General features: G+C 62.4%; 198 protein-coding genes, 1 tRNA gene and 2 pseudogenes (2 of these 201 only partly in view). 93 read left to right on the top strand and 108 right to left on the bottom strand.

What is annotated here, in order from left to right; translation table 11 throughout:
- A protein-coding gene (gene pobA, locus BV82_RS21625) for a 4-hydroxybenzoate 3-monooxygenase (RefSeq protein WP_010220912.1) crosses the window boundary here: on the bottom strand, positions 1-1,141 show its 5' portion. 53 nt of this gene lie to the left of the window's left edge; only the first 1,141 of its 1,194 coding nucleotides appear in the window; its start codon is at positions 1,139-1,141; its stop codon lies off the left edge, out of view.
- A 168-nt stretch (positions 1,142-1,309) separates the two neighbouring features.
- Between pobA and BV82_RS21620 the strand changes: the two genes are divergently transcribed.
- A complete protein-coding gene (locus BV82_RS21620; RefSeq protein WP_036996723.1) occupies positions 1,310-2,188 on the top strand; it encodes a helix-turn-helix domain-containing protein in 879 nt (292 codons plus the stop codon).
- Here the strand turns inward: BV82_RS21620 and BV82_RS21615 are convergent.
- The gene (locus BV82_RS21615) at positions 2,181-2,354 is read right to left on the bottom strand and encodes a hypothetical protein (RefSeq protein WP_010220914.1); all 174 of its coding nucleotides are present in this window, start codon (positions 2,352-2,354) and stop codon (positions 2,181-2,183) included. The two genes, BV82_RS21620 and BV82_RS21615, sit on opposite strands and share 8 nt — an antisense overlap.
- A gap of 72 nt (positions 2,355-2,426) precedes the next feature.
- Positions 2,427-3,335 carry a LysR family transcriptional regulator gene (locus BV82_RS21610; RefSeq protein WP_036996722.1) on the bottom strand — a complete coding sequence of 303 codons (909 nt, stop codon included), beginning with the start codon at positions 3,333-3,335 and terminating at the stop codon, positions 2,427-2,429.
- A gap of 105 nt (positions 3,336-3,440) precedes the next feature.
- On the opposite strand from BV82_RS21610, the gene BV82_RS21605 reads away from it, so the two are divergent.
- Both BV82_RS21605 and BV82_RS21600 read left to right on the top strand, forming a co-directional pair.
- The gene (locus BV82_RS21605; RefSeq protein WP_010220916.1) at positions 3,441-4,322 is read left to right on the top strand and encodes an MBL fold metallo-hydrolase; all 882 of its coding nucleotides are present in this window, start codon (positions 3,441-3,443) and stop codon (positions 4,320-4,322) included.
- Between the two features lie 30 nt (positions 4,323-4,352).
- Positions 4,353-4,967, top strand: coding sequence for an NAD(P)-dependent oxidoreductase (locus tag BV82_RS21600; protein WP_010220917.1), 615 nt, complete (start codon positions 4,353-4,355; stop codon positions 4,965-4,967).
- On the opposite strand, the gene BV82_RS21595 is transcribed toward BV82_RS21600, so the two are convergent.
- Positions 4,961-5,842 carry a LysR substrate-binding domain-containing protein gene (locus tag BV82_RS21595; protein WP_036996721.1) on the bottom strand — a complete coding sequence of 294 codons (882 nt, stop codon included), beginning with the start codon at positions 5,840-5,842 and terminating at the stop codon, positions 4,961-4,963. The two genes, BV82_RS21600 and BV82_RS21595, sit on opposite strands and share 7 nt — an antisense overlap.
- Positions 5,843-5,955: 113 nt before the next feature.
- On the opposite strand from BV82_RS21595, the gene BV82_RS21590 reads away from it, so the two are divergent.
- Positions 5,956-7,593, top strand: coding sequence for a 5-guanidino-2-oxopentanoate decarboxylase (locus BV82_RS21590; protein WP_036996719.1), 1,638 nt, complete (start codon positions 5,956-5,958; stop codon positions 7,591-7,593).
- A complete protein-coding gene (locus BV82_RS21585) occupies positions 7,590-9,023 on the top strand; it encodes an aldehyde dehydrogenase family protein (RefSeq protein ID WP_036996718.1) in 1,434 nt (477 codons plus the stop codon). The genes BV82_RS21590 and BV82_RS21585 overlap by 4 nt, the downstream gene beginning before the upstream one ends.
- A 92-nt stretch (positions 9,024-9,115) precedes the next feature.
- On the opposite strand, the gene BV82_RS21580 is transcribed toward BV82_RS21585, so the two are convergent.
- On the bottom strand, positions 9,116-10,045 hold the full coding sequence (locus BV82_RS21580; RefSeq protein WP_036996717.1) for an AraC family transcriptional regulator: 930 nt from the start codon (positions 10,043-10,045) through the stop codon (positions 9,116-9,118).
- Positions 10,046-10,248: 203 nt separating this feature from the next.
- Between BV82_RS21580 and BV82_RS21575 the strand changes: the two genes are divergently transcribed.
- Positions 10,249-10,557, top strand: a complete 309-nt coding sequence (locus BV82_RS21575) for an antibiotic biosynthesis monooxygenase family protein (protein ID WP_010220922.1) — start codon at positions 10,249-10,251, stop codon at positions 10,555-10,557.
- Between the two features lie 38 nt (positions 10,558-10,595).
- The gene (locus BV82_RS21570) at positions 10,596-10,826 is read left to right on the top strand and encodes a hypothetical protein (RefSeq protein ID WP_010220923.1); all 231 of its coding nucleotides are present in this window, start codon (positions 10,596-10,598) and stop codon (positions 10,824-10,826) included.
- Position 10,827: 1 nt separating this feature from the next.
- Here BV82_RS21570 and BV82_RS21565 read toward each other — a convergent pair whose 3' ends face one another.
- From BV82_RS21565 to bglX, 6 genes and pseudogenes are all read right to left on the bottom strand, one after another.
- Positions 10,828-11,439 carry a flavin reductase family protein gene (locus tag BV82_RS21565; RefSeq protein ID WP_010220924.1) on the bottom strand — a complete coding sequence of 204 codons (612 nt, stop codon included), beginning with the start codon at positions 11,437-11,439 and terminating at the stop codon, positions 10,828-10,830.
- 116 nt (positions 11,440-11,555) lie between these two features.
- Positions 11,556-11,762, bottom strand: a pseudogene (locus BV82_RS21560) (heme utilization protein); the annotation flags it as partial.
- A gap of 314 nt (positions 11,763-12,076) precedes the next feature.
- Positions 12,077-13,396 (bottom strand): MFS transporter, encoded by a 1,320-nt coding sequence (locus BV82_RS21555; protein ID WP_010220926.1) that lies wholly within the window; start codon positions 13,394-13,396, stop codon positions 12,077-12,079.
- 185 nt (positions 13,397-13,581) lie between these two features.
- Positions 13,582-14,916 (bottom strand): sigma-54-dependent transcriptional regulator, encoded by a 1,335-nt coding sequence (locus tag BV82_RS21550; protein WP_036996714.1) that lies wholly within the window; start codon positions 14,914-14,916, stop codon positions 13,582-13,584.
- Positions 14,910-16,667 (bottom strand): ATP-binding protein, encoded by a 1,758-nt coding sequence (locus BV82_RS21545; RefSeq protein WP_036996713.1) that lies wholly within the window; start codon positions 16,665-16,667, stop codon positions 14,910-14,912. The genes BV82_RS21550 and BV82_RS21545 overlap by 7 nt, the downstream gene beginning before the upstream one ends.
- Positions 16,668-16,727: 60 nt before the next feature.
- A complete protein-coding gene (gene bglX / locus BV82_RS21540) occupies positions 16,728-19,019 on the bottom strand; it encodes a beta-glucosidase BglX (protein ID WP_036996711.1) in 2,292 nt (763 codons plus the stop codon).
- A gap of 182 nt (positions 19,020-19,201) precedes the next feature.
- Here bglX and BV82_RS21535 point away from each other — a divergent pair, with 182 nt between their 5' ends.
- The 4 genes from BV82_RS21535 to BV82_RS21520 all read left to right on the top strand — a co-directional run bounded on the left by BV82_RS21535 (position 19,202) and on the right by BV82_RS21520 (position 22,509).
- Complete coding sequence (locus BV82_RS21535) at positions 19,202-19,804, top strand: LemA family protein (protein ID WP_010220930.1); 603 nt, start codon at positions 19,202-19,204, stop codon at positions 19,802-19,804.
- Entirely contained in the window at positions 19,804-20,541 is a 738-nt protein-coding gene (locus tag BV82_RS21530) for a TPM domain-containing protein (protein WP_036996709.1), read from the top strand. The genes BV82_RS21535 and BV82_RS21530 overlap by 1 nt, the downstream gene beginning before the upstream one ends.
- Positions 20,542-20,567: 26 nt before the next feature.
- The gene (locus tag BV82_RS21525) at positions 20,568-21,185 is read left to right on the top strand and encodes a TPM domain-containing protein (RefSeq protein ID WP_036996708.1); all 618 of its coding nucleotides are present in this window, start codon (positions 20,568-20,570) and stop codon (positions 21,183-21,185) included.
- 106 nt (positions 21,186-21,291) lie between these two features.
- Positions 21,292-22,509: a class I SAM-dependent methyltransferase gene (locus BV82_RS21520; protein ID WP_036996707.1), complete on the top strand. Its 1,218-nt coding sequence runs from the start codon at positions 21,292-21,294 to the stop codon at positions 22,507-22,509.
- A gap of 60 nt (positions 22,510-22,569) precedes the next feature.
- On the opposite strand, the gene BV82_RS21515 is transcribed toward BV82_RS21520, so the two are convergent.
- The 5 genes from BV82_RS21515 to BV82_RS21495 form a co-directional block, all read right to left on the bottom strand.
- Positions 22,570-23,463, bottom strand: coding sequence for a DMT family transporter (locus BV82_RS21515; RefSeq protein WP_010220935.1), 894 nt, complete (start codon positions 23,461-23,463; stop codon positions 22,570-22,572).
- A 95-nt stretch (positions 23,464-23,558) separates the two neighbouring features.
- Positions 23,559-26,111, bottom strand: a complete 2,553-nt coding sequence (locus BV82_RS21510; protein WP_420831753.1) for a TonB-dependent receptor — start codon at positions 26,109-26,111, stop codon at positions 23,559-23,561.
- Positions 26,112-26,225: 114 nt separating this feature from the next.
- Entirely contained in the window at positions 26,226-27,179 is a 954-nt protein-coding gene (locus BV82_RS21505) for a FecR family protein (RefSeq protein ID WP_036996706.1), read from the bottom strand.
- Positions 27,176-27,715, bottom strand: coding sequence for an RNA polymerase sigma factor (locus BV82_RS21500; protein WP_036996704.1), 540 nt, complete (start codon positions 27,713-27,715; stop codon positions 27,176-27,178). Before BV82_RS21500 ends, BV82_RS21505 begins: the two co-directional genes overlap by 4 nt.
- 86 nt (positions 27,716-27,801) lie before the next feature.
- Positions 27,802-28,824: a DUF4917 family protein gene (locus tag BV82_RS21495; RefSeq protein ID WP_010220939.1), complete on the bottom strand. Its 1,023-nt coding sequence runs from the start codon at positions 28,822-28,824 to the stop codon at positions 27,802-27,804.
- A 112-nt stretch (positions 28,825-28,936) separates the two neighbouring features.
- On the opposite strand from BV82_RS21495, the gene BV82_RS21490 reads away from it, so the two are divergent.
- The 6 genes from BV82_RS21490 (at position 28,937) to fes (ending at position 36,380) form a co-directional block, all read left to right on the top strand.
- The gene (locus BV82_RS21490) at positions 28,937-30,007 is read left to right on the top strand and encodes a glycerophosphodiester phosphodiesterase (RefSeq protein WP_036996702.1); all 1,071 of its coding nucleotides are present in this window, start codon (positions 28,937-28,939) and stop codon (positions 30,005-30,007) included.
- Positions 30,008-30,076: 69 nt separating this feature from the next.
- Positions 30,077-30,715 (top strand): LysE family translocator, encoded by a 639-nt coding sequence (locus BV82_RS21485; protein ID WP_036996701.1) that lies wholly within the window; start codon positions 30,077-30,079, stop codon positions 30,713-30,715.
- Between the two features lie 77 nt (positions 30,716-30,792).
- Positions 30,793-31,332 (top strand): RNA polymerase sigma factor, encoded by a 540-nt coding sequence (locus tag BV82_RS21480; RefSeq protein WP_010220942.1) that lies wholly within the window; start codon positions 30,793-30,795, stop codon positions 31,330-31,332.
- The gene (locus BV82_RS21475; protein WP_036996700.1) at positions 31,325-32,293 is read left to right on the top strand and encodes a FecR family protein; all 969 of its coding nucleotides are present in this window, start codon (positions 31,325-31,327) and stop codon (positions 32,291-32,293) included. Before BV82_RS21480 ends, BV82_RS21475 begins: the two co-directional genes overlap by 8 nt.
- Positions 32,294-32,362: 69 nt before the next feature.
- On the top strand, positions 32,363-34,777 hold the full coding sequence (locus BV82_RS21470) for a TonB-dependent receptor (protein WP_036996699.1): 2,415 nt from the start codon (positions 32,363-32,365) through the stop codon (positions 34,775-34,777).
- Positions 34,778-34,784: 7 nt separating this feature from the next.
- Positions 34,785-36,380 carry an enterochelin esterase gene (fes, locus tag BV82_RS21465; RefSeq protein ID WP_237716719.1) on the top strand — a complete coding sequence of 532 codons (1,596 nt, stop codon included), beginning with the start codon at positions 34,785-34,787 and terminating at the stop codon, positions 36,378-36,380.
- Between the two features lie 92 nt (positions 36,381-36,472).
- Here the strand turns inward: fes and BV82_RS21460 are convergent, their stop codons facing one another.
- Complete coding sequence (locus BV82_RS21460) at positions 36,473-38,170, bottom strand: SulP family inorganic anion transporter (protein ID WP_036996698.1); 1,698 nt, start codon at positions 38,168-38,170, stop codon at positions 36,473-36,475.
- A gap of 149 nt (positions 38,171-38,319) precedes the next feature.
- Between BV82_RS21460 and BV82_RS21455 the strand changes: the two genes are divergently transcribed.
- A complete protein-coding gene (locus BV82_RS21455) occupies positions 38,320-38,727 on the top strand; it encodes a DUF2388 domain-containing protein (RefSeq protein ID WP_232531767.1) in 408 nt (135 codons plus the stop codon).
- Between the two features lie 58 nt (positions 38,728-38,785).
- On the opposite strand, the gene BV82_RS21450 is transcribed toward BV82_RS21455, so the two are convergent.
- From BV82_RS21450 to BV82_RS21430, 5 genes are all read right to left on the bottom strand, one after another.
- Positions 38,786-38,859, bottom strand: a tRNA-Gly gene (locus BV82_RS21450).
- A gap of 157 nt (positions 38,860-39,016) precedes the next feature.
- Positions 39,017-39,901: an alpha/beta fold hydrolase gene (locus BV82_RS21445; protein ID WP_010220948.1), complete on the bottom strand. Its 885-nt coding sequence runs from the start codon at positions 39,899-39,901 to the stop codon at positions 39,017-39,019.
- A gap of 321 nt (positions 39,902-40,222) precedes the next feature.
- The gene (locus BV82_RS21440; protein ID WP_036996696.1) at positions 40,223-40,915 is read right to left on the bottom strand and encodes a pseudouridine synthase; all 693 of its coding nucleotides are present in this window, start codon (positions 40,913-40,915) and stop codon (positions 40,223-40,225) included.
- A 27-nt stretch (positions 40,916-40,942) separates the two neighbouring features.
- The gene (locus BV82_RS21435) at positions 40,943-41,164 is read right to left on the bottom strand and encodes a cysteine-rich CWC family protein (RefSeq protein ID WP_010220950.1); all 222 of its coding nucleotides are present in this window, start codon (positions 41,162-41,164) and stop codon (positions 40,943-40,945) included.
- A gap of 2 nt (positions 41,165-41,166) precedes the next feature.
- The gene (locus BV82_RS21430) at positions 41,167-42,663 is read right to left on the bottom strand and encodes a sensor domain-containing diguanylate cyclase (protein WP_026001186.1); all 1,497 of its coding nucleotides are present in this window, start codon (positions 42,661-42,663) and stop codon (positions 41,167-41,169) included.
- A gap of 213 nt (positions 42,664-42,876) precedes the next feature.
- On the opposite strand from BV82_RS21430, the gene BV82_RS21425 reads away from it, so the two are divergent.
- A complete protein-coding gene (locus BV82_RS21425) occupies positions 42,877-43,254 on the top strand; it encodes a hypothetical protein (protein WP_010220952.1) in 378 nt (125 codons plus the stop codon).
- Between the two features lie 8 nt (positions 43,255-43,262).
- On the opposite strand, the gene BV82_RS21420 is transcribed toward BV82_RS21425, so the two are convergent.
- On the bottom strand, positions 43,263-44,372 hold the full coding sequence (locus tag BV82_RS21420; protein ID WP_036996694.1) for an enoyl-CoA hydratase/isomerase family protein: 1,110 nt from the start codon (positions 44,370-44,372) through the stop codon (positions 43,263-43,265).
- Between the two features lie 126 nt (positions 44,373-44,498).
- Between BV82_RS21420 and ung the strand changes: the two genes are divergently transcribed.
- The 4 genes from ung (at position 44,499) to BV82_RS21400 (ending at position 51,824) form a co-directional block, all read left to right on the top strand.
- Positions 44,499-45,191, top strand: a complete 693-nt coding sequence (gene ung, locus BV82_RS21415; protein ID WP_010220954.1) for a uracil-DNA glycosylase — start codon at positions 44,499-44,501, stop codon at positions 45,189-45,191.
- A 128-nt stretch (positions 45,192-45,319) separates the two neighbouring features.
- Positions 45,320-47,254 (top strand): hypothetical protein, encoded by a 1,935-nt coding sequence (locus BV82_RS21410; protein WP_036996691.1) that lies wholly within the window; start codon positions 45,320-45,322, stop codon positions 47,252-47,254.
- 188 nt (positions 47,255-47,442) lie between these two features.
- Positions 47,443-49,338, top strand: a complete 1,896-nt coding sequence (locus BV82_RS21405) for a hypothetical protein (protein ID WP_036996689.1) — start codon at positions 47,443-47,445, stop codon at positions 49,336-49,338.
- Between the two features lie 221 nt (positions 49,339-49,559).
- Entirely contained in the window at positions 49,560-51,824 is a 2,265-nt protein-coding gene (locus BV82_RS21400; RefSeq protein ID WP_036996687.1) for an autotransporter outer membrane beta-barrel domain-containing protein, read from the top strand.
- 45 nt (positions 51,825-51,869) lie between these two features.
- On the opposite strand, the gene BV82_RS21395 is transcribed toward BV82_RS21400, so the two are convergent.
- The 5 genes from BV82_RS21395 to BV82_RS21375 all read right to left on the bottom strand — a co-directional run bounded on the left by BV82_RS21395 (position 51,870) and on the right by BV82_RS21375 (position 57,269).
- The gene (locus tag BV82_RS21395; RefSeq protein ID WP_010220958.1) at positions 51,870-52,901 is read right to left on the bottom strand and encodes an AbrB family transcriptional regulator; all 1,032 of its coding nucleotides are present in this window, start codon (positions 52,899-52,901) and stop codon (positions 51,870-51,872) included.
- Complete coding sequence (locus tag BV82_RS21390) at positions 52,894-54,408, bottom strand: tripartite tricarboxylate transporter permease (RefSeq protein WP_010220959.1); 1,515 nt, start codon at positions 54,406-54,408, stop codon at positions 52,894-52,896. The genes BV82_RS21395 and BV82_RS21390 overlap by 8 nt, the downstream gene beginning before the upstream one ends.
- Position 54,409: 1 nt before the next feature.
- Positions 54,410-54,868: a tripartite tricarboxylate transporter TctB family protein gene (locus tag BV82_RS21385; protein ID WP_010220960.1), complete on the bottom strand. Its 459-nt coding sequence runs from the start codon at positions 54,866-54,868 to the stop codon at positions 54,410-54,412.
- 99 nt (positions 54,869-54,967) lie between these two features.
- Positions 54,968-55,948: a Bug family tripartite tricarboxylate transporter substrate binding protein gene (locus BV82_RS21380; RefSeq protein ID WP_036996685.1), complete on the bottom strand. Its 981-nt coding sequence runs from the start codon at positions 55,946-55,948 to the stop codon at positions 54,968-54,970.
- 34 nt (positions 55,949-55,982) lie between these two features.
- Entirely contained in the window at positions 55,983-57,269 is a 1,287-nt protein-coding gene (locus BV82_RS21375) for an OprD family porin (RefSeq protein WP_010220963.1), read from the bottom strand.
- 201 nt (positions 57,270-57,470) lie between these two features.
- On the opposite strand from BV82_RS21375, the gene BV82_RS21370 reads away from it, so the two are divergent.
- Together BV82_RS21370 and BV82_RS21365 are read left to right on the top strand one after the other, a co-directional pair.
- Positions 57,471-58,142 carry a response regulator gene (locus tag BV82_RS21370; RefSeq protein WP_010220964.1) on the top strand — a complete coding sequence of 224 codons (672 nt, stop codon included), beginning with the start codon at positions 57,471-57,473 and terminating at the stop codon, positions 58,140-58,142.
- Positions 58,135-59,514, top strand: a complete 1,380-nt coding sequence (locus BV82_RS21365; RefSeq protein WP_010220965.1) for a sensor histidine kinase — start codon at positions 58,135-58,137, stop codon at positions 59,512-59,514. The genes BV82_RS21370 and BV82_RS21365 overlap by 8 nt, the downstream gene beginning before the upstream one ends.
- On the opposite strand, the gene BV82_RS21360 is transcribed toward BV82_RS21365, so the two are convergent.
- On the bottom strand, positions 59,511-60,317 hold the full coding sequence (locus BV82_RS21360; RefSeq protein ID WP_010220966.1) for an HDOD domain-containing protein: 807 nt from the start codon (positions 60,315-60,317) through the stop codon (positions 59,511-59,513). The genes BV82_RS21365 and BV82_RS21360 overlap by 4 nt on opposite strands.
- 55 nt (positions 60,318-60,372) lie before the next feature.
- A complete protein-coding gene (ygfZ, locus tag BV82_RS21355; protein WP_036996683.1) occupies positions 60,373-61,314 on the bottom strand; it encodes a CAF17-like 4Fe-4S cluster assembly/insertion protein YgfZ in 942 nt (313 codons plus the stop codon).
- A 165-nt stretch (positions 61,315-61,479) separates the two neighbouring features.
- Between ygfZ and BV82_RS21350 the strand changes: the two genes are divergently transcribed.
- Together BV82_RS21350 and BV82_RS21345 are read left to right on the top strand one after the other, a co-directional pair.
- Positions 61,480-61,734 carry an FAD assembly factor SdhE gene (locus tag BV82_RS21350; protein WP_010220968.1) on the top strand — a complete coding sequence of 85 codons (255 nt, stop codon included), beginning with the start codon at positions 61,480-61,482 and terminating at the stop codon, positions 61,732-61,734.
- Complete coding sequence (locus BV82_RS21345; RefSeq protein WP_036996682.1) at positions 61,718-62,170, top strand: protein YgfX; 453 nt, start codon at positions 61,718-61,720, stop codon at positions 62,168-62,170. The genes BV82_RS21350 and BV82_RS21345 overlap by 17 nt, the downstream gene beginning before the upstream one ends.
- On the opposite strand, the gene nadB is transcribed toward BV82_RS21345, so the two are convergent.
- Positions 62,139-63,755: an L-aspartate oxidase gene (nadB, locus tag BV82_RS21340; RefSeq protein ID WP_010220970.1), complete on the bottom strand. Its 1,617-nt coding sequence runs from the start codon at positions 63,753-63,755 to the stop codon at positions 62,139-62,141. The genes BV82_RS21345 and nadB overlap by 32 nt on opposite strands.
- Before the next feature lie 432 nt (positions 63,756-64,187).
- Between nadB and rpoE the strand changes: the two genes are divergently transcribed.
- The 10 genes from rpoE (at position 64,188) to pdxJ (ending at position 74,220) form a co-directional block, all read left to right on the top strand.
- Positions 64,188-64,769 carry an RNA polymerase sigma factor RpoE/AlgU gene (gene rpoE, locus BV82_RS21335; RefSeq protein ID WP_010220971.1) on the top strand — a complete coding sequence of 194 codons (582 nt, stop codon included), beginning with the start codon at positions 64,188-64,190 and terminating at the stop codon, positions 64,767-64,769.
- A gap of 31 nt (positions 64,770-64,800) precedes the next feature.
- Positions 64,801-65,391, top strand: coding sequence for an RseA family anti-sigma factor (locus BV82_RS21330; RefSeq protein WP_010220972.1), 591 nt, complete (start codon positions 64,801-64,803; stop codon positions 65,389-65,391).
- A 12-nt stretch (positions 65,392-65,403) separates the two neighbouring features.
- Positions 65,404-66,369 (top strand): MucB/RseB C-terminal domain-containing protein, encoded by a 966-nt coding sequence (locus BV82_RS21325; RefSeq protein ID WP_010220973.1) that lies wholly within the window; start codon positions 65,404-65,406, stop codon positions 66,367-66,369.
- A gap of 222 nt (positions 66,370-66,591) precedes the next feature.
- Positions 66,592-67,971 (top strand): DegQ family serine endoprotease, encoded by a 1,380-nt coding sequence (locus BV82_RS21320; protein ID WP_162835468.1) that lies wholly within the window; start codon positions 66,592-66,594, stop codon positions 67,969-67,971.
- 226 nt (positions 67,972-68,197) lie between these two features.
- Positions 68,198-69,997 (top strand): translation elongation factor 4, encoded by a 1,800-nt coding sequence (gene lepA, locus BV82_RS21315; RefSeq protein ID WP_026001187.1) that lies wholly within the window; start codon positions 68,198-68,200, stop codon positions 69,995-69,997.
- A 5-nt stretch (positions 69,998-70,002) separates the two neighbouring features.
- Positions 70,003-70,857, top strand: a complete 855-nt coding sequence (gene lepB / locus BV82_RS21310) for a signal peptidase I (RefSeq protein WP_010220976.1) — start codon at positions 70,003-70,005, stop codon at positions 70,855-70,857.
- Between the two features lie 248 nt (positions 70,858-71,105).
- Positions 71,106-71,795, top strand: a complete 690-nt coding sequence (gene rnc / locus BV82_RS21305; protein ID WP_010220977.1) for a ribonuclease III — start codon at positions 71,106-71,108, stop codon at positions 71,793-71,795.
- Complete coding sequence (era, locus tag BV82_RS21300) at positions 71,788-72,690, top strand: GTPase Era (protein WP_010220978.1); 903 nt, start codon at positions 71,788-71,790, stop codon at positions 72,688-72,690. Before rnc ends, era begins: the two co-directional genes overlap by 8 nt.
- Before the next feature lie 57 nt (positions 72,691-72,747).
- Positions 72,748-73,431 (top strand): DNA repair protein RecO, encoded by a 684-nt coding sequence (gene recO / locus BV82_RS21295; protein ID WP_010220979.1) that lies wholly within the window; start codon positions 72,748-72,750, stop codon positions 73,429-73,431.
- A gap of 63 nt (positions 73,432-73,494) precedes the next feature.
- Positions 73,495-74,220: a pyridoxine 5'-phosphate synthase gene (gene pdxJ, locus BV82_RS21290; RefSeq protein ID WP_249684443.1), complete on the top strand. Its 726-nt coding sequence runs from the start codon at positions 73,495-73,497 to the stop codon at positions 74,218-74,220.
- Between the two features lie 139 nt (positions 74,221-74,359).
- Here the strand turns inward: pdxJ and BV82_RS21285 are convergent, their stop codons facing one another.
- Together BV82_RS21285 and BV82_RS21280 are read right to left on the bottom strand one after the other, a co-directional pair.
- Positions 74,360-75,751: a heavy metal sensor histidine kinase gene (locus tag BV82_RS21285; RefSeq protein WP_010220981.1), complete on the bottom strand. Its 1,392-nt coding sequence runs from the start codon at positions 75,749-75,751 to the stop codon at positions 74,360-74,362.
- A complete protein-coding gene (locus BV82_RS21280) occupies positions 75,748-76,422 on the bottom strand; it encodes a heavy metal response regulator transcription factor (RefSeq protein WP_010220982.1) in 675 nt (224 codons plus the stop codon). Before BV82_RS21280 ends, BV82_RS21285 begins: the two co-directional genes overlap by 4 nt.
- A 204-nt stretch (positions 76,423-76,626) precedes the next feature.
- On the opposite strand from BV82_RS21280, the gene BV82_RS21275 reads away from it, so the two are divergent.
- The 5 genes from BV82_RS21275 (at position 76,627) to BV82_RS21255 (ending at position 84,041) form a co-directional block, all read left to right on the top strand.
- Entirely contained in the window at positions 76,627-77,880 is a 1,254-nt protein-coding gene (locus BV82_RS21275; RefSeq protein WP_050989986.1) for a TolC family protein, read from the top strand.
- Positions 77,881-77,917: 37 nt separating this feature from the next.
- Positions 77,918-79,132, top strand: coding sequence for an efflux RND transporter periplasmic adaptor subunit (locus BV82_RS21270; protein WP_010220984.1), 1,215 nt, complete (start codon positions 77,918-77,920; stop codon positions 79,130-79,132).
- Positions 79,133-79,145: 13 nt separating this feature from the next.
- On the top strand, positions 79,146-82,307 hold the full coding sequence (locus BV82_RS21265; RefSeq protein ID WP_036996680.1) for a CusA/CzcA family heavy metal efflux RND transporter: 3,162 nt from the start codon (positions 79,146-79,148) through the stop codon (positions 82,305-82,307).
- 100 nt (positions 82,308-82,407) lie between these two features.
- On the top strand, positions 82,408-83,736 hold the full coding sequence (locus BV82_RS21260) for an OprD family porin (protein ID WP_103143303.1): 1,329 nt from the start codon (positions 82,408-82,410) through the stop codon (positions 83,734-83,736).
- Positions 83,737-83,834: 98 nt separating this feature from the next.
- Complete coding sequence (locus tag BV82_RS21255; protein WP_010220987.1) at positions 83,835-84,041, top strand: hypothetical protein; 207 nt, start codon at positions 83,835-83,837, stop codon at positions 84,039-84,041.
- A 71-nt stretch (positions 84,042-84,112) separates the two neighbouring features.
- Here the strand turns inward: BV82_RS21255 and cmoB are convergent, their stop codons facing one another.
- The 3 genes from cmoB to BV82_RS21240 form a co-directional block, all read right to left on the bottom strand.
- Complete coding sequence (gene cmoB / locus BV82_RS21250) at positions 84,113-85,069, bottom strand: tRNA 5-methoxyuridine(34)/uridine 5-oxyacetic acid(34) synthase CmoB (RefSeq protein ID WP_036996676.1); 957 nt, start codon at positions 85,067-85,069, stop codon at positions 84,113-84,115.
- Positions 85,066-85,809, bottom strand: coding sequence for a carboxy-S-adenosyl-L-methionine synthase CmoA (cmoA, locus tag BV82_RS21245; RefSeq protein ID WP_010220989.1), 744 nt, complete (start codon positions 85,807-85,809; stop codon positions 85,066-85,068). Before cmoA ends, cmoB begins: the two co-directional genes overlap by 4 nt.
- Positions 85,810-85,894: 85 nt before the next feature.
- Positions 85,895-86,293 (bottom strand): protease inhibitor I42 family protein, encoded by a 399-nt coding sequence (locus BV82_RS21240; protein ID WP_010220990.1) that lies wholly within the window; start codon positions 86,291-86,293, stop codon positions 85,895-85,897.
- A gap of 121 nt (positions 86,294-86,414) precedes the next feature.
- Between BV82_RS21240 and BV82_RS21235 the strand changes: the two genes are divergently transcribed.
- The 3 genes from BV82_RS21235 (at position 86,415) to BV82_RS21225 (ending at position 89,671) form a co-directional block, all read left to right on the top strand.
- Positions 86,415-87,578 (top strand): alpha-xenorhabdolysin family binary toxin subunit A, encoded by a 1,164-nt coding sequence (locus BV82_RS21235; RefSeq protein WP_036996675.1) that lies wholly within the window; start codon positions 86,415-86,417, stop codon positions 87,576-87,578.
- A gap of 12 nt (positions 87,579-87,590) precedes the next feature.
- The gene (locus tag BV82_RS21230; RefSeq protein WP_036996674.1) at positions 87,591-88,601 is read left to right on the top strand and encodes an alpha-xenorhabdolysin family binary toxin subunit B; all 1,011 of its coding nucleotides are present in this window, start codon (positions 87,591-87,593) and stop codon (positions 88,599-88,601) included.
- Between the two features lie 77 nt (positions 88,602-88,678).
- The gene (locus tag BV82_RS21225) at positions 88,679-89,671 is read left to right on the top strand and encodes a hypothetical protein (protein ID WP_010220993.1); all 993 of its coding nucleotides are present in this window, start codon (positions 88,679-88,681) and stop codon (positions 89,669-89,671) included.
- A 66-nt stretch (positions 89,672-89,737) separates the two neighbouring features.
- Here BV82_RS21225 and lon read toward each other — a convergent pair whose 3' ends face one another.
- From lon to BV82_RS21205, 4 genes are all read right to left on the bottom strand, one after another.
- Complete coding sequence (gene lon, locus BV82_RS21220; protein WP_036996673.1) at positions 89,738-92,161, bottom strand: endopeptidase La; 2,424 nt, start codon at positions 92,159-92,161, stop codon at positions 89,738-89,740.
- Between the two features lie 135 nt (positions 92,162-92,296).
- A complete protein-coding gene (locus BV82_RS21215) occupies positions 92,297-94,705 on the bottom strand; it encodes a glucose/quinate/shikimate family membrane-bound PQQ-dependent dehydrogenase (RefSeq protein ID WP_036996672.1) in 2,409 nt (802 codons plus the stop codon).
- 30 nt (positions 94,706-94,735) lie between these two features.
- Positions 94,736-96,094, bottom strand: coding sequence for a carbohydrate porin (locus tag BV82_RS21210; protein ID WP_010220996.1), 1,359 nt, complete (start codon positions 96,092-96,094; stop codon positions 94,736-94,738).
- A gap of 330 nt (positions 96,095-96,424) precedes the next feature.
- Positions 96,425-98,485 (bottom strand): TonB-dependent receptor, encoded by a 2,061-nt coding sequence (locus BV82_RS21205; protein ID WP_036996671.1) that lies wholly within the window; start codon positions 98,483-98,485, stop codon positions 96,425-96,427.
- Positions 98,486-98,682: 197 nt separating this feature from the next.
- Between BV82_RS21205 and BV82_RS21200 the strand changes: the two genes are divergently transcribed.
- Positions 98,683-98,904, top strand: a complete 222-nt coding sequence (locus BV82_RS21200; RefSeq protein WP_010220998.1) for a VF530 family protein — start codon at positions 98,683-98,685, stop codon at positions 98,902-98,904.
- 4 nt (positions 98,905-98,908) lie between these two features.
- Positions 98,909-99,562 carry a Pr6Pr family membrane protein gene (locus tag BV82_RS21195; protein ID WP_010220999.1) on the top strand — a complete coding sequence of 218 codons (654 nt, stop codon included), beginning with the start codon at positions 98,909-98,911 and terminating at the stop codon, positions 99,560-99,562.
- 9 nt (positions 99,563-99,571) lie between these two features.
- Here BV82_RS21195 and BV82_RS21190 read toward each other — a convergent pair whose 3' ends face one another.
- Complete coding sequence (locus BV82_RS21190) at positions 99,572-100,342, bottom strand: siderophore-interacting protein (RefSeq protein WP_010221000.1); 771 nt, start codon at positions 100,340-100,342, stop codon at positions 99,572-99,574.
- Positions 100,339-100,911: a PadR family transcriptional regulator gene (locus tag BV82_RS21185; protein WP_010221001.1), complete on the bottom strand. Its 573-nt coding sequence runs from the start codon at positions 100,909-100,911 to the stop codon at positions 100,339-100,341. Before BV82_RS21185 ends, BV82_RS21190 begins: the two co-directional genes overlap by 4 nt.
- A gap of 225 nt (positions 100,912-101,136) precedes the next feature.
- Here BV82_RS21185 and BV82_RS21180 point away from each other — a divergent pair, with 225 nt between their 5' ends.
- Positions 101,137-101,637: a C40 family peptidase gene (locus tag BV82_RS21180; protein ID WP_036996669.1), complete on the top strand. Its 501-nt coding sequence runs from the start codon at positions 101,137-101,139 to the stop codon at positions 101,635-101,637.
- Here BV82_RS21180 and BV82_RS21175 read toward each other — a convergent pair.
- The gene (locus tag BV82_RS21175; protein WP_036996668.1) at positions 101,634-104,768 is read right to left on the bottom strand and encodes a transglycosylase domain-containing protein; all 3,135 of its coding nucleotides are present in this window, start codon (positions 104,766-104,768) and stop codon (positions 101,634-101,636) included. The genes BV82_RS21180 and BV82_RS21175 overlap by 4 nt on opposite strands.
- A gap of 437 nt (positions 104,769-105,205) precedes the next feature.
- Here BV82_RS21175 and BV82_RS21170 point away from each other — a divergent pair, with 437 nt between their 5' ends.
- Positions 105,206-106,627, top strand: coding sequence for an amino acid permease (locus BV82_RS21170; RefSeq protein ID WP_010221004.1), 1,422 nt, complete (start codon positions 105,206-105,208; stop codon positions 106,625-106,627).
- A gap of 62 nt (positions 106,628-106,689) precedes the next feature.
- Here the strand turns inward: BV82_RS21170 and BV82_RS21165 are convergent, their stop codons facing one another.
- Positions 106,690-107,814, bottom strand: coding sequence for an OpgC family protein (locus tag BV82_RS21165; RefSeq protein WP_036996666.1), 1,125 nt, complete (start codon positions 107,812-107,814; stop codon positions 106,690-106,692).
- A gap of 263 nt (positions 107,815-108,077) precedes the next feature.
- On the opposite strand from BV82_RS21165, the gene BV82_RS21160 reads away from it, so the two are divergent.
- Genes BV82_RS21160 through BV82_RS21150 form a run of 3 tightly spaced genes read left to right on the top strand, consistent with a single transcriptional unit; the run spans position 108,078 to position 110,927 of the window.
- Positions 108,078-108,452 carry a GtrA family protein gene (locus BV82_RS21160; RefSeq protein ID WP_010221006.1) on the top strand — a complete coding sequence of 125 codons (375 nt, stop codon included), beginning with the start codon at positions 108,078-108,080 and terminating at the stop codon, positions 108,450-108,452.
- Complete coding sequence (locus tag BV82_RS21155; protein WP_010221007.1) at positions 108,449-109,414, top strand: glycosyltransferase family 2 protein; 966 nt, start codon at positions 108,449-108,451, stop codon at positions 109,412-109,414. The genes BV82_RS21160 and BV82_RS21155 overlap by 4 nt, the downstream gene beginning before the upstream one ends.
- Positions 109,401-110,927, top strand: a complete 1,527-nt coding sequence (locus BV82_RS21150; protein ID WP_244993527.1) for a glucosyltransferase domain-containing protein — start codon at positions 109,401-109,403, stop codon at positions 110,925-110,927. Before BV82_RS21155 ends, BV82_RS21150 begins: the two co-directional genes overlap by 14 nt.
- Positions 110,928-110,941: 14 nt before the next feature.
- Here the strand turns inward: BV82_RS21150 and BV82_RS21145 are convergent, their stop codons facing one another.
- Positions 110,942-112,561, bottom strand: coding sequence for an FMN-binding glutamate synthase family protein (locus BV82_RS21145; RefSeq protein WP_036996665.1), 1,620 nt, complete (start codon positions 112,559-112,561; stop codon positions 110,942-110,944).
- Positions 112,562-112,650: 89 nt separating this feature from the next.
- On the bottom strand, positions 112,651-116,940 hold the full coding sequence (locus BV82_RS21140) for a DEAD/DEAH box helicase (protein ID WP_036996664.1): 4,290 nt from the start codon (positions 116,938-116,940) through the stop codon (positions 112,651-112,653).
- 227 nt (positions 116,941-117,167) lie between these two features.
- On the opposite strand from BV82_RS21140, the gene BV82_RS21135 reads away from it, so the two are divergent.
- Together BV82_RS21135 and BV82_RS21130 are read left to right on the top strand one after the other, a co-directional pair.
- A complete protein-coding gene (locus tag BV82_RS21135; RefSeq protein ID WP_010221012.1) occupies positions 117,168-117,581 on the top strand; it encodes an NUDIX hydrolase in 414 nt (137 codons plus the stop codon).
- Positions 117,582-117,603: 22 nt separating this feature from the next.
- Positions 117,604-118,242 carry a LysE family translocator gene (locus tag BV82_RS21130; RefSeq protein ID WP_010221013.1) on the top strand — a complete coding sequence of 213 codons (639 nt, stop codon included), beginning with the start codon at positions 117,604-117,606 and terminating at the stop codon, positions 118,240-118,242.
- 3 nt (positions 118,243-118,245) lie between these two features.
- Here BV82_RS21130 and metR read toward each other — a convergent pair whose 3' ends face one another.
- The gene (gene metR, locus BV82_RS21125) at positions 118,246-119,163 is read right to left on the bottom strand and encodes a transcriptional regulator MetR (RefSeq protein WP_010221014.1); all 918 of its coding nucleotides are present in this window, start codon (positions 119,161-119,163) and stop codon (positions 118,246-118,248) included.
- A gap of 110 nt (positions 119,164-119,273) precedes the next feature.
- Between metR and metE the strand changes: the two genes are divergently transcribed.
- Positions 119,274-121,583, top strand: coding sequence for a 5-methyltetrahydropteroyltriglutamate--homocysteine S-methyltransferase (gene metE / locus BV82_RS21120; protein WP_036996663.1), 2,310 nt, complete (start codon positions 119,274-119,276; stop codon positions 121,581-121,583).
- Between the two features lie 44 nt (positions 121,584-121,627).
- Here the strand turns inward: metE and BV82_RS21115 are convergent, their stop codons facing one another.
- Positions 121,628-127,228, bottom strand: a complete 5,601-nt coding sequence (locus tag BV82_RS21115; RefSeq protein ID WP_036996662.1) for a dermonecrotic toxin domain-containing protein — start codon at positions 127,226-127,228, stop codon at positions 121,628-121,630.
- Between the two features lie 200 nt (positions 127,229-127,428).
- Here BV82_RS21115 and BV82_RS21110 point away from each other — a divergent pair, with 200 nt between their 5' ends.
- Positions 127,429-128,421 carry an alpha/beta fold hydrolase gene (locus BV82_RS21110; protein WP_036996661.1) on the top strand — a complete coding sequence of 331 codons (993 nt, stop codon included), beginning with the start codon at positions 127,429-127,431 and terminating at the stop codon, positions 128,419-128,421.
- Positions 128,422-128,517: 96 nt separating this feature from the next.
- Here the strand turns inward: BV82_RS21110 and BV82_RS21105 are convergent, their stop codons facing one another.
- From BV82_RS21105 to BV82_RS21055, 11 genes are all read right to left on the bottom strand, one after another.
- Complete coding sequence (locus BV82_RS21105) at positions 128,518-128,844, bottom strand: GlpM family protein (protein WP_162471122.1); 327 nt, start codon at positions 128,842-128,844, stop codon at positions 128,518-128,520.
- Between the two features lie 33 nt (positions 128,845-128,877).
- Positions 128,878-130,203 carry a two-component response regulator AauR gene (gene aauR / locus BV82_RS21100; protein WP_010221019.1) on the bottom strand — a complete coding sequence of 442 codons (1,326 nt, stop codon included), beginning with the start codon at positions 130,201-130,203 and terminating at the stop codon, positions 128,878-128,880.
- Positions 130,200-132,107 (bottom strand): two-component sensor histidine kinase AauS, encoded by a 1,908-nt coding sequence (gene aauS / locus BV82_RS21095; RefSeq protein WP_036996660.1) that lies wholly within the window; start codon positions 132,105-132,107, stop codon positions 130,200-130,202. Before aauS ends, aauR begins: the two co-directional genes overlap by 4 nt.
- A gap of 65 nt (positions 132,108-132,172) precedes the next feature.
- Complete coding sequence (locus BV82_RS21090) at positions 132,173-132,907, bottom strand: amino acid ABC transporter ATP-binding protein (protein WP_010221022.1); 735 nt, start codon at positions 132,905-132,907, stop codon at positions 132,173-132,175.
- The gene (locus BV82_RS21085) at positions 132,904-133,572 is read right to left on the bottom strand and encodes an ABC transporter permease subunit (RefSeq protein WP_162471123.1); all 669 of its coding nucleotides are present in this window, start codon (positions 133,570-133,572) and stop codon (positions 132,904-132,906) included. The genes BV82_RS21090 and BV82_RS21085 overlap by 4 nt, the downstream gene beginning before the upstream one ends.
- Positions 133,569-134,315 carry an amino acid ABC transporter permease gene (locus BV82_RS21080; protein ID WP_010221024.1) on the bottom strand — a complete coding sequence of 249 codons (747 nt, stop codon included), beginning with the start codon at positions 134,313-134,315 and terminating at the stop codon, positions 133,569-133,571. Before BV82_RS21080 ends, BV82_RS21085 begins: the two co-directional genes overlap by 4 nt.
- Positions 134,316-134,414: 99 nt before the next feature.
- Positions 134,415-135,347, bottom strand: a complete 933-nt coding sequence (locus tag BV82_RS21075) for a glutamate/aspartate ABC transporter substrate-binding protein (RefSeq protein WP_010221025.1) — start codon at positions 135,345-135,347, stop codon at positions 134,415-134,417.
- 313 nt (positions 135,348-135,660) lie between these two features.
- A complete protein-coding gene (gene glpD / locus BV82_RS21070; protein ID WP_036996659.1) occupies positions 135,661-137,199 on the bottom strand; it encodes a glycerol-3-phosphate dehydrogenase in 1,539 nt (512 codons plus the stop codon).
- A 183-nt stretch (positions 137,200-137,382) separates the two neighbouring features.
- On the bottom strand, positions 137,383-138,138 hold the full coding sequence (locus BV82_RS21065; protein ID WP_010221027.1) for a DeoR/GlpR family transcriptional regulator: 756 nt from the start codon (positions 138,136-138,138) through the stop codon (positions 137,383-137,385).
- A 126-nt stretch (positions 138,139-138,264) separates the two neighbouring features.
- Positions 138,265-139,764: a glycerol kinase GlpK gene (glpK, locus tag BV82_RS21060; RefSeq protein ID WP_036996658.1), complete on the bottom strand. Its 1,500-nt coding sequence runs from the start codon at positions 139,762-139,764 to the stop codon at positions 138,265-138,267.
- 67 nt (positions 139,765-139,831) lie between these two features.
- On the bottom strand, positions 139,832-140,683 hold the full coding sequence (locus BV82_RS21055; protein ID WP_010221029.1) for an MIP/aquaporin family protein: 852 nt from the start codon (positions 140,681-140,683) through the stop codon (positions 139,832-139,834).
- A 283-nt stretch (positions 140,684-140,966) separates the two neighbouring features.
- Here BV82_RS21055 and ybaK point away from each other — a divergent pair, with 283 nt between their 5' ends.
- Both ybaK and BV82_RS21045 read left to right on the top strand, forming a co-directional pair.
- Complete coding sequence (gene ybaK / locus BV82_RS21050; protein ID WP_010221030.1) at positions 140,967-141,437, top strand: Cys-tRNA(Pro) deacylase; 471 nt, start codon at positions 140,967-140,969, stop codon at positions 141,435-141,437.
- Positions 141,438-141,530: 93 nt separating this feature from the next.
- Positions 141,531-142,310 carry a PhzF family phenazine biosynthesis protein gene (locus BV82_RS21045; protein WP_036996657.1) on the top strand — a complete coding sequence of 260 codons (780 nt, stop codon included), beginning with the start codon at positions 141,531-141,533 and terminating at the stop codon, positions 142,308-142,310.
- A gap of 72 nt (positions 142,311-142,382) precedes the next feature.
- Here the strand turns inward: BV82_RS21045 and BV82_RS21040 are convergent, their stop codons facing one another.
- Positions 142,383-143,492 (bottom strand): ABC transporter ATP-binding protein, encoded by a 1,110-nt coding sequence (locus BV82_RS21040; RefSeq protein ID WP_010221032.1) that lies wholly within the window; start codon positions 143,490-143,492, stop codon positions 142,383-142,385.
- Entirely contained in the window at positions 143,489-144,409 is a 921-nt protein-coding gene (gene argF / locus BV82_RS21035; protein WP_010221033.1) for an ornithine carbamoyltransferase, read from the bottom strand. The genes BV82_RS21040 and argF overlap by 4 nt, the downstream gene beginning before the upstream one ends.
- 377 nt (positions 144,410-144,786) lie before the next feature.
- Here argF and BV82_RS21030 point away from each other — a divergent pair, with 377 nt between their 5' ends.
- Positions 144,787-146,895 carry a molybdopterin oxidoreductase family protein gene (locus BV82_RS21030; protein ID WP_036996656.1) on the top strand — a complete coding sequence of 703 codons (2,109 nt, stop codon included), beginning with the start codon at positions 144,787-144,789 and terminating at the stop codon, positions 146,893-146,895.
- A gap of 92 nt (positions 146,896-146,987) precedes the next feature.
- Entirely contained in the window at positions 146,988-147,320 is a 333-nt protein-coding gene (gene grxD / locus BV82_RS21025; RefSeq protein WP_010221035.1) for a Grx4 family monothiol glutaredoxin, read from the top strand.
- A 70-nt stretch (positions 147,321-147,390) separates the two neighbouring features.
- Here grxD and bfr read toward each other — a convergent pair whose 3' ends face one another.
- Together bfr and BV82_RS21015 are read right to left on the bottom strand one after the other, a co-directional pair.
- On the bottom strand, positions 147,391-147,861 hold the full coding sequence (gene bfr, locus BV82_RS21020; RefSeq protein WP_010221036.1) for a bacterioferritin: 471 nt from the start codon (positions 147,859-147,861) through the stop codon (positions 147,391-147,393).
- A gap of 198 nt (positions 147,862-148,059) precedes the next feature.
- Positions 148,060-148,278 carry a bacterioferritin-associated ferredoxin gene (locus BV82_RS21015; protein ID WP_010221037.1) on the bottom strand — a complete coding sequence of 73 codons (219 nt, stop codon included), beginning with the start codon at positions 148,276-148,278 and terminating at the stop codon, positions 148,060-148,062.
- A gap of 234 nt (positions 148,279-148,512) precedes the next feature.
- Here BV82_RS21015 and BV82_RS21010 point away from each other — a divergent pair, with 234 nt between their 5' ends.
- The gene (locus BV82_RS21010) at positions 148,513-149,115 is read left to right on the top strand and encodes a peroxiredoxin (protein WP_010221038.1); all 603 of its coding nucleotides are present in this window, start codon (positions 148,513-148,515) and stop codon (positions 149,113-149,115) included.
- Between the two features lie 70 nt (positions 149,116-149,185).
- Here the strand turns inward: BV82_RS21010 and rnt are convergent, their stop codons facing one another.
- Both rnt and pyrC read right to left on the bottom strand, forming a co-directional pair.
- On the bottom strand, positions 149,186-149,797 hold the full coding sequence (rnt, locus tag BV82_RS21005; RefSeq protein ID WP_249684437.1) for a ribonuclease T: 612 nt from the start codon (positions 149,795-149,797) through the stop codon (positions 149,186-149,188).
- A gap of 56 nt (positions 149,798-149,853) precedes the next feature.
- Positions 149,854-150,900, bottom strand: coding sequence for a dihydroorotase (gene pyrC / locus BV82_RS21000; RefSeq protein WP_010221040.1), 1,047 nt, complete (start codon positions 150,898-150,900; stop codon positions 149,854-149,856).
- Between the two features lie 130 nt (positions 150,901-151,030).
- Here pyrC and BV82_RS20995 point away from each other — a divergent pair, with 130 nt between their 5' ends.
- Positions 151,031-151,984, top strand: coding sequence for a flagellar protein MotY (locus BV82_RS20995; RefSeq protein WP_010221041.1), 954 nt, complete (start codon positions 151,031-151,033; stop codon positions 151,982-151,984).
- Positions 151,985-152,113: 129 nt separating this feature from the next.
- Positions 152,114-153,331, top strand: a complete 1,218-nt coding sequence (locus BV82_RS20990) for an argininosuccinate synthase (protein WP_010221042.1) — start codon at positions 152,114-152,116, stop codon at positions 153,329-153,331.
- A gap of 64 nt (positions 153,332-153,395) precedes the next feature.
- Here the strand turns inward: BV82_RS20990 and BV82_RS26470 are convergent, their stop codons facing one another.
- Entirely contained in the window at positions 153,396-153,923 is a 528-nt protein-coding gene (locus tag BV82_RS26470) for a hypothetical protein (protein WP_232531760.1), read from the bottom strand.
- Between the two features lie 442 nt (positions 153,924-154,365).
- Between BV82_RS26470 and BV82_RS20980 the strand changes: the two genes are divergently transcribed.
- On the top strand, positions 154,366-154,992 hold the full coding sequence (locus BV82_RS20980) for a response regulator transcription factor (RefSeq protein ID WP_036996654.1): 627 nt from the start codon (positions 154,366-154,368) through the stop codon (positions 154,990-154,992).
- A gap of 62 nt (positions 154,993-155,054) precedes the next feature.
- On the opposite strand, the gene BV82_RS20975 is transcribed toward BV82_RS20980, so the two are convergent.
- The 8 genes and pseudogenes from BV82_RS20975 to metG form a co-directional block, all read right to left on the bottom strand.
- Positions 155,055-155,231: a PA3496 family putative envelope integrity protein gene (locus BV82_RS20975; protein WP_036996652.1), complete on the bottom strand. Its 177-nt coding sequence runs from the start codon at positions 155,229-155,231 to the stop codon at positions 155,055-155,057.
- Positions 155,232-155,336: 105 nt separating this feature from the next.
- A complete protein-coding gene (gene nth, locus BV82_RS20970; protein WP_036996651.1) occupies positions 155,337-155,975 on the bottom strand; it encodes an endonuclease III in 639 nt (212 codons plus the stop codon).
- Positions 155,976-155,979: 4 nt separating this feature from the next.
- Positions 155,980-156,504, bottom strand: coding sequence for an Rnf-Nqr domain containing protein (locus BV82_RS20965; RefSeq protein WP_036996650.1), 525 nt, complete (start codon positions 156,502-156,504; stop codon positions 155,980-155,982).
- Positions 156,497-157,114: an RnfABCDGE type electron transport complex subunit G gene (locus BV82_RS20960; RefSeq protein ID WP_036996649.1), complete on the bottom strand. Its 618-nt coding sequence runs from the start codon at positions 157,112-157,114 to the stop codon at positions 156,497-156,499. Before BV82_RS20960 ends, BV82_RS20965 begins: the two co-directional genes overlap by 8 nt.
- On the bottom strand, positions 157,111-158,097 hold the full coding sequence (locus BV82_RS20955; RefSeq protein ID WP_010221049.1) for an RnfABCDGE type electron transport complex subunit D: 987 nt from the start codon (positions 158,095-158,097) through the stop codon (positions 157,111-157,113). The genes BV82_RS20960 and BV82_RS20955 overlap by 4 nt, the downstream gene beginning before the upstream one ends.
- A gap of 4 nt (positions 158,098-158,101) precedes the next feature.
- Positions 158,102-158,938: pseudogene (gene rsxB / locus BV82_RS20950) on the bottom strand (electron transport complex subunit RsxB); the annotation flags it as partial.
- A complete protein-coding gene (locus BV82_RS20945) occupies positions 158,935-159,516 on the bottom strand; it encodes an Rnf-Nqr domain containing protein (protein WP_036996647.1) in 582 nt (193 codons plus the stop codon). The gene BV82_RS20945 and the pseudogene rsxB, both read right to left, overlap by 4 nt.
- 90 nt (positions 159,517-159,606) lie before the next feature.
- Positions 159,607-161,646, bottom strand: coding sequence for a methionine--tRNA ligase (gene metG / locus BV82_RS20940; protein WP_010221052.1), 2,040 nt, complete (start codon positions 161,644-161,646; stop codon positions 159,607-159,609).
- A gap of 156 nt (positions 161,647-161,802) precedes the next feature.
- Here metG and apbC point away from each other — a divergent pair, with 156 nt between their 5' ends.
- Complete coding sequence (gene apbC / locus BV82_RS20935) at positions 161,803-162,897, top strand: iron-sulfur cluster carrier protein ApbC (RefSeq protein WP_036996646.1); 1,095 nt, start codon at positions 161,803-161,805, stop codon at positions 162,895-162,897.
- Positions 162,898-163,059: 162 nt separating this feature from the next.
- Here the strand turns inward: apbC and BV82_RS20930 are convergent, their stop codons facing one another.
- Positions 163,060-163,269 carry a cold-shock protein gene (locus BV82_RS20930; RefSeq protein WP_010221054.1) on the bottom strand — a complete coding sequence of 70 codons (210 nt, stop codon included), beginning with the start codon at positions 163,267-163,269 and terminating at the stop codon, positions 163,060-163,062.
- Between the two features lie 351 nt (positions 163,270-163,620).
- Between BV82_RS20930 and dcd the strand changes: the two genes are divergently transcribed.
- Together dcd and BV82_RS20920 are read left to right on the top strand one after the other, a co-directional pair.
- Positions 163,621-164,187: a dCTP deaminase gene (dcd, locus tag BV82_RS20925; protein WP_010221055.1), complete on the top strand. Its 567-nt coding sequence runs from the start codon at positions 163,621-163,623 to the stop codon at positions 164,185-164,187.
- 99 nt (positions 164,188-164,286) lie between these two features.
- Positions 164,287-164,520: a hypothetical protein gene (locus BV82_RS20920; RefSeq protein WP_036996645.1), complete on the top strand. Its 234-nt coding sequence runs from the start codon at positions 164,287-164,289 to the stop codon at positions 164,518-164,520.
- A 3-nt stretch (positions 164,521-164,523) separates the two neighbouring features.
- Here the strand turns inward: BV82_RS20920 and BV82_RS20915 are convergent, their stop codons facing one another.
- The 11 genes from BV82_RS20915 to BV82_RS20865 form a co-directional block, all read right to left on the bottom strand.
- Positions 164,524-165,288 (bottom strand): ABC transporter ATP-binding protein, encoded by a 765-nt coding sequence (locus tag BV82_RS20915; RefSeq protein ID WP_010221057.1) that lies wholly within the window; start codon positions 165,286-165,288, stop codon positions 164,524-164,526.
- A gap of 23 nt (positions 165,289-165,311) precedes the next feature.
- Positions 165,312-166,427 carry a succinylglutamate desuccinylase/aspartoacylase family protein gene (locus BV82_RS20910; RefSeq protein ID WP_036996643.1) on the bottom strand — a complete coding sequence of 372 codons (1,116 nt, stop codon included), beginning with the start codon at positions 166,425-166,427 and terminating at the stop codon, positions 165,312-165,314.
- A gap of 7 nt (positions 166,428-166,434) precedes the next feature.
- Entirely contained in the window at positions 166,435-167,145 is a 711-nt protein-coding gene (locus BV82_RS20905) for an ABC transporter permease (RefSeq protein ID WP_010221059.1), read from the bottom strand.
- Positions 167,142-167,870 carry an ABC transporter permease gene (locus BV82_RS20900; RefSeq protein ID WP_010221060.1) on the bottom strand — a complete coding sequence of 243 codons (729 nt, stop codon included), beginning with the start codon at positions 167,868-167,870 and terminating at the stop codon, positions 167,142-167,144. The genes BV82_RS20905 and BV82_RS20900 overlap by 4 nt, the downstream gene beginning before the upstream one ends.
- A gap of 63 nt (positions 167,871-167,933) precedes the next feature.
- On the bottom strand, positions 167,934-168,716 hold the full coding sequence (locus BV82_RS20895; protein ID WP_010221061.1) for a transporter substrate-binding domain-containing protein: 783 nt from the start codon (positions 168,714-168,716) through the stop codon (positions 167,934-167,936).
- A gap of 177 nt (positions 168,717-168,893) precedes the next feature.
- The gene (locus BV82_RS20890) at positions 168,894-170,930 is read right to left on the bottom strand and encodes a c-type cytochrome (RefSeq protein WP_036996641.1); all 2,037 of its coding nucleotides are present in this window, start codon (positions 170,928-170,930) and stop codon (positions 168,894-168,896) included.
- Between the two features lie 192 nt (positions 170,931-171,122).
- On the bottom strand, positions 171,123-173,564 hold the full coding sequence (locus BV82_RS20885) for a penicillin acylase family protein (RefSeq protein ID WP_036996640.1): 2,442 nt from the start codon (positions 173,562-173,564) through the stop codon (positions 171,123-171,125).
- 178 nt (positions 173,565-173,742) lie between these two features.
- Positions 173,743-173,943 (bottom strand): SEC-C metal-binding domain-containing protein, encoded by a 201-nt coding sequence (locus BV82_RS20880; protein ID WP_010221064.1) that lies wholly within the window; start codon positions 173,941-173,943, stop codon positions 173,743-173,745.
- 6 nt (positions 173,944-173,949) lie between these two features.
- Positions 173,950-174,420 carry an LEA/WHy family protein gene (locus BV82_RS20875; protein ID WP_010221065.1) on the bottom strand — a complete coding sequence of 157 codons (471 nt, stop codon included), beginning with the start codon at positions 174,418-174,420 and terminating at the stop codon, positions 173,950-173,952.
- Positions 174,421-174,425: 5 nt separating this feature from the next.
- The gene (locus BV82_RS20870) at positions 174,426-174,902 is read right to left on the bottom strand and encodes a YchJ family protein (protein ID WP_010221066.1); all 477 of its coding nucleotides are present in this window, start codon (positions 174,900-174,902) and stop codon (positions 174,426-174,428) included.
- A gap of 4 nt (positions 174,903-174,906) precedes the next feature.
- A complete protein-coding gene (locus BV82_RS20865) occupies positions 174,907-175,401 on the bottom strand; it encodes a DUF6231 family protein (protein ID WP_026001193.1) in 495 nt (164 codons plus the stop codon).
- A 160-nt stretch (positions 175,402-175,561) separates the two neighbouring features.
- On the opposite strand from BV82_RS20865, the gene BV82_RS20860 reads away from it, so the two are divergent.
- The 4 genes from BV82_RS20860 to BV82_RS20845 all read left to right on the top strand — a co-directional run bounded on the left by BV82_RS20860 (position 175,562) and on the right by BV82_RS20845 (position 178,195).
- Positions 175,562-176,254, top strand: a complete 693-nt coding sequence (locus BV82_RS20860; RefSeq protein ID WP_010221068.1) for a PA1041 family peptidoglycan-binding anchor lipoprotein — start codon at positions 175,562-175,564, stop codon at positions 176,252-176,254.
- Between the two features lie 97 nt (positions 176,255-176,351).
- A complete protein-coding gene (locus tag BV82_RS20855; RefSeq protein ID WP_010221069.1) occupies positions 176,352-177,071 on the top strand; it encodes a PA1041 family peptidoglycan-binding anchor lipoprotein in 720 nt (239 codons plus the stop codon).
- Between the two features lie 97 nt (positions 177,072-177,168).
- On the top strand, positions 177,169-177,444 hold the full coding sequence (locus BV82_RS20850; protein WP_010221070.1) for a DUF1145 domain-containing protein: 276 nt from the start codon (positions 177,169-177,171) through the stop codon (positions 177,442-177,444).
- Positions 177,437-178,195 (top strand): hypothetical protein, encoded by a 759-nt coding sequence (locus BV82_RS20845; protein ID WP_036996639.1) that lies wholly within the window; start codon positions 177,437-177,439, stop codon positions 178,193-178,195. Before BV82_RS20850 ends, BV82_RS20845 begins: the two co-directional genes overlap by 8 nt.
- A gap of 71 nt (positions 178,196-178,266) precedes the next feature.
- Here the strand turns inward: BV82_RS20845 and BV82_RS20840 are convergent, their stop codons facing one another.
- A complete protein-coding gene (locus BV82_RS20840; RefSeq protein ID WP_010221072.1) occupies positions 178,267-178,725 on the bottom strand; it encodes a CopD family protein in 459 nt (152 codons plus the stop codon).
- 96 nt (positions 178,726-178,821) lie between these two features.
- Between BV82_RS20840 and dinG the strand changes: the two genes are divergently transcribed.
- From dinG to pdxH, 5 genes are all read left to right on the top strand, one after another.
- On the top strand, positions 178,822-180,966 hold the full coding sequence (dinG, locus tag BV82_RS20835) for an ATP-dependent DNA helicase DinG (RefSeq protein WP_010221073.1): 2,145 nt from the start codon (positions 178,822-178,824) through the stop codon (positions 180,964-180,966).
- A 79-nt stretch (positions 180,967-181,045) separates the two neighbouring features.
- A complete protein-coding gene (locus BV82_RS20830; protein ID WP_036996638.1) occupies positions 181,046-183,304 on the top strand; it encodes a beta-galactosidase in 2,259 nt (752 codons plus the stop codon).
- 107 nt (positions 183,305-183,411) lie between these two features.
- The gene (locus BV82_RS20825; RefSeq protein ID WP_010221075.1) at positions 183,412-184,557 is read left to right on the top strand and encodes an EstA family serine hydrolase; all 1,146 of its coding nucleotides are present in this window, start codon (positions 183,412-183,414) and stop codon (positions 184,555-184,557) included.
- A 99-nt stretch (positions 184,558-184,656) separates the two neighbouring features.
- Positions 184,657-185,637, top strand: coding sequence for an OmpA family protein (locus BV82_RS20820; protein WP_010221076.1), 981 nt, complete (start codon positions 184,657-184,659; stop codon positions 185,635-185,637).
- Between the two features lie 18 nt (positions 185,638-185,655).
- Positions 185,656-186,303 (top strand): pyridoxamine 5'-phosphate oxidase, encoded by a 648-nt coding sequence (pdxH, locus tag BV82_RS20815; protein ID WP_036996637.1) that lies wholly within the window; start codon positions 185,656-185,658, stop codon positions 186,301-186,303.
- On the opposite strand, the gene BV82_RS20810 is transcribed toward pdxH, so the two are convergent.
- Positions 186,300-186,536, bottom strand: a complete 237-nt coding sequence (locus tag BV82_RS20810) for a hypothetical protein (RefSeq protein WP_036996635.1) — start codon at positions 186,534-186,536, stop codon at positions 186,300-186,302. The two genes, pdxH and BV82_RS20810, sit on opposite strands and share 4 nt — an antisense overlap.
- A gap of 147 nt (positions 186,537-186,683) precedes the next feature.
- Here BV82_RS20810 and BV82_RS20805 point away from each other — a divergent pair, with 147 nt between their 5' ends.
- Complete coding sequence (locus tag BV82_RS20805; protein WP_010221079.1) at positions 186,684-187,148, top strand: outer membrane lipoprotein; 465 nt, start codon at positions 186,684-186,686, stop codon at positions 187,146-187,148.
- A 68-nt stretch (positions 187,149-187,216) separates the two neighbouring features.
- Here BV82_RS20805 and nhaA read toward each other — a convergent pair whose 3' ends face one another.
- Complete coding sequence (gene nhaA / locus BV82_RS20800) at positions 187,217-188,398, bottom strand: Na+/H+ antiporter NhaA (protein WP_010221080.1); 1,182 nt, start codon at positions 188,396-188,398, stop codon at positions 187,217-187,219.
- A gap of 223 nt (positions 188,399-188,621) precedes the next feature.
- Here nhaA and BV82_RS20795 point away from each other — a divergent pair, with 223 nt between their 5' ends.
- Complete coding sequence (locus BV82_RS20795) at positions 188,622-189,716, top strand: PLP-dependent cysteine synthase family protein (protein WP_036996634.1); 1,095 nt, start codon at positions 188,622-188,624, stop codon at positions 189,714-189,716.
- 114 nt (positions 189,717-189,830) lie between these two features.
- On the opposite strand, the gene BV82_RS20790 is transcribed toward BV82_RS20795, so the two are convergent.
- From BV82_RS20790 to BV82_RS20780, 3 genes are all read right to left on the bottom strand, one after another.
- Positions 189,831-191,444, bottom strand: coding sequence for an NAD(P)/FAD-dependent oxidoreductase (locus BV82_RS20790; RefSeq protein WP_036996632.1), 1,614 nt, complete (start codon positions 191,442-191,444; stop codon positions 189,831-189,833).
- A 106-nt stretch (positions 191,445-191,550) separates the two neighbouring features.
- Positions 191,551-192,225 (bottom strand): COG3650 family protein, encoded by a 675-nt coding sequence (locus BV82_RS20785; protein WP_010221083.1) that lies wholly within the window; start codon positions 192,223-192,225, stop codon positions 191,551-191,553.
- Between the two features lie 70 nt (positions 192,226-192,295).
- Positions 192,296-192,895, bottom strand: coding sequence for a short chain dehydrogenase (locus tag BV82_RS20780; RefSeq protein ID WP_036996631.1), 600 nt, complete (start codon positions 192,893-192,895; stop codon positions 192,296-192,298).
- A gap of 107 nt (positions 192,896-193,002) precedes the next feature.
- On the opposite strand from BV82_RS20780, the gene BV82_RS20775 reads away from it, so the two are divergent.
- Complete coding sequence (locus BV82_RS20775) at positions 193,003-193,911, top strand: LysR family transcriptional regulator (RefSeq protein WP_036996630.1); 909 nt, start codon at positions 193,003-193,005, stop codon at positions 193,909-193,911.
- Positions 193,912-193,915: 4 nt separating this feature from the next.
- Here BV82_RS20775 and BV82_RS20770 read toward each other — a convergent pair whose 3' ends face one another.
- From BV82_RS20770 to BV82_RS20745, 6 genes are all read right to left on the bottom strand, one after another.
- Positions 193,916-194,164, bottom strand: a complete 249-nt coding sequence (locus BV82_RS20770; protein ID WP_010221087.1) for a hypothetical protein — start codon at positions 194,162-194,164, stop codon at positions 193,916-193,918.
- A gap of 145 nt (positions 194,165-194,309) precedes the next feature.
- Positions 194,310-195,011 (bottom strand): ABC transporter ATP-binding protein, encoded by a 702-nt coding sequence (locus tag BV82_RS20765; RefSeq protein ID WP_010221088.1) that lies wholly within the window; start codon positions 195,009-195,011, stop codon positions 194,310-194,312.
- Positions 195,012-195,779, bottom strand: a complete 768-nt coding sequence (gene livG / locus BV82_RS20760; RefSeq protein WP_010221089.1) for a high-affinity branched-chain amino acid ABC transporter ATP-binding protein LivG — start codon at positions 195,777-195,779, stop codon at positions 195,012-195,014.
- Positions 195,776-197,032, bottom strand: coding sequence for a high-affinity branched-chain amino acid ABC transporter permease LivM (locus BV82_RS20755; protein ID WP_036996628.1), 1,257 nt, complete (start codon positions 197,030-197,032; stop codon positions 195,776-195,778). The genes livG and BV82_RS20755 overlap by 4 nt, the downstream gene beginning before the upstream one ends.
- Positions 197,029-197,952, bottom strand: a complete 924-nt coding sequence (gene livH, locus BV82_RS20750) for a high-affinity branched-chain amino acid ABC transporter permease LivH (protein WP_010221091.1) — start codon at positions 197,950-197,952, stop codon at positions 197,029-197,031. The genes BV82_RS20755 and livH overlap by 4 nt, the downstream gene beginning before the upstream one ends.
- 227 nt (positions 197,953-198,179) lie before the next feature.
- The gene (locus BV82_RS20745; RefSeq protein ID WP_010221092.1) at positions 198,180-199,307 is read right to left on the bottom strand and encodes a branched-chain amino acid ABC transporter substrate-binding protein; all 1,128 of its coding nucleotides are present in this window, start codon (positions 199,305-199,307) and stop codon (positions 198,180-198,182) included.
- Positions 199,308-199,670: 363 nt separating this feature from the next.
- Here BV82_RS20745 and BV82_RS20740 point away from each other — a divergent pair, with 363 nt between their 5' ends.
- Positions 199,671-199,976 carry a DUF2288 domain-containing protein gene (locus BV82_RS20740; protein ID WP_010221093.1) on the top strand — a complete coding sequence of 102 codons (306 nt, stop codon included), beginning with the start codon at positions 199,671-199,673 and terminating at the stop codon, positions 199,974-199,976.
- A gap of 179 nt (positions 199,977-200,155) precedes the next feature.
- Here the strand turns inward: BV82_RS20740 and BV82_RS20735 are convergent, their stop codons facing one another.
- The gene (locus BV82_RS20735) at positions 200,156-202,336 is read right to left on the bottom strand and encodes a hypothetical protein (RefSeq protein WP_010221094.1); all 2,181 of its coding nucleotides are present in this window, start codon (positions 202,334-202,336) and stop codon (positions 200,156-200,158) included.
- Between the two features lie 201 nt (positions 202,337-202,537).
- Between BV82_RS20735 and BV82_RS20730 the strand changes: the two genes are divergently transcribed.
- Entirely contained in the window at positions 202,538-203,425 is an 888-nt protein-coding gene (locus BV82_RS20730; RefSeq protein WP_010221095.1) for an NAD(P)-dependent oxidoreductase, read from the top strand.
- On the opposite strand, the gene BV82_RS20725 is transcribed toward BV82_RS20730, so the two are convergent.
- Positions 203,325-205,601, bottom strand: coding sequence for a putative bifunctional diguanylate cyclase/phosphodiesterase (locus BV82_RS20725; protein WP_010221096.1), 2,277 nt, complete (start codon positions 205,599-205,601; stop codon positions 203,325-203,327). The two genes, BV82_RS20730 and BV82_RS20725, sit on opposite strands and share 101 nt — an antisense overlap.
- 278 nt (positions 205,602-205,879) lie before the next feature.
- Here BV82_RS20725 and BV82_RS20720 point away from each other — a divergent pair, with 278 nt between their 5' ends.
- On the top strand, positions 205,880-207,232 hold the full coding sequence (locus BV82_RS20720; RefSeq protein WP_036996626.1) for a spinster family MFS transporter: 1,353 nt from the start codon (positions 205,880-205,882) through the stop codon (positions 207,230-207,232).
- Positions 207,233-207,346: 114 nt separating this feature from the next.
- On the opposite strand, the gene rapA is transcribed toward BV82_RS20720, so the two are convergent.
- Positions 207,347-210,193, bottom strand: coding sequence for an RNA polymerase-associated protein RapA (rapA, locus tag BV82_RS20715; RefSeq protein WP_010221098.1), 2,847 nt, complete (start codon positions 210,191-210,193; stop codon positions 207,347-207,349).
- A gap of 119 nt (positions 210,194-210,312) precedes the next feature.
- Between rapA and BV82_RS20710 the strand changes: the two genes are divergently transcribed.
- From BV82_RS20710 to BV82_RS20685, 7 genes are all read left to right on the top strand, one after another.
- Positions 210,313-210,999, top strand: a complete 687-nt coding sequence (locus BV82_RS20710; protein ID WP_036996625.1) for a M949_RS01915 family surface polysaccharide biosynthesis protein — start codon at positions 210,313-210,315, stop codon at positions 210,997-210,999.
- A 91-nt stretch (positions 211,000-211,090) separates the two neighbouring features.
- On the top strand, positions 211,091-211,420 hold the full coding sequence (locus BV82_RS20705; protein WP_010221100.1) for a hypothetical protein: 330 nt from the start codon (positions 211,091-211,093) through the stop codon (positions 211,418-211,420).
- A 76-nt stretch (positions 211,421-211,496) separates the two neighbouring features.
- Positions 211,497-211,658, top strand: a complete 162-nt coding sequence (locus tag BV82_RS20700) for a hypothetical protein (RefSeq protein WP_010221101.1) — start codon at positions 211,497-211,499, stop codon at positions 211,656-211,658.
- Positions 211,659-211,793: 135 nt separating this feature from the next.
- The gene (gene ccoM / locus BV82_RS26545) at positions 211,794-211,910 is read left to right on the top strand and encodes a cytochrome c oxidase subunit CcoM (RefSeq protein ID WP_010221102.1); all 117 of its coding nucleotides are present in this window, start codon (positions 211,794-211,796) and stop codon (positions 211,908-211,910) included.
- Between the two features lie 181 nt (positions 211,911-212,091).
- Positions 212,092-214,080 (top strand): FUSC family protein, encoded by a 1,989-nt coding sequence (locus BV82_RS20695; protein ID WP_036996624.1) that lies wholly within the window; start codon positions 212,092-212,094, stop codon positions 214,078-214,080.
- Entirely contained in the window at positions 214,067-214,273 is a 207-nt protein-coding gene (locus tag BV82_RS20690; RefSeq protein WP_010221104.1) for a DUF1656 domain-containing protein, read from the top strand. The genes BV82_RS20695 and BV82_RS20690 overlap by 14 nt, the downstream gene beginning before the upstream one ends.
- 11 nt (positions 214,274-214,284) lie before the next feature.
- Positions 214,285-215,154, top strand: coding sequence for an efflux RND transporter periplasmic adaptor subunit (locus tag BV82_RS20685; RefSeq protein ID WP_010221105.1), 870 nt, complete (start codon positions 214,285-214,287; stop codon positions 215,152-215,154).
- 4 nt (positions 215,155-215,158) lie between these two features.
- On the opposite strand, the gene BV82_RS20680 is transcribed toward BV82_RS20685, so the two are convergent.
- Positions 215,159-215,917 (bottom strand): SDR family NAD(P)-dependent oxidoreductase, encoded by a 759-nt coding sequence (locus BV82_RS20680; protein WP_010221106.1) that lies wholly within the window; start codon positions 215,915-215,917, stop codon positions 215,159-215,161.
- A gap of 125 nt (positions 215,918-216,042) precedes the next feature.
- On the opposite strand from BV82_RS20680, the gene BV82_RS20675 reads away from it, so the two are divergent.
- On the top strand, positions 216,043-216,960 hold the full coding sequence (locus BV82_RS20675) for a LysR family transcriptional regulator (RefSeq protein WP_036996623.1): 918 nt from the start codon (positions 216,043-216,045) through the stop codon (positions 216,958-216,960).
- On the opposite strand, the gene BV82_RS20670 is transcribed toward BV82_RS20675, so the two are convergent.
- On the bottom strand, positions 216,899-218,113 hold the full coding sequence (locus BV82_RS20670) for a GAF domain-containing sensor histidine kinase (protein WP_036996622.1): 1,215 nt from the start codon (positions 218,111-218,113) through the stop codon (positions 216,899-216,901). The genes BV82_RS20675 and BV82_RS20670 overlap by 62 nt on opposite strands.
- A gap of 187 nt (positions 218,114-218,300) precedes the next feature.
- Here BV82_RS20670 and BV82_RS20665 point away from each other — a divergent pair, with 187 nt between their 5' ends.
- Positions 218,301-218,624 carry a DUF2025 family protein gene (locus tag BV82_RS20665; RefSeq protein WP_010221109.1) on the top strand — a complete coding sequence of 108 codons (324 nt, stop codon included), beginning with the start codon at positions 218,301-218,303 and terminating at the stop codon, positions 218,622-218,624.
- Between the two features lie 97 nt (positions 218,625-218,721).
- Here the strand turns inward: BV82_RS20665 and BV82_RS20660 are convergent, their stop codons facing one another.
- Complete coding sequence (locus BV82_RS20660; protein ID WP_036996620.1) at positions 218,722-220,164, bottom strand: amidase; 1,443 nt, start codon at positions 220,162-220,164, stop codon at positions 218,722-218,724.
- Between the two features lie 105 nt (positions 220,165-220,269).
- Here BV82_RS20660 and BV82_RS20655 point away from each other — a divergent pair, with 105 nt between their 5' ends.
- Positions 220,270-220,851, top strand: coding sequence for a TetR/AcrR family transcriptional regulator (locus tag BV82_RS20655; RefSeq protein ID WP_010220522.1), 582 nt, complete (start codon positions 220,270-220,272; stop codon positions 220,849-220,851).
- Here BV82_RS20655 and BV82_RS20650 read toward each other — a convergent pair.
- Both BV82_RS20650 and BV82_RS20645 read right to left on the bottom strand, forming a co-directional pair.
- Complete coding sequence (locus BV82_RS20650) at positions 220,848-223,430, bottom strand: bifunctional diguanylate cyclase/phosphodiesterase (RefSeq protein WP_036996619.1); 2,583 nt, start codon at positions 223,428-223,430, stop codon at positions 220,848-220,850. The genes BV82_RS20655 and BV82_RS20650 overlap by 4 nt on opposite strands.
- Positions 223,431-223,487: 57 nt before the next feature.
- Positions 223,488-224,561, bottom strand: coding sequence for a diguanylate cyclase (locus tag BV82_RS20645; protein ID WP_026001161.1), 1,074 nt, complete (start codon positions 224,559-224,561; stop codon positions 223,488-223,490).
- Between the two features lie 129 nt (positions 224,562-224,690).
- Here BV82_RS20645 and BV82_RS20640 point away from each other — a divergent pair, with 129 nt between their 5' ends.
- On the top strand, positions 224,691-225,791 hold the full coding sequence (locus BV82_RS20640; RefSeq protein ID WP_036996803.1) for an MBL fold metallo-hydrolase: 1,101 nt from the start codon (positions 224,691-224,693) through the stop codon (positions 225,789-225,791).
- Here the strand turns inward: BV82_RS20640 and BV82_RS20635 are convergent.
- Positions 225,788-226,681 (bottom strand): formate/nitrite transporter family protein, encoded by an 894-nt coding sequence (locus tag BV82_RS20635; protein WP_036996617.1) that lies wholly within the window; start codon positions 226,679-226,681, stop codon positions 225,788-225,790. The two genes, BV82_RS20640 and BV82_RS20635, sit on opposite strands and share 4 nt — an antisense overlap.
- Before the next feature lie 51 nt (positions 226,682-226,732).
- A protein-coding gene (locus BV82_RS20630; RefSeq protein ID WP_036996616.1) for an aminoglycoside phosphotransferase family protein crosses the window boundary here: on the bottom strand, positions 226,733-227,444 show its 3' portion. 95 nt of this gene lie beyond the right edge of the window; only the last 712 of its 807 coding nucleotides appear in the window; its start codon lies off the right edge, out of view; its stop codon occupies positions 226,733-226,735.

The raw sequence follows: 227,444 nt of genomic DNA, 5'->3' as shown, positions 1-227,444 counted from the left end.
ATACTGTACGACCGGCTTCGGAACTGACGTAGTACTCAAGCTCGGTTTGCTGGATACGCTGGCTGAAGGCATCGCTGTCGGGAAAGCGGTGCAGGAGCGAAGTCATCCACCAGGAAAACCGCTCGGCCTTCCAGATACGCCGCAGGCAGATTTGCGAGTAGCGCTCCAGCAGGTCGCTACGGCCTTCGGCGTAGACCTTGCGCAGGATGTTGTACAGGGTACTGACATCACTGGCCGCCAGGTTCAGGCCCTTGGCGCCGGTGGGCGGGACGATATGCGCGGCGTCGCCAAGCAGGAACAACGTGCCGTATTGCATGGGTTCGACCACGAAGCTGCGCAGCGGCGCGATGCTTTTCTCGATCGACGGACCGGTCACCAGGCGTTCGGCCAGATCAGCCGGCAAGCGCGACTTGAGCTCGCTCCAGAAGCGCTCATCGGACCAGTCCTCGACCTTCTCTTCAGCGCCCACCTGCACGTAGTAACGGGTGCGGGTCGGCGAGCGCATGCTGCACAGGGCGAAGCCGCGCTCGTGGCGGGCATACACCAGCTCATCACTGACCGGCGGAGTATCGGCCAGCACGCCGAGCCAGCCGAACGGGTAGACCCGTTCGAAAATCTTCAGTGCCTGGGCGGGAATCGATTGCCGGGCGATGCCGTGGTAGCCGTCGCAGCCGGCAATGTAGTCGCAGTCCAGGCGCTGGATTTCGCCGTTCTTTTCAAAGGTCAGGTAAGGGCGCTCGGATTTCAGGTCATGCAGGCGAACGTTGTCGGCCTGATAGACAGTGACGGCGCCGCAGGCTTGGCGCGCGGCCATCAAATCCCGGGTGACTTCGGTCTGACCATAAATCATTACGCCTTTGCCGCCGGTCAGCGCCTTGAGGTCGATGTGTTCGCGACGCCCGTCGAAGGCCAGTTCGAAACCGCTGTGGGGCAGGCCCTCGGCGTCCATGCGCGCGCCAACCCCGGCTTCGCGCAGCAACTCGACCATGCCCTGTTCCAGCACCCCGGCGCGGATGCGCCCGAGTACGTAGTCGGCGCTCTGGCGCTCGATGATGATGTTGGCGATCCCGGCCTTGTGCAGCAACTGGCCGAGCAGCAGACCGGAAGGGCCGGCACCGATAATTGCGACTTGAGTCTTCATTGTTGTTATCCCAGGCAAGCTTCAGGGCAAGGCCGAAAGCAGCTTATGATTGTTGTGCTTGCATTTTTCGCTTTGAAATGCGAGCGAAGAAGGGATAAAAACGGCATGAAGCAGGACTTTTCACCAATCAGTGCGATTATCGGGCATTGCCCTGGAGCGAGTTGATCAATGAGCAAGGCATCGATCCCGGTGTTCAAACTGTACGGCGAACAGTTGCAGTGGCCGACCCCGGACCTGCTGCACTGCGAGTCGATTCCGGCGCGCAGCCGATTGCATGATTGGGAAATCGAACCGCATCGGCATGCCGATCTGTGCCAGTTGCTGTTTCTCTATGAGGGGCAGGCCGAGATCGAAGTGGAAGGCCAGGTGCGGCGCCTGGAGCAGGCGGCGATCCAGGTGGTGCCGGCCCTGTGCGTGCATGGTTTTCGCTTTTCCAGCGACGTCGATGGTTACGTGGTCACCCTGGCGGCGCCCCTGGTGAGCCTGTTGCACACCCAACTGGCCGGAGCGCCAGCGGCCCTGGCCCAGGCCGGCACCTACCTGGCAGGCGCCGACCGCACCTACCTGTACAGCCTGTTCAGTGCCTTGCAGCAGGAGTACCAGCAGGACCAACCCGGGCGCGACTTGCAACTGCGCTCATTGATCAACCTGCTGGTGGTGTGGATCAGCCGTCAATGCTTGCAGCGCCATGGCCAGGGGCTGGCGGTGGCCCGCGGGCGTGAATATCTGCAACGCTTCAATAAACTGGTCGAGCAGCAGTATCGTCTGCAGCCAAGCGTCGAGGCGCTGGCCCATGAGGTGGGGATTTCGGTGGCGCACCTGAACAGTATCTGTCGTGAGCTGGCCGGGCAGTCGGCCTTGCAGATCATCCATCAACGCTTGCTACTCGAGGCCAAGCGCGAACTGATTTACACCAGCCTGAGCATCAAGCAACTGGCCGACAGCCTGGGTTTTGTTGACCCTGCCTATTTTTCGCGGTTCTTCCGCCGCCTGACGGGCAAGGCCCCCAGTGACTTTCGTCACCAGGCCCCAGGCCAACCTACTTGAGTGCGCTCAGCGTCGCGGTGTGCGGCACGCAGTGAGCCAGGCTGCAGCTGGCGGCGGAGTAGGGTTGGTTGCGGATCTGTTCAACCCGGTAGGCTGCGGCGGCATACAGCCCGACCACAGCGGCCATGGCACAGATAACGGCGCATTTTCTGGATTTGATGCCCATGCTGCTCACCTCCTGCAAACCACCTACAGGTGCTACTCAAAGCATAGGTCAGCTGGGCCAGGTATGCCCGGCCTAGAGCAGGTCCCGATCCCAGATCGGTTCGGCGGTAAAGCGCTCGGCGAGAAAGTCGAGCATGCTGCGCAGGGTCGCCGGCATGTGTTTGCGTGAGGTGTACACGGCGTTGAGGTTCAGCTCCCGTGGCTTGGCCTGGGGTAACAGGCGAATCAGCTCACCACTGCGTAGGGCGTCGGCGGCCTGATAAGTCGGCAGCATCGCCACACCGGCGCCGGCCAAGGCCGCCCGTTGCAGGGTCATGGCTTCGTTGGCGCTGATGTTGCCCTGCACCGGCACCGACACCACCTCGCCCTCGACGTCGAAATGCCAGAGGCTGCGGCCGAAGTAGGAGTGGGTCAGGCAGTTGTGCTGGCTGAGCTCCTGCACGTGCTGCGGCGCCGGGTGCTGGCGCAGGTAGGCAGGGGATGCGCAGATCACCGAGCGGCATACGGTCAGGCGCCGGGCAATCAGGTTGGGGTCCAGGTCGTTGCTGGTGCGGATGGCCAGGTCGATGCGCTCATCCACCAGGTTAACCGTGCGGTCGAGCATCTGCAGGTCGATTTTTACCCCGGGGTAGCGTTTGACGTAGTCGGCCATCGCGTCCATCAGCTGCGCCTGGCCGAACGAAGTGCTGACGCTGATGCGCAACTCGCCGCGCGGGGCATCGTTCGGGGTGCCGACGGCCGCTTGCAGGTCGCCGGCAAGCTCGAGCATCTGCCGGCAGCGTGGCAGGGTTTCCTGGCCGGCGGCGGTCAGGCTCAGGCGGCGCGTGGTGCGCTGCATCAGGCGTGCGCCAACCCAGTCCTCAAGCTCGGCCAGATAGCGCGAAACGACCGGGCGGGAAAGTTCCAGGTGGTCGGCGGCGGCCGATTGGCTACCCAGGTCGACCACGCTGACGAAGACTCGCATTGATGTCAGACGATCCATGATTTGCACGCTTTCAGAAACAAACTAATCCTAAGCATCGCATTTTTTGTGACGGATCGTGCAACTAAGCTGTTGTTCATCGCCCACTTCACAGGAATCGCCTTGATGCCTCGTTCGTTCTCCCTGCGTCGCCTGCTGCTGGCTTTCGCCACCCTTGGGGCCATGGCCCAGGCTTCGGCCGCCGAACCGCTGAACCTGGATGTCTACAACCCGGGTACCAACGCCCTGTTCCCGGTCAGCTCAGTGATTGTCAGCGGCAAGCATGACGCCATCCTGGTCGATGCCCAGTTCGGCAAGGCGCAGGCTGAGCAGTTGCTGGCCAAACTGCAATCGAGCGGCAAGCAATTGACCACCATCTACATCAGCCACGGTGACCCGGACTACTACTTCGGCCTGCAGACCCTGACCGATGCTTATCCCAAGGCCAAGGTCGTGGCCTCGGCGGCAACCGTTGCCCATATCAAGCAGACCATGGACGGCAAGCTGGCCTATTGGGGCCCGCAGATGGGCGCCGATAAACCGGCGAAGCTGGTCGTGCCGCAGGTGTTGCAAGGCAATGAACTGAAGCTCGAAGGCCAGCGCCTGCAAGTGGTCGGCCTCGACGGCCCGCAGCCGGACCGCAGTTTTGTCTGGATTCCATCGATCAAGGCGGTGGTCGGTGGTGTGGTGGTCGCCGAGAACCTGCACGTGTGGATGGCCGACACGCAGTCGGCGCAATCGCACCAGGACTGGCTGGCGACCCTCACGCGGATCGAGCAGCTCAAGCCCGACACCGTGATCCCTGGCCATTACCTGGGCCAGAGCAGCCGTTCGCTCAAGGCGGTGCAGTTCACCGCAGACTATATCCGCGCCTTCGACGAAGAAACCGCCAAGGCGGGCAATGCCGCCGATCTGATCGCGGCAATGAAAAAACGTTACCCGGACCTGGGTGAAGAGAGCTCGCTGGAGCTCAGCGCCAAGGTCGCCAAGGGCGAGATGAAGTGGTAAGCGTCATTCAATCCTGACTGGAGATTTCCCATGAGCAAGATCGCAATCATCGGTGCTACCGGCCGTGCTGGTAGCCAGTTGCTGGAAGAAGCCCTGCGCCGCGGCCATCGCGTTACCGCCATTGCCCGCGACATCTCGAAACTGCAGGGGCGCGAAGGGGTGAACGCCGTAGCGCTGGACGTCAGCGACGCCGCCGCCCTGGAACAGGCCGTCGCGGGGCATGACGTGGTGCTCAGCGCCGCGCACTTTTCCAGCATCAAACCGCAGGCCATCATCGAGCCGGTGAAGCGTGCCGGGGTCAAGCGCCTGTTGGTGGTGGGCGGGGCGGGCAGCCTGCTGCTGCCGTCGGGGCACAAGGTCATCGACAGCCCGGATTTTCCCGAGGCCTACAAGGCTGAAGCTACCGCCGGTGGTCACTACCTCGACATCCTGCGCCAGGAAAAGGAACTGGACTGGACCTTCCTGTCACCTTCGGCCGAATTCGTCGAAGGTGCCCGCAGCGGCGCTTACAAATTGGGCAAGGATCACCTGTTGATCGGTGCCGATGGCAAGAGCTGGATCAGCTTTGCCGACTACGCCATTGCCATGCTCGATGAAGTGGAGACGCCGGCGCACTCGCGCCAGCGTTTCACGGTCGGTTACTGAGGGGCCTGGGCCTGCTCGCACAACCACGCGAGCAGCTCCAGCAACGCCGCTGAAGCCGAGCCTTGTGGCCGCACAAGGTAATAGGCCTGGCCGGTGCTGACCTTGAGCGGGAACGGCGTCACCAGCCGCCCGCACTTGAGGTCATCAGCGATCAGCGACCAGTCGCCGATGGCCACACCGGTACCCTGGGAAGCCATCGACATGGCCATGTCCAGGGTTTCGAAATGCTGGCCCTTGCCTTGCCGGGGCAGGCTCGCCCCGGCGGCATCGAACCAGGCATGCCAGTCGCGTTGATCGCGAGTCGGGTGCAGGAGCATGTGCAGGTCCAGATCCGCAACCTGCTGCAAGGGCAGGGCGCCGTTCAGCAGTTGCGGCGCGCACACCGGCGTCAGTTGTTCATCGAACAGCTTCAGGGTCTGCAGGCCATGGTTGGGCCGGGCGCCATAGACCACCGCCGCGTCGAACACTTCCCGACGAAAATCCACCCCATGCTGCACCGTGGTGGTCAGCTCCACCGGCACATCCGGGCGCAGCGCCTGCCATTCCATCAGGCGCGGCAGCAGCCAGCGCATCACGCAGGTCGGTGCCTTGAGCTGCAAGGTGGTGCTACGCGCACCCACCTGCTGCACCCCTTCCTCGATCAAGGTGAACACCTGCTGCACCCGCGGCAGCCAGTCCTGGCCTTCGCGGGTCAGGCTCAGGCCACGGGCCTGGCGCAGAAACAGCGGATAACCGAGGTGGTCCTCCAGCCCGGCAATTTGCCGGCTCACCGCGCCTTGGGTGATGTGCAGCAGTTGCGCGGCGCGGGTGAAGTTGCAGCACTGGGCAGTGATTAGAAAGGTGTGCAGGGCAGGCAGTGGAGGCAGGCGTTTCATCGGCTTGAGCCATGATTTGAGAACATGGCTAGTATGAGCTTTTTTGCATTGTGCAGGTAGCTGTCGGGCGGTCCAATACAGCCTGTTTCCCGAACAATGACAGGCAGACGATCATGGCGACTTGCGGCGAAGTACTGGTCAAACTCCTTGAAGGCTATGGCGTAGACCATGTCTTTGGCATTCCCGGCGTGCATACAGTGGAACTCTATCGCGGGCTGGCAAGCTCGCGCATCCGGCACATCACCCCGCGCCATGAGCAAGGCGCCGGCTTCATGGCTGACGGCTATGCGCGTACCCGTGGCAAGCCAGGCGTGTGCTTTATTATCACCGGCCCGGGCATGACCAACATCACCACCGCCATGGGCCAGGCCTATGCTGATTCGATTCCGATGCTGGTGATCTCCAGCGTGCAGTCGCGCGACCAGTTGGGCGGCGGGCGCGGCAAACTGCATGAGTTGCCGGCGCAGAGCAACCTGGTGGCCGGTGTAGCTGCGTTTTCCCACACCCTGATGAGCGCCGATGACCTGCCGTCGGTACTGGCCCGTGCCTTTGCCGTGTTCGACGGCGCGCGTCCGCGCCCGGTGCATATCGAAATTCCGCTGGACGTGCTGATCGAGGACGCCGATCACCTGCTGGCCTGCGCCCCGGTGCGTATCGCCCGCGCCGGGGCCGCCCCCGCGCCAGTGGCACAAATGGCCGCCATGCTGGCGGCTGCCCGCCGGCCGCTGATCCTCGCCGGTGGTGGCGCCATCGAGGCCAGCGCCGCGTTGACCCGCCTGGCCGAGTACCTGCAGGCGCCGGTAGCGCTGACTATCAACGCCAAGGGCGTGCTGCCGGCCAGCCACCCGCTGCAGATCGGCTCGACCCAATCGCTGGTGGCCACCCGTGCCCTGGTCGCCGAGGCCGATGTGGTGCTGGCGATCGGTACCGAGCTTGCCGAGACCGACTACGACGTGACCTTCAAGGGCGGCTTCGAGATCCCGGGCGAGCTGCTGCGCATCGATATCGACCCCGACCAGACCGTGCGCAACTATCCGCCGAAAGTCGCCCTGGTTGCCGATTCGACCCTCGCCACCCAGGCCTTGCTGGTGGCCCTGGCCGAGCAACCGGCACCAGTGCGCGGCGCCGAGTGGGGCGCGGCCCGTGCCGCGCGCTTGCGTGGAGTGCTGGAGGCCGATCGCGACCTGCCGATGCGCAGCCAGACGCGCATGCTCACCACCCTTGTCGAAACCCTGCCGGGTGCCGTGCTGGTCGGTGATTCGACGCAACCGGTGTACACCGGCAACCTGACCCTGGACATGGACCAGCCGCGGCGCTGGTTCAACGCTTCGACCGGTTACGGCACCCTGGGGTACGCGCTGCCGGCGGCCATGGGCGCCTGGTTGGGCAGCGCTGAAGCGCCGGCCGATCGCGCGCCGGTGGTGTGCCTGATCGGCGACGGCGGTTTGCAATTCACCCTGCCGGAACTGGCCAGTGCCCGCGAGGCGCAGGTGCCGCTGATCGTGCTGCTGTGGAACAACCAGGGCTACGAAGAGATCAAGCGCTACATGGTCAACCGCGCCATCGAGCCGGTCGGCGTCGACATCTACACCCCTGATTTCATCGGCGTGGCCAAGGCCCTGGGCTGCAGCGCCGAGTCGGTCGGCGATGTCGCACAACTGCGCGAAGCATTGCGCCAGGCGTGCGATCGCCAAGGCCCGAGCCTGATCGAAATCGACCAGGCCACCTGGATGCGGGCGGTGCCCGCATGATCAAGCTGCCTGGTGTCTATATCGAAGGTGTCTGGCAGCATGGCCCCCAGGTGCTGACGGTGATCAACCCGAGCAATGAACAGGTGTTGGCCGAGGTAGCCGGTGGCGACGCGGCGGCGGTCGAGCGGGCGACGCTGGTGGCCCGCGCGGCATTTGTTCAATGGTCTACGTCCAGCGGGCCGACCCGTGCGGCCATCCTGCGGGCCATTGCCGAGGGCGTCGAAGCGCGCCGCGAGCGCCTGGTGCAGTTGCAAGCGAGCAACAATGGCAAGCCGCTGGCTGAAGCCCACATCGATGTCGATGATGTCGTCGCCACCTTCCGTTATTACGCGGAGCTGGCGGACAACCTCGGGCGCGATCGCTCGGTGGCGCTGCCCAGCGAGGATTTTGTCGCCCGGGTGCGCCGCGAGCCGTGCGGGGTGGTGGGGCTGATCGTGCCGTGGAACTTCCCCATGGTCACCACCGCCTGGAAGCTCGCGCCGGCCCTGGCGGCAGGCTGCTGCGTGGTGCTCAAGCCTTCGGAAATCACGCCATTGGCCGAGCTGGAACTGGCGGCGATCATCGCCGAAGCGGGGCTGCCGGACGGGGTGTTCAACCTGGTCTGTGGTACCGGGCAGGCAGTGGGCGCGCCGTTGGCGGCCGATCCGCGAATTGCCAAGATTTCCTTCACCGGCAGCAATGCGGTAGGGGTGCAGGTCATGCAGCGCGCGGCGCAGACGATCAAGGGCGTGAGCCTGGAACTGGGCGGCAAGTCGTCGTTGCTGGTGCTGGACGACGCCGACCTTGAGCTTGCGGTGGAGCTGGCCTGCCTGGGCGGTTTCTTCAATGCCGGGCAGATGTGTTCGGCCACCAGCCGGGTACTGGTCGCCCAAGCCCTGTACCCGGCATTTATCGATGCGCTGAAGGCCCGGGCCGAAGCGATCCGCGTGGGCGAGCCGTTCAGCGGCGAAAGCGAAATGGGCCCGTTGGTCAATCAGGCTCAGTACCAGCGGGTACAAGCGCATATTGCGGCGGGCCTGCAAGCGGGTGCGCAGCTGCTCTGTGGTGGCTCACGGCCGGCAGAGCTGCCTTGTGGTTATTTCGTCAGCCCCACGGTGTTTACCGAGGTGCCGTTGGACAGTGCTCTGTGGCGTGAGGAGATCTTCGGTCCGGTGCTGTGCGTACGTGCGTTTGCCACTGAAGCCGAGGCGCTGGCGCTGGCCAATGACACTGAGTTCGGCCTGGTGGCCAGCGTGCTCAGCCGTGATTTGCAAGCCGCCGAGCGGATTGCCAATGCTTTGCAGGCGGGGTTGGTGTGGATCAACGCACCGCAGGTGATCTTCCCGCAGACGGCCTGGGGTGGGTACAAACAGAGCAGCCTGGGTCGGGAGCTGGGGCCTTGGGGCTTGAGTGCGTTTCAGGAGATCAAGCACGTGGTCAGGGCGGTGTAAAAGCGGACCGCTGCGCGCTCCATCGCCGGCAACGCCGGCTCCCACAGGGTTATCAGCTTGCACTTATCCCTGCGGGAGCCGGCGATAGCTATCTAGAGCGCGCTGCGCAACCGAGCCAGGTCCCGCACCGGCGGCGCCCCATACAAGCGGCTGTACTCCCGGCTGAACTGCGACGGGCTTTCATAGCCCACCCGATAGCCCGCCACCGCTGCTTCAAGCCCGTCGTTGAGCATCAGCCGCCGCGCTTCCTGCAGGCGCAACTGCTTCTGGTACTGCAACGGGCTCATTGAGGTCACTGCCTTGAAGCGGTGATGCAGGGTCGAGGTACTGAGGTTGACCTCGCGCGCCAGGTCATCGATGCGCAGCGGCCGATGAAAGTGCTGGTTGAGCCATTCGATGGCCTGGCACACCCGGTGGGTCTGGCTGTTGGCCATGGCAATTTCGTACAGCCGGTAACCCTGCGGGCCGCGTAGCAACCGATAGAGAATCTCGCGCTGGATCAGCGGTGCGAGGATCGGGATGTCCTTCGGCGAGTCGAGCAGGCGAATCAGGCGCAGCAGGGCATCGAGCAACAGCGGGTCGGTACGCTCCACATACAGCCCACGGCCCGACGGCAAAGCCGGCACACCGAGGGGGCCGGCATCGGCCAGCAGGTTGTTGATCTGCGCCGGGTCGATGTTCAGGCGTACGCCCAGGCTGGGGTTTTCCGGGCTGGCCTCCAGCAATACGCCACTGATCGGCAGCGCCACCGACACCACCATGTAATGCAGCGGGTCGTAGACATAGCGCTCGTCACCCAGGCATACCTCCTTGCTGCCATGGGCCAGGATGCACAACGCAGGCTCCGCCAGGGCGGGCATCGAGCGCACGCTTTCTTCATAGCGCACCAGAAACAGGTCCTCGACCGCTGACTCGACGCCAGACTGACGGGGGGCGTGGCGCTGGATGAGGTCGGCCAGCTCCTGGCGCTGTTGCTCCAGGGCGGGGTCGAGGATCAGGCGGTCAGGGTCGATGGCGGGCATGGGGACGATTCCAGGGAGAACGACTGCAGGATAGGTTTGTGCAAGCCACGGCGCTAGTCGAAAGCTGCCGCCCGCTTGCCTGATCCTGCAGGACGCGCAGGATCAGGCAAGCGCTCGACAGGAATCGCCTAACCGCCGCGCGGGCGTGTGGCCTAACCTGTGCAGCCTGGCAATTTCATCTGGCTGCACATGGAGAAACGCTCATGACCTCGACACATTCGGTCACCCACCTCGCATTTATCCGGGCCAGCAGCGGTCGTTCAGAAGAACTCGGCGCGCGCCTGCGTGATCTGCTGGAACCGTCGCGCCAGGCTCCCGGCTGCCTGAAATTCAGCCTGCAACGCTCCCAGGCCGACGCCGACCTGTGGCTGCTCAGCGGTTTCTGGCGCGATCAGCAATCGATGAGCGGCTACTTCGCGTCACCGACTCTTGAGCTGTTCGGCGAGCTGGTGCAGGCGCGGGTAGTCGACAGCCTCGACCTGCATACCTTCGGCTCGCCTTGCGCAGGTTAGAATGGCGGCTTCTGGCAATTGATGTGGACTCGAGGCACATGGCACGTAAAGAATTTTCCCGGTTCGAAGCAGTATCGGCAGCCGTACGCGGCGACGACGGCTACCACGCCGCCATCGCCGTCAAAGGCCTGGGGGCCTCCGGGGCGCCGCGTTTTCACAAGGTCCTGGTAGAGCAGACCTTCAACACCGCCCTGGCTGCTGATGAAGCGGCCTGCGCCGAACTTGAGCGCCTGCAGGGCGTCGATGACGACGCCGAGCTGGTCTGGTAACTCAGCCGTTGACCTGCGGGCGGGCCATCTTGAACAGGTTGCCCAGTTCGAAGTAATCCGCCGGGCCGCCGCCACGCAGGATCGGCTGGCCCGCAGCGGTGTCATAGATGCCGTCCTTGAGCAGGTGCTCGGCGATATGCACGGCCACCACCTCACCCAGCACCAGCCAGCTCGGCACCAGCGCTTGGTCGGCACGCTGCAGCTGGATGATCTGGGTCACCTTGCATTCGAACGACACCGGGCTCTCTTGCACCCGCGGCACGGCAATCACTTTTGACGCCACCGGGGTCAGACCGCTCAGGGTGAACTCATCGACCTGCGGCGCAACTGCCGCGCAGCTCTGGTTCATGGCCTCGGCCAGCGGCAGGGTGGCCAGGTTCCAGGCGAACTCGCCGGTCTGCTCGATGTTGTTCAGGCTGTCTTTGCGCCCGACGCTTGCGAAACCGATGATCGGTGGAATGTAGTTGAAGGCGTTGAAGAAGCTGTAGGGCGCCAGGTTCAGGCGACCTTCGGCGTCCTGGGAGGAAATCCAGCCAATCGGGCGTGGGCCGACGATGGCATTGAACGGATCGTGGGGCAGGCCGTGGCCTTTTGCCGGTTCGTAGTAATACATCTGCGCTGGCCCGAAGGCCTTCCCTGTGAGTAGGCCGCTAGTGTGCCAAGGCTTTGCCTTGCTGAAAATGACTAAGCCCGGCCGAAGCCGGGCTGACTGCGTCACATCAGCGCTTAACTGATGCGGTGGGCCTGGGTGCGATCGAAGCCGTCTTCGGCGAATTTGGCGCCGCCGGTGCGATCGAAGCCGTCTTCTGCATAGGTAGCCGACTGGCTTTTCACGGCGCTGAAGTTGTGGCTGTTGGTACGGTCGAAGCCGTCTTCGGCGAATGCGTTGGCAGCCAGTACCGAGAAGGCCAGGGTCAGGATCAGTTTGTTTTTCATGGTCGTTGCTCCGAGGTGCTGAGGGGTTGTTTGTTTCTATGGGTGTAATGCTACGCCGATAAAATTGATTAAAAAGCGCAAAAAATAACGTATAAGAATCTAAAAAATAGATGTATGTGGCGACAGTTCGCCCTCATCACCGGCAAGGCCATGCACGGACCTGTGGGAGCTGGCCTTGCCAGCGATGCAGGCGATGCGGTCTACGCTATGAGTGAAGATTGAGGGTGTGGGATTAATTGCGGGTTAAAGCGCCATAAACAAAAAAGGGGGCAATCCGCTGGCGGATGCCCCCTTTTTTCTGCCGATGACTGGGATCAGTCAGTGGTGATCCGCGAATGCGTGCGGGTGTCCTTCATGAACACATACACCAGCAACGAGCAGGCGATACAGGCAGTCACGTACCAGTAGAAGCCGCTCTCCATGCCGATGCTCTTGAACCACAGCGCCACGTATTCAGCGGTACCGCCGAAGATCGACACGGTCAGGGCGTACGGCAGGCCAACGCCCAAGGCGCGGATTTCGGTAGGGAACAACTCGGCTTTGACCACGGCGTTGATCGAGGTGTAGCCGCTGACGATGATCAGCGCCGCCATGATCAGGAAGAACGCGCCCCACCAGGTCTGGATGGTGTGCAGGGTGGTCAGGATCGGTACGGTGCACAGGGTGCCCAATACGCCGAAGGCGATCAGGATCGGGCGCCGGCCGATCTTGTCGGAGAGGCTGCCGATGATCGGTTGCAGGCACATGAACAGGAACAAGGTGGCCGCCGAAATGGTGGTCGAGTCGGTGATGCTCATGCCCACCGTGTTCACCAGGTACTTCTGCATGTAGGTGGTGTAGGTGTAGAAGGCCAGGGTGCCGCCCATGGTCAGGCCGACCACGGTGGCCAGCTCTTTCGGATGGCGCATCAGGGTGCGCATCAGGCTTTCCTTGGACTTTTCCTTCTTGGTGAAGGAGGCGGTTTCTTCCATGCCGCGGCGCAGGTACAGGGCGACCACTGCGCACAGGGCGCCGATCACGAAAGGTACGCGCCAGCCCCAGGCATACAGTTGTTCGGTGGTCAGGGTCTGCTGCAGGATGATCAGCACCGCCAGGGCGATGAGCTGGCCGGAAATCAGCGTCACGTACTGGAAGCTGGAGAAGAAGCCACGGCGCTCCTTGGTGGCCATCTCGCTGAGGTAGGTGGCCGAGGTGCCATATTCGCCACCCACCGACAGGCCTTGCATCAGGCGGGCGATGACCAGCAGCACCGGTGCGGCGACGCCGATGGTTTCATACCCTGGGGTCAGGGCGATGACCAGCGAGCCTGCGCACATCAGCAATACCGAGGCCATCAGCGCAGCCTTGCGGCCTTTGCGGTCGGCGTAGATACCCATCAGCCAGCCGCCGATCGGGCGCATCAAAAAGCCCACGGCGAAGATCGCGGCGGTGTTGAGCAGTTGTGCGGTGGTGTCGCCGGCGGGGAAGAAGGCTTTGGCGAAATACAGGGAAAACGCGGCGTAAACGTACCAGTCGTACCATTCGACCATGTTGCCGATCGAACCGCTGAAAATCGACTTGAGTCGGCTTCGGGTGGTTTTTACCGCGGCGGGCGCAATGGCCGCCCCGGTTGGCAGGGTGGTGGAGTTATCCATCGAAGGGACCTTCATAGTTGTTTTTGTGGAGCGCGCCGAAACGCAGCCTGCCAGGGCTATAGCAGGAGCTGTGCCAGATGCTGGAGGCCCGGTCTAGAAGGGTTGTACGGATATGATGAGCGGAAATCCGCCTATTCAAATGAGTGGATCGGCGAAAATCCGCTTATGGCGATCCGTTGGGTCGATCAGGTAGGCCCGAGAAAATCTTCGCGCAGCAGGCCGTGGCGCTGCATCTTCTCGTTGAGGGTGCGCCGCGGCAGTTGCAGCTCTTCCATCACGGCCTTGATCTCGCCCTTGTGCCGGCTCAGGGCGGCGCGCAGGCACTGGGCTTCGAAGGCTTCCTGCTGGGCGGCCAGCGATTGCCCGGCTTCGATTTCTGCTGCTGCCGGCTCGCCCAGCCCCAGGGCATGACGTTCGGCGGCGTTGGCCAGTTCACGAACGTTGCCCGGCCAGTCGTGACCGAGCAGCTTGCCCAGCTGCGCGCCACTGAGTACCGGCGCGCTGCGGCCGACGCGCTCGGCGGCCAGGCGGGCAAAGTGGCTGAACAGCAGCGGGATGTCTTCGCGGCGGTCGCGCAACGGCGCCAGGCGCAATTCGGCAACGTTCAAGCGATACGCCAGGTCTTCGCGAAAGCGCCCGGCCCGGGCTGCTTCGAGCAGGTCGGGTTTGGTCGCGGCGATGATCCGCAGGTCGACGCTGATGCTCTGGTTGGCGCCCAGGCGTTCGAGTTTTTGCTCCTGTAACACGCGCAGCAGCTTGGCCTGCTGGGCCAGTGGCATGCTTTCGATCTCGTCGAGGAACACCGTGCCGCCATTGGCGTATTCGAGCTTGCCGATGCGCTTGCCCTGGGCACCGGTGAAGGCGCCGCTTTCATGGCCGAACAGCTCGGCCTCGAACAACTGCTCGGGGATCGCCGCGCAGTTGAGGGCAACGAAGGGCTTGCCGGCGCGCGGGCCGAAGTCATGCAGGCAGCGTGCGACCTGCTCCTTGCCGCTGCCGGTTTCGCCACGAATCAGCACGTTGACCGGCAGGCTGGCCAGGTCCAGTACCTGCTTGCGCAAGTGCTGCATGCCCTGGGACACGCCCAGCAGGTTCGCCTCCAGGCGCGCCTTGAGGTCGGCCTGTTCATGCAGGCGGCGGTTCTCCAGCACCAGCTGGCGTTTTTCCAGGGCCCGGCGCAGGCTGCCGAGCAGCGCTTCGGGGCTGAAGGGTTTTTCCAGAAAGTCGTAGGCACCATTGCGCATGGCCTCGACTGCCATCGGCACATCGCCGTGACCGGTGAGCAGGATCACCGGCAGGTCGGCATCACTGGCCTGCAGTCGCTCGAGCAACTGCAGGCCGTCCATGCCGGGCATGCGCACGTCACTGAGGATCACCCCGGGGAAGTGCATCGGCAGTTGCTGCAGGCAGTCTTCGGCACGGTTGAACAGCTGCACGCTGAAGCCGGACAGGCTCAGCCATTGCTCCACGGCTGTGCGGATGCTGGCTTCATCGTCGACGACCATCACTGAGTTCAACATGCGGGTTCCGGGTCCATAGGCAAGGTCAGGCTGAAACGGGCGCCGCCGGGCTGGTTTTCGACCTGCAGGCGGCCGCCGGCTTCGTGAATGATGCCATAGGAAATCGCCAGGCCCAGGCCCAAGCCTTCGCCCACCGGCTTGGTGGTGAAGAACGGGTCGAAGACACTGGCCAGGTGTTCGGCAGGGATACCGCCGCCGCTGTCGAGCACGCTCAGGCGCCAGTGCTCCTGTTCGGCATCGATGCGCACCTCAAGGCGTTTGTAGCTCTTTTCGGCCATGGCATCCAGGGCGTTGCGCAGCAGGTTGATCAGCACTTGCTCAAGGCGTATTGCATCGCCGCGTACCCAGGCCGGGCGGGCCAGGTACAGGGCGACGCTGACGTCCTCGGCGCGAATGCGCGCCTCGAGCAGTTGCAGCGCCTGGTCGACCACGGTGGCCAGGTCCAGGCGTTCGCGCAGGCCGCTGGGGCTGTTGCGGGCGAAGGTTTTCAGGTGCCCGGTGAGGGCCGCCATGCGCGTGAGCATCTGCTCCAGCGGCTCCAGGGCCTGGCGTGCTTCATCCAGGCGTTGGTTATCGAGCAGCAGGCGCAGGGTTGCCAGCTGCATGCGCTGGGTGGTCAGCGGCTGGTTGATCTCGTGGGCCAGCGCCGCGGACATCTGCCCAAGCGCCGCCAGCTTGGCCGATTGCACCAGGCCCTCCTGGGCGGTGCGCAGGTCGCGGGTGCGGGCTTCGACCAGGCGTTCGAGTTCTTCACGGCTGCGCTGGCGCAAGCGTGCCAGGCGCAAGCGCTGGCTGATGAACAACAAGGCGAAGACCAGGCTCAACCACACTGCGGCGGCAGCCAGCGCGGCGTTGCGACCGTCTTCGCTGACCTGCGGCTTGCGCAGCAGGTGCAGGGTCCAGCCCTCGGCCTCCAGTGGCAGGCTTTCCCACAAGTAGTCGGTGTTGCCCTCCGGGCCCTGCACACGCATCAGGTGGCTGTTGGCGTCAAAGCTGCTGAGGATATGGTGCTGTAGCGGCACCAGCGGTTGCTTGTCGTACTGGCGGGTGGCGGCAAGCTCGGCGCGGTCGGCGCTGGTCAGCGGTTGCAGCTCGCGGTAGCGCCAGCCGTCCTGGTTGGCGATGAAGATGATCCCGCGGGCGTCGCTGACCAACAGGATATCGCTGCCCTGGCGCCACTCGCGCTCAAGCTCGGGGAACTCCAGCTTGACCACCATGGCACCGAGGAAGCGGCTGTTTTCATCCTGCACCGCGCTGGACAAGAAATACCCCGGCACGCCGCTGGTCACGCCGACCGCATAGAAGCGGCCGCTGCCCTGGCTGCGGGTTTGTTTGAAATACGGCCGGAAACCATAGTTGGAGCCAACATAGGTGCTGGGCAGGCGCCAGTTGCTGGCGGCCACGGCCAGGCCGGTGCGGTCGAGCAGCTCGAGGGTCGAGGAATTGGCCGCACCGTTGATGCGCTCCAGCTTGCGGTTCAGGGCATCCTGCACCGGGCCTGCAACCGGGCCGCGCAAGGCGCTGATCAGTTCCGGGTCGAGGGCCAGCACCGCCGGCAGGGCGCGGTAACGTTCGATCAGGGTGTGCAGCGAGTTGGCATACAGCCCCAACTGCTCACTGGCCCGACGGGCATCCTCGACCATCGACTGACGCTTGGCGTGGTGCATGGCCCAGCCTGCGGTCAACAGCGTGCCGGCGAGGATGAAGAACAGAATCAGGCCCAGACGCAGGGCGCGAAAGGAAGAAGGCATGGTGCAAGTCCCGGCAGTGGGGAAGGCCTCCTGGCCTTCCCTTGGAGCATGGCAACGTTGTTACAGCAGCTCGAAGCTCTGTTGTTGCACGGCCTGCGAGTCGAGGCCGACCTGGACCCGGAACTCACCCGGCTCGGCTGCCCATTGCAGTTGGCCGTTGTAGAACTTCAGGTCGTCGGCCTTGATGGTGAAGTGCAGGGTGCGTTCCTCGCCGGCCTTGAGCATGACTTTGTGGAAGTTCTTCAGCTCCTTGATCGGGCGGCTCATGGACGCTGTCACATCCTGCAGGTACAGCTGCACCACGGTCTCGCCGTCACGCTTGCCGGTGTTCTTGACCACGATGCTGGCGTCCAGGTCCTGGCCCTGTTTCACGGTTTTGCTCGACAGGCTCAGGTTCGAGAGGCTGAAGTCGCTGTAGCTCAGGCCGTAGCCGAAGGGGTACAGCGGGCCGTTCGGCTCTTCGAAGTACTGCGAGGTGTAGTTGCCTGGCTTGCCCGGGGTGAAGGGGCGGCCGATGCTCAGGTGGTTGTAGTACATCGGGATCTGCCCGACCGAACGCGGGAAGGTGATGGCCAGCTTGCCCGACGGGTTGTAGTCGCCGAACAGCACATCGGCGATGGCGTTGCCGCCTTCGGTGCCGCTGAACCAGGTCTCCAGGATGGCATCGGCCTGTTCGCGCTCCCAGGCCAGCGACAGCGGCCGGCCGTTCATCAGCACCAGCACCAGCGGTTTGCCGGTGGCTTTCAGGGCCTTGATCAGCTCGCGCTGGGCTGCGGGGATTTCCAGGGTGGTGCGGCTGGACGATTCGTGGGACATGCCACGCGACTCGCCGACCACCGCGACCACCACGTCGGACTGCTTGGCGGCCTTGACCGCTTCGTCGATCAGCACCGCGGCAGGGCGTGGGTCGTCGACGATTTCCGGGGCATCGAAGTTGAGGAAGTTCAGGTAATCGAGGATGGCCTTGTCGTGGGTGACGTTGGAGCCCTTGGCGTAGATGACCTTGGCCTTGTCACCGAGGACCTGGCGCATGCCTTCGCGCACGGTGATCGACTGATGCGGGCGGCCGGCGGCGGCCCAGCTGCCCATCATGTCGATCGGGGCATCGGCCAGCGGGCCGACCAGGGCGATGGTGCCGGCTTTTTTCAGTGGCAGGGTCTGCTTGCGGTTTTCCAGCAGGACCAGGCTGCGGCGTGCCACGTCACGGGCTTCGGCACGGTGCAGGCGGCTGTCGGCATAGGTATCGGCCGGGTCGTCGCTGGCCTTGCCGATACGCCGGTACGGGTCTTCGAACAGGCCCATGTCGTATTTGGCACCGAGCACTTCGCGCACGGCGTTGTCGATATCGGCCTGGTCGACTTCACCGGCCTTGAGCAGGCTGGCCAGTTCTTCGCCGTACAGCGAGTCGTTCATGCTCAGGTCGATGCCGGCCTTGATTGCAAGCTTGGCGGCTTCGCGGCCATCGCGGGCAACGCCGTGGCGCACCAGCTCGGTGATTGCCCCGTGGTCGCTGACGGTCACGCCCTTGAAGCCCCAGTCCTTGCGCAGCAGGTCGTTCATCAACCAGGTGTTGGAGGTGGCCGGCACGCCGTTGATCGAGTTCAGCGCAACCATCACTCCGCCGGCACCGGCATCGATGGCGGCGCGGTAGGGCGGCAGGTAGTCGTTGAACATCTTGGTCGGGCTCATGTCGACCGTGTTGTAGTCGCGGCCGCCTTCCACCGCGCCGTACAGGGCGAAGTGCTTGACCGCGGCCATCAGGCTGGTCGGTGCGGCCGGGCTCTGGCCCTGGAAGGACTCGACCATCACTTTGGAAATGCGCGAGACCAGGTAGGTGTCTTCGCCAAAGCCTTCGCTGGTGCGGCCCCAGCGTGGGTCACGGGCGATGTCGACCATCGGCGCGAAGGTCATGTCGATGCCGTCGGAGGCCGCTTCAAGGGCGGACACCCGGCCGACCTTGGCGATCGCGTCCATGTCCCAGCTGGCGGCCAGGCCCAGGCTGATCGGGAAGATCGTGCGGTGGCCGTGGATCACGTCGTAGGCGAAGAACATCGGGATCTTCAGCCGGCTCTTGGCGGCGGCGTCCTGCATCGGCCGGTTTTCCGCACGGGTGATCGAGTTGAAGGTACCGCCGATACGTCCGGCGGCAATTTCCTTGCGGATCATTTCGCGGGGCATTTCCGGGCCGATGCTGATCAGGCGCAACTGACCGATCTTTTCATCCAGGGTCATCTGCTTGATCAGGTTGGCGATGAACGCCTGCTTGTCCTGCAGCGGGGCGGCAGAGGTATCGGCATAGGCCGACTGACTGGCCAGGCTGACAACCAGACCCAGCAAACACAGCTTGTTCATGAATTCTGTTCTCAAGGCTTACGGCAGTGTTCACGGTGATACTGCCCAGCCGAAGTTGGGGAAGCGGCTATTGTTGTAGTTTGCTGGGGCATCTTTTAGCCGATTGGGCGATTCCGATCCAGCGGCGACGACGGATTATGCCTCAAGTCCGGTGCATCACGGCGATCGAGGAGCGTAGCAACATGCAGGTAATTCATTACAAGGGCGTACGCCTGTGGTTGCTGCTGATGCTTGGCAGCCTGCTGGCCGGTTGCGGGATCAACAACATTCCCAACTATGACGAGCAGGTAAAAGCCGCCTGGGCCCAGGTGCAGAACCAGTATCAGCGCCGCGCCGACCTGATTCCCAATCTGGTCGAAACGGTCAAAGGCTACGCCAAGCAGGAGCAGGAAACCCTGACCGCGGTCATAGAAGCCCGGGCCAAGGCGACCTCGATCCAGGTCGATGCCAGCACCCTGGACGATCCCGAGAAGTTGCGCCAGTTCCAGCAGGCCCAGTCGCAGCTGACTGGGGCGCTGAGCCGCTTGATGGTGGTGTCCGAGCGCTACCCGGACCTCAAGTCCAACCAGAACTTCCTCGCCCTGCAGTCGCAGCTTGAAGGTACCGAGAACCGTATCGCCGTGGCGCGCAAGGACTTCATCGCCGCCGTGCAGCGCTACAACACCGAGATCCGTACCTTCCCTGGGCGCATCTGGCACAGCGTGATGTACAGCGACATGCCGATCCGGGAGAACTTCGAGGCCACCAGCGCCGATGCCGACAAAGCGCCTGAAGTGAAATTCTGATGCGGCTGTTCACGCTCGGGCTGTTGTTGGCGCTGTTGTTGACTACGCCGCTGCGCGCCGAGTTGAGCTTTCCGGCGCTGAGCGGGCGGGTGGTGGACAACGCCGGCCTGCTCGACGGTGCCAGCCGCAGCCAGCTCGACAGCATGCTCAAGGCCCATGAACAGGGCACTGGCGAGCAGGTCGTGGTGGTGACCCTGGCGGATTTGCAGGGGCAGAGCATCGAAGACTACGGCTATCAGCTCGGCCGCCACTGGGGCATCGGCCAGAAGGGCAAGGACAACGGCGCACTGTTGATCGTTGCCCCTCAGGAACGCAAGCTGCGCATCGAAGTCGGCTACGGCCTGGAAGAGCGCCTGACGGATGCGCAGTCCTCGGTGATCATCAATCGCATCATCACCCCGGCGTTTCGCCGTGGAGAATACAGCCAGGGCATTGTCCAGGGTACGGCGGCGATCCTTCAGGTGCTCGGCGGCAACCCGTTGGCCGAACCGTCACGGGCGTTGGGCAATGATGCCGAAGACGGGGCGCCGGCCTGGGCCATCGGCTTGTTCATCCTGTTGATCGTTGTCGTGTTCGCCCTGCAGTCGCTTGGCCTCGGTAGTAGCGGGCGCGGCGGCATGGGCGGCGGCTACGGCGGTGGCTTTGGCGGTGGCTTTGGCGGCGGCGGGGGAGGCGGTGGGGGCTTCAGCGGTGGCGGGGGCGGCTTTGGCGGTGGTGGGTCGTCGGGTGGCTGGTAAATGATCAACAACGAGAACCGCAGCGCATGACTTTGCTTACTGAACATCAACAGCGCCAGGTCGCTGAAGCCATTGCCCGGGTCGAGCGTCACACCGACGCCGAACTGGTCACGGTGTTGGCCAGCCGTGCCGACGACTACGCCTATATCCCGTTGCTGTGGGCAAGCCTGCTGGCTCTGGTGGTGCCAGGCATCATTCATTACCTGAGCGGCTGGATGAGCGTGCACAGTTTGCTGATCGTGCAGTGGCTGACGTTTATTGCCCTGTGCCTGCTGTTCCGCATCCCGGCCCTGACCACCCGCCTGATCCCCCGTTCGGTGCGCCACTGGCGTGCGGCGAACCTGGCCCGGCGGCAGTTTCTCGAGCAGAACCTGCACCATACCGTGGGCGGTACCGGCATGCTGATCTTTGTCAGCGAGGCCGAGCGCTATGTCGAAATCCTCGTCGATGAGGGCATATCCCGGCACCTGGACAACCAGGTCTGGGAGGCCATCGTCAGGCGCTTTACCCAGCAGGTGCGCCAGGGCCAGACGTTGCAGGGCTTTATCAGTTGTATCGAGGCCTGCGGCGAGCTGCTCAGTACCCACGTGCCGCTGACCCACGAGCGCAACGAGCTGCCCAATCGCCTGGTGGTGCTCGGTTAGCCGCGGCGGCGGTCGACAAAAGCTGTGCAGGGAAAGCGCATCCACGTAAAATTCCCGGCACTGCGCCTACCTGCGCCCCCTCCGCAACCCGAGGCACCCTTTCCCGATGTCCGATTCCTCCACCGCCCAGGCCGCGCCGGATGCGCGTGCGCAGTTTCTGAGCCTGCTCGCCACCAGCCTGGAACAGAACGCCCTGATCAAGCTGGTGCTGGCGCGCCCTGTCGGCAACGAAGAAACCCTGCAGCGCATCATCGCCAAGCCGCTGACGGTCAAGGGCCAGGCTTGCGTGTCGTTCGTCTACCGCTACAAGACCCGCGACATCACCCGCAACCTGGGCAACGACGAAGCGCTGGCGCTGGTCGACGAGTTGCTCCCGGCCTCGTTTCGCAACGCCCACCTGCTTAGCCTCAGCGACGAAGCGCAGCTGGAATTCAGCAAGAAGGGCAAGCCGATGCTCCACCGCAGCGCCGTGCAGCAGGCGCGCCAGGTGCCGGCCGGTGAGCATGACCGGGAGAAGAAGCGCTACCTGGAACTGAGCCGGCCGTTCTTGCAGGACCTGGGCGTGACCGACAAGCAACAGGCGTTGATCCCGGCGATGTCGCGCAAGTGGAAGCAGATCAACAAGTTCATCGAAGTGTTCTCCCACGCCCTGAATTCGGCGCCGCTGGCCGCCGACCAAGCGCTGCGGGTGGCCGACTTCGGCTCGGGCAAGGGCTACCTGACCTTCGCCATCCACGACTACCTGCGCCATACCCTGCAGCGTGAAGCGCAGGTGACCGGCGTCGAGCTGCGCGCGGACATGGTCGAGCTGTGCAATGCCGCGGCCTCGCGCCTGGAGCATCCGGGCCTGGTATTCGAATGCGGTGATGTACGCAGCGTGGTGCCCAGCGCCATCGAGGTGATGATCGCCCTGCATGCCTGCGACATCGCCACCGATTACGCGATCCACACCGGCATCCGCTGCGGTGCGGCGATCATCATGTGCTCGCCGTGTTGCCACAAGCAGATTCGCCCGCAACTGCACAGCCCGGGCCTACTCAAGCCGATGCTGCAGTACGGATTGCACCTGGGCCAGCAGGCCGAAATGCTCACCGACAGCTTGCGCGCGTTGTACCTGGAAGCCTGTGGCTACGAGACCAAGGTGTTCGAGTTCATTTCGTTGGAGCACACCAACAAGAACAAGATGATCCTGGCGGTCAAGCGCCAGGCGCCGGTTGAGGCGTCAGCGCTGCTGGAGAAGATCCAGCAGCTCAAGGTGTTCTATGGGGTCAAGGAACATTGCCTGGAAACCTTGCTGCGGGCCGATGGCTTGATTCCTGCCTGATAGCATCGCGGGTCGGTGCACGCAGATCCACTGTGGGAGCCGGCCTTGCCGGCGATAGCGTCAGCCCAGCCCCCGCACAGGCGCAGGATGCACCCGCGTCTTGCGCCCCAGCACCACTGTCGCAATCACCCCGGCGGCAAACACCCAGGTAATCGGCTCGACCTGTTCGCCAAAGAACAGCGCCGACAAGGCGATGGTGAAGAAGATCTGCAGCAACTGGATCTGGCTCACCCGGGCAATGCCGCCCAAGGCCAGCCCGGCGTACCAGGCAAAGAAGCCGATGAACTGCGAGAACAGCGACACGTAGCCGAAGGCCCACCAGGCTTTTGCACTCACCGGCCCCTGATGCTGCAAGGCCAGGTAGAGCACCGGCCCGAGCAACAGCGGTGCCGACAGCACCAGCGCCCAGCAGATCACCTGCCAGCCGCCCATTTCCCGCGCCAGGCGGCCGCCTTCGGCATAACCCAGGCCGCCCACGGCAATCGCTGCGAGCATCAGCAGGTCACCGGCCTGGATCTGCCCGGCGCCCATGATCATCGCGTAGGCCAGCACCAGCGCACTGCCCAATGCCGCGCAGGCCCAGAAAGCCTTCGACGGTCGCTCATGGGACAGCCAGGCGGCGTACACCGCCACGCATAAGGGCTGCAGGCCGTTAACCAGCGCGCCGTGGGACGCCGGCACGCTTTGCATCGCCCAGGCCGAGAGCACCGGAAACCCCAGGATCACCCCCAGCGCCACCAGGCTCAGGCCCTTGATCTGTGCCCAGGTCGGCCATTTTTCCCGACGCCAGAGCAGCAGCGCCGCTGCTGGAATCGCCGCCAGCAACGCACGGCCCAGGCCATTGAGCAAGGGGTGCAGTTCCTGCACGACGATGCGGGTCATGGGCAGGGTCAGGCTGAAAATAATCACACCGAGAAGGCCAAGGACCATCCCGGTGTTTTCGCGGCTGGACATACAGGACGCCTGTGGCAGAGAAGTCCACTCATTGAGCCACAGGCGCGGCGGATGATCTTGTTACAGTTGCTAACAAGTTCATCCGTACAGTTGCGTCAGAAGAAACGGGTGATGCTGACCTTGGCATTCCGGCCCTGGCTGTAGGCATATTCGCCGCTGAGCTCGGAGCGGTAGTCCTTGTTGAACAGGTTATCCACCGTCAGGTTGACCTCGGTGCCTTTGAGGTAAGGCTGCTGCGGCTTCCAGTTGGCGAACAGGCCGTGCAGCTGGTAGTCGTCGTTGGCGTAGTGGTCGTAGTAGCGGTCACCCAGGGCACTGGCCGGGCCTTCGCGGTACTTGTCGCTCGGCAGGCGGTCGGTCTTGCGCACGAACTGCGCCTGCCAGCCGACCTTGGCGTCCCAGCTGGGGATCTTCACCCCCAGGGTGGTGATCCACTTCGGTGCCGGAATGTCCTTGGCCCAGACATCCGGCCCCCAGGGGTTGGTGTAGGCGCCTTCATGGCGGCCGGTCATCCACGAGTAGGACAGCGAGCCGAACAGGTAGGTCGAGTCGTAGAAGCTTTCGACCTCGAAGCCCTTGATGGTCACGCCCTTGAGGTTACGGTAATTGGACATCAAGCCTTTACCGCAGGCATCGGAGATGTTTTCGCCCTTGGCCAGTTGTGCTTCACAGCCGATACCGGTGGCTTTGAAGATCTCGTCCTTGATTTCATTGCGAAACAGCGTGGTGCGGATCTGCATGCTGTCGTCGGCAGTGAAAACGTTGGCAAAGTCGGTAACGTTACCGGCTCGCAGGGCGGTGATGCGTTCCGGGTCGAGGTTGCGGCTGCTGGCGGTGCGACTGCCCAGGCCCTGGACTTCGTACTGTTCATCCAGCACCGGTGCGCGCCAGGTCTTGCTGTAATCGGCAAAGAAGGCGGTGTTGGCGGTGGCTTTCCAGAACAGCGACAGGCGCGGTGACCAGCCGGTGTAGGTTTTCTCGCTGTAGTCGTGGCCGTTTGCGACAACGTTGTAATACGGCGCCTGGTTTGGCTTACCTTTGTTGGCGACATGGTCGTAGCGCAGCGACGGGGTGATGGTCACATCACCAAGGGTGATGGCGTCCTGGATGAAGTAACCCTGGCTGTCGACGGTGCCGCTGGGCATGAAGTACGGCTGGTAATGGCCGTTATTGTATTTGGGGATCTCGTAGCTTTTGCCGGGCATCCACATCTGCGTGTCACGGTCGTGGTGACGGATCTGCAAGCCACTGGTGAAGGCGTGTTCCAGCGGGCCGGTGGCGAACAGGCTGGTGTTGCGTACATCGAGCATCTGGTCCTGGTACTCGGTGTCCATCTTGCGCCCGCCGGTGGACGGCTGGAAGAACGCGGTGGCGTCACGCTCGTCGGTCTGCAGGGTGTCGGACTCCGAATACTTAACCTGCAGGTCGATCAGCGGGTTGTTCACTGGCTGGTACTTGTAGGTGGTCGACCAGGTGGTGTCGGTGGTCGTGCGGTTGGCCAGGAAGCGCTTGAGGGCATTCTTGTAGCCGAACCGGTTGATGTCCGACTGGGTCGGCGGGGTCGGATAGGCGGTGGAGGAGAACGGCGCCCAGCGCTCACTCTCCGAGCGCGACCAGGAGAACCCCAGGCTGTGTTCGTCGTTGAAGTGCAGGTTGGCCTTGAGCAGCGCGCCGTCCAGGTCCAGGGCACTGTTGGGCAGGCGCTGGGGGTTGATCGGGTAGCGGCCTTCGGGGTCGGGCAGGGTGCCGGCCAGCTTCATGTCGTCGCCGTCGCGCTTGGTCAGGTACACCAGGGCGTCCATGCGGCCATCGTCGGTGCGGCCGAACAACGCCGAGCTGTAGACCTGCTGATGGTCGTTGCTGGCGTAACCATACTTGAGCATGGCGCCGCTGTTGCGCCCGTCCTGGAGCAGGTCGGGGGCGTCCTTGGTGGTCATGTTGACGCTGCCGCCGAAGCCGCCGTTGCCGGTGTAGATCGAGTGCGGGCCCTTTTCCACCTCGATGTTCTTGATCAGCTCCGGCTCGATGAAGACGGTGCCTTGCTGGTAGCGCTCGAAGCCGCTCTTGGTCGCGCCATCGACGGTCATCGGCACGTCTTCGGCATCACCCAGGCCCCAGATATTGATGGTCTGGCCGCCGGGTTTGGCCGAGCCGCCCATGTTCACCCCGGGCAGGGTCGAGAGCACGCTGGGGATATTGCTCGGCTGGTAGCGGTCGATGTCTTCCTGGGTCAGGGTCGAGCGGCCGACGGTGCTCGGGTCGACCTGCTGGCCGTCGCCTACCACGCTTACCGCGCCGAGCTGGATGCTGTTGTCGGCGGTGGCGTCGTCTTCGCGCAGGCGCACCACATAGGTGTTGCCGACCTTGACCAGGGCAAAGCGGCTGTTGTGCAGCAACTGGCTGATCGCCTCGAGCGGTTCGTAAGCACCTTGCAGGGCCGGGGCCTGGACGCTGTTGAGCAAGGATTCGTCAAACAGCAGCTGCAGTTTTGCCTGCTGCGCCAGTTGGCTCAGCGACGCTGCCAGCGGCTGCGCCGGCAGGTTCAGTTGCAATGGTGCGGCCTGGGCCTGCAGGCTCAGGGCCAGGCACGCGGCCAGCAGTGAAGGACGAACAGACAACGGCTTGAACGGAGCAAACGCACGCAAGATGAAACCCCCCAATATGGCAACAAAGGCCAGAAAAGGCCTGCAGTGATTACGCAGACGGGAGGAAGACGCAGGGCTGCGGAAAACCCTCACATGCGAATGAAAAATATTCTCAAATTACTCTTTGCGTTCGATCCGCAGGCGGCCGTCGGCCAGGTTTACCGCCTTGATCGGCAGCAGCGCCGGCAGGGCGTTGAGCACGGCATCCGGGTCATTGACGTCGAGGTTGCCCGAGACTTTGTAGCGGCCCAGCGCCGGGTCGGCGAGCAGCACCGGCGCCGAGCGGTACAGCGACAGCTCATCGATCAGGCTTGCCAGCTCGCGGTTGCGAAAGCTCACATGGCCGCTGCGCCAGTCGGCCACCTCCTGAGTACTGAGGTTCTGGACGTTGAGGCTGCCGCGGGCCAGGTCGTAGATGGCCCGTTGGCCGGCGCTCAACAGCACTGGCGGGCGATTCTCGCCGGGGGTTTCCAGGGCCACCTGGCCGTGGGCGACGCTGAGCACCAGCTCCTGCTGGCCGCGGCGCAGATCGAACCCGGTGCCGACCACCCGTACCCGCGCATTGCCGGCATCGATGAACAGCGGGCGCTCCTTGTCGGCGGCCACGTCGATGTACAACTGGCCCTGGTCGAGGCGAATCAGCCGGCGCTCGTTGTCGAAGCTCAGGCTCAGCCGGGTGCGGGCGTTGACCTCCAGCTGGCTGCCATCCGGCAGGGCCAGGTGCTGCGGGCGTTCGCTTTGCACGGTCAGTTGTTGCTGATGATGGCGGCTCGGCAGGCCGAGGTTGGCCGCCAGCACGGCGCACACCAGCCCGGCGGCCACGGCCAGCGCCGGACGCCAGCGCAGCGGTTTGCGGCTGGGCAGGGCGACCGGTTTGTTCAGGCTCTTGAGCGCGGCCAGGTCATCCCAGAGTTGTTCGAACTGGGCATAGGCGCGGGCATGCTCGGGGTGCTGCAACCACTGGGCGAAGGCCTTGCGCGATTCGCGCGAGCGGTCGTTGCGGTTACGGGTAAACCAGCTGGCCGCCTGGGCATCGATGCTGCGCTTATCGATTTCAGGAGTGGGGGTCATTCTGGCTGCTCCATGCCGTTGTCACTGTCCAGACGTTGCTTGCAATGCAGCAGGGCCGCGGCGATGTGCTTTTCCACCATGCTCACGGAAATGCCCATGCGCGCGCTGATCTGCGCCTGCGTCAAACCTTCGAAGCGGTGCAGCATAAGGGCTTCGCGGCGGCGCGGCGAGAGTTCGGCGAGGACAAGTTTCAATTGTTCCAGGCGTTGTTGCTGCTGGGCATGCTTGAGCGGGTCGCTGCTGGTGTCGGCCGGTGTCTGTTCGCTGGCCTGGGCTTGTTCGTCGAGCACACTGTGACGCACCTTCTGCCGGCGCCAGTGATCGCTGAGCAGGTTGCGCGCCATCTGGAACAGGAACGCCCGTGGTTGCTCGACCTGCGCGCGGTCGCGATAGCCCAGCCACTGGGTGAACACGTCCTGGGTCATGTCTGCGGCATCGTTGGCATTGTCCATGCGCTTGCGCAAAAAATGCAGGATATCGGCATAGAACCCGCGACAGATTTCATGGGCAAAAGGGTCGGGTTTGGGGCGCGGCATGCAAGCTTTCCAGGACGGACCGGAGAGAAAGGTTGCAAATGGTATCGATAATAATTGCTATTTACCATGCCTGTTTTTGTCACCCATCAACGCCGCTTGCGGATTGGAACCGGTACCGGGACGTCCAGCCCGGGCGCGCCCAGCGGGTGGCTGCTGGCGTCGAAAAAGTACAGTGGCAGCTCGGGCATGTCGGCAAAACGCTGCAGGTAGTGCTGCTTCTGGCTGATGATCGAGGCGTCGCTCAACGGCCGGATGGCGATGGCCAGGTGCGTCGGGCGCGCCTGCTTGAGCGCCTCCAGCAGATGGCGGTCAGTGCTGTCCAGGTGCTGGCCGAAGATGCACAGCCCGCCCCGGTGCCCCGCCAGCTCACCGAGGGCCCAACTGAGGTAGTCGGAACTGCGGATGGCCTTGAGCTTGTCGTCGCTGCTGCTCTCGTTGACGAACAGCGGCACATCGCCCGGGGTGTTGACGGCAAAGCCATCGAGCAACTGGCTGTCGGTGGCACTGCGCTGGCGGGTGCTGCCATCCTGCTGCTTGAGCAAGTGCAGGCCGCCGTGCAGGTACAGCAGGCGTGTGCCGGGGCTGCGGGTGCGGCGGATATCGAAGTCGCCGTCTTCATCGAACAACTGCTGAAAGCCTTCCGGTGCCTGGCTGGCGGCCCAATGACAGATCAGGTCGTAGTTGCTTGAGTAGACGCTCTGGTAATTGCCCAGCTCGCGGTTGATCAGCAGTAACGTCTGGCTCGGCAGCATGCGCCAAGGGATGTGCACGCTGCGAATGGCATGGATCAGCGCTTCCTTGATCGCGTAGTAGCGGTTCAGCGGCGCCGACGCGCTGATCGCCAGCGCGGCGTTGATCCGTACCGTAGTGTTCAGGGCACTGAGCACCGGTTCGAACAGCTCGCTGCCCAGCGACTTGAACAGCGCCTGGTCAGTCAGGCTCAGGGGTTTGTGCCGCACCCGCTGGGCTTCTTCGAATAGCGAAAAATATGTGAAGGGTCGCCACAGCGCACGGCTGGCGCCGTTGCCCAGCAGCAGGCCGCTGCACGGCTGACTGGCGTTCAGGTCTGGCCAGGGGTGGAGGCTGGCGTCGAGGTCGGCGTGGGGCATCGGGCATCTCTGTGGCAGGGCAGGCAATCGCCGGCGACTTTAGCATGCAACCGGTCTGTCATCAGCGTTGGCGACTATGCTGGATTCGCTGTGCACCAAAGGAAGGCTGAAAATGTTGAACGCAATTGGACGTGTGTGTTGCCTGGCGTTGTTGCCGCTGGCGGGGCTTGCCGAAGCCGGGCAGGGCGCCGAGTTGGCCAGGGCTCAGGATATTCCCTACCCGGCGGTGATCGCCCATCGCGGCGCGTCTTATGATGCGCCGGAGTCCACGGCACCGGCCTACCGGCTGGCGCGCGAGTTGGGCGCCGACTACCTGGAGCTGGACCTGCAGCGCTCCAGCGATGGTGTACTGGTTGCCGTGCACGATGACAACCTGCTGCGTACCAGTGATGTTGCCGAGCGCTTTCCCGAGCGCAAGAACAGCCCGGTCAGCGCCTTCACCCTGGCCGAACTCAAGTCGCTGGATGTCGGCAGCTGGTTCAACAAGGCTTACCCCGAACGTGCCCGGGCAAGCTTCAAGGGCCTGAAGATCCAGACCCTCGATGAGGTCATGGCCATCGCCGCGGCTAACCCGCAACACCAGCCGGGCTTGTACATCGAGACCAAGGTGCCAGGCCTGTTTCCCGGCATCGAAGCTGACCTGAAGAACAGCCTGCAGGCCAAGGGCTGGCTCGTGCGGCCGGGCAAGGTGGTATTGCAGAGCTTCGACCGTAGCAGCCTGGCGCTGCTGCACCAGCACATGCCCCAGGTGCCCAAGGTGCTGTTGCTGTGGATCGGCAAGGGCAGCATGGAACCGGCCTCGCAGCAGACCTTTGCCGAGTCCGGCGAGCGCGACAAGGCGGCGTTCTATGCGCGCCAACAACCCAAAGACAAGGCCGAATTCGAGCGCTGGCTGGATTACGCCAAGGCCGATGGGGCCATCGGCACCGGACCTTCAGCAGCGCTGACCGAGGGCGGTGCCCAGAGTTACGCCGACCTGGTGCAGCCGTGGATGAACCAGCTGACGCACGACAAGGGCCTGTTGGTGCACGTGTACACCGTCGATGAGCCGGTGGATTTTCGCAAGGTGCTGGACGCGGGCGTGGACGGCATCTTCAGCAATCGCAGCGGCCAACTGCTGCGTTACCTGGCCCGGCCCAGTGCCCGCAGCGAGGCGCAGATTCTGCGCGCCGAGGGTTATTGACAGGCTGGCTGGCGCTGCGCGGCTGCCGTAGACTTCGCGCCTTGCACGGACTTTCAGGACACTGCCTCGATGACCTTTTCACTGCTGCTGGCGGTAATCGCTTCCGGTTTTATCTACGGCATTACTCCGGGGCCCGGCGTGCTGGCGGTGCTCGGCATTGGCGCGGCGCGCGGCCGACGCGCCGGGGCGGGGTTTCTCTGCGGTCATTTGCTGGGGGATGTGCTGTGGTGCAGCACGGCATTGGTGGCCATCGTCGGCGCACGGCAGATCGGCAACTCGGTGTTCGACATTCTCGGCGTGCTCAGTGGCCTGTACCTGTTCTGGCTGGGCATGCGTGCCCTGCGTAGCCGCCCGGGCAATGGCGAGGTCGAGCAGGGGCCGGTACGCAAACCGTTCTGGCACGGTGTGGTGTTCGGCCTGACCAATCCCAAGGCCTATCCGGTGGCCGTGGCCACGTTCACCGCCTTGCTTTCCAGTCGCGCCGAAACGCTGGACTGGTCAATGCTGCCGGCGCTGATCGCCTTGAGTTTTGTCGGTGGCCTGCTGGCTTATGCGATTCTCGTCGGTGTGGTCGGTGCCCGCCATGTGCGTACCCTGTACACTCGTTACGAGCTGTGGATCACCCGGGCGTGCGGGGTGATGTTCATCGGCTTTGCCGTCAATGCCCTGGCCCACGCCTTGCCTGGCCTGTTGCCGCGCAACAGCTGAGGGCTGGCAGAAGGCTATACCGATATGTGAGAATGATATGAATTCCTATTCATGTCCTTCTCGCACGCCGGACCTTCATGACTTCGCTCTCCACGCCCTGGACCGCCGCTGCCCCGGCCTTGCAGGCGGTCGTCCACGATCTGCTGGCCAACTATAGCGACCTGCGCCGCTACCTGAGTGGGCGCTTGCGCAATCCGGATGATGCCGCCGACATTGCCCAGTCAAGCTTTGCCCAGGCCTACGCCCATGCCTTGAACGCCCCGGTGCTCAACGCCCGGGCCCTGCTGTTCCAGGCGGCGCGTAACCTGTGCATCGATCAGTACCGGCGACGCAGCAACGAGCTGGCGGCGCTGGAAGACTGGCTGACCCGGGCCGATGCGCTGAGCCCGAGCGTTGAAGAAATCATCATCGCCCGCGAGCAACTGCAGCAGCTGATCGAGCGTATCGAACGCATGCCGCGCCTGCGCCGTGAAGTGTTCGTCCGCGTGCGCCTGCACGGCCAGCCCCATCGCCAGGTGTGTGCCGAGCTGGAACTGTCGGCCAAGGCAGTGGAGCTGCACATCGCCCGGGCGGTGTTCGATTTGTCCGAACTGAGCCTGGCGGCGCGGCATGCCTGAGTCTTCGCCGGTATCAACGCGCAAGGTGCAGCAGGCCCTGACCTACCTGGCCGCACTCAATAGTGACGACCCCGAACGGGTACAGCAGGCGCGTGGGCAACTGGAGCGCTGGCGCGGTAAAAGCAACGAGCACGAAAGGGCCTGGCAAGAGGCCGAACAACGCTGGCAACTGGTGCATCGGCTGACCCCGCAACTGCGCCCGGCAGTGGCGCCGGAGCCGCTCAACCTCAGCCGTCGGCGCCTGCTGCGTCAGGGCGGCGGCCTGCTGCTGGCGGTGGTGGGGGCCAGTTGGCTGGGCTGGTTGTGGCGGCGTACGCCGCAGTTCGATCGCCTGCTGCAAACCGTGCATGCCGAACCGCCACGCGGCGAAACCCTGCCCGATGGTAGCCAGTTGCTGCTGGCCGCCGAAACCAGCCTGCGCGTCGAGTACAGCAACGGTCTGCGCCAGGTGCGCCTGCTGCATGGCCACGTCTATTTCGACGTGGCGCGCGAGCGCTTGCGAGCGTTTGTGATCAGCACCCGGCTGGGCGAAGTGCAGGTGCTGGGCACGGCGTTCAGTGTCAGCGATCGCGGTGCTGAGATTCAGGTCGCGGTGGCGCGCGGGCGGGTCGAGGTGCGTGGCTTGCGTGACGGCTCGCAGGTGTTGCAGGCCGGTGAGCGGATCAGCCTCGATGCGCAAGGCCGATTGCTCCGGCTCAGGTCCGATCCGCATGCCGCGCCGGATATCCAGCATTGGCAGCGCGGTTGGTGGTCGTTCACCGAGACGCCGCTGGCCGAGGTGATTGCCGAGGTCAACGCATATGCGCTGCAACCGGTAGTGCTGGAGCCCGCCGCGGCACGCCTGCAACTGACCGGCAGCTTCCCCAGCGACCAGCCGGAACTGCTGCTGCAGACGCTGCCGAAAGTCCTTCCGGTGAGCCTGGTTCAGCAGGGGCAGCAGCGCACCCTGCGATTGCGCTGAAAAAGTTTTGAGGGGTAACGGCGAAGTGGCCCGTCTTCATCGCTGAACTCACCTCTGCAAGGACAGATCATGTCGCTTCCCCATGCCCGCCCGGCACCCCCTGCGGCTTTCCCCGGTACCCTGCGTCGGCTGGTGCTGGCCTGTGCCCTGGGCAGCGCCAGCCTGTTGCCACTGACTGGCGTTCACGCCGCCGCCCTGGCTGCTGACGCGCCGGCCCTGAGCTTGAACCTGCCGGGTCAGTCCCTGGAAGCCGCAGTGCATGCCCTGGCCCGTGAAGCCGGGGTGGCTATCGCTGCCGACAGCCAATTGCTGGCGGGTCGCAGCGCACCGGCATTGCAGGGCCAGTTCACCTTGCAGCAGGCCTTGCAGCGCGTGCTGGCCAACACTGGCTTGGTCGCCAGTGAAGAGAACGGTGTGATCATCCTGCGCAGCCTGAACAGCGACGGCGCCCTGACCCTCGGTGAGCTGAACATCAATGCCAGCAGCAATCCCGATGGCCTGCCCGAGGCCTACAGTGGCGGCCAGGTCGCCCGCGGCGCACGCTTGGGCATGCTGGGTAATCGCGATGTGATGGAGACACCGTTCAACGTCACTTCCTACACCGCCCAGCACATGGAAAACCAGCAAAGCGGCACGGTTGGCGCGGTGCTGCGCAACGATCCGTCGATCCGCTTCAGCACCGGCGAAGGTCACGCCTACGAGAACTTCATGATCCGTGGCTACTCCCTTGACTCCACCGAGCTTGCGCTAAACGGGTTGTACGGCCTGGCCCCGGATGGCCATGTGCCGACCGAGTTCCTTGAGCGGGTGGAAGTGCTCAAAGGCCCCGGTGCCTTGCTCAATGGCATGGCACCCAACGGCGGTGTCGGCGGGGTGATCAACCTGGTGCCCAAGCGCGCCGGCGAAGCGCCGCTGACCCGCCTGACCAGCAGCTACGTGTCCGACGGTTATGTCGCTGAACACATCGATCTGAGCCGTCGCCTGGGCGACGAGCAACGCTTGGGCATTCGCTTCAACGGTGTATATGGCAGCGGCGAAACCGGCGTCGACCAGCAATCCAAGGACCGCACCCTGGCATCGTTGGGCATGGACTATCGCGGCGACGGCTGGAAGCTTGAACTGGATGCCTATGAGAGCCACGAAAAACTTGAGGACGGCAGCCCGATGATGGCCGGCTTCAGCAAACTGGGCCATGTCACCAAGGCGCCGAAACCGGACACCAACATCCTCGATGGCATTTCCGCCAAGCAAATCAGCAAGGCCGTGGTGCTGCGCGGTGAATACGACCTCAACGACGACTGGACCGCCTACGCCAGCGTCGGCAGCGCCCGCACCCGCTACAAGGGTTTTCTCAACGGCACCCGGGTGATCGTCACCGGTGCCAACGGCGATGCCAGCGGCGAGACCTATAACCAGGCGGGCTACACCCATAGCCTGTCCACCGAAGCCGGGGTGCGTGGCAACTTCGTCACCGGCCCGGTCAACCACCAGGTGGTATTGAGCACCACCTTGCTGCATCAGGACATCGGCCGCGCCGCCACGGTGACCGGCAAGAAGTACGTGACCAACATCTACCATCCGGGCAAGCCGATCATTGCCGGTGACATCGGTTCCAGCGACAAGACCGGCGATAACACCCTGTCCAGCTTCGCCGTCGCCGACACCCTGGGCTTTATCGACGACAAAGTACTGCTGACCCTCGGGGTACGCTCGCAACGAGTGCGGCAGAAGATGAGCAAGCCGGCCTATGACGAGCGCGCCCTGACCCCGGCCCTGGGCCTGGTGCTCAAGCCCTGGGATGCGCCGGTGTCGCTGTACGCCAACTACATCGAGGGCCTGACCCAGGGCGGCATGGTCACCGACCTTGCCGCCGCCAACTACGGCGAGCAGTTCGCCCCGTACAAGGCCAAGCAGATGGAGGCCGGGGTCAAGTGGGACCTGGGCGATTTCACCCACACCCTCAGCGTGTTCCAGATCGAGAAGCCGAGCATGCTCCTGGACCGTGCCAGCAACCGTTACACCGACGATGGCGAGCAGCGTAACCGCGGCGTGGAATGGAACCTGTTCGGCGCGCTGACCCCGAGCGTGCGCCTGCTTGGTGGCGTCACCTACACCCGTGCCGAACTGACTCGCACCGCCGGCGGTACCTTCGATGGCAACACCGCCCGGGGTGTGCCGGCCTGGGCGGCCAACCTCGGCGCCGAATGGGACACCCCCTGGATCCCGGGCCTGACCCTGACCGCACTGGGCATCCACAGCAGCTCGCAGTACCTCGACAGTGCCAACGACCTGAAGATCCCGCAGTGGACCCGCTATGACCTTGGCGGTCGCTACAGCACGCGCATCCTCAGCAAGGATGTAGTGCTGCGTGCAAGCCTTGAGAACGTCGAGAACCGCGCCTACTGGGCCGGGGTGTTCAACGACGGCTATGCCACGGTCAGCGAGCCACGCACGCTGAAACTTTCCGCCAGCATCGACTTCTGAGGTGAACATGCGGACTTTCAGTCAGTGGAGCTGCGCCGTGGCGCTGGCCCTGTGTGTGAGTGGCAACGCGATGGCGAACGCCGACAGGCCCCTGCAACCGGGGCAAACCGTCAGCGCCAGCGTTGCCCAGGGGCAACAACCGGTCTGGAGCTTGCAGCTCAAGGCCGGCGACCTGGTCCAGGGCCGGCTGCAGGGCGATGTCAGCCTGCGCCTGCTCGATGCCCGGGGCCAACCGCTGCGGCTGTTGATCGATGGTCAGGACCAGCCGCGCGAGTTCATCTTCATCGCCGAGCGCGATGGCGCCTACGGCCTGCGTGCCGAGGTGCTGGCCAACCGGCCGCAGGCAACCTACGCGTTGAGTCTGAAACAGGTGATTGCGGCCAGCGAGCAGCAGCGCCGCGCCGTACCGTTGCCGAGCCCGACCCTGCGTGCGCTGCAACAACAGTTGGCCCGGGGGGCGAGCACCGATGCGTTCTGGAAGGCGCGTCAGCAACAGGGCACGCCCATGGTCGAAGCCGTGGCGGACAAGCCGGGCATGAGCCTGGTGACCTTCCTCTGGCGCGGTGCCGAGCACAATGTGCGGGTGTTCGGCGCGCCCTCGGGCAATCACGATGAGCTGCAACGTCTCGGCGACAGTGACGTGTGGTTTCGCAGCTATCTGCTGCCTTCGTCTGCACGCTTGAGCTATCAACTGGCCCCGGACGTACCGGCGTCGGATGATCGGCGGATGATCCTCGCCAGCACCCGGCGTGACCCGCTGAACCCGAACAGCTTTGCTGATGGCAGTGGCGACCCGTACCTGTCGCGCTCGCGCCTGGAACTGCCGGCTGCGCCCGCGCAACCCTGGGTGGCCGAGCGCAAGGATATTGCCCGTGGCAGCCTGGAGCGCAAGGTGCTGAGCAGCACCTTGCTGGGCAACCAACGCGATGTCTACCTGTACCGCCCGGCACAGTGGCAGGCGGGGGCTGAGGGGCAGGGCCTGCTGGTGCTGTTCGATGCGCACGCCTATACGCGCCAGGTGCCGACCCCGACCATTCTCGACAACCTGATCGCCGATGGCTTGATCCCGCCAACCGCGGCCTTGATCATCGCCAACCCCAGCGACCTCAGCCGCCAGCAGGAGCTGCCGCCGAACCCGCAGTTTGCTCGTTTCATGGCTGAAGAACTGATGCCCTGGGCACGCCAGCAAGGCCTGGCGGCAGCGGCGCAGCGCACCGTGGTCGCGGGCTCCAGCTACGGAGGCCTGGCCTCGGCCTACATGGGCCTCAAGCACCCGGAACTGTTCGGCAATGTGCTGAGCCTGTCCGGTTCCTATTGGTGGGGGCAAGAAGGTGAAGAGCCAGGCTGGCTTACCCGCGAGTACGTCAAGGCGCCCAAGCAACCACTGCGCTTCTACTTGCAGTCGGGCTTGTTCGAAGGGCCGAAAATCCTCGACACCAACCGCCATTTGCGTGATGTATTGCTGGCCAAGGGATACCCGGTGGAGCAGGTCGAGTACCCGGCCGGGCATGATTACTTGCAATGGCGGGGCAGCTTGCCGTGTGGCTTGATCAGCTTGATCGGCAAGGCTGCGCAACTGCCGAAAACCTGTCAGCCAGGCTGACAACGGGGCTGCTTTGCAGCCCATCGCCGGCAAGGCCGGCTCCCACAATGGCTCTGCATGCACCGAACTTGTGGGAGCTGGCCTTGCCAGTGCTAGAGCGTTTGTTCCTTGCGACTGCGATTGCGCCACAACCGATACGCCCTGATCCCCGAACGCACCGAACCAAACAGCAAGCCGTTCTCCATCTCCCGTGCGATCCCCGAACGCACCAGCATGCGCAAAAAGCGTCCGCGCGCCCGGGCGATGCCGAAGTAGATACCGCGGGCTTTCAAGGTGTCGCGCACCTCGCGCAGGGCCGCAATGCCGCTGACATCGATCGAGCTGACCGCCTCGGCATCGAACAGCACCGCGCGCGGTTGCTCCTCGCGATGCACCGCCTCGAGCAAACGCATTTTGAAGTAGTCGGCATTGAAAAACAGGATCGCGTCGTCAAAGCGGTACACCACCAGCCCTTGTACCGTGCGCGCCTCCTTGTAGCGGCGGATGTCGACCTGGCCTTCGATGCCCGGCACCCAGCCGAGCACCGCATCGGTGGGCTGGTAGATGCTGTAGAGCAGGCGCAGGATCGCCAGGGTCACGGCGATGATGATGCCCGGCAGCACGCCGACCCCGAGCACGCCGACGGTGGTCAGCACGCACAGCCAGAACTCGAAGCGGCTGAGCGTGTAGATCTTTTTCAGCGATTGCACATCGATCAGACCCCAGCCGGCCATCAGCAGTACCGCGCCCAACGCCGCTTGCGGAATCCACGCCATGGGCGTGGTGAAGGCCAGCAATATCAGGGCGATGACCAGGGCGGCGATGATCCCTACCAACTGGCTTTTGCCGCCGACCATGTCGTTGACCGCGGTACGCGAGTCGGCGCCGCTGATGGCAAAGCCCTGGGAAACCCCGGCGGCAATGTTGGTGACCCCCAGGGCCAGGAACTCATGGTTGGCGTTGATCGCATAACCATGACGGGCAGCAAAGCTGCGGGCGGTAAGCATGGCGCTGCAAAAGCTGACCGTGGCGATACCCAAGGCATCACGCAGCAGGCTTTTCATTTCTTCCAGATTGGTGTGCGGCCAGGCCAGTTCCGGCATGCCGGCCGGCACCGGGCCGAGAACCGCCACGCCAAAACGGTCCAGACCAAACAGCCCGACCACCAGGGTTGCCACCGCCACTGTCACCAGCGCCGCTGGCAGGCGTGGGTAGCGGCGCGGCAGCCAGATCAGCAAGCCCAGCCCGGCGACGCCGATCACCAGGGTCAGCCAGTGGATTTCCCCCAGGCGCTGCAGCAGGTTGATCAGGCTGAGAATGAAGCCGTTGCCCTCGATCTGGAACCCCACCACCTTGCCCAGTTGCCCGGCCAGCAGGCTCAGGCCGATACCGTTGAGGTAACCGATGAGGATCGGCCGCGAGAAAAAACTGGCAATGAACCCGGCCCGCGCCAGCCCGGCACCGATCAGCATCAAACCGACCAGGATGGTGACAATCACCGACAATTGCGCCAGCCGCGCCGGGTCGCCCATGGCCAACGGCGCGATCGCCCCGGCGACCATGGCGCAGGTGGCGGCATCCGGGCCGACCATCAACTGCCGCGAGCTGCCGATCAGGGCATAGACCATCATCGGCAGGATGCATGCATACAAGCCGTACTGCGGCGGCAGGCCGACGATCTGCGCATAGGCAATGGCGATAGGGATCTGGATCGCGGCCACCGACAAGCCGGCCTGCAGGTCATGGCGAAACCATTCACGGCGGTACTGCAACAGATTGGCCAGGCCAGGCAGCCAGCGGGAGAGAAACATGCACGGATCCTTTCGAGTGTTTCGCGGTGGGCTATTAAAGCGCAGCGCGTAGAGCCTGGGCAGGGCGTCAAATCAAAAACACCGCTGTTAAGTCTGGTGCAAGCCGTGGAAAATGCCGCCCGAATATTTGGATCAGTGAATGGAAGCCGATGGAACGCATACTCAATAGCTGGAAAAAACCTGCAGGCCTGCTGTGCCTGGCCTGGTGCTGCACCGCCCAGGGCATGGGCGACATCTTTGGCGATGGCACTGGCAATGTCGATGGCATGCTGACCCTGGGGGCCACGGTGTACGTGCCCTTCATGCTCACCGGGGCAACCACCTTCGGGCCAACCATGGCCTCCGAGGGGACTTCCGACAGCGATGGCAAGCGGGTGCTTGCGCAAGCCCGCGACGATGCCGCGGCGTTCATTGCCAGCGACGGGGCTTACCGGGGTGTCTATCTGCAATCGGCACTGCACTGGTTGCGCAGCAAGGGGCATGCAACAGGGGCAACGGACAGCGAGCTGGCCCAGCAAATACTGGTGTTGGCGGTGGTTGAGGCGAAGGGCAATTAGCAAAATAGCCACCAGGGCGGTGGCCAAGGTCTCAGCTGCGCTGGAACCTGGAAGAAGCTGGAGCGGGTGAAGGGAATCGAACCCTCGTTATCAGCTTGGGAAGCTGGAGTAATGCCATTATACGACACCCGCTTTCAGGGCTGACTTTGTACCAGAACTTCGCCGCGATTTGAAGCTCTTTGTTGCTGCAGAGCCATCGGCCGGTGGCCGCTAGCGCAAGGTCGTGCATCTTCTTTCTGGCCTTTGGGGCCGTTGATGCAGGAGGCTGCGCTACCGGTCACCGTGTCGCTCAGATAGCCAGTGCATGGTGCTCCTGGGTGTAGCTGTAACGGGGACGCGATTCTTTCAGCGCAGGCTTGAGGAAACCCAGCAGCACTTCACGGGTGTCGCGGCAGGCGGCCTTGTGTTCCATGTCGAGGAAATGGCCGGTGGCGCGGATCTCGCGAAAGTGGCTGTTGCGCACATGCTGACCGAACTGGCGGGCATCCTCGGTGGTGGTGTATTCGTCCCACTCGCCATTCATGAACAGTACCGGAATGTCGATCACCCGCGCCGCCCGCAGGGCGTTGCCCAGGTCGTGGTCGAGTACCTGGTTGATGTGAAAGTGCATCTGCGCGTATTCGTGGTTGTCCAGGCTGCTGACGTGCCGGTAGTTGAAGCGCTTGAACAGCGACGGCAGGTGCTTGCCGATGGTGTCGTTGACCAGGTTGCCGACCTGATAACGGTCGCAGGCGCTCAGGTACTGGCAGCCGCGTTCGAGGTAGTCGCGCATCGGTTCGTTGATTACCGGCGAGAACGAACTGACCACCGCCTTTTCGATGCGCCGTGGTTTGTGCGCCAGGGCCAGCAGGGTGCAGGCGCCGCCCCAGGAGAAGGACATGACGTGATCGGCGCCAAAGTGGTCGATCAGCTCCAGAAGGATCTGCCCTTCGGTTTCCTTGGTCAGCAAATGCTCATTGCGGTTGTGGGGCTTGGACTTGCCGGCGTAGGGCTGGTCATACAACACCACGTTGAATTGCGGGTGCAGGTTGCGCACCGTCTGGGCAAAGGAGGCCGTCGTGGCCAGCGAACCATTGATCAGGATGATCGTCTTCTCAGCGGCGTCTGCTCGATAGAACTCCGTGTAAACCCGATACTGACCTTGTATATCAAGCACAGCGATTTCTGGCCTCATGTCGTCGACTCCTGGCGCAAAAAAGGGTGTTCGCACATGCAAGGATGCGCGTTCTTTATGACAGGTAGGCATACGCCTTGAAGAAGCTGAGGGCCCTGGTCGATCCCTGTGGCACGCGGGTCGACCGGTATTGTTCTAGGAGGGCAATCTGCCGGACGCCAATGCTTCGAGGCATGGGTCGCCGGCAAAAAGGTGTCTTGGACTACAACTGTGACTGGTGAGTCACAAGCAGACCGACGATTGGATTCAAGCAGGCACTCAGCCAACCCGCAAGTGCCTTTGGGGTAATTGGCGAAAATTTTCCGCCAGGCGGTCGCAGGCTCAGATTGCCTGGATTTCTTCGGGATAGAGCGCCCGGTACTGGCCGGGCTGCAGGTTCGGGTCCAGTTGCAACGGGCCCATGCGTTCGCGGTGCAGGCGCAGCACCTTGTTGTCGAAGTGGCCGAACATGCGCTTGACCTGGTGGTAGCGCCCCTCGACGATGCTCAGGCGTGCGCTGCACGGGCCCAGTAAGGTCAGTTCGGCGGGCAGGGTGGTGAGGTCTTCGAAGGCGAAGTAGAAACCCTGGCGGAACTTGTCGATGTAGTGTTCGCCAATCTCCTGCTCGGTCTCGACGTAGTAGACCTTGGGCAGTTTGGTCTGTGGCTGGGTCAGGCGCCGCGACCACAGGCCGTCGTTGGTCAGCAGCATCAGCCCGGTGGTGTTGAAGTCCAGGCGCCCGGCGATATGCAGGTCCTGGGTGTCGGGCTGGTCGATCAACTCGATCACGGTGGGGTGCTGCGGGTCCTGGGTGGCACTGACGCAGCCCTGGGGCTTGTGCAGCATCAGGTAGCGCAGCGGGCGCCCGGCCTGCAGCAGTTGCTCGTCGACCTCGATACGGCTGAACTCGCGCACGTCCAAGCGCGGATCGCTGACGCACTGGCCATCCACGCGCACGCGCCGTTCCACCAGCAGCAGGCGAACATGCTGGCGGCTGAAGCAGGGCAGGTTGCTGAGGAATCGATCGAGACGCATACAAAGCCAGGCGCAGGGCGCGACAGTTTAACCTTCGGGCGCGGCCTTGGCTGCCTGCAATTGCGCCTCGACCTTGGCGCAGCGTGGGCACAGGCAGGCCTGGTTGCGCAGCTCGCAGGGCAGGGCTTGGAGCACCTTGGGGTCGATGCTCACGCCATAGCACCAGCAGGCCTGGGCGGCCGTGCGCGGGTCGGCGAGGCTGCAATCGTTGCTGGCGCCACAGGCGGGGCAGCGGCGGGTGTCATTCATGGTCAAGGCTGTTCATGGTCGGATCGGGGCATCTCGCTGCAGACGCGGTTGCGTCCACTCTGTTTGGCCCGGTAAAGGGCATGATCGGCACGGGCGATCAGGCTGTGCAGGGTATCGTCGGCCTGCAGGTTGCTCAAGCCGATACTGGCGGTCAGATGGATCGGCTGCCCGGCATAAGTAAAGGCCAGTGCTTCGGTCTTGCTGCGAATCTTCTCGGCGACGGCCAGGGCGCTGTGGCTGTCGGTGTCCTTGAGCAGCACGATAAATTCCTCACCACCCCAGCGGCAGATGATATCAGCATGGCGCAGGCAGTCTTCCAGCACCTGGGCGAACTGGCACAGTACTTCGTCGCCGGCCAGATGGCCATGGGTGTCATTGAGCGCCTTGAAGTGGTCGAGGTCGATCAGCAGGGCGATCAGCGGCTTGGGTTCGCGCTGGGCTTCCTGCAGCGCTTGCGCGGCCAGCAGGTCGAAGCCGCGGCGGTTGGGCAGGCCGGTGAGGCTGTCGAGGGTGGCCAGGGTTTCGATGTTGTCCTGATGGCGCTTGACCATGGCATTGAGCAGCGACAGCACCACCAGGGTGATCATCGCGCAGATCGCCAGGTTCAGGTACAGCGACTGGCGTATGGCGTCCATGGCGCCGTCTTCGCGCTTGTCAACGAACAGGAACCAGTTCAGCTCCGGTACCAGGCGCACATTGAGGAAATGGCTGTGGCCGTCGCTGCTGCGGTACTCATGACTGCCGCTGACCGGGGTGGGCATCTGCTTGAGCAGGTTGTGCAAACCGTCCAGCTCGGTCAGCGACTGGCCAGACCGGGCGCCATGGGGGCCGCCGCTGGAGCCGGTCAGCACCACGCGGCCATGGCGGTCGACGAAGAACACCCGGCGCTGGTAGCGCTGTTGGTAATCATCGATCAGGCGAATCACCGCTTCGACCGTCAGGCCGATACCGGCAACGCCAATGAACTTGCCGTCGTAGTCGAACACCCGATAGTTGATGAACACCGTGAGGCGATCCTGGTTGGCCATGTCGAGGTCGACGTTGATCTCGTAGGGCGTGTTCAGGGTCAGCACCCGTTGGTACCAGGCATCGCGGGGCGCCTGCGGGTCGATCTTCTTCAGCACGCCCTTGGCCTGGTAGTAGACGCCGGTAGTGTTTGAGACGAAGAACGCCGTGTAGGCGTGGTGCTGACGCATGACCTCGTTCAGGTAGCGGTTCACCTGAGCAGGGTCCCGTTCGCCGGCCAGCGCCCAGTCACGCAGAAAGGTGTCGTGGGCCATCATCGAGGAGACCAGGATCGGCCGCACCAGGTCCTTCTGGATTTCCGAATACACCGTATCGGAGGTCAGCGGCAGTTCGGTGTTGACGATGTTGTCGCGGATCGAGCTACGCGAGGCGAAGTAACTCAGCAGGGACGTCGCCAAAAAGCCGCAGGCGAGCAAGAGCAGTAATGTCAGGATCAGCGAGCGCTGCGAAAACAGGGCGGAACGAGGCGGCATGACATTCCCGGTCTGTGGGCCAATGGCCTTCATTCTAGTGGTCTGGCAGAAAAATAACTTTACGATTTTTAAGGGTATCGGCCTTGTATCAATTTATTGCAGCAATGGCACCGGACCTGTTTTTGGCAGTCTTATTTCATGTCGATGCACGCTTGCCGATCGACGCCGACCAGCGCCGCTGGGATGGGCAGTTTCGCGGTCCAGGAGGCCGCCATGAATCGCCGACTTTTGCTGATTGTAGTGCTGGGTTTGCTGACTACCGCTTGTGTCCCTTATGGAGGTCACGGTTATTACCGCACTGAAATCTATACCGCCGATAGCTACGGCTATCCGGGTTACTACCGGCCGTCCTATCCCTACAATCGTGGTTATTACGTAGCTCCGCAGCCGCGCTACTACGTGGCACCACCCCCGCGTTACTACGCGCCACCACCGCATTACTACCGTCCTGCACCCCACGGCTATTACCGGGAAACTCCGCATAACTACTACAAGCCGTATCCGGGCCGCGGCCATGACCGCTACCGCCAGGGTTCGTCACGCCACGAGCGCAACCGTGACGGCTGGCCGGATCGCAACTGGCGCCGCTGAGGCGCCGTTCAGGCCAGGTCCGCCAAGGGGTGACGTCCTTCCCACGCCTTGCTGAAATGCGCGTCGACCACCGCCGTTGGCACTTGGGCGATATCCGCCCAGTGCCAGCGCGGTTTCTGGTCCTTGTCGATCAGCCGTGCGCGCACCCCTTCGCTGAACTCCGGATGCTGGCAGCAGTTGAGGCTCATGGTGTATTCCATCTGGAACACCTGGGCCAGTGACAGATGGCGGGCGCGCTGGATCTGCTCCCACACCAGGTGTGCAGTCAACGGGCAGCCTTCGAGCATGGTCTGCGCGGCCTTGGCCAACAGCGGGTCGGCGTGGTTGCGCAACTGGGCGATGGCGCGCCAGGCGCACACTGGGTCGGCGACATCGAGCAGGGCGTCGATCTGCTGGCGCCTGGGCAGCCACTGGGGTTCGGGCCGTTCAGCCTGGGCGCCATGCTGCTGCGCCTTGAGCAGGCTGTTGAGCTGCAGGGCGGTCTGCTCCTGCCAGTTCAGTTGCAGCAGGTCATCGAGCAGTTCTTCCTGCTGGCTTTCGCCCAGCAGACGGTTCGCCAGGCCCAGGTCCAGGGCATCGGTGGCGTTGATCGGTGCGCCGGTCAGGCCCAGGAACAAGCCCAGCTTGCCGGGCAAGCGGGACAGGAACCAGCTGCCACCGACATCCGGGTACAGGCCGATGCTGATTTCCGGCATGGCCAGGCGGCTGCTTGGCGTTACCACGCGCACATTGGCGCCTTGCAACAGGCCCATGCCGCCGCCCAGCACGTGGCCATGGCCCCAGCAGATCAGCGGTTTGGGGTAGGTATGCAGGTGGTAATCGAAGCGATACTCGGCGCTAAAGAATTGCGCCGCCAGGGGCGGTACCCGGCCGGGATGGTCGCTGCAGGCCTGGGCCAGGCTGCGCACCTCACCGCCGGCACAAAAGGCTTTGGCGCCACTGCCGCGCAGCAGTACGCAGACGATGTCCGGGTCATCGGCCCAGGCCTTGAGCTGTTCATCGAGTACCTCGATCATTGGCAGCGACAAGGCATTGAGGGTTTGCGGCGCATTGAGCGTGGCGACACCGATGCGCGCGCCGTCGACGCCGGTGAGTTCTTCGCACTGTACTGCAGCCATGGGCGACCTCGTGGTTGATCCGCACAAGTATGGCCGCTGCTGGTGATTTCGGCGGTCGCCGGTCGGATCGATTGACAAGCGCAGGCAGCTTTCCTAGTGTCGCGCCATTGTTTTACGGACCCGACCATGACTGACGACGACCGCATCAAACTTGAACCGAGCTGGAAAGAGGCCCTGCGCGCCGAATTCGACCAGCCCTACATGCACCAGCTGCGCGAATTCCTGCGTGAGGAACACGCCGCCGGCAAAGAGATCTACCCGCCAGGCCCGCTGATTTTCAACGCCCTCAACTCCACGCCGCTGGACCAGGTCAAGGTGGTGATCCTCGGCCAGGACCCGTACCACGGCCCGGGCCAGGCCCATGGCCTGTGCTTCTCGGTGCAGCCGGGGGTGGCGCCGCCGCCGTCGCTGGTGAACATCTACAAAGAGTTGCAGCGTGACCTGAACATCGAGATCCCCAAGCACGGCTGCCTGCAGTCCTGGGCCGAGCAGGGCGTATTGCTGCTCAACACCACCATGACCGTCGAGCGTGCCAATGCCGCGTCCCACGCCAACAGGGGCTGGCAGTTCTTCACCGACCGCATCATCGAGGTGGTCAGCGAACACCAGCCCAACAGCGTATTCCTGCTCTGGGGCGCCCATGCCCAGAGCAAGCAGAAGCTGATCGATGCCACCAAGCACCTGGTGCTCAAGTCGGTGCATCCATCGCCGTTGTCGGCCTACCGGGGCTTTCTCGGTTGTGGGCATTTCAGCCAGGCCAACCGCTTCCTCGAGCAGCGCGGGCTGACCCCGATCGACTGGCGTTTGCCGCCGGTTTGAGGCCGGGTACCTAGCATTTTTGTCAGTTTCGGCCGATTTGAAATAGGCATCTAATACTTCCAGGTTTTCCACGGCAGCCAGCTACAGGCTGGCTGCCACGGTCCTCTTCGCTGGAAGGAACTGTCGCCATGGGCTCGGATGATTCTGATACTGCTGATGATCCGGTAAAACCTCGGGAGCGCTACGCCGCACCGGTCGTTCCGGCCGCCATGGAACTGGCGGACGATGATGTACTGGGGCATTTGGTGCGCAAGGAAGACCAGTTACGTCCACTGGCGATCAGGATCGAGGAGATCTGGGCGGACTACGATACTGCACCTCCGGGCTTTGACACCAAGGTCGAGTTCCTCTGGCGAGGGGTTGTGGTTGAAACATTCACCTTCCCGCAACCGGTCATCCCGGATGATGTTATTCCAGTGGTCTGCACGATGCCGTCGGACTACATGGCGGCGCCGGGCTCTGCGCGGGTCGAATACCGCGTTACGGTAACGGTGAACCCGTCCCTTTCGCACGCAACGCACTTGTTTATCGACAAGCAGGCGCCAAATGGCGACGAGGAAGGTAAGCCCCTGCAATTTGATCAGGAAGTCCTGATCAACGGCGTCACCGAGGATTACCTCAGTCGGCACGACACGGTCGATGCCCGGGTCGTGCCTTGGCCAGATATCAGAGTGGGCGACCTGCTGATGTATTACTGGGAAAAGTTGCCCGTCATTGAAACGGATGAGCAATCCCTCGAACTGCCCTACGCTGGTGAGCTGCGCATTATTGATGTCAACGCTCCGATCATCGTGCAATACGATGCGATGCTGGTCCGTGAGAGCGGTTCAGGCCCGCATAAAGCCTACTATCGCCTGGAAGATCGAACCGGTAACCGCGGGCCAAAGTCCGAGGACCAGGGGCTTGAGGTGGTGCTGGATGAACTGCCGGGCGCCTTGCCTGATCCTCGGGTGCCCAGGTTCGATGCTGATGGGCTGATCGATCTGGAAGACGCCCAGACAGGCGTCGAAGTTCATATTGACGCCATCACCGACGCACAGGCTGGCGATCAGGTTCAGGCCTACTGGCGTGGGCTGCCGCTTCGCTTGATAACCCTATCAGACAATCAGCAATGGCCTTTGAGGGCCCCGGTCAGTTGGGCAATCCTCGCGGCAGGAGGCTTTGCTGCACCTTTTGTTGATCGGGTGCACTACACCTGGCGACGCAGCGGGGCTTTGCTCACATCCGCGACCTTATGGGTTGACGTCGACCTGACAGTGGCCGGCCCGCCTCCCGGTCCGGATCCGGTAAACCCATTGCTGCAACCCGCTGTGGTCAAGGGATTGACTGCAGACAATGTGCTGACCGGTGCCGATGTCGGCCTCGACGCCCACGTCGAGATCCGCCTGTACGACAACCCGCAAACCGGTCAGGTGCTGGAATTGTTCTGGGGGAGCCATCTGCAGGCGGTAGATCGCTACGAGGTGAAGGCTGAGGATGTCGGCGGGCAATTGATCGTGCTGAGCGTTCCTTGGGCGATTATCCATGGGGTCGGCAATTCACCTGCGCTCCCTATGCAGTACACCACCTTCAACGGGGTTAACCGGCAACGGTCGCCCGTAACACCCGTGCGTGTCGAGGTGCGAGTCATCGAAGGCCTGGCGCCCGCCACTTTCCCAGACGCCGATCGAAACCAGTGGATCAACTGCAGCAACCAGCCGTGGCTGGGCGTGCGGGTTGAAATTCCGAAAGACTCGCAATTTCAGGTAGATGACAAAATTACCCTGCACTGGGAAGGCGACTACGGCCAGATAGGCAATAACCCTATTCCCGGGACCCAGGCGAGTTTCGAACATGTGCTGACCCGGGAGGATCTTGAATCCGAGCAGGGTTACATCTTTACCGTGCTGCCCTACGACCCGTTGATCAAGTTGGCAGCACGGGAGGACGGGCGTGGCGGCGGGAATGTCCGTTACCGACTTGATAAGGCTGACGGAAGCGGTGCGGGCAACTCTGGATTAGCGCGCGCGCGACTCTCGGTCCTCGATCTGAGCACGGGTTTGTACTGTGATCCGGAAACTTGAACAGTGTCGTGCATGAGGTTTTGTTCAGCACGGTGAAGTGCTGAGCACCCGTACTTAGGGCGACGTTCTGCTTTGAACAATGTTTGGCTTTGTTACCACTTGGCTGCTGGACGGCAGGGTGGCGGCTGGGCCGACGGTGTGGTGCTGATGGTGTTCCAAATCTATTTATATTTTCAGGAGATACCAAGATGACCAAGTTTGAAGAGACAACCGGTGTGCCGACTGTAAAAGCTAAGACGCGAGCGCCGCAGCCTAGACGTTTTCGGAATTTGTTCAATCCGCCTGTTCCCACTAACACAGAGCAAAATATTGAAGGGGGACAGATTAATTTGCTGCGTACACCGAAAATCCCCGAAGGGCTCAAGGTGGACATTCCGGCTTTTACTACAGTCGGGCCGCCCAGTACGATCGATACGGTAACCGTTTACATTAACGAAAGGCCCGTTCACAGTTTTGAGTTGCCGGTGCCCCATGTGGTCTCGTTTCCCATTCCCGTGACGCTGCAGGATCCGGTGCTTGAGTCTCACGGTGAGAAAATCGTCTACTTTGATGTCGTCAACTCCATAAATCCCAATGATGGGGTTTCGCAAAATCTTACGGTAACAGTAGACAGGCTAGATCCGAATCTTGGCGCTTTTCCAGCGGCCATCATTCTTCCGGCGGATCTGCCGGATGCCACGGTGACGCCTGAGTATCTGGAAGCGCACGACAATCAGTTAGTGTTGCAGATTCCAGACTACCTTGACCCGCAAGTGGGTGACTATTGGGCAATCCTCTTTGGCGATGAGCAGTCGCAACCCAATAAGGGCGGGCTGGTCAGTGAAAGGCCCATCAATGTAGTGCTGACAACAGACGAGTTGCTCCTTGCTGGGCCGGGTACCAAGCAGGTGACCTATATACTGGAAGACCGGGCCGGCAATCCGAGCAAGCTGGCACACCGTCAGCAAGTATTCGTAATCCTCGAGCCAACGCCCATCGACCTGCTACCACCCAGGGTGGATGCAGCGCCCATTGATATTGTCGAGGCACGTGAAGGCGTGCTGATCGAGGTGGATGAATATACCAATGCCCTAGCGGGCGATGAAGTACGTGTGTACTGGAATGATATTTATGTGGATCGAGTCTTCCTGCCGCCAACGCCTAACTGGCCTTTGCCGTTTACTGCATCGTGGGCGACTATTTCCAACGGGGTCGAGGGGACCGCGCATACGGCCAAAGTGCGCTATGAAGTCATCCGCAGCAAAACCTACCCTTCTCCTGTCCTGGACGTGGAAGTTGACCTGGAGTTGATTGGGCCGCCTAACCCGGGCGAGCCCGATCCGGTCAATCCGGAGCTGGATGTTCCGCTCCTGACCTCGTCGACGGGGGAACTGAATCTTCTGCGCCCAGAGGATGCAGGCCAGCCTGCCGACGTCAGTTTTACCCTGTATGATCCTGCGCAAACGGGGGAGGTTATTCGGCTTTACTATGGTCCGGAAAACCTGTTGGTGGCCACCTACACAGTGCTGAGCACAGACACTCCCGGTGATTCGATCCCGTTGCAGATCAGCTGGGACGATATTGTCACGGTCGGCAATGGAACGGACATTCCGCTGTTCTATAAAACTTTTGCCAATGCGACCACCACCAACTTCCAGTCGTCGGGCAGTCAATTGGTGGATGTCAGTGCCATTCCATTGGCAGCGGTCAACGAGCCTGAGTTGAATTTGCTCGGTAACCAAGTGGGTATCAGTTGTTCCGATTTTCCATGGCGAGGTGTTAATGCCAGGATTCTTGATGCTCAACATCTTCAAGTGGGCGACACCATTACTTTGCACTGGCTGGGCCTGGAAGGTTTTACCAATTCGGTGCCTGTCGAAGCGACGCGTTCATCTTTTACACGGGAAGTACTCAATCAAAACGAAGTTGACACTGGGGTAAATCTCATAATCCCATGGATTCCCTGCATGGAACCGCTACGCAGCGGCTTTGTCGAGCTGTATTGGATTCAGGAACGTGGTGGCCAGGCAATTGGCCGTTCTCCAGTGAAGTCTTACTACTACTTTGGCGAACAGGGGACCGGGCTTTGCCCAGGAAGGCCATAAGCTGATTGTTTGATAATGAATGAAGCCGAGCAATGCTCGGCTTCATTTTTTCTATATAGACGCGACACTACCTGTTGATTGCGCCTACTTCTTATGAGGAATATTCCTACATAAGATTCTGTCAGAAGTTTCTATTCTGCGCTCCGAACAAACGGGGCTTGAACTAGCTGGCTCTGTTTAATCCGGAACTGAATAGTCTCAATGCTGCGGAGTAGAATCTCATGACCAAGCCAAGCATCTTCAAACCCTCGGCGCTTTCGTGCGCCTTGCAGGCAGCCCTTGTCGCACCTTTGGTGATGGCATCGGCTCAGGCCCTGGCTATCACCAAGGTTGTCGAAAGCAACCAGACCTTTACCGCTACCTCGGGGACGCCGTCCTACAACTATCGCGTAATGGAAAATGCCACCCTGAATGTCCAGGGTTCCCGTACCGAGCACATTCAAGTGCGCAAGGGGCTGTTGAACATCGACGGTGGCACGGTCACTGCCGGGGGCTCAAACAACGCTGTTGCCCTGGTCAGTGGTACCGCCCGCATCGCTAACGCTCGTATCGATAGCGCCCAAGGCAGTGGCCTGACGATTGGTCGATTAATGGATGGCTCGGCAACCGGTTCTGAGGTCCAGGTCCAGAGCAGCGAAATCACCGGTGGCCGATTCGGTGCAACGCTCAGCGCCTATAGCAGCCTGTCGCTCAAAGACTCGAGCCTGAGCGGCGCTACGGCTGATGGTCTGCTGATGATCGGCGGCCAGGCGCAGACGTACAACAGCGTGATAGAAGGCGCCGAGAGCGGCGTGCGCTTGTCCCATGAATACTATGGCTCTGAAGCCAACGAGCAGGCCCCGACGTTGCTCCTGGACAATAGCAAAGTGATCGGGGGGACTGGAGCGGCCCTGGTGGTGGACTCTGCAACTACCGCCCGTATCGACGTGCTCAATGGTTCGAGCCTGGAAGGCGCCAACGGCAACTTGCTTGAGCTCAAGAACGCCGGCTCGGCGGATATGCAGGTCAGCCGCAGCACCCTGGCCGGTAACATCCTGGTTGGTGAAGGCAGCACTGCAAATCTGGACTTGAGCAACGCCAGCCTGGAAGGTGACGTGATCGTCGCCGCGGGCGGCGCGGCGCAACTGAGCCTGAACGATCAATCGCTGTTCAAGGGGCGCCTGGAAAACGTCGACGCATTGGCGCTCAATGGCGACAGCACCTGGGCGCTGATTGACGACAGCCAGGTTGAGCAGTTGAGCCTGCAGGGCGGTCATGTGCAATTCGGCGAGCCTGGCCAGTTCTATCGCCTTGACCTGGGAGAGTTGTCTGGCAACGGCACCTTTCATATGTCGGCTGACTTCGCCACTGGCGAAGCCGACCTGCTCAATGTCAGCGGTCAGGCCAACGGTCAGCACACCCTCGCCATCAGTGCCAGTGGTCACGACCCGGCTAACGTTGAACGGATCACCGTGGTCACTACCGGCGGCGGCGACGCCGAATTCAGCCTGTTGAACGGTCCTGTAGACCTAGGTGCGTTTTCCTACGGCTTGACCAAGGAAGGCAACGACTGGCACCTGGACACCGAGAAGAAGGTCATCAGCCCAGGCACCCGTTCGGTCCTGGCGCTGTTCAATACCGCACCAACCGTGTGGTACGGCGAGCTGTCGTCGCTGCGTACCCGCATGGGCGAGTTGCGCTACAACGAAGGTAAAAGCGGCGCCTGGGGCCGGGCTTATGGCAGCAAGTACAACGTTGCCGAGTCGTCTGGCACCGCCTACAAGCAAACCCAGCAGGGCTTTACCCTGGGTGCCGATGCCCAGGTGGGCGACAGCCAATGGCTGGTCGGTGTGCTGGCCGGTCATAGCAAGTCCGACCTGGACCTGAGCCGCGGTACTACCGGTACTGTCGACAGCTACTACGCCGGTGCCTATACCACCTGGCTGGACCAGGACAGCGGTTACTACTTCGACGCCGTGGCCAAGGTCAACCGCTTCGACAACAAGTCCAAGGTAGCCATGAGCGACGGTAGCCAGGCCAAGGGCAACTACAAGACCAACGGTGTGGGGGCGTCGGCCGAGTTCGGTCGCCACATCAAGCTCGATGACGGCTACTTCGTTGAACCCTTCGCCCAGGTGTCGGCGGTGAGCATCCAGGGCGCGTCCTATGACCTGGACAGCGGCCTGAAGGCAGAAGGCGACCGGACCACCTCGGTGCTTGGCAAAGCCGGTGCCACGGTGGGTCGCAACTTCGACCTGGGCGAGGGCCGTTTTGCCCAGCCGTATCTGCGCGCTGCCGCGGTGCATGAGTTCGCCAAGAACCACCAGGTCAAGGTCAACGACAACGTGTTCAACAACGACCTGTCCGGCTCGCGTGCCGAGGTCGGTGCCGGTATTGCCGTGTCGCTGTCCGAGCGCCTGCAGTTGCATGCCGATATCGATTACAGCAACGGCGACAAGATCGAGAAGCCGTTCGGTGCCAACGTCGGGGTGCGTTTCACCTGGTAAGCGCGTAAAGAAGAAGAGGAAGCCTTGGCTTCCTCTTTTTTTGTTTCAGTCGCAGCGTTTGTCCCAATGCCTGAACAACGGCTCGGCCAGAAACAGCACGAACAGCAAACGCATCACCTGCAGCGCCGTGACCAGCGGTACCGACAGTTGCAAGGTTTCGGCGGTCAGGCTCATTTCGGCGATGCCGCCGGGCATCATGCCCAGGGTCAACGAGCGCAGGTCGAGGTTGGTCATGACGCTGAGCACGCAGGCGGCGATACCGGCGATCAGCATGGTCAAGGCCGTGGCGATCAAGGTGCGCCCGAGAAACGACGGCGCCCGGCGAAAGAACGCGCGGTTGAAGTGGCAGCCCAGGCCGCTGCCGATCAGCCATTGGCCGATCTGGCTGGCGCCGTCGGGCAGGGCAACCTGCAGGTTGGCGCTGACACTGGCCACCGCCGCCACCAGCAACGGCCCGAACAGCCACGGGTTGGGTTGTTTCAAGCGCTGCCAACCCAGGGCCAGCAACACGCCCAGCGGGCAGATCACTACCAGCCAGCTCCAGTTGACGCTGCCGGTGTGGGTCAACGGCACGCCATTGCCGAGCAAAAACTTGAACAGCGCCGGCACGCACAGCACCACCGCCAGTACCCGCAAACTCTGCGCTGCCGCCACCTGGCTGAGCACCGCGCCGTTGCGGGCGCCGAGGTTGACCATCTCCCCGGAGCCGCCGGGCATGCTGGAAAAGAACGCCGTGGCGCGGTCTTCACCAGTACGGCGCAGCAACCACACCCCGACCACACTGGAGACGCTGGTGATCAGTGCCCCGCAGAAAATCAAACCGAAGTTGCTCGCCACCTGCTCGACCACCGCCGGGGTGAAGTGCAGGCCGATACCGATGCCGATGATCCACTGCCCGCATTTGCGCCCACCGGGGATCTCGCTCAGTTGCCAGGGCGTCAGGCAACGCACCAGGATGATCGCCAGCAACGAGCCGACCATCCATGGCAGTGGCCAGCCGACCCTGCTGGCGAGGTAACCGCCAGCCAAGCCGACCAGGCCGGTGGCCCAGTACAGTTTCAGGCGGCCATCAGACATCGGCCAGGGCACGGCGCTGAAGGCTGCGCTTGCGCCAGATGCGCAGCAGCGGCAGGAGCATCATGGCGATGGTCAGGCCCCACACGCTGACGCTGATGGGGCTCGACCAGAGGATGTCCAGGGCGCCGTTGGAGATCGACAGCGCACGGCGCAGGTTCTGCTCCATCAGCCCACCGAGGATGAAGCCGAGGAGGATCGGCGACAGTGGGAAGTCCAGCTTGCGCAGGATGTAGCCGAAGATGCCGATGCCGATCATCAGGAACAGGTCGAAGGTGGTGGCATGCACTGCGTACACACCGATCGCGGTGATGATCGCGATCACCGGCACCAGTGCCCAGTTCGGCACGGCGAGGATGCGGGTGAAGATGCGGATCATCGGGATGTTGAGGATCACCAGCATGATGTTGGCGATAAACAACGAGGCGATCAGGCCCCAGACGATGTCTGGCTGCTGTTCGAACAGCATTGGCCCCGGGGTGATGTTGTACAGGGTCAGGGCACCGATCATCACCGCCGTGGTGCCCGAACCCGGTACGCCGAGGGTCAGCATCGGTACCAGGGCGCCGCAGCAGGAAGCACCGATGGCGGTTTCCGGCGCCGCCAGGCCGCGTTTGTCACCCTTGCCGAAGGTGCCGCTGGCACCGGCAATGCGCTTCTCGGTCATGTAGGCCACGGCGCTGGCCAGGGTTGCGCCGGCACCGGGCAACACGCCCATGATGAAACCGAGCAGGCCGCAGCGAATGTTGACCAGGAACACCGAGGCCGCTTCCTTGAAGTTGAACAGCATGCGTCCGGTGGCTTTCACCGCTTCGTGGCCGTGATGGGTTTTTTCCAGCAGCAGGAGGATCTCGCTGATGGAGAACAGGCCCAGGACCAGCACCACGAACTGGATGCCGTCGGCGAGGTGCACGCTGTCACCGGTAAAACGGTACACGCCGCTGTTGGCGTCGATGCCGACGCTGGAGAGAAACAGCCCGATCAGCGCCGCGATGAAGGTCTTCAACGGCCGGTCACCGGCCATGCCGCCGAGGCAGACAATGGCGAACACCATCAGCACGAAATATTCCGCCGGGCCAAAGGCGATCGCCCATTTCGCCAATAGCGGTGCGAACAGCACCATGCCACAGGTAGCGATTAAGGCGCCGATGAACGAGCTCCAGGCCGACAGCGACAGCGCCACTCCGGCCAGGCCCTGGCGGGCCATGGGGTAGCCGTCGAGGGTGGTCATTACCGTCGAGGCTTCACCGGGGATGTTGAGCAGGATCGAGCTGATCCGTCCACCGTATTCGCAGCCCAGGTACACCGCTGCCAGCAGGATCAGCGCCGACTCCGGCGGCAGGCCGAGGGCAAAGGCAATCGGGATCAGCAGCGCCACGCCGTTGATCGGGCCCAGGCCCGGCAACAGGCCGACCACGGTGCCGATCAGTGTGCCGGTGAGGGCAGTAACCAGGTTGTAGGGGCTCAGGGCGACGCCGAAGCCCTGGCCGAGATAGCCAAGCGTATCCATGTCAGTTCTCCAGAACGTCGAGCAGGCCGAGGGGCAGGGGCACATCCATCACACGGTCGAACAGCCAGTACAGGGCGATGCTCATCAGGCCGATGATCACCACGCTGGGCAGCCAGCGTCCGCCATACAGGCGCGCCATCGGCACGCCGATGAGGATGCTGCTGACAATGAAGCCCAGCGGCTCGAAGGTAGCGGCGAAGACCAGCAGCAAGGCGACGCAGAGGCCGATCTTGTTCAGGGTTTCGCGGTCCAGTTCGGGCTCGTCATCCTTGCGGACGATGGGCGTGGGGCGAAAGGCCAGGTACACAAGGCCCGCAGCCATCAGGCCGAGCATCAGCAAGGGATAGGCGCGTGGCCCGACCGGTTCGTAGGAAAAAGCTGCCTGGTAGGGCCAGGCCATCACTGCCAGGGCGGCGCACACCGCCAGCAAAAACAGGGCGAAGAGGCGTTGCAGGATCATTGGGGAATCCTCTTTTCGCGGGGCAAGCCCGCTCCCACAGGTCAACGCTGCGTCTGTGGGAGCGGGCTTGCCCCGCGATGCGTTCGAAAGGGGAGAGGCTTACTGAATCAAGCCAAATTCCTTGGCCAGGGCCTTGTAGTCAGCCACCTGTTTCTTCACGTAGGTGTCCAGCTCGGCGCCGGTCATGGCGAAAGGGAACAGCTCGCGCTGGTCGCGCAGCTTGGCGAACTCTTCCGAGGCCAGCAGCTTGTCGAACGAGGCTTTCCACCAGTCGTACTCTTCATCGGTCACTTTCGGCCCGAGGTAGAAACCGCGCACCACCGGCCAGACGATGTCATAGCCCTGTTCCTTGGCGGTGGGGATGTTCTTCATTTCCGGCTCGTCCAGGCGGGTTTCGGCAAACACCGCGAGCAGGCGCATGTCTCCGCTCTGGATGTGCGGCATGGAGTCGGAGATATCGGTACTGCCGACCTGAATATGGCCGCCGAGCAGCGCCGTGGCGATTTCGCCGCCGCCTTCCAGGGCTACATAGCGCAGGTCGCGCGGGTTGATCCCGGCGGCCTTGGCGATCAGCGCGGTCTGCATCCAGTCCTGGCTGCCGACGGTACCGCCGGAGCCGATCACCACCTTGCTCGGGTCTTTTTTCAGCGCTGCGACCAGATCGTCGAGGGTCTTGTAGGGCGAATCGCTTTTCACTGCGATGGCACCGTAACTGGTGCCCACCGCCGCCAGCCAGCGCACGGCGTTCTCGTCGAAGCGGCCGAACTTGCCTTGTGCCAGGTTCAGCAGCGAACCACTGGACCAGGCCACCAGGGTGCCGGCATCGGCCGGACGCTGGGCGACCACAGCGTTATAGGCCACCGCGCCGACACCACCGGGCATGTAGGTGACGCGCATCGGCTTGCTGAGGATCTTCTCGTTGATCAGGGCGCTTTGCACCAGCTTGCAGGTCAGGTCGAAGCCACCGCCGGGCGAGGCCGGGGCGATGCATTCGGGGCGTTTCGGTTCTGCGGCCAGGACGTTACCGGCAAGCAGCAGGCAACCGGTGGCGAGGGCAATACGGCGCAGTGAAAAAGTCATCGTCTATCTCCGTGAGCATTATTGTTGTCGGGGATTACCACAGCGCAAGGCTGTAACTCACCAGCAGTCGCACTTCGTCGGCATCGCGGGCGAAGTTGGAACGGAAGGTGGCGTTGCGCAGGCGCACGGCGACGTTTTTCAGGGCGCCACTTTGCACCACGTACTTGAACTCGGTGTTGCGTTCCCACTCCTTGCCCTCACCGCCATCGGCCAGGCTGACATTATCGCCGCTGATGTAGCGGGTCATGAAGGTCAGGCCGGGGATGCCCAGCTTGGTGAAGTCATAGTCGTAACGAGCCTGCCAGGAGCGCTCGTCGGCGCCGGCAAAGTCGTTGATCTGCACGAAGTTGACCAGGTACGGGTCGGCGCCATCGACATAGGGGAAGGCCGTGTCGCCGGAAAGGTGCTGGTAGCCGGCGCTGAGCTTGTGGCCATTGAGGCCGTAGCTGAGCATGCCGTTGAGCGCGGTGTTGTCGATGTTGCCGCCGCGAGCCTGGCCCTGGTCGTCACTGAAGGCCATGCGCAGGTCGGCGCCGAAGGTCCCCGGGCCCCAGGGCTGGGAGGCGATCATGCCGACGAAGTGCTGACGGTAGACATCGTCGAGCTGGGCCCAATGATAGCTGCCGGTGATCTTGTCGGTGAATTTGTAGTCCAGGCCGGCCATGTCGAAATGGTTACCGGCGACGGTGCCGAGAAAGCGGCTGTTCTTGTTGTTGAGGGCGATATCCTCGTTGTTGGTGCTGTCGCGGTCACGGGCTTTTTCCAGGCGCCCGCCGGTGAAGGTCAGGTTCTTGATCTCGCCCGAGGTCAGCAGGCCACCCTCGAAGGTCTGCGGCAGGATGCGCCCGTCGTTGGGCTGCAGGGTGGGCAGTTCCGGGATCAGGGTGCCGACCTTCAATTCGGTCTCGGAGAGTTTCACCTTGCCGGTCAGGCCGAGCTTGGAGTACTCGTCGGCGGCGCGGCCATCGTCATGGGTCGGCAGCAGGCCGGTGCCGGTGCGGTCGGGGCTGGAGTCGAGCTTGATACCAAGCATCCCCAGGGCATCAAGGCCAAAGCCTACAGTACCTTCGGTATAACCTGACTCGAAGTTGAGCATGAAGCCCTGGGCCCACTCGTCCCGTTTGGACTGCTGGGCGCTGGTACCGTCGCGAAAGTCGCGGTTGAAGTACATGTTACGGGTTTCGAAGCTCGCCTTGCTGTCATCGAAGAAGGCGGCCTGGCTCAACGGGGCGACGCCGGCAAGGGCGAGGGCGCTGGCAACTGCGGTCTGGCGGGAAGGGCGTCGGGTAGGCGCGTACGCCTGCGGCTGCATGGACAGCATCGTGGAGTGACTCCGTTATTGTTCTTATTAGTTCGGACCTTGGGTCCGGTTTTACGGCAAGCAGAGTGAGCCGTGAGAGGATGCTAGGACGTGAACCTTTCGCTAACCTTTCAGCAGCTTTTGATTGCTGCGAAGGCTTCACAGGCGGGCTGTCGGCTGTACACTCCGCGCCATTGAACGCGACGCAAAGGGGAGAGATCGATGCGTGTGCTGCTCGTCGAAGACCATCTGCAACTGGCCGAAAGCGTGGCCCAGGCCCTGAAAAGCACCGGTCTGACCGTGGATGTGCTGCATGATGGCGTGGCCGCCGACCTGGCCCTGGCCAGCGAGGAATACGCCGTGGCGGTGCTCGATGTCGGCCTGCCGCGCATGGACGGTTTCGAGGTGCTGGCGCGCCTGCGCGCCCGCGGCAAAACCGTGCCGGTGCTGATGCTGACCGCGCGCAGCGACGTCAAGGACCGGGTCCATGGCCTGAACCTGGGCGCCGACGATTACCTGGCCAAACCCTTCGAACTGACCGAGCTGGAAGCGCGGGTCAAGGCCCTGTTGCGCCGCAGCGTCCTCGGTGGCGAGCGCCAGCAGCGCTGCGGGCCGCTGGTCTATGACCTCGATACCCGGCGTTTCACCCTCGGCGAAGAGCTGCTGACCCTGACCTCCCGCGAGCAGGCCGTGCTCGAAGCGCTGATCGCCCGGCCCGGGCGGGTGATGAGCAAGGAGCAACTGGCCGCCCAGGTGTTCGGCCTGGATGAAGAAGCCAGCGCCGACGCCATCGAAATCTACGTGCACCGCCTGCGCAAGAAGCTCGATGGCCATCCTGTGGCCATCGTTACCTTCAGGGGGCTCGGCTACCTGCTCGAGCATAAAGATGCGTGACAGCGGCAGCCTGCGCGGGCGGCTGCTGTGGAACCTGGCGATCCTGCTGGTGGTGCTGATGCTGGCCAGCGGCCTGAGCGCCTACTGGAACGGTCGCGAAGCCGCCGATACCGCCTACGACCGTACCTTGCTGGCCTCGGCGCGGACCATTGCCGCCGGCCTGTCGCAGCGCGACGGCACCCTCAGCGCCGATGTGCCTTATGTGGCCCTGGACACCTTCGCCTACGACAGCGCCGGGCGCATCTACTACCAGGTCAACGATATTCATCAGCGCTTGATCTCAGGCTACGAAAACCTGCCGGCACCGCCGCCCAATACCCCGCGCACTGACGACTACCCGGCCCTGGCACGCTTCTACAACGCCCGCTACCTGGGCCAGGACGTGCGTGTGGTCAGCCTGCTCAAGGCGGTCAGCGAGCCGAACATGAACGGCATGGCCGAAATCCGCGTGGCCGAAACCGAAGAAGCGCGGGTGCGCATGGCCCGCAGCCTGATGGCCGATACGTTGCTGCGCTTGGGCATGCTCGCCCTTGGCGCCCTGATGCTGGTGTGGTTTGCCGTCAGCGCTGCCCTGCGCCCGCTGGAGCGCTTGCGCAGTGCCGTGGAAGAACGTCAGCCCGATGACTTGCGGGCCTTGCCGGTGGTTCAGGTGCAGCGCGAACTGAGCCCGTTGGTACGCGCGCTGAACCACTTTACCGAACGCCTGCGCGGTCAGTTCGAGCGGCAGGCGCAGTTCATTGCCGAAGCCGCCCATGAGCTGCGCACGCCCCTGGCGGCACTCAAGGCACGGGTCGAATTGGGTTTGCGCTCGAATGAGCCGCAGGTCTGGCGCGAAACCCTGGAGTCCGCTGCGCAAGGCACCGATCGCCTGACCCATCTGGCCAACCAGTTGCTATCGCTGGCGCGGGTCGAGAACGGCGCGCGGGCGATTGCCGAGGGCGGCGCGCAACGCCTGGACCTCAGCCAGCTGGCCCGTGAACTGGGCATGGCCATGGCGCCGCTGGCCCATGCCCGTGGCGTGGCCCTGGCGCTGGAGGCCGAGGTGCCGGTGTGGGTGCGCGGCGAGCCAACGCTGCTCAACGAGCTGCTCAGCAACCTGGTCGACAATGCCCTGGCCCATACACCCAAGGGCGGCAATGTGATCCTGCGGGTCAGCGCCCCCGGCATTCTTGAGGTTGAAGACGACGGCCCGGGCATTCCTGAGCACGAGCGGGAAAAAGTCTTCGAGCGTTTCTACCGGCGCAGTGCCCAGGGTACCGGCCTGGGCCTGGCGATTGTCGGCGAGATCTGCCGCGCGCATTTGGCGCAGATCAGCCTGCATGATGGCGAGCGTGGTGGCTTGAAGGTGCGGGTCAGCTTCAGTGCCGACTAGCGGAACATCGCCTTGGCGTCGAGCAGGTCGCTGGCCTGCAACTCGGTGCCGGTGGGCAGGCGCAGATGGCGGTAGGCGGGCAGGGCGGCCAGTGGTCGTTCCTTGCTGTTGCTGCTGAGCACCTGGGCGATCTGCACGATATCGACGTAATCGACCTTGTCGGTGCCGCGGTCCAGGTCCTGGATCAACCCGGGCAGGTGCACCAGTTGCTCGGGGAACTCCCACACGCTGAGGATCTTGTCGCCCAGTGCCGGATGGATCTGCTCGATCACATAGTTCAGGCTGACCGGGTCGGAAAGCAGCTCGTTGTGCTCTTCGGCATACAGCAGGATCGGCAATACACCAATCTGGTGAACCAGCCCGGCCAGTGCCGCCTGGTCCGGCTTGAGCTGGGTGAAGCGCAAGCACAGTTCATAGCTGATGCCGGCTACTTCCAGGCTTTTCGCCCAGATCTCGCGCATTTTTTGTTCAACGACATCGGAGCGGGCGTGGAAGATCTGTTCGATCACCAGGCCGATCGCCAGGTTGCAGCTGTAGTTGATGCCCAGGCGGGTGATGGCCGTGTGCAGGTCGGTGACCTCGGTGGCGGCGCGCAGCAAGGGGCTGTTGACCACCTTGATCAGGCGCGCCGAGAGCGCCGCATCGCGGCCGATCACCTTGCTCAGGGTGCTGACGCTGATCTCGCTGTCTTCGGCGGCTTCGCGAATGCTCAAGGCCACTTCCGGTAGGGTTGGCAGCACCAGGTCATCGTTGTCGATGGCGCTCAGCAGGTGGGCCTGGATCATCTCGGCCATCTTGTTCATGGTGATTCTCTACCGCAATTGAGGAGTGCCCCACCCATAAAGGGCGGGAGCAGGCTCAGCGCTGGATTTCGCGATCGCGATCCAGTTCGTAAGGGAGCGTCAGCAGCGCCAGGCGCGGGCCTTCGGGGCTGCCCAGGTGCAGGTTGTCGTCTTGCACGGCATCGGCGCTCAGCACGGCCAGCAGTTCGCTGCCCTGCTCGCTGCGGGCGGCCAGCACCACTTCACCGACAGAGGAGTTATGGGTTGGCGAGAACACTTCGGTCCCGGGCTCCGGCAGGCTGCCCTCGGCCAGGGCCAGGCGGTACTGGCGGCGCTTGAGCTTGCCCAGGTACTGCATGCGCGCGACGATTTCCTGGCCGGTATAGCAGCCTTTCTTGAAGCTGACGCCACCAACGGCTTGCAGGTTGATCATCTGCGGGATGAACAGTTCGCGGGTTTGCGGCATGACCTGGCCAATGCCGGCACGGATCTGGCCGAGCAGCCAGTCGTTGAGGTCGGCGTTGGCAAGCTTGGCGGCCAGTTGGGCTTGCACCGCTTCGGCCTGCTCGGCAGGTACCCACAACTCGACACGAGCGGCCGATACCGCGATGGCGATCAGGCCGTTGTGACGACTGACGGCGTCGGTCTGCGTCGGCACTTCCAGGCCCAGGGCCTGCAGGGCAGCTTCACCGTCGTGCAGGCCGAAGCGCACCCAGGCGGCACTGTCGTCGGTCAGCTTGGCCTTGGAGAACACCGCGTACTTCTTGAGGTCGGCCAGTTGCGGCTCGAGCAGTTCGCGGGTCATCGCCAGCAGGTAGCCATCACCCTCGGCAAGGATGCGAAAGCTCGACTGCATGCGGCCTTTGACCATGCAGCGGGCGCCGAGGCTGGCGGTATGGTCGTTGAGGTAACTGATATTGCAGGTCAATTGGCCTTGCAGGAACTTGCCGGCGTCCGAGCCGCGGACGGCGAGAACGCCTTCGTGGGAAAGGGTGCAGAAAAAAGCGGAGTCGGCCATGGTTTATCGCAAGGTGATAGGACTGGGGCCCATGATAGAGCGCTGTCGGAAAAATAGGTAGTTGAGTGCAGGCCTCTGTCATTATTTGCTCACATGTCCGGACCAACGTCGCGTGTCCCTCGGGCGCGGGCTCTGTATACTGGCGGCCTATTTTAGGAGGGCTTCATGGTCGAACAATCTGAACTCAACCGGCTCTTTTGGCACAGCCGCCGCGGCATGCTTGAGCTCGATGTATTGCTGGTCCCGTTCAGCGCGGAGGTCTACCCAACCCTGAGCGAGGCCGATCGTGAGTTGTACAAGCGCCTGCTGAGCTGCGAAGACCAGGACATGTTCGGCTGGTTCATGGAGCGCAGCGAGTCCGAAGACCCGGAGCTGCAACGCATGGTTCGCATCATCCTGGACCGTGTCCAGCCCAAGTGAGCGCTTCGAATGTCGCTGGCAGGGCTCAAGGGTTCTGCTGGCGGCTTACCTCGCCAGTCTGCTGCTAGCCCTGTTGGCGCTTGGCCTGCTGCAGGTGCCACTGTGGTTGCGCCTGGTAGCCATTGCCCTGTGTCTGTTACACGCGCTGTGGACTATTCCCCGGCGCATTCTGCTGACCCACCCCCAGGCCATTACCGCACTGCGTCGCGATGCTCACGGCTGGCAGTTGTTCAGCCGCGCCCAGGGCTGGCAGGCGGTGCAGCTCAAGCCCGACAGCCTGGCCTTGCCCGGGTGGGTGGTGCTGCGCTTTCGCAGGGTCGGGCGGCGTTTAACCGAAGGCCAGTGCATCGCCTTTGACGCGCTGGAGCCGGTGCAGCACCGGCGCCTGCGTTTGCGCCTGAAGTTCAGTCGGCGTAGGTGGGCGGCTGCAGGATAGTGTCATGGGCCTCACTGAGCATGCCCGGGTAATCCAGGGTGTAGTGCAGGCCACGGCTTTCCTTGCGCTGCATGGCTGAGCGAATCATCAGCTCGGCAACCTGGGCCAGGTTGCGCAGCTCGATCAGGTCGCGGCTGACCTTGTAGTTGCTGTAGAACTCGTCGATTTCGTCGAGCAGCAGGCGCACTCGGTGTTCGGCACGCTGCAGGCGCTTGTTAGTGCGCACGATGCCCACGTAGTCCCACATGAAGCGCCGCAGTTCGTCCCAGTTGTGGGCGATGATCACGTCTTCGTCCGAGTCGGTTACCTGGCTTGCGTCCCAGCACGGCAGCGCCTGCGGCATCTCGACCTGGTCCAGGCGGGCGACGATGTCGTTGGCGGCCGAGCGCCCGTAAACGAAGCATTCGAGCAGCGAGTTGCTGGCCATGCGGTTGGCGCCGTGCAGGCCGGTGAAGCTGGTTTCGCCGATGGCGTACAGGCCCGGCACGTCGGTCAGGCCTTGTTCGTCGACCATCACCCCGCCGCAGGTGTAATGGGCGGCCGGCACCACCGGGATCGGCTGGCGGGTGATGTCGATGCCGAAGGTCAGGCAGCGCTCGTAAACGGTGGGGAAGTGGCTTTTGACGAACTCGGCCGGTTTGTGGCTGATGTCCAGGTAGACGCAGTCCACCCCCAGGCGCTTCATTTCATGGTCGATGGCGCGGGCGACGATATCGCGCGGGGCCAGTTCTTCACGGGGGTCGAAGCGCGGCATGAACCGCTCGCCGTTGGGCAACGTGAGCAGGCCGCCTTCACCACGCAGGGCCTCGGTGATCAAAAAGCTCTTGGCCTGCGGGTGATACAGGCAGGTCGGGTGGAATTGATTGAATTCAAGGTTGGCCACCCGGCAACCGGCGCGCCAGGCCATGGCAATGCCATCGCCGCAGGCACCGTCGGGGTTGCTGGTGTACAGGTAGACCTTGGCCGCGCCGCCGGTCGCCAGCACGGTGAAACGGGCACCGAAGGTGTCGACTTCGCCGGTATTGCGGTCCAGTACATAGGCCCCCAGGCAGCGATCGCCGTCCTGGCCCAGACGCCGCTCGGTGATCAGGTCGACTGCCACCCGCTGCTCCAGCAGCTCGATGTTCGGGCGCAGTTGTGCTTGTGCCAGCAGGGTAGTGAAGATCGCCGCACCCGTGGCATCGGCGGCGTGGATGATGCGCCGATGGCTGTGGCCGCCTTCGCGGGTCAGATGAAATTCAAAACCGCTTTCTTCGTCGCCGGCGTGTTCGTCACGGGTGAAGGGCACGCCCTGGTCAATCAGCCACTGAATCGCTTCGCGGCTATGCTCAACGGTGAAGCGCACGGCGTCTTCATGGCACAAGCCGCCGCCGGCATTGAGGGTGTCCTCGACGTGGGACTGCACCGTGTCGGTATCGTCCAGTACCGCGGCCACGCCGCCCTGGGCCCAGAAGGTCGAGCCATTGGCGAGGTCGCCCTTGCTGAGCACGGCGACGCGCAGGTGGCCGGGAAGGGTCAGGGCCAGGCTGAGGCCGGCGGCACCGCTGCCGATCACGAGAACATCATGTTGGAATTGTTGGCTCATGTCAGGACACTAGTATCTGAAGGGGGGGATCGGCACAATAGTCAGGCGCTTATGGCATTGTGAAACTATCGTGAATCTGGACCGGCTGCCTTTATAGCAGTCACAAGGCCCTGATTTCCAATGGCGCTTGCACAGTCCTGGTAGCCTTTTGTGGGAACTTTCCGTGATGTATGGATATCCATAGAAGGCTGCCCGCACGCCATAATGCCGCGGCGACGCACGACAGGCGCCCCATGAAGGCACTGTTTGCGTATTCGAGACCCGATTATCGACGCAGGCGGCCGTGACCGCGCTGCGTTTTTCGTGCGAGCCGACCAAGGGCCGCAGGAAACTTGCTTGGAGGGGAGAACTTTTGCGCAAAGCCCGAGTCTATGGTTGCAAGCCTGAACGGTGGCGGGTGCGACGCTCCTTCGAGTTCACTGAGGAGTGTTCATGCTAACCCAGGAAGAGGATCAGCAGCTTGTCGAGCGCGTGCAGCGTGGCGACAGGCGAGCGTTCGATCTGTTGGTGCTGAAGTATCAGCACAAGATTCTCGGGTTGATCGTGCGTTTTGTCCACGACACCCATGAAGCCCAGGATGTGGCGCAAGAAGCTTTCATCAAGGCTTACCGCGCGCTTGGTAATTTTCGCGGTGACAGCGCCTTTTATACCTGGCTGTACCGTATTGCTATCAACACGGCAAAGAACTACCTGGTGTCCCGCGGTCGGCGGCCACCGGACAGTGATGTAAGTTCCGAGGATGCGGAATTTTACGACGGCGATCACGGCCTCAAGGATCTGGAGTCCCCCGAGCGCGCGTTGTTGCGAGATGAGATCGAAGGCACCGTCCATCGGACCATCCAGCAGCTGCCAGAAGATTTGCGTACGGCGTTAACTTTACGTGAATTCGATGGTCTGAGTTACGAGGACATTGCGAGCGTCATGCAGTGTCCGGTGGGTACCGTGCGCTCTCGAATCTTCCGCGCTCGGGAGGCCATAGACAAAGCCCTGCAGCCGTTGTTGCAGGAAACCTGAGACAGCGGCGACAGCCAAGAGAGGAACCGCCATGAGTCGTGAAGCTTTGCAGGAATCGCTGTCCGCGGTGATGGATAACGAAGCGGACGAGCTGGAGTTACGTCGGGTATTGAATGCCGTCGACGATCCTGAAACCCGTGCTACCTGGTCGCGTTACCAGGTTGCCCGTGCAGCCATGCACAAGGAGCTGGTGCTGCCACGGCTGGATATCGCCTCGGCCGTATCCGCCGCCCTGGCCGATGAAGCCGCTCCTGCCAAGGTCAGCCGTGGCCCGTGGCGCAGCCTGGGCCGCCTGGCCGTCGCCGCTTCGGTGACTGTCGCGGTACTGGCCGGCGTTCGTCTGTACAACCAGGATGAGATCAGCGGTGCCCAGCTGGCTGCCCAGCAACCGGCCCAGCAAGGTCTGAGCCTGCCACAGGCGCAAGGCCCGGCCGTATTGGCAGGCTATAGTGAGAATGCAGAACAGCCGGGCCCGATGGCCAATGGCGTGCTGCAAGGGCAAACCGGCTGGCATGACCAGCGTCTGCCTGGCTACCTGCGTCAGCATGCTCAGGAAGCAGCCCTCAAGGGTACCGAGAGCGCTCTGCCGTATGCACGTGCAGCCAGCCTGGAAAATCGTTAAGTAAGGAGGATCATGCGCGCGCTACCTCTCATACCGCTGCTGCTTGGTGGCTGGTTGACGGTGCCGGCCCTTGCCGCCAACTCCTCGCCGCAGGCAAGTGACTGGCTCAAACGTCTGGCCCAGGCCGAGCAACAGCAGAGTTATCAGGGTACTTTCGTTTACGAGCGTAACGGTAGTTTCTCCACCCACGACATCTGGCATCGCGTCCAGGACGGCAAGGTCAGCGAGCGGTTGTTGCAGCTCGACGGCTCAGCCCAGGAAGTCGTGCGTGTCGATGGCCATACCCAGTGCGTAAGCGGGGCCCTGGTCCCGGGTGTGGCCAACACCCCGGAAGCGGCGGCGCGAGTGCTTGACCCTTTGAGGTTGATGAGCTGGTACGACCTCGGGGTCGCCGGCAAGTCCAGGGTGGCAGACCGCGAAGCGGTCATCGTCACCCTTACCCCGCGTGATCAACACCGCTATGCCTTCGAGCTGCACCTGGATCGCCAGACCGGGCTGCCGCTCAAGTCGTTGATGCTCGATGATGGTGGACGTTTGCTCGAACGCTTCCAGTTCACCCGTCTGGACACCCGTGACGCGCCATCCGACGATCAGCTCAAAGCCAGCGATATCTGCAAGCCGGTCGCGCAACTGACCGCTCAGGCCGCGCAGCCTGCCACCGGTTGGCGTTCGGACTGGCTACCCCCGGGCTTTGAACTGATCAACAGTTCGGTGCGCAAGGATCCGCAAAGCAAGAACGCCGTCAGCAGCCTGATGTTCGACGATGGCCTGGCGCGCTTCTCGGTGTTCGTCGAAGCCCTGGACAAAGGCACTGCCGCTGATATCCGCACGCAACTGGGGCCGACCGTTGCCGTCTCGCGGCGCCTGACCACGCCCAAGGGCGAAATGATGGTCACCGTGGTGGGCGAGATCCCTATCGGTACTGCCGAACGCATTGCGCTGTCCATGCGCGCCCAGGATGCCCAGGCAAAAAAATGAGGCGCAGGCAATGAGGCTGACAAGGCGAGGATTGCTTGGCTGACATGATTGGCAAGCTTTGCAGTTTGCAAAAACTCCAGAATTTTTCTATAGGTCAGTCCTTTCGGGGGCTGGCCTTTCCTGCTTCTGCAGGTCCCTACTGCTAACCACGCTCGTTGTGACGGGAGCCGTATGTCAATACCACGCTTGAAAACCTACCTATCGTTGTTCGCCGCCGTGTTCATGCTCGGTCAGGTGCTCACCGCCCAGGCCGAAGCCCTGCCGGACTTCACCACCCTGGTCGAGCAGGCGTCGCCTGCGGTAGTGAACATCAGTACCAAGCAGAAACTGCCTAACCGCACGTACGCGGCGGGCCAGGTGCCAGATCTTGAAGGCCTGCCGCCGATGTTCCGCGAATTCTTCGAGCGCAACATGCCGCAAGCCCCGCGTTCGCCGCGCGGCGACCGTCAGCGCGAAGCGCAATCGCTGGGTTCGGGTTTCATCATCTCCAGTGACGGTTATGTGCTGACCAACAACCACGTGGTTGCCGACGCCGACGAAATCATCGTCCGCCTGTCGGACCGCAGCGAGTTGCAAGCCAAGCTGGTCGGCACCGACCCGCGCACCGACGTAGCCCTGCTCAAGGTCGAAGGCAAGGACCTGCCGACCGTCAAGCTGGGTGATTCCGAGAAGCTCAAGGTCGGTGAGTGGGTGCTGGCCATCGGTTCGCCGTTCGGTTTCGATCATTCGGTGACCAAAGGTATCGTCAGTGCCAAGGGCCGTACCCTGCCCAACGACACCTACGTGCCGTTCATCCAGACCGACGTGGCGATCAACCCGGGTAACTCTGGTGGCCCGCTGTTCAACATGAACGGTGAGGTGGTCGGTATCAACTCGCAGATCTTCACCCGTTCCGGCGGCTTCATGGGCCTGTCCTTCGCCATTCCGATCGACGTGGCGCTGGATGTTTCCAACCAGTTGAAGAAAGACGGCAAGGTCAGCCGCGGCTGGCTGGGCGTGGTGATCCAGGAGGTCAACAAGGACCTGGCCGAGTCCTTCGGCCTCGACAAGCCGGCCGGTGCCCTGGTGGCCCAGGTCCTGGAAGACGGCCCGGCGGCCAAGGGTGGCCTGCAGGTCGGTGACGTGATCCTGAGCATGAACGGTCAGCCAATCGTCATGTCCGCCGACCTGCCGCACCTGATCGGTGGTCTCAAGGATGGTGCCAAGGCCAAGCTGGACATCATTCGCAACGGCAAGCGCCAGTCCCTGGATGTGACCATCGGCGCACTGCCGGATGATGACGCCGAAGTCAGCACCAACCTCAACGGCGGTGTCGAGCGCAGCAGCAACCGTCTGGGCGTATCGGTGTCCGACCTGACCGCCGAGCAGAAGAAGGCCCTTGAACTCAAGGGCGGCGTGGTCATCAAGGAAGTCCAGGAAGGTCCGGCGGCGCTGATCGGCCTGCGTCCGGGCGATGTCATCAGCCACCTGAACAACCAGGCGATCCTTTCGGCCAAGCAGTTCACCGAAATCGCCAAGGAACTGCCGAAGAACCGTTCGGTGTCCATGCGTGTCCTGCGTCAGGGGCGCGCCAGCTTCATCACCTTCAAACTGGCTGAATAAGTCGGGTTGAACAAAAAAGGGCAGCCTCGGCTGCCCTTTTTGCTGGGCGCCGCCCCAGGCCCCCGCAGGTTTTCCTGGCTCATTTGCGGGTCAGGTTGCCAGCATGCAAGCATTTCCCACAGCTCCCGTGCCCACAGTTCACGTGACGCCAACGTCAAGCTTCAGGTACAATTCCCGGCTATTTTTCGGTGGGCGTCCGGCCCGCAGCCTTTTTGAGTGTTGATCCGTGAGTGATTTGAGTCATATCCGCAATTTCTCCATCATCGCCCACATTGACCATGGCAAGTCGACCCTGGCCGACCGCTTCATTCAGATGTGCGGTGGCCTGACTGCGCGTGAGATGGAAGCCCAGGTACTCGATTCCATGGACCTGGAGCGTGAGCGCGGTATCACCATCAAAGCCCACAGCGTCACCCTGCACTACAAGGCGCAGGACGGCAAAACCTACCAGCTGAACTTCATCGACACCCCCGGCCACGTTGACTTCACCTACGAAGTCAGCCGCTCGCTGGCAGCCTGTGAAGGTGCCTTGCTGGTGGTCGATGCCGGCCAGGGCGTAGAAGCCCAGTCGGTCGCCAACTGCTATACCGCCATCGAGCAGGGCCTTGAGGTCATGCCGGTGCTGAACAAGATGGACCTGCCCCAGGCCGACCCGGACAAGGTCAAGGACGAGATCGAGAAGATCATCGGCATTGACGCCACCGACGCCGTGGCCTGCAGCGCCAAGAGCGGCATGGGCGTGGACGAGGTGCTCGAGCGCCTGGTGCACACCATTCCAGCCCCTACCGGTGACATCGAGGCGCCGCTGCAGGCGCTGATCATCGACTCCTGGTTCGACAACTACCTGGGCGTCGTCTCCCTGGTGCGCGTCCGTCACGGCCGGGTGAAGAAGGGCGACAAGATCCTGGTCAAGTCCACCGGCAAGATCCACCTGGTCGACAGCGTCGGTGTGTTCACCCCCAAGCACACCCAGACCGCCGACCTCAAAGCCGGTGAAGTAGGCTTCATCATCGCCAGCATCAAGGACATTCACGGTGCGCCGGTGGGTGACACCCTGACCCTGAGCACGACCCCCGAGGTCGAGGTGCTGCCCGGTTTCAAACGTATTCAACCGCAAGTCTATGCCGGCCTGTTCCCCGTCAGTTCCGATGATTTCGAAGATTTTCGTGATGCATTGCAGAAACTGACCCTGAACGACTCGTCGCTGCAGTACCTGCCGGAAAGCTCCGATGCCCTGGGCTTCGGCTTCCGTTGCGGCTTCCTCGGCATGCTGCACATGGAGATCATCCAGGAGCGCCTGGAGCGCGAATACGACCTGGACCTGATCACCACCGCGCCAAGCGTAATCTTCGAGGTCAAGCTCAAGACCGGCGAAACCATCTACGTCGACAACCCGTCGAAACTGCCGGATGTGTCCTCGGTCGAAGACTTCCGTGAGCCGATCGTTTCGGCCACCATCCTGGTGCCGCAGGAGCACCTGGGTAACGTCATTACCCTGTGCATCGAGAAGCGTGGTGTGCAGCGCGACATGCAGTTCCTCGGTTCGCAGGTGCAAGTACGCTACGATCTGCCGATGAACGAAGTGGTACTGGACTTCTTCGACCGTCTGAAGTCCACCAGCCGCGGTTATGCTTCGCTGGACTACCATTTCGACCGCTACCAGTCGGCTAACCTGGTCAAGCTTGACGTACTGATCAACGGTGACAAGGTCGACGCCCTGGCGCTGATCGTGCACCGCGACAATGCGCACTACAAGGGCCGCGCATTGACCGAGAAGATGAAGGAACTGATTCCTCGGCAGATGTTCGATGTGGCAATCCAGGCCGCCATTGGCGGGCAGATTGTTGCGCGTACCACTGTCAAGGCGCTCAGAAAGAACGTACTGGCCAAATGCTACGGTGGCGACGTTAGCCGTAAGCGCAAGCTGTTGGAGAAGCAGAAGGCCGGTAAGAAACGCATGAAACAGGTCGGCAACGTGGAAATCCCACAAGAAGCCTTCCTCGCCGTGCTCAGGTTGGATAGTTAGGTCCTATGTCGCTAAATTTCCCGCTGTTGCTTGTCATCGCCGTTGCCGTCTGCGGTCTGTTGGCCCTGGTCGATCTGCTGTTCCTGGCCCCGCGCCGGCGTTCGGCAATCGCCAACTATCAGGGCAGCGTCAGCCAGCCTGAAATGGCAGTGGTCGAGCGTCTGAACAAGGAACCGTTGCTGGTCGAGTACGGTAAATCGTTCTTCCCGGTGCTGTTCATTGTCCTGGTGCTGCGTTCGTTCCTGATCGAACCGTTCCAGATCCCTTCGGGGTCGATGAAGCCGACCCTGGAAGTGGGCGATTTCATCCTGGTGAACAAGTTCTCCTACGGGATTCGCCTGCCGGTGATCGACAAGAAGGTCATCGAGGTGGGTGACCCGCAGCGCGGCGATGTCATGGTGTTCCGCTACCCGAGCGATCCGAACGTCAATTACATCAAGCGGGTGGTTGGCCTGCCGGGCGACCAGATTCGCTACACCAGCGACAAGAAGCTGACCGTCAACGGTCAGGCGATTGCCGAGCAACTGGTCGGCACTGAGCCTGGGACCCTGGGCAGCGCCGAGCTGTACAAGGAAAAACTGGGCGAAGCCGAGCACCTGATCCGCAAGGAAATGAGCCGCTATCGCATGCCGCCTGACCAGCAATGGACAGTCCCGGCCGGCCATTACTTCATGATGGGCGACAACCGCGACAACTCCAACGACAGCCGTTACTGGGATGACCCGAGCATTCCCAAGGCACTGCACGGCATGGTTCCGGACAAGAACATCGTCGGCAAGGCCTTTGCGGTCTGGATGAGCTGGCCAGAGCCTAAACTGAGCCACTTCCCGAACCTGTCGCGGGTCGGGTTGATCAAGTAACACCACAACGGCGCTGTCCTGGGACAGCGCCGAATGCGTTTCTGGCATAGGCTGTGTTCAGGGATCTCGCGATTCCACCGAGCATCGCGGCCAGCGAGCATGAGCCAAACAGTCTTTCAGGATGTTGATTTGAACAACGCGTTAAATCCGACGGTAGCCCCGATGGCGGCGTACCGAGCTGTAAAGTGTGAGCCTGGTGCCCTGGCGCGCGGGCTGAATTTCGACCACGAACTGCGCGTGGGTACACTGTGAGCGTTTCCTTGAGCCGCCTCGAGCGCCAGCTCGGTTATACCTTCAAGAACCAGGAGCTGATGCTGCTGGCCCTGACGCACCGCAGTTTTGCCGGGCGTAACAACGAACGCCTCGAGTTTCTCGGCGATGCGATCCTCAACTTCGTCGCCGGTGAAGCGCTGTTCGAGCGTTTCCCCCAGGCCCGCGAAGGCCAGCTGTCGCGCTTGCGGGCGCGTCTGGTCAAGGGCGAGACCCTGGCGGTACTGGCCCGTGGCTTTGACCTGGGCGAATACCTGCGCCTGGGCTCGGGCGAGCTGAAAAGCGGCGGTTTCCGCCGCGAGTCGATTCTTGCCGATGCCCTGGAGGCGCTGATTGGCGCCATCTACCTGGACTCGGACATGCAAACCGCCCGCGAGCGGGTGCTGGCATGGCTGGCAGGCGAATTCGAAAGCCTGACCCTGGTCGATACCAACAAGGACCCGAAAACCCGTCTGCAGGAATTCTTGCAGTCGCGGGCCTGCGAACTGCCGCGCTACGAAGTGGTGGATATTCAAGGTGAACCCCATTGCCGGACGTTTTTCGTCGAATGCGAAGTGACCCTTTTGACTGAAAAAAGCCGAGGGCAAGGCGTCAGCCGGCGTATCGCCGAGCAAGTCGCGGCCGCCGCAGCACTGATCGCCCTGGGCGTGGAGAATGGCAATGACTGATACCAACACTACCCGCTGCGGCTATGTCGCCATTGTCGGCCGCCCGAACGTGGGCAAGTCGACCCTGCTCAACCACATCCTCGGGCAAAAGCTCGCGATCACCTCGCGCAAGCCGCAGACCACTCGCCACAACATGCTCGGGATCAAGACCGAAGGTGATGTCCAGGCGATCTACGTCGATACCCCGGGCATGCACAAGAGCAACGAAAAGGCGCTCAACCGCTACATGAACAAGACCGCCTCGGCCGCCCTCAAGGACGTCGACGTGGTGATCTTCGTCGTTGACCGCACCAAGTGGACCGACGAAGACCAACTGGTGCTCGAGCGTGTGCAGTACGTGCAGGGGCCGGTGATCCTGGCGATCAACAAGACCGACCGGATCGAAGAGAAAGCCGACCTGATCCCGCACCTGCAGTGGCTGCAGGAACAACTGCCAAACGCTGAAATCGTGCCGATTTCGGCCCAGCAGGGGCACAACCTCGACGCCCTTGAAGGGCTGATCGCCAAGCACCTGCCGGAAAACGATCACTTCTTCCCGGAAGACCAGATCACCGACCGCAGCAGCCGCTTCCTGGCCGCCGAACTGGTGCGCGAGAAGATCATGCGTCAGCTCGGCGCGGAGCTGCCATACCAGATCACCGTGGAAATCGAAGAGTTCAAGCAGCAGGGCAAGATCCTGCACATCCATGCGCTGATCCTGGTCGAGCGTGACGGCCAGAAGAAGATCATCATTGGCGACAAGGGCGAGCGGATCAAACGCATCGGCTCCGAGGCGCGCAAGGACATGGAAGTGCTGTTCGACGCCAAGGTCATGCTCAACCTCTGGGTCAAGGTCAAGGGTGGCTGGTCCGACGACGAACGCGCCCTGCGTTCGCTGGGCTACGGCGACCTCTGATTGCTCCAGGCCCGGTAGCGTTCGCTGCCGGGTCGAACCTCTTCTGAAGCGCCGCTCATGGAACTGCCAGTTGGCCAACCGGCCTATGTGCTGCACAGCCGGGCCTACCGTGAAACCAGTGCGCTGGTGGATTTCCTCACCCCGCAAGGGCGCCTGCGCGCCGTCATGCGCCGTGCCCGTGGCAAGGCCGGCAGCCAGGTGCGCCCCTTCGTCCCCCTGGAAGTCGAGTTTCGCGGCCGCGGCGAGCTGAAAAACGTCGGCCGTCTGGACAGCGTCGGCGTGGCCGCCTGGCTGCATGGCGATGCGCTGTTCAGCGGGTTGTACCTCAACGAGCTGCTGATTCGCCTGCTGCCGGCTGAAGACCCGCATCCGGTGGTGTTCGAGCACTATGCGGCGACCTTGCAGGCCCTGGCGGCAGGACGGCCGTTGGAGCCACTGCTAAGGGCGTTCGAATGGCGCCTGCTGGACGAGCTGGGCTATGCCTTTGCGCTCGATCAGGACATCAACGGTGATCCGCTGGTGGTCGATGGCCTGTACCGCTTGCAGGTCGATGCCGGGCTTGAGCGGGTCTACCTGTTGCAGCCGGGGCTGTTCAACGGTGCCGAGCTGTTGGCCATGGCCGATGCCGACTGGGAAATTCCTGGCGCCCTGAGCGCGGCCAAGCGCCTGATGCGCCAGGCCCTGGCCGTGCATCTGGGCGGTCGGCCGCTGGTCAGTCGCGAACTGTTTCGCAAGCGCTGAACAACGTCGTATGCTGTGGGGCTCAATCTTCAGGAGAGCCTCTTCGTGACTCAAAGCAACCGCATGCTGCTCGGCGTGAACATCGACCACGTGGCGACCCTGCGCCAGGCGCGTGGCACCCGCTACCCGGACCCGGTGAAAGCCGCGCTGGACGCCGAAGAGGCCGGTGCCGATGGCATTACCGTGCACCTGCGCGAAGACCGCCGGCACATCCAGGAGCGCGACGTGCTGCTGCTCAAGGACGTGCTGCAGACGCGCATGAACTTCGAAATGGGCGTCACCGAAGAAATGATGGCGTTCGCCGAACGCATTCGCCCGGCGCATATCTGCCTGGTACCGGAAACCCGTCAGGAGCTGACCACCGAAGGCGGCCTGGATGTCGCTGGCCAGGAGGCGCGGATCAAGGCCGCAGTCGAGCGCCTGTCGCGCCTGGGCTCGGAAGTGTCCTTGTTCATCGATGCCGACGAGCGTCAGATCGAAGCCTCGCGCCGTGTCGGTGCGCCGGCCATCGAGCTGCACACCGGCCGTTATGCCGATGCGCAAACCCCCGGCGAAGTGGCCGAAGAGCTCAAGCGCGTGGCCGATGGCGTAGCCTTTGGCCTGGGCCAGGGGCTGATCGTCAATGCCGGTCATGGCTTGCATTACCACAACGTTGAGGCAGTGGCGGCGATCAAGGGTATCAATGAACTGAACATCGGCCATGCGCTGGTGGCTCATGCACTGTTCGTCGGCTTCAAGTCGGCGGTGGCAGAGATGAAGGCGTTGATCCTGGCGGCCAGTCGGCACTAACAGATTCGACGCCAATCCTGTGGGAGCTGGCTTGCCAGCGATCGAGCGCGTAGCGGTCGCCTAATAGGCAGTGGATTTGCTGCCTGTACTGGCCTCATCGCTGGCAAGCCAGCTCCCACACGATTGGGTGTAGGTCCATTTATTCGGTAGTATCGGCAAACACCAGGCTGAACCGCGTCACCCCCTGCAGTTCGCTGTGCACCTCAACCCGTCCGCCATGCACCTGCATGATCGAGCGCACGATCGCCAGCCCCAGCCCCGTCCCGCCTTCCAGGCGTGAGCGCCCCGAACCCACGCGGTAAAAGCGTTCGAACAGATGCTGCAAATGCGCCTGGGCAATGCCCGGCCCGTGATTGACCACCGACACCCACACCGAACCGTCCCGGCGTTCTATGCCAATGTTGATCGGCTGCCCCTCATCGCCATGACGGATCGCATTGCTGAGCAAGTTGGACAGCGCCCGCTGCACCATCAACCGCTCACCCATCACCGTGCCCCAGCCCTGCACATGCAAGGTAATGCCCTTTTGCTCGGCATTGCATTCGAACAGTTCGCACACCCGCTGCACCTCGTCGGCCAGCACCACCGGTTTGAGCGGCACCTGCGCCTGCGGCTGGCTGACCTGGGCGAGGAACAGCATGTCGTTGATGATGCGGTTCAGCCGGGTCAGTTCCTCGATGCTGTTCTCCAGCGCTTCGCGGTACTCGTCGTTGGAGCGCTCGCGGGTCAGGGTGACCTGGGCCTTGCCCATCAGGTTGCCGATGGGGGTGCGCAGTTCATGGGCAAGGTCGTCGGAAAATTGCGACAGCCGCTGCACGCCGTCGTCCAGGCGGTCGAGCATGATGTTGATTCCGCCCGCCAGGTCACCCAGCTCTTGCGGCAGGCCGGCTTCCGGCAGGCGGTGGCTGAGGGTTTGCGCCGAGACCTGTTCGGCAACCCGGCGAAAGCGGCGCAATGGCAGCAGACCGCGCTGGACCAGCTTCCAGGCGCCCAGGCCAATCAGCAACAGCAGCAGCGGCAAGGCCCAGAGGGTCGAGCCCAGATAGGCCTGGAGCAGGGCATGGTCGTCGGCACGGTTGACCGTCAGCAGCACCCGCACCAGGGTGCCGTCCTGCAGGCGCATCAGCCGCGAAGCGGTCAGCAGATGGTCGCCATCCTGATCGCGCCACGGGCTGAAGCTTAGCTGCGGGCCGCTCTCAATCTGCAGCAAGGCGCTGGCTTCCAGGGCCGGGCCCAGGGTCAGCAAGGCCGAATGGCGGCCGGTCAGGGCAATCACGCTCAGGCTCAGGTTGTCGTGGCCCATGATCACATCCAGCAGCGGATGCACCGGTGTGCGCAGGTCGGCGGCTTTCAGGTCAATCGTCAGGCTATGCTCGATCTGCACCATCTTGTTGGCCAGGTGCTTGCGTGCCCGGCTGTCCAGCTCGTGGTCGAGGGCAAATACCGCCAGGCAAGCGAGCAGCAGCACCAGTGCCGCGCCCATCAGGCTGACGCTCAGGCCCAGGCGCAGCGACAGGCGCGCAGGTTTCATTCGCGAGCCTCAAGCACATAACCGACGCCGCGCAGGGTGTGGATCAGCTTGTCGTCGAACGGGTCGTCGATTTTCGCCCGCAGGCGGCGGATCGACACTTCCACCACGTTGGTGTCGCAGTCGAAGTTCATGTCCCAGACCAGCGAAATGATCTGCGTGCGCGACAGCACCTCACCGCTCTGGCGCATCAGCAGGTGCAGCAGGGCGAACTCCTTGGCGGTCAGGTCGATGCGCTGGCCGTTGCGGTAGGCGCGATGGCGGCTAGGGTCCAGCTCGAGGTCGGCGACCTTGAGCGTATTCGGTTGCAGTGCCTGGTCGTTGCGCCGCAGCAGGCTGCGGATGCGCGCCAGCAGCTCGGGGAATTCGAAAGGTTTGAGCAGGTAGTCGTCGGCACCCAGGTCCAGGCCCTTGACCCGGTCGGCCAGCCGGCCGTGGGCCGTGAGCATCATGATCCGCGTACTGGATTCTGCACGCAGGCGCTGCAGTACGGTCCAACCATCGAGCTCGGGCAGGTTGACGTCGAGAATGACCAGGTCATAAGCCTGCTGGCGAGCCAGGTGCAGGCCGTCGGCACCGGTGTGGGCGCAATCGACGATGTAACCGTTTTCGCGCAGGCCCTGTTGCAGGTATTCGGCAGTGCGCAGTTCGTCCTCGACAATCAGTAGACGCATGGGGTGACTCGTTGGTAGTGAAAGACGCTGATTCTCAACCCTATAGTTACTGCAAGGTCAAGCGGTGAAGTGCATCGAGCGGCGGATACTAAGCCATCCGGGCGCACGGTTTACCTGGATTACAGATTTGTAATACTTGAGTCATCCTGGCGATAAACCCCGATTACTAGAGTGCGGGCTCCGATCAAGGCGCAGGAGTCCGCCATGTTTTGCACCCTCGACAGGCCAGGCACAGGCCCAGGCCGAATAGTGCTGGCCCTGCTGTTGCTGGCCTTGCCGTCGCTGGCCCTGGCGCAAGCGCGCGTACTGACCCTGGAGTCGGCCCTGCAGGCGGCCCGCGACAACAACCCCGAGCTTGCCGCGGCGCGCTGGGGCATCGACATTGCCGCAGGCGAACGGCGCCAGGCCGGCGTGTTGCCAAACCCGGCGCTGAGTTGGGAGGTGGAAGATACCCGCAAGGGTTCGCAAACCACCACCGTCGGTGTCAGCCAGCTGTTCGAGCTGGGCGGCAAACGCGGTGCGCGCCTGGACGTTGCCGACCGCGATGCGCAGCTTGCAGCGCTGGAACTGGAGCGCCAGGGCAACGCGCTGCGTGCCGATGTCATTGGCGCCTTCCAGGCCGCTGCCCAGGCCCAGGAAGGTTTGCAACTGGCCGAGCAGTCACTGCGCTTGAGCGAGCGCGCACTGCAGGTGGTGCAAGGCCGGGTCAAGGCCGGCAGCGCCTCGCCGGTCGAGGCAACCCGTGCCCAGGTGCAGTTGTCCGAGGTGCGCCTGGAGCAGGGCCGGGCTGAACAGAGGTTGACCATTGCCTACCAGCAACTGGCAGCGCTGACCGGCGCGCCAATGGCCCCGTTCAGCCGGGTCGACGGCGGCCTGGGCGCTGACAGCTCTCTTCCAAGTCGCACACTGTTGCTCGATCGCCTGGAGCAGACCGCCGATCTGCGTCTGGCCCGTCTGCAGATCGACCAGCGCGAAGCGGCCCTGGGTCTGGCCCGCAGCCAGCGCATCCCCGACCTGACCGTCAGCGTTGGCAGCCAGTACAGCGAAACCGATCGTGAGCGCATCAATGTGGTCGGCCTTTCGGTCCCGATCCCCTTGTTCGACCGCAACCAGGGCAACGTCCTCGCCGCCGCCCGGCGCGCCGACCAGGCCCGTGATCAGCGCAATGGCGCCGAACTGCGCCTGCGCAGCGAAGTGGTCCAGGCCCTGACCCAGTGGAGCACGGCGGCCCAGGAAGTGCAGACCTTCGAACGCTCGATCCTGCCCTCGGCGCAGCAGGCGCTGGATGCCGCCACCCGTGGCTTCGAGCGCGGCAAGTTTGCTTTTCTCGATGTCCTCGATGCCCAGCGCACCCTGGTGGCGGCACGCCTGCAATACCTGCAGGCCCAGGCCCAGAGCAGCGAGGCGCGGGTTCGCCTGGAGCGGATCTTTGGCGACCTGAGCCTCGCCACTCGTTGAACGCGACCTTCACCTGACTATTTGCTGAGGAACCTGCATGAACAAGAAGTCCACCACGCTGCTGGTCGCGGCCCTGCTGCTCGGCCTGGGCCTGGGTGTGCTGCTGGCGCGCCAGGGCGGCCCGGTTGCCGCCGCCCCCGCATCCGCTCACGCCCATACCGAAGGCGATCACGAGGAAGAACAACATGGCGAGTCGGAAAAAACTGAAGACGGTCATGAGGAAGAGGGCGCGCTGACCCTCAGTCAGGAGCAGATCGACCTGGCCGGCATCGAGCTGGCTGCCGTCGGCCCGCGCCAGTTGCAACGCAGCCTGTCGCTGCCGGGCGAGATCCGTTTCGACGAAGACCGCACCGCGCACCTGGTGCCGCGCGCTGCCGGGGTGGTCGAGTCCGTCGCTGTGGTGCTTGGCCAGCAGGTCAAGGCCGGTGACCTGCTGGCAGTGATCGCCAGCCCGCAGATCTCCGAGCAGCGCAGTGAACTGGCGGCCAGCCAGCGTCGCCTGGAATTGGCGCGCAGCAGCTACCAGCGCGAGAAGGACCTGTGGCAGGAGGGCATCTCCGCCGAGCAGGATTACCAGCAGGCCCGCCAGGCCCTGCAGGAGGCGGAAATTGCCCAGGCCAACGCCCGGCAGAAGATCAGCGCCCTGAGCGGCAGCGTGGTCCTGGCTGGCGGCAACCGCTATGAGTTGCGTGCACCCTTTGCCGGGCAGATCGTCGAGAAGCACCTGGTGCCGGGCGAGGTGGTCAACGAAACCAGCGCGGCCTTCACCCTCTCGGACCTGTCGCGGGTCTGGGCGAGCTTCGGCGTGGCCCCCCGTGACCTGCCCAAGGTGCGCGCCGGCATGCCGGTGACCCTTGTCGCCAGTGAGCTGGGCGAGCAGGTCAGCGGCACGGTTACCCACGTGGGCAGCCTGCTCGGCGAGCAGACCCGTACCGCCACCGTGCGCGTCACCCTCGACAACCCACGAGGCGCTTGGCGCCCGGGCCTGTTCGTTGCCGTGCAGGTGCCCACAGAGCAGTACACCGCCGCCCTGAGCGTACCGGACCAGGCCCTGCAGACCCTGGAAGAAAAGCCCACGGTGTTCGTGCGCAGCGCCGCGGGCTTCATCGCCCAAACGGTGGAGCCGGGCGCCAGCGCCAACGGTTTTGTCGAGATCCGCAAAGGCCTGCAAGCCGGCCAGCAGGTCGCGGCGCAGGGCAGCTTCATCCTCAAGTCGGAGCTGGGCAAGGCCAGCGCCGAACACGCCCACTGACCGGGAACCTCACATGTTCGAACGCCTCATACAATTTGCCATCGAGCAGCGCCTGATGGTGCTGCTGGCGGTGCTGCTGATGGCCGGGCTGGGGGTTGCCAGCTACCAGAAGCTGCCGATCGATGCCGTGCCGGACATCACCAACGTCCAGGTGCAGATCAACACCCAGGCCGCAGGCTTTTCGCCGCTGGAGACCGAGCAACGCATCACCTTCGCCATCGAAACCGCCATGGCCGGGTTGCCGGGGCTGGAGCAGACCCGTTCGCTGTCGCGCTCGGGGCTGTCGCAGGTGACGGTAATCTTCGAGGAAGGCACCGACCTGTTCTTCGCCCGGCAACTGGTCAACGAGCGCCTGCAGCAGGCTCGCGAGCAACTGCCTGAAGGCGTTGAAGCGGCCATGGGGCCAATCTCCACCGGCCTTGGCGAGATCTTCCTGTGGACGGTCGAAGCCGCCGACGATGCGCGCAAGGCCGATGGCAGCCCCTACACGCCGACCGACCTGCGCGAGATCCAGGACTGGATCATCAAGCCGCAACTGCGCAATGTGCGCGGGGTGGCGGAGATCAACACCATCGGTGGTTTCGCCAAGGAATACCAGATTGCCCCGGACCCCAAACGGCTGGCGTCCTACAAGCTGACCCTGAGCGATCTGCTCACCGCCCTTGAGCGCAACAACGCCAACGTCGGTGCCGGTTACATCGAGCGCCGTGGCGAGCAGTTGCTGATTCGCGCCCCGGGGCAACTGGCCGGCATCGATGACATCGCCAATATCGTCCTGGCCAACGTCGACGGCACGCCGATCCGCGTGCGCAACGTCGCCGAGGTCGGTATCGGCCGTGAACTGCGCAGCGGCGCGGCGACCGAGAACGGCCGCGAAGTGGTGCTCGGCACGGTGTTCATGCTGATCGGCGAGAACAGCCGCACGGTATCCCGGGCGGTGGCGCAAAAGCTGGTGGAGATCAACCGCTCGCTGCCTGAAGGGGTGAGTGCGGTCACTGTTTACGACCGCACCAACCTGGTCGACAAGGCCATTGCCACGGTGAAGAAGAACCTGATCGAAGGGGCGATCCTGGTCATCGTCATTCTGTTCCTGTTCCTTGGCAACATCCGCGCGGCGCTGATCACCGCCATGGTCATTCCGCTGTCGATGCTGTTCACCTTCACCGGCATGTTCAGCAACAAGGTCAGTGCCAACCTGATGAGCCTGGGCGCATTGGACTTCGGCATCATCGTCGATGGCGCGGTGGTGATCGTCGAAAACGCCATTCGCCGCCTGGCCCATGCCCAGCAACATCACGGCCGCCTGCTGACCCGCTCCGAGCGCCTGCACGAGGTGTTCAATGCCGCCCGCGAAGCGCGCCGGCCGCTGATTTTCGGCCAGTTGATCATTATGGTGGTGTACCTGCCGATCTTTGCCCTGAGCGGGGTCGAGGGCAAGATGTTCCACCCGATGGCGTTTACCGTGGTGATCGCCTTGCTCGGCGCCATGCTGCTGTCGGTGACCTTCGTGCCCGCGGCCATCGCGTTGTTTGTGACCGGCAAGGTCAAGGAAGATGAAAACCTGCTGATGCGCAGCGCCAAGCGTGGTTATGCGCCGCTGCTCAAATGGGTCATGGGCCATCGGCCGCTGGCCTTTGCCCTCGCCGCTATGACTGTGCTGCTTTCGGGCATGCTGGCTAGCCGCATGGGCAGCGAGTTCGTGCCGAGCCTGAGTGAGGGCGACTTTGCCCTGCAGGCCCTGCGCGTACCCGGCACCAGCCTGAGCCAGTCGGTGCAGTTGCAGCAGCGCCTGGAGCAGAGCGTGCTCAGCCAGGTGCCGGAGGTAGAACGGGTGTTTGCCCGCACCGGTACGGCCGAGATCGCCTCGGACCCGATGCCGCCGAACATTTCCGACAGCTATGTGATGCTCAAACCTAAGGATCAATGGCCCGACCCGAGCAAGAGCCGCGAGCAACTGATCGCCGATATCCAGCGCGCCAGCGCGCGGGTGCCGGGCAGCAACTATGAGCTGTCGCAGCCGATCCAGTTGCGCTTCAACGAGCTGATCTCCGGGGTGCGCAGTGATGTCGCGGTGAAGGTGTTCGGCGATGACATGGCAGTGCTCAACAGCACCGCGGCGAAGATCGCCAGTACCTTGCAGGCGGTGCCGGGGGCGTCGGAAGTGAAGGTCGAGCAGACCTCCGGCCTGCCAGTGCTGACCATCGACGTCGACCGGGACAAAGCGGCGCGTTATGGCCTCAACGTTGGCGACGTGCAGGACACCATTGCCGTGGCCGTGGGTGGGCGCCAGGCTGGAACCCTGTATGAAGGCGATCGGCGTTTCGACATGGTCGTGCGCTTGTCCGATAACCTTCGGACCGACATCGACGGTTTGTCGCAACTGCTGGTTCCGGTACCGGCCAGCACGGGCAGCGGCGGCCAGATCGGCTTTATTACCCTCGCCGATGTCGCCAGCCTTGAGCTGGTGCAGGGGCCCAACCAGGTCAGCCGTGAGGACGGCAAGCGCCTGGTGGTGGTCAGCGCCAACGTGCGCGGCCGCGATATCGGTTCGTTCGTCGACGAGGCGGCGGCGCGCATCAATAGCCAGGTGAGCATCCCGGCCGGTTACTGGACCCGCTGGGGCGGGCAGTTCGAGCAGTTGCAGTCGGCGGCGCAGCGTCTGCAGGTGGTGGTGCCGGTGGCCTTGCTGCTGGTCTTTGGTCTGCTGTTCATGATGTTCAACAACCTCAAGGACGGGTTGCTGGTGTTCACCGGTATTCCTTTCGCCCTGACTGGCGGGGTGGTTGCCCTGTGGCTGCGGGATATCCCCCTGTCGATCTCGGCAGGCGTGGGGTTTATTGCCTTGTCCGGGGTCGCGGTGCTCAACGGCCTGGTGATGATTGCCTTTATCCGCGGCCTGCGCGAGCAGGGGCGTTCGCTGCATCAGGCCATCGACGAAGGTGCACTGACGCGCTTGCGGCCGGTGTTGATGACCGCGTTGGTGGCCTCCCTTGGCTTTATCCCCATGGCCCTGGCCACCGGCACCGGCGCCGAAGTGCAGCGGCCGCTGGCCACCGTGGTGATTGGCGGCATCCTTTCATCAACGGCGTTGACCCTGCTGGTACTGCCCGCGCTGTATTACTGGGCTCACCGCAAAGACGAGGAGGAGGTCGTATCTGAGGTGACGAAACTGTAATTCGCCGCTCATCTTCGGGTTATTCAGCCCTTGTCAGGATACCCATGGCGCCCGCATTGCGGGCGCCTTGCGTATTTCTGCGAAAAATCAGGAGTTGAAGATGGGGAACAAATCCACAGCCTGTTTGACCGGCGCCCTGGCCCTGGCCAGTTGTGCGACCGCCAGTGCCGTCAGCCAGCCCGAGGGCGGGGGCTTTATCGAAGACAGCAGCCTGACGGTGCTCAGCCGTAACTTCTATTTCAACCGCGACTACCGTAAAGGCGAACAGTCGCCCACCGGCAAGGCGGGCTACGCCGAAGCCTGGGCCCAGGCCTTTATCGCCCGCTTCGAGTCGGGCTATACCGAGGGCACGGTCGGTTTTGGCCTGGATGCCCACGCCATGCTCGCGCTCAAGCTCGACAGCGGCGATGGCCGCAGCGGCGGGCGCAGTTCGTTCGACATGTTGCCGGTGGACCGCAATGGCGATACCGCCAGCAACTTCAGCAAGCTGGGCGGTGCGATCAAGGCGCGCTTGTTCGACACCGAGCTCAAGTTTGGTGACGTGTTCCCGACCACGCCGGTGGTGCATTTCGGCGACTCGCGCCTGTTGCCGGAAAGCTTCACCGGCTGGACCCTGGAGAACACCAGCCTGGCGGGCCTGAAAGTGCAGGGCGGGCGCTTGCACGCCATGAGCCAGCCGCTGTCGAGCAACAACCGCGACGGCTTCGTGACCTTTTACGCCGGCCCCGTCGATTCGCCCTGGCTGGGCTACTTCGGTGGCGATTACCAGGCCAGCGACAACCTCAGCCTGAGCCTCTACAGCAGCCGTTTGAAGGACGCCTGGGATCAGTACTACGCCGGTATCAGCTACAAGTACCCGATCACCGACGAGCTGACCGGTTTCACCAGCTTCAACTACTACAAGGCCAAGGATGAAGGCCAGCAACTGCTGGGCAAATTCGACAACGATATCTGGAGTGCCCGCGTCGGCGTGAGCTATGGCGCCCATACCCTGGCCCTGTCGCACCAGCGCAACCAGGGCGACAACGATTTCGATTACCTGCGCCAGTCCGACTCGATTTACCTCGACAACTCGATCCAGTACAGCGACTTCAACTCGCCGAAAGAGCGCTCGTGGATGTTGCGCTATGACCTCGACATGGCCGCCTATGGCGTACCGGGCCTGTCGTTCATGAGCCGTTACGGACGTGGCAGCGGCATCGATTACTCCGATGCCAATGGCGTGTACATGCGCCGCGATGCCGAGGGTAATCCGCTGACCGGGCAGAAGCGTTGGGAGCGCGATATCGAAGCGAAGTACGTGGTGCAGTCCGGCAGTCTCAAGGACTTGTCGCTGCGTGTGCGTCAGGCCACGACCCGGGCCTCGGCCTTCGAATCGGACCTCGATGAAGTACGCCTGATTGTCGAGTATCCGCTGACCCTGCTGTAGGGCGAATCTTGCAGCACTGTAATGTGCGGCTCACCTTGGCGTTAGCTTGCCCTGCGTAAGATTGAACTGTCCTGAAATTCAATCACGAGGTGAGCAACATGAGCCTGAACAAGTATGTGCTGATGGCTGTATTGGCCCTGGGCAGCAGCGCGGCGCTGGCTGAAGGCGGAGCGGAGCGGTCGAAGCAATTCTGGGAAAACTTCCGCCTCAGCCAGGAACAGATTCACGGCAAGAAGGACCAGGCGCTGGCCGCGTCCGACTCGCAAAAGCGTGACACGGCGACCAAGCAGGTCGCCAAGGAGTAGCTCCATTCACCTTGGAAGCTCCCCGCTCCTTTGGAAAAGGTGAATTTTTGGCGCCCATTTGGGCGCCTGTTTTATTTGCGTGCCACCAGCACCGCGCGCCGTGGTGCCGGCAGGCCTTCGAGGGTGCGGCTATGGTCGTTGGGGTCGAGGAAGTCGCTGAGCGACTGGTAGCGCATCCACTCGGTGCTGCGCTGCTCTTCGACGCTGGTGGTGCTGACATCGACGCAACGCACATCGCTGAACCCGGCGCGGCGCAACCAGCGTTCCAGGGCTGGCACCGACGGCAGGAACCAGACGTTGCGCATTTGTGCGTAGCGATCTTCCGGCACCAGCACCTGATTTTCATCGCCTTCGATCACCAGGGTTTCCAGCACCAGTTCGCCGCCCTTGACCAGGCAGTCCTTGAGCGCCAGCAGGTGCTCGATGGGCGAGCGGCGATGGTAGAACACGCCCATGGAGAACACCGTGTCGAAGCCTTCGAGGTTGGCCGGCAGGTCTTCGAGGGCAAACGGCAGGTGCCAGGCCGGTAGCTCCGGCAGGTAGCGCTGCACGGCCTGGAACTGGCAGAAGAACAGCCAGTTGGGGTCGACACCGATGACGCTGTCGGCCCCGGCGCCGAGCATGCGCCACTGGTAGTAGCCGTTGCCGCAACCGACATCCAGCACCCGCTTGCCCTTGAGGTCCAGGTGCGGGGCGACCCGCGACCACTTCCAGTCCGAGCGCCATTCGGTGTCGACGTGCACGCCGAACAGGTCGAACGGCCCCTTGCGCCACGGTGACAGGCCCATCAGGGCCTGCTGCATGCGCGCTCGGGTGTCGTCATCGCAGTCGCAATCCAGATTGAGGCCGTTTTGCAGGTCGATGTGCGTAGGCACCAGTGCCGGCAGGGCGTCGAGCGCAGCCTGCCAGCGTTCCAGGTCGCCATGACCTTTTTCCATCTTGGCGTCGAGTTGCGCTTGCAGGCCTTGCGCCCATTGCGCCAGGGGGGTGCCCGCCAAGCGGCGGACCAGGGGGGACAGATCAATCATGGCAGGGCAATCAACGAGGCAAAGTTTAGGCATTGGAACCAGGGCACGACCTTGGAGAAACCGGCCGCCAGCAGGCGTTCGCGGTGCTCTTCAAGGCTGTCGGGTTTCATCACGTTCTCGATGGCGCTGCGCTTCTGGGCAATTTCCAGTTCGCTGTAGCCATTGGCGCGCTTGAAGGCCACGTGCAGGTCGGTGAGCAGCGCGTGTTCATCGGCATCTTCAAAGCGCAGCTTCTCCGAAAGGATCAGCGCACCGCCCGGCAGCAGCGCCTGGCGAATACGCGTGAGCAGTTCCAGGCGTTGTTCGGGGGCAATGAACTGCAGGGTGAAGTTCATCGCCACCACCGAGGCCGGCTGGAACTCAAGGGCAAGGATGTCGCCTTCGATCACCTCGACCGGCAACAGCTCCTGGAACATCGAGTCCTGGGCATTGAGGTACTGCCGGCAGCGCTCGACCATGGCCGCCGAGTTGTCGATGGCAATCACCCGGCAACCCTCGCTACGCACATGCCGGCGCAGGGCCTGGGTCACGGCACCGAGCGAGCTGCCCAGGTCGTACAGGGCAGTGTTGGGCTGGGCGAACTGGGCGGCGAGCACGCCGAGGTTCTCGACAATGGTCGGGTAACCGGGCACCGAACGCTTGATCATGTCCGGGAACACCCGCACCACGTCTTCGTTGAAGGCGAAGTCGGGCACCTGGCCAAGGGGCTGGGCGAATAGGCGGTCGGGTTCTTTGCTCACGGGGGCAATCCAGGCGTTGGGCGGTAAAGGGCCGGCATTTTAGCCAAACTGGCCGCAGGATGCATGGCCCGCTGACCAGCGCGGCCTACTTGACCGTGATTGCGCAATCGAAGGTCTGCACCGGGCGCACTTCCGGGGCCCAGGGTTGCTGGTAGACCAACAGCAGATGGCTTTCACCGGCGGCCTGGGCCTGGAAACGCCACAGCGATTGCCCGGCGCTACCGACGATGCCGGCATCTTCCGGGTGGCTGTAGACCTCGGGGCCAAGGCTACGCAGGATGCCCGCGGCCGGGTTCTGTAGCAGCCAGCGATAGCCGGTACTGGGGTTGCTGGGCAGGGTCAGGGTCAGGGTCTGGCCCAACTGCAGATGTACAGGGCACTGGCTGGCCTTTTCCAGCACCACATTCTCGTGCCGGCCTGGTGTTTGTGAACAGGCTGCCAGGAGTGACAGGCCAAGGACCAACAGCTTGCATTTGGTGTTCATCGACAATTCTGTCCGTCAGGTTGGTATTGGCTTTCAGGAAAGCCTGCCCTCTGCAGGGCACTTCACAGCGGGATTAGTTTGAAGGTCCCCGCCGAGTCGGCGTTTTAACAGGGACGTGGTCATGAGCAGTACACAGATCAATTTTGACACATTGCAGACTGAGGCTGAGCACCTGCCTGGCAATCTCATTCAGGCAATGGCGGAACGCGATGGCCCCGACGAGGGTGGGTTGACGCTGACACGAGAGCATATTGTCACCCTTAACCAGTATGCCAACTATACCTTCCAGCTTCCTGTTACCAAGGATGCAGTGATTCGCTGGTTGGGCTATTCCACCATCAAAGAGCCGGACCTGATGCCGGACAAGATGGAGGCGATGCACAAGCAGTTACAGAAACACGGACGCCGTTGGACAGTACTTGCCGACAATAGCAAGAAGCTTGGCTTCGAGTTGGCGGCCAGTGCCAATGGCATCAATACCACTGGCGACGAGATATTGGTCATTCTCGAAAACAGCCGTGCGCTGGGCAAGCGCAGGGACGCGTGGGAAACCATCAAGTTCGACAAGGCGATCAGCCTGGGGACAGAAGACCGCCACAGGGTTCTCGACCTGGTGGACTACATGGAGATACTGCGCGAAGACGTGGACCTGTTTTCTCGGCGTGTGGGCGCTGTCCGGGAAGAGACTGAACAGTTTCGCGATACCGCGCGTGAACAGCTGATCCCCTTGGTCGCGGTAAAAACCCAGGCGATCAAACGTCAGAAGGCGAGCGGGGCAGTACAGCAGCTGCGTGAAGATCTCGCCGAGCTGGACAATGAAATCAAAAAACTTGAAGCCGAGTATGACCAGTATGTCAAAGCCGCGCTGAGTGGCCTGGCTGCGGGGCCGCTGGGCGCGGCTATAACCGGCGGCATCTATGGCAGCAAGGCGGCGAAAGTCCGCAAGGAACGTAACAAGCTGCAGGGCCAGCGCGGTGAACTCAGCCAGAAACTCAAGGCGGCCGTTCGCCTGGAAGGGCTGGTGGAAGACCTCGGCACTCAAATGGGACAGCTGGATACTCGACTCAGGGATGTGGTGACAGCCGCCTCTCACCTGCAATCGGCCTGGCAGTTGATCGGGGTGTACATCGATACATCGATTGAACACCTCCAGCGTATCGAATCCAATCAGGAGTTGTTCAAGTTTGCGATATTTTTCAAACGCTTCATTGGGCAATGGAAAGACATTGAGAAGTTTGCCCAGCATATGAATCGTGTCTTTGATGACGCCGCAGCCGCCAAATAAGGATATAACGTAATGAATGATAATGTTGTCGCTTTGAGTGCTTCGCTTAATGTCCCGGATATGGACAAGATTCTCTCGGTCGTGTCGGCATACTCGGCGTTTTGGGAGCAACGTAGATTTGGCTTTCTGCCATTGCTGCATGAATCAGTTGAACGGCACTACAAAGGGATGCAACGGTACGTTGATGGCTTGGCTAAAAATTCGGAAGTGCTGGCGGTCACCATAAAGTCATACCAGCTTGATGAGCTGATTGACGATTTTCGAGAGGCCTCGGGAGACCCTGAAGAAGAGGAGTTCTTCCTGGAGGAACTGCAGATCTCAAAAAACAAGATCGCTGCAGAACTGGATGTCGTGGTCTCTGGGGTGATGACCGCTACAAAGTCCATCGCCAGCCTGCCGGTTTATGATGCGAGCCGCGACCAGGCCAGTTACCTGGAGACTCAGGAGCGCCTGGCCAGCAGGCTACAGGCGCTAACCGATACGCTCAACGGTAAACGCGAAAACCTTGCCGAGCTGGAAAAAGCCATCGGTGTGTTTGAGGCCAATGGCATCGAGCAGCTGTTCCAAGGCAAATTGCCAACGGTTGAACAGCTTCAGGGGCTGGTCGCTCAGGGCGCCACAACGGCCGGCGCTGCCGTAGCGGTCGAGCAGGCACTGGAGGCGCTGGGCAAACTGATGGAGGGCGTGCAGCAAGGCATGCAGTATTCACGGCTGCAAGACCAGCGTCGGGCGCTGCGCACGGAAGTAAACGAACTGATCGCTGAACAACGCGAAAAGGAGCAACGAGCGACTCAAGTGAAGGGCTATCTGCAAGCCCTGGTGGAGTATTCCGTGCTGAAACCAAAGCGCCTGGAATGGCTGGCTGAAAAGCAGAAGATTCATGTGCAACTGGAGACAGTGGCCAGTCAACTACGCAGGATAGAACTGGACAGTTTTGAGGGCGCGCAGGCGTTCAATCAGTTGCTGAAACAATTGCTCGCCTATGTTCAACATATAGTTTTCCAGTTCCGTCGAGCCTTTTAATCATTGCCGTGTCTCCGTGCGCCACCCATTGTTAGTTAAACCGGGTGGCGCGCTGAATGGCGAGCAGGAGAGCGCTAATGATGACTGCAAATGGAATGCTGGATAAAAACTGGCAAGTACAAGCTTCACGTCTTCCCGGCGCGTTGTTGAGCGCCATGGCGTCAGGGCAGGACACCGGTGCCCTGAGTTTGTCGCCAACACACGTGCGTGACCTCAATGAGTATGTCGCCTATACACGGGGATTGCCCAACTCACCGGCTGGCATTTATCAGTGGATGGGTGGAGGGCAGGCGAACCCTTGGACATTGATTCTCAGCGCGTTGATGTCCTCGAACCCTGAGCTGAATGGTAACGCCATGCTGACATTCTCTCGCCAGGTGAAACAGCATGCCAACGGCTGGGAGGTGTTGTATGGGAAAAACCTGCAGCTGACCCATACGTTGGTCACTGTCGCCAGCAACATCAACCGTTCAGGGGAGGTCATTCTGGATGTGTGCGCACAAACCAAGGCATTGGGTAAGCAACGTGAGGCCTGGGATGCTTTGCTGGGCGGTGAGGCGCTGGCGCTTAGTGTGGCCGATAGGCAAATTGTGTCGTCCTTGCCCATGTACGTGAATGCACTCAAGGAGCAATTGAAGGGATACGCCCGCGAGGTCGAGCGTGTGCGCATCGAGGCCACTCGGTTTCGCGATGAGGCTCGGATACAGGTCATTCCTGCGGCGACGAGAAAGGTCAATGAAATTGGCAAGTTGGTAAAACCAGCGACCCAGGGCGGTATCGCGGGGATTCTCGGGCAGATACTGCAATCACGTTTCCTGGAACTCTCAGGAAAACTGCGGAAACTGGAACAACTGCTCAGAGCCGTGGTGACGGCTTCGTCTCATGTTCATTCAGCCTGGCAAAGCCTCACTGCTTACATCGATGCGTCGAGTAATCAGCTGCAGCTCGTTACCTCAGGCCAGCAACTGGCCCGGTTTGCGATCTACTTCGGGCGGTTCCTGGGGCTATGGAAGACAATTGAACAAAGCGCGGTGCAGATGAACCGCACGCTGACCCGGTATCAGCCGTGAGCGTTAGGTAGCCGTACTCGAGCAGGTTGACGCGGGCTCTCAGAGCCCGCGTCTTCCAGAACCCCTTCAGGTGAACAACACCTTCGCCACATCACTGAAGCGCTTGGCGAAGTGCACGCTCAAGCCTTCCTTGAGGTAATCCGGCAACTCCTCGAAGTCTCCCCGGTTGGCTTCCGGCAGGATCAGCTCGAAGATCTTCTGCCGCCGCGCGGCAATGACCTTCTCGCGCACCCCGCCAATCGGCAGGACCTTGCCGGTCAGGGTCAACTCGCCGGTCATGGCCACGCCTTTCTTCGGCGCCTGGTCGCGAGCCAGTGACAGCAACGCACTGGCCATGGTCACCCCGGCGCTGGGGCCGTCCTTGGGCGTGGCGCCTTCGGGCACGTGCAGGTGTATGAAAGCTTCATTGAAGTAGCTTGGATCACCGCCGTATCGCTTGAGGTTGGCGCTGACATAGCTGTAGGCGATTTCGGCAGACTCCTTCATCACATCACCCAACTGACCGGTCAGCTTGAAGCCGCGGTTGAGGGTGTGGATGCGCGTCGCTTCGATCGGCAAGGTGGCGCCGCCCATGCTGGTCCAGGCAAGACCGGTGATCACACCCTTGCCGGAGAGCACCTGTTCGCTGCGAAACACCGGCATGCCCAGTGAGGCTTCGAGGTCCTTGGGGGCGATCTTGATCTTTTTCTCGGGGTCCTCGAGCAGTTGCACTACCGCCTTGCGCACCAGCTTGCCCAGCTGTTTTTCCAGCTGGCGTACACCGGCTTCGCGGGCATAGCCCTCGATCACCGTGCGCAGGGCGCTGTCACTGATGCTCAGGCTGGTCTTGGCCACCCCGGCTTTTTGCAACTGCTTGGGCCACAGGTGGCGCTTGGCGATGGCCAGCTTTTCTTCAGTGATGTAGCCGGACAGGCGAATCACTTCCATGCGGTCGAGCAATGGTCCGGGGATTGAGTCCAGCGTGTTGGCGGTACACACGAACAGCACCTTGGACAGGTCCAGGCGCAGGTCCAGGTAGTGGTCGAGGAAGTCGACGTTCTGCTCGGGGTCGAGGGTTTCCAGCAGCGCCGAGGCCGGGTCGCCCTGGTAGCTCTGGCCCATCTTGTCGATCTCGTCGAGCATGATCACCGGGTTCATCACCTCGACGTCCTTCAGTGCCTGCACCAGCTTGCCCGGCTGGGCACCGATGTAGGTCCGGCGATGGCCCTTGATCTCGGCCTCGTCGCGCATGCCGCCGACGCTGAAGCGATAGAACGGCCGGCCCAGGGATTCGGCGATGGACTTGCCAATGCTGGTCTTGCCGACGCCTGGCGGGCCTACCAACAGCACGATGGAGCCGCTGATCTCGCCCTTGTAGGCGCCAACGGCGAGGAACTCGAGGATGCGTTCCTTGATGTCACCCAGGCCGGCGTGATGCTGGTCGAGTACCTTGCGCGCGTGCTTGAGGTCGAGTTTGTCCTTGCCGTACACGCCCCAGGGCAGGGCGGTGGCCCAGTCCAGGTAGTTGCGGGTGACGGCGTATTCGGGCGAGCCGGTTTCGAGGATCGACAGCTTGCCCAGCTCTTCGTCGATGCGCTTTTGCGCGGCGGCGGGCAGGGTCTTGCCTTGCAGGCGCTGCTCGAACTGTTCGAGGTCGGCGCTGCGGTCGTCCTTGGTCAGGCCCAGCTCCTGCTGGATGACCTTGAGCTGCTCCTTGAGGAAGAACTCGCGCTGGTGCTCGCCGATCTGCCGATTCACTTGCGCAGAGATCTCGTTCTGCAGGTGCGCGACTTCGACTTCCTTGCGCAGCATCGGCAGGACCTTTTCCATGCGCTTGAGCATGGGCACGCAGTCGAGCACCTCCTGCAACTGGTTGCCGGTGGCCGAGGTCAGCGCGGCGGCAAAGTCGGTCAAGGGCGATGGGTCGTTGGGGCTGAAGCGGTTCAGGTAGTTCTTCAGCTCTTCGCTGTACAGCGGGTTGAGCGGCAGCAGCTCCTTGATCGCGTTGATCAGGGCCATGCCGTAGGCCTTGATCTCGTCGGTCGGCTCGCTGGGTTGATGCGGGTACTCGACCTCGACCAGGTACGGCGGGCGATGATGCTTGAGCCAGGTGCGGATACGTACCCGGGTCAGGCCCTGGGCGACGAACTGCAGCTTGCCGTTTTCGCGGCTGGCATGGTGAACCTTGACCAGGGTGCCGTACAGCGGCAGGGCCGAGGTGTCGAAATGACGATGGTCTTCTGGCGGCGAGTCCATGAAGAACAGGGCCAGGGAGTGATGCGGGGTCTTGGCTACCAGATCCAGGGTTTCGGCCCAGGGTTCTTCATTGACGATCACCGGCAACACTTGCGCGGGGAAGAACGGGCGGTTGTGGATCGGGATGATATAGACCTTGTCCGGCAACTGTTGGCCCGGCAAGGCAAGGTTTCGGCCGCTGTGTTCGGAGGCTTCGAGATGCTCGACTTCGGCGGTTTCCTCGGGACGTTCCGGTAGATCCTGCTGATCGCTCATGGCGCACCTGCTCAATGACTATGGTGCTTAGATGGGGCGGGTGGAGGAAAGATTCAAGCTTCAAGCTTCAAGCTACAAGCCGCAAGTGGGGAGCGCGGTGCTTGCAGCTTGAAGCTTGCAGCTAGCAGCTAAGGTCTACTCAGCCAATTTGTAAGCGATGACGTAATCGCCCATCTTGGTGCCCAGCGAGCCGTGACCACCGGCGGTCACCAGCACGTACTGCTTGCCGTCCTTGCCGCTGTAGGTCATCGGCGTGGCCTGGCCACCGGCCGGCAGGCGCGATTTCCACAGCTCCTTGCCGGTGTTGGTGTCATAGGCACGCAGGTACTGGTCCAGGGTGCCGCTGAGGAAGCCCAGGCCGCCAGCGGTGACGATCGAGCCGCCCATGCTTGGCACGCCAATCGGCAGGCCGATCGGGATCGGCGAGCTGTCACGGCTGGTGCCGTTTTTGTGCTTCCACACCACCTGGTTGGTGGTCAGGTCGATGCCGGCCACGTAGCCCCAGGCTGGCGCCTGGCATGGCACGCCCAGAGGCGACATGAACGGGTGCATGATCACCGCGTAGGGTGCGCCGGTGTTCGGCTGCACACCGCTGGTTTCGCTCTCGCGCTTGCTGCCGGCGGCGACATCGGCGCGCGGCACCATCTTCGAGACGAAGGCCATGTAGTTCGGGCTGGTGAACAGCAACTGACGCACCGGGTCGACCGAGACGCTGCCCCAGTTGAACACGCCGACGTTACCCGGGTAGACCAGGCTGCCCTGTAGCGATGGCGGAGTGTACTGGCCTTCGTAGCGCAATTCGCGGAACTGGATGCGGCAGAGCATCTGGTCGAACGGGCTGGCGCCCCACATGGCCTGTTCGGTCAGCTCCGGGCCGAGCAGGTTGAGGTCCGAGCGGGCCTGGGTTGGCGCGGTGCGGTCGCCTTCGACGGCACCTTGTGGTACCGGGATTTCGCGGATCGGTACGATCGGCGTACCGTCGCGACGGTCGAGCACGTACAGGCTGCCCTGCTTGGTCGGGGCGATCAGCGCAGGCTTCACGCCGTCGGCGGTTTTCAGGTCAAGCAGGGTTGGCTGGCTGCCGACGTCCATGTCCCACAGGTCGTGGTGGGTGAACTGGTAGTTCCAGCGTACCTTGCCGTTGGCCAAGTCCAGGGCGACGATACCGGCGCTGTACTTCTCGGCGCCCGGGGTGCGGTCAGCGCCCCACTGGTCCGGGGTCTGGTTGCCCAGCGGCAGGAAGACCATGCCCAGCTTCTCGTCGACACTGGCCAGCGACCACATGTTTGCCGAGTTGCGGCTGTAGGTCTTGCCGGGTGCCAGCGGTGCGGTGTCGTCGGGGTTGTTGCTGTCCCAGTTCCACACCAGGCGACCGTCGTGCACGTCGTAGGCGCGGATCACGCCGGACGGTTCGTTGGTCGACTCGTTGTCGGTAACATGGCCGCCGATGATTACCAGTTCGCGGGTGATCGCAGCAGGCGAGGTGGAGTAGTAACCGCCAGCAGTGAACGGGCCGATGCCGGTGGTGAGGTCGATCACACCCTGGTTGCCGAAACCTTCACAGACCTTGCCAGTGTCGGCGTTCAGGGCGATCAGGCGGGCGTCGGCGGTCGGCAGGTAAAGGCGGCGCGGGCAGGCGACGGCAACGGCCTGGCCGGCGTCGCTGATTTTGGGGGCCGGGCTGCCGTCGGCATTGACGTAGTTGTTCTCGTCGTAATACGACACACCACGGCAGGTCATGTGGGCGAAGCCCTTGAAGCCTACCGGGCTCTTGATCTGCGGGTCGAAACGCCAGATCTCCGCACCGGTGTCCGGGTCCAGGGCCAGCACCTTGCTGTGGGCGGTGCAGGCATACAGCTTGCCGTTGACCTTCAGCGGGGTGTTCTGGTTGGTCAGCTCGACCGGGTCGTTGTCGGTTGGCAGGTCGCCAGTGCGGATGCGCCAGGCTTCCTGTAGCTTGTGCACGTTCTGCGGGGTGATCTGGCGTAGCGGCGAGTAGCGGTCGCCGAATTCGGTGCGGCCATAGGCCTGCCACTCGCCATCAGGCATTTGCGGCGCGGTGCTGCTCATCTCGGCGCTTTCGCGGCCCAGCTCGCCCTTGACTTCACCCGGGTGGGTGAACTGGCTGGCCACCGCCGTGGCACCGGACAGCGCCACGGCCAGGCTCAGCAGGCCGATGTTGGCCTTGGACGGGTTGCCCAGCAGTGGGCGGCGCGCCCACGGCAGCAGCAACACTACGCCCAGGGCGAACCACAGGGCCAGGCGCGGGACCAGTTGCCACCAGTCCAGGCCCACTTCCCACAATGCCCACAGGGTGCTGCCCAGCAGCACCAGGCCATACAGACCCAGGGCGTTGCGGCGCAGGGCCAGCAGCAGGATGCCGGACAGGGCGAAGCCGATACCGGCGATCAGGTAATACAGCGAACCGCCCAACTGGCTCAGTTTGATACCGCCAGCCAGCAGGGCCAGGCCCATCAGCAACAGCAGCACACCGATCAGTCGCGGCAGCCAGCGGGTTCTACTCAAGGCACCATCAGTGCTCATCGTGTGTTCTCCGTTAGGTGAAAAGGGGGGTTAGAAACTGCTCTGGATCTTGATCCCGCCGATCAGTGCGTCATCGACCTGGCTCACGCCACCGGGATGGCGGATGTACTGCAGGTTCGGGCGCACGGTCAGCCAGTCGGCCAGGTGGATGCCGTAATACAGCTCGGCGCTGTACTCGGTGTCCTGGATCGGACGGAACAGGGGATCGTTGTAGTCGCTGACGCCGCGAGCCTGATTGATGGCCTGGGCGTTCTTGCGGTAGGCAGGGTTGACGTGCACGCGTGCCAGGGCGAAACCGATGTCGTCCTTGGCGCGGGCATCGAAGGGCCCCTTGTACACCACACCTGCCTGAACATAGTTGTCGATGGCATTGGTCTTCTTGTCGTGCAGCGTGGCGTTGGCGAATACGCTCAACCCTCGCGAGTGGTCTGATGCCAGCGACGTCACCTGTTGCTGGGCACCGAGCCAGAAGCCGTGCTTGCTCGAACTGCTGCGATAAGCCTGGCCGCTCAGTGCTGCCGGTTGTTCGTTGCTGTCCTTGTAGACATCGCTTGCCTTGGCATTACTGTAGTAGTAACCGGCGCGATATTCCCCTTTCAGGCCGTTAACCGCCGGGCTCCAGACCAGTTCGACCGGAATCACCGCGCCCTGGGTACCGCTGCCGCTGAGCTTGAAACCGTTGCCGCGATCGAGGTTGGAGGGGTTCTGCTCATAGGCGCCGATTTGCGCGTACAGCTCTGGGGTCAGGTTGTACTTGACCCGCAGCGCCCACTGGCTGACTGGCCAGTTGTACCAGATGTCACCGACCCAGTTGCCCACCTGGGAGCCGCAGAACGCCAGGTTCTGAAAGTCGCACGGGAAGCTGTTGAAGTCCTCGCCCTGGCCGAAGCGGCCGAATTTCACATCCAGCGCGCCGTCGAAGTACTTCTGCTTGATCCACATCTGGGTCAGCCGCCAGGTCTGGCCACGGCCCCAGATTTCCTGGGCCGAGGTAAAGCCACCGACCCGTGGGTCATTGATGCGGTCGTTGCTGATGTTGTCGCCGTGGCGCTGGGTAACGGTCAACTGAAACTCGGCGTCGTGCCAGCCGAGGATCTTCTGCAGGTCCAGGTGGCTGCCGAGGGCGAACTGGCCGCTGTAGCGCGCGGTTTCGTCATCGTCGTAGCCACCATGCAGGTTGGCGCCCATCTCGCCGGTGTAACCGAGGGTGAAGTCGTAGCCGCGTTCAGCCAGCTCCGTGCGGGTGCCGCCCCAGTCGCCAAGCATCCATGGCGAGTCGCTGGCGAACATCGCCGCGGCCTGGGCGCAAGGCGCGAGGCTGGCGATGGCCAGACCCGAAAGCAGTGTCCGGGTGGCGGGGGAAAAGCGGAAACGATCATTCTGAGGCATGAGATAGCGCTATCTTTTGATTATTGAAAAAACGGCAAGGCCACCGAGTTCCGAGGATCATCGGCGATAAGGCTGCAGGGAAATAAACTGAAGCGGTTCAGCTTGCGGCGGGGAGGATATAGCTGAACTTGTAAGAAAAAAAGTCAATTCAGCAAGAGTCACCGTTGCCGGATCGGTAACAGTCCGGCTGAGGCAGGTGACACTGATCCCTTGTGGGAGCCGGCTTTGCCGGCGATGAGGCTGGCACAATCAGCACATCAGGCGCTGACTGGGCGCAGACCAATACGACCAATCGCCGGCAAGGCCGGCTCCCTCGGGATGGGTGTTGACTTAGAAGGTGGTACGCAGGCCAACCTCGACACTACGCCCTGGTGCCGGGGCGATGTCGCGCAGGATCGAGCTTGAGTAGCGCACGGTCTGGTCAGTGAGGTTCTCGCCGCGGACAAAGGCCAGCCACTGGCTCTGGCCGATGTCGAAGCGGTAACCCACGCTGGCGCCGAGGGTGGTGTAAGCGTCGGTGCTGGTCTCATTGGCCGGTTTTTTGTGCTGGGCGCTGGCGTGTTGCACATCCACCCGTGCCTGCCAGCGGTCCAGTTCCCATAGCAGGCCGCTGTTCAGGCGCAGCGGGGCGATGCGCGGCAGGTCTTCGCCAGTGTCGAGGTTCTTGGCCCGGGTGTAGTCGCCGGACAGTTCCAGAGCAAAGCTGCCGTAGCGGTTTTGCGCCAATTGCCAGCGGTCCTGGGCCTCGATGCCGTAGAAGCGCGCGCGAACCCCGTGGTAGAGGTATTCGGGCACATCGCCGCCGTGGTCATGATCATGGTCGTGATCGTGCTCTTCATCGCCGTGATCATGGTCGTGGTCATGGCCTTCGCGCAGGTTGCCGCTGGCCAGCAGGCCGATGTAGTTGCGGAAATGACTGTAGAACACGCCGACGCTGCCCTTGTGCGTGCCATTGTCGAAGCGCAAGGCCAGGTCGCTGGAGATGGCTTTCTCCTTGCTCAGGTTCGGATCGCCGACCTCGTAGGTGCCGGTGGCGACGTGGGCGCCGTTGGCGTACAGCTCATAGAAGGTCGGTGCGCGCTCGGTGTAGCCCAAGGTTGCGGCCAGGGACCAGACCGGGGTCAGCTCGTAGACTGCGCCAGACGACAGGCTGGCGGCGGTGAAGCTGCTCGAGCGATCGGCCTCGGCAAAGCGCTCGCTGCCCTTGCTGTCGGGTTCGACCCGGGTGTGTTCCAGGCGTCCGCCCAGGCTCAGGTTCAGGCGTTCGGTGGCTTGCCACTGCTCGAGCATGAACAGCGCCAGGCTGTTGGTGTCGGTCTGCGGTACAAAGGCTTCTTCGCCGAGGGCGGAAAACTCGTTGCGGCTGACCTGGGCGCCAATCACCCCTTCGACCGGCCCCAACGGTTGGTGCCGGGCCTCGACCCGCGCCTCGTAGCCCTTGTTCTTGAACGTGGTGTGCACCTCGCCGCTCTCAAGCTCGCGGTGCTGGTAGTCGGTGTAGCCGAGGTCGACCTTCACCGAACTGAACGGGCCGTCGAGGTCGCGCAGTTCCGAGGCGAAGCCGTAATGATCTTGCTGCATGTCCAGGCGTACGCCCGGCTCGGCCACCGAACCGTAATTGGAGTCGTAGCGGCTGTAGGAAAGGCCGGCGTAGCCGTGATCCCAATGATAGGAACCGCCCAGCGCGCCACCGTCCTGGCGACCGTCGCTGTTTTCCAGGCGATGCTTGCTGCCCGGTTCGTCGGCGTCGCGCACTTTCGAGCTGCGGGCGTAACCGGGAATACGCAGGTCATTGAACTGGCGGCTGTTGGCGTCCAGGTGCAGGGCGAAGCGGCCGTCACCCGCTTCCAGCTTGCCGGCGCTGCTGCGGGTGGTGTCGGCGCCGCCGTAGCGCAACTCACCGGCACCGTGAATGCCGTCGATGGGCGAGGTCGGGATGCGGTTGTCGAAGCTGTTGACTACCCCGCCAATGGCGTTGCCACCGTAGAGCAGGGCCGCCGGGCCGCGGACGATTTCGATGCGTTCAACGGTGGCCGGGTCCAGCGGCACGGCGTGGTCATAGGACAGCGACGAAGCATCCAAGGCGCCGACGCCGTTGCGCAGGATGCGGATCCGGTCGCCGTCCAGGCCGCGGATCACCGGGCGGCTGGCGCCGGGGCCGAACCAGGTCGAGGCAACACCGGGCTGGTTGTTCAGGGTCTGGCCGAGGCTGCCTTTCTGTTGCAGGGTCAGGTCGTCGCCGTCGAGCACGGTGCTGGGCGCGGCCAGTTCACTGTTACCCAACGGGTTGGCGGTGATCACCTGAGGTTGCAGCTCGACGGCTTGGCTCAAGGGTGAAGCCAGCCAGAGCGCGGCGGCGAGGGGGGAGAGGCGCAGGGGTAAGTGACGCATGGAGGGAAGGGGTCCTTGGCAGTGTTATAGTATTGATACAGTATAACATTGCCGTTAAAGATAAAACGCCCATGCGCTGGCTAGAGCCTTTGCCCACACTAGAATGTCTGTAAGCAGCACCTTGAATGCGAAAAGTCTGAAGACTTGCAGCCGTGCCTCGGCTAAGGTGCGCACCTTTCGTTGGCTGGAGCACAGGCATGACCGCCGCTAATCAGAACCCGCTGCATGGCGTGACCCTGGAGCAGATCCTTACCGCGCTGGTAGCGCACTACCAATGGGACGGCCTGGCTCAGCGCATCGATATCCGCTGCTTCAAGAGCGACCCGAGCATCAAGTCGAGCCTGACCTTTTTGCGCAAGACGCCCTGGGCCCGGGAGAAGGTCGAGCGCCTGTACCTGAAAATGCAACGCGGCCGCTGAGCCGGTGAGCCGGCGCAGGCTGTTCATCGCCCTGGCCGCGTGCCTGGGCTGGAGCGCGCTGGCGATCCAGATGTACCTGCTGTTGCTGGCGCGCTGGCAAGAGCAGGCCAGCTTGCTGGGCGGCCTGGTGACGTTGTTCAGTTTTTTCACCGTGCTCAGCAACACCCTGGTCGCCGTAGTGCTCAGTCACGCGGCATTCGGCCGCGACTCGCCGCTGCGCCGCTTTTTTCTCGCGCCCTGGATCAGTTCCGGGATTGCCGCGAGCATTATTCTCGTGGGCCTCGCCTACAGCCTGTTGTTGCGTCACCTGTGGCACCCGCAGGGCTGGCAATGGCTGGCGGACGAGCTGCTGCACGACGTCATGCCGCTGCTGTTCGTGGCTTATTGGTGGTGTTGTGTAGAAAAGGGCAGCCTGCGTTTCAGGCATCTGCTGGCCTGGCTGCTGTACCCGGCGGGGTATTTTGCCTACACGCTGCTGCGTGGGCATGTGATAGGGGTCTATCCCTACCCGTTCATCGATGTTGCCGAATTGGGTTACGCGCAGGTGCTGCTCAATGCGCTGTCGATCCTGGGCGGATTTGTCGCCATCAGCCTGCTGTTGCTCGGCCTCGATCATTGGCAGGGCGGGCGCCTGGCCAAGGCCAGGACGCAACCCTGAGGTAGCCTGTTACTCGTCGTCGTGCGGGTCGAGGCGCCAGTAGGCGACAGCCTTGATCAGCTCTTCCTTCACGCCTTTTTCATCGACCAGCAAACGCTTGGCCTGGCGCGTCAGCGATTTCTCCAGAGCGACCCAGGTGTACAACTGACCGCCTGGCAGCGACAGCCCCTTGATGACCTCAAGCAAGGCCTGCTGGTGGCGTTGCACCCAGATGACCTCGACTTGCGCTGCGCTCGGCAGCGGTTGTTGTTCCCGGGCATCTTCGATTTCTATCAGCGCCAGTACCTTGCGCCCGGCCGGCAACTCTTCCAGGCGTCGGGCAATGGCCGGGATGGCGGTTTCATCACCGATCAGCAGGTAGCTGTCGAAGATGTCCGGGACCACCATCGATGCACGAGGCCCGGCGATGTTGAGTACCTGGCCGACCTGCGCCTGGGCCGCCCAGGTCGAGGCAGGGCCGTCGCCGTGCAGGACAAAGTCGATATCCATTTCGCCGTTCGTCAGATCAATGCGCCGTGGCGTGTATTCGCGCATGGTCGGGCGCACGCCATCGCGGCTGAAATCGAGGTTGTCGAGCGCAGCCTGCTCTTGTTCCGAGCAGGCAAACATCAACTTGACGTGATCGTCGCTACCGACGCTGGTAAAGCCTTGCAGCTCCGGCCCGCCGACGGTGATGCGGCGCATGCGCGGGGTCAGCTCGGTGACCCGCAGCACGTTCAGGCGACGGTGTTTGATCTCGTGGTTGACGCGGTGAATGGTGGTGTTTTCGCTAACAGTCATTCGGCTTTCTCCGTTGAGGTCGCAATAGGCCCTGCGACGATGGCTTTGGCGGTGTCGTTCAGTAGCGTACGGACCCGCTCGATTTCCGTTGGGTTCCAGCGCCCGCTATGCATTTGCAGGGCATGACGCAGGTTGTGCACGGCTTCGTGGATTTCTGCCGGGCGATCGTGGCCACGCAACGAGCGTTTGCTGACTTCAATGCGCATGCGCACGCCGTCCAGGGCAATGGCTTGGTCCGCGAGGGATTTCTGGCCCGCTGCAGTGATGCCGTAAAGACGCTTGCTGCCTTGGGTTTTGCCGCTGATCAGCTCGGCTTCTTCCAGAAAATTAAGGGTCGGGTAGATCACCCCGGGGCTGGGGCTGTAGCTGCCATCGAAAAGGGTTTCGATCTGGCGGATCAGGTCATAGCCATGGCAAGGCTGCTCGGCCAGCATCGACAACAGCAGCAATTTCAGGTCGCCGGGGGCAAAGACGCGGGGGCCGCGGTCGCCACGTTCGCGGCCGTGACGACGCTCGAAGCCGTCGTGCCGCTCGCCATGCTCGCGGTGATGGGAATGATGGTCACGCATTGGGTGTCTCCGTTTGGGTTAGATGTATCTTCAGATATTACTCAAGATATATCTTAAATCAAGCGGGAGAATAGGAATATTTCTCATGAAGTAAAGGCGGTAACCGGAAAAACGCGTAGGAACTCTTAAGGTTTTTCTTACAGAACTCTCGGATTGCCTTGATCTACACGCGCGGAAGTCATCCCTAAGATTCGCCACGTTTTCTTCATCCGTGAGTATTTCACCGTGGCACCTTCCATTTTTTTCATCGGGCTGCTCTGGGGCCTGTCATTTTTTGCCCAGGCCAATTTCTCGCTTACCCAGACTGCACGTGAGCACAGTGTGCGGCATGAGCTGGACACCAACCTCGATCGTCTGGTCGAGCGTGCACACCAACTGATCGGCGTGCCCTATCGCTGGGGCGGCATGTCGGTAAAGGGCGGGTTCGATTGCAGCGGCCTGCTGGTCTACCTGTTTCGCCATGAGGCCGATATCAAGATACCGCGCACCACGACGGCCATGCTCCAGTCCGCTGCCCGGACCATCAGGCAGAGCCAGCTCAAGCGCGGTGATGCAGTATTCTTCAATCGCAACGGCCAGGGCCGGATCGGCCACGTTGGCCTGTATATCGGCGAAGGGCGTTTCATCCACGCCCCCCGCGCCGGCAAGAACATCCGTATCGATTCGCTGCGCAACAGCTACTGGAGCAAAAGCTTCATGACCGCCAAGCGCTTTCACGGTGGCTAGCGCTGCACCATCCGCGGTGGTTTGCACAGGGTGTGACTGCCAGGCTCCAGGTACGGCATCAGGAGCGGCGCCATGCCTTTGAGCACCTGCACCGGCAGCGCCGAGGTAAAGCGGAAGGATTCCGCCGCTCTGCCGGGCACGAAGGCGGTGAGGGTGCCGAAGTGGTTTTCGCCGAGGAAAAACACAAAGGTCGCGGTGCGGTTCAACGAGCGTGAGCCAATCAGCCGTCCGCCGGCACCGAAGCTTTCGATGCGGTTGTCACCAGTGCCGGTCTTGCCGCCCATCACCAGCGGGGTGCCGTCGGCCAGTTTGAAGCTGCCCGACACCCGCCGCGCGGTACCGGCATCCACCACTTGCGAGAGGGCGCCGCGCAGAGCCCGGGCGACTTCTACCGAGAGCACCCGTTGGCCGAGGTCGGGGTCGCTGGTCAAGCGGGTTTCGTAAGGGGTATCGGCAGCAAAGTGCAGGGTATCGATGCGCAGCACCGGCAGGCGCACGCCATCGTTCTGGATGATGCCGATCAACTCGGCGAGGGCTGCCGGACGGTCGCCGGAGCTGCCGATGGCTGTGGCCAGCGATGGCACCAGGTGGTCAAAGGGGTAGCCGACGCGTTTCCAGCGTTGATGGATATCGAGGAAGGCTTCGATCTCCACCAGGGTGCGAATGCGGCTGTCGCGCGCACCCTTGTGTCGGCTTTTGAACAGCCAGCCATAGACTTCCTGGCGCTCGAAGTGGCTGGCATCGGCCGCTTGCTGGAAGGTGGCGCTGGGGTGTTGCAGCAGGTAGCCGAGCAGCCACAAATCCAACGGATGGACCTTGGCGATAAAGCCCTGGTCGGGCAGGTCGTAAGCGCCGGGCCGGTAGGCTTCGTACAGATCTTGCAGACGTTTCTCGGTAACGGTGTTCTGCTTGGTGGCCGGGGTCTTGTTTTCGATCCGGTCTTTTTTCAGGTGCGCCTGGACGAAGGCGTTGAAGGTGGCCTGGTCGGCCTCCGGAAACAGGTAACGGTGCACCGCGGCCAAGCGGATCGGCGTGACCCGCAGGCTGTCGAGGAAGGTATCCAGACGCTGTTGCGACGTTTTGCGCTGGTACTTCTTCCAGAACCTGCGCATGTAATCGGTGCCTTCCTTGTCGGCAAAGCGTGCCAGGTATTCCTGGCGGCGCGGCTCGGCATCGTCCTTGAGCAGGCTGGCGCTATTACCCGGCTGCTGATAGGTGCTGTAACGCACCAGGTCGCGCATCAGACGAATGAACGGCAGGTTGATCGATTCACGCAGGGCGTCCTTGAGCGTCGGAATGCGGCCGTTGTCTTCCTTGCGAAAGTTGTTGAACACATGTAGGCCACCGCCGGTGAAAAAGGCTTCGCCGGGGCTGGCGGAGTACTTGCGCTCCAGCGCGGCGTTGAGCATGGCGCTGAGGTCGCGGTCCTTGTTCTGGATCAGGTAGTCGATGGCCCAGCGGGTGATGAAGTCCAATTCGGCCACCGGGACTTTCTTAAGCTCCGCAGCCGGGGTGTTGGCGTACTTGTCGTGCAGTTCGCCGATGATTTCCAGGTAGCTGGTCAGTACCCGCAGCTTGGCGGTCGAGCCCAGTTCCAGCTTGCTGCCTTCGTTGATGTCGAACGGTTGGTCGGTGCTGTCGGTCTGCACCCGCACCCTTGAGCCGTCGGCGGTGCGCTCGAGCAGGGTGAAGCTGTAGCGCACCTGGGTGGTACTGGTCGGGGTCAACAGGCGTTCGCCGAACAGGCCCATTTTTTCTGCAAAGGCCGGGTCGGCCAGGTCTTTCAGGTACTGACTGACCTGGCCCTGCAAGTCCGATTGCAGGGTGCTGGTGGCCGACAGATCGAGACGGTCCAGGTCGTACAGCGGTCGGCCGAGGGCCGAAGACAGACGGCTGCGGGCAACGCTGATGCCCTTGTTGGTGACGATCGGCTGAATGGTCGGCTGGGCCACCCAGTCGCGGTAAATGGTCTTGCTGGCCAGGGCGGCATCGGCCAATGGCTTGTCGATGATGTTGCTGGCCGAGAGGACGCGGATATGGCTGTCGGTCAGCAGCGCCAGCTCGGCACGGCCCTTGGATAAAAAGTGCGAGGGCCGGCGCTGGGCGATCATCAGCGACAGCACCTGGCGCAGGGCCAGACCACGGGCAGCCAGGCTTTGCGGATCACTTGCGGTGGACGACAGAGCCTGGTTGACCTGAGCAAAATCGGCGCCGTACCAGACCCGCAGGCCTTCGGCCATGCCATGCACTTCACCATGCCCGGGTACCGCCGACAGCGGCACGCTGTTGAGGTAATCGCGCACGATGCGCTGGCGTGCTTCCAGTGTCTGCGGGCCGCCTTGATAAGCGCGCACGCTGGCGGAAATCATCTGGCGGATCTTCTCGCTCCCCGAGGCCGTCAGGCCGTCGGGCGAATGCCGGTACTTTTCCAACTGGGTCGCCAGGGTGCTGCCGCCCGCCGACTGGCCGGGCAGGGCCAGGTACTTGGCGACCTGGGTGTAGGCCGCCTTGGCAAAGCGCGGCCAATCCACGGCAGGGTTGTTCAGCGGGTCGTTGGGATCAAGCAGGTCGCGGTTCTCGATGAACAGCAGGCTGTGGACGATGATGGGTGGAATCGAGGCGAAGTCCGGGTACAGGTATTGCGGATAGTGGAACTGATACAGCGCATCGCCTTTGCAGTCGGTGATCGACAGACCGGCCTGGATCTTCTCGGCGTACGGTACGAAAAAACCGTGGTCAACATAGTCCATAAGCGCAGGCGAAAAGCGCGTCTGCTCGTTGATCACGTAGTCACGCTTCAGCAGGCGCGGTAGGAATTCACCTAGTGAGCTGTAGCCCAGGCGCTTGTCGAACGGGCCGTCGCCGGGGTAGCGGATGGCGTCGCTGGGGCCTGGCTGCATGGAATAACTGAGGGTCGCGGCAAATTGGCTGAATTCCCGTGATTGCAGGCGCGAGGTGTGCATTTCGGCGGTGGCGGCATACCCCAGGGCGATCAGGGCGAGCAGCAGCACCAGCCACAACAGCCGCCACCACAGACGGCGCTGGCGTGGGCTTTTCGGCAATGGCGAAGGATCGAGGTGTTCAGAGGGAGTTTCCGTACTGTCTGCTTCCGATTGCCACAATGCGCCCATAGTCTTCAGCTCGGCTACGTATTTTCGTCTTGCTTGCCTGAAGCTTAGACGGTGGCCGGGTTTGGTGAAAAATTTGTAGTCATATGGCAGGGATTTCCCAAAACCGTGTCAGAAATGCGCCTTTGGTGGAGCTTGAATTGCCCCGTTTTGGTGCTATGTTAGCCGCCTTGTTTCCTGCAGTGGTAAAAAGCACGGGGAATGCCCCTCCGTAGAAGCGGTTTTTGCCGAGAGTTCTCGCCAAATAACGGGCTTTATATAGTGAAATACCCTGCAGGGGCCTTTCTATACTGCTCGCCCCTTTCGCTCTGCCGGTTTGCACACCCGGCAGACGGGGCCGCTCACAAGGCGGTGCCCGGCGAGGCAGCGCATCCAGCCTATCGGCGGTGCCAGGCCTGCACGAATGGTCATATCCAATAACAAAATGAGGTTGTATTTCTATGCCAGTCGGCAACCACCCTTCTCATGGTGAGACCGCCCAAGGCGGCCCACTCAAGCGAGAACTCGGCGAACGCCACATTCGCCTGATGGCGCTGGGCGCCTGTATCGGTGTCGGCCTGTTCCTGGGTTCGGCCAAGGCCATCGAAATGGCCGGGCCAGCTATCATGCTGTCCTACATCATCGGCGGCCTGGCGATCCTGGTGATCATGCGCGCCCTTGGCGAAATGGCCGTGCACAACCCGGTAGCCGGCTCCTTCAGCCGCTACGCCCAAGACTACCTCGGCCCGTTGGCGGGCTTCCTCACCGGCTGGAACTACTGGTTCCTGTGGCTGGTGACCTGCGTGGCGGAAATCACCGCAGTGGCCATCTACATGGGCATCTGGTTCCCGGAAGTGCCGCGCTGGATCTGGGCCCTGGCAGCCCTGGGCAGCATGGGCGCGATCAACCTGATCGCGGTCAAGGCCTTTGGTGAGTTCGAGTTCTGGTTCGCCCTGATCAAGATCGTCACCATCATCGCCATGGTGTTGGGTGGCGTCGGCATCATCGCCTTCGGTTTTGGCAACGACGGCGTGGCCATGGGCATCTCCAACCTCTGGAGCAACGGTGGCTTCATGCCCAATGGCGTGACCGGCGTGCTGATGTCGCTGCAAATGGTGATGTTCGCCTACCTGGGCGTCGAGATGATCGGCCTGACCGCCGGTGAAGCGCGCAACCCGCAAAAGACCATTCCGCAGGCCATCGGTTCGGTGTTCTGGCGCATCCTGCTGTTCTACGTCGGTGCATTGTTCGTGATCCTGTCGATCTACCCGTGGAACGAAATCGGCAGCCAGGGCAGCCCGTTCGTGATGACCTTCGAGCGTCTGGGCATCAAGACCGCTGCGGGTATCATCAACTTCGTGGTGATCACCGCTGCGCTGTCGTCGTGCAACGGCGGCATCTTCAGTACCGGGCGCATGCTTTATAGCCTGGCGCAGAACGGTCAGGCGCCGGCCACCTTCGCTCGTACCTCGAGCAACGGCGTACCGCGCAATGCCCTGCTGCTGTCGATCGCAGCCTTGCTGCTGGGCGTGCTGGCCAACTACCTGGTGCCAGAGAAAGTCTTCGTCTGGGTCACTGCCATTGCCACCTTCGGTGCGATCTGGACCTGGGTGATGATCCTGCTGGCCCAGCTGAAGTTCCGCGCCGGCCTGAGCAACGCCGAGCGTGCCGCCCTGAAATACCGCATGTGGCTGTGGCCGCTGAGCTCCTACCTGGCGCTGGCGTTCCTGATCCTGGTGGTCGGCCTGATGGCTTATTTCGAGGAAACCCGCGTGGCCCTGTACATCGGCCCGGCGTTCCTGGTAATGCTGACGGTGCTGTTCTACGTGTTCAAGCTGTCACCAAGCACCATGGAGCAGCGTGCCGCAGGTTCGGCGTCCTGATCTTCCCGCGATAAGTGAAAAGCCCGTATCTATGGATACGGGCTTTTTTTTGCCTGCGGTTATCAGGTGGCAACCGCACGCATCGGCTGGGTCAGGCGTTTATTGAAGTCCAGCCAGGCACCGAGCAGGGCCATGATCGCGACGCCCACCAGCGCGGTGAAGATCTGCATGGCAAAGGCATCGCCGGCCATGGCATTGATCATGTCCGCCAAGGGCGCCAGCAGTACCCCCAGGCAAAACACTTCAAGCGAGTAGCGGCCCATGCGGCAGGTTTGCTGCGCCAGCCAGTTCTGCGTCCAGCCGCTGCCCGGCAGCAGCTTGGCCGTGACGTAGGCCAGGGCCAGGAAGTGCAGCAGGCGCACCGGCGACAGATCGGTCTTGCTGATCGGGTAGAGCAGGGTGTTGAGACTGGCCGGCATCAGTGCATCGTGAAGCTCTGGCCAGCGCCAGGACAGGGTAACGATGCCAGCCGCCAGCGAATAGGCGGCTGCCGCCAGAAACAGCGGTTGGCGCCGCAACGGCCGGGTTTGCGGCGGCCGAGCCCGTTGCCCGTAAAGCGCCGCGGCGCCGCCGAGCACAAACAGGAACTGCCAGGTAACCGGGTTGAAGTACCACACGCCATCGGAAAAATTCGCCAGGTTCCAGCCGAGTCCGGGTGCCACCAGGTACACCGCCATCGACACACCAACCACGGCCAGGGTGTTGCGCATCAGCAGCGGCAGCAGCAGAGACAAACCGGCCAGCAGCACGATGTACAGCGGTAGCGGGTCCATCAGGTTGGGTTTGAAGCGCAGCAACAGCTCGTCTGTCAGCGCTTGCTGGGGGTTGGTGATGAAATGCACCAGGCCCATTTCCTCAACCAGGTCGCGGGTCTGCACGTGGCTGTTGGCAAAGAACACGATGCCCATCAGCATCGCCAGCAGAAAGATATGCACCACATACAGCACCCAGGTACGCCGCAGGATCTTCACGCAGGCGATCAGGTAACCGTCTCGCTGCAGGACTTTGCCATAGGCCAGTACTGCGGCGTAGCCGGCGAGAAATACGAAGACTTCAGCGGCATCGCTAAAGCCGATGTTACGCAGGGTGACCTGGCCTAAAGGGTTGTGGGGGACGTGATCCCAGAAAATGAAGATCAACGCCAGGCCTCGAAAAAAATCGATGCGCGGGTCGCGTCCGTTAAACATGGCAGCGGGCTCTTGAACAGTGGGTTTAGTAATGACCGGCGGACGACGGCAATCGCTCGCGCCGCACCTCGGGCGGGGGGCAGGGTGGCGGTAATCGTTGGCAATTGCAAAGGGGGCTTATTACTGAATGTCTCTATTCGCCCGTTGCGCGGCAGACCGTTGATCGAAAATCACCCGTACCTGTCAGTTTGGGTAGTAGACGAATTTCGGCTTACGTGGCCTGCTTGGATTCAGCCGCAACAGCCATCGAGGCGCGACGCGCAATGGCCAACGTATGGAAAGGATTTTCCACCTATGCCGTGATCGGTATTGCCAATACCCTGGTCCATTGGCAGCTTTTTTTCGTGCTCAGGGTAGCGTTCGAGTTCAGCCAGGCCTTGAGTAATTTTCTGGCGTTTTGCGTGGCGGCGACGCTGTCCTTTTACGTCAATACCCTCTACACCTTCGTCGTCCCGCCCTCGATCGGGCGCTATCTGTTGTTCATGTCCTGCCTGGGAGGTGTCAGCCTGGCAGTGGGGTGGCTGGGCGACCACTGGCGGCTGCACGGGATGATCACAGTCGTGAGCTTTTCCCTGATCAGCCTGACCTGCGGCTTCTTGCTGTCCAAGTGGGTGGTCTTTCACAGGTCCGAGCCATGAAGGTTTCACTGATCGTGCCAGTGTTCAACGAAGAGCAGGCCGTCAGCCTGTTTTACCAGGCGGTGCGTCAGGAGACCTCGTTGCAAGCCCACTGCATCGAAATCGTGTTCATCAACGATGGCAGCAGCGACGGCACGGCTGAAGTCGCCCGCTCCATCGCCCTGGCCGACAGTGACGTGGTGTTGATCAACTTCTCGCGTAACTTCGGCAAGGAACCGGCCCTGTTCGCCGGCCTGGAATATGCCAGCGGCGATGCCGTGGTACCCATGGATGTCGACCTGCAAGATCCGGTTGAAGTGATATCGCAACTGATCGAGCAATGGTGCAAGGGCGCTGATGTGGTATTGGCCAAACGCCGGGATCGCTCCAGCGATGGTTACCTGAAACGCCGCAGTGCCTCGCTGTTCTATCGCCTGCTCAATCGCATCGCCTATACCCATATAGAAGAAAACGTCGGCGATTTCCGCTTGATGGACCGCAAGGTGGTGGACGTAATCAAGACCCTGCCAGAACAGCAACTGTTCATGAAGGGCGTGCTGTCGTGGGCAGGGTTCAACGTTGCCATTGTTGAATACGACCGTGCGCCGAGGGCTGTGGGCCGCAGCAAGTTCAACGCTTGGCGGCTATGGAACCTGGCGCTGGACGGCATTACCTCGTTCAGCACCTTGCCCTTGCGCCTGTGGAGTTACCTCGGCGCGTGCATCTCGTTGCTGGCGTTGCTGTATGCCGGTTACCTGGTGCTGGACAAGATCCTGTTTGGCAATGATGTGCCCGGGTATCCGTCCTTGATGACAGCCATTCTGTTCCTCGGCGGGGTGCAACTGATCGGCATCGGCATATTGGGGGAATACATCGGCCGAATTTACATGGAGGCCAAACATCGGCCCCGCTACGTGGTGAAAGAGATCGTGAAGGCCAATGTCACGACCTATCGAAAGGAGACCAAGCGTGCAGGGGAATGAGCGGGCGTTAAGTCAGAGCCACGTGCTGTTGTTTTTTGTCGTTCTGTCCTTTGTTTACGTGTTCCCCATTGTTCGCGCCGATTATGCCTATGTGGATGATAATTGGCGGGCATTGCTCCAGGCTCAGGACGCCTGGCGCAACCAAGGCAGGATCTTGCTTGAGGGTCTGTACCGGGCGCTGACCTTCAGCGAGGCAACGATCAATATTTTCCCGCTGCCCTTGTTGATCAGCGTTTTTGCCCTGGCCTTGGCGATGGCGCGCCTGACCTTCTGGCTGTTTCCGCGTCCCGGGATTACCAGCTGCCTGGTGATCCTGCCGGTGTTATGCAACCCGTTTTTCCTCGGCAACCTGACCTACCAATATGATGGTCCAGGGATGGTGCTGGCGCTGGTCGCGGTCATTTGTGCAATCACCTGCCGGATTGAGCGGCGCTCTGTTCGCGGGTTGCTGGCGGCCCTGTTGATTGCCGTCGCGCTGAGCCTCTATCAGTTGACCATCAGCCTGTTTATCGGCTTGTGTATTGTCGAGTATATCCGTGGCGTAAAAGACAAGGTTGCGGTCCAGGCATTGCTGGTGACGCTCGTGGAGCGTGTCGTGCAATTGATAGTCGGCGGCCTCATCTATTTTTTTACCGCTTACCAACTGGCTATCGATACGCGGGGCAACCACCTGCCTTTTGATCAGCAGTGGTTCGAAGTGGTGTGGCAGAAGTTCTGCTTCTCCATGCAGATGCTGGGCTTGCTGACAGCGTCTGCCGGCAATGGAGTCGCGGTTGCCCTGCTACTGGGCGCAAGTGCCGGGTTTGTTTTGCTGATGAGCAATATCCCTCAGATGCAAGGGCGGCTATCAGGCAAGCTTGGTGTTGCACTGCTTTACCTGCTCGGCCTGGTGGTGCTGGTCTGCAGCGTGCCGGGCATGATGCTGTTTGTCGCCGAGCCCAACCTTGAGGCCAGAAACTTCATCGGCTTTGCGGCAGTCCTGGTGTTGCTGTTTTTTCTCAATCACGAGTTGTTTGGGCGGGTCTGGCCGGGATTGCGCTGGTTGTTGATCATGCCAACGCTGTTCATGTTTGCATTCAGCTATGCCTACGGGCAGGTCATCATTGCCAAGAAAGAGCTCGAGTCAGCCATGGCGCATTACATTGCCAATGACCTGGTATCGCGAAGTGAGCTACGCAGCGTAACCAAGTACTACTACCTGAGGGCGCCCGGTGACGGTAACTGGTTGCCTAGAGGTCACGGCGCCATGACCCAAATGCCGCTCCTGAGATACATTCTGAGTGGCTCCAACTCAGTGTTGCACGCTCAGTTTTTCCCGCGCTTGGGGATCAACAATGTCATCGGCGGTGAGCATTCGGTCTTTGCTCAACTGGCGGCGTCAGGACGCGTGGGGGCACCGTTGGTGGACAACAGGTTTTATTCGATCTACGTGGCCGGTGCGCAGGGCTTCATTGTCATGAAGCCCATACAGGAAGATGAAAACTACAATCAGCACTGGCCCGCTGTCCCCTAGCGCATTGCCGGTCCTCAGGCCGCAGCCACCTCCTGTGGCTCGAAACTGTCCGCCCGGGCCATCTGCCACATCCGCGAATAGAATTCGCCATTGACCTCGCCGCTGAGCAATTCCCCCGGTTTGAGGAACACGTGCATCTGCGAGAACAGCTTGATCTCGGTGGCCGAGATGCGCCGCACCAGGTGCTTGGCTTCCAGTTGCGAGGGGTGATCGAGGCCGGCGGCGGCGAGCATTTCGGCCAGGGCCTTGAGGGTGTTGTGGTGGAAGTTGAGTACCCGCTGGGCCTTGTCGGGTACCACCAGGGCGCGCTGGCGCAGCGGGTCCTGGGTGGCGACGCCGGTCGGGCATTTGTTGGTGTGGCAGCTTTGCGACTGGATGCAGCCGATGGCAAACATGAAGCCTCGCGCCGAGTTGGCCCAGTCGGCGCCGATGGCCAGGACGCTGGCGATGTCGAAGGCGCTGACGATCTTGCCGCTGGCGCCAAGCTTGATCTTGTCGCGCAAATTCAGGCCCACCAGGGTGTTGTGCACGAACAGCAGGCCTTCGCGCAGCGGCACGCCGATATGGTCGGTGAACTCGACCGGCGCGGCACCGGTGCCGCCTTCCTTGCCGTCGACGACGATGAAGTCGGGGAGGATGCCGGTTTCCAGCATGGCCTTGGCAATACCCATGAACTCCCACGGGTGACCGAGGCAGAACTTGAAGCCCACCGGCTTGCCGCCGGACAGCTCGCGCAACTGGGCAATGAACTGCATCATCTCGATCGGGGTGGAAAAGGCGCTGTGACGCGACGGCGAGATGCAGTCTTCACCCATCATCACCCCGCGGGTTTCGGCGATCTCGCGGGTGACCTTGTGCTTGGGCAGGATGCCGCCATGGCCGGGTTTGGCGCCCTGGCTCATCTTGATCTCGATCATCCGCACCTGCGGGTTGCGCGCTTGTTCGGCGAAGCGCTCGGGGTCAAAGCGCCCGTCCGAGGTGCGGCAGCCGAAGTAGCCGCTGCCCAGCTCCCAGGTCAGGTCGCCGCCGTGCTCGCGGTGATAGGGGCTGATGCTGCCCTCACCGGTGTCGTGAGCGAAGTTGCCCAGCTTGGCGCCCTGGTTCAGGGCGCGAATGGCATTGGCGCTGAGCGAACCGAAGCTCATGGCCGAGATGTTGAACACCGACGCCGAGTACGGCTGTGTGCACTGCGGGCCGCCGACGCTCACCCGAAAGCTCGACGGGTCGCTCAGCGGCGCCGGGCGCATGGAGTGGCCGATGAACTCGAAACCGGACTGATAGACATCGATCAGGGTGCCGAAGGGTTTGTCCGATGCTTCGTTCTTGGCCCGCGCATACACCAGTGAGCGCTGCGCCCGGGAAAACGGCAGGGCATCGCTATCGGCTTCCAGCAGGTATTGGCGGATTTCCGGGCGAATGCCTTCGACCAGGTAGCGAATGTTGCCCAGGATCGGGTAGTTGCGCCGTACCGCGTGACGGCTTTGCAGCAGGTCGCCCAGGCCAATCAGGCTGAGCACGGCGGTCACCAGGGTGAACGGCCACAGCCATTCGTGGTGGAGGAAGGGCAGGCTGGCCAGGGTGAACAGCACACAGGCAGCGAAGAAGGCGTAGCGGCTGAGAAGTGACAGGCTCATACGGTTTCCTTGCGATGGCACGGTCAGGCTCAGGGCCTGGACAAACCTCGACCTTAGCCCGGTTGGGGTTTCCAGCGCCAGCCCGCAGCTCACGTCACCAGGGCGGCATCGCGGATCAGGCGGTCGCGCCACTCCCCGTGCTGCGCCCGTTCATCGTCGCCGCTGAACTGAACCTTGCCGGCAATCAGTGTCGCGACCGGCACACCGTCCAGATAGAGCAGGCGATTGCCACTGACGGCGGGTACCTTGTTGCCTGGCAGCAGGGTGCCGACCAGGTTCAGCGGGTCGCTGGCGCTGACCGCGACCAGGCTGGCATCCAGCGGCCGCCGGCGTACTTCACGCAGCAGCGCCACGGCCTCGGGCAAGGCGAACTGCTCGCCGGCCAGGCCGCTGATAAAGCGCCCGCCACGGATCTCGCCACGGGCCTCCAGGCGGTGGTAGCAGCGCAGCAGCTCGCGCCAGCTGGGCAGCCAGTCGGCCTCGCGTTCGAGCAAGCGCCAGCAGATCACACCGTAGCGGCGCAACAAGGTGCGGGCAATGTGTTCGAGGTCGTCGTCACGCTTGTCCCCGGGCTTGCGCAGCAGGGCCCAGCGCCCGGCGTCTTGCATGCCGCCAAACAACGGCCCGCGACCGCGTCGATGGCTGCGGCCCTGGCGTTTGCTGGCCGGGGTGATCAGGGCGCGCAGGCCAGCGAAGCTGTCGGCGCTGATCAACCCGGCGGCCACCAGCTCCTGCAGGGCGCTTTCCAGTTCGCTGGGCAGCAAGTGGGCGTCGTGCACCAGTTCGTCGAAGAACAAGGCGCCGTATTCGCTCAGCACGCTGTGCACGCGCTGGGCACGCAGGCTTAGCGCGCGGCTGTCCAGCGCCGGGCTCAGGGCGCGCCACAAGCCCAGGCGGGTACGTGGCAACAGCACCAGCGGCGTGCTGCGCAGCGTGCTGCTCGCGGCACTCGGGGCCAGGCGCGCCCAGGCGTATTTACCGGCGCGGCAGGCTTCGTCGAGCCAGCGCGGGCTGTAGTCCTTGAGCCGGGTGGGCAGCAGGTCGCTTTCCCAGGCCGCTGCAGCCGCGGGATAGCCTTCGAACTGGTCGAGCACGGCACTCAGCGCCGCCTGGCCTTGCAGGCGAGCGGTGGGCGACAGGTGCTGCCAGTCGAACAGAAAGCGCATGAAGTCCTGCAGGCTGACCGGCTCGATTTCCCGGCGCAGGCGCTTGATGGTGTAGCGATGAATGCGCGCCAGCAGGTGCCGCTCGCACCATTGCAGCGCTTGCTGGCTCGGCTGAAAGTACCCGCGCATCACGTAGCCTTCGCCTTCCAGGCGGGCCAGGGCTTGCTCGATGGCGCTGGCTGACAGGTGCAGCGGGGCGGCAATCTGCTCGCTGGTCAGCGGGCCGAAACCGCTCAGGCGCGCGCGCAGCAGCTCGACCAGCGCCGCCTCTGCGTCCATGGCTTGATCAAAGCCGGGCAGCGCCGCGACCTCGGGTGTCAGGGCCGCCTGCGGGTACAGGGCGCGCAGCAGCACCAGGCGTTCGCGGGCCAGCCACAATGCTTGATCGCTGGCCAGTTGCAGGCGGCAGGCGCGGCCTTCCTTGGCCAGCGCCGCCAGCCAGGCCTGCCAGCCGTGATTGGCCTCGGCTTCGGCCTGGCTGATACAGGCCAGGCTCATCAAGGCTTCATGCATTTCATCGCCGCGGGTGGGTGTGGGCCAGGCTTCGGCTTGCACGGCGGCGATGGCTTGCGGGTCCAGTGCGCCCAGGTCATCGCTGCTCTGTGCCTCGTTCCAGCGCCGGTTGAGCACGGCCTGGGTGCGCCGTTCTTCCAGCGGTGCATCATCCAGAAAGGTATAGGGCCGGGCGTTGAGAATGGCCGAAGCCAGCGGCGAGGGGGCCGGCAGGTCACGGGCAACCAGGGTGATCCGGCCTTGCTCGATACGCCGCAGCAGCGCCAGCCAGCCTTCGCTGTCCATCGCCTCGTGCAAGCAGTCGTCGAGGGTCTGCTCGACCAGTGGGTGATCGGGAATCTGCCGTTCGCCGGCGAGGTTTTCCAGGCAGGCGATCTGGTCGGGGAACACTGCGGCAATCAGGTCTTCGCTTTTCATCCGCTGGATCTGCGGCGCCACCTTGCGCCCGCCGACAAAGCGCGGCAGGGCCAGTGCGGTGCCGGCGTTCCAGCGCCAGCGCACGCCGAACAGCGGCGCATCGAGCAGGGCCTGGATCAGGATCGGCTCGGCGCTGTTGCTGTGCAGGTACCGCCAGACCTCTTCCAGGGCAAAACTGTGGCTGGCCGACAGCGACAGGACAATCGCGTCTTCACTGGCCGCAGCCTGCAGTTCGAAGTTGAAGGTACGGCAGAAACGCTTGCGCAGGGCCAGGCCCCAGGCGCGGTTGATGCGGCTGCCGAACGGTGAATGGATGATCAGCTGGGTGCCGCCGGATTCGTCGAAAAAGCGCTCCATCACCAGGGTTTGCTGCGAGGGCAGGGCGCCGAGCACCTGGCGGGTGTGGGCCAGGTATTCAAGCAGCTGTTCGGCGCTGTCCAGGCCCAGGCCCAATTCTGCAGTGAGCCAGTCGAGCAGCGGTTGCCGCTGGCCATCGGTATCGCTCAGGCGCTGGTCGATCTCGCCTTGCAGGCGCGCGACGCCCGCGGACAGCTCATCACTGCGCCCCGGCGCTTCGCCGAGCCAGAACGGGATGCTCGGCGGCAGGCCCTTGGCGTCCTCGACCCGCACCCGGCCGCTTTCCACCCGCAGGATGCGGTAGGAGGCATTGCCCAGCTGGAAGATATCGCCGGCGATGCTTTCTACCGCGAAGTCTTCGTTGACGCTGCCGATGTTCAGGCCCTGAGGTTCGAGCAGCACGCTGTAGTCGGCGTTATCGGGGATGGTGCCGCCGCTGGTCAATGCCGTCAGCTGGCTGCCACGGCGCCCGCGCAGGGTGCCATTGAGCGCATCGCGGTGCAGATAGGCACTGCGGATGCCCTGGCGGCCATTGAAGCCTTCGCCGAGCATGCGCAACAGCGCCTGGTAATGGCCTTGATCCAGTTCGGCATAGGGCATGGCCCGACGCAGGCAGTCGAACAACGCTTGCTCGTGCCACTCCTGGCTGCTGACTTCGGCGACGATCTGTTGCGCCAATACGTCCAGCGGGGCTTTTGGCACATGCAAGTGGTCCAGCTCGCCGCGGCGCACGCAGTCGAGCAGGGCTGCGCATTCGATCAGGTCATCGCGCGACAGCGGGAACAGCCGGCCTTTGGGGGTGCCTTCGAGCTGATGCCCGGAGCGCCCGACCCTTTGCAAAAACGTGGCAATCGAGCCGGGCGAGCCGATCTGGCAGACCAGCTCGATTTCACCGATATCGATGCCCAACTCCAGCGAGGCCGTGGCCACCAGTACCTGGAGCTCACCGCGCTTGAGTCGTTGCTCGGCGTCCAGGCGGTGTTCCTTGGCCATGCTGCCGTGGTGCGCGGCCACTGCGTCACGGCCCAGGCGTTCGCTCAAATGACGGGTCAGGCGCTCGGCCAGGCGCCGGGTGTTGACGAACACCAACGTGGTGCGATGCTCGCGGGCCAGGGCCGCCAAGCGGTCGTAAACCCGCTCCCAGACATCGCTGGCCATCACCGCCCCGAGCGGCACCGGCGGCACTTCCAGACCCAGGTCGCGGGGGCGGGCATGGCCGATATCGACGATGGCGCAGTCGCGCGCCTGGCCCACCAGAAACTGTGCCACCCGCTCAACCGGGCGTTGCGTGGCTGACAGGCCGATGCGCCGCAGTGGCCGCTGGCACAGTGCCTCAAGGCGCTCCAGGCTCAGGGCCAGGTGACTGCCGCGCTTGTTGCCGGCCAGGGCATGGATCTCGTCGACGATCACCGTGTGCACGCTGGCCAGGCCCAGGCGCCCGGAGGCCGAGCCGAGCAACACATACAGCGATTCGGGGGTGGTGACCAGAATGTGCGGCGCCTGGCGGCGCATGGCCGTGCGTTCTTTCTGCGGGGTATCACCGCTGCGCACCGCCGTGCGGATTTCCAGCGACGCGTGGCCTTGTTCGGTCAGGACCGCGTTGATCCCGGCCAACGGCGCCTGCAGGTTGATCCGGATATCATTGGACAGCGCTTTGAGCGGCGAGACGTAGACCACCTGGGTCTGGTCCGGCAGATTTCCACTGGCCAGGCCCTGTTCGAACAGCTCGTCGAGGATCGCCAGGAAGGCCGTCAGGGTCTTGCCTGAACCGGTAGGCGCTGTGACCAGCAAGGATTGCCCGCTGCGAATCAACGGCCAGGCCCGGGCCTGGGCGGCGGTTACCGTCGGGAACTGGCGCTGGAACCAGGTGCGGACCGCGGGGTGGAAAGCGTCCAGTTCCGGGTGCTTGCGGGCGGGGAGGTTCATGGGCTGTTTATGCGGCCATTGATGCGGGGTTGCAAGGGGCGTTCGTCAGACTGGCGTGTGGGAACAGCTGGCTGGAGTGGGAGCGGAATGCACCACCTCTGTTGGAGCGGGCTTGACCCACGATGCAGTCGCACAGGCCAACCTGATCGCGGGGCAAGCCCGCTCCAACATTGAAAGGCCCTCGCCAACATGTGATCCTTGCGCGCCTTCCCGTCCATGAGCGTCCCATGAGCAAAACCATTCGCATCGCCGCCGCCCTTCTGCTCGACCCGCAAGGCCGTACCCTGTTGGTGCGCAAGCGCGGCACCCAGGCGTTCATGCAGCCTGGGGGCAAGATCGAGGCCGACGAGCAGCCGGTCAATGCCCTGGCTCGCGAGCTGTTCGAAGAGCTGGGCCTGGCGATCGAGCCGCAGGACGCCGAGTTTCTCGGCCAGTTCAGTGCCCCGGCGGCCAACGAGCCGGGTTTTGTCGTCCAGGCCGACCTTTTCAAGGTGCACTCCGCCATGCCGGTCGAGCCTGCCGCTGAAATCGAAGAGGTGGTGTGGGTGTCGGCACGCAAGCCGTTGACCCTTGAGCTGGCCCCGCTCACACGGGACTTGATTCTGCCCCTGTACCGGCAGTTAACTACAACCCCTGTCTGATCCCACTTGCAAAGGAATGCCGATGATCCCTACTCACGAATGGTTGCTGTTTATCGGCGCCGCGCTGTTGATGGTCCTGACCCCGGGGCCGAACATGATTTATTTGATTTCCCGTTCGATCTGCCAGGGCCGCACGGCCGGGGTAACCTCGTTGCTCGGGGTGGTGGGCGGTTTTCTGGTGCACATGAGCGCCGCAGCCATTGGCCTGACCGCCTTGTTCATGGCCGTGCCGCTGGCCTACGACCTGCTCAAGTGGGCCGGTGCCGGCTACTTGATGTGGCTGGCCTGGCAGGCAGTCAAGCCCGGTGCCCGCTCGCCGTTCGAGCCCCGTGAACTGGCCCCGGACTCCCCGCGCAAGCTGGTGCTGATGGGCTTTCTGACCAGCGTACTGAACCCCAAGGTGGCGGTGTTCTACCTTTCGGTGCTGCCGCAGTTCATCTCGCCGGAAAACGGTTCGGTGCTGGCGCAGAGCCTGGCCCTGGGCCTGACCCAGATCGCCGTGAGCTTCTCGGTCAACTTGCTGATCGCCCTGTTCGCCGCCGGCATTGCCGGCTGGTTCGTGCGTTATCCGCTGTGGTTGATGCTGCAGCGTTACGTCATGGGCTTCGTCCTGGCTGGCCTGGCGCTGCGCCTGGTGCAGGAGCAACGCCGGGTCGCGTGAGGCTCACCGTACTGCGCTGACGCCGTCGAGGGTGGAGAACGAGGTGTCCTTGGCGGTCAGCAAAAAGTCGCGCATGTACGGCGCATCGAGCATGTCGCTGCGCACTGCCGCGTACAGCGTGGCAAACAGGCCCTTTTCACCCAGGCGCTTGGCCTTCACGTAGCCGCGTGAGCTGTACTCGTGCAGGGCCCAGTGCGGCATGCCGCAGACCCCGCGACCGCTGGCCACCAGTTGCATCATCATCACCGTCAGCTCCGCCGTGCGCACCTGCGCCGGCTCCACGTCGGCCGGCTCCAGGAAGCGGGTGAAGATGTCCAGGCGGTCGCGTTCCACCGGGTAGGTGATCAGTGTTTCCGTGGCCAGGTCCTGCGGCACCATGTACGGCTTCTGGGCCAGGGGGTGCTGGTTGGCCACGGCGAGCATGGCTTCGTAGGTGAACAGCGGCACGTAGGTGATGCCGCTGAGCTCCAGCGGGTCGGAGGTCACCACCAGGTCCAGGTCCCCGCGGGCCAGGGCTGGCAACGGCGCAAAGGCAAAGCCCGAGGCCAGGTCCAGCTCGACTTCCGGCCAGGCATCGCGGAACTGGTCGATGGTCGGCATCAGCCACTGGAAGCAGCTGTGGCATTCGATGGCCATGTGCAGGCGCCCGGCGGTACCACCGGCCAGGCGCGCGATGTCGCGCTCGGCGCCGCGCAGCAGCGGCAGGGTGGCATCGGCCAGTTGCAGCAGGCGCAGCCCGGCGCTGGTGAAGCGGATTGGCTTGGTCTTGCGCATGAACAGCGGCATGCCCAGGCGTTCTTCCAGCTCCTTGAACTGATGGGACAGCGCCGACTGGGTCAGGTGCAGGCGCTCGGCGGCCTCGACCAGGCTGTCGGCTTCGCGCAGGGCGTGCAGGGTTTTCAGGTGGCGAATTTCCAGCACCGGGGGGCTCCATGAATAAACTTTGAGATGAACACGAATTTATTGAGTTTGTCTCATGTTGCTCTGGCTGTCGACAATAGCGTCATCTTTTACAGGGAGGACGTTTTCTCATGGCATTGGCCCACAACCTTGGTTTCCCGCGCATCGGCGCTGACCGCGAACTGAAAAAAGCGCAAGAAGCCTACTGGAAAGGCGATCTCGACCAGGCTGGCCTGGAGGCTGTTGGCCGCGAACTGCGCGCCCGCCACTGGCAGTTGCAGAAGGACGCCGGGATCGAGCTGCTGCCGGTCGGCGATTTTGCCTGGTACGACCAGGTACTGACCCACTCGCTGACCTTCGGGGCGATCCCCGAGCGCTTTGCCCAGGTCACGGGCGCCAATGGCCTGCCGACCCTCGACACCTTGTTCGCCATGGCGCGCGGTGCCAGTACCTGCTGCGGCGCCAGCCACGGCCAGACGCAATATGCGCAAGAGCTGACCAAGTGGTTCGATACCAACTACCACTACCTGGTCCCGGAATTCAGCGCCGACCAGCGCTTTTTGCTCAGTTGGGAGCAGCTGTTCGAAGAAGTTGCCGAAGCCCAGGCCCTCGGCCACGCGGTCAAGCCGGTGCTGATCGGCCCGCTGACCTACCTGTGGCTGGGCAAGGCCAAGGGCGGCGAGTTCGACAAGCTCGACCTGCTCGAGCGCCTGTTGCCGGTCTATGGTGAAATCCTCAGCCGCCTGTCCCGCCAGGGCGTGGAGTGGGTGCAGATCGATGAGCCGATCCTTGGCCTGGACCTGCCGCAGGAATGGAAGAATGCCTTCGAGCGGGCCTATCACATCCTCCAGTACTCACCCCTGAAGAAGCTGGTTGCCACCTACTTCAGCGGCCTGGAAGACAACCTCGGCCTGGCCGTCGGCCTGCCGGTGGATGGCCTGCATATCGACCTGGTGCGCGCAGCGGAGCAACTGCCAGCGGTGCTTGATCGCCTGCCGACCTATAAAGTGCTGTCGCTGGGCGTGGTCAACGGCCGCAACGTCTGGCGCTGCGACCTGGACAAGGCCCTGGAGCAACTGCAGCAAGCCCAGCAACGCTTTGGTGCCAACCTTTGGGTAGCCGGTTCCTGCTCGCTGTTGCACAGCCCGGTGGACCTCGGTCGTGAAGACAAGCTCGACGCCGAACTGAAAGGCTGGCTGGCCTTTGCCGTGCAGAAGTGCGAAGAAATCGCCGTGCTGGCCAAGGCCCTGGATACCCCGCACCTGCCGCTGGTGCAGAACGCCTTGAGCAATAGCCGCGCCGTCCAGCGCAGCCGCGCCGAGTCGCCGCGCATTCACAAGCCCGAGGTTCAGGCCCGGCTGGCAGCGGTTACCGCAGCAGACAGCCAGCGTCAGTCAGCCTTTGCCCAGCGTATCGAAGCGCAGCGCAAGCGCCTGCAACTGCCGGCGTTCCCGACCACCACCATTGGCTCTTTCCCACAGACCTCGGCGATTCGCCTGGCGCGTCAGGCCTACAAGCAGGGCAAACTCTCGGCCAACGACTACACCGATGCCATGCACAGCGAAATCCGTCATGCCGTGCAGGTGCAGGAGCGCCTGGGCCTGGACGTGCTGGTGCACGGCGAAGCCGAGCGCAACGACATGGTCGAGTACTTTGCCGAGCAACTGGACGGTTACGCCTTCACCCGCTTTGGCTGGGTCCAGAGCTATGGTTCGCGCTGCGTGAAACCGGCGATCATCTACGGTGATCTGAGCCGCCCGCAGCCGATGACCGTGGCCTGGATCGAATACGCCCAGGGCCTGACCAGCAAAGTCATGAAAGGCATGCTGACCGGCCCGGTGACCATGCTGATGTGGTCCTTCCCGCGTGAAGATGTGTCGCGCAAGGTCCAGGCCGAGCAATTGGCCTTGGCCATCCGCGACGAAGTCCAGGACCTGGAAGCGGCCGGCATCAAGATCGTGCAGATCGACGAAGCGGCGTTCCGTGAAGGCCTGCCGCTGCGCCGGGCGCAATGGCAGGCGTACCTGGACTGGGCTGTGGAAGCGTTCCGCCTGTGCTCAAGCGGTGTACGTGACGAAACCCAGATCCACACCCACATGTGCTACAGCGAGTTCAACGACGTGATCGAGGCCATCGCGGCCATGGACGCTGACGTGATCACCATCGAGACTTCGCGTTCGGACATGGAGTTGCTGGACGCCTTCGAAGCCTTCGACTACCCCAACGACATCGGTCCGGGCGTCTACGACATTCACTCGCCACGGGTACCGGACACCGGCGAGATGGTCAAGCTGATGAGCAAGGCGGTCAAGCGTATCCCGGCCGAGCGCCTGTGGGTCAACCCGGACTGCGGCCTGAAGACCCGCGCCTGGCCGGAGACGGAAGCTGCGCTGGTGAACATGGTGGCGGCGGCGCGGCAATTGCGCAGCGAGCTGGCGTGAGAGACGCAACGGCGAGCCCTCTGGCTCGCCGTTGCAGTTAGAGATTACAGACCGGCGAAGTACCGGTTTGCGGTTCGCTGGTTTATTGCGCCACGCCAGATGTCGTCCGGCGTGCTACTGGCACTTGCCTGGGCTTGCTGCCACTGCGGCCCCTTCTTGCGGTCCACCGCCCGTTTGAGATGGGCGGCACTGAAGTTGTCGAACGGTGTATCCAGGCCACGGTAATGGAAGTGGGCGTACCACAGCACAGGCTCGCCGGCAGATTTCAAGTCACGAATCTCGTACTCCTGCAGGTAATCGCGGGCTTTGAGCATCTGGCGCTCTCCCAGTTTGTGAATGCTGATCTGCTGCTGATCATCGAGGTAAGCAAGATGGCCTTCATTGGGGCGAGGGCTGACCTTTATCTGCTCAATGCGCAGCTGGATGCCATCCAGGCGCAACTGTGCCGCCTGGGTGCGCAGTGCTTGCGTATCCGTCGCGTTGCCGCCTAGCGCTTCGATTCGCGCTGCACAGCTTTCAAGCTCATTGGCCTTGGCGATCATCATGTCCTCAAAGTCCGCCGGCAGGGTGTCTGATCTGATATAGCCACGCACCCGCTGACGGAAACTGTCCAGCCCTTGGATCAGTTGTGTAGCGGTCTGCTTGAGGTTGCGCAGTTCATGAGGTCGTGCCGACGTCGCAAGCACCTGTGGCCGCCACCGTTCACCCACAGGTTCAAAACGCCTGACGGCACTACCTTCAGCGCTATGCACGGTAATCCGCTCGGGAGCATTGCGGCTGGCCGGAGTGTAATCGCCGATGTAGTAGTGGTTGTCCTCTGTCTGGAAAAGGCGCGGACTGCTGTTTTGTCCACGGTTAGGGCGTAGGCCGGGCAAACGCTGGACCGCCTTGTCGCTCTGCAGGATCAACTTGTCGAGATTGTCGTACAGCTTCCCCAGGTAGTGCTCGTCAAACAGTTCCGGAAAGCTGGCGTTGGTGCTTTGCAGTTCTAGTTTGTATTGGCGGTAGATACGCTGGGCTTCGGTTTGGATCGTCAGACGTTGAGGTGCACTGCTTTGTACTTCTGACAATCCCGACAAGGTTCCCTGTATCATTTGCACTTCGTCTTCGATGGTTTGTAGTCGCCCTGTGTAGAACTCTGCGAAGACTGAGGTATTGGCGTATCTTTGTGCCAGGACCATCAGGTGCGAGGTGTTGTGGAAGGTAATGAACGCGTCATTGAAGTATTTCTCCAGCCGCTGGTACGAGTTTTTGAGGAGCTCGTGACTTTCGACCTCCTGCAGGTACTCTGCCGCGCCCTCAAAGCGTTTTCCCAGGCTTGAGAGTTTTTCCCTGAACTGGCTATTGGCTTCATTCAATCGTGTGTCGAATAAGACGGGGTCGTTCTCGAGGCGTTGAACGGCCTGGATGCTGTCGGAAAACTCCGACTTGATGGTCTCCAGCCGCCTCTTGAAATCTGCGCGATTTTTTATTTCAGGTTGAATTGGAGCTTTTGCCAATGGGAACCAGTTCCCGAGTTCCCGTTTTTGCTCAAGCATCTGCTGCTTGCCATCCACGACCCTCAGCGATTTGCTGCGCAGTTCCCGCAACAGGGGGGCTCGATCAACAAGATCGTTCAGGTCCTGCAGCTGTATGCGAATCGTCAGTGATTCATAGAGGCTGCGCAACGTCTCCTCCCTGGACAGGGTGATCAAATTCAGCGTTCGATCACATATAACTCTGGCTGTACGTGCCTTTTGCGTTAGGGCCCTTTGCTTCTCCGCCTTGAGACTGATTTTTTGTAACTCATCCCAGGTGTTATAAGCCTTTTTCGCCGCTGCTATATCTGCCTGGCAGTTTGCTTTCATTGTCGCCAGTGAAGCCTGCCGGGCTTGTAGGCTGGCGTTCTCGAACACCTCGAAACTAGCGTTGGTGCGTGCCAATGCGGTTTGAAGCCGAGCTTCCTCCTTCAGGGACTCTACCGTCAGCATGCGTTGGCGACGATAGTGGCGGTCCACCCAGGTGCGAGGCAGTCGCTCGCGAATGGCGGTTGGCCAATAGGGCTCCAACACATCGACCATATGTCCGAGTATCTGCCCGCCACCCGAACCGCCGCCACGCAGGTGCACGCCATACAGCGAGAAATGGGTGTCCCATTGGCCGTTTTCATTGAGCGCGATGTTTTTCCGCCAGGTCTTGAACTGGGTGCCGCGCAGACGCCAGGTGTGTTCCGTCTCCAGCCATTCCACCTGGCAGGGGCGGTCGCCCACCAGGATGAAATCACCCTCGGCGTGTTGGTAGATGCCTTTGTATTTGCCGCGGCGGCCCGGCTCGATCCCGGCCAGCGACAACGGCGCCTGATATTCATAGCCTTCAAAGCGCGACAGGCGTCGGGCGCTGCTGGCGCCGCTGGGCGCAAAGCCCGCCGCCGGGCCTGCCTGCAACAGCTGCTGTTGGCGCTGACGGGTAAGCTGGCGGGCGCTCAGGGCCTTGAGGGGCAGGCTTGGCGCCAGGTCGATGGCAGCATCGACGAACGCCAGCAGTACCTGTTGCAACGCCTCCAGCGCCTTGTACACCTCATCCTGGCGCAACGCGCTGACCAGCCGGGCACTGGACTCGAAGAAGTCGTAGACGCTGATGACGGTCCCGATCACCGGAATGAAGCCCAGGGCCATCTTGATGTAGTTGAAGATCATGCCGCTCTGGTAGGCGAAGTTTTCCAGCCACAGGTCGCGGTTCGAGCGCGAGGTCGCGCGATGGGCTTCGAGTATCCGGCCACCCTGGGCGTCGAGCAGGTGCTGGGCCAGTGAGGTGGTCGAGGGCCAGGCCGTGCCCAGGCCGATAATGCCGTCGAAGCGATGTTCGATAGCCAGGCGCATCCGCGAGCGGTGGGCATCCGGATTGCCCAATAAGGCGCGCCCGGCCAGGTAGTCGATTTCGCCGCTTTGCTTGCTCAGTTCATACAAGCCCAAGCGGGCGTCTTTCAGGCTGCTGTACTGGCGCACCAGGCGGGTGGGGTGGTCGGGACGGTAGAGCAGGGTGATGCCGCTGTTCTGGTCGCTGACAAAGGTCACCCCGGACAGCGTAGTGCCGTAGCTGTCGGTATCCTTGCCACCTGCAGTCAGGCGAGCGGGGATCAGGCGTATGTTGTGACCGTCAGCCAGGTAGGCCGCCGCGCTGTCGGCGTCGATGGCGATGTTGAAAATCGTCTGGCCCCTGTCGTCCAGTTCGCCCTTGGCCCTGGCCTGGACACTGTGCAGCTTGAGCATCTGGCGAAAAGGCTCGCCCAGGCATTGGCGCCGGTAGGCCCGGGGGAACGCGCTTTCGTGAGTGCCGCGATACACCTCGATGATCTTGTTTTCATATTGCTGGGCCAGGTCAAGGTCGATGGCCAGGCCGCTCAGGTAGTTGGTATTGATGCTGTCCTTGAGCTGTTGAGCAAGCACCTGATTCGATGTCTTGAGCTTCAGCTTGAGAAAACTCAGGCGCTCTTTCATGGCCTCGTCGATGTTGTCCAGCAGCAGGGTATCCAGCGCCAGGTCGACCCATTTGTTGCTGGGTCTGAGCGTCGGCTTGGGGGCAATGCCCTGGGGGCTGGTGCTTTCAACCAGAAGGGGCACCCACGAGGTGCTCTCTGGCAGGTAGAGGGTGATGGGGCTGTCATCGTAGTCGGGGAAATCCTGCTTCAGGCGTTGGCTGATGAGCTGGCGGCAGAACAGTTCGCGGTGGGGCAGGTCGCGGGCGACCAGGGCCTGGGCGCGGTGCATGGCGGCGATGAAACCGAGGGTACCGGCCTTGAGCGTCGCGCGATCGCTGGCCGACAGCTTGTCCAGCCAGTCCAGGGAAATACCCGTCAACGTGGCACTGGTTTCCTGTGCCTGGATCAGCTTGAACGCGTACTCGCGTGCGGCGTGGCGGGGGACTTGCAGGCGCCGGGCCAGTGCTTCGTTCACCGCCGCGGGCGATTGCTCGGTGGTCAGCGCGGCCTTGGCCTGGCTCAAGTGATGGCCCAGAACCACGGCCAGGACATCGCCGGTCACCGGGCTCAGGCTCAGTGACTGCCCGTTCGGGTCGTTGATGGCGAAGCAGCGGGCAAGTTCCGCTTGGTTGGCGCAGCGCAGCAGCCCGCCGGCTTCACCCGGCCAGTACACCAACAGGCTCTGCGGGTTGTCATCGTCCTGCAGGGTCACCACCAGGCAATCGTGGAGCGTGGTGCTGGTACGGGTTTCGACGCCATCAACCATTGATGTCGAATCGAGCACTGGATACGCCGCGACAAGGCTGGAGCCCAGGCGGGGGAAGGTGTCGGGCTGATCGAGAAGGCTTTCGAGCCACCTCAATTCCTCGTTATCGATTTGCCCCAGCAGGTTCTGGAAGCGGGCATGGGCGCGCAAGCCCTGGTAATGAGCCGTGAGCAGCGCAGCACTGGCGGCGGGGGATTCGTCGGTGTGCCAGGTGTCGGCCTTCAGTTGTTGCTCGATGGCCTCTTCAGCCTCTTGGCAGGCCGCACTCAGCGCATTCTGATGGTCCTTGAGCGCTTGCAGGTCGGTTTCGGCAATGGGGGTCATCAGTGCCTGTTGGGCGCTGATCTGTTGCAGGCGGATGGGGTAGGGAATGTCGAGGCTCAAGCTGCCAAAGTCGTAGAACGAACGCTGCGGCGCGTCCTCGCTGTCGGTTGATTCAATGGCAGGCGGCAGGCTGAAGACGCTTGGATTGCGCTGTTGGCTATCGACCCAGTGGACCATCGACAGCGCAAGCTCGCCAAACTGGCGGATATCGGCCCCGGGTTTGAAGTCCAGCGCGCTCAAGCGTTCATTAAGCAGGCTGTTGAACAGTGGGGTGAAACCGGCCGAAAGGTTTTCATGGCTTTCATAGCTGATGCTGGAGGCGGTGGTGCCGAGGGCTGTTTCCAGATCCGTCGGCGATGCATGGCTAGTGAAGCCGCTGTCGGGGCGATACAGCATCAGGTGCGATTCGCCTTCGATCTTGAACAGCAGCGCCCCCGGTATTATCTGTTCGTCTCTCGAAACGGTCTGGATCTCGATACCGTGCTGGCTATGCCATTCAGGGTTGTCGAGCACGCCATTGACCGCGCGCTGCTGTTGCGTATCGAATTGGCCGGTTGCCAGCGCCACATCCCAACAGGCCTTGAGCACCTCCAGGTACTGGTTCTGGGCATGGGTACGGCGGCTGACGGCGGTGTCCGAGGCTCGCGCTTGCCAGTAATGATCCCATTGCCGCCGGAGCGCTGCGGGAAGGTCCAGCTGCGCAAGCCTGGCGAGCAGTTGCGTGGGTGTCAGGCGCAAGGTCGGATGATCGGGCCCAGGTCCCGTCACCTGGGCGTGCTGGTCGAGGTCGGCGGGCGGCTGGGGATACTGGCGCGTGTGTACTGCCAGGGCGACCAGGCTGACATCGCTGTCGTGCATAGCGGAGATGCGAAATCGCAGGGCAGTGCTCAGCGGGTCGACTCCCAGCTGTTGGCGTACCAGATCCTGGAGTGTCTGGTACACGCCGGGGGCTTGTGCAAGCAAAGTGGCGAAGGTATCGCGATGATCTTTCCAGCGCTTGCTGGCATCGAGCAGCAAGGTGCTGTCGCGGGGTTTGGCTGGAATGAAATCTATAGGGGAAAAGGTCAGGGGTTCGAAGGTTTCTGGCGAGTCGCTCATGGCAGTATCCCGAATGTGAAGTGATGCCGGGAGTGGCGTTCACATTGGGCGCGAGGTTGAGCCGGTGGGTGCGGTACATAAGTAGGGCGGATTGCCGTCGGGCGGCATTCATCAAATTGTCATGCAAGTGTGGCAGCGCGCTTGAACGAACTTCATCAGACTTGCGCTCTACTGGGGATTTGCATTCTGGTGTTTCGCTCATGCGTTTTTTTTGGTTTTTATTCGTTGTTCTTTTTGCCCAAGGTGTTCATGCGGCATCGCGTTGTGACGTCAATGTGCCGGTCCAGCGCGCCGAGCTCTCGCAGGTCAGCCTGGCTTATCAAAGCATCGGTCGTGAATCGGACCCGGCCCTTCTGCTGGTCATGGGCTTGGGCGGGCAACTGATCCACTGGCCGGATGAAGTGGTGGTCGCGCTCTGTCAGCAGGGCTTTCGGGTGATCCGCTACGACAACCGCGATGTCGGCCTGTCCAGCTGGAACCAGGCGCCCGACGACGCCAACCTGGCCTTCGAACTGCTGCGCTACAAGCTCGGCCTGCCGGTGGCCGCGCCTTACACCCTGAGCGACATGGCCGTAGACGGTCTGGGGCTGATGGATGCCCTGCAGGTGCGGCGCTTTCATGTCATGGGCGTGAGCATGGGCGGGATGATCGCCCAGCACCTGGCGGCGCAGGCGCCGGAGCGGGTCGAGAGCCTGACCTTGATCATGTCCAGCTCCGGTGCCCAGGGCTTGCCGGCACCGAGCCCGGCGCTGGTGCAGTTGCTGGCCCGGCGTGGCGCGCCGAATCGCGAGGTGGCACTTGAGCAGCAGGCAGACCTGCTGGCGGCCCTGGGTAGCCCCGAGGTCGAGGATGACCGCCAGGCGCTGCTCGAACAGGCGGCGATTGCCTATGACCGCGCCTTCAATCCCGAGGGGGTCAAGCGCCAGATCATGGCGATCCTGGCCGAGCAAAGCCGCGTCCAGTTACTCAACAACCTGCGCCTGCCAACCCTGGTGGTGCACGGCACCGCCGACCCGCTGCTGCCGGTGATGCACGGTGTGCACCTGGCAGCACATATCAAGGGCAGCCAGTTGCAGCTGATCCCAGGCTTGGCCCATCGCTTTCAGGAGCAGTTCAAAGGGCCGCTGCTGGGTGCGGTGTTGCCCTATCTGAAGATGCAACGGCTGGCCGATACCCATCTGGCGGTGTACTGATCGCGGGGCAAACCCGCTCCTACAGGATCGGCATGCACCGGATTTTGTGGGAGCCGGTCTTGCCGGCGATGGGCTGCGAAGTAGCCCCCAAGCGCTTTAATGCAGCCTTACCCAGACACCCACCAGCACCGTCGCCGCCACCAGCCAGGCCACGGCCGCCAGGGCCAGCGACGCCTCCAGGCGCAGGCGATCGACCAGCAGGTACAACGCCGCCAGGTAGACGAAGTAGGGGATGATCGACCACATGCCGAACAGGATGGTGGTCTTCAAATCGTCCAGTGACCGGCCCTTGCCGACGATGTAGTGGGCGATCAGGGCGAAGGTCGGGAACAGCGGCACCAGGCCGGCAATATAGTAGTTGCGCGTTTTCGCCAGGGCGGCAAGGATCACCACCACGGCAGCGCCCAGGCAGGCTTTGAGTATCAGGTCCACGTGTCATTCCGTCTCAGCACCGGGTTAGCCCAGGCCATACTTTTTCACTTTGTCGAACAGCGTGGTCTTGGCCATGCCCAGCTCCTGGCTGGCCTGGCTGAGGTTGCCGCCGGTACGCTGCAGGGCATCGCTGAGCAGGTTGCGCTCGAACGCCTCGACCGCTTCGGCAAAGCCCAGGCCCTGGTTGGCGCTGGCCCCGGCCTTTTTGAACGCCGGCAAGCCCAGCGCGTAGCGTTCAGCGACGTTGCGCAATTCGCGCACGTTGCCTGGCCAGTCGTGCGCCATCAGCCGCGACAGGGTCTGGCTGTCCAGTTGCGGGGTTTCCCGGTCGAAGCGCAGGGACGATTGCTGCAGGAAGTGCTCGAACAGTTGCAGGATGTCTTCGCGGCGCTCGCGCAGGGGCGGCAGCTCCAGGGTCACCACGTTGAGGCGGTAGTACAGGTCGCTACGGAACTGCCCGCTGTGGCCCAGGGCGTTGAGGTCGGACTTGGTGGCGGCGATCACCCGGCAGTCCACGGCAATGCTCTGGTTCGAGCCCAGGCGCTCCAGGGTGCGTTCCTGCAGTACCCGCAGCAGCTTGATCTGCAGGTTGAGCGGCATGCTTTCGACTTCGTCGAGGAACAGGGTGCCGCCGTTGGCGTGCTCGATCTTGCCGATCCGGCGTTTGCCGGCACCGGTGAAGGCGTTGGCCTCGTGGCCAAAGATCTCGCTCTCGAACAGGTTCTCCGGCAGGCCGCCGCAGTTGAGCGCCACGAACGGCGCGCCCTGGCGGCGGCTGAAATCGTGCAGGCAGCGGGCGACCAGTTCCTTGCCGGTGCCGGTCTCGCCTTCAATCAGTACGTTGGCTGAAGTATCGGCGACGTTGGCGATCAGTTCGCGCAGGTTCTGCATGGCTGGCGAGCGGCCAATGATCCGCCCTTCAAGGGTGCTTTGCCCGGCCAGTTGGCGGCGCAGGGCGAACACTTCACGGGACAGGCCACGTTGCTCCAGCGCACGACGCACCACTTCGACCAGGCGTTCCGGGGCGAAGGGCTTTTCCATGAAGTCGTAGGCGCCGTTGCGCATGGCGCCGACCGCCATGTCGATATCGCCGTGGCCGGTGATCAGTACCACCGGCAGGCTGCGGTCGCGGGCCTTGAGGCGGCTGAGCAGTTCCAGGCCATCGATGCCGGGCAGGCGGATATCGCTGACGACGATGCCGGCGAAGTCATCACCGATGCGCTGCAGGGCTTCTTCGGCGCTGCCGACGCCTTCGCAGGCGATGTCTTCCAGGGCCAGCGCCTGCTGGCAGCCGAGCAGCACATGCGGGTCGTCTTCGACGATCAGGACGGTAAGGGGCGCTTGGTTCATAGGGACTCGGCTGATTCTGTGGGGGCATTGGCCAGCGGCAGGCTGAGCACGAACGCGGTACCGCCGCTGGCGGGGTGTTCGACGCTGAGGCTGCCCCTGGCGGCGGCGGCGAGGCTGGCAGACAGGGTCAGGCCCAGGCCAAGGCCGTGCTCTCCCGGTTTGGTGGTGAAAAACGGTTCGAACAGGTGCTTGCGCGTTTCGTCATCGATGCCGTGACCATTGTCGCGCACCCGCAGGCGGTACTTGTCACCCTGCAACTCGCCCTCCAGCCACAACTGCGGCATGGGTTGCGCGGCCATGGCATCAAGGGCGTTGCCGATCAGGTTGACCAGGATCTGCTCCAGGCGGGTCTGGTCGATGGCCAGCGTCGGGTCCGCGTAATTGCTGTGCAACTGCAAGTGGCAGCCGGCGATGCGGTTGCCCAGCACCTGCAGGCTGGCCTCGACGGCCTTGCTCAGCGAGGCCTTGCCGCTGTCTTCACCGCGGCGGGCGAAGGAGCGCAGGCTGGCAGTGATACGGCCCATGCGGTCGATCAGGTCGTTCATGGTGCGCAGGTTGGTGCTGACGGTTTCCAGCGCGCCGCGTTCGAGGAAGCGCACGCTGTTGCCTGACAAGGTGCGCAGGGCGGCCAGCGGCTGGTTCAGTTCATGGGCGATGCTGGTCGACATCTGGCCGATGGCTGCCAACTTGCCGGCCTGGACCAGTTCATCCTGAGCGTGGCGCAAAGTCTGTTCGGCATGCCGGCGTTCGCGGATCTGGCCCTTGAGGCGTTCGTTGCTGGCGCGCAGGTCGGCAGTGCGTTCGGCGATCTTGCGTTCCAGTTGGCTGTTGGCCTCTTCCAGTGCTTCACGGGCGGCCAGGCGGGTGGCGATCACCTTGCGCCGTTCGTTCCAGGCGATCAGCAAGATCGCGAGCAAGGCCAAGGCAACGCCGACCAGAATGCCCTGGACCATGGATTCGCGGCGCAGGTCCTGCAGGGGCGTGAGCAAGGTAAAGTGCCAGGGCGTGTCGCTCAGGCGCCGGGTTTGCGCCAGATAAGCCACTTCGCGGCGGCCATCGCCGAGTTCGGCATTGGCCGGGAAGCTCAGCTTCTCGACACCGTCGGCGATTTTTTCCCGCGACAGCGGTTGCAGTTCATTCAGCGGCCACCAGTAATATTGCAGGCTGCGGGCCAGGCGTTCCTTGATTTCCGGGGTCAGCGGGCGCACCGACTTGAGTCGCCGCGCCGGGTCGCTGGAGAGGATGATGATGCCGTTCTCGTCGCTGACAAAAGCCTCGAGGCGGGCCCGCTGCCAGCGTTCTTCCATGGCTTCCAGGCGCACCTTGATCACCGCCACGCCAATGATCTTGCCGTGTTCTTCCAGGCCGTGGGCAAGGAAATAGCCAGGCTCCCCGGTGGTGCTGCCAATGCCATAGAAGCGCCCGGGCTGACCGCGTACGGCATCCTGGAAATAGGCGCGGAACGACAGGTCTTCGCCGAGGAAACTGTCGATATCGCGCCAGTTGCTGGTGGCCTGGACCCGGCCGCTGGTGTCCAGGACAAAGATCGCCCGACTGCGGCTGCGCCGGTTCAGGCCTTCGAGGTATTCGTTGACCGCCTGGCGGTGTTCGCCGTCGGGTTCGGTCAGCAGGCTGGAAACGCTGCTTTCCAGTTCCAGCAAGCTTGGCAGGTAGGTGTACTTGCTGATTTCGCTCTCGACCGCGCGCGCGTGCAGCTCGAGCTGGCGCTCGCCGTTTTCGCTCAAGGTGCGGATGCCGTTGTGTTCGCTGATCATGAAGCCGGCCACACCCAGGCCGATCATCAGCAGGATGATCAGTGGCGGTAACAGCAGTTGGCGGATCAGACGGGGTTTCACGGCAAGGGCAGGCTTGGCAGGGCGAAAGAGCGTAGGGTCGCATTTCATCACAGTAGCCTTGGTACGACCAGCACGCTCTGCCGGCGTGCACCGGACAGAGCGTGATGATCACCTCAGTGTTGCAGGATCTTGCTGAGGAAGTGCTGGGTACGCTGGTCGCGTACGCTCTGGTCACCAAAGAATTCTTCCTTGGTGCAGTCTTCGATGATGCTGCCCTTGTCCATGAAGATCACCCGATTGGCGACCTTGCGGGCAAAGCCCATTTCGTGGGTCACGCACATCATGGTCATGCCTTCGTGAGCCAGTTCGACCATTACGTCGAGTACTTCGCTGACCATTTCCGGGTCCAGTGCCGAGGTCGGTTCGTCGAACAGCATGACGATCGGGTCCATCGACAGGGCGCGGGCGATGGCCACACGCTGCTGCTGGCCACCGGACAGTTGCCCCGGGTGCTTCTTGGCGTGGGCACTGAGGCCGACGCGCTCAAGCAGGGCCAGGCCCTTCTTGGTTGCTTCGGCTTCACTGCGGCCCAACACCTTGCGCTGGGCAATGGTCAGGTTCTCGGTGATGGTCAGGTGTGGGAACAGCTCGAAGTGCTGGAACACCATGCCGACCCGCGAGCGCAGCTGCGGCAGGTTGGTCTTGGGGTCGGCAATCGAGGTGCCATCGACGACGATGTCACCCTTCTGGAAGGGCTCCAGGGCGTTGACGCACTTGATCAGGGTCGATTTGCCCGAGCCCGACGGGCCGCAGACCACGACCACTTCGCCTTTCTTGACCTCGGTGTTGCAGTCGGTCAGAACCTGGAAGTCCCCGTACCACTTGTTGACGTTCTTGATGGAGATCATACGGTTATCCTTTTCTGCAGACGCTTGACCAGGAAGGAAGCGGAGAAGCTGATGACGAAGTACACGGCGCCGGCGAAGACCAGGAACTCATTGGAGCGCCCGATGATGTCGCCACTGGCCCGTGCCGAGTTGAGGAAGTCGACCAGGCCGACGGTGTACACCAGCGAGGTGTCCTGGAACAGGATGATGCTCTGCTGCAGCAGCAGCGGGGTCATCTTGCGGAACGCCTGGGGCAGGATGATCAGGCGCATGGTCTGGCCATAGGTCATGCCCAGGGCTTGGGCTGCGCCCATCTGGCCCTTGGAGATCGACTGCACGCCGGCACGGACGATTTCACAGAAATACGCCGCCTCGAACATCATGAACGCCACGACGCAGGAGGTGAAGGCCCCGACCGGGGTGTCTTCGCCGGTGATCCAGCGCAGTACGAACGGCACCGCCAGGTAGAACCAGGTGATGACCAGCAGCAGCGGAATGGAACGGAAGTAGTTGACGTAGGCGCCAGCAACGTTCGACAGCAGTTTGCTCGACGACAGGCGCATCAGCGCCAGGAGGGTACCGAGCACGATACCGCCGACCACGCCCATGACCATCAGTTGCAGGGTCATGACCATGCCGTTCCACAGGCCCGGCAGGGCAGGGATGATTCCACTGAAGTCCATTATTTGCCCCCCACGGAGATCAGGCCAGGCACGGCGACTTTCTTCTCGACCATGCGCATCAGCAGCATCAGGCCCATGTTCAGGGTGAAGTAAATCAGAGTGGCCAGGGTGAAGGCTTCAAACAGGTTGGCCGAGAACTCGGCGGTCTGCTTGGTTTGCGCCAGCAGTTCCATCAGGCCGATCAGCGAGGCCACCGAGGAGTTCTTGAACACGTTCAAAAATTCCGAGGTCAGCGGCGGAATGATGATCCGGTAGGCTTGCGGCAGCAGCACGTTCCAGTACACCTGCGGCAGGCTGAAGCCCATGGCGCGGGCGGCGGCTTCCTGGCCGCGGGGCAACGCCTGGATACCGGTACGCACCTGCTCGCAGACGCGGGCGGCGGTGAACAGGCCCAGGCAGACGACCACGCTGATCAGCGCCGAGGTGGTCGGGTTGAGGTCCTGCTTGTACCACTCCTGCAAGTTCTCGGGCAGCAGGTCTGGTACCAGGAAGTACCAGATGAACAGCTGCACCAGCAGCGGTACGTTACGAAAGAGTTCCACGTAGGCGGTGGCAATGCCCGACACCAGACGGTTCGGCACGGTGCGCATGACGCCGAGTACCGAACCCAGCAGCAATGCGATGATCCAGGCGGCGATGGCAATGGCGATGGTCCAGCCCAGGCCGGTGAGGTACCAGTCCAGATAGGTTTCGCTGCCCACGCCGGTGGACTTGAAGAATACGCCCCAGTCCCAGTTGTAATTCATCGGGATCTCCCCTCAGATCAGTTATTTCACGGGCACCTTCGAGCATCCGGGGGCGCAGGGCGCCCTCGGATGAAAGGTTAGACACTAACTAGCTGGGGATCAGGACTTCTTTTCGTCTGCAGCTTTGTCGGTAGGATTGGCGATCAACGCCTTGAGCTCGTCGCTCATCGGGAACTGCAGGTTCAGGCCTTTAGGCGGGACTGGCTGGTTGAACCACTTGTCGTAGATCTTGTTGATCTCGCCCGACTTGTAGAGGTTGACGATGGCCTTGTCGACCGCAGCCTTGAACGCCGGGTCTTCCTTGCGGACCATGCAGCCGTAGATTTCATAGGACTGCGGCGTACCGACGATGGCCCAGCCCTTCGGGTTCTTGGCCTTGGCCATTTCACCGGCGAGCAGCGCGTCGTCCATCATGAAAGCCACGGCGCGGCCGGACTCAAGCATCTGGAACGACTCGCCATGGTCCTTGGCCGAGATGACGTTCATCTTCATCTGCTTGTCGGCGTTCATGGCCTTGAGGATGCGCTCGGAAGTGGTACCGGCGGTGGTCACCACGTTCTTGCCGGCCAGGTCCGGGAAGTCCTTGTACTTGGCGTTTTCCGGCTTGCCATCTTCGGCCTTGGTCAGCAGGCGAGTACCGACTTCGAAGATGCCGACCGAGAAGGCCACTTGCTGCTGGCGCTCGACGTTGTTGGTGGTCGAGCCACACTCGACGTCAACGGTGCCGTTCTGGACCAGCGGGATACGGGTCTGGGAGGTAACGAGGTTGTATTTGACTTGCAGGTCCGGCTTGTTCAGGTCCTTTTTCAGGGACTCGACGATTGCCAGCTGGATGTCATGGGAGTAACCGACGGGTTTGCCCGAAGCGTCGGCGATGTAGGAGAACGGAATGGAAGCGTCACGGTGCCCCAGGGTAATGGTGCCCGACTCGTTGATCTTTTTCAGGGTGCCGGTCAGTTCGGCAGCGAAGGCTGGCGTGCTGATCAAAGCGGCCGCAACAGCGGCGCCCAACAGATGGGGAACGATACGCATCAAAATTTCCTCGACGTTGTTTTTTTTATGGAGCCGTTGGCGGGCTCTTTCGTTCAGCGAACACTGCAGTGAAGCGTTTTGCGCATTCGGGTACTGAGTGTAGAGCATGACTCGTGCCAAGCCCTGATTTCGATCATAACGCCATGAAAAAACGGGGGATTAATCTTTTTTGACGATTTGCGGGAGGTAGGATTCGTCCGGATGGCCGAATGCGGCGGGGTTTGGCGTTCGGAAAACCGAATGATGAGCCGCGTTCCAGGGCAAGCCTGCTCCCAGTGTAGGAGCGGGCTTGCCCCGCGATGTGGGTCAGCAGCTAGGCAGCTTGTACGCGTGCGCGGTTCAGTTCCAGGCGCTGAAGGTACTCCTGCAAAGCCTGCTGCTCTGTAGCGGTCGTGAACAGGCCCAGCTTGCTCCGGCGCCAGAGGATGTCGTCGGCATTCACCGCCCATTCTTCGCTGCACAGGTAGTCCACCTCACGGCTGAACAGGCCGCCACCAATGGCCTCGCCCAGGTCCTGCGGGCCCTGCACGCCTTCGAGCAAGCGCCAGACGCGGCTGCCGTAGGTGCGTGCCCAACGCTTGGCGATCTCGGCTGGCAGCCAGCCGCAGCGGGCCAGGATGGCGTCGACCAGCGCTTGCGGGGTGCTCATGTCTTCACCGCCCGGTAGTGGCGCGGTAGCCGTCCAGCTGCCGCGCATCTGCGCAAAGAACGGTGCCAGCTCGCTCATCGCCGACTCGGCCAGTTTGCGGTAGGTGGTCAGCTTGCCGCCGAACACCGACAGCAGCGGTGCTTCGCCAGTGCTGGCCGACAGCGCCAGGGTGTAATCGCGAGTGACGGCCGACGGGTTGTCGGACTCGTCGTTGCACAGCGGACGAACACCGGAATAGGTGTGCAGGATATCGGCGCGGCTGAGCTGGTGATTGAAGTGTTCGTTGACCACTTTCAGCAGGTAATCGGTCTCGCCCTCGGTGATTGCCACTTTGGCCGGGTCGCCGGTGTATTCGCGGTCGGTGGTACCGATCAGGGTGAAGCGTTCCAGGTACGGAATGGCGAAGACGATACGCTGGTCTTCGTTCTGCAGGATGTAGGCATGTTCGCCGTCGTACAACTTGGGCACGATCAGGTGGCTGCCCTGGATCAGGCGAATGCCGTAGGGCGCGTCGAGCTTCAGGTCATCCTGGATGAACTTGGCTACCCACGGGCCAGCAGCGTTGACCAGCGCGCGAGCACGGATCGATTGCTGGCTGCCGTCGGCGTTTTCCAGTTGCACGTTCCATACACCATCGACCCGATGGGCGCTGACGCAACGGGTACGGGTGCGGATGTCGGCGCCTTTTTCACGGGCGGCCATGGCATTGAGCACCACCAGGCGGGCATCGTCGACAGCACAGTCGGCATATTCGAAACCGCGGGTGATTGCCGGCTTGAGCGGATTGCCCGGGCCGAAACGCAAGCTGCGCGAAGCACCGAGCTGCTTGCGCTTGCCCAGGTGATCGTAAAGGAACAGGCCGGCGCGGATCATCCATGCCGGACGCAGGTGCGGGCGGTGCGGCAGCACGAAGCGCATCGGCTTGACGATGTGCGGCGCCTTGGCCAGCAGCACTTCACGCTCGGCCAGGGCTTCGCGCACCAAGCGGAATTCGTAATGTTCCAGGTAGCGCAGGCCGCCGTGGATCAGCTTGCTGCTGGCTGAGGATGTGTGGCTGGCCAGGTCGTCCTTTTCGCAAAGGAACACGTGAAGACCGCGTCCGGCTGCATCGGCGGCAATCCCCACGCCGTTGATGCCGCCGCCGATTACGGCGAGGTCATAAATGTCGGCAAGGGCGGGCGATGAGAAGCTGGATTGGGACACGGGTGGCCTCCTGAAGGTCTTTCCGACATCGAATCTGAACATCGATGTTCACTTTCGAAAATACTAGCGCAACAAAATGCTGCTCGCCAGTCACTTTCCATAGAAAATACTGATCAGATGACAAATAAATGAAAAATAACGAACATTCGAGCTGCCATCGTCGCGATGGCAGCTTGTGGCCGCTCAGACCACTTCGAGGCGGATCTTGTACTGGTTGAGTAACTGGGTGAGGGCGGGCACTGGCGCCTGGTCGGTCACCAGGCAGTCGATCAGGCTGATAGAGCCCAGGCGCACCATAGCGTTACGGCCGAACTTGCTTGAGTCGGCGGCGAGGATGACCTGGCGGGCATTGGCGATGATCGCCTGGGATACCCGTACTTCCTGGTAGTCGAAATCCAGCAGGCTGCCGTCTTCATCGATGCCGCTGATGCCGACGAGGGCGAAATCGACCTTGAACTGGTTGATGAAGTCGACACTGGCCTGGCCGACCACGCCACCGTCACGGCGCACATTGCCGCCGGCCAGCAGCACTTCGAAATCATCCTTGGCACTGAGGATCGAGGCCACGTGCAGGTTGTTGGTGATGATCTTCAGGTGGTTGTGGTTGAGCAGGGCGCGGGCGATGGATTCGGTGGTGGTGCCGATGTTGATGAACAGCGAGGCGTGGTCGGGAATCTGCGCGGCGATCGCTTCGGCGATGCGCTGCTTCTCGTCGCGCATCTGGTCGGCGCGCATGGCGTAGGCGGTGTTTTCGATACTGGAGTCGTAAGCCGCGCCACCGTGGTAGCGACGCAGCAGATTAACTTCTGCCAGTTGGTTGATGTCTCGACGGATGGTTTGCGGGGTAACGACGAACAACTGCGCCATTTCTTCGATACTGACATAGCCGCGTTCGCGAACCAGTTCGAGGATTTGTTGTTGGCGAGGGGGCAGATTCATGGGCGGTCCTTTTGGGCAGCCGGGAAAATTGCGCCATGAAAACAGCTCAAGCTGCAAGCTGCAAGCCACAAGATGATTCGCGGCCTACAGGCTTGCAGCTTGTAGCTTACAGCTTGTTTCTACTGCTCACTCGTCGTGTGGTTCCCAATCGCGGGTGCGATCCACTGCTTTCAGCCAGCCGGCGTACAGCTTCTCTTTCAGCACTTCATCCAGTTGCGGGTTGAACTCGCGCTCGATGATTGCCTTGCCGCGCAGTTCATCCAGGCTGCTCCAGAAACCACAGGCCAGGCCCGCCAGGTAGGCAGCGCCGAGGGCAGTGGTTTCACGCATTTGCGGGCGTTCGACGCAGGTGCCGAGGATGTCGGCCTGGAACTGCATGAGGAAGTTGTTGGCGACGGCGCCACCATCCACCCGCAGCTCGCTCAGGCGTTGGCCGCAGTCCTGTTGCATGGCGTCGAGCACGTCGCGGGTCTGGTAGGCGATCGACTCCAGCGCCGCGCGGATGATGTGATCGACCTTGACCCCGCGGGTCAGGCCAAACAGTGCGCCACGGGCATAGGGGTCCCAGTACGGTGCGCCAAGGCCGGTGAAGGCCGGTACCAGGTACACGCCGTTGCTGTCTTTGACCTTGCTGGCGAAGTATTCGGTGTCGTGGGCGTCGTTGACGATCTTCAGTTCGTCACGCAGCCACTGCACGGTGGAACCGCCGTTGAAAACGGCGCCTTCCAGGGCGTAGGCCACTTCGCCGCGAGGGCCGCAGGCGATGGTGGTGAGCAGGCCGTGGGAAGATTTGACCGCCTTGTCGCCGGTGTTCATCAGCAAGAAGCAGCCGGTGCCGTAGGTGTTCTTGGCCTGGCCCGGTTCCACGCACATCTGGCCGAACAGCGCGGCTTGCTGGTCGCCAGCGATACCGGCAATGGCGATACCGCTCTTGGTGCGGCCGTAGACTTCCGAGGAGCTGCGCACCTGGGGCAGCATCTGCCGCGGGATGTTCAGCACTTCAAGCATCTTCTCGTCCCACTCCAGGGTGTGGATGTTGAAGAGCATGGTGCGCGAGGCGTTGGTGTAGTCGGTGACGTGGACCTTGCCACCGGAGAATTTCCAGATCAGCCAGCTGTCGACAGTGCCGAACAGCAGGTCGCCACGCTCGGCGCGCTCACGGGCGCCTTCGACGTTGTCGAGGATCCACTTGAGCTTGGTGCCGGAGAAGTACGGGTCGGTGACCAGACCGGTGGTTTCGCGGATGTAGTCCTGCAGGCCGTCACGCTTGAGCTGTTCGCAGATCTCGGTGCTGCGCCGGCATTGCCAGACGATGGCGTTGTACACCGGGCGGCCGGTTTCCTTGTCCCAGACCACGGTGGTTTCACGCTGGTTGGTGATACCGATGGCTGCTACCTGGTCGTGACTCAGGCCTGCCTGGGCCAGGGCTTCGACCATGGTCGCGCTCTGGGTGGCGAAGATTTCCATGGGGTCGTGCTCGACCCAGCCGGCTTGTGGGTAATGCTGTGCGAATTCGCGTTGCGAGGTGCCAACCACGTTGGCGTCACGGTCGAAAATGATGGCCCGCGAACTGGTCGTGCCCTGGTCCAGGGCAATGATGTAGTTCTTGTTCTGGGTGTCTGTCATGTCGTTGGCCTTGCACTTAATAGGGTGGAGATCAGGGCGGGGCGAGTCTGGCTCGCCACTGCAGGCATCAGGACGCCTGGGTCTTGCCCTGAGGGTTGGCGTCGGTCTGGGCGCTTTCGCTCTCGGCAACCGGCAGGTTGCGGGCGATCACGCCGCGGTACAGGGCGGCCCCAAGGCTCGCTCCTATGATCGGCGCAAAAATCGGAATCAGGAAATAGGGAATATCACGACCGCCAGTAAAGGCGACTTCGCCCCAGCCGGCGAGGAAGGTCATCAGCTTGGGCCCGAAATCCCGTGCCGGGTTCATCGCAAAGCCGGTCAGCGGGCCCATGGCGCTGCCGATCACGGCAATCAGCAGGCCGATCAGCAGGGGCGCCATGGCGCCGCGCGGCAGGCCGTTGTTGTCATCGGTCAAGGCCATGATCACCGCCATCAGTACGGCGGTGATGATCACTTCGACCAAAAAGGCCTGGCCGGTGGACAGCGCCGGGTGCGGGTAGGTGGAGAACACCGAGGCCAATTCGAGGCTGGCCTGGCTGCCACGGATCATTTCATGGGCCTGTTCGAAATCGAAGAACAGGTTGCTGTATAGCGTGTAAACCAACGCTGCGCCACAGAAGGCGCCGGCAATCTGGGCGACGATGTAGAACGGCAGTTTGTGCTTCTCGAAACCGGCGAACAGGCACAGGGCGATGCTCACGGCCGGGTTCAGGTGCGCACCGGAAACCCCGGCGGTGAGGTAGATCGCCATGCTCACGCCGACGCCCCAGATGATGCTGATTTCCCACAGGCCAAAGCTGGCACCCGCCACCTTGAGCGCAGCGACGCAGCCGGTGCCGAAAAAGATCAGCAGCGCAGTGCCGAGAAATTCGGCCATGCACTGGCTTGAAAGTGTTGGTTGTCTCAGAGCAGTCGTCATTCGTTACCTCGGTTCTTGTTGTTGTGAGGCGCAGTGAGCGCTCGACAAAAGCCCGACAGAAATCCCCATTTCGGTCGGGCGGCGGCAGAAAATGCACCTTATCGGGGCATGACTATATTCAGAATCGAAAAAATATAGACAAGAAACGCTTATGTCAAAGGTCGAAAGTGAACCACCATTCACAATCTGACTATTGGTGACGGTGATGGGCGTTGGTTGCGCTTGGGGTTTTGCCCTAAAGTAGCCAGCGAAATGGCATTCACCCTACTGTCTGGAGCCCTGTATGACCCCCGCCCTGGATCTGCTGAAAAAGGTTCGCGCCGAACACCACATCCACAGTTACGAACATGATCCCAAGGCAGCATCCTACGGGCTGGAAGCGGCGGAGAAGCTCAACCTTGAGCCTGCGCGGGTGTTCAAGACCTTGCTGGCCAGTAGCGAAAAGGGCGAGTTGCTGGTGGCGGTGGTGCCGGTGGTCGGTAGCCTGGACCTGAAGGGCCTGGCCCATGCTGCCGGGGTGAAGAAATGCGAGATGGCGGATCCGGCGGCGGCTCAGCGTTCGACCGGTTACCTGCTGGGCGGAATCAGCCCGCTGGGGCAGAAGAAGCGCTTGCGCACTTTCATTGACGAAACCGCTGAATCCTTTGAAACAATTTTCGTCAGTGCTGGCCGCCGAGGGCTGGAAGTCGAACTGGCGGCTGCGCTGCTGGCCGAGCATACCCAGGGCAAATTCGCCGCCATTGGCCGTGACTGACATCTGTATGTTCAAAATCGGTTGATTCTGTCTCTGTCGGTCTTTGCCGCTTGGCGGGCATGCTCTGTGGCCCGCCATCGAGAGGTCTGTCCCATGCAGCTTGAGTTCCATCAGGTCGATGCCTTCAGCGACCGTCCCTTTGCCGGCAACCCGGCCATGGTCTATCGCCTGGAGCGCTGGCTCGCCGATGAGTTGATGCAACAGATTGCCGCCGAACACAACCTGGCCGAGACTGCGTTCGTCGTTCCCCATGCCGAAGGCTGGCAGATTCGCTGGTTCACCCCGACCACTGAAGTGCCGCTGTGTGGCCACGCGACCCTGGCCAGTGCTCATGTGTTGCTGGAGGTCTATAAAGAGCCGAGTGAGCGGCTGCTGTTCCAGAGTAAATCCGGCCCGCTGAGCGTAAGCCGCGAAGGCGGGCGTTTGCAGCTGGATTTCCCGCGGGTCGAGCCGCAGCCCTTGAATGACCGGGTGCCGGTGGCTCAAGCCCTGGGCTGCCCGGTGCTGGAAGTCTGGAAAACCAACGAACTGCTGGTGCGGGTTGAGTCCGAGCAGGTGTTGCGTGCCTGTACGCCGGACATGGCGGCGCTGGCGCAATTACCGGGGCTCGGGGTGATCGTCACTGCGCCCGGTATCGAGTACGATTTTGTCTCGCGTTATTTCGCACCGGGAATCGGTATTCCCGAGGATCCGGTGACAGGTTCTACCCATTGCAGCCTGATCCCGTACTGGGCGCAGCGCCTGGGCAAGCGCGAGCTGCGGGCGTTTCAGTGTTCGAGTCGCGGCGGGGAGTTGTTCTGCCGGCTGGAGGGGGAGCGGGTGAAGATTGCTGGGTATGCCAGGCTGGTGGCCAGTGGGACTTTGATGCTTTGAAAGCATCGCGGGGCAAGCCAGCGCCTACATTGACCTTTGTAGGAGCGGGCTTGCCCCGCGATTGGCCCTGCATCAGACCGTCGAGCTGTACCGGCGAACGCCGTTCTCCGGCACCGGCAACTGCGCCGCCACGCTGCCCGGTACGGCAAACACCACCAGGTGGTCCGCCGCCACTTCAATCCCTACTTCGGCACCGACCTGATGGTCGTTGTGGCTTGGGAAGATCGCTTCCAGCTGGCTGCCGGTAGGCAGTTGCAGGCGATACAGGGTCGCGGCACCGAGGAAGCTCTTGCCCACGATCAACGCCTTCAGTTCGCTGTGCGGCGCATGGATGATGTCATCCGGGCGCAGCAACACGTCCACGGCACTGCCAGGCGTCAGGGTGTAGGCACGGTTGCCGCGCAGCTCACCGAGTTCGGTGCGTACCGATTCAGGGCTGGTCAACTGGCCGCGAATGAAATAGCCCTGGCCAATGAAACTGGCCACGAATGGTGTCAGCGGTTCGTGGTAGAGGTTGTAGGGGGTGTCCCATTGCTCCAGACGACCTTCCTTGAATACACCGACGTGATCGCTGACGGCAAAGGCCTCTTCCTGATCGTGAGTGACCAGGATCGCGCTGGTGCCACGGCTTTTGAGAATGTCGCGCACTTCATGGCTCAGGCGCCGGCGCAGCTCCACATCAAGGTTGGAGAACGGTTCGTCGAGCAGCAGCAATTGCGGCTCGGGAGCCAGCGCGCGGGCCAGGGCCACACGCTGCTGCTGGCCGCCGGAAAGCTCGTGGGGGTAGCGTTTGCCCAGGCCGCCGAGCTTGACCAGCTCAAGCATCTCTTCGACCACCTGGCGTTGCTGAGGATGCTTGCCGATGCCGAAGGCGATGTTCTCGGCCACGGTCAGGTGCGGGAACAGCGCGTAGTCCTGGAACACCATGCCGATCCGGCGTTTCTCCGGGGCCAGGGTGAACCCGGCCCTGGAGATGACCTCGCCACCCAGCTGGATCTCGCCTTCGTGCACCGGCTCGAAACCGGCAATGGCGCGCAGGGTGGTGGTCTTGCCGCACCCCGAGGAGCCCAGCAGGCAACCGATGTCGCCGGCGTTCAGGTGCAGGTTGAGGTTCTGGACGATGCGCTGCTCGCCATAGCCACAGGCGAGCTCGCGCAGGTTAAGCAGTAAAGGTTGACTCATGCGTGGTGATAGGCCGGTTCAACAAGAAATTCGAGAAGCGCCTTCTGTGCATGCAAGCGGTTTTCGGCCTGGTCCCAGGCGACCGAACGGGGGTCGTCGAGCAGGTCCAGGCTGATTTCCTCGCCGCGGTGGGCGGGCAGGCAGTGCATGAACAGGGCATCGGGTGCTGCCAGGTCGAGCAGTTCGCGGGTTACCTGGTAAGGCGCGAACAAGGCCAGACGCCGTGCAGTTTCCTCTTCCTGACCCATGGAAGTCCAGACATCGGTGCTCACCAGGTGGGCGCCCTGCACCGCAGCCTTGGGTTCACGGAAGATCTGTACGCGGTCACCGGCCTGGGCCAGGAACTGCGCATTGGGCTCGAATTCGGCCGGGCAGGCGATGCGCAGCTGGAAGTCGAACTGGATGGCCGCCTCTATATAGCTGTTGCACATGTTGTTGCCATCGCCGATCCAGGCCACGGTCTTGCCCTGGATGGCGCCGCGGTGTTCGAGGAAGGTCTGCATGTCGGCCAGCAACTGGCACGGGTGCAGGTCGTCGGACAGGCCGTTGATGACGGGCACCCGCGAGTTGGCGGCGAATTCGGTCAGGGTGCTGTGGGCAAAGGTACGAATCATCACCGCATCGAGCATGCGCGACATGACGATGGCGCAGTCGCCGATCGGTTCGCCACGGCCCAGCTGGGTGTCCCGTGGCGAGAGGAAGATGGCCTGGCCACCGAGCTGGATCATGCCGGCTTCGAACGACAGGCGAGTGCGGGTCGAGGATTTTTCGAAGATCATCCCCAGCACGCGGTTTTTCAGCGGTTCGAACAGTACGCCGCGGTTACGCAGGTCCTTCAGCTCGATACCTCGACGGATCACACTGAGCAGTTCGTCGGGTGTGAAATCCATCAGGGAGAGAAAGTGCCTAGCGCTCATGTTTGACTACCTTTTTGCAACAGACCGCAGATCAGCCTTACCGGTTTTTCAAAACAACGGAAGTGACCTGCGGCGAAAGCCGCACGGGGCGACGAATTAGGGGAAGACGCAATACTATAATTAAATGTCGCGTCATACCAAGAGGGGGTTTCGTCGCCGATGTTTCAGGCAGTGTCGTAACCCATTGGACAGAAGCTTTTTTTATACGTTACACAAGGGTTTTACACTGCCTGCCTGCGCCTTGGCAAACCGGGCGGCGGGCCGGTTGCGAATCGCTACGCCTGATGCCCGAAGATTCACGTGACAAACCTCGCTGGTACGTGCGCCGGGCCAGGCTCATAGTCAGTTCATCCCAGACACCCAAGCAAGAGGTGGCCATGAACAAGACCCTGCATCACCGTGCCTGTCATCTGTGTGAAGCCATCTGCGGCTTGACCCTGGAAATCACCCACGAGCCCGATGTCGCCCCGCGCATCACCTCGATCAAGGGTGACCCCGAGGACCGCTTCAGCCGCGGCCACATCTGCCCCAAGGCGGTGGCCTTGCAGGATATCCAGAATGACCCGGACCGCCTGCGGGCGCCGCACAAGCGTGTCGGTGACAGCTGGCAGGCGATCAGTTGGGAAGAGGCCTTCGAACTGGCCGCGCAAAAGCTCTGGGCTATCCAGCAGGCCCACGGACAAAACGCCGTGGCGGTGTATCAAGGCAACCCGAGCGTGCACAACTACGGGCTGATGACCCACAGCAACTACTTCCTCGGGTTGCTCAAGACCCGTAACCGCTTCTCTGCCACCTCGGTGGACCAACTGCCGCATCACCTGACCAGCTACCTGATGTACGGCCATGGCCTGTTGCTGCCGATCCCGGACATCGACAACACCGCGTTCATGCTGATCCTGGGCGGCAACCCGCTGGCCTCCAACGGCAGCATCATGACCGTGCCGGATGTCGAGAAGCGTCTCAAGGCAATCCAGGCCCGTGGTGGCAAGCTGGTGGTGGTCGATCCGCGCCGCAGCGAGACGGCGGCCATGGCTGATCAGCATCTGTTCATTCGCCCCGGCGGCGACGCCGCGTTGCTGTGTGGCCTGCTCAATACGTTGTTCGCCGAAGGCTTGACCCGCCAACCGAGCCTGCCGGTGGAGGGCCTGGGCGAGGTGCAAGCGGCGATCGCGCCGTTCACGCCCGAGGCCATGAGCCCGCTGTGCGGCGTCCAGGCGCAGGTAATTCGCCAGTTGGCCCGGGACTTTGCCGCCGCCGACAAGGCAGTCTGTTACGGGCGCATGGGCATCTCGACCCAGGCCTTCGGCACCTTGTGCCATTGGCTGGTGCAGCTGATCAACCTGGTCAGCGGCAACCTCGACCGCGTGGGGGGTGCCCTGTGTACCGAACCCGCGGTGGATCTGGTGGCCAGTACTTCGGGTGGGCATTTCAATGCCTGGCAGAGCCGGGTCTCGGGGCTGCCCGAGTACGGCGGCGAATTGCCGGTGGCGGCCCTGGCCGAAGAGATGCTAGTCGAAGGTGAGGGGCAGGTTCGCGCGCTGGTGACGGTCGCGGGCAACCCGGTGCTGTCCACGCCCAATGGCCGGCAGTTGGAGCGGGCCCTGGACGGCCTTGAGTTCATGCTCAGCATCGACCTGTACATCAACGAGACCACCCGTTACGCCGACCTGATCCTGCCGTCCACCTCGGCGCTGGAAAATGATCACTACGACACCACCTTCAACCTGTTGGCGGTACGCAACGTGAGCCGCTTCAACCGGGCTGTCCTGCCCAAACCCGAAGGCGCCTTGCATGACTGGGAGATCTTCGTCGGCCTGGCCAAGGCTTTTGCCGCCCGCAGTAACAAGCCGTTGAAGCCGACCCTGGCGCCGGCGCAGATGATTGATATCGGCCTGCGCCAGGGCCGATACGGTGAAGCCTCGGCGTTCAAACTGTCGCTTGAGACCCTCGACCAGCACCCCCATGGCATCGACCTGGGGCCGCTGCAGCCCAACCTTGCCGCGCGCTTGAAGACGCCTAACCAACGGATTCAAGCCGCACCGCGGGAGATGCTCGGCGACCTGCAGCGCTTTGCCGGGCAACAGCCGCTGGCGGCGGATCAACTGCTGCTGATCGGTCGTCGCCATGTACGCAGCAATAATTCCTGGATGCATAACTACCACCGCCTGGTCAAAGGCAAGCCGCGCCATCAACTGCTGATGCACCCGGATGACCTGGCCGGTCGCCACTTGCAGGACGGCCAACGGGTGCGGGTCAGCTCGCGGGTCGGCGAAATCGAGGTCGAGGTGCAGGCCAGCAGCGACATGATGCCGGGGGTGGTCAGCTTGCCCCATGGCTTTGGCCATGCTCGTGCCGGAGTGCGCCTGGAGATCGCCCAGGCGCACCCCGGCGCCAGTGCCAACGACCTCACCGATGAGCGCCAGTTCGATGCAGTGTCGGGCAATGCGGCGCTCAATGGCGTGCCAGTGCAGGTGGTTGCGGCCTGATATCGGCAAGGCCGAGCGTCCTGCTTGGCTTTCCGATACAATGCGTCACCGTGCCGACAACCAGGTCGGAAAGTTCAGCCGCGAGGTGCTTCATGGATATTATCGAAACAATCAAAGAGCAGATTGCCAACAACACCATTCTGCTTTACATGAAAGGCTCGCCGAATGCCCCGCAGTGCGGCTTTTCGGCCAAGGCGGCGCAAGCCGTGATGGGTTGCGGCGAGAAATTCGCTTACGTGGATATCCTGCAGAATCCGGAAATCCGCGCCAACCTGCCAAAGTACGCTAACTGGCCAACCTTCCCGCAACTGTGGGTTGCTGGCGAGCTGGTCGGCGGTTCCGACATCATGGCTGAAATGTTTGCCAACGGCGAACTGCAGACCCTGATCAAGGAAGCTGCAGCCAAGGCCGCTGACAAGGCCTGATTCCAGGTTTGGTCAAAAAAAAGCCCCGCAATGCGGGGCTTTTTTTGCCTGTAGGGCAGGGGGGGGGAACTTACTCGCCCATCTGCGACTGCAGGTAGTTCTCCAGGGTGATCTTGTCGATCAGGCTCAACTGGGTTTCCAGCCAGTCGATGTGCTCTTCCTCGGCTTCGAGGATGTCTTCGAGCAGTTCACGGCTGCCGAAGTCGCCGACGGTCTCGCAGTGGGCGATGGCGGCCTTGAGGTCGACCAGGCCTTTTTGCTCGATCTTCAGGTCGCACTCAAGCATTTCCTTGGTGTGCTCACCAATCAGCAACTTGCCCAGGTCCTGGACGTTGGGGATGCCTTCGAGGAACAGAATACGCTTGATCAGTTTGTCAGCGTGTTTCATCTCTTCGATGGATTCTTTGTACTCGTGCTTGCCGAGCTTCTCCAGGCCCCAGTCTTCGTACATGCGGGCATGCAGGAAGTATTGGTTGATTGCGACCAGCTCGTTTCCGAGGATCTTGTTGAGATGCTGGATGACGCTAACGTCGCCTTTCATGATGGGGTCCTGCCCTGTAAGTGTGTCTATAAAGGCAAGTCTGAGCTTCGCAATTTCTACTGTCAAACCTAAGTTGTTGAATAATAAATAAAAATTAATCGGAATAAGAATGTTTGTGTTCCGCGTTAAACCCCTAACTACTTGAATTACAGGCATAAAAAAACCGGACACTGGGTCCGGTTCTTGGAATTCGCTGAATTATGCTGCCGTAAATTCTACAGGATAGGGCAGGGCAGCCTGGCTGACCTGAAGCTCGGTGAGGGTTTCGCGCACTACCTGCTTGGCCAGGCAGGCACATTTGCCACACTGGCTTGCCACGTTGGTGGCGCTTCTGACTTCCTTGTAGCTGCAGCATCCTTCATAGATCGCATCGCGGATCTGTCCGTCGGTCACACCAACACAAAGACACACATACATAGGGCTGGCCATCGCTGGTTAAGGCTCAATTCGAAGAAGCTTAATGTTAATGAGAATGCTTGTCAAAGCTCTTTCTGCAGGGCGCGGACTAGAGCGACCAACGGCTGATTGTCGAGCGTTCGGACTGAAACTCGGCGAGCGGCTCAGGGCGGTGTATGATGGTCGGCCATTTCGATGCCAGGCCGGTGCATGCTGGCCTGTGCAAGATGATTCCACCCCATCAGGAGATATCGCATGAGCGTACTCGTTGGCAAAAATGCCCCGGACTTCACCGTTCCAGCTGTTCTGGGCAACGGCGAAATCGTCGACAGCTTCAACCTGGCTTCGGCCATCAAAGGCAAGTACGGCCTGGTGTTCTTCTACCCGCTGGACTTCACCTTCGTCTGCCCGTCCGAGCTGATCGCTCTGGACCACCGCATGGCTGAATTCAAGGCGCGCAACGTTGAAGTGATCGCCGTGTCGATCGACTCGCACTTCACCCACAACGCCTGGCGCAACACCCCGATCAATGCCGGCGGCATCGGTCAGGTCCAGTACATCATGGCTGCTGACATGAAGCACGACATCGCCAAGGCCTACGACGTAGAGTCCGAAGGCGGCGTGGCTTTCCGTGGCGCCTTCCTGATCGACGACAAGGGCGTTGTCCGCTCGCAAATCGTCAACGACCTGCCACTGGGCCGTAACATGGACGAGCTGCTGCGTCTGGTCGACGCCCTGCAGTTCCACGAAGAGCACGGCGAAGTCTGCCCTGCCAACTGGAAAAAAGGCGACAAGGGCATGACCGCTTCGCCAGAAGGCGTTGCTGCTTACCTGAGCGAGAACGCTGGCAAGCTGTAATTGCCAGGTATAAAAAAACCGGCCTGATGGCCGGTTTTTTTATGCCTGTAGGAGCGGGCTTGCCCCAGCGTCAGTCGTTGAAGTCCTGCCAGCCGCCCATTTCTTTCCAGCGGTTGACGATGCCGCAGAACAGCTCGGCAGTCTTCTCGGTGTCGTAACGCGCCGAGTGCGCCTCACGGCCATCGAAGTCGATGTCGGCGCTCTGGCAGGCCCGCGCCAGCACGGTCTGGCCATAGGCAAGGCCGGCCAGGGTGGCGGTGTCGAAGCTTGAGAACGGATGAAACGGGTTGCGCTTCATGTCGTGGCGGGCCACGGCGGCATTGAGGAAGCCCAGGTCGAAGCTGCTGTTGTGACCGACCAGGATCGCCCGTTTGCAGCCATTGGCCTTGAGCGCCTTGCGCACGCCACGGAAGATGTCGGTCAGGGCCGACTCTTCGCTGACGGCCATGCGCAGCGGGTGGTCGAGCTTGATTCCGGTGAACTCCAGGGCGGCCTGCTCGATGTTGGCGCCTTCGAACGGCTCGACGCGGAAGAAATAGGTGTGTTCCGGGAACAGGAAACCTTTTTCGTCCATGCCGATGGTGACTGCGGCGATCTCCAGCAGGGCGTCGGTCGCGCAATTGAAACCGCCGGTTTCAACGTCGACCACTACCGGCAGGTAACCGCGAAAGCGCTCAGCCATTGGGTGGCGTGGACCGCCACCATGACCTTCCTGGTCGTCTTCGTACTGATCTTCGCTCACGCAGTTTCCTCCAGCAGGCGCCAGCGCAGTTGCTCACCGGCGCGCAGCGGGATAACGGTCTGCTCGCCGAACGGCAAGCTGCTTGGGGCGGTCCAGCTGTCGCGGACCAGGGTAATCGTATCGGTGTTGGCCGGCAGGCCGTAGAAGGCCGGGCCGTGCAGGCTGGCGAAGCCTTCGAGCTTGTCCAGCGCATTGCGTTGTTCGAACGCTTCGGCGTACATCTCGATCGCGGCATAGGCGGTGTAGCAGCCGGCACAGCCACAGGCCGCTTCCTTGGCGTGCTGGGCGTGCGGAGCCGAGTCGGTGCCGAGGAAGAACTTGCTGCTACCGCTGGTGGCGGCGTCCAGCAAGGCCACCTGGTGGGTGTTGCGCTTGAGGATCGGCAGGCAATAGAAGTGCGGACGAATACCGCCCACCAGCATGTGGTTGCGGTTGTACAGCAGGTGCTGGGCAGTGATGGTCGCGCCAACGTTGGCCGGGGCCTCGTTGACGAACTGCACGGCGTCGCTGGTGGTGATGTGTTCAAACACCACCTTGAGGGTCGGGAAGCGCTCGACCACACGGCGCAGGTGCTCGTCGATGAACAGCTTCTCGCGGTCGAACACGTCGATCTCGCTGCGGGTCACTTCACCGTGCACCAACAGCGGCATGCCGACCTCGGCCATGGCTTCGAGCACCGGGAAGATCTTGTCGACACTGGTCACGCCGGAATCGGAGTTGGTCGTCGCGCCAGCCGGATACAGCTTGGCGGCATGGACAAAACCGGTGGCCTTGGCCGCGCGGATTTCCTCGGGCTGGGTACGGTCGGTGAGGTACAGCACCATCAACGGCTCGAAACGGCTGCCGGCAGGGCGTGCAGCGAGGATGCGCTCGCGGTAGGCACCGGCTTCGGCGGCGTTGCGCACCGGTGGCACCAGGTTGGGCATGATGATTGCGCGGGCAAAGGTGCGCGCAACGTCGCCGACGGTATGCGGCAGTACAGCGCCATCACGAAGATGGATGTGCCAGTCGTCGGGACGCAGGAGGGTCAGGCGGTCGGACATTGGGGATTCCAGGCGGGTCGAACTCAAGGTCAATGCTACCGGAAAAGCCGGTTGCGAGCACTCGCTATCAAGTTTTGCCGCGCCCGACCGATAGCGTGCAGGTATACCGTGAAAATCTGTGGAGCCGCCCGTGCGCCAGCGTTATCTAGCCCTGCTCAGTGTGTTTGCCAGCATGCCCGCCATGGCACTCACCTTCCAGACCCGTCTGGAGAACATCGAGTGGAAGGTCGAAGGCGATCAGTTCGAATGTCGGCTGGTTCAACCCATTGCCGATTTCGGCAGCGGCGAGTTCGTCCGTCGCGCCGGCGAGCAGGCGACTTTCCAGCTGCGTTCAAGCAACAATGTGCTCGGCACAGGCTCCGCCACCCTGCTGGCGGCGGCCGCGCCGTGGCAGCCCGGTCGCGGCGATATCAACCTGGGGGCGGTGCGCATGGCTCGCAGTGGCGTGCTCTTCACCAGCTCCCAGGGCCAGGCCAGCCGCCTTATCAACGGTTTGCTCGATGGTCGCAGCACCGTGGTGCGCAACTATGCCGGTGAAGCCGGGCGGACCATGGAAGTGCGGGTGTTGCCAGTCAAGTTCAACAAGGCCTACGGCGATTATCAGGCCTGTGCGGCAAAGCTCTTGCCGATGAACTATGACCAGGTGCGCCAGGCGCAGGTTGGCTTCCCTGGCGGGGGCATCGACCTGGATGCCGATGCCCGGGCACGCCTGGATGTGATCCTCGACTTTCTCAAGGCGGACCCTTCGGTCAACCATATCGAACTCGATGGTCACTCCGACAACAGCGGTAACCGCCTGACCAACCGCGACCTGTCACGGCGCCGGGCGCTGGCGGTGATGGAGTACCTCAAGGCCCATGGCATTCCCGAAGAGCAGATCACCGTGCGCTTCCATGGCGAGCGCTATCCGCTGGCGCGCAACAACAGCGCGACCAACCGCGCACGCAACCGGCGGGTGAACATTCAGCTTGATCGGGTAACGCCGGTCGAAAAACCGCTGGAAAAACCGCTCGAGCCTGCCGTCAAAGCACCAGCCGCACCGGCTGCGGCGACAGAGGCCAGCAAGCCGGTCAGCAAGTCCTGAGCTGCGACAGTCCGTCGCGCTCTCGACAGTTCCTGTCGCTTTGTCGTCACAAGCTGTCGCCCCACTGTAAATTTTGTCGCAAGGTCGGTAGAATCAACGGCTTTCCGTACAACCCCGTGGAGTGATGGCATGGCGGACGTAAAAAAGGTCGTACTGGCGTATTCCGGCGGCCTTGATACTTCGGTGATTCTCAAGTGGCTGCAGGATACCTACAACTGTGAAGTGGTGACCTTCACCGCTGACCTGGGACAGGGCGAAGAGGTCGAACCGGCCCGCGCCAAGGCTCAGGCCATGGGCGTCAAGGAAATCTACATCGACGACCTGCGCGAAGAATTCGTACGCGACTTCGTGTTCCCGATGTTCCGCGCCAACACCGTCTATGAAGGCGAGTACCTGCTGGGTACTTCCATCGCTCGTCCACTGATCGCCAAGCGCCTGATCGAAATCGCCAACGAAACCGGCGCCGATGCCATTTCCCATGGCGCCACCGGTAAAGGCAACGACCAGGTACGTTTCGAGCTGGGTGCCTATGCGCTCAAGCCAGGCGTCAAGGTTATTGCGCCATGGCGTGAATGGGACCTGCTGTCCCGTGAAAAGCTGATGGACTACGCCGAGAAGCACGGTATCCCGATCGAGCGTCATGGCAAGAAGAAGTCGCCGTACTCGATGGACGCCAACCTGCTGCACATCTCGTATGAAGGCGGCGTGCTGGAAGACACCTGGACCGAGCACGAAGAAGACATGTGGCGCTGGACCAAGTCGCCAGAAAACGCCCCGGACGTTCCGACCTACCTGGAACTGACCTACCGCAACGGCGATATCGTTGCCCTGGACGGCGTTGAAATGTCGCCTGCCACGGTGCTGGCCACCCTCAACCGCATCGGCGGCGAGAATGGCATCGGTCGCCTGGACATCGTCGAGAACCGTTACGTCGGCATGAAGTCCCGCGGCTGCTACGAAACCCCAGGCGGCACCATCATGCTGCGCGCCCACCGGGCGATCGAATCGATCACTCTGGACCGCGAAGTCGCTCACCTCAAGGATGAGCTGATGGCCAAGTACGCCAGCCTGATCTACACCGGCTACTGGTGGAGCCCTGAGCGTCTGATGCTGCAACAGATGATCGATGCGTCCCAGGTCAATGTGAACGGTGTCGTGCGCCTGAAACTGTACAAGGGCAACGTCATCGTCACCGGCCGCAAGTCGGACGATTCGCTGTTTGACGCCAACATTGCCACCTTCGAAGAAGATGGCGGTGCGTACAACCAGGCTGACGCAGCGGGCTTCATCAAGCTCAACGCCCTGCGCATGCGCATTGCTGCCAACAAGGGCCGCAAGCTGGTCTGACGCTTGTTACCCCAGAAAACCCCGGCGTGCCGGGGTTTTTTTTGCCTGTTGGTTGCGTGCAGCACTACGCTTTGCTCAATGATTGCCTCATCAGGGTGATTTGCGCGCCCGTGTCGAGGTTGCTCAAGATCCACTTGTTACAAGGCAATCGTGTGGGCTTTAGTGCTTGCAGTACGAAGTACTCTATTAACTCGCTTGCAGCCGGGCCGCGGAATGCGATAGTCACTGTGCTCAGCTCGGACATGTCCGCAAGCACATGCCGTGTTTCAACTTCTTTAACTGGCGTGCTTGGTAAATCAATGTCGGCGACTTCGTGGGTGGGCGGTTCAACCTGGAGGGGGATGTGTGCAGGAGCAGGCGCCGCGGCTGCAGTGAGTTCATTTATTTCGGGGGAATAAAGGGACTTGTAATTGAAATTCAAAGTAAGAAAGAACAATACCGTCAGGAAGAACGGAAAGCCGACCAGAAACCAGGTGTAAATACCTTGGCTATCCTCCCCCAGGAATGGCAGAGAGGCCAGCGCTGATGCTTCGATGATGCCAGCAAAAATCGCAATGATCGTCAGTGGGCTTTTCGGCTCGACTTTACTCATGCAGTTACCCTTGCGCTTGGTGAGTCCGCTCCTATGTTTCCGCAGGTTTAGCATGCTCGGCACAGCCTCGGGCAGCATGGCTCACTTCTCGGGTGGGTAATCTACCCATGAATCATGTAAGGCGGTTTTACATGGCTGAATATTATTGTTTTTATCAAACAGATCTATAGGACTTTTCCTTCAGCTATTAAAGCCGAGTTTCATAGGCGGTTTCTTTGTCTAGTGCTACCTTTATTCAGGAAGTGTGAGGCAGTCTGCACTATGGTTCGAGTGTTGGTTCTTTAGGGACTTTGGTTTTGCTGGCTTGTAGGATAATTCTCTAAAGCCCGTAGGTTGCGTCCTTGTATGCATTTGCTTGTTAACGGCGCAATACAATATGTCGTACAACTAGGCTATTGTGCGAGCTCAAAATAATAGAACAGCGAACAATTGGATTTTGCTCATGAATAAAGTCCTGATCGTGGATGATCATCCGGTCATTCGCCTGGCTGTACGCATATTGATGGAGCGGCATGGTTATGAAGTCATTGCCGAGACAGATAACGGTGTGGACGCATTGCAGCTGGCGCGCGAGCATGGTCCTGATATCGTCATCCTGGACATCGGTATCCCCAAGCTTGACGGCCTTGAAGTGATCGCCAGGTTGACCGCCAACAATGCCAGCATCAAGGTGCTGGTGCTGACCTCGCAGGCGCCCGGGCATTTTTCCATGCGCTGCATGCAAACGGGGGCTGCGGGCTATGTCTGCAAACAGCAGGATCTCACCGAACTGCTCAGTGCCATAAAGGCAGTGCTTTCCGGTTACAGCTACTTCCCCAACCAGGCGTTGCATTCCGTGCGCTCGAACCTGGGTGGCTCGAGCGAGGCGGACATGGTCGAGCGCTTGTCGGGCCGGGAGATGATGGTCTTGCAGCAGCTTGCCCGCGGCAAGACCAACAAGGAGATCGCCGACGGCATGTTCCTCAGCAACAAGACGGTCAGTACCTACAAGACGCGTTTGTTGCTCAAGCTCAATGCTCGCTCACTGGTCGATCTGATCGATCTGGCCCAGCGTAACGGCCTGGTTTGATACACCCAGAAACAACAAAGCCTCCATCAAGGAGGCTTTTGTGCTTTTACGGCATCATCCCTTCAGAGGTCGAAGTCGTAGTCAGCCAGCTGCTTCTGCAAGCGACGTTCTTCCAGCAGGTTGTCGATGGTGCGGCGTTTGCTCAGGTTGGTTTTCGCCACTTCAACCGGTACATCGTCATCTGCTTCTTCAGTGGCGATGTCATCATCTACAACCAGGTCTTCTTTATCGGTGCTCATAAGTCACTCCAAGCCAAGAGGGCCATTGGCGCACCTTATAGCGAGAATTTCTGAGCGGGTAAAAAAGATTTTTTCAATCGGTTGAGCAGTGTTTTCACTATCTTCTCAATCGTCCGAGGTTTTGTGCTTGTACTCGCACAAATCTTCGATCCGGCAACTCCCGCAGCGGGGTTTGCGCGCCTGGCACACATAGCGTCCATGCAGGATCAGCCAGTGGTGGGCGTCCAGCAGGTAAGCCTTGGGCACGAACTTCATCAGGGCCTTTTCAACCTCCAGGACAGTCTTGCCCGGCGCAATTCCAGTACGGTTGCTGACCCGGAAGATATGCGTATCGACGGCCATGGCCAGTTGCCGAAAGGCTGTGTTGAGTACCACGTTGGCGGTCTTGCGGCCAACCCCGGGCAGGGCCTCCAGCGCTTCGCGGGTTTCCGGCACCCGGCTTTCGTGCTGTTCGATGAGCAGGCGGCAGGTTTCGATGACGTTTTTCGCCTTGCTGTTGTACAGGCCGATGGTCATGATGTATTCGGACAGGCCTTCGACGCCCAGGGCGTAGATCGCTTCCGGGGTATTGGCGACCGGGTACAGCCTGGCCGTGGCCTTGTTCACACTGACATCGGTTGCCTGGGCCGAGAGGATCACCGCAATCAGCAGTTCGAACGGGCTGCTGTAGGCCAACTCGGTTTTCGGCTCAGGGTTGTCTTCGTGCAGCCTGCGAAAGATCTCCAGGCGTTTGGCGGCATTCATGGGGTCAACGCTTTCCTTGACGACGTGTAGGGGCTGGCCGTCGGCAAACCCGGTTGTAAAGGGCCAGCATCAGGCCCAAAAGTATCAGCGCACCGGGCAACAGGCTGGCCAGGCGCAGGTTGGCAAACTCGCCAAGCCCTTGCCTGAACAGCCCCATGGCCATGCACAACAAAGCGAAACCGCCCAGTGTGGCCGCCGCCGTACGCCAACGGCCGCTGGCGCCCTGGGCGAACTCGAATACCAGGCATTGTACGGCGATCAGTGCCGAATAGGGGCCCAGCGCCAGCGACAGTGGCAGGGCCCAGGCGCGCAGGGTCAACTCCAGGCAGGTGACCAGCAAGGCGGCCAGCAGCACGCTGGCGATCAGGCTGGCGCTTGCCTCCAGCACTTTGTGCAGGGGCGTCATGCACAGCCGGTGCAGGCCGATGATCAACAGGCTGAGCAGCGCAATGGCACTTGCCTGCGCTAACGTCTGTGTGGCCCCCAGCAAGGGCGCCAGGCTTATGGCCGCGAGCCACTGTCTATTCATTGGCGCCCCCTGTCAGCAGTTGCTGGCGATGCTCGTCGAAATAGCGCAGGGCATCATGGGTGGCCTGAATGACTGCCCGGGAGGTGACGGTGGCGCCGGCCAGTTGATCGAACTGACCGCTATCGCGCTTGAGCGCCCAGGCGGTATCGGCAATGGTGTGCCGGCTGCTGCCGACAAAACCTTGCAGCCAGGTGTTGCCGGGTTCGACCAGCTTGCCGCCCAGGCCAGGGGTTTCCTGTTGTTGCAACACCTTTACGCCGATCAGGCGGCCGCTGTCATCGATGGCAATCAACAAGTCCAGCGGGCCGCCATAGCCCTGCGCCTGGCTGTGCAGCACGACCGCGCGGGGCTGCCCCTGCAAGGTCGCCAGATAGCCTGCGAGCAGGCGGCTGTGATCCAGGGGCGCGGCCCCCAGGCGCAGGGGGTGTTGCAGCGGCTGGTTGTCGTAGTGCTGTTCGGGCAGCACGCTGAGCCAGCGTTGGGCCTTGAGCTGCTGCTCGGCGTCCGTGATGCGCTGGGCGGTGAGCTGGTGCCAGAGTACTGTGCCGCCCACGGCCAGCACGGCAAGGGCCAGCAACAGCGCCGTGGAGCGTATCGACGTGGTGTTCATTGCGCTTGCGCCTGCCCGCGCTCTGCCCAGCGCTCCAGCGTGGGAACACAGAGATTCATCAACAAGACCGCGAATGCGGCACCGTCCGGATAGCTGCCCCAGGTTCGAATCAGGTAAATGAGCACGCCCGCGCCGATACCGAACAGCAGCTTGGCTTTTGGGCTTTTCGGCCCTGACACCGGCTCGGTGACGATGAAAAACGCCGCCAGCATGGTCGAGCCGGACAGCAGATGCAGCAGCGGCGAGCCATTGGAGTCCGAGCCCGAGCCGTTCCAGCACACCAGGCTGATCAGCAGCAAGCTGGCCAACAGGCCGACCGGGGCATGCCAGCTGATGACCTTGCGCTGTAACAGCAGCAAGCCGCCGAGTACAAAGGCCAGGTTGACCGCTTCGCTGCCCCGGCCGCCAAAGTGGCCGAAGCCGGGATGGCTGGCGAACAGCTCATCCATGGTCAGGCTGCGGTTGTTGCGCAGGCCGTCCAGTACCGTGGCTTGCGCCCAGGCATCCGGCTGGTTGCCGGGACCAAGGCCGAATACCTGCTGCAGCGTATCTGCCAGCCCCAGTACCTGGGTGACCGGCCACTGGGTCATATGTTGTGGAAACGACAGCAGCACCAGCACATAGCCGACCATCGCCGGGTTGAACAGGTTCTTGCCGACACCGCCGTAGAGTTGCTTGCCCAGGACAATGGCGCTGCTGGCGGCAATCATTGGCAGCCACCAGGGGGTGTAGGCCGGCAGTGCCGCCGTCAGCAGGACGGCAGTGACCAGGGCGCTGCCATCATTCAGGGCGGGTCGGATCGGCCGGTGTTGCAGTTTCAGCAGTAGCGCTTCACTTGCCAGTGCCGCGCTGGCGCACAGCAGCAGGTTCAAGAGCAGCCCCCAGCCGTGTAGCCACAGCAGGGTCAGCAACCCTGGCGCGCAGGCCAGCAGCACCAGGCCCATGGTGCTGCGCAGGCGTTCGCTGTTATCAGTCGCGGCCATGGTCGGCTGCCGGTTGTAGTGTTTGCAGGCGCGTCTGGGCCTGTTGCGCTTCGCGCTCAAGCTCCGCCAGCTGTGCTTGCTGGGTCTCGCTCGGGGTATCGCCAAAGGCCGCCCTGGCCTTGCTCAATTGCGCCCGGCTCATGGCCGCGGCGATTTTGGCCTGCTTGAGGGCGGCATCGGCGGCCGCGGCTTTCTGTGCCTTGACGCGTTCGATGGCCGCCTTGATCGGGTCGTCGACCGCCGCGCTTGGGGTGGCAGCGGTGGGGTTGGCTGCCCGCTGGCTGCGGGCCAGGCGTTCGGCCTGCTTGCGTGCTTCTTCGCGTTGCAGGCGGTTGTTGCGCTGCTCAAAACGGCGCCGGGCATGGTTGCGCTTATGGCTGCGGGCTGCGAGTGTTTCGGCATCCTGGGCCAGGCCGCCGACAATCGCCACGATGTTGCTGCTGGCCGTCAATGGCAGCAGGTCGATGCAGTCCACCGGGCAAGGCGCCACGCACAGGTCGCAGCCGGTGCATTCGGCGCTGATCACCGTGTGCATCAGCTTGGCCGCGCCGACAATGGCGTCCACCGGGCAGGCCTGGATGCATTTGGTACAGCCAATGCATTCGGCTTCGCGAATGAATGCGACCTGCGCCGGAGCTCTGCCGCGCTCGGGGTCCAGTTCGATCACCGGCACTTCCAGCAACCTGGCCAGGGCGGCGATGGTCTCGCGGCCACCGGGTGGGCATTTGTTGATCGCTTCGCCCGCAGCCAGGCCTTCGGCGTAAGGCCTGCAGCCTGGGTGGCCACACTTGCCGCATTGGGTCTGCGGCAGCAGGGCGTCGATGCGTTGAATCAGACTCATGGGTTGAATAATCCGTTAAAGCCGAGAAACGCCATGGCCATCACGCCGGCGCCAATCAGCTCGATCGGCAGGCCGCGAAATGCCTCTGGGATGTCGTCGTTGTCGCTGCGTTGGCGCAGGTCTGCGAACAGGCTCAAGGCCAGCCAGAAGCCCAGGCCGCCACCCAGGCTCCAGGCCAGGGTTTGCGCGACGCCAAAACCGTTTTCGCTGGCCTGCAGGCTCAAGCCTAGCAGCGCTACGTTGGCCAGCAGCAAGGGCAGCAAGCCGTCAAAGGGCAGGGCGGGCAGCAGGCGTGTCAGCAGAGTGAGCAGCGGCTTGATCAGCAGCACGCACAGCGGCAGGAACACGAACAGGCGTAGGTACTCAAGCTGCAGGGGCAGCAGCGCCAGGCGGTAGATCAGTTGCCCAAGGCCGACTGCCAAAACCAGCAACACCAGGGTTGCCAGCCCCAGTGCATGCACCTGGCGCCGATCCTGATCGGTAGCGCTGCGCAGCAGTGGGTCGATGGCCAGTCCCTGGTGCAGGACCAGGTTGTTGATCAGCGCGGCGCTGACCAGGGCCAGAAAGAATTCGCTCATGAGGGGGCCGAATGCTGAGGCTGTCCGCCATTATCCGGCAATGACGCGAGGATGAGAACGCCCCGGCCGCAATCGGCCGGGGCGTGAACCTTACTTGATGCGCTGGCCCGGCTTGGCGCCGCTGTCAGGGCTGAGCAGGTAGATCTCTTCGCCGCCAGGGCCGGCTGCCATGACCATGCCTTCGGAGATGCCAAAGCGCATTTTGCGCGGTTTGAGGTTGGCGATCATCATGGTCAGGCGACCTTCGAGCTTGGCTGGGTCCGGGTAGGCCGACTTGATGCCGGAGAACACGTTGCGTTGTTCGTCGCCGATGTCCAGGGTCAGGCGCAGCAGCTTGTCAGCACCTTCCACGGCTTCGGCCTTGAGGATCAGCGCGACCCGCAGGTCGACAGCGGCAAAGGTGTCGAAGTCGATCTCGGCCGATAGCGGGTCCTTGGCCAGTTCGCCATTACCGGTGACGACGCTGGTCTGGCTGGCCGCCAGGTCTTCCTTGGAGGCCGCGGTCATGGCTTCGACCTTGGCTGGGTCGATACGGCTCATCAGCGCCTTGAACGGGTTGAGCTGGTGATTGCTCAGGCGGGTCTGATGGTCGGCCCAGGTCAGCGGGGCGACGTTGAGGAACGCCTCGGCGTCGGCGGCCAGCACGGGCAGTACCGGTTTGAGGAAGATCACCAGCTGGCGGAACAGGTTGATGCCCTGGGCGCAGATCGCCTGGACTTCGTCCTGCTTGCCTTCCTGCTTGGCCAGCGACCATGGCGCCTTGTCGGCGATCCAGGCGTTGGCGCGGTCGGCCAGGCCCATGATCTCGCGCATGGCGCGGGCAAAGTCGCGGCCTTCGTAGGCTTCGGCAATGCCCGGAGCGGCGGCAAGGAAGGCTTCGGTCAGCTCTGGTGCGGCGTCGCCGTCAACCATGACGCCGTCGTTACCCTTGTGGATGAAACCGGCGCAGCGGCTGGCGATGTTGACCACCTTGCCGACCAGGTCGGAGTTGACCTTCTGGATGAAGTCTTCCAGGTTCAGGTCGAGGTCGTCGACGCCGCGGCCAAGCTTGGAGGCGTAGTAGTAGCGCAGGTACTCCGGCGCCAGGTGATCCAGGTAGGTGCGGGCCTTGATGAAGGTGCCGCGCGACTTGGACATCTTCGAGCCGTTGACGGTCAGGTAGCCGTGCACGTTGATACCGGTCGGCTTGCGGTAGCCGGCGCCTTCGAGCATGGCGGGCCAGAACAGGGCATGGAAGTTGACGATGTCCTTGCCGATGAAGTGGTACAGCTCGGCTTTCGAGTCCTTGCTCCAGAACGCGTCGAAGTCCAGCTCCGGGCGGCGGGCGCAGAGGTTCTTGAAACTGGCCATGTAGCCGATCGGTGCGTCCAGCCAGACGTAGAAGTACTTGCCCGGCTCATCGGGGATCTCGAAGCCGAAGTACGGCGCATCACGGGAGATGTCCCATTCCTGCAGGCCGGCATCCAGCCATTCGGCGATCTTGTTGGCCACCGCGTCCTGCAGGGTGCCGCTGCGGGTCCACTGCTGGAGCATGGCCTGGAAGTCCGGCAGCTTGAAGAAGAAGTGCTGCGAGTCCTTGAGCACCGGCGTGGCGCCGGAGATCGCCGACTTGGGGTTCTTCAGCTCGGTTGGCGCGTAGGTGGCGCCGCATTTTTCGCAGTTATCGCCGTACTGGTCTTCAGTCGCGCACTTGGGGCAGGTGCCCTTGATGAAGCGGTCGGCCAGGAACATTTTTTTGTCCGGGTCGAAGTACTGGGTGATCGAACGGGTAGCGATGTGCCCGGCGTCACGCAGCTTGAGGTAGATCTGGCTCGACAGTTCGCGGTTTTCTTCGGCGTGGGTCGAGTGGAAGTTGTCGAACTCGACCAGGAAGTCGGCGAAATCCCCGCTGTGCTCGGCCTGGACGGCGGCAATCAGTTGCTCGGGGGTGATGCCTTCTTTCTCGGCGCGCAGCATGATGGCCGAACCGTGGGCGTCGTCCGCGCAGACATAAATGCACTGGTTGCCGCGAAGCTTCTGGAAGCGCACCCACATGTCTGTCTGGATGTACTCGAGCATATGGCCAAGGTGAATGGAACCATTGGCATAGGGCAGGGCGCTGGTGACGAGAATCTGACGTGGCTCGGACATGGGGGCTCGGCTACTTTTTTCGGCTACTTGAGATGAAACGGTGATCGGCCACTATAAAACGCCGGGAAATATATTTCACCCCATGGACGTATCTGAACAGGTATGACGGGTTAGCATAGTGGCCTGTTTTGCTCAGTCTTTATAACGGGAGTCTCCATGAGTGCCGTCACTCGCGCAGCCGTCGAAGCCGTACTTCGCCAGTACATCGACCCTTACCTGAACCAGGACCCGGTCAGCGCCGGCTGTGTCCAGGCCATCGATATCCAGGGCAATCGCGTCAGCGTGCAACTGCAACTGGGTTATGCCGCCGGTCTGTTCAAGAACGGCTGGGCGCAGGTTCTGCAAACGGCTGTCGAAGGTCTCGACGGGGTGGCTTCGGCGCAGGTCGAGATCACCTGCGTGATCGCCGCACACAAGGCCCAGGCGCAGATTCCGGGCCTGGCCAACGTCAAGAACATCATTGCCGTGGCGTCGGGCAAGGGCGGCGTCGGCAAGTCGACCACCGCCGCCAACCTGGCCCTGGCCCTGGCCCGTGAAGGTGCGCGGGTGGGGATTCTCGATGCTGATATCTATGGCCCGAGCCAGGGCGTGATGTTCGGTATCGCCGAAGGCACGCGGCCGCAGATCCGCGAACAGAAGTGGTTCGTGCCGCTCAAGGCCCATGGTGTCGAGGTCATGTCCATGGCCTTTCTGACCGACGACAACACGCCGATGGTCTGGCGCGGGCCGATGGTCTCCGGGGCGCTGCTGCAGCTGGTGACGCAAACGGCCTGGGACGACCTCGATTACCTGGTCATCGATATGCCGCCGGGCACTGGCGATATCCAGCTGACCCTGGCGCAGAAAGTCCCGGTGGCTGGCTCGGTCATCGTCACCACGCCGCAGGACCTGGCGCTGCTCGATGCCAAAAAGGGTGTGGAGATGTTCCGCAAGGTCAACATCCCGGTGCTGGGTGTGGTCGAGAACATGGCCGTGCACATCTGCTCCAACTGCGGTCATGCCGAGCATCTGTTCGGTGAGGGCGGCGGCGAGAAGCTGGCGGCCCAGTACGGTGTCGAGCTGCTGGCATCGCTGCCGTTGTCGATGCTGATCCGCGAGCAGGCCGACAGCGGCAAGCCGACGGCGATTGCCGAGCCGGAAAGCCAGATTGCCATGGTCTATCAGGAGCTGGCCCGTCAGGTCGGGGCGCGGATCGTGCTGCAGGAAGCGGCGGCGCCGGCGATGCCGAATATCACTATCAGCGAAGATTGAAGTGATGCTATCGCTGGCAAGCCAGCTCCCACAGGTTCTGCATGCACTGGACCTTGTGGGAGCTGGCTTGCCAGCGATGGGCCACCAGACAGCCTAAAATCAAGGCATAAAAAAAGCCCCACCTGTTAAGGGCGGGGCTTTTTTCAAGCTGTAAAGCGGAAGTTAGATAACTTCTACTTCTTCAGCCTGCATGCCTTTCTGACCGCGGGTAGCGATGAAAGAGACCGCTTGGCCTTCTTTCAGGCTCTTGAAGCCGTCAGCCTTGATGGCTTTGAAGTGTACGAACAGGTCGTCACCGGATTGTGGGGTGATGAAGCCGAAGCCTTTTTCATCGTTGAACCACTTAACGGTACCGGTTTGGCGATTGGACATGGTCTGTCTCCTTGGACAAAGTTAACTACGACTCAGGAAACGCCCTGGCCGAGACTGAGTGCAAAGAGGCAGAAAATTCATGAAGATGGGTTGATCGAAATCTTGCATCAGGTAGATATTCTCAGTGACACGTGCAGCACAGTGGCGTCACCTTAACCCTTTTTCCAGAACGTGCCAATGGTCTTGTGAAGCTTTCTCATAATTCATGACTGACGGTGCTTCAGGCCCCCGCGCAGGCCCCGTCATACGTGGATCCGACGGTTGATGTCGCATGGAACTTTGAACCCGGCGCCGGGCCCGGTAAGATGCCGCACAGAATTTTTTCACCACGCAATTTCAGGACACCCCGCCATGAGCATCAAATCGGACAAGTGGATTCGCCGCATGGCGCTGGAACACGGCATGATCGAGCCTTTCGTCGAGCGCCAGGTGCGCGGTGAGAGCGACAACCGGCTGATCTCCTTCGGCGTCTCCAGCTACGGCTACGACGTGCGCTGCGCCGACGAGTTCAAGGTGTTCACCAACATCAACTCGGCGACCGTCGATCCGAAAAACTTCGATGCCGGCAGCTTTGTCGACGTCAAGAGCGACGTCTGCATCATCCCGCCGAACTCCTTCGCCCTGGCCCGCACCGTCGAGTACTTCCGTATCCCGCGTAACGTGCTGACCATCTGCCTGGGCAAGAGCACCTACGCCCGCTGCGGCATCATCGTCAACGTCACCCCGCTTGAACCGGAGTGGGAAGGCCACGTGACCCTGGAGTTCTCCAACACCACCACGCTGCCGGCAAAGATCTACGCCAACGAAGGTGTGGCGCAGATGCTCTTCCTCGAATCCGATGAAGAATGTGAAGTGTCCTACAAGGATCGTGGCGGCAAATACCAGGGCCAGCGCGGCGTTACCTTGCCACGCACCTGAGGCGACAAAGCGAGGGAATTCCTCGCCCCCGGCACACTCCAATGAGTTGAACTGTTCCGCTCGGCAACACGCCAGGCGGACGTCAACCAGGAGCAACCCATGAAACTCGACCCGACCATCAGTGCCAAGCTGGCCGTGCTGCAGCCCAACAGCGTTGGGGTGCTGGCCTGGTCGTTGCTGGCACATCCGCACTCGCATAGCGTGCAGGCGGGCGGCGTGCCCGGTCAGCCTGACCCGGACACCCCCGATTCACCGCAACCGGGTGAACATCCGCCGATGGAGCCGGGCGAGCCGACCTTGCCCGACGAGCCGCCACCAGCGCCGATCGCCTGACCCCTACTTGAGGTTGCCGCTCAGGAACTGACGCAAGCGCTCGCTCTTCGGATTGCCCAGCACCTCTTCCGGCGGCCCTTGTTCCTCCACCAGGCCCTGGTGAAGGAACATCACCTGGCTCGCCACTTTGCGCGCGAAGGCCATTTCGTGGGTGACCATGATCATGGTCCGGCCTTCTTCGGCCAGGCCCTGAATCACCCGCAGCACTTCGCCGACCAGCTCCGGGTCGAGGGCCGAGGTCGGTTCGTCGAACAGCATGACTTCCGGCTCCATGGCCAGCGCCCGGGCAATCGCCACCCGTTGCTGCTGGCCGCCGGAGAGGAACGCCGGGAACTGATCCGCCACCCGCGGCGCCAGACCGACCTTGTCCAGGTAGCGGCGGGCGCGTTCTTCGGCCTCGTGCTTGCTTACCCCCAGTACCCGCCGCGGCGCCATGGCGATGTTGTCGAGTACGCTCAGGTGGCTCCACAGGTTGAAGTGCTGGAACACCATGGCCAGGCGCGTGCGCAGGCGCTGCAGCTCGTCCGGGTCGGTGACATGCAGGCCATGATGGTCGTGGGTCATGTGCACCGGCTTGCCGTCGAGGGTCATGCTGCCCTCGTTGGGTTGTTCGAGGAAGTTGATGCAGCGCAGGAAGGTACTCTTGCCCGAGCCGCTGGCGCCGATCAGACAGATCACGTCGCCGGTCTTGGCCTTGAGCGAAACGCCCTTGAGCACGTGATGCTCGCCGTAGCGTTTGTGCAGGTCTTCGATGGTCAGTTTGTACATGCGCAGGCTCTAAAGGTAAGGGTTCAAGGCGACAACAGGTAGCCGCTGCGATAGGCCTGGTTGCCTGCCACATGGGCAACGACCATACCGGCGGTGGCCATGCGCCGCAGCGAGCGGGCATAAAGCAGGCCGGGCTGGGTATTGCGCACCGGGGTTACCCGGTCGCTGAGCGGATCGATGACTTCAGCGATCAGCTCATTGGCTTGCAGGTACTGGCCCGGTTTGGCGTGAAACACCAGCAAGCCGCCCAGGGGCGTCGCCACAGGCTCCACACCGGCCAGCGGCGTTGCCGGGTAGCTCAGGGCGGGCAGGGCGGCGGGCTCGCCTTCAATGGCGCCGTAGCGGGTCAGGTAATCGAGGATTGCTGCGCAGTCCTGTTCCGCCAGTGGATGGCTGACATCGCCCTGGCCACGCAATTCGACGGTCACCGAGAAGCAGCCCTGGGGGATCGGGAACTGCTTGGCGAAACGCTGCTGCAATTGCCACCAGACCAGGGTAAAGCACTCATCGAAGGACTGGCCGCCCGAGTCGGTGGCCAGCAGGCTGGCCTGGGCTCCCAGGTAACGTGACAACGGCTCGACCTGTGGCCAGGCCTCCGGGGTGGTGTACAGGTGTGCCACGGCCTCGAAATCGCAGTGCAGGTCGAGCACCATCTCGGCATCGCAGGCCAGGCGTTGCAGGGTCAGGCGCTGGGATTGCAGCGGGGTGTGGGCGACATGGGCGTCCAGGGCGCGGCGCAGGCTTTCGCGAATCAGCGCGATGTTGTGCTGCGGGTCCTGGCTCAGGTGATCGGCGACCTGGTCGCCGACCTGGTCGCTCAGGTCGACGAAGTGGCGGTTGAAGTTTTCCCCGCTCTGCAGCTCATAACGGCCCAGTGGTACATCCATCAGCACCTGTTCCAGGCCCACCGGGTTGGCAATTGGCACCAGCACGATCTCGCGGCGCAGCAAGCCCTGGTCCTCAAGCTCAGCCAGGCGTTGCTTGAGGTGCCAGGCCACCAGCATGCCGGGCAGTTCATCGGCGTGCAGCGAGGCCTGAATGTAGATCTTGCCGGCTTGCGGGGGGCCGAAGTGGAAGCTGTGGATCTGCCGGGCAATGCCTGGAACCGGCGCCAGAATGTCGTGAGTCGAGTGATGCATATCAGTCCTAGTGTGTCGGTCCTAGAAAAGCCAGCCAGCGACGTTCGGCGAGGCGGAACAAGCCTACCAGGGCGAAGGTCACGCACAGGTAGATGGCCGCAGCGATGCTGAACGACTGAAAAGTCAGAAACGTGGCCGAGTTGGCGTCACGGGCGACCTTGAGGATGTCCGGCACGGTGGCGGTGAAGGCCACTGTGGTGGAATGCAGCATCAGGATCACTTCGTTGCTGTAGTAGGGCAGCGAGCGGCGCAGCGCCGACGGCATGATGATATAAGCATAAAGTCTCCAGCCGCGCAGGCCGTAGGCCTTGGCTGCCTCGACTTCACCATGGTTCATGCTGCGGATCGCCCCGGCGAAAATCTCCGTGGTGTAGGCGCAGGTGTTGAGGGCAAAGGCGAGGATGGTGCAGTTCATCGCATCGCGAAAGAAGCTGTCGAGCAGCGGTTGGGCGCGCACCGCTTCCAGGCTGTAGATCCCCGTGTAGCAGATCAGCAACTGGATATACAACGGCGTGCCGCGAAACAGGTAGGTGTAGAACTGGACCGGCCAGCGAATCCAGAAGCGCGGCGACACCCGGGCTATCGACAGCGGGATCGACACCACGAAACCGATGGCCAGCGATGCGGTCAGCAGCCACATGGTCATGGCCAGGCCAGTGATGTGGGTGCCGTCGGTGTAGAGGAAGGCGCGCCAGTATTCCTGCAAGAGTTCGATCATCGGATGGCCTCCCGGGTGCCGACGTTATAGCGCCGTTCCAGCCAGCGCAGGGCGACGTTCGAGGCGCTGGTGATCAACAGATAGATGAAGGCGGCGACCACCAGGAAGTAGAACAGCTGGTAGCTGCTCTTGCCGGCGTCCTGAGCGGCCTTGACCAGGTCGGCCAGGCCGATGATCGACACCAGGGCGGTGGCCTTGAGCATCACCATCCAGTTGTTGCCGATGCCTGGCAGGGCGAAGCGCATCATTTGCGGAAAGACCACAAAGCGGAAACGTTGCAGGCGTTTGAGCCCATAGGCGGTTGCTGCTTCGACCTGGCCGCGGGGCACGGCGAGGATGGCGCCGCGGAAGGTCTCGGTGAAATAGGCGCCGTAGATGAAGCCCAGGGTGATGACCCCGGCGGCGAATGGATCGATCTCGATGTATTCCCATTCCATGGTGTCGGTCAGGGTGGTCAGCCAGGTTTGCAGGCTGTAGAAAATCAGCAGCATCAGCACCAGGTCGGGCACGCCGCGAATCAGCGTGGTGTAGGCCTGGGCGATCAGGCGTAGCGGGCGCACTGGCGAGAGTTTGGCACTGGCACCGAGCAGGCCCAGGCCAACGCTGACCAGCAGCGACATGAAGGACAGTTTGATGGTCATCCAGGTGCCCTGCAGCAGCAAGGGGCCGAAACCCTTCAAGCTGAATGCCGAGAGCCCCAGAAATTGCAGCAGGTCTTCGAACATGAACCGAACCTATGCCAGTAGACGCGAACAGGTGGGAACCGGCGTGGCCGGTTCCCACATGGGTTATTTGCCGCTGTAGAGGTTCAGGTCACCGAAGTGTTTTTTCTGGATTTGGGCATAGGTGCCGTCGTCGTGTAACGCTTTGATACCTTTGTCCAGGAGCGCCTTGAGCTCAGTGTTACCTTTTTTGATACCGATGGCGGTCTTGGATGGCAGCAATTCGCTGTCGACCGGCTCGCTGACTTCGTAGTCGGCGCCTTTGGGCGACTTGAGGAAGCCCAGCTCAGCCTGGAGCATGTCCTGGATCGAGGCATCCAGGCGCCCGGAGGTCAGGTCTGCATAGACCTGGTCCTGGTTCTGGTAGGCCTGGGTCTTGACCCCGGCCTTGTCCAGCACGGCTTTGGCGTAGGCTTCCTGGATAGTGCCCTGCTCGTAGCCGACGGTCTTGCCCTTGAGCGAGGCCGGGTCGGCGGTCAGGCCGGAACCTTTCTTGAACACCAGGCTGGTGGGACCGGAGAACAGCTCATTGGAGAAATCGATGACTTTCTCCCGCGCCGGGGTAACGGTCATCGACGAGATTACACCATCGAACTTGTTGGCCTTGAGCCCTGGAATCATGCCGTCGAAGTCGCTTTCCACCCACTTGCACTTGACCTTGAGCTCAGCACAGATGGCATTGCCCAGGTCGATGTCGAAGCCCACCAGGGTACCGTCGGCGGCCTTCGATTCGAATGGTGCATAAGACGGATCAACGCCGAAGCGCAGCTCCTTGTATTCCTTGGCCAGGGTATTCCCCGCAGCCAGACACAACGCGAGTGCGGAAAGCGTCAGCCATGCTTTTTTCATTGTGTGTCCTTGGATTCGCAAAGTGTTGGGGTGGCACAAAGCCGTTACCGGTCGATGCCAGACAACACAGTGATAGCAAGTTTCACACCATATTCCAGCCGGCCCCCACAATGGATCGGTGTATGCATGATCCTGTGGGAGCTGGCTTTGCCAGCGATGGGCTGTAGCGCGGCGCTTTTAGTAGCGCGCATCCACCGGTTTGCCACCGTTGGGCCAATCCTTGACCTTGTCCGGGAAGTCCGGCCGTGGTTGCTGCGAGAACCAGGCCGCGACATCCACCGCCTCCTGATCACTCAAGCCACCCTGGCCCAACGGGAACTTCTCGTGGAAGCCAATCGGCATGTTGCGTTTGACGAATGCTGCGGCGGTATAGGTGCGGGCCATGCCGGCGCCGATGTTGAACGACTGCTCGCCCCACAGTGGCGGGTACACCAGGCTGCCGTCTTCACGGGCCAGGCCCTCGCCATTGCTGCCATGGCACACCGCACATTGTTCGGCATACACCTGCTTGCCGTTGTCCAGGTCCGGCTTGATCGCGGTATCGATCTTGCCGACCCCGCGTCCGGCCACTTTGTCGCCCGGCAGGGTGTTCATCTTCATCCAGTCGAAGTAAGCCACCATCGCCTGCATGTCCGCTGATTGCGGCGGTAGCGGTTGACCATTCATCGAACGACGGAAGCAGCCGTTGATGCGCTCTTCGAGGGTGACTTCCTTGCCCGCCCGCGGTGCGTAGCTGGGGAAGAATGCCGAGACGCCGACAAACGGCGAACCATCGGCCACGGTGCCGGCGTTGAGGTGGCAACTGGTGCAGTTCAGCGCGTTACCGACGTTGTTCGGCAGCAACTCGCGGGTTTGCAGGTGCAGGCGCATGCCACGGATGACCTGGTCGGCGTTGGCGGCAGCCAGCAGGTTGGCCAGGCGCGGGGTTTCAAATGCCGTCGAGTCGGTGGTCTGCGGGTTGAGTTGCTCACGCAGTGTCTTCACCTGCTTGGCAGTGATCGGCGAGCTGTTGTTGCCCCAGCGATTGCGCACGAAACTCAGGATCTCGGCGATCTCTTCATCGGCCAGGCGCGCAAACCCCGGCATGGTGTAGACCCGCGAATGGGTGGCGGTCTGCGCGGTCTCCCAGCCGGTGAGGGTGATGTGCAGCAAGGAGGTCGGATTGGCCGAGGCGATGCTCGGGTTGCCGGCCAATGGCGGGAACAGGCCCTTGACCCCGCGCCCGTCGGGGCGGTGGCAGTCGCTGCAGAACTGGGTGTAGCCCAGGCCGCCACGGCTGCTGAACAGGTCATCCGGTGCTGCGGCTGCCAGCGGGATGTCCGGCATCGGCAGGTCGTCCTTGCCCGGCGGCAGGGACTTCAGGTAGCTGGCGATGGCAATCAGGTCGCCATCACTGAAGTGCTGGGTACTGTGATGGATCACGTCGGCCATGTTGCCCGACACCGTGGCGAAGCGGTTCTGCCCGGTCTTGAGCAGTTGCACGGTGTCGTCGACGGTCCACAGGTTGCGCAGGCTCAGGGCGCGCCAGTGCTCAACGGTTTCGCCGGCGAGGAAGTGCTTGCCGCTGCGACCGGCGTCGCTCATGGCTTTTTCCTGGAAGGCGATGCCGCGTGGGGTGTGGCAGGCACCACAATGACCCAGGCCTTGCACCAGGTAGGCACCACGATTGAGCACCTCATCCTTGTTGGGGTCGGGCTCGAAGGGCTGGGTGTCGACGAAGGCGAAGTTCCACAACGACAAGCCCCAGCGCATGTTGAACGGCCAGCTCATGTCCGCTTCCTGGTTGGTCTGGCTGATCGGCGTCACACCGTGCATCAGGTAGGCATAAAGGGCGCGCATGTCCTCTTCGCTCATTTTCGCGTAGGACGGGTAGGGCATTGCCGGGTAGAGGTTGGTACCGTCCGGGGTAACACCTTCGCGCATGGCCTTGTCGAACTGTTCAAAACTGTAGCGGCCGATACCGGTGTCTGGATCGGGGGTGATGTTGCTCGAATAGATGGTGCCCATGGGCGTTTGCAGTTGCAGGCCGCCGGCCATTTGCGGCGCTTGCGGGGCGGTGTGGCAGGCGATGCAGTCGCCCAGTTGGGCGATGTACTTGCCGCGGGCAAGCAGTTCGGGGTCGGCCGCCGCTGCCGGGGGCGGCTCACTGGCGAGTGCACAGAACGACAACACGGTCGTGGCCACCAAGGCCAGACGGGAGAAGGCAGATGCCATTGCATTATTCCTTTAATCACCTGGCGTGGGGTGGTCCCCTGGGCGCAGGGCTGCAATCGTTTTTATGGTTCATCAGGCAGAGGCTGGTAACGAAACCGGCCTCAGTTTCGTTGTAATGGATTTGGTGGCGGGGGCTGTTGATATGGATCAGCGCAGCCGGCATTGCACCGGCTGCGGGTGGTTGTACCGGGGTTACTTGCCCGGCACCAGGGTCAGGCGCTTGCTGCCATAGGCGCGGTCGAAGTTTTGCGGCTGCACCGGCAGGCTCATGTAGCGGCCTTTGAACCAGGCATCCAGGCCGTCGGCAAAGTGCGGGCTGGCCGGGTTGCCGGACTGGCCGCTGCTGCTTTGCAGTTGCAGCGGTTCGACCTGGCCGAAGTCCACCACCATGCGCAGCGACGGTGCCAGTTGCGCGTTGAAGTCCTTGCCCCAGGCGTAGGGCGCCAGGTTCAGGGTACTGTGGTCACCACCGCTGGCCAGCGGGCCGCGGCTGACGGTATCACCCAGGCCGTGGAAGGTCGGTACCGGCCAGCGGTACTGGTGCAGCTTGCCCCATTGCCAGGCGCGGTGGTCATTGCCCAGTTGCGCTTCGCCGGCGCTGACGGCCGCAGCGAGGCTGCGGGCAAGAATGGTCGGTTTGTCTTCTTTTTGCGCGGTTTTCTGATCGTCCCAGAATGGGCTGTCTTCGCGACCGAGCAGGTGGTCGGCCTGGGCCGAATAGGACAACCGGGCATTGCCGACGAACGCCTGCCAGGCCAGGCTGGATTCGGGGCCCAGCTCGTCGAGGAAGGTCAGTTTTGCGCTTTCCTGCAGGAACAGTTCGTACAGGGCGGCATCTGCCGATGTGCTGCTCAGCCGGCCGTCAAAGGCCATCAGCCGGGTGTAAGCCTCACGGGCCCTGGTCCGCTGATCGGCGGGCAGGGCGTCGATCGCCTGCTTCAGGGGCTGGGCCATGCCGGGCGCTTCGAACATCTTTTTCAGCTTGTCGGCAAACAGCGTGGTCTGGTCGTTCTGCATCAGGATCAGGCTGCGGCTGTCATGTTTGCCATTGCCGGCCAGTTGCGCCAGGCGCTCGGCGCGCTCGGGGTAGTACCAGCTGTTGGACAGCTGCATGCCGTAGCCTTTGGGCACACTGCGCTGGTTGGCATTGCCAAGCCAGCCCTGGGGTGGGTCCTGGTCGTAGGGATGGAGCATCGGGTCGGCGTAACCGTCCCAGTCGTAGCGTCCGTCCCAGCCCGGCGACGGCAGCAGGCCCTGGCCTTCGCGGCGGTTGGGGAAGCGTCCGCTGACTTGCCAGCCGATATTGCTGGCGTCGGCAAAGACGAAGTTCAGCGCCGCGGCGCCGATCTCGCGGGTGTTGTCGAACGCGTGCTCGACTTTCTGCGCCCGCGACAGGTTGAAGAAGGCGTCCAGGCTCTGGTCGCCCTTGAACTCGGGCATGCGCAAGGCCAGGCCCAGGCTTGCATTCTGCGGCTGGCCGAGCAGGGTGCCGTGGCGGGTGTCGTACAGGGTCTCACGCAGCGGGCGCTGGCCCTTGATGAAGAAGGTCTCGTTGCGGGCCTGGGCCGGCAGCCATTTGCCGTCGGCCTGGTACATCAAGCGGTTGCCTTCCTTGCGCAGTTTTTCCAGGAACAGGTCCTGGTTGTCGGCCATCACCGCGCTGGCACTCCAGGCCAGCTTGCCGTTGTAGCCGGACAGCACCAGCGGCAGGCCGGCAATCGACACGCCAGCGGCCTGGTACTTGGGCGAGCGGATCTGCACCGGGCTCATGGCCCAGGCACCGAGGGTATCGCTGGCCATCAGGCTCTTGCCGCTGCGGCTGCGCTGCGGGGCAATCGCCCAGTTGCTGGCGCCGGCCGTGCCGAGCAGGTTGAGCGCGGCCAGTTGCTCGCTGGCCGCGGTCAATGGCGCCAGGCCCGCGAGCTGGCTATTCAGGTTAAGGCCTTTGAGCTTGTCGGTTTCGGCCAGGGCCAGGGGCTCGTCAGGATAGCTGGGCAACAGCCAGGCCAGTTTGTCGGTGCCGACTTTCTGCGCCAGGCCCAGGGCTGCGAGTTCTTCCTGCAGGTTGACCGACTGGCTGAAGTTGTACAGGCAGAAGATCAGCGCCGAGTCCTCGGGCTTCCAGTATTCCGGGCGGTAGCCGCTCTGGGCCAAGGGGGCCGGCAGCTTGTCGCGGTAGCGGAACAGGTAGGCGTTGACGCCGCGGGCATACACCTCGAAGAAACGCTTGAGCCGTGGTGAGGCATCGGCATACAGCTGGTTGGCGCTGGCCTTGAGGTTGGCCGCGCGCATCAGGCGGTCGACTTCCAGCACATCGGCGCCGGCCATTTCCGCCAGGCGGCCTTGAGCCAGCAGGCGCATGCCGACCATCTGCCCGATACGGTCGCCGGCGTGGACATAACCCAGGGCGAACAGCGCATCGTGGAAGTTGCTCGATTCGATCAGCGGCATGCCCATGGCGTTGCGGCGTACTGAAACATTCTGCGCCAGGCCCTTGAGCGGCTGCACGCCTGTAGCAGGCAGCACGCTGTCACGCTGGCCGGCCATCTGGCAGCCGCTCAGGCTCAATAGCCCGAGCATCACAGCGGCTACGCCGAACCGGGGGGTAAAAGGGGGAAGGGCTGGCGCGGCCATGATCAGGCTCCTGCAGGGCGTGGCGGTAAAAGGCGCTACGTTAGTGAGCGCGATCACACCATGCAAGCGGGGCGCCGCCTTTATTTTCAGCAGTTGACGAGGCGTCGATCCTGCCGGGAGGGGCTAGCGGCCGCACCTGTGCTGGGCACAAGCGCCGGCCACTGCTACAAGGCCGCTATCAGGCCCCGTGGCACTTCTTGAACTTCTTGCTGCTGCCGCATGGGCACGGATCGTTGCGGCCGACGTCCTTCAGGGCGTTGCGCACCGGCTCCTGGTGGCCGTGGTTGCAGTGCGGGCCGTGTACATGGCCGTGGTCATGGTCGTGATGATCATGATCGTGGTTGCAGTCAGGGCCATGGACATGGGGTTGCTGGGTCATCTTGGGTTACTCCGGAATAAGATCGCCGGGAATTATCTCACCACTGCGCGACAAGTGCAGGTCGCGGGCGAAGAATAATCCGCTGCTCAGTTCACCTTCCAGGCGATAGCGCAGTGGACCTTGGCTGCCTTTGAGCAATTTTGCCAGGGGTTTGACCTGCTGCCAGAGGTTGGTGCGCACCGGGATCTTGAAGGTGCGCCGCGCGTGGGCGCCGACGCTGCGCCAGAGGCTGGCTTCACCTGCGGTCAGCGCCAGGTCGTTGATCAGCACCTTGTAGCTCAGGTAACGGATGAACAGACGGCTGTCGTTGGGGTTGTCGACCTGCACATGGAGCACGAACTCCTGTTGCAGCAGGCGCATCTTTACCGGTTCCACCTTGAGCAGGTGCACCTGCGGGTCTTGATAGTCCGCGTCCAGCCAGCTGGCGCACCCCACCAGTTGCAGGAGCAGAGCGCCAATCAGCAACAGGCGGGCCATCAGGCTCAGCTACCCAGGTAACTGGAGCAGCACTTCTTGAATTTCTGCCCGCTGTTGCACGGGCAGGGGTCGTTGCGCGTGGCCTTGAGGCTGACAGTGGGGTCGATGAAGTACCAGCGGCCCTGGTTCTGTACGAAGGCTGAGCGTTCGCGATGGCAATGCTCGCCGTCGTTGTCGTGCCAGCGGGCGGTGAAGGTTACGAACGCATGTTCAGGCTTGCCGCCGAACACCTCGGCGCTTTCCACCTCAAGGCCCAGCCAGGTGCTTTGCTGGCTCCAGGCCTTGATCGCTTCGCGATCGAGCCCGGCCTGCTGCGCCGGCAGGGTGGTGGCTACCAGGTAGTCGACCAGCCCCAGCACGTAGGCGCTGTAGCGCGAACGCATCAGGGTCTGCGCGTCGGGGGCGGGAAGCCCTGCGTGATAATGCCCGCAACAGGTATCAAGCAGATCGCCGCTACCGCAGGGACAAACCGAGACACTCATTGCTTCACCACCAGTACTTGCCAAAATTTTCCGGGTTGGCCCAGAACTTGGCATTGAGCCAGTCCGGGACCTGTTTGTATTCATGTAGATCATAGGTGAACAGGTTTAGAACCTGCGCATCCCGTTGGAATTTTTCGCTGGCCTGCAGGGCCAGGGCGAAAAAATCGGTTTCCTGCCAGCCGCAGGCGCTCAGGTCGGCCAGTACCGCCACGCGGCTGGCGTTGAGGTTACGGATACCCCCCAGCAACTGCAGACCGTCACGTTTGGGCAGATGCTCCAGGCAATCGACCAGCAGCGCCAGGTCGAAGCGTTGCGCCGCCAGCTCCCCAGGCAGCGGGCCGGGGCTGGCCACGGCGATTTGCACATGCGGATGGGCCTGGGCGAACGCCTCCAGTGCCGGAAATCGCTCACCTATCAATAGCAGCCGCTGTGGCGCATAGCGATCGAGCAGGGCGGCAAGGGCCTGTTGCGGGGTGCGCTGGGAAAAGCCGTCCATCATCGGGAATCCTCGGTCAGATCGGGCAAGATTAACGGTCTGGCGTCCCTTGGCATAGTGCCGCAGCGCCGCATCATGGCCTATTGCTGGCGGATATCAATGAGGCGGTCTTTACTCCCAGAGCATCGGTTTTGCACCGATTCCCCCTAGGAGATGCAACAAAATGAGCATAGTACGCACAGCATTACCTCTGGTTCTGCTAACCAGCGTGTTGACTGGTTGTGCAGGTTTGCAAAAAACCGACTGGCCGAAGTGTGCTGCCGTCGGGGGTGTAGGCGGCGCAGCCCTGGGCGCCATCGAGAGTTCCAGCTGGGCTGGCTGGGGCGCGTTGCTCGGCGCAGGCATGGCGGCGGGCTATTGCTGGGCCCATGGCGATGGCGACGAAGACGGTGATGGCGTGCCGGACAGCCGCGACAAATGCCCGGGTACCCCGCGAGGGGTACAGGTCGATGCCAACGGTTGTCCGCCAGAACCCGTGGCCGTGGTCGAAGAAGTGGCCGTGGTCAAGGAAGAGGTCATCGTCATCCGCGATGTTCACTTCGAGTTCGACTCCGCCAAACTGACCGCTGCTGACAAGGAGCGCCTCAATACCATTGCCACGCGCTTGAAAAGCGAAGCGGCGAACGCTCGCTTGAGTGTCACCGGCCATACCGACAGCAAAGGCTCTGATACCTACAACCAGAAACTCTCGGAACGCCGTGCCCATTCGGTCACCGAGTACCTGATCGAGAGCGGTGTGCCACGCGCCAGCTTCGTCTCGGTGCAGGGCGCGGGTGAAACCCAGCCGGTTGCCGACAATGCCACCGCCGAGGGTCGGGCACAGAACCGTCGTACGGAAATTCGTATCGAGCGCTGAAACGCCGACGGACCGCGGCCTGCGGCTTGAGAAGTACTGCAGGCCGGTCTTTACTCCTGTGTGACCGGTAGAGGCCGGTGACACAGGAGCAATTCTCATGAGTGTTCTCTCCAAGGCCACACTGCCGGTCCTTCTGGCCGCAAGCCTGCTCTCCGGTTGCGCGACCCACAGCGATGGCAGCGCCCCACTCAATCAAAGGACCTGGCCTATCTGCAGTCTGCTTGGCGGTCTGGTCGGTGGCGGCCTGGGGGCCATCGAAAGTTCTGCCTGGGCAGCTGGCGCCGGTGCTGCCGGTGCGATTGCCGGCGGCTTGATCTGTTATGCCCAGGATGGTGATGAAGACGAAGACGGGGTGTTCGATCGTCGTGACCGTTGCCCCGACACGCCGGCCAATACCCCGGTCAGCCACACCGGTTGCCCGTCGCCGCAGTACCCGGTGAGCCAGAAGGCGCCGGAGCCTGCAGCCACCTCGCAGGTCATCACCCTCAGCGATCAGGGGGCCGTGATGTTCGCCTCTGATTCGGCGCAGTTGACCAGTGCGGCCCAGCAACAATTGCAGGCGCTGGGCAGCAAGCTCAATGGCGCCAATGTGGTCAGCGTCAAGGTCATCGGCCACACCGATAGCCAAGGCTCCGATGCCTACAACCAGGCACTCTCCGAGCGGCGTGCGAGCAGCGTTGCCGAGTACCTGATCAGTCAGGGGCTGGCACCGTCGAAAGTCACCAGCCAGGGGCGCGGCGAGAGCCAGCCCATCGCCGAAAACGACACCGACGCCGGCCGCGCGCAAAATCGCAGGGTGGAACTGCACCTTAATTGATCGAGCCACTGGCACAAGGAGCGTGTCAGCCGTTACTGTTGCAGGCGATGCCGGCGTGGCTGGCATCGCCACCGAAAAATAACAACGGGGGGCGCCTATGCAAGGCTTACTGGGGCTGGCCAAGGCCCTGACCGTGGTGTTCTGGTGGGTGGTGCTGGTGAATCTGCTGATTCCCCTGGAGCATCCCTTCCACCTGCTGATCAATGCCGCCGGTGCCGCCCTGCTTGGCCTGCATCTGCTGGAAGTGTTGATGTTCAATGGTTGCTTGCGCACGCGCAGCCATCGTTGGTTCGATCGCTTGCAGATCCTGCTGGTGGGTATTTTTCATGTCCTTTCGATTCCTGCACCCCGCAAGGAAGCTGCTCATGCGTAAATTGATCATTCTGGCTGCGTTGTTCAGCCCCCTGGCCCTGGCCGATGCCATTAGCGTGGCGAGCCATTCGGTGCTGCGCTTGCCGAACAAGTCCAGCGTCGTGCATTTGCAGCGCCTGGAGGTTGCGGATTCCGCCACGTTGTTGCTGCCAGCCAGCCTGGTCGATCTCAAAATCGATGAGTTGCACCTGGGGCATGACGCGCGGATTGCCATCGTGCCGGCCGACACCACCTTGCAGATCGAGGTGAGCCGGGCCAGTTTGGGCGAGGGTAGCCAGATTGTCGCCCATGGTGCGCCGGGGACCTATGAAAAGGCGGCTAAGGCCGGGCGCAACCTGGCGTTGCAGTTGCATGAATTGCAGGCCTCGACGCTGGCCATTGATGCCCGTGGCGGGGCCGGTGCTCCGGGATACGTCGGGCTCGATGGCGCCAACGGCAAGCCGGGAGGTTGCACCTGGGGCCAGGCCAGCCGCGGGGCCAATGGCGACAATGGCGGCAATGGCCATGACGGCGCGCCTGGTGGCCGGGTACGGCTGGCGCTGCCGGCGGATTTCCCGGCCGAGCGCATCGTGGTTCAGGTCGATGGCGGCGCGCCAGGTGTGGCGGGGGCCGCCGGCAAGCCGGGGGCCGGTGGCGCGAGCAAGGGCTGCCTGGTTTACAGCACCGCTGGCGGTGCCGCGGGCAAGCCGGGTGTGGCAGGCCAGCCAGGTTTGCCCGGGGCGGCTGGGGAGTTGATTCTGCAGCGCCTGTAAAAATACACGCCGACCCTCTGGGAGCCGGCCTTGCCGGCGATGGGCTGCGTAGCAGCCCCCCAGGCTTCAATTCACCACAACACTCCACCCGACAACACCACTGCGATCCCCAGCATCAGGTTGATCCCGACCATCCGGCGAATCCTCGCCATGACCGCCGCGCCCGCAGGCCAGTCTTCGGCTTGCACCGCCTTGCGCAGTTCCGGGTACAGCAACGACTGGATACGAAAGAACAGGGCGAACATCGCAATCGCGCCACCGATCATCACCTGAACATGCCGCGGTGTCGTCTCGAAGCTGGCAAAACGGGTATTGATCATGATCACACCGCTGATAGCCAGCACCGCGATCGCGATCCACACCCACACGAAAAAACGCTGAAACACTTCCACCCACAGGCGCAGACGAGCGGGGCCATCCAGGGCTGCAACCGCCGCAGGGCGCAGGATCAGCCAGGCAAAGAACATCCCCCCGACCCACACCAGGGCGGCCAGAACATGCAGGCTATAAGGAAGGGCAAAGATGGGCATCGGGATCTCCATTCGGCGCAAAGGGCAATAGCGGGGTATGATAGCGACCCAACCGAAACACTGAAAATTTATCCAGCCCTTCGGGCGCCCGACACCATGATCAGCAACGAACTCAAAACCACGATTCAGGGCGCCTATTCGCGTTTTCTCGAAGCCAAGAGCCTCAAGCCCCGCTATGGCCAGCGCCTGATGATTGCCGAAGTGGCCAAGGTGCTCGGCGATATCGACTGCGACGACGAAGGTCGGCGCGTCGGTGAACCGGCTGTGGTCGCGGTCGAGGCCGGCACCGGTACCGGCAAGACGGTGGCCTATAGCCTGGCCTCGATTCCTGCGGCCAAGGCGGCCGGCAAGCGCCTGGTAATCGCCACCGCCACGGTTGCCCTGCAGGAGCAGATCGTCTTCAAGGACCTGCCCGACCTGATGCGCAACAGCGGCCTGAATTTCAGCTTCGCCCTGGCCAAGGGCCGGGGCCGCTACCTGTGCCTGTCGAAACTCGACCTGCTGCTGCAGGAAGGCCAGGCACAGTCGGCCACTGCCCAGCTATTCGAAGAAGAAGGCTTCAAGATCGAAGTCGATGAGGCCAGCCAGAAGCTGTTCACCAGCATGATCGAGAAGCTCGCCGGCAACCGTTGGGATGGCGACCGTGACAGCTGGCCCCAGGCCCTGGAAGACCAGGACTGGGCGCGCCTGACCACCGACCATAGCCAGTGCACCGGCCGCCATTGCCCGAACTTCCAGCAGTGCACCTTCTACAAGGCCCGCGAAGGCATGGGCAAGGTCGATGTGATCGTCACCAACCATGACATGGTCCTGGCTGACCTGGCCCTGGGCGGCGGCGCCGTGCTGCCGGACCCGCGCGACACCATTTATGTGTTCGACGAAGGCCACCACCTGCCCGACAAGGCCATCGGCCACTTCGCCCACTACACCCGTTTGCGCTCGACCGCCGACTGGCTCGAGCAAACCGCCAAGAACCTGACCAAACTGCTGGCCCAGCATCCACTGCCCGGCGACCTGGGCAAACTGATCGAGCAGGTGCCGGAGCTGGCCCGCGAGATCAAGGCCCAGCAGCAGTTCATGTTCAGCGCCTGCGAGCAGGTCGCCGATTTCCGCCCCGGCGAAGACATGGAAGGCCGCGAGCGGCCCCGTCATCGCTTCGAAGGCGGGGTGGTCCCCGAGCACATGCGCGAGATGGGCATCGAGCTGAAAAAGGGGTTCTCGCGCCTCAACGACCTGTTCACCCGCTTGACCGAGCTGCTCAAGGAAGGCATGGACGGCGAAGTCAACATCGGCATCGCCAGCCATCAGGCCGAGGAGTGGTACCCGTTGTTCGGCAGCCTGTTGATGCGTGCCCAGGGCAACTGGGAACTGTGGACCGCCTTCACCGCCGAGGACCCGGAAGACAGCCCGCCCATGGCCCGCTGGTTGACCCTGGCGGAAAGCGGCGCGCTGTTCGACATCGAGGTCAATGCCAGCCCGATCCTCGCCGCCGAAATGCTCCGGCGCAACCTGTGGAGCGTCGCCCATGGCGCCCTGGTGACCTCGGCCACCCTCACTGCGCTGGGCAAGTTCGATCGTTTCCGCATGCGTGCCGGGCTGCCCAAGACTGCGGTCACCAGCGTCGTGCCGAGCCCCTTCCACCACACCGATGCCGGCGTGCTGCGGGTGCCGGACCTGCGCGCCGACCCGCGCGATGCCGCCGCCCACACTGCGGCGATCATCCGCGACCTGCCGGAGCTGGTGGAAGGTTCGCGCGGTTCGCTGGTGCTGTTTTCTTCGCGCAAGCAGATGCAGGACGTGTTCGACGGCCTGGACCGCGACTGGCGCAAGCAGGTGTTCATCCAGGGCAACCTGTCCAAGCAGGAAACCCTCAACAAGCACAAGGCGCGGGTCGATGGCGGTGATTCCAGCGTGCTGTTCGGCCTGGCCAGTTTCGCCGAAGGCGTCGACCTGCCGGGCGCCTATTGCGAGCACGTGGTGATTGCCAAGATTCCATTCGCGGTGCCGGATGATCCGGTCGAGGCAGCCCTGGCCGAATGGATCGAGGCCCGGGGCGGCAATCCGTTCATGGAAATCGCCGTGCCGGATGCCTCGCTGCGGCTGATCCAGGCCTGCGGGCGCCTGCTGCGCACCGAAGAGGATCGCGGCACCATCACCCTGCTTGATCGGCGCGTGGTCACCCAGCGCTATGGCAAGGCTATTCTCAATGCGTTGCCACCGTTTCGCAGAGAAATTTCCTGAAACCCGGAGCGCAATGCTCCGGGCGTTGTCTATCACTCAGTTCAAGGCCCTATGGGCCCTCAAGGAGAGCTCCAGCCCTATGATTCGCCGTACCTTGCCTGCCGTATTCGCACTGTTGTTCAGCACGCCGCTGCTGGCCGGGCAACAGACGCTGTTCAGCTTCGTTCGCCCGGCCGCGGTGGTCAATGTGGTGACCGAAGATGCCAGCCTGCCGCAGTACAACGCAGAGCAGACGGCCGAGGGCGAGGTGCTGCGCCGGGTGGTGTTCAACCCGGTGCAACAGCCCAAACTGCGCCTGACTCCGCAGTCCGGTGCCTGGGACTGGTCCAGTGCCACGGCCATGACCTTGCGTCTGCAAAGCGCCATGGACTGGGCGCTGACCGTCGATGTGACGGTACAGAGCAGCGATGGCAAGACCCTCACCAGCCGCATCGATCTGCCGGCGGGCCCGGCGCAAACCGTCTATGTGCCGCTCAAGGCCAGCTCGCCCCTGAGCCAGGGCATGCGTGCCGGGCCGCCGATGCCCTGGGTGCATGAGGGCCAGCGGGTGTTGCTGACCAGCAGCGCCGGCGAGGTCGACCTCAAGCAGGTGGTATCGGTGACCTTGTCGATGAACAAGCCCAATGTCGCCCAGAGCATCCTCATCGAGCGCGTCGGCACTCAGGATGACGACCAGCTGCAGAAGGCCGTGTACTCCGGCTTGATCGATGGCTATGGCCAGTCCACCCGCGGCCGCTGGCCGGAGAAGATTGTCAGCGACGATCAGCTCAAGGCCGCCGCCAGCCGTGAGCAGCAGCAGCTCAAGGGCTGGCTGGGAGAGCGCAGCAAGCTCAAGCTGGACAAGTTCGGCGGCATCAACGAGGGGCCGGCGTTCGAGGCCAAGGGCTTCTTCCGTACTGAAAAACGCGAGGGCCGCTGGTACCTGGTGACGCCGCAAGGGCACCCGTTCTACTCCCTGGGCGTCAACACCGTGGCCGCCGACGGCGGTCGCACTTACGTCGCCGGGCGCGAAGCCATGTTCAGCGCACTGCCGCAACCGGGTGAAGCGCTGGCGCAGTTCTACGGCGAGGGCAACAACAACGACGGCAACGGCTCGGCCCGTGGCCGCAATTTCAACCAGGGGCGCTGGTTCGACTTCTATGCCGCCAATATCGAGCGTAGCCATGGCACACCGTGCACGCCGGTGGCAGCCAGCGACAAGGCCCCGGCGGTTGAATGCCCGGTAGCCAGCTTCGACAAGCAACGCTGGCAGGGGCATACCCTCGATCGCCTGCAGGCCTGGGGCTTCAATACCCTGGGCAACTGGAGCGAGCCGACGCTGGGCCAGGCCAGCCGCATGCCCTACACCTTGCCGCTGTCGATCGTCGGTGACTACGCCAGTATCAGCACCGGCATGGACTGGTGGGGCGGCATGCCCGACCCGTTCGACCCACGCTTTGCCATGGCCACCGAGCGTGCGGTGGCGATTGCCGCCCGTGACCACCGCGACGACCCTTGGCTGATCGGTTATTTCGCCGACAACGAACTGGCCTGGGCCGCCCCCGGGGATGACCCCAAGGCCCGTTACGCCCTGGCCTATGGCACTTTGCGCCTGACTACCGACGTGCCGGCCAAGCGCGCCTTCCTCAAGCAGCTGCGCGACAAATACCGCAACCAGGCTGGCCTGTCCAAGGCCTGGGGCATTGACTTGCCGGCCTGGGAGCTGATGGAAGACCCAGGCTTCGAACCGCCGCTGCCAAGCCCTGAGCACCCGGAGATCGAGGCCGACTTCAAGTACTTCCAGAAGGTCTTCGCCGAAACCTATTTCAAGACCATTGCCGACTCGCTGAAATGGCATGCGCCCAATCACCTGTTGCTCGGTGGCCGCTATGCCGTGAGCACGCCGGAAGCGGTCGCCGCTTGTGCCGAGTACTGCGACGTCATCAGCTTCAACTTCTACACGCCCAAACCGCAGGACGGTTACGACTTCAGCCAGCTCAAGGCGCTGGACAAGCCGGTGCTGGTCTCCGAGTTCCAGTTCGGCTCCCGTGATCGCGGCCCGTTCTGGCCGGGGCCGATGGAAGTGGCCAAGGAAGAAGGCAGGGCGCCAGCCTATGCCGGCTTCGTCAAGGCCGCTGTGGATGAGCCGACGATCGTCGGCGTGCACTGGTTCCAATACCTCGACCAGCCGGCCAGCGGGCGTCTGCTCGATGGCGAGAATGGTCACTTCGGCCTGGTGGGCATTACCGATGTGCCGTTCCAGGGCTTTGTCGACGGTGTGCGCAAAAGCAACCTGCAGGCTCAGGAGCAGATCGGTAAAACCTTCGTAGCCACGCAGAAAACGCCCAAGGCCCCCTGACAGCAGCCGTCTGGCGTGGACCGCCCGGCTTCTGTCTGTTCCCAAATCGTGCGCAGACTGAAACAATGCACACCCTATTGAGAAGCCGGTTTTGCGGGAGTTGCTGGGTGCAGATTCAGGGTCATTACGAGCTTAAGTTCGAAGCAGTGCGTGAAGCCTTTGCGGCGCTGTTCGACGATCCTCAGGAGCGTGGCGCAGCGCTGTGCATCCAGGTCGGTGGCGAGACCGTCATCGACCTCTGGGCCGGTAGTGCCGACAAGGACGGGGCCGAGGCCTGGCACAGCGACACCATCGCCAACCTGTTTTCCTGCACCAAGATGTTCACCGCCGTGACGGCCCTGCAGTTGGTCGGCGAGGGCAAGCTGGCCCTGGACGCGCCTGTGGCGCGTTACTGGCCGGAATTCGCCCAGGCCGACAAGCAATCGATCACCCTGCGCCAATTGCTCAGCCATCGCGCCGGCGTACCGGCCTTGCGCGAGTTGATGCCGGCCGAAGCCTTCTATGACTGGCAAACCATGGTCCAGGCGCTGGCTGGCGAATCACCCTGGTGGACGCCCGGCACCGCCCACGGTTATGCGGCCATCACCTTTGGCTGGTTGATCGGCGAGTTGATCCGCCGGGCAGATGGCCGCGAGCCAGGCGAGTCGATCGTCGCGCGCACCGCCAGGCCGCTGGGTCTGGACTTTCATATCGGCCTGGCCGAAGAAGAATTCCATCGAGTCGCGCACATCGCCCGCGGCAAAGGCAACATGGGCGATGAAGCGGCCCAGCGCCTGCTCCAGGTAACCCTGCGTGAGCCACAGGCCCTGTCGACCCGGGCCTTCACCAACCCGCCAGGCATGCTCACCAGTACCAACAAGCCAGAGTGGCGCCGGATGCAGCAACCGGCGGCCAATGGCCATGGCAATGCCCGCAGCCTTGCCGGTTTCTATGCTGGCCTGCTGGATGGCAGCCTGCTGGAGTCGGAACTGCTGGATGAACTGACGCGGGAGCACAGCCTCGGCCAGGACCGCACCTTGTTGACCCAGACCCGTTTTGGCCTGGGCTGTATGCTCGATCAGCCACGCGTGGCAAACGCTACCTTTGGTCTGGGCGCGCGCGCCTTCGGCCATCCGGGGGCGGGCGGCTCGGTGGGCTTTGCCGACCCGGAACATGATGTTTCCTTTGGTTTTGTTACCAATACCCTGGGCCCTTATGTGCTCATGGACCCTCGGGCGCAGAAGCTGGTGCGGGTATTGGCCAGCTGCCTTTGATCGGTTGACCCCGGTGTGGCCTGAACCCTTTGGCTATTCTGAAATCCAAAGCCCTGCATTGCTGGGCCAAATTTCTTTCATTTTCATGGTGTATCGCTGATGTCTTCGCATAAATCCTTAGCTCTCGCCCTGTGCCTGGCTGTCACCGGCTGCGCGCAGCATCCTCAGAAACACGGGGCCGCTGATGCCGGTTTCAACTGGTGGCCATTTGGCTCGGACCAGGTCGTCGACAAGGAAGTTAAGGACGTGGTAACCGAAAAAGTGGCCAAGGCCGACGCCAAGTCGGACAGCGCCAGCCGCTGGTGGTGGCCGTTTGGCGAGAACGACAAGAGCAAGGTCGCTGCCGTGCCGAAAATCGACCGCAAGGCGACCCAGGCCTGGCTGGACAGTTACGAGCCGAAGCTGCGCGAAGCCATCAAGGACAGCAAGTTCGAAGTCGAACGCCGTGAAGACGTGTTGGTCGTGACAGTGCCGGTCGACAGCTCCTACAACCCGGACCGTCCGGCCATGCTCCTGCCGGTCACCCTTGGCCCGATCACCCGTGTGGCCAAGGCCATCGAGACCGACAAGCAGACCGCAGTGCTGGTCCTCGGCCATGCCGATAGCAGTGGGGTCGCGGCAGCCAATACCAAGCTCAGCCAGGAGCGCGCCCAGTCGGTGGCCGCCATTTTCCGTCTCAGCGGCCTGGAACGTGATCGCCTGATGCTGCGTGGCATGGGCTCGCAAATGCCGCGCGCGGCCAACGACAGCCTCGAAGGCCGCTCGCTGAACCGCCGCGTCGAGCTGGTGCTGACGCCGCAGAACACCATGGTTGCCTTGCTGGCCAAGTACAAGCAGCCGACCCCGACCCCGGCCGAACTGGTTGCCGTGCAGGATGCCAAAGCCCCAGCCAAGGTCGCGGCTAAGCCGGCTGCCAAGCCTGCGGCCAAGGCCCCGGCGAAAAAAGCCACTGCAGCCAAGAAAGCCGCACCAGCCAAGACCGCGGCCAAGAAGCCTGTCGCCAAGCCAGCAGCGAAAAAGGCTGCGGCACCGGCGGCGAAAAAAGTCGCTGCCAACACCAGCCCTGCGAAGACCAACTGATCGTCAAGGAACGCAGTAATGACCCAATCCCTGGCCGATATGCGCCGCGATTACACCCGTGAAGGCCTGACCGAAGCCTTGGCTCCGGAGCAGCCGTTCGCGTTGTTTCGTCAGTGGTTCGATGACGCCCTGAAAACCGAGCAACCGCCGGTAGAAGCCAATGCCATGACCCTGGCAACGGTGGATGGCGATGGTCGTCCGCATTGCCGGATCGTTTTGCTCAAAGGCCTGGATGAGCAAGGTTTTACCTTCTTCACCAACTATGAAAGCGCCAAGGGCCAGCAATTGCTGGTCAATCCCTTTGCGGCCATGACGTTCTTCTGGCCGGCGCTGGAGCGTCAGGTGCGCATCGAGGGCCGGGTGGTCAAGGTCAGCCAGCAGGAATCGGACGAGTACTATCAGGTGCGCCCGCTGGGCAGCCGCCTGGGGGCCTGGGCTTCTCCGCAGAGTCAGGTGATTGCCGACCGTGCCGAGCTCGAAGGCCTGGTAAAGGCCACCGAGCAGCGCTTTAGCGACAACCAGCCGCATTGCCCGGAGCACTGGGGCGGCTATCGCCTGTTGCCCGAGCGTATCGAGTTCTGGCAGGGGCGTGCCAGCCGCCTGCACGACCGCCTCAATTACCGCTTGCAGCAGGGCAACTGGCTGCGTGAGCGCCTCGCGCCTTAATCGGCCTGGTAACCGGCGGCCTCGCGCTCCAGCCAGGCCGCCAGTTCACTGCGTTTGACCTTTTGCGCCTTGGCGCTGTCCAGACGTTGTAGCATGAAGACCTTCTTGCCTTTGTCTTCGCCTGCCAGTGACAAGGCCAGGTCACGGTCCATCCAGCGCTTGATGCGAACGTAGATCCACCAGTGGAAGTAAAGGCCTGCCACGGTGGTGATGACGACGATGAAGTAATCCATGTCTATCCTTGCGCTAGAAGTTTCTACAGGCTGCCCCGATAGAACAGGCTGTACGGAAGCTGAATGGAAGCAATTTTACCGCGCATCTGTCGTGACAGTCGTCAATGCGCGGAGTCTAATGGGCATCTGTCTTACGGAGATCATCCAATGCGTAAATCTGTTCTGCTGGTGGCAAGCTTCACCACAATGTCGCTGCTGCTTGGCGGTTGTGCCTCGAGCCTGACCGGCGATTCGTACTCCCGTGATGAAGCGCGCCGTGTGCAGACCGTGCGCATGGGCACCATCGAGTCGCTGCGGCCGGTGAAAATCGAAGGTACCAAAACCCCGATCGGCGGTGGCGCCGGTGCAATCGTTGGCGGCGTCGCCGGTAGTGCGGTGGGTGGCGGTCGCGGCAGTATCGTTGCCGCCGTGATCGGTGCCGTGGCCGGCGGCCTGGCAGGTTCTGCGGCCGAAGAAGGCCTGACCCGTACCCAGGGCGTGGAAATCACCGTGCGTGAAGACGACGGCAGCATGCGTGCCTACGTGCAGGCGGTGCAACAGAACGAGATTTTCCGCGTCGGTGAGCGTGTGCGGATCATGACCGTCGACGGTACCAGCCGGGTTACTCACTGAAGTTGTGAACCGGCCATTAAAAACCCCGACTCGGCAGCGCCGGTCGGGGTTTTTTATTGCCTTGAGTTTCAGGCCACGGCGGGCTTGCGACTCGACAGCGCGGTGATGCCGTAGCCGATCAGTGCGGCGAGGATGGAACCGGTGAGGATCCCCATGCGGTCCATGCCGGCGTACTCGCTGCTGCCCGGGACGAAGGCCAGGGAGCCGACAAACAGGCTCATGGTAAAGCCGATGCCGCAGAGAATCGCGACCCCAAGCACCTGGCCCCAATTGGCGCCTGCGGGCAACGCAGCCATGCCTGCCTTGATCATCACCCAGGCGAAGCCGAATACCCCGAGGGTCTTGCCCACCAGCAGGCCGACGGCGATGCCCATGGGTACGTGATGGGTAAAGCTTTCAAGGCTGACGCCCGCCAGCGACACACCGGCGTTGGCAAAGGCAAACAACGGCAGGATGCCATAGGCGACCCAAGGGTGCAGGGCATGCTCCAGGCTCAGCAGCGGGGAGGGCTCGGCGTTTTTCGTGCGCAGCGGGATGCACAGCGCCAGGGTGACCCCGGCCAGGGTGGCATGCACACCGCTCTTGAGCACGCAGACCCAGAGGATCAGGCCGACCACCATGTACGGGCCGAGCTTGACCACCCCCAGCCGGTTCATCGCGATCAGCACCAGCAGGCAGGCCGCCGCCAGGCCCAGCGACAGGCTCGACAACGTGCCGGAGTAGAACAGGGCGATGACGATGATCGCGCCCAGATCGTCGATGATCGCCAGGGTCATCAAAAACAGCTTGAGCGAAACCGGTACGCGCTTGCCCAGCAGGGCCAGCACGCCGAGGGCGAAGGCGATGTCGGTGGCCATGGGGATGGCCCAGCCAGCCACGGCGGCCGGGTTGTCCTTGTTGAGGAACCAGTAGATCAGTGCCGGTACCACCATGCCGCCGATGGCGGCAGCGCCGGGCAGGACGATCTGCGAGGGCTTGGAGAGGTGGCCGTCGACCACCTCGCGCTTGACCTCAAGGCCGATCAGCAGGAAGAACAAGGCCATCAGGCCGTCGTTGATCCACAACAGCAAGGGTTTGGCAATTTTCAGGGCGCCAATCTGGGCGACCACCGGAACATCCAGCAGGCCGTTGTACAGGTAAGACAGCGGCGAGTTGTTGATGATTAGGGCCAGGGCGGCTGCAGCAATCAGTAATAGACCGCTGGCAGCTTCCAACTGAAAGAAACGTGTGAAAGTGCTACGCAGGGGCAAGGGCGCTCTCCATCCTGAAGGTTCTGATAGGGGCACACCCTACCCTGTGGTGATATTCTTTAAAACAAAAACTATATTCTTTTTTGTTATATGCTGTAACCAACTCACGCCCTGCAGCCTAGCAGTTGCAGTCGATAATTCACCGTGGCTGTATCTTTAGTAGTTATCGGAATTTTCCTAACATGTTCTGTTGAACTTCGACTTTTTTGCCCGAGAATCGACCATGACCGATCACCGCCAGTGGGCCCGTGAAGCCATCCGCATTATTGAGGCGGACTTCCAGCGCAGCGCCGATACCCACCTTATCCCGTTGCCCCTGCCAGGCTTTCCCGAGGTCGAGCTGTATTTCAAGGATGAGTCGAGCCACCCCACCGGTAGCCTCAAGCACCGGCTGGCGCGGTCGTTGTTTCTGTATGCCTTGTGCAATGGCTGGTTGCGCCCGGGGGCGCCGGTGATCGAGGCGTCCAGCGGCTCGACAGCAATCTCCGAAGCTTACTTTGCGCGCTTGCTCGGGCTGCCTTTCATTGCCGTGGTACCTGCCAGCACATCGCAGGAGAAGATCGCCCAGATTGCCTTCTACGGTGGCCAGAGCCATCTGGTGCAGGATCCGACGCAGATCTACGCCGAGTCCGAGCGTCTGGCCCGGGAACGTGGCGGGCACTTCATGGACCAGTTCACCTATGCCGAACGCGCTACCGATTGGCGGGCCAACAACAACATCGCCGAATCGATCTTTGCCCAGATGCGTTTCGAGCAGTTCCCCGAGCCGAGCTGGCTGATCTCCAGCCCGGGTACGGGCGGCACCACCGCCACGTTGGGCCGCTACGTGCGCTATCGCCAGCATGCTACCCGGGTACTGTGCGCCGATGCCGAGCGCTCGGTATTTTTCGACAGCTACAGGACCGGTGACCGTTCCCTGCGCCTGGACTGCGGATCACGTATTGAAGGCATCGGCCGGCCACGGGTGGAGGCTTCGTTTTTGCCACAAGTGATCGATGCCATGGTCAAGGTGCCGGACGCCCTGTCACTGGCGGCCATGCATTACCTGGCGCAGCGCCTGGGCCGACGGGTCGGCGGTTCGAGCGGCACCAACCTGATTGGCGCCCTGGCGGCGGCGCAGCAGATGCGCGCAGCAGGGGAGGCCGGCTCGATCGTGGCAATACTGTGTGATGGCGGCGATCGCTATGCCACCACTTACTATGACCAGGAATGGTTGAGCGGGCAGGGGTATCAGTTGGAGGGCTTGATTGAGGCGGTGCAGGCGTGTGTCGAGCGCGGTGAGGCGTTGCCGGCGTCGGTATTGCGCGAGGGTGTTTGAAGGGCGGGCTGCCTTGCAGCCCATCGCTGGCAAGGCCAGCTCCCACAAGGTCCGCTGCGACTCAGACCCCTGTGGGAGCCGGCATTGCCGGCGATTACTGTGTTGCGGTATGAATCAGGCCTGCAAGCCCAGCATGCTGCGCGCCACCGCTTCAGCAATGCGAATCCCGTCAACACCCGCCGACAGGATCCCGCCGGCATAACCTGCGCCTTCACCCGCTGGGAACAGGCCCTTGAGGTTCAGGCTCTGCATGCTGGCATCACGGGTGATGCGCAGCGGCGATGAGGTACGGGTTTCGATACCGGTCAGCACTGCGTCAGGCAGGTTGTAGCCCTTGATCTGCCGATCGAAGGCCGGCAACGCTTCACGAATCGCCTCGATGGCAAAATCAGGCAGGCTCGGTGCCAGGTCGCCAAGGCTGATGCCAGGCTTGTACGAAGGCTCGACACTGCCAATAGCCGTGGAGGGTCGCCCGGCGACAAAGTCACCGACCAGTTGCGCCGGCGCCTGGTAGTTGCTGCCCCCCAGCACATACGCGTGGGCTTCGAGCTTTTCCTGCAGCTCGATACCGGCCAGCGGGCCGCCCGGATAATCTTGCTCAGGGGTGATGCCAACGACGATACCGGAGTTGGCATTGCGCTCGTTACGCGAGTACTGGCTCATGCCGTTGGTCACGACTCGGCCCGGCTCGCTGGTAGCGGCAACCACGGTGCCGCCCGGGCACATGCAGAAGCTGTAGACCGAACGGCCGTTCTTGGCGTGGTGCACCAGCTTGTAGTCGGCAGCGCCCAGTTTCGGGTGGCCGGCGTACTTGCCCAGGCGCGCCTGGTCGATCAGCGATTGCGGGTGCTCGATACGAAAGCCGATCGAGAACGGCTTGGCCTCCATGAACACGCCACGGGCATGCAGCATGCGGAAAGTGTCACGGGCACTGTGGCCCAGGGCCAGGACCACGTGGCGCGAGTGCAGCTGTTCGCCGCTTGCCAGCACCACGCCGTTGAGCTGGCCGTCGTCCATCAGCAGGTCGGTGACCTTTTGCTCGAAGCGTACTTCGCCGCCCAACGCCTGGATCTCGTGGCGCATGTTCTCAACCATGCCGGTCAGGCGGAAGGTACCGATGTGCGGCTTGCTGACGTAGAGAATCTCATCCGGCGCACCGGCTTTGACGAACTCGTGCAGCACCTTGCGGCCATGGTGCTGCGGGTCCTTGATCTGGCTGTACAGCTTGCCGTCGGAGAAGGTCCCGGCGCCGCCTTCGCCGAACTGCACGTTCGACTCGGGGTTGAGCACGCTTTTGCGCCACAGGCCCCAGGTGTCCTTGGTGCGCTGGCGGACTTCCTTGCCGCGCTCAAGGATGATCGGCTTGAAGCCCATCTGCGCCAACAGCAGGCCGGCGAAAATCCCGCACGGGCCGAAGCCGACGACGATGGGGCGCTCCTGCAGGTCGGCAGGGGCCTGGCCAACCACTTTGTAGCTGACATCCGGGGCGACGTTGACGTTGTGATCGTCGGCGAACTTTTGCAGCAGTTCGGCTTCGTTGCTCGCTTGCAGGTCGATGGTGTAGATGAACAGCAGCTCGCTGTTCTTCTTGCGCGCATCGTAGCTGCGCTTGAACAGGGTGAAGTCCAGCAGTTGCTCGTCGCTGATCCCCAAGCGTTGCACGATGGCCTCGCGCAGGGCTTCATCAGGATGATCCAGCGGCAGCTTCAGTTCGGTGATTCGTAACATGGCAGGGTCCAGTATCCCGGCCATGAACGGCCGGCGGCTTTACACAAACCGCCAAGTATAAGCTGTTCGCCGCCTTTGCAGGCAGGTTAAACGCGTGCGCCGATGATCAGTCGTTGCGCGAGCCACCGTAATAGGCGCAGCCGCGCAGGGTCTGGCCGTCGACCCGCAGTTCGGCCCTCAGGTGTTGCACACTGCCGGTGGCGCTGTCGACGCAGCGTTGTGGGGCGACCCAGAGTTCGACTTTCTGGCCATTGGCTTCGGTATTGAGGCTGAAGCGGCCGTCGGGCAGTTGTTCTTCCAGGTAGGGCACGGCCAGGGACGGTTGACCGACGCGCTCCAGGACCATGCCTTTGCCGCTGGCCTTGAGGCTCCAGTCCGGCTCGTGGCCGCTGGCGCGCAGGGTCAGGCGCTTGAAGTTGGGGTCGCTGCAGGCGCTGCTGGAATGCTCGACGCGGTACAGGCGCTGCACATTGAACTGGCCGTCGTTGCCGCCTTTCTGGCTGGCCGACAGCGTGCCGCGGACGTCGGCGAACAAGGTGCCGGGGGTTGCCGCCAGTGCACTGGCTTCCTGCAGCAGGCCGGTGTTGCCGCTGTCATTGACGGCAAAGCGGCGGGTTTCTTCGCAGGGTTTGAACAGCAGTTGCCCACCCTGGGCGCTCAGTTCGCCCTGCATGCGGGTCTGGCCGGCGGTAGAGGCAGCCTGGGGCTTTTCAGCCAGCATCTGGCAGCCGGCAAACAGCGGCAACACGGCGACAAGCAACAGCGAAGGGGCGGCACGCATCAAGCAAACTCCAGCATCTCGAGCAAAAGGTGCCGCCACGTTACGCAGGCTTGTCGCCGATCACAAGGGTCTAGCCGACCTGGTAGGTCTGGCCGGTTTGCAAACCTTCGACACTCTTGGCATAGGCCAGTGCCACGTCGGCGGCCGGCACTGGTTTGAAACCACGGAAATACGGGGCATAGGCTGGCATGGCCTCGACCAGCACGTTAGGGCTGATGGCGTTGACCCGCAGGCCACGGGGCAATTCGATGGCGGCGGCTTTGACGAAGGCATCCAGGGCACCGTTGACCAAGGCGGCTGAAGTGCCGGTACGAATCGGGTCGCGATTGAGAATGCCGCTGGTGAAGGTAAACGAGCCGCCATCGTTGATGAACTCGCGACCGATCAGCAGCAGGTTGACCTGGCCCATGAGCTTGTCGTTCAGGCCCAGGGCGAAGTGCTCCGCGTTCATTTGCTCCAGGGCTGCGAAGGTCACGTTGCCAGCGGCGCAGACCAGGGCATCGAAGCGGCCGGTCTGTTCGAACAAGCGGCGAATTGAAGCGCTGTCGCTGATGTCCACCTGATAGTCGCCGCTGTTGCGGCCGATGCGCAGCACTTCGTGGCGTTGTTCCAGCTCTTTGGCAACCGCCGAACCGATGGTACCGCTGGCGCCGATCAACAGGATTTTCATGGGGCCCTTCCTCGTGGGTAGTGAAGACAAGGCTCAAGTCTAGGGTGGATTTTTCCGCGGATAAGCGTGCTAATAGGCAACCTTTGGTTTTCATGTGGAAACAATCCATGAGCGACCTCGATGACCTGGCGGCCTTTGCCGTGTTGATGGATGCCGGCAGTTTCACCCTGGCCGCGCAACAACTGGGCTGGAGCAAGGGGCAGCTGTCCAAGCGCATCAGTGCCCTGGAGGCCAGCCATTCGGTGAAATTGCTGCACCGCACGACACGGCGGCTGAGCCTGACGGCTGCGGGCGCCATGTTGCTGCCCCAGGCGCAGGCACTGGTGCGGCAGATGGAAGGGGCGCGGCAGACCCTGGCCATGCTCAAGGACGAACTGGCGGGACCGGTGCGTATCACCGTGCCGGTGTCCTTGGGCGAGACGTTTTTTGAAGGGTTGTTGCTGGAGTTCGCCACGCGCTACCCGGACTTGCAGGTAGAGCTTGAGCTGAACAACGGTTACCGCGACCTGCTGGGTGACGGCTTCGACCTGGCGATTCGAACCGAAGTCCAGGATGACGCACGTCTGGTCGCCCGCCCGGTGCTGGCCATGCAGGAACTTACCTGTGCCAGCCCTGGCTACCTGCAGCGCCATGGGGAACCGAAGGCGCCGAGCGAGTTGAGCGACCATCGCTGTCTGCTCAACAGCCACTACAGCGGCCGTGAAGAGTGGTTGTATCACCAGCAGCACGAACTGTTGCGGGTGCAAGTGGCTGGCAGCTTTGCCAGCAATCATTACAGCTTGCTGAAGAAGGCGGCGCTGCTGGGGGCGGGGGTTGCCCGCCTGCCGTCGTACATGCTGCATGCGGAGCTCGCTGACGGCCGCTTGCAGTGGTTGCTGCGCGACTATCAGACGCGCAGCGTACCGTTGTTTCTGGTGCACCCCTATCAGGGCGGGATGCCCAGGCGGGTCCAGGTGCTGGCCGATTACCTGCTGGCCTGGTTCCGGCGCAGCAGCCAGGCGCTACGGACCCTTTAGGGAGTTACATCTTGTCGTCGTGCATTTCGTTTTTCATCATCTTGTCGTCCTTGGGCATCTTCTTGTCCATTTTCTTGTCGTCGCTCATGTCCATCTTTTTGTCGTCGGCCATTTTCTTGTCCATTTTCATCTCCTTGTCCATGCTCGCTTCCTTGCTCATGTTCATGTCGTCGGCTGCGTGTACCGCAGGCAGGAAGGCCAGGCTCGAACCCAGGGAGAGGATGAGTGCGGCGGCGCTGAGGGTCTTGTTCATGATGAGACTCCAGTAGTCAGAGGAGGCAAGAGCCAGCGGTTCTGGCTCACCTGCAGCACTAGAGTCCCTTGCCGTGGAGGCGTTACAGCGGGCAAGAAAAAAGGCCCGAAGGCCTTTTTCCAGTTGGAGCATGCAACTTTGGCGATCAACCGCCCAGGTAGGCGTCGCGAACCTTCGGGTCGGTCAGCAACGCTTCACCGGTACCTTCCATCACCACCCGGCCGTTTTCCAGCACATAGGCACGGTCAGCGACTTTCAGCGCCTGGTTGGCGTTCTGTTCGACCAGGAACACCGTCACGCCATCGCGGCGTAGCTGCTCGATGATGTCGAAGATCTGCTGGATGATGATCGGCGCCAAGCCCAACGATGGCTCGTCGAGCAATAGCAGCTTGGGCTTGCTCATCAGTGCACGGCCAATGGCGAGCATCTGCTGTTCGCCGCCGGACATGGTGCCGCCACGCTGGCTGAAGCGCTCCTTCAGGCGCGGGAACAGTTGCAGGACCTTGTCCATCTGCTCCTGGTAATCGCCCTTGCTGGTGAAGAAGCCGCCCATGGCCAGGTTCTCCTCCACGGTCAGGCGGGCGAACACGCGGCGGCCCTCAGGGACCACGGCGATGCTCTTGCGCATGATGTGCGAGGACGACTGGCCGACCAGCTCTTCGCCCAGGTAGCGGATACTGCCGCTGTGGGCCTGCGGCGAGCCGCAGAGGGTCATCAGCAGGGTCGACTTGCCGGCACCGTTGGCGCCGATCAGGGTGACGATCTCGCCCTGGCGGATCTCGACGTTGACGCTGTGCAAGGCCTGGATCTTGCCGTAGAAGGTGGAAACGTTTTCGAACTGCAGCATTTACGCTTCCCCCAGGTAGGCTTTGATCACTTCAGGGTTGTCGCGGATCTGTTCCGGCGTACCGTCGGCCAGGGGCGTGCCCTGGTTGATCACCACGATGTGGTCGGAGATGCTCATCACCAGCTTCATGTCGTGTTCGATCAGCAGCACGGTGACGTTGTGCTCCTCACGCAACACGCTGATCAGCGCCTTGAGGTCTTCGGTCTCCTTCGGGTTCAGGCCCGCCGCCGGTTCGTCGAGCATCAGGATCCGCGGGCGGGTCATCATGCAGCGGGCGATTTCCAGGCGCCGTTGCTGACCATAGGCCAGGGTGCCGGCAGTACGGTTGGCGAACTCGGTGAGGTTGACCTTGTCCAGCCAGAACTGGGCGAAGTCCATGGCTTCGCGCTCGCTGCGGCGAAACCCCGGGGTCTTCAGCAGGCCGGAGAAAAAGTTGGTGTTCAGGTGCCGGTGCTGGGCGATCAGCAGGTTCTCCAGGGCGGTCATCTCTTTGAACAGACGCACGTTCTGGAAGGTCCGCACCACACCCTTGCGGGCGATCTGATGGCCGGCCAGGCCCTGGATCGGCTGGCCGTCGAGCAGGATGCTGCCGGCGCTCGGCTTGTAGAAACCGGTCAGGCAGTTGAACACCGTGGTCTTGCCGGCGCCGTTCGGGCCGATCAACGCCACCACCTGTTTTTCCTTGACGGTCAGGGCCACGCCATTGACCGCCAACAAGCCGCCGAAGCGCATGCTCAGGCCGCTGACTTGCAGAATTTCGCGGCTCATCGACGCAGCTCCATATGTGGACGTTGCATAGGCAGCAGGCCTTGCGGACGCCAGATCATCATCAACACCATCAGCGCACCGAACATCAACATGCGGTATTCGCTGAAGTCACGCATCAGTTCCGGCAGCAGGATCATCACAACGGCCGCGAGGATCACGCCCAGTTGCGAGCCCATGCCGCCGAGCACGACGATGGCCAGGATGATGGCCGACTCGATGAAGGTGAACGACTCCGGTGTCACCAGGCCCTGGCGGGCGGCGAAGAAACTGCCGGCGAACCCGGCGAAGCAGGCACCCAGGGTGAACGCCGAGAGCTTGATCACGGTAGGGTTCAGGCCCAGTGCGCGGCAGGCGATCTCGTCTTCACGCAGGGCTTCCCAGGCGCGACCGATCGGCATGCGCAGCAGCCGGTTGATCACGAACAGCGCCAGCAACGCCAGCAGCAGTGCCACCAGGTAGAGGAAGATCACCTTGTTGATCGAGTTGTACTGCAGGCCGAAGAACTCGTGGAAGGTCTGCATGCCCTCGGCGGCCTTGCGTTCGAAGGTCAGGCCGAAGAAGGTCGGTTTCTCGATGTTGCTGATCCCGTTGGGACCACCGGTCAGGCCGGTGAGGTTACGCAGGAACAGGCGGATGATCTCACCGAAGCCCAGGGTCACGATGGCCAGGTAGTCACCGCGCAAGCGCAACACCGGGAAACCGAGCAGGAAGCCGAAGGTCGCCGACATCAGGCCGGCGATCGGCAGGCAGATCCAGAAGCTCAGGCCGTAGTAGTGCGACAGCAGGGCGTAGCTGTAGGCGCCGACGGCGTAGAAGCCGACATAACCCAGGTCAAGCAGGCCAGCCAGGCCGACCACGATGTTCAGGCCCAGGCCCAGCAACACGTAGATCAGGATCAGGGTGGCGATGTCGACCGCGCCGCGCGAGCCGAAGAACGGCCACACCAGGGCCACGGCGATCAGGCCGAGGATGATGTAGCGCTGGGTCCGCGGCAGGGTCAGGAAGTGGCTGACCTTGGGCGATACCAGCGAGCCCTTGGGCGCTGACTTCATCAGGCCGCTCCACTGCTTGTCGAACAGCACGCGCAGGAACATCAGCACCGAGCAGGCGGCGATGATCGACAGGGTCAGTGGCCCTTGGCCGTGCACTTCCAGGTTGATGCCGACAATGCTGAGTTTCAGGCCAAGTACCGGGAAGGCCACGGCCCAGACCAGCAAGGCGCTGAAAAACGCCGATTTGAGATGTCTGTTCATACTTTTTCAACCTCCGGACGGCCGAGAATGCCGGTCGGACGGAACAACAGCACCAGAACCAAAAGGCCGAACGCCACAACGTCCTTGTACTGGTCACCGAAGATATCGGCGCCAAAGGCTTCAGCCACCCCCAGCACCAGCCCGCCGAGCATGGCGCCCGGAATGCTGCCGATGCCGCCCAATACCGCCGCGGTAAAGGCCTTCAGGCCCACCAGGAAACCGGCGTTGGGGTTGATCACCCCGTACTGCATGCTCAGCAGCACGGCCGCCACCGCCGCCAGGGCGGCACCGATGACGAAGGTCAGGGCGATGATGTTGTTGGTATTGATACCCAACAGGTTGGCCATCTTGATGTCTTCGGCACAGGCCCGGCAGGCCCGGCCCAGACGCGAGCGGGAGATGAACAGGGTCAAACCGGTCATGGCCACCAGGGTGACGATGAAAACCAGGATCTGCATGTAGGAGATCAGCACTTCCTCTGCGCCGCCCGGGCCGAAGGAGATACTCCCAGGGATCAGGTTGGGGATGGACTTGTCCTTGGAGTCCTGGGATAGCAATACGGTGTTTTGCAGGAAAATCGACATGCCGATGGCAGAAATCAGCGGGATCAACCGGTTGCTGTTACGCAACGGACGGTAGGCGACCCGTTCGATACTGTAGCCATAGGCACTGGTAACGACGATCGTCGCGATGAACGCGGCGGTCATCAGCAGCGGCAGTGAATCGATACCCATCATGGCAAGCCCGGCAAGGGCGATGAAGGCCACGTAGGAACCGATCATATAGACCTCGCCATGGGCGAAGTTGATCATTCCAATGATGCCGTAAACCATTGTGTAGCCAATGGCTATCAAGGCATAGGTGCTGCCAATGGTCAGACCATTAACCAGCTGTTGGAAGAAGTGATAGATCTCAGGCATTACAGCGCTCCTAAAAACCTGATACGCATTTCACTGGTGGGGATGCCCCCGGCCCGGTCTTGTGGTCTTGGCCACTTCGGCACAGGCAACTGCCAGCGAACCGCTGGTGACGGTTTTAAGATTTTCAGGTGAACCTGCTCCCGGATCGCGGGAATCAGGCCCATGAACCTCGTAAAACAAAGCCCACTGCTCGCACAGTGGGCTTGTAGTCATATAGTCAGACGGGATTACTGAGGAGAAACTTCGGTTTTAGGTTTGCCGAAATGCCATTCGTAGACCACGAATTTGAAGTCTTTCAGGTCGCCCTTGGCGTCGTACGACAGGTCGCCGGTCGGGGTCTTGAAGGTACCGGCGTGGATGGCCGCAGCCACCTTGTCGGAGTCTTCGGACTTGGCGGCCTTGATGCCTTCGGCGATCAGCGTGACAGCCGAGTAGGCCGGGAACACGAACGGGCCGCTAGGGTCTTTGCCGTCGGCCTTGATGGCGTCAACGATGGCCTTGTTCGCAGGGTCGGCGTCGAAGGACTTGGGCAGGGTGACCAGCAGGCCTTCGGAGGCGTTCTGGGCGATTTGCGAGATGGAGTCGTTACCGACACCTTCCGGGCCCATGAACTTGGCTTTCAGGCCTTTTTCCTGGGCTTGGCGCAGGATCAGGCCCAGCTCTGGGTGGTAGCCGCCGTAGTAGACGAAGTCGACGTTGGCTTGCTTGAGCTTCTGGATGATCGAGGAGAAGTCCTTGTCACCGGCGTTCAGGCCTTCGAACACGGCAACCTTGGTGCCTTTGCCTTCCAGGGTCTGCTTGACCGCGGTGGCGATGCCTTCACCGTATTGCTGCTTGTCGTGCAGCACGGCAACCACTTTCGGCTTGACGTGGTCGGCGATGTAGTTGCCAGCGGCAGGGCCCTGGGCGCTGTCCAGGCCGATGGTGCGGAAGACCAGCTTGTAGCCGCGAGCGGTGATTTCCGGGCTGGTGGCAGCCGGGGTAATCATGATCACGCCTTCGTCTTCGTAAATGTCGGAAGCGGGTTGGGTGGAGCTGGAGCACAGGTGGCCGATCACGAACTTGACGCCATCGTTGACCACTTTGTTGGCGACTGCCACGGCCTGTTTAGGGTCGCACGCGTCGTCGTATTCCTTGGCTTCAAGCATCTTGCCGTCGACGCCGCCCTTGGCGTTGATGTCCTTGATGGCTTGTTTGGCGCCAACGAACTGCATGTCGCCGTACTGAGTGACCGGACCGGTTTTCGGGCCGGCGATGCCGATCTTGATGGTATCGGCTGCAAACGAATGGCTGGCAACCCCGGCCAGAACCATTGCGGCAAACAGCTTGGAAATCTGCTTAGTAGCCTTACTCATAGTGCTCCACTCATTCTGTTGTAATTTTTATAGTCCTGGCGGCCAGAGCTTGAGGACCGGATCAGGTTCCGTGGGAGGCCACGCCTCGTCACGGACCCGGATAACCCCCCGGATTGGCCCTGGCAACTGTACCGGTACAGTGTAGAGCGCTGCTTTGTCGCTTGAAAAGCAGGCCCGCTGGGGCAAAAACCAGGGGTGTCGCCTAATCGACAGAAAGTTACATAAACGCGCCACTGCTTTGCCTGTTTCACTGGCCGAGTCCGGGCATTTACCACCTTGTCGATCAATTACTTATTTTGAAACTGGGTTTTTCTGCAAAAATACCGACCTTTATTGCGGTCGAATTATTTCTGGTAGGAACCCATGACTGATCAACCAAGCACCCTCTATGCCAAATTGCTCGGCGAGACAGCAACAATCGAGTGGAAAGCGCTGGAGCGTTTTTGGGCCAAGGGTGACCTGATTTGGGTCGACCCGAGCCTGGACCTGATCGAAGTTGCGCAGGCAATGGCCGAAAACCGTAGCGAAACCTTTGCTGCATGGCGTAATGCTGGCACTGTCGGCGCGGTCACTACAGAGCAGGCGCTAGACCTTCAGAGCCGCGATCCAGAGATCTGGGCAGTGGTGGTTTCGCCGTTTATCGTGATTCAGGAAAAGACCAACGGCTGATCGCGCGCCAAAATGGTGCGTGAAAATGCACAGCAAGAAGGTTTTGGTGCTCGGGACTGTTCAGCCGGGGTGGCTGTTGGTAACAGTTGAGTGTGCCGAGAGAGTGCGGTAACAGTCTGATCGCGGGGCAAGCCCGCTCCTACAAATGTAGGAGCGGGCTTGCCCCGCGATGCTTTCAATCAGTAATCCACTTTGCCGGTGTGGCTGTTCAACGAGATCACCCGGGTCTTGCCGATACGGTGACGGTAAATCTCCCGCAGGTACTTCACCGCTTTCTTCACGCATTCGCGTGACAGCCGGATGTCATTGATCGAGACGAACTTGCTCTTGTCGTTGATCAGCTCGCGGTACTTCTTCTCGTACATCGGTTTGATCGCATACCAGTTGGTATCGAGAATCTTCGCCGGGTTTTCGAACTCGTTGAGCAGGTCGTCGATGCGGTCTTCGTCGAAGGCCTCGCTGGTGATGAACTCGAGGATGGCGTTGTCCAGGGTGTCGTCGAAACGGTACGGATTACGCGCGAAGCAACGCTTGATGAAGGCCACGATCAGGGTCAGGAAGTCGTCCGACAGGCACGGGCTCTTGGCGATCAGAGTGGTCAGCGAGAGGTTGGCCGAGGCGCCGATGACCAGCGCGTAGCGCTTGAGCGTGGTGTTGGGGAACAGGCTGTTGAGGTGCGTCTTGAGCCGGTTCAGGTCCATGTACGACAGCTTGTAGTCCTTGGGCAGCGACACGATCGACACCACCGACGAACAGTTCTTGAAGAAGTGCAGGTCGTGCAGCGCTGCCGCGTCATAGCCGGAGGCCTGGTACTGCTCGAGGGCGGCGCGGTAGCGCCGGGACTCGATCGGCAACAGGCTGATGCCTTCGATCGCCTGGGTCACTTTGTTGAAGTGCGGCAGGTCGATGGAGCGGAAGAACAGGTCGTCGATGTTCAACCGTGGCTGTTCTTTCTCGAACACTTTGAATTTGTCCGAACTTGGCGACGGCTGTTCCGGTACCACCGATTCGGCATAGGCGATGGCCACGGGGCCGGCCAGGCTCATGAACAGGTCGTTGGCATCCAGGCGGATGGTTTCGCCAATGTCGATGCCGGCGCGACGGAAGTAGTTCTGGTCGTAGTCGGTGGTCACCGCCTGGGCGGTGAGGATGTTGAAGATCTGCTGGGAGATGTACTGGTTGGCGTGCTTCTCCATGGCATTGACGTCGATGTTCTGGATGTTGCCGTCATCGTTCTCTTCGGCGTAACGCATGATGTCGTTGGAGATCAGCATCATGGCGTTCCACGGGCGGATACGGCCCATGACGCTGGCTTCGCTGCTGTCTTCATTGTCGAAGTTGTAAGAGAAATCCCATTCCTCTGACAGGTACTTACACAGCAGCCGGCCAGCGTTGATGTGCAGGGCTTCGGACATTTCACTGCGGTGATCGGAAATGTTCGGCAGCACGCAGATGCCGCTGGTGAAGATCGGCTCGAAGACAAACGAATGGCCGCTCTTGCCGTCGTTCTCGTCGGCCGGCTTGGTATCGAAGGTCTTGTTCATGTACGAGTATTGCTGGGCCAGGCCGAACTCCGATGCCATCCCCGAGCCGGTACCACCGCCGGCGCTGAAGATGTAGAAGTACAAACGCGACTGGTTGGCCTTGATCCCGCAGGAGTCGATCAGGTACGAGTGGATCAGCTTCCAGTCGGCGCTGGAAAAACGGTGGGTTTCCTTGTTGAGGATGATCTTGGCCAGGTACTGGCCGAGAATCGGCGCGTTACCGGCACCCCCGGCATGGACTTCCGAGAGGTCCATGATCTTCATCTTGCTGTAATCGCGGATAAAGCCGCTCTTCTCGCCCTTGCGCGAGAAGCGGATGCGCCCGGCGATGTCCTTGTCCAGGTCACCGAGCATGACCAATGGCTCTACCAGGAATACCGGTTTGGTGCCCTTGTTCTGCACCAGGCGCAGGTTGTTGCGAATCCAGCGTGCCGGGCTGTAGTTCGGTTCGTTGCCCGCGCGGTCTTCGTTGTTGAATTCGTTGAGGTAGAAGGTCCTGGCGTTGTATACAAGTTCTGCGACATCCAGGGCGATGTTCGAGCCACAGCGACCCAGGCCAATCAGGCACACCGAAGGGAACTGCTGGTCCAGGCGCAACTGGGCGTCGTCTTCGACGTGCACGCTGGGCGGGAACACCAGATCGCGCAGGCCGTCGAGGTTGTCGAGGATGCGCTGGATATCGGTTTCGGTGAAATACAGGTACTGCTGCGGGTTAAGCGCCCGCGGGCTGTAGTAACTCGAGCCGGGAGCGCTGTACGCGGGAGTGGATGAAGTCAGCTCGGAAACCGCGTTGGCAGAAGTAGTCTTGGAGGTCATTTTGCGCCATTTGCCTGGGGGTGGGTGGCTGTTCTAGTAGGTAGCATAGAGCCATCACTGGATGAGGTTCGCGACTGTATCAGTGCGCATTTGGCGTGAGCGATAGGGGTTAACCCTAGGCCTTTGTAGGAGTTTTCCTTGCCACGCCTGCAAACTGAATCGTCCGATCAGTCAACTTCTTTAATCTGTCTGGAGCTGTACATGAGCACTGCACGTCCTTCGTTGGGGTTTGCCGGTATCGGTCTGATGGGCTTGCCGATGTGTCGGCGGCTGTTGGCGGCGGGTTATCCGCTGACGGTGTGGAACCGCTCAGCGGACAAATGCGCCGAACTGGTGAAGGCCGGTGCCCGCCAGGTGGCGACCCCGGCCGAGCTGTGCCAGCACGCCGATGTGTTGATGCTGTGCCTGGCCGACACGGCGGTGGTGCGCGAGGTGGTGTTTGGCGAACAGGGCATCGTCGAGGGCGGCAAGGCCGGCCAGTTGCTGGTGGATTTCTCCAGCCTCGAACCGACAGCCACCCGCGAGATGGCCCGCGAGCTGGCAGCGAAGACCGGTATGAGCTGGCTCGATACTCCGGTTTCCGGCGGCACCCCGGGCGCCGAAGCCGGCACCCTGGCGATCATGGCCGGTGGCGCGGTGCCAGACCTTGAGCGGGTACGCCCGGTGCTGCTGACCCTCGGTCAGCGGGTCACGCACATGGGGCCGGTAGGGGCAGGGCAGGTGACCAAGGCTTGCAACCAGATGATCGTTGCCTGCAACGCGCTGGTGATTGCCGAGGTGGTGGCGCTGGCCGAGCAATCGGGAGTCGATGCCAGCCTGATCGCCGAAGCGCTGGCCGGTGGTTTTGCTGATTCAAAGCCGCTGCAGATACTCGCCCCGCAAATGGCCGAAAGCCGCTTCGAGCCGGTCAAGTGGCACGTGCGCACCTTGCTCAAGGACCTCGATAGTGCGGTGAAATTCTCCCGCGAACAGGCTTCGGCGACGCCGATCAGCGGCCTGGCCGCCCAATTGATGCGCTTGCATGGTAGTCAGGGCTATCTGCAAAAAGATCCGGCGACGCTGATTGATCTGTACCGGCATAAGGATTGAAGCTGCTCTGCCTCTGCTGATGGCGCTGGTTGAGCTCGCCAAGGATCGGCCGCAGTTCGCCCAGCGGCACTGGCCGGCTGAGCAGGTAACCCTGGACGAAGTCGCAGCCTTGCTGGGCGAGGAACTGGTACTGCTCGACGCTTTCGACGCCTTCGGTGATCACCTGCAGGTGCAGGGTGTGAGCCATGACAATGATTGCCTGGACGATTTCCATGTCCGGTCGGCAACGTGGCACTTCCTGGATGAACGAGCGATCGATCTTCAGCGTGTCCAGCGGCAGGCGCTTGAGGTAGGCCAGTGACGAGTAGCCAGTGCCAAAGTCATCGATTGACAGCGATACGCCCTGGGCGCGAATGCCCTTGAGCAGGGCGATGGTGTTGTGAATGTTGCCCATCAGCGCGTTTTCGGTGACTTCCAGTTCCAGCTGGCGCGCCGAGATCCCGGCCTGGCGCAGGGCATCCTCGATTTCACGGCCCAGCTCTTCACGGGCCAGGGTCAAGGCCGAGCAGTTGACTGTCACCTTGAGCCCGTCATACCCGTGGCGGATGAGCTGAGCCAGGTCTGCGCAGGCATGGCGCAGCACCCACAGATCAAGTTCGGCGATCAGGCCATTGGCTTCGGCAATACCGATAAAACGGTCCGGGCTGAGCAGGCCGTGCTGTGGATGTTGCCAGCGCACCAGCGCTTCGAGCTTGGCAACCTGACCGCTATGCAGGTCGAAAATCGGCTGATAGTGAATGCGCAGGCCATGCTCTTCCAGCAGGGCAATACGCAGTTCCTCTTCCAGTTGCAGTTCGAGGGTGGCGCGGGTTTTCAGGTTGCTATTGAAGAAGTTCAGGTTGTTGCGCCCGCAGCCCTTGGATTGGTACAGGGCCAGGTCGGCGTTTTTCAGCAGCTCTTCGCAGGTACGGCCGTCGTCGGGGAACACACTGATACCGATGCTGGTGGTCATCACCATGCGCCGCCCGGCCAGGTCGATCGGTTCCTTCATCTTCTGCATGATGCGCTGGGCCAGGTGCCGGGCTTCGTCGCGGCTGTGCAGGGCAGTAAGGATGCAGAACTCATCGCCACCAAACCGGGCGACCACGTCCTGGCTGCGGGTGGCAATCTTGATATGCGCGGCAATCACCTTGAGCAACTCGTCGCCAGCGTCGTGGCCGAGGCTGTCATTGATGCGCTTGAAATGGTCGATGTCGAGAAACATCACCGCCAGCATGCCGTCATTGGCCGTTTGTTCGGCCAGGCGCTCGGCGAATACCTGATTGAAGCCACGACGGTTGACCAAGTTGGTCAGGGCATCGTAATGGGCGGCCTGCTGCAGGGAGACTCGGGCCTGGTCGAGCTGGCTGAGCAGCACGTTGACCCGGCGCAGGTCGTGTTCCTTGCTTTGCAGCTTCTTGTCCGACAGTGCGGCGCTGATGCTGCTGGCGCTGATCAGCAAGGTAATGAAGGCAATGGTCAGGCTCAGTTGCAGGCTATTGTCGCTGACTGGCAGCGACAGCGGGGTATCGGGGGCGATCACCAGGGTCAATGCCGCCATCCCCAATAAATGGGTGCCGACAATGCCTGCAGCCATCAGCACGCTGGCGCCGTACTTCATCAATTGATAGAGGCTGCCGCTGCCATTGCGCAAATAGCGGGCGAACAGCAGTGCCGCGAGGCTGGTGGCGATGGCCGCGGCAACGGAAGCGGCAAACAGGTCGGGACGATAGAACTGCTGGGCGCTGGAGCGCATAGCCGCCATGCCGGCGTAATGCATGGCGATAATCCCCAGGCCGAAGCACACCGCCGCTTGCAGGTAATGGCGCGGCAGTAGCTCCTGGCGGCCCAGGGTATTCATGGCCATCCAGCCGGCCAGCAGCATGATCAGCAGCGAAGCGCCGGTCAGGGCGACGTCATAGTGCACTTCCAGTGGTGTTTGCAGGGCCAGCAGGCTGACGAAGTGCATGGCCCAGATGCCGCCGGCCAGGCAGCAGGCACCGAGCAGGCGCCACCGCCGCTGAGCCGCGGGCAACTCAACGTGGCTCAGGCGCTCGGCCATGTCGAGGGTGGCAAAGCTGCCGGCACAGGCGATCAGGAATGCAAGCAGCACCAGGTAGGGGTTATGCCTGCAATCGAGAAGGATCTTTCCGGTTGCCGGAAGTTCGGCGAGCATTTCTAGCCCCAGCCACTCCATAGCATCCCTCTTAGTCGAGTGTGCACTCGTCCCCCAATAGCCTGCTCGGAGACCGTTCTGCAGGAGTATAGGAACTCGGCATTAGTCCATCCTGATTAATGGCACATTGACTCCTACGATTTGGTCATTGAGGCAATAGCGCCGGGTTCTAAAACTGCAAATGCTTACAATTACCCGGTATCAGTGTGGTCAATGATGGCAGACAGATCGTCGAGGGCCCTCTAGATTCAGCTCGGCGTACTGGAAAGCCCCGAACAATAATAACGAGGGACTGATCGATGCAGAGCTCCACTCAAGCGGCGAACGCCTGGCGAATCCTGTTTCTGTTGTTTCTGGCCAACCTGTTCAACTTCTTCGACCGCACCATTCCCGCCATCATCATCGAGCCGATCCGCCTGGAATGGCATTTGAGCGATTTTCAGATCGGCTTGATCGGGACGGCGTTCACCCTGGTGTATGCGATTGCCGGATTGCCGCTGGGGCGCTTGGCCGACAACGGCTCACGCAGCAAGTTGATGGGCTGGGGGCTGATGGCCTGGAGCGGGCTGACGGCGGTCAACGGCATGGTCGGCAGTTTCTGGAGTTTTTTGCTGGTACGCATGGGCGTGGGCATTGGTGAAGCCAGTTATGCGCCAGCTGCCAACTCGCTGATTGGCGACCTGTTCCCCGCTGAACGACGGGCGCGGGCCATGGGCATCTTCATGCTCGGGCTGCCGTTGGGGTTGTTGCTGGCGTTCTTTAGCATCGGCGCCATGGTCCAGGCGTTCGACAGCTGGCGGGCGCCGTTCTTCATCGCGGCGGTGCCAGGGCTGTTGCTGGCGCTGTTCATGTTCATGATTCGCGAACCGGCGCGCGGGGCGGCGGAGCCGGTGGCGATTTCCCAGGCGCCGCTGGACCGGCCGTTGCGCCGGGTCCTGAGTGTGCCGACCTTCTGCTGGTTGGTGCTGGCCGGCCTGACTTTCAATTTCGCCACCTACGCGTGCAACTCGTTCATGGTGCCGATGTTGCAGCGTTACTTCCTGTTGTCGCTGCAGCAGGCAGCGGTGGCCACCGGGGTGATCGTCGGCTTGACCGGCTTGGTGGGCCTGACCCTTGGCGGCTGGATTGCCGACAAGCTGCACCAGCGCTTTGCCAATGGGCGCTTATTGTTTGGCGCCTTGAGCATGCTGATTGCAACCCTGGCCACCGCCTGGGCGCTGCATGCCGGGCGGATCGAGATCGGTGTGTTCGTGGCTGTGTTCGGCGTCGGCTGGTTGTTTGCCTACAACTTCTATACCTGCGTCTACACCGCGATTCAGGATGTGGTGCAGCCGCGTCTGCGAGCGACGGCGATGGCGTTGTTCTTTGCCGGGCTTTATCTGCTGGGCGGCGGCCTGGGGCCGGTGGTGGTCGGTGCGCTGTCGGACCATTTTGCCGTGGCGGCGATGCAGGCGGCGGGGCAGGTGCAGATGAGCGAGGCATTCAAGGCTGAAGGCCTGCATGGGGCAATGTACCTGATACCGGTGGCGTTGATGCTGACGCTGGTGTTCCTGCTGCTGGCCTCGCGGTGCTTTAGCCGCGATGCGCAGAGGATGAGGGAAGGGATGCTGGCAGACAGTGAGGGGGGCGCGGGCAAACTTGCGCAGGCCTGAGGGGCCTCATCGCCAGCAAGGCTGGCCCCCACAAGGTTCAATGTTTGCCTGCAATCTGCAGGTTGATAAAGATCCTGTGGGAGCGGGCTTTGCCAGCGATGAAAACGGCGCGGTTTATCCGGCGACCAACACCCGAATCGCTTCCAGGCGCAGCGCCGCTTTCTCCAGCATTGCCAGGCCTTGTTCACGCTGCTTGCGCAGGGCTTCGATTTCGCTGTCGCGTACGGTCGGGTTGACCGCTTGCAGCGCAGTCAGGCGCGCCAGCTCTTCGTCGGTTTCCGCCGCCAGGCGCTGCTGCGCTTGGGCAACACGCTCGGCATGGCGCGGCATGATCTTGGCTTCGCCGCTGTTGATCCGCGGCGCCAGTACGTCGCGCTGGGCCTGGATGAACTTGTTGGCGCTGGCCTTGGGCACGCTTTCGAGCTGGTCGTTGAGGGTTTCGAAGGACACCCGCGAAGCCAGGTCGTTGCCATTGGTGTCGAGCAGGCAGCGCAGGGCGGCCGGTGGCAGGTAACGGCCCAGTTGCAGGGCGCGCGGGGCCACCACTTCACTCACGTACAGCAGTTCCAGCAGCACGGTGCCGGGCTTGAGCGCCTTGTTCTTGATCAGCGCCACCGAGGTGTTGCCCATCGAGCCGGACAGTACCAGGTCCATGCCGCCCTGGACCATCGGATGCTCCCAGGTGATGAACTGCATGTCTTCGCGTGACAGCGCCTGGTTGCGGTCGTAAGTGATGGTCACGCCTTCGTCGTCGCCCAGCGGGAAGCTGGCGTCGAGCATTTTTTCGCTCGGCTTGAGGATCAGGGCGTTTTCCGAGTGGTCTTCGCTGTCGATGCCGAAGGCGTCGAACAGGGTTTCCATGTAGATCGGCAGGGCGAACTGGTCGTCCTGTTCGAGGATCGCCTCGACCAGCTCCTGGCCTTCACCGGCGCCACCGGAGTTGAGTTCGAGCAGACGGTCGCGGCCGCTGTGCAGCTCGGCTTCGAGGCGCTCGCGCTCGGCGCGGGCTTCGTCCACCAGCGCTTGCCATTCGTCATCGTCACCGCTTTCGAGCAGCGGCAGCAGGCGCGGGCCGAACTGATGCTGCAGGGCGTTGCCGGTTGGGCAGGTGTTGAGGAAGGCGTTCAGGGCCTGGTGGTACCACTGGAACAGCCGCTCTTGCGGGCTGTTCTGCAGGTGCGGCACGTGCAGTTCGATAGTGTGCTTCTGGCCGATCCGGTCCAGACGGCCGATACGCTGCTCGAGCAGGTCCGGGTGGGCGGGCAGGTCGAACAGCACCAGGTGATGGGCGAACTGGAAGTTGCGGCCTTCACTGCCGATCTCCGAGCAGATCAGCACCTGGGCGCCGAATTCTTCGTCGGCGAAGTAGGCGGCGGCGCGGTCACGCTCAAGAATGCTCATGCCTTCATGGAACACCGTCGCGGGAATACCGGAACGCACGCGCAGGGCGTCTTCCAGGTCCATGGCGGTTTCGGCGTGGGCGCAGATCACCAGGACCTTGACCCGCTTGAGCATCTTCAGGGTGTCGATCAGCCAGTCGACCCGGGGGTCGAAGCGCCACCAGCGCTCTTCTTCGCTGCCTTCGCCCTGGGACTGGAAGGCCACTTCCGGGTACAGCTCGGCGTGTTCGCCCAGCGGCAGCTCCATGTACTGGTCGGGGTTGGGCAGCGGGTAGGGGTGCAGGTTGCGCTCAGGGAAACCCTGGACGGCGGCGCGAGTGTTGCGAAACAGTACGCGGCCGGTGCCGTGGCGGTCGAGCAGCTCGCGGATCAGGCGGGCGCTGGCCTGGGTGTCGCCATCGTTGACCGCGGCCAGCAGGGCTTCGCCTTCGGCACCGAGGAAACCTTCGATGGTGGCGTGGGCCTGGGGCGACAGGCGGCCTTCGTCGAGCAGTTCCTGTACCGCTTCGGCTACCGGGCGATAGTGTTCGCTTTCGGCGCGGAAGGCGGCCAGGTCGTGGAAACGGTTCGGGTCAAGCAGGCGCAGGCGGGCGAAGTGGCTGTCCTGGCCCAGTTGCTCCGGAGTTGCGGTCAGCAGCAGGACGCCGGGGATGACCTCGGCCAGTTGCTCGACCAGGGCGTACTCGGGGCTGACCTGGTCTTCATGCCAGACCAGGTGGTGCGCCTCGTCGACCACCAGCAGGTCCCAGCCGGCGGCAAACAGCGCGTCCTGCGCCTTCTCGTCTTCTGTCAGCCACTCCAGGGCGACCAGCGCCAGCTGGGCATCCTCGAAGGGGTTGCTGGCGTCGCTTTCGATAAAGCGCTCGGCATCGAACAGCGCAACCTCAAGGTTGAAGCGCCGGCGCATTTCCACCAGCCACTGGTGCTGCAGGTTCTCCGGGACCAGGATCAGCACGCGGCTGGCGCGGCCCGACAGCAGCTGGCGATGGATCACCAGGCCCGCTTCGATGGTCTTGCCCAGGCCCACTTCGTCGGCCAGCAGTACCCGCGGAGCGATACGGTCGGCCACTTCCCGGGCGATGTGCAACTGGTGGGCAATCGGTTGTGCGCGGGTGCCACCCAAGCCCCAGAGCGACGACTGCAGCTGACGGCTGGTGTGCTCCAGGGTGTTGTAGCGCAGCGAGAACCACGGCAGCGGGTCGATCTGCCCGGCAAACAGGCGGTCGCTGGCCAGGCGGAACTGGATGAAGTTCGACAGCTGGGTTTCCGGCAGGGTGCGAGCCTGATTCTGGGCATCGAGGCCGTGATAGACCAACAGGCCATCGACGTCCTCGACCTCGCGCACGGTCAGCTTCCAGCCCTCGAAATGGGTAATCTGATCGCCAGGCGAGAAGCGCACCCGGGTCAGGGGCGCATTGCGCAGGGAGTACTGGCGGGTGTCGCCAGTGGCCGGGTAGAGCACGGTCAACAAGCGGCCGTCCTGTGCCAGAACGGTCCCCAGACCTAGCTCGGCTTCGCTGTCGCTGATCCAGCGTTGCCCCGGTTGATACTGCTGCGCCATACTGCCTGACTCCCGCCATGAAAAAGCCGACTATCTTAACGGATAGCTCTGTGCAGACCAAAGAGTCTAGCAACTTCATCGACGAAAACCGCTGTCGCCATTGAGGGCCCGATACAGCCATGCCGATCTCCAACCCGTGGTTCATCCGAACGCTGGCCGTGGCGGGACTGCTACTGCTGGGGGCCTGTGACAAGAAAGCTTTCGAAATACTGGCGCCGATTCCCCCCGGGCAGCTTGAGGCGCTGGGTGTGCAATCGCCCGTTCAGAGCGTGCATTACCGCGACCGCGAAGGTGAAGGCCTGCTGGTGCTCAGCCGCAACGATGACCAGGTCCGTGACGAAGAAACCGATCAGGACGTTGACCGGGTGCAGCTCAGCGCCACGCTCTACGGTCGCCAGGACGATGACAGCTTCAAGCCGCGCTGGAAAATCGAAAACGACACTACTTGCGCCGGGCTCGACCTGGATGTCGGCTTTTATACCGATGTCAGCGGCGTCAGCGATCTCAACAACGACGGCCTGGCCGAACTGACGGTTGCCAGCCACGCCTTTTGCGGCGGCGGTGTCGATCCCCTTGAACTGCATGTCGAGCTGCGGGAAGGCCAGGCCAGCTATGCTATCAATGGCCAGTCGCTGATCGCCATCGAGGGCGAGGAGCCTTTTGGCGGTGAGCGTGAAGACAGCCCGTCGCTCAAGAGCGCGCCGCAAGTGTTGCGCGATCACCTCAACGAGGTCTGGAACAAGGTGCTCAAGCGCCCGTGGAGCGAAAGCCAACCCACCCCGGCGGACGAGGCGGACGATCAGTAGCCGGCAATTGTGAAGCGGCCCGCACATTTTACCGGCACTGGCTCAAGGCCCATGGCCATCAGCCGACACACTGGCGACAGGAGATCATCCCATGCTGCCGCCCCTCATCCCGCTCAGCGCTGCACCCGTGACCCAGCAACTGGACCCGGTAAAGCCGACGCCAGATATCAAGCCCGTGGTCCCGGCCCAGCCTACTTCCAGCGACAGTACAATCGACCTCAAGCAGCGTGACCCGGAGCAGGCGGCGATCCTCTTGCGTGAGGAGCAGCGCCGTCAGCACCGCAGGCGCCAGTCGAGCCAGGATGAAGAACTGTACCAACCGCTGCCTGGCGATGAAGTCAACGCCGACAACACCGTACCGGTGGCGCCGTTGATAGGCGAGCAGCCACGCCAGGGGCTGCTGGTGGACATCGAAGTCTGAGGATACAAGCGCTACTGGTCAGCGCCGGCCGCAGCCTTCATCATTGCAGCACTGCAGTCAGCTTTCCGAGCCCACCATGAGCCAAGACGACAACCTGATCGACCTCGGTGCCGAACGTGCACGCCGGGTCCACGACCTCAATGAAAAGCGCCTGAACGAAGTTCGCCAGGCGTTCGAGCAGGCCATGCCGCTGGGCAAGGCGAAGAAGAAGCCCAAGGGCAAACCCAAGAAGCGTTGAAAACTTGATGCAGGTCAAGCCTGTACCCGCCTTGCGCGCCCGCTTCCGGGCGCTATTGACCTCGGTCAATTTCCTTCCCCGAGCCATTCGTTACCTTAGAGCCCATCGGACAGGTGCAGGCAAATGGAGGCCGACATGTTCTTCGATAATGTGGTTATCGCTGGAGTGATTACAGTCGGTCTGATGCTGATGTTCTTCGTCGGATTCGGAATTTTCATCTGGAAAGATTCGAACAAGCGCAAAGAGCGCTGATCCTTTCCAGTCACGGGCACGCAAGGCATTTAGGGCGACTTCGGTCGCCCCTTTTTTTTGCCTGTGAAAAAACCTTTAATCAAGCACTGGACTATTAATAGTTAGCTAGCTAATAATTGAGCCCTGAACTTCTCGCTTCATCCTGACTATCTTTACAACACCGTCGTTCAAGGTGCGTCCCGTGCCCATCACGTTGCAGGCCCTGCTGGCGCCAAACACATCCGCTGTGCAATTTGCCCTCAAGACGCTGCTTGGCGGTGGCTTGGCCTTGTGGCTGGCGCTGCGCTGGGGGCTTGAGCAGCCGTCCTGGGCATTGATGACGGCATTCATCGTTGCCCAGCCATTGTCGGGCATGGTGGTGCAGAAGGGCCTGGCGCGGCTGCTGGGCACGCTGGTCGGGACCGTCATGTCGGTGTTGTTCATCGGCGCCTTCGCCCAGACCCCATGGTTGTTTTTGCTGGCCCTGGCCTTGTGGCTGGCGCTGTGTACCGCCTGTTCGACCTTGCTGCGCAGTGCCTGGGCCTATTCGTTCGTGCTTGCCGGTTACACGGTGGCGATCATTGCCTTGCCGGCAATCAACCATCCGCTGCTGGTGTTCGACCAGGCGGTGGCGCGTTGTACCGAAATCTGTCTGGGGATTGTCTGCGCGACGGCCACCAGCGCCTTGCTCTGGCCCATGCGTGTCGAGCAACAATTGAGCGGGCAGGCGCGCCAGGCCTGGCAAAGCGGGCTACAGGCCGCCAGTGCCGCCTTGAGTGGCGAAGAACAGGGGCGCAAGGGGCTGCTGGAGATTCTTGGGCGCATCGTCGCCGTTGACTCCCAGCGCGAGCATGCCTGGTTTGAAGGCAGCCTCGGCCGCCAGCGCGCTCGGGCGATTCGCGGGCTGAGCCAGAAGCTGCTGGTGCTGTTGCGTATTTCCCGCTCGGTGCGTCGGCAATGGCGGCAACTCGATGAGCAACAGGCGCAGCACATGGCCCCTTGGCTTGAGGAGGTCCAGGCGCTGTTGGCCCATCCCGATCAGGCCAGCCTGTTGCTGCTGCGCCAGCGCGTTTGGGATGCAGCCCACGATGAGCGCATCAGCTCGGCCGAACACTACTGCCTGGCGCGCCTGACCTTGCTGCTGGATAACGCCATGGCCGCGACCCAGGCTTTGCGCGGGGTGGAGGAGGGCAAACCGGCCGCCGATGTGCCCGACGCCCTGGCTGCCCATCGCGATGTGTCGCTGGCCCTGCTGTTCGGCTCGCGCAGCGCCTTGGCATTTTTGGCCATGGCCAGCTTCTGGCTGGCCACTGCCTGGCAGGCGGCTCCCGGTGGGTTGGTGCTGACCTGCGTGGTCTGTAGCTTATTCGCCAGCCGCGAGAACGGCGCGCAGATCGGCATGAGCTTTTTGCGCGGGATCCTGCTGGCGATACCGGTGGCGTTTGTGGTCGGGCAAATCTTGCTGCCGGAGCTCAGCAGTTTTGCCATGCTCTGCCTGGCCATGGGCGTGCCGCTGTTCTTTGGCGCCTTGGGCATGGCCAACCCGAAGATCGGCGCCACCGCGACTTCTTATTGCCTGCATTTTATCGTGCTGGTAGCGCCGCTGAATGTCATGAGCTTCGATGTCGCCAACTTCTTCAATAGCGCCCAGGCCATGCTGATGGGCGTCGGCGCCGCAGTGCTGGCGTTCAAGTTGCTGGTGCTGCGCAACCCGGCCTGGCATGGCAAGCGCCTGCGCGCCGCCACTCAGAGCGACCTGGTGCGCCTGACCCGCCGTGAGCTGCGGGGCGCCGACAGCTGGTTCGGCGGGCGCATGGCCGATCGCTTGCTGCAACTGGCCCGGCATTACAGTGCCTTGCCCGAACATGAGCGCGGGCGCTGGGATGATGGCCTGCACGGCCTGGATATCGGTGACGAACTGCTGCACCTGCGCATGTGCCTGGCGGTTGCCCAAGCGCCGGTGGTCACGGCCGAGCGCCAGTACCTGCAGCAACTTGAAGCGGTATTGGCCAGCGGCCCGGCCCCGGGGCGCGGCCAGTGCCTGGACGCGGCTAGCGAGCAGTTCATCGAGGCGCTGCAACATGTTCCAGGCAGTGACCCGCTGCGCCTGGCCATTGGCGCCGTGCTGCAATTGCAGAAGAGCTGGGGCAAGTGGTGCCGTCGGCAGGAGGAAATCCATGGGCTTGCGTGAATGGGCGCTGGGCGGTGTGCTGCTCAGCCCGTTTCTGGTTTATGTGTTGTTGGCCTTGCTGCTGACCGGCGTGGTGCGCCTGCTGTTGCGTTACACGCCGTTGGGGCGTTGGGTCTGGCATGAGGCGTTGTTCGACTGCGCGCTGTTCGTTTGTATTCTGACCTTGGTGACCCACGTGCTGGGGCCGTTATAAGGAGTGTGACCATGCGTGCTGCTGTACGTATCGCAGTAACCCTGTGCCTGGTGGCGGTGGCCATATTTGCCGGCTGGAAGCTCTGGCAGTACTACATGCTCACGCCCTGGACCCGTGATGCGAAGATTCGTGCCGACGTGGTGATCATCGCCCCGGACGTGTCCGGCTGGGTGCGTGAGCTGAAAGTGCATGACAACCAGCAGGTCAAAGCTGGCGAGCTGCTCATGTCGATCGATCGCGACCGCTTCGAAGCCGCCCTGGACAAGGCCAACGCCGTGGCCGAAACCCGCCAGCAGCAACTGCGTCTGCGTGAACACGAAGCGTCGCGCCGTGCCGCCCTGGGGCCCCAGGCGATCAGCGCCGAACTGCGCGAGAACGCCCAGATCAATGCTGCCGTTGCCCGTGGCGAACTGCGCGAGGCGCAAGCCGAGGTCAAGGTCGCGGCCATCAACCTGGCGCGCAGCCAGGTCAAGGCGCCGCGTAGCGGGCACATCACCAACCTGCGCCTGGCCGAAGGCAACTACGTCAATGCCGGGCAATCGGTGATGGCCTTGGTGGATGACTCGACCTTTTACGTACAAGCCTATTTTGAAGAGACCAAGCTGCCGCGCATTCATGTCGGCGACCCGGTCAAGGTCTGGCTGATGAGCGCTGGCGAGCCGATGCAAGGGCATGTCGAAAGCATCAGCCGCGGCATTACCGACCGCAACGCCAACCCTGACAGCCAGTTGCTCGCCGAAGTTGAACCGACGTTCAACTGGGTGCGCCTGGCCCAGCGCATTCCGGTGCGGATCAAGCTCGATCAGGTGCCGGATGGGGTCAACCTGAGCGCCGGTATGACCGCCAGCGTGCAGGTGCGCGAGGACCAAGTGCAGCATTGAGCGCTTACAGGAACATCCCGCCCGACACTTCCAGGCGCTGACCGGTAATCCAGCCGCCGCCATCGCCCAGCAACAGGGCAACTGCGGCGCCGATATCGTCCGGCAGGCCGACTCGCCCCAGGGCGGTGTTGCCGGCGATGAAGTCATTGACCTCATTGTTATCGCGCACCACGCCACCGCCGAAGTCGGTTTCGATCGCGCCCGGCGCAAGTATGTTGACGCGAATGCCGCGGGCGCCGAGTTCCTTGGCCTGATAGCGGGTCAGCACTTCCATGGCGCCTTTCATCGCGGCATAAGCGGCATAGCCGGGCAGGGCAAAGCGGGTCAGGCCGGTGGAGATGTTGACGATCCGGCCCTGGTCGGCAATCAGCGGCAGCAGGCGCTGGGTCAGGAAGAACGGGCCCTTGAGCTGGATATTGAACAGCTGCTCGAACTGCGCTTCGCTGGTTTCACTGAACGGCGCGTTGATACCGATGCCGGCGTTGTTTACCAGAAAGTCCAAGTGCTGGCGGCCGAATACCTTGTGCAGGGTTTCGCTCAACTGCTGGGCAAAAGCCTCGAAACTGGCGCTGTTACCCACGTCCAGTTGCAACATGGCCGCACGCACGCCGCTGGCCTCGAGGGTTTTAACCAGTGCCTGGGCCTCATCAGCCTTGCTGTTGTAGGTACCGATGATGTCGATGCCCTGGGCGGCCAGGTGCAGGGCGGTATTCTTGCCCAGGCCGCGGCTGGCGCCGGTGATCAGTGCGAGTTTGCGGGTCATGGTGTGGTCCTCGTGGTCGAGCCGGTGGCTGAAGTTGGGAGGAGTTTATTGGTCGGTTACTGGCTGATAAATCCATGGAAATCGGAAATACTGATCGGGTAGTCCGAACAGTTGAGCGTTCATCCATGAACAAGCTGGAACTGCTGCGCACCTTTGTACGGGTCAGCGAATTGTCGAGTTTCACCCACGCCGCCGAGAGCCTGGGGCTACCGCGTTCGTCTGTTTCCGAACAGGTTCAGGCCCTGGAAGCGCTGCTCGGCGCGCGCCTGTTCAATCGCACCACGCGGCGGGTGCAGGCCACCCAGGATGGCCTGCACCTGTACGAGCGTAGCAAAGACCTGTTGGCGCGAATGGATGAGCTCGAAGGGCTGTTTCGCACCGATGCGGCAACGCTCAGTGGCCGTTTGCGCATCGATTTTCCGACCTTGGTGGCGCGGCGCATCATTCTGCCGAACTTGCCGCAGTTCATGGACCGCCACCCTGGCCTGACGCTGGAGATCAGCTGCACCGATCGTCAGGTCGACCTGCTACGTGAAGGTTTTGATTGCGTGCTACGCATCGGCACGCTGAGTGACCTGAACCTGGTCGCCCGGCCCCTGGGCAGCCTGCGCATGCTCAATTGCGCCAGCCCCGCGTACCTGGCTCGTTTTGGTACACCGACCAGCCTTGCGGATTTATCCAACCATCGGTTGATTCACTATGTGCAGCATCTGGGGGCGCGCAGCCCGGGCTTTGAGTATGAACAGGACGGCGCGACGCTGTACCAGGCCATGCCCGGGGGCATTACGGTCAACAGCACCGAAGCCTATGAAAGTGCCTGCCTGGCCGGGCTTGGCCTGATTCAGGCGCCGGCTGCCGGGCTGCGCGAATTCCTGGATCGCGGCGAACTGGTGCCGGTACTGCAGGCATTCAATGCGCCACCGATGCCGGTGTCATTGCTCTACGCCGGGCAATTGCACCTGCCACAACGGGTGCGGGTATTTATGGAGTGGCTGGCGCAACTGCTTCAGGCTCAACTCGATCCAGTGGCAGGCGGAAGGTAAACAGCGTTCCGGCTTCGGCGCTCGACACCACTTCCATGCGCCCGCCGTGGGCCAGGGCAATCTGGTTGGCAATGTACAGGCCCAGGCCAAGACCGGGTTGCGGTGCATCGTCACGTGGTCGTGAAAAGGGCTGGAACAGTTGCGCCATCACCTGCGGGGCAATCGGTTCGCCCTGATTGTGCACACCGAGGACGAACACCCGATCGCGGATGTCCGCCATGACATTCACGGGGCTGTCGGCAGCGCCATGGGTCAGGGCATTGGCAATCAGGTTGGACAGCAACTGGGTGACCCGCTCGCGGTCGCAGTGCATGTTGCCGAGGTTGCCGATGTTCAGGTGTATCAAGCGCTCCGGGTGCACCCGTTGCAGCTCCGAAGCCACGTGGCTGAGGGCTTCGGCCAGGTCCGGGCAGGGCTGGACGTTGATCATGATGCCGTTGCCCAAGCGCCCGCGGGCAAAATCCAGGACATCGCGCACCAACTGGTTGGCGCGTCGTCCGCAGGTCAGGATGTGCTGGGCGATGGCGCGGCTTTTTTCATCCTGCAGGCGCTGGCTGAGCAGTTCGGCGCCTGCGGTAATGGCGAACAGTGGATTGCGCAGGTCGTGGCCGAGCACGGCGATGAACTGTTCACGCAGTTCGGCGATGGCGCGCTCTTCTTCCAGGGCCTGTTCGGTTTGCTGGACGTTCTCTTCGCTTTCGATCTGGATCGACAACAGGCGGGCGAAGGACTCCATCATTGGCTGGATGGCACTGCCCTTGAGCTCGGCGGGCAGAGGGTCAAGGGCGCAGATGGTGCCGAAGAAGCTGCCGTCGGTGCGAAACACCGGCACGGAAATGTAGCTCTCGAACTTGTAGATGCGCGGGGTGTGGTGGTTACAGTACTGCTCGTCTTCGCTGGCCTTGTCGATCACGATGGTCTGGTGGCTGGCGCGGATCTCGTGGCACAGGGTGGTGATCAGCTCCAGTTCGCCGCCGACTTTCAGGCCAAAGCCCAGTGAGTCGAGCACGGCGCAAGCCGTCCAGCTGCTGTCGGTAACCCGGGCGACCGCCGCGAAGCGCATGCCGGTGGTCTCGCAGATAACCTGCAGGATGGCAGGTACTGCATTGATACGGCTGATCGTGGCGATATCTGAAGTGACGGCGGTGCTCATGAATCATCCACGTTCGCTGACTACTGGAGGGCGTTGAGTAGGTTAAGTCTAGCGAGCAACAGCTGCTTCGGTGAAAAAATCCTTTACCGGATGCGATGAATTTCCATTAACCTTGACCTCGAGTTGCCCGCCAGAGCGCAACCCCTTTCGCCCAGCGTGCCAATCCCCTTTTCAAGTGAGGTTTGACATGCACATCACATCCCAGGACATCTGCGCCGCCGCCGACCAGCTCAAGGGCTTTGTCGGTTTTCACCGCAAGCTTGGCAAGCATATCGTGCGTTTCAGCGAAGACTCGTTCGGCATGGACGTGGCTGACGACAGCATCACCCCCAGCAGCGAGTTTGTCTGGCAGGCCGGTGACGGCGAGATCATGACCTTGAGCCGTGCCTTGATCGAGGTTCTGCTGGCGCAGAATGTCGATGAGCGGCTCAATGTTACCGAGCCGCTGCGAATTTACCTGCGCCGCAAGGATTTGCCGGAGATTGCCGCACAGCGGCGGTTGCGGGCCTGAGGCGAGACCGCACTGGGCGCATCGCTGGCAAGCCCGCTCCCACAGGGGGTGGTGCACGCCGATCTACACTGGGAGTCGGCCTTGCCGGCGATGCTTTTCAAGCTGACGCTGCCCAGACTGGCGGGATCCGCCCGCTCCAGGGCAGCGTCTGTTCCAACTGCCCGGCCAGGCTCAGCAGCAGACGCTCACCCGCTGCACCCGCGGTAAACTGCATACCGAGCGGTAAGCCGCTAGCCGCATCCTGGTACAACGGCACCGACATCGATGGCGTACCGCAAATGTTCGCCAGGGCAGTGAAGGGGGAGTGATTGAATACCCGGTGCATCCAGCCCAGCCCATCGACCTGTTCTTGACCTGCGTTGTAGTCGCCGATGACCGGCGGCAGCTCGCTCAGGGTCGGGCTCAGCAACAGGTCAAAGCGTTGGAAGAACCCGCCCAGTTTCCGACTGACCAGGTTGCGCTGATCCATCGCCGCGAGCAGCTCGGTAGCCGACAGTGCTTTGCCATAACGGTGCAGCGCCAGGGTTGCCGGCTCCAGCCATTGAGCGTTGAGCGGGCGGCAAGTCTCGGCACTCAGGGCATCAAGCCAGGCTGCGGTGTTGCTGCCCCAGAAGCGCGCGTTCATCTCGACGAAAGCCTCCCACGACAGACCGATATCCAGGTCTACCTGCTGGCAGTGGTGACCAAGACTCTCCAGGGTTCGGACCAATCCCTGAAGCGCCTCGACCATCAGCGGATTGCTGCGCCGGCCATTGAGCGGATGCCACTGCACGGCAATTTTCAAGGTGCCAGGTGCTTGCTTCAGCGCGCTCAGGTAACTGCCTTGTGCAGGGGCCAGCGGGTACGGATCGCCCGCTTGCGCCCCGGCCATGCAATCGAGCAGCAGGGCGCTGTCGCGCACCGTACGGCTGAGCACACCCTGAACCGCAAGGCCGTTCCAGGCTTCGTCCATGAATGGCCCCATGGAAATCAGCCCGCGCCCGGGCTTGAGCCCGAACAAGCCACAGGCCGCCGCTGGTACCCGGATCGAGCCGCCGCCATCGGTGGCATGGGCAACCGGTACCATGGCGCTGGCCACCGCGGCCGCCGAGCCACCGCTGGAGCCACCGGCGCTGCGGTTCAGGTCCCAAGGGTTGCGGGTCGGGCCGCACAGGCGCGATTCGGTGGTGGTGCTGATGGCCAGTTCCGGCGTGGTGGTACGCCCCAGGGTGAGCAGTCCGGCGCGGCGAAAACGCTGCATCAGGAACGAGTCGGCCGTGCTGGCGGTGCCTTGCGCCAGGCGACTGCCGAACTCGTGGGCGCGGCCCTGCATGCTGATGGCCAGGTCCTTGATCAGAAATGGCACGCCGTACAACGGTCCTTCGGCGCAGGCGGGCAGCGGTTCGTCGTGCCAGTGTTCGGCCAGGGCATTGACCTTTGGCTCCACGCTGGCGATAGCCTGCTGCGCCGCTGCCAGCACTTCATCGGCACTGACTTGTCCTTGAGCAATAAGCTCGGCCAGGCCGATGGCATCGAATTGCACATATTCACTCACCTTCATGGCGCACTCCCGTGACAATTGACGATAAAATACCGATGGGTATCGAAAGATACTCATGAGTATAGAGTGATACTTGTTAGTATCGTCGTCAACTGGAGTGAGCCCATGCGTTCGCAACGAATCGCCCGTCTGCCCCCGCGCGAGCGGGTCCTGGATGCTGCCCACGAGCTGTTTTTCAACGAGGGCATCACTCGCGTCACTGTCGATGCCATTGCCGCGAAGGCCGAAACCACCAAGATGACCGTGTACCGGCACTTCGAGTCCAAGGATGTGTTGGTACTGGAGTGGTTGCGTCTGATGATGGCCGAGTACGACGAAGTCTGGGGGCGTTTGGCCGAGCAGTTCAGCGCTCAGCCCGCGCGACAGATCCTCGGTTTTGCCGAGTTTCTGGTACAGGAGCCGGTGCTTTCTTCGCACCGTGGTTGCGCCTATACCAATACACTGGCAGAGCTACCGGTGTGCGACAGCCCGGCGCGCGAGCTGATCGAGGCGCACAAGCGTCGTCAGGCGGCCCGTCTGGTGCGCTTATGTGAAGCGTCGGGGATCGCCGAGCCTGAGCAGGCAGCGTTCGAACTGACGCTGCTGCTCGAAGGCGTGCAGATCGTGGCGCAGAACAAAGGTTTTGACGAGGTCGGCCCGAACCTGCTCAAGCTGGTACGCGCCCGGCTTGGTTTACCTGCGGCCTAGGAGACGTCGGCGCGGCTGTTCTCACCGGCTTGCAGCAGTGCTTCGAAGGCCAGCTTGTCGATCGGCTTGCTCAAGTAATAGCCCTGCACCTCATGGCATTGCTCCTTGCCCAGGGCCTTGAGTTGCTGCTCGGTTTCCACCCCTTCGGCGGTGACGGTCAGGCCCATGGCCTTGCCCAGGTTGATGATCGCCTGAACCACGGCGCGGTCGTTGCCGTCGCTGCTGAGCCCGGCGATGAAGCGCTTGTCGATCTTGATGCTGTCGAATGGGTAGGTGCGCAGGTAGCCCAGTGACGAGTAACCGGTGCCGAAATCATCCATGTTCAGGCGCACGCCCAGCTCCTTGAGCGCATTCATGGTGCTCAACGCGCCTTCGATATCGTTGAGCATGACGTTTTCGGTGATCTCCAGCTCCAGGCGCTGGCCCGGGAATCCGGTCGCGACCAGGATCTCATGAACATCCTTGACCACGTCGCTGCGCGAAAACTGTGCGGGCGACAGGTTGACCGACACCAGCAGGCCCTCCGGCCAGTGGCGGGCGGTCTCGCAGGCTTCGCGCAATACCCAGCGGCCCAGGGGCACGATCAGGTCGGTCTGTTCGGCCAGGGGAATAAAGGTGTCCGGGCCCAGCAGGCCTTCGACCGGATGCTGCCAGCGCACCAGCGCCTCGACCGACACGATCTCAAGGGTTTCCAGGCGGTAGCGTGGCTGGTAGTGAAGGATAAACTCACCGTTCTTCAGTGCCTTGCGCAAGTCGTTTTCCAGTTGGCGGCGGTACTGGATCTGCTTGTTCATTTCTGGCGAGAAGTAGCGCCAGGTGTTCTTGCCTTCTGCCTTGGCCTGATACAGGGCGATATCGGCGCAGCGGATCAGCTCGCCGGCATCGAAGCCCTGCAGGCGCGTCTGCGCCACGCCCAGGCTGGCGCCGATGTGCAGGGCCTGTTCTTCGTAGTGGATCGGCTGGTGCAGGCTGTCGATCAAGCGTGCACAGAAGCGATCGATCTCGTTGCGGCTGTCCATGCCGTTCATTACCAGCACGAATTCATCACCACCCAGGCGCGCCACCAGGTCGCCGTCGCGGGTCGATTCGCGCAGGCGGGCAGCGACTTCCAGCAGCACGGCGTCGCCGGCGGGATGGCCAAGGGAGTCGTTGATCGGCTTGAAGCTGTCCAGGTCAAGCAACAACAGGGTCAGCGGTGTAGCGTCCGGGCCCTTGAGCAAGGCCTGGTCGAGAAAACGCGAGAGCTTGTTGCGATTGGCCAGGCCCGTCAGCGCATCATGCATCGACAGGTGCTGGATGCGCGCGTGGGCAGCGACTTCATCGGTAATGTCGCTGGCGGTGCCTCGATAGCCGGCCAGTTTGCCGTCAAACACAATCGAGCGGGCTGAAACCCGGCAAAACCGTACCTGGCCACTCTGGTCGCGATAGGCGCAGCGCAGGTTGGCAACTTGCTGCGAGTCGGTATCGGCCTGGTTGTCGAGCCACTGTATCAGCGGCGTGGTCTCGCAACTGAGCAGTTGGTTGAGCGGTTGGCCGAGCCAGTCCTCGCTCTGAAAGCCCGTCACGGTGACGAAGCGCTGGGACAGGTAGCTCAGGCGATGATGACGGTCGGTTTCCCAGATCCAGTCCGATGCGGCCTCGGCCACTGCGCGAAAGCGCTGCTCGCTGGCTTCCAGCGCCTGGTTAGTAGCCTGCAGGTTGCGCAGGTTGGCGTCGATTTCCTGTGATGTGCGCAAGGCGTAGCGGAAGAAGTAGACCATCAGCAAACCCAGTACCAGCATGGCGCCGAGCAACGGCGGCAGCACGGCCCAGAGCAATTGTTCGCCGGGGCGCGGGGTGATCCAGTCAAGCCGGTAGCCGGTATCGCCAAGCTTCAGGCTGGGTTGATCCGCCAGCGGCGCGTCGGCTTTTTCGATGTGCATGCCGCTCAGGCCGACGCCGCTGCCCAGGCGGGTGAGTTTTTCCGGCGTCAGTTGATCAACGAAGAGCATCACCGAGGTGGTTTGCGGGTCGATGCCCAGCACTTCGTCATCGGGCCGAATGGCCGCAGCCACCAGTACTGCGGGCCAGCCGTTGAACAGCACGTGTTCGGTAATCTGCTGGCGTTCGGCAGCGACGCTGCGCGCCTTGGCGAGGATCGGGCCTAGTGGGCTTTCTATATAGGTATCGGCCGGGGCCTTGCTTAGCTGGCCCTTGAACAGGGCGTACTTGGTCGTCTGGTCATCGATGACGAACACCCCCTCGTAGCCGCTGGCGGTGTACAGCGAGTCGCCAACGTTTTTCTCTTCATACGCCCAGTGCAGGTCGGCGCTGCCATTGAGGTGATCATAAGCGGCGTTCCATACCGCGTAACTGGAAAGAAACTGCCGGGATGACTCCAGCCGCTGCTCCAGGGCCTTATGGGCGTAGAAGCTGCTTTTTTCCCGCTCGTTGGTGTTGAGCGTGGCAGCGATATTGAACAGTGCCCCCAAGGCAATCAGACAGGCAAGTGCGAACAACGCCGCGATGGCGGCAATGAGTTTGCGTGTTTGCAAGCTGGGGCGTTGGCTGGCTGGCAGAGCATCGGCAATCCTGTCCATACTCGGGCTGGTCCTTGTTGAGCTGCATCCCTGCGGCCTGGCCGCGCGGACGAACGTTCACTCAGGATAGGCCAGCTTCAGCGCAGTGAGGTCCGAATCGGCGAAATTGACCTGATTACGGCCACCTTTCTTGGCGCAATACAGGGCTTTGTCCGCTTCATTGAGCCAGGCTTCCGGGTCGGGCAGGGCGTCGCTGCAACTGGCCAGGCCGATACTCAGGCTGATGTGTAGCTCCGGTAGCTGTGGGTTGCGGTAGCTGCCGACCCGTTCGCGCAGGCGTTCCATGGCCTGCCTGGCGTCTTCCAGGCGGGTATCCGGAAGAATGACGCAAAATTCGTCGCCCCCGTAGCGTCCGGCCAGGTCATCATCGCGCAGGGTGCGCTTGAGCTCATTGCTCAACTGGTGCAGGACGCAATCGCCGACGACATGGCCGTAGGTATCGTTGATGGTTTTGAAGTGGTCGATGTCGATGATTGCGATCACCGCTTCGCGGCCTTGCTGCTGGCAGATCTGGAACTTGAGCTGCAGCAGGTCTTTCCATGAGCCATGATTGAGCAGGCCGGTCAGGCTGTCGGTGCGGCTCAGGGCGCTTAGCCTGCGCTTGTGTTCAGACAGCTTCATCGCCAGGCGATAACAGACCCAGCCGACCGCCATGGGGTAGAGCGTCAGCATCGGCAGGCACGCATAGACTTGCAGGGTGGTTGCGTGCAGTTGTAGCCCGGGGCCGAACAGGGCGATCGACAACAGCATGCCCAGGCCCTGGATCAGCAGGCCCCTGAAGAACAGACGCTGGCCGCCTGCAGCGAAGTTGTTCATGGCCATCATCGCCAGGATCGTCACGCTGGGCAGCGGGTTGAACTGCAGGGTGGCGGTCCAGAACCCGCCCATCAGCGAGTCCAGTTGCAGGTTGCGGTACTCGGCGTGGTACGGGACGTTGGCGCGCAGGGCGATTTGATAGGCCAGGTGCGGCCAGACCAGGCCGTTGAACAGCAGCAGGGTCCAGGCCCATGAGGGCACAGGCAGGCTTGAAATCCCGGCCATTACGCTGAGCATGCCGATCCCCAGGCCGATGATGCGCGGCAGGTAAATCCGCTTTACAAATGAAAGTCCCTTGCCGCTTTTCTTTTCCATCATGGATGCTGGTCTATTCCGGGGCGCCGTTTATCGCATAAATGCTGTCAATATTGTTGAACAATCGCAGGCTATTGAAAAATGGCCTTACAAGCCATTTCACGGTTGATGCAATCACTGTGGGGTACCATGAAACTGATCTTCATCCTTGGAGTGTTTCTGCTCATGGCCCCGCTGACTCCCCAGGCCGGTGAACCGGCGCAACGCCAGGATGGGCGCTATCGCAACCAGGTGCAGTTGCCCCAGGACGGGGTGATGAAAAAACTGCGCATCGGCCTTAAATACCTGCTCCTGAAAAAGCCCGCCGATACCCGGCCCAGTGTCAGCATTGCCGTGCAGCCCCTGAGCCGCCAGCAGCTGCTTGAAGCACCGGATCATAGCGTCTGGCGCTTGGGGCATTCCACGGTACTGTTGAAACTGAGCGAGCGCTTCTTCATCACCGACCCGGTGTTCGCCGAGCGCGCCTCGCCAGTGCAATGGGCCGGCCCCCGGCGTTTTCACCCGCCACCACTGAAGCTCGACCAATTACCGCCGTTAACCGCGGTGATTCTCTCCCACGACCACTTCGATCACCTCGACGAGCAGGCCATACGTCAACTGGCCAACAGTGCCGAATACTTCATTGCGCCTCTGGGGGTGGGCGATATTCTGATTGGCTGGGGTGTGCCGGCGAGCAAGGTCCGGCAATTGGATTGGTGGCAGGAAACCAGCGTCGAAGGCGTAAGGTTTGTCGCAACCCCGGCGCAGCATTTTTCCGGGCGCGGCCTGTTCGACAGCAACAGTACCCTGTGGGCATCCTGGGTGATGATCGATGACCAGTTGAAGGTGTTTTTCAGTGGCGATACCGGCTATTTCGACGGCTTCAAGGAGATCGGCAAGCAGTACGGCCCCTTCGACCTGACCCTGATCGAAACCGGCGCCTACAACGTCAACTGGCCCGATGTACACATGCAGCCCGAGCAAAGCCTGCAGGCGCACCTTGACCTGCGCGGGCGCTGGTTGCTGCCGATCCATAACGGTACGTTTGACCTGTCCACCCACAGTTGGCATGAACCGTTCGACCGCATCCTGGCGTTGGCCAATGCCGCACAGGTATCGCTGAGCACGCCGCAGATCGGCGAGCGGGTCAGCCTCGATCAACCGCACAGTGGTCCGGCCTGGTGGCAGTCCAAGCCACAACGGGAGCTGCGTCAGGGCGGCGAACGGGTGCTGGCGGCGCGAGAGCCCTAGGGGTTCTTGCCTGCCGACTGGTCTTTTTGCCGGTCACGCCGGGGTAGGGCAGTGGGCGGCTTGCTGCTGTCGCTACGCACCTGGGCGTGGCTGATCAGGGCGAAAATGAAGCTGCCGCCAATGATGTTGCCGATCAGGGTCGGCGCGGCGAAATCCAGCCAGAATGCCGTCCAGCTGACTTCGCCGGCCCAGACCAGGTAGGACACTTCCACCGAGCCGACGACGATATGGGTGAAATCACCCAGGGCCATCAGGTAGGTGATCATCAGGATGATCCACGCCTTGGCGCTTTCCATCGACGGGATCATCCAGACCATGGTGGCGATCATCCAGCCTGAGATGATGCCTTTGGCAAACATCTGGTTCAGGTCGTTTTCCATCACCTTGTGGCCGACGTCGAGGAAGGCGACGTCGGTCTTGCTGTCGAAGATCGGCAGGTTGAGCATCACATAGGACACCAGGATGGTGCCGGCCAGATTGCCGAGCAGTACCACCGACCATAAACGTAGCAAGCGACCGAAGTTGCGCAGGCTAGGTTCGGTCATCACCGGCAGTACTGCGGTCAGGGTGTTTTCGGTAAACAGTTGCTGGCGGGCCAGGATCACGGCAAGAAATCCGGCCGAGTAACCCAGGCTGGCGATCACCTGGCTGCTGTCGTCTTCGGGCAGGCGCGAATAGAACAGCCCCATGGCCATCAGCGACAGGCCCATGCTCAGCCCGGCGGCAAGCGCCGACCAGAACAGCGCGGCGATGGTGCGCTCCAGCTCCTGGTCACCCTGGAAACGAATGATCTCGTGCAATACCGCCGCGCGGGGTGGCTGGTTATGGCTGACTTCCTGCTCTTCGTCTGCAGACAGGCCGGGGGTTTTGCCGCTTTGCGCTTCACTCATGGCGGTGGCTCATCTATGGGGTGCCTTATCTACAGATCGATGCTGCTTCGATTAGTTGCTTGCCTCCAGCAGGTTCAGTGCCAGTTGCGCGACCTGCAGGGGCGTGCGGGCGTCTTCGTGCAAGTCATCCTCGAGAAACCAGGCCGCCGACAAACCACACCAGGCGACGATCCACTGCAGCATGTGCTGACGAGGCAGGCCGGCTGTTTCGCATACAATCTGCAAGCGCCGCTGAAAACAGTGTGGGTCGGTGGCCAGAGCGTGGGTCGGATTACAGAACAGGTTGGCGTAGTCGAAGGCGCGGTCGCCGTAGAGGTGCTTGGGGTCGATGGCCAGCCAGCCTCTGTTGCCGAAGTCGAGAACGTTGCCGTGGTGGATATCTCCATGCAGCACCCTCTGTTCGCCGGGGGAGGCGAGCAACTGGCTGGCAATGTCGGCGCAACGTCGGTACAGCCCGCCATTTTCTTCGGCGGCGGGCCACAGGCCGGAAAACCAGGGTTGTAGCTCGACCAGTGGCGGCAGCGGCTGGTCCCGTGGTGCATGCAGGCGGGCAATCGCCGCGCAAAGGATGCGCGTGGCCTCTTCGTCGCGACCGTGTTGAGCATGATCGGCCAGTGAGGCGGTCCCCTGAGCACGCTCAAGCAATACGGCGTGATCGATGTGTTCGAGCACCGCGGCGGCGCCTTGGCCATCCCACCACTGCATCAACAAGGCACCGGACTGTTCTTCGGGTTCGTGGGCGATCTTGAGCATCGCTGCCTTG

The organism is Pseudomonas donghuensis (assembly GCF_000696345.2).
In the GTDB taxonomy this organism is placed as follows: Bacteria; Pseudomonadota; Gammaproteobacteria; order Pseudomonadales; family Pseudomonadaceae; genus Aquipseudomonas; species Aquipseudomonas donghuensis.
The sequence above is the reverse complement of the archived record's forward strand: the minus strand, read 5'-3'. Positions and strand labels throughout refer to the sequence as shown.

Coding starts and splice junctions, on each gene's coding strand:
- BV82_RS20920 (WP_036996645.1), top strand. CDS start 164,287: ATGAAACTCGACCCGACCATCAGTGCCAAGCTGGCCGTGCTGCAGCCC.
- BV82_RS21365 (WP_010220965.1), top strand. CDS start 58,135: ATGCGTGACAGCGGCAGCCTGCGCGGGCGGCTGCTGTGGAACCTGGCG.
- BV82_RS21460 (WP_036996698.1), bottom strand. CDS start 38,170: ATGTTTCTCTCCCGCTGGCTGCCTGGCCTGGCCAATCTGTTGCAGTAC.
- BV82_RS21530 (WP_036996709.1), top strand. CDS start 19,804: ATGCGGCTGTTCACGCTCGGGCTGTTGTTGGCGCTGTTGTTGACTACG.
- BV82_RS21505 (WP_036996706.1), bottom strand. CDS start 27,179: ATGACCCCCACTCCTGAAATCGATAAGCGCAGCATCGATGCCCAGGCG.
- BV82_RS21090 (WP_010221022.1), bottom strand. CDS start 132,907: ATGATCTCCATCAAGAACGTCAACAAGTGGTACGGGGACTTCCAGGTT.
- BV82_RS21545 (WP_036996713.1), bottom strand. CDS start 16,667: ATGCCTTCTTCCTTTCGCGCCCTGCGTCTGGGCCTGATTCTGTTCTTC.
- BV82_RS20685 (WP_010221105.1), top strand. CDS start 214,285: ATGCGTGCTGCTGTACGTATCGCAGTAACCCTGTGCCTGGTGGCGGTG.
- BV82_RS21620 (WP_036996723.1), top strand. CDS start 1,310: ATGAGCAAGGCATCGATCCCGGTGTTCAAACTGTACGGCGAACAGTTG.
- BV82_RS21445 (WP_010220948.1), bottom strand. CDS start 39,901: ATGAGGCCAGAAATCGCTGTGCTTGATATACAAGGTCAGTATCGGGTT.
- BV82_RS20795 (WP_036996634.1), top strand. CDS start 188,622: ATGACCGATCACCGCCAGTGGGCCCGTGAAGCCATCCGCATTATTGAG.
- lepB (WP_010220976.1), top strand. CDS start 70,003: ATGTCGCTAAATTTCCCGCTGTTGCTTGTCATCGCCGTTGCCGTCTGC.
- ung (WP_010220954.1), top strand. CDS start 44,499: ATGACTGACGACGACCGCATCAAACTTGAACCGAGCTGGAAAGAGGCC.
- BV82_RS21040 (WP_010221032.1), bottom strand. CDS start 143,492: ATGAGTCAACCTTTACTGCTTAACCTGCGCGAGCTCGCCTGTGGCTAT.
- nth (WP_036996651.1), bottom strand. CDS start 155,975: ATGAATGCCGCCAAACGCCTGGAGATCTTTCGCAGGCTGCACGAAGAC.
- rnt (WP_249684437.1), bottom strand. CDS start 149,797: ATGGCTGAGCGCTTTCGCGGTTACCTGCCGGTAGTGGTCGACGTTGAA.
- BV82_RS20945 (WP_036996647.1), bottom strand. CDS start 159,516: ATGAGCGAATTCTTTCTGGCCCTGGTCAGCGCCGCGCTGATCAACAAC.
- BV82_RS21600 (WP_010220917.1), top strand. CDS start 4,353: ATGAGCAAGATCGCAATCATCGGTGCTACCGGCCGTGCTGGTAGCCAG.
- BV82_RS21265 (WP_036996680.1), top strand. CDS start 79,146: ATGTTCGAACGCCTCATACAATTTGCCATCGAGCAGCGCCTGATGGTG.
- BV82_RS21200 (WP_010220998.1), top strand. CDS start 98,683: ATGACCGCCGCTAATCAGAACCCGCTGCATGGCGTGACCCTGGAGCAG.
- BV82_RS20785 (WP_010221083.1), bottom strand. CDS start 192,225: ATGCGTGCCGCCCCTTCGCTGTTGCTTGTCGCCGTGTTGCCGCTGTTT.
- BV82_RS20845 (WP_036996639.1), top strand. CDS start 177,437: ATGCGTAAATTGATCATTCTGGCTGCGTTGTTCAGCCCCCTGGCCCTG.
- grxD (WP_010221035.1), top strand. CDS start 146,988: ATGGATATTATCGAAACAATCAAAGAGCAGATTGCCAACAACACCATT.
- BV82_RS21330 (WP_010220972.1), top strand. CDS start 64,801: ATGAGTCGTGAAGCTTTGCAGGAATCGCTGTCCGCGGTGATGGATAAC.
- BV82_RS20810 (WP_036996635.1), bottom strand. CDS start 186,536: ATGGATTACTTCATCGTCGTCATCACCACCGTGGCAGGCCTTTACTTC.
- BV82_RS21160 (WP_010221006.1), top strand. CDS start 108,078: ATGGCCAACGTATGGAAAGGATTTTCCACCTATGCCGTGATCGGTATT.
- livH (WP_010221091.1), bottom strand. CDS start 197,952: ATGCCTGAGATCTATCACTTCTTCCAACAGCTGGTTAATGGTCTGACC.
- BV82_RS20890 (WP_036996641.1), bottom strand. CDS start 170,930: ATGGCATCTGCCTTCTCCCGTCTGGCCTTGGTGGCCACGACCGTGTTG.
- BV82_RS20790 (WP_036996632.1), bottom strand. CDS start 191,444: ATGTTACGAATCACCGAACTGAAGCTGCCGCTGGATCATCCTGATGAA.
- BV82_RS21400 (WP_036996687.1), top strand. CDS start 49,560: ATGACCAAGCCAAGCATCTTCAAACCCTCGGCGCTTTCGTGCGCCTTG.
- BV82_RS21480 (WP_010220942.1), top strand. CDS start 30,793: ATGACTTCGCTCTCCACGCCCTGGACCGCCGCTGCCCCGGCCTTGCAG.
- BV82_RS21130 (WP_010221013.1), top strand. CDS start 117,604: ATGATCCCTACTCACGAATGGTTGCTGTTTATCGGCGCCGCGCTGTTG.
- BV82_RS20700 (WP_010221101.1), top strand. CDS start 211,497: ATGAGCCAAGACGACAACCTGATCGACCTCGGTGCCGAACGTGCACGC.
- BV82_RS20765 (WP_010221088.1), bottom strand. CDS start 195,011: ATGCTGCAGTTCGAAAACGTTTCCACCTTCTACGGCAAGATCCAGGCC.
- BV82_RS21015 (WP_010221037.1), bottom strand. CDS start 148,278: ATGTATGTGTGTCTTTGTGTTGGTGTGACCGACGGACAGATCCGCGAT.
- BV82_RS20645 (WP_026001161.1), bottom strand. CDS start 224,561: ATGGAAAAGAAAAGCGGCAAGGGACTTTCATTTGTAAAGCGGATTTAC.
- dcd (WP_010221055.1), top strand. CDS start 163,621: ATGAGCATCAAATCGGACAAGTGGATTCGCCGCATGGCGCTGGAACAC.
- BV82_RS21135 (WP_010221012.1), top strand. CDS start 117,168: ATGAGCAAAACCATTCGCATCGCCGCCGCCCTTCTGCTCGACCCGCAA.
- BV82_RS21370 (WP_010220964.1), top strand. CDS start 57,471: ATGCGTGTGCTGCTCGTCGAAGACCATCTGCAACTGGCCGAAAGCGTG.
- BV82_RS21550 (WP_036996714.1), bottom strand. CDS start 14,916: ATGTTGAACTCAGTGATGGTCGTCGACGATGAAGCCAGCATCCGCACA.
- nadB (WP_010220970.1), bottom strand. CDS start 63,755: ATGAGCCAACAATTCCAACATGATGTTCTCGTGATCGGCAGCGGTGCC.
- BV82_RS21410 (WP_036996691.1), top strand. CDS start 45,320: ATGGGCTCGGATGATTCTGATACTGCTGATGATCCGGTAAAACCTCGG.
- BV82_RS20735 (WP_010221094.1), bottom strand. CDS start 202,336: ATGACCTCCAAGACTACTTCTGCCAACGCGGTTTCCGAGCTGACTTCA.
- BV82_RS20780 (WP_036996631.1), bottom strand. CDS start 192,895: ATGAAAATCCTGTTGATCGGCGCCAGCGGTACCATCGGTTCGGCGGTT.
- BV82_RS20655 (WP_010220522.1), top strand. CDS start 220,270: ATGCGTTCGCAACGAATCGCCCGTCTGCCCCCGCGCGAGCGGGTCCTG.
- BV82_RS21260 (WP_103143303.1), top strand. CDS start 82,408: ATGGGGAACAAATCCACAGCCTGTTTGACCGGCGCCCTGGCCCTGGCC.
- BV82_RS20635 (WP_036996617.1), bottom strand. CDS start 226,681: ATGAGTGAAGCGCAAAGCGGCAAAACCCCCGGCCTGTCTGCAGACGAA.
- BV82_RS20960 (WP_036996649.1), bottom strand. CDS start 157,114: ATGAACACCACGTCGATACGCTCCACGGCGCTGTTGCTGGCCCTTGCC.
- aauR (WP_010221019.1), bottom strand. CDS start 130,203: ATGAACCAAGCGCCCCTTACCGTCCTGATCGTCGAAGACGACCCGCAT.
- BV82_RS21225 (WP_010220993.1), top strand. CDS start 88,679: ATGATGACTGCAAATGGAATGCTGGATAAAAACTGGCAAGTACAAGCT.
- BV82_RS26470 (WP_232531760.1), bottom strand. CDS start 153,923: ATGAGTAAAGTCGAGCCGAAAAGCCCACTGACGATCATTGCGATTTTT.
- BV82_RS21140 (WP_036996664.1), bottom strand. CDS start 116,940: ATGAACCTCCCCGCCCGCAAGCACCCGGAACTGGACGCTTTCCACCCC.
- BV82_RS21475 (WP_036996700.1), top strand. CDS start 31,325: ATGCCTGAGTCTTCGCCGGTATCAACGCGCAAGGTGCAGCAGGCCCTG.
- BV82_RS21430 (WP_026001186.1), bottom strand. CDS start 42,663: ATGCCGCCTCGTTCCGCCCTGTTTTCGCAGCGCTCGCTGATCCTGACA.
- BV82_RS21045 (WP_036996657.1), top strand. CDS start 141,531: ATGCAGCTTGAGTTCCATCAGGTCGATGCCTTCAGCGACCGTCCCTTT.
- BV82_RS20730 (WP_010221095.1), top strand. CDS start 202,538: ATGAGCACTGCACGTCCTTCGTTGGGGTTTGCCGGTATCGGTCTGATG.
- BV82_RS21520 (WP_036996707.1), top strand. CDS start 21,292: ATGTCCGATTCCTCCACCGCCCAGGCCGCGCCGGATGCGCGTGCGCAG.
- BV82_RS21065 (WP_010221027.1), bottom strand. CDS start 138,138: ATGAATCTGCCCCCTCGCCAACAACAAATCCTCGAACTGGTTCGCGAA.
- BV82_RS21110 (WP_036996661.1), top strand. CDS start 127,429: ATGCGTTTTTTTTGGTTTTTATTCGTTGTTCTTTTTGCCCAAGGTGTT.
- BV82_RS20990 (WP_010221042.1), top strand. CDS start 152,114: ATGGCGGACGTAAAAAAGGTCGTACTGGCGTATTCCGGCGGCCTTGAT.
- BV82_RS21535 (WP_010220930.1), top strand. CDS start 19,202: ATGCAGGTAATTCATTACAAGGGCGTACGCCTGTGGTTGCTGCTGATG.
- BV82_RS21580 (WP_036996717.1), bottom strand. CDS start 10,045: ATGCCCGCCATCGACCCTGACCGCCTGATCCTCGACCCCGCCCTGGAG.
- livG (WP_010221089.1), bottom strand. CDS start 195,779: ATGAGCCGCGAAATTCTGCAAGTCAGCGGCCTGAGCATGCGCTTCGGC.
- BV82_RS21570 (WP_010220923.1), top strand. CDS start 10,596: ATGGCACGTAAAGAATTTTCCCGGTTCGAAGCAGTATCGGCAGCCGTA.
- BV82_RS20930 (WP_010221054.1), bottom strand. CDS start 163,269: ATGTCCAATCGCCAAACCGGTACCGTTAAGTGGTTCAACGATGAAAAA.
- BV82_RS20665 (WP_010221109.1), top strand. CDS start 218,301: ATGCACATCACATCCCAGGACATCTGCGCCGCCGCCGACCAGCTCAAG.
- BV82_RS21230 (WP_036996674.1), top strand. CDS start 87,591: ATGAATGATAATGTTGTCGCTTTGAGTGCTTCGCTTAATGTCCCGGAT.
- BV82_RS20740 (WP_010221093.1), top strand. CDS start 199,671: ATGACTGATCAACCAAGCACCCTCTATGCCAAATTGCTCGGCGAGACA.
- lon (WP_036996673.1), bottom strand. CDS start 92,161: ATGAGCGATCAGCAGGATCTACCGGAACGTCCCGAGGAAACCGCCGAA.
- BV82_RS21575 (WP_010220922.1), top strand. CDS start 10,249: ATGACCTCGACACATTCGGTCACCCACCTCGCATTTATCCGGGCCAGC.
- BV82_RS21420 (WP_036996694.1), bottom strand. CDS start 44,372: ATGGCTGCAGTACAGTGCGAAGAACTCACCGGCGTCGACGGCGCGCGC.
- BV82_RS20830 (WP_036996638.1), top strand. CDS start 181,046: ATGATTCGCCGTACCTTGCCTGCCGTATTCGCACTGTTGTTCAGCACG.
- BV82_RS20725 (WP_010221096.1), bottom strand. CDS start 205,601: ATGGAGTGGCTGGGGCTAGAAATGCTCGCCGAACTTCCGGCAACCGGA.
- cmoB (WP_036996676.1), bottom strand. CDS start 85,069: ATGATTGATCTGTCCCCCCTGGTCCGCCGCTTGGCGGGCACCCCCCTG.
- BV82_RS21495 (WP_010220939.1), bottom strand. CDS start 28,824: ATGCCCCACGCCGACCTCGACGCCAGCCTCCACCCCTGGCCAGACCTG.
- BV82_RS21490 (WP_036996702.1), top strand. CDS start 28,937: ATGTTGAACGCAATTGGACGTGTGTGTTGCCTGGCGTTGTTGCCGCTG.
- BV82_RS20980 (WP_036996654.1), top strand. CDS start 154,366: ATGAATAAAGTCCTGATCGTGGATGATCATCCGGTCATTCGCCTGGCT.
- BV82_RS20965 (WP_036996650.1), bottom strand. CDS start 156,504: ATGAATAGACAGTGGCTCGCGGCCATAAGCCTGGCGCCCTTGCTGGGG.
- BV82_RS21390 (WP_010220959.1), bottom strand. CDS start 54,408: ATGGATACGCTTGGCTATCTCGGCCAGGGCTTCGGCGTCGCCCTGAGC.
- BV82_RS21485 (WP_036996701.1), top strand. CDS start 30,077: ATGACCTTTTCACTGCTGCTGGCGGTAATCGCTTCCGGTTTTATCTAC.
- BV82_RS20905 (WP_010221059.1), bottom strand. CDS start 167,145: ATGATCGAACTCTTGCAGGAATACTGGCGCGCCTTCCTCTACACCGAC.
- BV82_RS20705 (WP_010221100.1), top strand. CDS start 211,091: ATGCTGCCGCCCCTCATCCCGCTCAGCGCTGCACCCGTGACCCAGCAA.
- BV82_RS21585 (WP_036996718.1), top strand. CDS start 7,590: ATGATCAAGCTGCCTGGTGTCTATATCGAAGGTGTCTGGCAGCATGGC.
- BV82_RS21145 (WP_036996665.1), bottom strand. CDS start 112,561: ATGAGCCTGTCACTTCTCAGCCGCTACGCCTTCTTCGCTGCCTGTGTG.
- BV82_RS20870 (WP_010221066.1), bottom strand. CDS start 174,902: ATGAGTGTCTCGGTTTGTCCCTGCGGTAGCGGCGATCTGCTTGATACC.
- BV82_RS21615 (WP_010220914.1), bottom strand. CDS start 2,354: ATGGGCATCAAATCCAGAAAATGCGCCGTTATCTGTGCCATGGCCGCT.
- rapA (WP_010221098.1), bottom strand. CDS start 210,193: ATGGCGCAGCAGTATCAACCGGGGCAACGCTGGATCAGCGACAGCGAA.
- BV82_RS20820 (WP_010221076.1), top strand. CDS start 184,657: ATGTCTTCGCATAAATCCTTAGCTCTCGCCCTGTGCCTGGCTGTCACC.
- ybaK (WP_010221030.1), top strand. CDS start 140,967: ATGACCCCCGCCCTGGATCTGCTGAAAAAGGTTCGCGCCGAACACCAC.
- BV82_RS21350 (WP_010220968.1), top strand. CDS start 61,480: ATGGTCGAACAATCTGAACTCAACCGGCTCTTTTGGCACAGCCGCCGC.
- BV82_RS21610 (WP_036996722.1), bottom strand. CDS start 3,335: ATGGATCGTCTGACATCAATGCGAGTCTTCGTCAGCGTGGTCGACCTG.
- BV82_RS21320 (WP_162835468.1), top strand. CDS start 66,592: ATGCTCGGTCAGGTGCTCACCGCCCAGGCCGAAGCCCTGCCGGACTTC.
- argF (WP_010221033.1), bottom strand. CDS start 144,409: ATGAGCGCTAGGCACTTTCTCTCCCTGATGGATTTCACACCCGACGAA.
- metE (WP_036996663.1), top strand. CDS start 119,274: ATGGCATTGGCCCACAACCTTGGTTTCCCGCGCATCGGCGCTGACCGC.
- BV82_RS20640 (WP_036996803.1), top strand. CDS start 224,691: ATGAAACTGATCTTCATCCTTGGAGTGTTTCTGCTCATGGCCCCGCTG.
- BV82_RS21175 (WP_036996668.1), bottom strand. CDS start 104,768: ATGGGCGCATTGTGGCAATCGGAAGCAGACAGTACGGAAACTCCCTCT.
- BV82_RS21595 (WP_036996721.1), bottom strand. CDS start 5,842: ATGAAACGCCTGCCTCCACTGCCTGCCCTGCACACCTTTCTAATCACT.
- BV82_RS21360 (WP_010220966.1), bottom strand. CDS start 60,317: ATGAACAAGATGGCCGAGATGATCCAGGCCCACCTGCTGAGCGCCATC.
- BV82_RS20885 (WP_036996640.1), bottom strand. CDS start 173,564: ATGGCCGCGCCAGCCCTTCCCCCTTTTACCCCCCGGTTCGGCGTAGCC.
- aauS (WP_036996660.1), bottom strand. CDS start 132,107: ATGAAATGCGACCCTACGCTCTTTCGCCCTGCCAAGCCTGCCCTTGCC.
- BV82_RS21170 (WP_010221004.1), top strand. CDS start 105,206: ATGCCAGTCGGCAACCACCCTTCTCATGGTGAGACCGCCCAAGGCGGC.
- BV82_RS20650 (WP_036996619.1), bottom strand. CDS start 223,430: ATGGACAGGATTGCCGATGCTCTGCCAGCCAGCCAACGCCCCAGCTTG.
- rpoE (WP_010220971.1), top strand. CDS start 64,188: ATGCTAACCCAGGAAGAGGATCAGCAGCTTGTCGAGCGCGTGCAGCGT.
- BV82_RS21010 (WP_010221038.1), top strand. CDS start 148,513: ATGAGCGTACTCGTTGGCAAAAATGCCCCGGACTTCACCGTTCCAGCT.
- BV82_RS20865 (WP_026001193.1), bottom strand. CDS start 175,401: ATGATGGACGGCTTTTCCCAGCGCACCCCGCAACAGGCCCTTGCCGCC.
- BV82_RS20770 (WP_010221087.1), bottom strand. CDS start 194,164: ATGAACAAGACCCTCAGCGCCGCCGCACTCATCCTCTCCCTGGGTTCG.
- BV82_RS21080 (WP_010221024.1), bottom strand. CDS start 134,315: ATGAATTACAACTGGGACTGGGGCGTATTCTTCAAGTCCACCGGCGTG.
- BV82_RS21235 (WP_036996675.1), top strand. CDS start 86,415: ATGAGCAGTACACAGATCAATTTTGACACATTGCAGACTGAGGCTGAG.
- BV82_RS20745 (WP_010221092.1), bottom strand. CDS start 199,307: ATGAGTAAGGCTACTAAGCAGATTTCCAAGCTGTTTGCCGCAATGGTT.
- pdxH (WP_036996637.1), top strand. CDS start 185,656: ATGACCCAATCCCTGGCCGATATGCGCCGCGATTACACCCGTGAAGGC.
- BV82_RS21190 (WP_010221000.1), bottom strand. CDS start 100,342: ATGACTGTTAGCGAAAACACCACCATTCACCGCGTCAACCACGAGATC.
- BV82_RS20895 (WP_010221061.1), bottom strand. CDS start 168,716: ATGAAAAAAGCATGGCTGACGCTTTCCGCACTCGCGTTGTGTCTGGCT.
- fes (WP_237716719.1), top strand. CDS start 34,785: ATGCGGACTTTCAGTCAGTGGAGCTGCGCCGTGGCGCTGGCCCTGTGT.
- dinG (WP_010221073.1), top strand. CDS start 178,822: ATGATCAGCAACGAACTCAAAACCACGATTCAGGGCGCCTATTCGCGT.
- BV82_RS21280 (WP_010220982.1), bottom strand. CDS start 76,422: ATGCGTCTACTGATTGTCGAGGACGAACTGCGCACTGCCGAATACCTG.
- pdxJ (WP_249684443.1), top strand. CDS start 73,495: ATGCTGCTCGGCGTGAACATCGACCACGTGGCGACCCTGCGCCAGGCG.
- bfr (WP_010221036.1), bottom strand. CDS start 147,861: ATGAAAGGCGACGTTAGCGTCATCCAGCATCTCAACAAGATCCTCGGA.
- ygfZ (WP_036996683.1), bottom strand. CDS start 61,314: ATGGCCGACTCCGCTTTTTTCTGCACCCTTTCCCACGAAGGCGTTCTC.
- BV82_RS20910 (WP_036996643.1), bottom strand. CDS start 166,427: ATGCATCACTCGACTCACGACATTCTGGCGCCGGTTCCAGGCATTGCC.
- BV82_RS21380 (WP_036996685.1), bottom strand. CDS start 55,948: ATGACTTTTTCACTGCGCCGTATTGCCCTCGCCACCGGTTGCCTGCTG.
- BV82_RS21215 (WP_036996672.1), bottom strand. CDS start 94,705: ATGAGCACTGATGGTGCCTTGAGTAGAACCCGCTGGCTGCCGCGACTG.
- BV82_RS20710 (WP_036996625.1), top strand. CDS start 210,313: ATGCCGATCTCCAACCCGTGGTTCATCCGAACGCTGGCCGTGGCGGGA.
- metG (WP_010221052.1), bottom strand. CDS start 161,646: ATGTCCGAGCCACGTCAGATTCTCGTCACCAGCGCCCTGCCCTATGCC.
- BV82_RS20670 (WP_036996622.1), bottom strand. CDS start 218,113: ATGAGCACCGCCGTCACTTCAGATATCGCCACGATCAGCCGTATCAAT.
- recO (WP_010220979.1), top strand. CDS start 72,748: ATGGAACTGCCAGTTGGCCAACCGGCCTATGTGCTGCACAGCCGGGCC.
- BV82_RS20720 (WP_036996626.1), top strand. CDS start 205,880: ATGCAGAGCTCCACTCAAGCGGCGAACGCCTGGCGAATCCTGTTTCTG.
- BV82_RS21515 (WP_010220935.1), bottom strand. CDS start 23,463: ATGTCCAGCCGCGAAAACACCGGGATGGTCCTTGGCCTTCTCGGTGTG.
- BV82_RS21275 (WP_050989986.1), top strand. CDS start 76,627: ATGTTTTGCACCCTCGACAGGCCAGGCACAGGCCCAGGCCGAATAGTG.
- BV82_RS21270 (WP_010220984.1), top strand. CDS start 77,918: ATGAACAAGAAGTCCACCACGCTGCTGGTCGCGGCCCTGCTGCTCGGC.
- BV82_RS21385 (WP_010220960.1), bottom strand. CDS start 54,868: ATGATCCTGCAACGCCTCTTCGCCCTGTTTTTGCTGGCGGTGTGCGCC.
- BV82_RS21500 (WP_036996704.1), bottom strand. CDS start 27,715: ATGCCGCGCCCCAAACCCGACCCTTTTGCCCATGAAATCTGTCGCGGG.
- BV82_RS21210 (WP_010220996.1), bottom strand. CDS start 96,094: ATGCCTCAGAATGATCGTTTCCGCTTTTCCCCCGCCACCCGGACACTG.
- BV82_RS21605 (WP_010220916.1), top strand. CDS start 3,441: ATGCCTCGTTCGTTCTCCCTGCGTCGCCTGCTGCTGGCTTTCGCCACC.
- BV82_RS20680 (WP_010221106.1), bottom strand. CDS start 215,917: ATGACCCGCAAACTCGCACTGATCACCGGCGCCAGCCGCGGCCTGGGC.
- glpK (WP_036996658.1), bottom strand. CDS start 139,764: ATGACAGACACCCAGAACAAGAACTACATCATTGCCCTGGACCAGGGC.
- BV82_RS21590 (WP_036996719.1), top strand. CDS start 5,956: ATGGCGACTTGCGGCGAAGTACTGGTCAAACTCCTTGAAGGCTATGGC.
- bglX (WP_036996711.1), bottom strand. CDS start 19,019: ATGAACAAGCTGTGTTTGCTGGGTCTGGTTGTCAGCCTGGCCAGTCAG.
- BV82_RS20660 (WP_036996620.1), bottom strand. CDS start 220,164: ATGAAGGTGAGTGAATATGTGCAATTCGATGCCATCGGCCTGGCCGAG.
- BV82_RS20775 (WP_036996630.1), top strand. CDS start 193,003: ATGAGCGACCTCGATGACCTGGCGGCCTTTGCCGTGTTGATGGATGCC.
- BV82_RS21055 (WP_010221029.1), bottom strand. CDS start 140,683: ATGACGACTGCTCTGAGACAACCAACACTTTCAAGCCAGTGCATGGCC.
- BV82_RS21525 (WP_036996708.1), top strand. CDS start 20,568: ATGACTTTGCTTACTGAACATCAACAGCGCCAGGTCGCTGAAGCCATT.
- BV82_RS21405 (WP_036996689.1), top strand. CDS start 47,443: ATGACCAAGTTTGAAGAGACAACCGGTGTGCCGACTGTAAAAGCTAAG.
- BV82_RS21565 (WP_010220924.1), bottom strand. CDS start 11,439: ATGTATTACTACGAACCGGCAAAAGGCCACGGCCTGCCCCACGATCCG.
- BV82_RS21440 (WP_036996696.1), bottom strand. CDS start 40,915: ATGCGTCTCGATCGATTCCTCAGCAACCTGCCCTGCTTCAGCCGCCAG.
- BV82_RS20900 (WP_010221060.1), bottom strand. CDS start 167,870: ATGTTCGAAGACCTGCTGCAATTTCTGGGGCTCTCGGCATTCAGCTTG.
- BV82_RS20805 (WP_010221079.1), top strand. CDS start 186,684: ATGCGTAAATCTGTTCTGCTGGTGGCAAGCTTCACCACAATGTCGCTG.
- BV82_RS20675 (WP_036996623.1), top strand. CDS start 216,043: ATGAACAAGCTGGAACTGCTGCGCACCTTTGTACGGGTCAGCGAATTG.
- BV82_RS21555 (WP_010220926.1), bottom strand. CDS start 13,396: ATGGATAACTCCACCACCCTGCCAACCGGGGCGGCCATTGCGCCCGCC.
- BV82_RS21115 (WP_036996662.1), bottom strand. CDS start 127,228: ATGAGCGACTCGCCAGAAACCTTCGAACCCCTGACCTTTTCCCCTATA.
- BV82_RS21285 (WP_010220981.1), bottom strand. CDS start 75,751: ATGAAACCTGCGCGCCTGTCGCTGCGCCTGGGCCTGAGCGTCAGCCTG.
- BV82_RS21375 (WP_010220963.1), bottom strand. CDS start 57,269: ATGCTGTCCATGCAGCCGCAGGCGTACGCGCCTACCCGACGCCCTTCC.
- BV82_RS21425 (WP_010220952.1), top strand. CDS start 42,877: ATGAATCGCCGACTTTTGCTGATTGTAGTGCTGGGTTTGCTGACTACC.
- BV82_RS21395 (WP_010220958.1), bottom strand. CDS start 52,901: ATGTCTGATGGCCGCCTGAAACTGTACTGGGCCACCGGCCTGGTCGGC.
- BV82_RS21075 (WP_010221025.1), bottom strand. CDS start 135,347: ATGCGTATCGTTCCCCATCTGTTGGGCGCCGCTGTTGCGGCCGCTTTG.
- BV82_RS21255 (WP_010220987.1), top strand. CDS start 83,835: ATGAGCCTGAACAAGTATGTGCTGATGGCTGTATTGGCCCTGGGCAGC.
- BV82_RS21185 (WP_010221001.1), bottom strand. CDS start 100,911: ATGCGTGACCATCATTCCCATCACCGCGAGCATGGCGAGCGGCACGAC.
- BV82_RS20850 (WP_010221070.1), top strand. CDS start 177,169: ATGCAAGGCTTACTGGGGCTGGCCAAGGCCCTGACCGTGGTGTTCTGG.
- BV82_RS20915 (WP_010221057.1), bottom strand. CDS start 165,288: ATGTACAAACTGACCATCGAAGACCTGCACAAACGCTACGGCGAGCAT.
- BV82_RS20855 (WP_010221069.1), top strand. CDS start 176,352: ATGAGTGTTCTCTCCAAGGCCACACTGCCGGTCCTTCTGGCCGCAAGC.
- BV82_RS20880 (WP_010221064.1), bottom strand. CDS start 173,943: ATGACCCAGCAACCCCATGTCCATGGCCCTGACTGCAACCACGATCAT.
- BV82_RS21470 (WP_036996699.1), top strand. CDS start 32,363: ATGTCGCTTCCCCATGCCCGCCCGGCACCCCCTGCGGCTTTCCCCGGT.
- BV82_RS20875 (WP_010221065.1), bottom strand. CDS start 174,420: ATGGCCCGCCTGTTGCTGATTGGCGCTCTGCTCCTGCAACTGGTGGGG.
- ccoM (WP_010221102.1), top strand. CDS start 211,794: ATGTTCTTCGATAATGTGGTTATCGCTGGAGTGATTACAGTCGGTCTG.
- BV82_RS21240 (WP_010220990.1), bottom strand. CDS start 86,293: ATGAACACCAAATGCAAGCTGTTGGTCCTTGGCCTGTCACTCCTGGCA.
- BV82_RS21435 (WP_010220950.1), bottom strand. CDS start 41,164: ATGAATGACACCCGCCGCTGCCCCGCCTGTGGCGCCAGCAACGATTGC.
- BV82_RS21205 (WP_036996671.1), bottom strand. CDS start 98,485: ATGCGTCACTTACCCCTGCGCCTCTCCCCCCTCGCCGCCGCGCTCTGG.
- BV82_RS21455 (WP_232531767.1), top strand. CDS start 38,320: ATGGAACGCATACTCAATAGCTGGAAAAAACCTGCAGGCCTGCTGTGC.
- BV82_RS21165 (WP_036996666.1), bottom strand. CDS start 107,814: ATGTTTAACGGACGCGACCCGCGCATCGATTTTTTTCGAGGCCTGGCG.
- BV82_RS20690 (WP_010221104.1), top strand. CDS start 214,067: ATGGGCTTGCGTGAATGGGCGCTGGGCGGTGTGCTGCTCAGCCCGTTT.
- BV82_RS20955 (WP_010221049.1), bottom strand. CDS start 158,097: ATGGCCGCGACTGATAACAGCGAACGCCTGCGCAGCACCATGGGCCTG.
- BV82_RS20860 (WP_010221068.1), top strand. CDS start 175,562: ATGAGCATAGTACGCACAGCATTACCTCTGGTTCTGCTAACCAGCGTG.
- pyrC (WP_010221040.1), bottom strand. CDS start 150,900: ATGTCCGACCGCCTGACCCTCCTGCGTCCCGACGACTGGCACATCCAT.
- BV82_RS20975 (WP_036996652.1), bottom strand. CDS start 155,231: ATGAGCACCGATAAAGAAGACCTGGTTGTAGATGATGACATCGCCACT.
- BV82_RS21030 (WP_036996656.1), top strand. CDS start 144,787: ATGAACAAGACCCTGCATCACCGTGCCTGTCATCTGTGTGAAGCCATC.
- BV82_RS21325 (WP_010220973.1), top strand. CDS start 65,404: ATGCGCGCGCTACCTCTCATACCGCTGCTGCTTGGTGGCTGGTTGACG.
- era (WP_010220978.1), top strand. CDS start 71,788: ATGACTGATACCAACACTACCCGCTGCGGCTATGTCGCCATTGTCGGC.
- BV82_RS20840 (WP_010221072.1), bottom strand. CDS start 178,725: ATGCCCATCTTTGCCCTTCCTTATAGCCTGCATGTTCTGGCCGCCCTG.
- BV82_RS21155 (WP_010221007.1), top strand. CDS start 108,449: ATGAAGGTTTCACTGATCGTGCCAGTGTTCAACGAAGAGCAGGCCGTC.
- BV82_RS20755 (WP_036996628.1), bottom strand. CDS start 197,032: ATGAACAGACATCTCAAATCGGCGTTTTTCAGCGCCTTGCTGGTCTGG.
- apbC (WP_036996646.1), top strand. CDS start 161,803: ATGAGTGCCGTCACTCGCGCAGCCGTCGAAGCCGTACTTCGCCAGTAC.